The sequence below is a fragment of the Chryseobacterium lactis genome, assembly GCF_003815875.1.
In the GTDB taxonomy this organism is placed as follows: Bacteria; Bacteroidota; Bacteroidia; order Flavobacteriales; family Weeksellaceae; genus Chryseobacterium; species Chryseobacterium lactis.
This window is the reverse complement of the sequence record NZ_CP033924.1, coordinates 2364298-2594983: the sequence shown is the minus strand read 5'-3', so window position 1 is coordinate 2594983 and position 230686 is coordinate 2364298. Positions and strand designations below refer to the sequence as shown.

The window sequence follows — 230686 nt, the reverse complement described above, 5'->3', positions numbered from 1 at the left end:
CACCATATAGAAGAAAATGAAATCCCGGTTTGGGAAGAAGATGGAATTCAGTATAAATTAATTGCCGGTGAAGCATTCGGAAGAACGTCTCCGGTTCCGGTTCACAGTAAATTATTTTTTATTGAAATTAAAACAAAAGAGCCCAAGAAAATAAGCATCGGAAAAGATCTTTATGGAGAAGCAGCCATGTATGTTTTGGATGGAACAGTGACCACTGATGGAAATTCTTACGGCTCAAAACAGTTGATGATCGCTAAAGACACCAAGCTTTGTGAATTTGAGATGAGCGAAAATGGTACGGTGTATTTATTTGGAGGTGAACCTTTCGATGAAGAGCGTTTTATATTCTGGAATTTTGTAAATTCTGATAAAGAAATGCTCGACCAGGCGAAAGTAAACTGGAATGACCAGAATCACGAGGCATTTCCGCTTGTTCCGGGTGACGAAACTGAATATGTGCCGCTTCCAAAAGCTATTTTAAACAGAAAATAAATCCGACCATAAAACCATGAAAATAGTAGCGTTTGCAGGAAGCTCCTCTTCTACATCAATCAATCGTGAGCTTGTAAAGTTTGTTTTGAAAGATTTTCAGAATGAGGAAATCAATCTGCTGGACCTGAATGACTTCACCATGCCTGTTTTTTCTGTAGATCTTGAAAAGAAAGGATTTCCGGATGAAGCACACCGGTTTTTAAAAATGATTGAAGAATGTGATGTCATTATCTGTTCTCTTGCAGAACACAACAGGTCATACAGTTCGGCATTCAAAAATGTTTTCGACTGGTCTTCAAGGATCAATGTAAAGGTTTTTCAAAACAAACCGATGTTTCTGATGAGCACTTCTCCCGGTGGATATGGAGGAGGAAATGTAATGAATACGGCAAAAACATTTTTCCCGCAGTTTGCTGCAGATATCAGGGAAACCTTTTCACTTCCGAAGTTCTATGAGAATTTCGATCTTGAAAGTGGAATTATTCATCCTGAAATGCTTGCTGATCTTAAAACCAAGATAAACAATTTTAAAAATCAGATGACATCCAATGACTAAAGGTAGATTAGAGGCTTTCAGTGATGGGGTTTTAGCCATCATCATCACCATTATGGTACTTGAACTGAAAGTACCGGAAGGAAGCAGCTGGGCGAGCCTTAAGCCTATTTTACCTAAATTGCTGGCTTATATTTTCAGCTTTATTTATGTAGGAATCTACTGGAATAATCATCATCATTTGTTTCAGGCGGTAAAAAAAGTAAACGGAAGTATTCTCTGGGCTAATCTTCATCTGTTGTTCTGGCTGTCTCTGATGCCTATTGCTACAGAATGGATAGGAACTACAAATTTCGCAAAAAACCCAGTTGCCACTTACGGCATCGGATTGATTATGAGCGCAATTGCGTACACTATTCTGGAAAATGTCATCATCCGGTGTGAAGGTGAAAATTCACAGCTAAAAGAAGCAATACATTCGAAATTTAAAGAATATATATCGATTATTTTTTATGTCTTAGGGATCGCTACTTCATTTTTTTATCCTTATATTGCCATAGGTTTTTATTATATCGTGGCTCTTATATGGCTGATTCCCGACAGAAGAATCGAAAAATCATTAAAAGAAAATTGATATGGAAACACATAAATATCCTAACGGTGATATCACTGTAATCTGGCAACCCCAGAAGTGCATTCACTCTGCTATATGTGTAAAAACTCTTCCAAAAGTCTATAATCCTAAAGAAAGACCCTGGATAAAAGCGGAAAACGCAACTCCCGAAGAGCTTAAGAAACAAATAGATTTATGCCCCTCAGGAGCATTAAGTTATAAATTCAATACAAAACAATAATGGCGGTAACGGTAAAAGCAAGTTTAGGAAAAACAAAATATTATACAGAGGTTACGGCAGGTGAAAATACAATCATTACCGACGAACCTATCGATAAAGGCGGGCAAAATAAAGGATTTAATCCATTGGAAATTCTTGCAACATCTCTCGCAAGCTGCACGGCGGCAACCTTACGAATGTACATTGAAAGAAAAGAATGGGATGTAGACAACATCAATGTGGAGGTAGAACTTGAAAATTATCCACTCACCAAAAGAGCGGTTTTCAAAAGAGACATCAGCTTTGAAGGAATCCTGGATGATGAGCAGCTGAAAAGACTGCACACCATTGCAGATGCATGCCCTGTACACAAAATATTAACCAACGACATAGAAATACTAACTAAATTCTCATAACATGATCGAAGTAAAACAAAACAACGACGAGAAACACGGAAGTTTTGAAGCTTTCATAGATGGAAGACGCGCAGGAATGATGACTTACACCTGGGCCGGAGAAGAAAGATTTATTATTGACCACACTGAAGTGGAAGAAGCCTACAACGGAAAAGGGGTAGGTAAAGAAATGCTTATGGCAGCAGTTAATTTTGCAAGAAAGAATGGAAAAAAGATTATTCCGCTCTGTCCTTTTGCAAAAGCAAGCTTTCAAAAGAGTGAGGAGCTTCAGGATGTTTTAGTCAATTAAAAGAGTTCTCCACCCTCAACAATATAAACCTTTCAGAGTAGATCTTTGGAAGGTTTTTTTATTTAAAAAAAATTCACCAACGCCTTTCTTGTGATTAAATTAAAGATGTATAATTCAGTCCGAAGCCAACTGGAGTTTAAATTCACGATTCACGATTGATCTTTTTTATATATTTGCTAAAATTTAAAATCTAAGCATGAATCCAGGAACTATCCTTTTGCTATTTGTTTTCATCTATTTTATCGGCCTTTTGGTGATCTCTTATTTTACAAGCCGAAATTCTGACAATCAGTCATTCTTTATCGGTAACAAAAAGAGTAAATGGTGGCTTGTTGCATTTGGAATGATAGGAACCAGCTTAAGTGGTGTTACCTTTATTTCAGTTCCGGGAACTGTAGGGAAAATGACCGGTTCGGAATATATTTATGGAGGTTTTGAATATTATATGATGGTGATTGGTTTTTTCATCGGATATTTTATTGTAGCCGCAATATTGCTTCCTCTGTATTATAAGATGAACCTGACTTCTATTTATACGTATTTAGGAAAAAGATTCAACGTAGAAGCGCATAAAATCGGTTCCATATTCTTTATTATTTCCAGAGCAATCGGTGCTACGGCAAGGCTATATCTTGTGGTCAATGTTTTACAGATATTTTTGCTTGAAGGCCTTGGAGTTCCTTTTTGGGCCACTTCTCTTGTTCTTTTGTTGATGGTACTTCTCTATACTTTTGAAGGCGGAGTAAAGACGATTGTGATTACGGATACACTGCAGACTTCTTTTATGATTATCAGTTTGGTTGGATGTATTATTTATATCCTATCTAATCTTAATTTATCTTTTGGAGAAGCTTATACTATTTTAGAACAAAAAAATTATACTCACTTTATTAATTTTGACCCCAATTCCAAGACATTTTTCCTCAAAACCATATTGGGTGGAATTTTCATTACGATTTCCATGACCGGCTTAGATCAGGAAATGATGCAGAAAAACATCTCTGTGGATAATCTTAAGAATTCAAAAAAGAACATGCTGACTTTTGCAGGAACACTTCTTATTGTGAATCTTGCTTTCCTGTTTTTAGGAGGTTTACTATATCTTTTTGCCTTACAGCACGGAGCTGATTATGGAACAATTAACGGAGATACGATTACTAATATTTTTGGATTTAAAGATGCTTCAGGCAATATAAAAAATATTATGGGGGATGATCTTTTCCCTGCATTGTCACTTCAGGGATATTTCCCGATGGCTATTTCAGTTATTTTTATTATTGGACTGATCTCAGCTCTATTCCCTTCTGCTGATGGTGCTTTAACGGCAGTAACGAGTTCTTACTGCGTTGATTTATTAAACCTTAATGAGGACAAAACAAAAACTGAAAAAGAAAAGAAAAGACTCCGTATGAAAGTACATTTAACTTTCACTGTGGTTTTCTTTATTCTGATTATGGTGTTTAAAGCATTGAATGATAAATCAATCGTTTATCTGATTATGGAAATTGCAGGGTATACGTATGGACCGTTATTAGGGCTTTTTGCTTTCGGAATTTTCACCAAATTTAAAATTTCAAGAAAGTATTCAATTCTTGCCGTTACGATTTTGGCTCCATTAGCTACTTATCTTATTAATTTTGCTATTACCAATTACACGGATTACCGGATTGGCGTAGAATTAATTGTTCTCAACGGGTTGTTGACGTTTATCGGATTATGGCTGGTAAAGGATAAGCAATATTTAAGGGTCGTTTAAACTTCTGGAACTTTATAAAAGTAAAAAGGCTGTTTTCAACATAGGAAAACAGCCTTTTTTATCATCATTATTTTTCTATTCTTTAATCCATTTGAAGGTTCTTTCAATGGTTTTAGTTTTAACTTTAATCAGATAATCTCCTTTTATAAGTTGAGTTAAATTAAAGGCTTCTACATTATTATGAGTAGCTTTATTATTCAGCTTACTCAATACTAATTTTCCGCTTACGTCATATATATTGATATCATACGCTTCACTGGTGTTCGCAAATTTAATATTCAGAAGACCTTTACTCGGATTAGGATATACTACAAATATTTCTTTATTTTCTTTTACTTCATTTACACCCAACACTTCTTTATTAATCCTAAAGTTAACAGGGTTAATATTAAAAAACACATTCCCTGCTCCTGCTACCATAATCCGGGCCTGTGTTGTATTTACGTCAGGAATCGTAATCGTTTCTGAACCATCATTTGGTGTAGAAGCAACAATAGTGGTAGGATAAGTAAGTCCTCCATCTGTTGATAATAAAATACTCACATTGGCACAACTTACAGGTGCAGCTGTTGTATTGGCCACATCCCATGTGATGGTTTGTGAAGAATTTCCCATCCAGCTTACGGCTGTACTTGGCGCAGTTACCCGGAACGGGCCGGAATTCCCATCGACAGTAATAATTGCATCATCATTGGCTACTCCTCCACAACCTGCATTATTATCTCTCGCTGTAAGTCTGAACTCCATAGTTCTGCCATATGATGGTAAAATTTCTCCTTTGGTTGTGGTATTATTAATTATATCTGTCAATCTTGGGAAGTATCTGTATGGAACCGTTACTGGCATAAATGACCTGAAAATTGCCGCATTTCCAGTTGGAGTATTCCAATCTCCTTCAGGGCCATTATCGTTTTGTTCCCAACAATAAGTAAGTGCGTTATTTTCAGTATCGGTTGCAGAACCGGTAAGCTTAAATGGAGTGCCCTTAGGTATTGTATAATCAGTTCCTGCATTTACAGTAGGCGCTGTGTTGGAAACTGGATTGGTCACCGGACAAGTTGCTGATTGAACTGCTGTAGTGATAGACTGGAATGAGCGAGTATGGAAAATAGGAATACTGTTGCCGGCTAAATCATTTACATTTCCGCAAATTCCCGCATACCCCATAATTGTAATCCCACTTCCCGGTTCTACAGCAGCTTCAGCATCCCGATTACCTTCTCCACAACTCCCTGTCGTTGCATTAAAAGTATGTGGTCCCCAAAACTGATGCCCTACTTCATGGCAAACGTAATCAATATCATAAGGATCACCAACTGGATTAGATTTACCTGTGATTCCTTGTGCTTTAAGGTCAGGGTCACATATTCCAAACTCAGCTAATCCACCGCCGCCCGTGCTAAAAGTATGCCCTATATCATAATTATCAGTGCCAATTCTTGCATCAATCTGAGTCTGGCTTTCATCAATTAATATACTATCCGTATCATTACCATTAAATGGATCGGTATCAGGATCTGTAAAGATAATGCTGGTCTCATTCGGAACTAATACCAATCTTACAGCCACCTCTTGTTCATAGACACCATTTACTCTGTTGACAGTTGTCACGATCGCAGACAAGGTTTGAGCCACAGTTGGAGAAGCTAACCCTGTAGCCGCTCTTGCATACTCTCCAGTACAAGCTACTGCAAATCGGAAAACTCTAATTTGATTTCCAACACTCGGAGTAACGCTTTTTTGCGCGGTTTTTTTTTCTAATTGAGATTTTTTGTCTTTGGTTCCGCAAATTATTGGGCTCTGATTAATTAAATCATTTTTCTTATAAATAATATAATTACCAAAATCATTTTTTGCATAAGGATCAATATAAACATCCCCTGTCATTACAGATTTTATCTGCGCATGAAATCCCAACTCTGTAAAATCTAATTTTATGGTAGCATATTTGTCATCAACTCCTTGTCCCGTGAAAGTAACCAGCTGAGGAAACTCATTCGTCAATTTAGGAGCCATTACTGAAGATTTCCAAATCTTAAATTTTGCCTTTGTTCCATCCGGCATAGGCAAAATAATAACCGGTGCCTTATTTTTAGAATCATTATCGCTTAACTCCGGAACCGAATTAAAATAGGTTTTCATTGCGGCTACATCAAGCTTGTAGGTGATAAATTTTTCCGGCTGTATCATTCTGTCACCTGATTTGGCATTAACAGACCTTTCGTTAATCTTTGTAAAAAAGTCCTGTGCTTTTCCTAAAGAAATGGATACAATAAATATCCAAAAATAAAGTAGTTGTTTAATCTTCATTGTTTATGTGTTTTAATTTTAGAATAATAATCAAATAGTTAAAAATCAATCATTTAACTAAAATGATTATAAATTTAAACAATAAACACACATGAAAAAACAGATAATTCCGATTGCTTAACAAAAAGAATCAAAATTGTAATTATATGAAAATTAAATACTTACAAAACAATTAACATGATGAAAAATATAAATAAAAACAATCCTTTTTTTTATCTTAAATTTTAAGAATTACCAAAATTTTCGTCATGAGAGATCCGGATATTAGAATAACCGGTAACTATTTCTCACAGAACGATCTCTTTCAGTATCTTTGAAAGCAACAATAATTACCTATTTAAATAAAAAAAAGAATTAAAAACTATGAAAAAAATCATTTCACTTTTCATTTTTTTCCTCGCTTTAGGTTTTACTAATGCACAGGAGAATTTTGAAGTTTCTACCTTAAGAATCGGTCCTTATAAAATTTTCATGCCTAAAGTGGAGGCTGAAAAAATTGCCGGTGCAAAACTGAACAATACAGATAGCAATAAAAAAAATATAGTGAAATATAATGGTGAAAGTATACAGATTGACCTGTTTGAGAATTACATCAATGAGGCTAATCCCAGTGTTCCATCTATCACTTATATGACTACGACCAGTAAAAAATTTAAGACCAAAAGCGGAATTGGTGTTGGAAGTACCAGAGATGACCTTATCAACGCCTATCGAAACTATAGTAATTTTGCTGTACGTCCTGATTGGGATGACAAAGGCAACCCTATTAAAGATGTCGGTTATTTCAGTCTGGAGGATAGCCAAGCCGGAACACAATTAAGATTTAAATTTGTAAATAATATAGTGACTGAAATTTCTGTTTACCTCAACGAGGGCTGCTAAAAGCAGGAAAATAGTAAAATATATAAAGATCCGGGTTTCCATATCCGGATTTTTACATTTCCATAAGCCGTCAAAAAATTGTAAATTCGCGTGCAAATAAATCAGATATAATGAGTAAAAGTATCGAAGAGTTAAAATCTCTTACTACACAGATCAGAAGAGACATTTTAAGAATGGTTCACGATGTTAATTCAGGACACCCGGGTGGAAGCTTAGGTTGTACAGAGTTCTTTACCGCACTTTACGGAAAGGTGATGAACTATCATCTTCCTTTTACCATGGAGGGAAAGAATGAAGATCATTTTTATTTGTCAAACGGACACATTTCACCTGTATTCTATTCAACTTTGGCAAGATTCGGTTTCTTTCCGGTAGAAGAATTGAAAACTTTCAGAAAACTGAATTCAAGATTACAAGGTCACCCAACCACTCACGAGGGTCTTCCGGGAATCAGAATTGCTTCAGGTTCATTGGGACAAGGACTTTCTGTTGCTCTTGGGGTAGCTCAGGGTAAAAAACTGGACGGAGATCAATCTCTTGTATATTCTCTTCACGGAGACGGAGAACTTCAGGAAGGTCAGATCTGGGAAGCTTTGATGTATGCTGCTGCTAAAAAAGTGGATAATATCATTTCAACAATCGACTACAACGGACGTCAGATTGATGGAGATACAGACGATGTATTAAGCTTAGGAAATCTTCATGCTAAACTGGAAGCATTCGGATGGATTGTTTTAGAAGAAAAGAACGGTAACGATCTTGAAGCTGTGATTGCCATCCTTGAGAGAGCAAAAGCAGAAACAGGAAAAGGAAAACCGGTAGCGATTATGCTTCATACTGAAATGGGTTACGGAGTAGATTATATGATGGGATCTCATGCATGGCATGGAAAAGCTCCTAATGACGAGCAGTTGGATGCAGCTTTCAAGCAATTATATTTAGAAGCTCCGGCGGATTACTAATATCTTAAACATCAACTCATCAAGTTTCCATGAAAAAATTCATCTTAATCTGTTTTCTTTCAAGCTTTATTTTGGGTGTTGCCCAGGAGAAAAAGATTTCTTTTGCGAAAGAAGTTACCTATAAGTTTGTTGAGAAAAATGCCTCGGCTGGTTCTATCAAAACATATTTAAGTAAGAATAGCGAATTTTTGACTCAAATTAAAATGAGTGTCAATAATTTTCCCATGTTATTCTATACAGATGCCCTCGGGACAACTTCTGTGAGCTTAGCTATGAATAATCATCTTGATGGCTCTGATGTCTTTGGCTCCATATCGTATATGGGAATGTATGAACCTCCTTTCGAGGACAAACAGGAATATATATTGGATAGCAAAAAGCTGAACACGCAGGAAACGATTTTGGGCATTCCATGTTCGCATTATTTAATTAACTACAAATTAAAGAATGGAGAAAAAAGGAAAAAAGATGATGATTTTAAATTATGTATTGATGAAAAGTCTTCCTATAACAATTATCAGGTTCTGAACGGATTATTAAATTATTTCCAAAAAGGAGTAAGATATAAAGGTTCGGGATTAAAAGGAATGATTTTAAAAGGTGGCCCTGAAAAGACTTATGATACTGAGCATTTTGTAGCATCATCTATCAATGATACTAAGGACGAAGTTTATTTTGATCACAAAAAGGCAATGACGGATCAGCAGAGAAAAAAAGACTCTGTAATGCTGGCATTTCAGAAAAGAGAAGCTGAATATGCAACTGATTCTACTACGGTAGCCGTTGATTCTGCAGTAGCCGTAAGTGATTATAATAATGATTCTTATATTCCGGATTATGTTTCTGAATATAAAAAGAAACGCGACGAGGAAGGTAGTTTGGCCATTCATGAAAGTAGTAACAGTAAGCTTTTAAAAGGAATACCTACGCACTGTGTGAATTTTGAAAAGAACCTTCCGGAATTCAAAAACAAGGATGTAAAAGGTCATTTGAAAAATTATGTAGGCCAAATGTGTGATATGTACCTTACACAAGCCAGCTATCACACGGTAGGCATCAAAATAACATTGGATGAGATAAGACGGGAAATAGTCTACCTCAATGAAATTCAGGAAAAACTTGATGCATCTGATAAAAAGAAATTAACCAATTATTTAAAAAATCTAGATTAAAAAAATAAAAATGAAATATACATATACAGAAAAAAAGGACACTCGTTCAGGATTCGGAGCCGGATTAGCAGAACTTGCTGACAAAAACCCTAATGTTGTAGCACTTTGTGCAGACCTTGTGGGTTCTTTAAAAATGGAGAAATTCATTGAGAAAGCACCGGAAAGATTCTTTCAGGTAGGTATTGCAGAAGCTAATATGATAGGACTTGCTGCAGGTCTTAGCATTACGGGAAAAATTCCTTTTACAGGAACTTTTGCTAACTTCTCTACTTCAAGAGTATACGACCAGATTCGTCAGTCTATCGCCTATTCTGGAAAGAATGTAAAAATCTGTGCTTCTCACGCAGGTCTTACTTTGGGAGAAGATGGTGCTACTCACCAGGTTCTGGAAGATATCGGTATGATGAAAATGCTTCCGGGAATGACTGTAATCAATCCTTGTGACTACAATCAGACTAAAGCAGCGACGCTTGCGATTGCTGATTTTGAAGGTCCTGTATATTTAAGATTCGGAAGACCTACCGTGCCTGTATTCATTCCTGAAGATATGCCTTTCGAAATCGGAAAAGGAATTATGCTACAGGAAGGTACTGATGTAACTATTGTTGCAACAGGACACCTTGTATGGGAATCTCTGGTAGCTGCTGACGAGCTTGAAAAAGAAGGTATCTCTTGTGAAGTGATCAATATTCACACGATCAAACCTCTGGACGAAGAGATCATCTTAAAATCTGTTGAAAAAACAGGTAAAATTGTAACTGCTGAAGAGCACAACTATCTTGGTGGCTTAGGTGAATCTGTTGCAGGAATGCTTGCAAGAAAAAGACCTACAAGACAAGAGTTTGTAGCGGTAAATGATACTTTCGGAGAGTCTGCAACCCCTGCAGAATTGATGAAGAAGTATAAGATTGATTCTGCTGCAGTGAAAGAAGCTGTAAAGAGAATTTTAGCTTAAGATAAGCTATTTATATAACACAGAATGGGGCGGTTTCTTCGAAACCGCCCCATTCTTATTTTATCAGTCAACTCCAATATTTCTCAATTGAAAAGTTGATCTTTTTTAACTATTGTTCCGGTTGATCAACAGGAATTCCTACTGCTTTTAAGACTGGATGTAATATTTTCTCGATATACTCATCTTCTCTTCTTTGGGATGCTTTAGAGCCTGAAAAATAATTACTGATCTTGTAGTTTTTCACAAACTGGTTTCTCTTTTTTCCGATCACATAATAGCAGCTGCCGCTTTCATTCATGATAAAATACTCCATTTCATCGAAATTCATAATCTTTTTAGAAAAGAAAAGTTTTCTGTAAATACATTTTTCAGATCTATTAAAAATATAGGTTACAGGAATTTTGAAAAAGAGATCATACAGAAAATACACCATATAAACACCCCATACTACCAGGGCTATTTTAAAGTAATCTCCTGACCACTGCCCTGCATAATAATAACATATGCCAGCAAAAGCCAGAACACCAAATACCAGCCACCATACCAGTGTACGGATAAAACTGTAATTTGGCATGAGACTGATCTCATTTCCAGTTTCTTTAAACTTATAGCGGTCGATTACGTTCATTACCTTCCTGGTTAATGTTCATGATATCTTCTGTTTCGTTCACCATTTTCTGAATCCCTTTATGAGTAAGAGCCTGCCCTATAGTGAGTCTTTTTTTCTTTCCGTCAACATAAAAATGAATAGACAACATTACATTGGTCGTAATTAACCCCCAATATTTCGTGGCCACTACTTCAAAGTTGGCAAAGTCCTGTATAGGATATGTTTGAGCCGGGACAAAAATACTATGCTTGCCGGTGACCGTCTGTCGGTCCATATCAATAATAAACTTTTTAGCAAAGAAATTGATCACAATAAGGACAACAAGGGCGATGAGCACAAAGCTCAAAATTCTTACATCCTTGAAAGTTAAAATAGCTATTACTATAAAAAACAGGGATAGGATAGATATAAAGACCGGTTGGTTCTTAAAGATGTATAGGTTTCCATCTTTTTTATAAAAATTAAGTGTATTCATATTCGTTTTATTATAATTTGGTTGGGTTTTGCGAAAGTAAAGTATTTTTATTAATAAGGTTGAATAATTTCGCCTGTTAATCGTATTTTGTGTATTTAATTTAATTACCCCAGGTATTCATCCATTCCAGATATTCATCTTTATATTCATTATCATTGAGTCGGATAATTATATCTTTCAAATCTTTATCTTCAAATTCATAATCGGTAACAGTAAAAATCAGAAAAATATCACGGCCGGTGATTGAGCTGAAGAAGTTCTCTTTTTTAAGTTTTTCCAAGACATCAGTGCAGACAGAATAAAGTTTAGATTGAAAATCATAGAACCAGTCATCATCTTCATTCTTTTCAAGTTCTGTTCTCAGCTGGGTACAGATCTCGTTAAATTCATCATGGGCTCCTTCCATTTCATAGGCCCATTCTGCAGGTTCATATTTATAATACAGTTGATCATTTTCGTCTGCATGTTTAAGCATCTCAAGAGTGTTAGAGGCGGGACAAACCGTCATCGCTCCTTCATCACTGTATAATGCAAAGCTATAGATATTTTCAGAACCATGCTGTTCATATATTTCTAAAAAAGCTTTTTTAGCCGCCTTTTCTATTTGCTCTTTCAATATTTCGAAATTCATATCTTGATCATTAAAATGGCCGGTAAAATTACCCTTATCTTTTAAATCAGCCTACTATCTTTTTAAAAGCTTCAGCCATTTTCACGATTATAGCTATTTTTTTGAATATCTCCGGTTAACAGAGCAATTGCTTGTAAAACTATTTTAACAGCCTAAAACAAAGTCATACGGCTTCCAAATAGATCATTAGCAATATTATTCCGGTCCAAGAAAAAGAAATCTAATATATAAGCTTGGATAGTAGATAGACGGGAACCTTATGTACACTTCACGCATATTATTTTATTAAATCTCTTATCTCATAGAAATATACAATAGGTTAAATAAAAAACATACGGAAAAACTGCCAGAAAATAGCAGGTCACATTAAAAGAGCTGATGAAAATATATTGATAGCTGACCGATATTATCCGATCGGGTGTACTCTTTATTTAAAAAACTTCCATTTCGGAATAATCGCCAACATTCCAAATCCTGTAAACAGGAAAAGATTGGTAACATCCGTATACAGGAATGTTGATAAGTAGTAGTTGTGCATAAAGAAGTGCAACACCAAAAATGCCGGGAACATGTAAATCCCAATTTTGCGATAGAAGAACATAAGCACCAATCCCACCATCATCAGAAAATCAATGGAAAAGATCACATAAAAATACCATCTCGGGATGTCCAGGTATTCATGCTGCAGATATTCATCTACATCAATTCCTAATCCCATTACGGTAAATAACATTAAAGCAGCAAAGGCTAATACGAAACCCCATCCTTTCTTTGGATCTTCATCAAAATAGCTGTATTCTTCCATAGGTACAAAAATAAAGAACTTATGAGAGATTTCATAAGTTCTTTTATAATAATTCGTTTAAAATTTGAATTAAATAGAGATCGCGTTGATCAGTCTGTTTTTATCACTTAAGTACTCCTCCATAGAGATCATACTTTCAGTTCTCATTACATCCTGAATGTCGTCTATCTGATAAATAATTCTTTTAGCATCTTCTGTATTCTTAGCTCTCACTTTACAGAAAATATTATATTTTCCGGAAATAACGCTAGCTTCAATTACGTTTGGAATAGTTGACAATTCTTTCAATACTTCCTGAGTACGGTTTGATTTTGTCAAAAGGATTCCGATGAAAGCTGTAAAGTGGTAATCCAGCTTCCCATAATCGATATTAAGAGATGATCCCAAAATAATACCTGCATCTTCCATCTTTTTCACTCTTACGTGAATTGTTCCAGCAGAAACGTCCATCTGCTTTGCAATTTCTGTAAAAGGCATTCTTGTGTTTTCTACTAAGAAATCAAGAATCTTCTTGTCTATTTCGTCCAGTTGATAGTTCATATTAGTTAAATTACAATTTCTTTAAAAAATCTATGTATTTTTTGCAAATTTACGAAAAATAATTTAACTAAAAAAAATATATCAAACATTAACAATAATTAACACAGATGATAAAAATCATTAAAATATTCAAATTATTTACCATTTGATTTTGTAGAATCTGTTTTTATTTCAGGTTTGGCTTCTTGTATTTTTTTGTCTTTTTTCTTCTTTTTAAACAAAGAATTAAAGCTTTTACTCCACATCACCCCTACTCCATACGCCTGATTAGCAGAACCGTTTGTACTGGCCATTCCCATCCCGATATTGGTAGGTTTGGAATATCCACGGATCAGCAATGTTCCGTCATTCTTTTTAGAAAGGTCATATTCAATGGATCCTTCTGTGGAAAGGTAGTTAGCCTGTGTTCCATCTGTCTTTGATAATGGAATACCTAACCCGGTTTTCACATTTACTCTAGGTGAAACGGCAACACTAACTCCGGCATTGGCACGGTCTCCAATATTTGCATTCTGATCTCCTTTCACATAATTAAGGTCAATCTGAAATTCATTACTCATGGTGTTAAGAACAGATCCCAACTGCTTTAAAAGCATATTATATCCAGAAGATTCCGCTACGTTTCCAACATTCACATCCACACCTCCACTATTAGACACGTTGAAGGTACTTAATAAGAGAACTGAACCAAACTGGAGAACCTTCTCCCCTTCCTGACTCATTTTTGCGGCCAGGGTTTCTCTTACCTGACTGGAAACATCTAAAGCAGTTACGTTTAGATCGATTTTAGGGTTTATTAAAGACTGGGTAATTTTAGCCTGGAGCAAAATACTGATCGGCTGGAGTTTCCCCATACTAAGGTACTCTCCTGCGTTGGAAACCATCCTTACATAATTAGCTGAAATATCCAGTGACGGTTTCATAGCATCACCATCCCATCTGATGCTGCTGTTCTTTTCAATCTGGAAGGTTTTATTAAGGATTGCTTTAGACACAAAAGTTCCGTTATCCACCTTATATGTACCACTCATAGCAATATTTCCTTGCCTATTCATCTGGAATTTCAACGGATCGGCAACTCCTTTTACGGTAATATTTCCGACATCATCACCAACAAGTACATTAACTGTAGTTCCTTTATCAACAGCCAGATTGAAATCAATGTTCATATTGGCTCCTGTTTTCTTTTTCTCTTCAAGAGTTACAAGACCGTCTTTTCCTTCCTTCAGGAACCTCAACATCTTAAATTCTTCCACATTTGAAGTCGAACTGGAGTTAAAAGTAAAGGTACTTCCATTGAGTGCCTTCATATTTGGGGTGGTTATGCTTAATCCGGAAACGGGTCCATCCACATACAAATCTCCCTGACCATATACTCTTCCCCAGAAAAGATCAAAATCTTTTTGTGCCGTATTCAGCATTAATAAATTATCTGCTCTCATTACGAGCGAAACCCCCATTGAAGAAAGTGTTTCAAACTGAATCGCCCCGGAAATATTTCCTTTGGAATTACTTCTGCCGTCATGCACTTCAATATTGTTGAGAATGGCAAGCCCTTTTGTAAGCTGAATCACTGTATCATCAAACGAATAATCTACCCCTGTAAATAAAAGTTTTAATCCAAAATCTTTTAAAGCAATATCACCATTGTAGTCAAGATTCCTTAGTTTTCCATTGATTTTAAGATCTCCGGTTGCCTTTCCTCGCATATTTCCAAAGATCGATTGTACAAACTGCTGGGTAAATGCAAGATCAAAATCACGCATCTGTGCCGTCAGGTCAATATCCGGAGAAGCTGTATTGTTATTCACAGTACCGGTAACATCCAGGGTATTGCTTCCTAATGCTCCTGCTGAATGTACTTTGATATCGATATCATATACATTTAAAGAAAATCCGTTTGTCGCAGAGATGGAAATATCTCCCATTTCATTGCCATTCATTTTAATGTCATCCACGGAAACATCAACCAACGGCTGCAACGTACTTTTATCCATTTTGATCTTAACGGTCCCGTTGGCAAGACCTTTTATATCCATCCCATTTCCTCCTGACTGCATTTCCAGAAGCTTTTCAATCGCAAAATTATCAATGTCTGCATCTACGTAGAAATCCTTCATCGATTTAAATTGCGCTTCCTTGATTAATAAAGCACTTTTATCAGAATAAATCCGAAGATTCCGGATATCAAAATCACCGGTTTTCTTTCGATAGGTAATGGAATGATTAAGTTCAGGGCTCGTATCTATTGCCCAGGTAACTTCATTGAACTTAACTTCTGTTGGTTCAAACCTAAAGACATAGTCTCCAAAAGCATCGGTAGACTGATCAACATTAATGGCATATTCTTTAAGCTTTTCATTAATTTCATCATCAGGACTTCCGTGTTTGAATACGGTCGCCAAATGAAGTGTCTGCCCATTCTCATTATTGCCCTTAAGCTCAAAATCTTTAATGATATTTTTATTATACTCAAGTTTATTAATCCTGGCATATATCTGCTGACTAAGATTGGCCGTATTGATCCTCACCTTCACACTATCTACCATTGCACTGTCTCTGCTCAGGCTCTTTCTATCATTAATTTTATAATCAGGATTGGCGGAGGCTAACGCTTTATCAGCATCGGTAATCTCCTCTTCCTTCTTCATGATGTATTTTAAAGCAGCAGCATCCAGGTTTAGAATAAGATTATTGGAATCTCCATTATATTCTCCTTCTACAATAGCTCCATGAGGAATTTTAAGATCGGGAAGGAAATAATTAACAATTCCCTGTTGTACATTGAAATTCATTGTAAAATTCTGTCCTCTGTACAATTTTCTTGGAGGTGGCCCCACCAATATTCTTCCGATTCCATTTTCAACCATTCCCACAAGGTCTGCAAGACTGTATCTTCCAGATATTTTTCCCGTAGCAGCTCCCGGTGCATCAACATCAATGACCCGTCCGCCTGCCTCAATAAATGTTTTTAGTTTGGCATTAGGAATATCATATTTTTCGGTCGCCGTCGCAAAGTGAAGATTATTAGCATTCACATCCAGGGTAAGATCATTAATGTTTGACATTGCCATTTTACCATCAACTTGTCCGCTCACAACCTGATTTCCAGGTTTTCCGGTAAAATAATTCATATTAAGATAACTGACATCAGCATTTACATCTGCTGATATCCTGGAAGTACTGAAATCGATTAATCCTTTAATGGTCGCTTTGGCCTGCTCGTCATTAACTGTAATAAGTCCGTTGTATTTTTTATGATCCAATAATCCGTCCAGATAGAGATTATTAATCACTTTATCCATTATTTCAATACTCGCAATCTGCGACTTGGTCGTAAGACGCATTGTATTGACATCAAAACTCTGTCCGTTAAGATCAAACTTCCCGGAGATTAAGCCTACTGATTTATTCTTTGTAATGACAGAAGTATTAAGATCTTTTACTTCCAGATAACCGACGTATTTAGGCATCGCGGTGCTATATCCCGTTAAAGAAAGCTTGGAAATTTTTGCCTGCCCGATTCCGGTTATTAAATTACCGTTCTCAACATATACCTGATCTGGGGTTACTTTTGCAGTACCGTTATACTTTAATTTGCCAAAATCATCCGCAAAATTCTTCATTTTGCTGGAAATAAAACTCGGCATCATGGCTTTTAAATCCTTATAGGTAAAATCCGTTGAAAGATCTCTCGTTTCAATTGAAAAATGGCCTTTCAACAGGTTGTCGACTTTCATGGTCTTTGTCGCAATATTCACATCCGGATTTGTGATCAGGAAATTTTCCAGATGGAATTTATTTAAAGGGCCGGTCATTTTCCCGGCAATATTAAATGGTTTAATATTATCCCAGTTGGTCACAAAATAACTAATGTCGTACCCGCTGATCTGGCTTCCCTGTTCGATATTCATATCCCAGCGGACCTTATCCGCAAAATCTGCCCACTTCCCATCGTTGAGATTGAATTTGATATTTCCCTGAAGTAAAGTATGATCTGTATTTAAAGTAAGATCTTTTAAGGATAAAAACTGGTGAGTTAAAGAAAGTTCCGTTGAAAAGGTATCCACCAGGTGTGATTTTCCCCATCTTGAGGTGACAAAGGACATATTATTAATCAACGCCGAAACATTAGGTCCATTGACCTTTACATTGGGTGCTTTAAGATTAAATTTCGTTGCCGTAAGCCATTTTCCATGTTCTCCTTCTGAATTTTGGTTAACAATGGAAACTTTAGAATCAATTATCTGAACTCTGGAATTTAACTGAAAAGGAGGTTTTTTAGGATCTCTTTTTTTTCCGTTGTCGAAAAGTTCTGTGAATCTGATAAAATTGGCAATACTATCGCCTTTGTAGGTAATTACTTTTATATCTGCATTAACAAGGGTAAGAGAGTTGAAACTTAAAGAATTACTGTTTCCGGAAATAGCATTTACAGCAAGAGATATCCAGTCTGAATCAGCACGAAACTCACGAGCTGTAATAAAATCAAATCCTTTATAATCTTTAACTTTAAGACCTTTAATGGTAACATCTCCGAAATAATTCACGTCTACACTTTCGGTAGAAAACCCTGCTTTAAAATCCTGGTTTACAATCTGAAGTGCCTGATCTGCTGCCCACTGCTTAGTCACCGGCAAATTAATAATGACCAATACACTTCCTACCAGAAAAAGCCCGATCCAAAAGAGAATCAAGAGAAGTTTTGCCCACCAGGTATAACTGGTAACATCTTTTACTGCCTGTTTACCAAATTCTTCCGCAGTTTCTACGGGATGATGTATAGCATCTGAAGCAAGCTCAGAAGCCTCTTTTACTGTTTCCCGAACCTTTCCCTCTACATTTTCAACAGTTTTCTGTACCTGATCCCCTAGGTTTTCAGCTACCGATTTTTTATTCTCATTCTCGTTATTATTCTCTAACTTTGCCATTATTATGAGCGACTCTATAATTTTAGGTATTGAATCGTCTTGCGACGACACCTCAGCAGCTATCATCAAGGGGAATTCTATTCTTTCGAATATTGCCGCGAACCAGGCCATCCATAAAGAATATGGCGGTGTAGTCCCTGAATTGGCTTCACGAGCCCATCAACAAAATATTATCCCCGTTGTTGAAAAATCTTTTACCAAAGCAAATATACAACAAAATGCTATTTCAGCTATAGGATTTACACGTGGCCCCGGACTTTTGGGATCGCTTCTTGTAGGTACATCATTTGCTAAGTCTTTGGCTATGAGCCTTAATGTTCCTTTGATTGAAGTAAATCACCTTCAAGCCCACATTTTGGCCCATTTCATCGAAGATGCAAATCCTGTGCCGCCTACTTTCCCTTTCCTGTGCCTTACTGTAAGTGGTGGACATACCATGATTGTATTGGTTAAGGATTATTTTGACATGGAAATCGTAGGAAAAACAATCGATGACGCTGCAGGAGAAGCTTTTGATAAAATCGGAAAGATTTTTGACCTTGATTATCCGGCAGGACCTATTATTGACAGGCTTGCTAAAGAAGGAAATCCTGATGCTTTTACATTTAACAAACCCAGGTTGGAAAATTATGATTATTCTTTCAGTGGCATTAAGACATCCGTTTTATATTTCATACAGAAAGAGGTAAGAAAAAATCCTGATTTTATCAAAGAAAATCTCAACGACCTTTGTGCTTCAGTACAAAAAACCATTATTGAGATCCTGATGAAAAAGCTTGAAAAGGCAGCGAAAGAGCTTAACGTAAAAGATGTCGCTATTGCAGGTGGTGTATCCGCAAATTCTGCATTAAGAACAGCAATGGAAGTGAACAGAGAAAGGCTAGGCTGGAATATCTACATTCCAAAATTCGAATACACAACAGACAATGCTGCAATGATTGCTATGGTAGCAAAATTAAAGTTTGAAAGAGGAGAATTTACTGATTTAAGAACAACGGCGACGGCAAAATATGATCTATGAAAATACTCTTAGAAGAAAAAATACTCGGAAAACAATCTAAAAACGGTGCAAAATATTATTGGGTACTAGAATCCATTATTGGAAAAAATGAGGATTCGGAAAATTTTACAGATTATTTCCCATCAAGCTCTGAAAAAGGATACATTCAGGATGTAAAAGAGGAAATTCTTGAAAAAATAAATTCTGAGAATATTTTTAGTTTTCCCTATACTCCAAAAGAAGGAGATTATTTGTCTATCAAAAATAATTTAAGGAAACAGGAATATTTAAATCTGATTTTCATTAACAACAATTGGGTCGAGGAAATATTCATGTGTACGTACCGTGAATGTGACACGGATATCTATACAACAATCAAAACGGGCGTTGCATTTTTAACTCAGGATATATGAAATTATTCTACGGAACTATAGAAAACAACCAGGTAACGATTAATGACGATGAGCAACTTCATATCGTAAAAGTCCTCCGCATGAAGCAGGGCGAAGATATTCATGTGACAGACGGAAAAGGAAATCTGGCTTCCGGAAAACTTTTTATAGAAGGAAAAAAAGCAGGTATTGAGGTGGCAGAAATCAAAGAAAATCTACCTGATTTTAATCCGAAACTTCATATTGCAATTGCTCCGACTAAAAATATCGACCGCATTGAATTTTTTCTGGAAAAAGCTGTAGAGATGGGAGTTTCAGAAATCAGCATTATCATAACTGAGAAGACTGAACGTAAAAATATCAATGTCGATAAACTCAGAAAACAGAGTATCGCAGCTTCCAAACAAAGCTTAAGGTTTCATTTCCCAATCATTAATGATGCTTTGAAGCTTTCAGATTTCCTGAAAAACAGTAATTCTGAACATACCTTTGTAGCCCATTGCCACGAAAATCTGGATAGAATTGATCTTAAAAATCTCCCTCAGATGGAAGATATCACTTTCTTAATTGGTCCGGAAGGGGATTTTTCTGAAAGAGAAATTTCTTTTCTTGCAGAGAATACAATCAAAGCAGTTTCACTGGGTAATCAGAGACTGAGAACGGAAACTGCCGGTGTTTTTGTAGCAGCCTGGAATTACAATAAAATGATTTAATTGCTTAAACTTTCACTCTTAGTTCGTTTAAAAATATGATAGGGAAAGAATGCCGCGATTGCAAATAAAATCGCATTTCTGAAATCGGCAAGAACAAACTCTATATTGTATAAGTGAAAAACGACAATAAATACCATAAAAAAAGTAAGCAGTTTTCTGTTAAAAGCCCCTAAAAAGCACAGAAATTGTACGATAATCCCAGCAGCAATTAATACTACCCAAAAGTTTTCATAGCTGTATATTTCTTTCATCCAGGAGGGGATATCCATATCTGCCACCCAATAATTATCATAAGAATTAAGCTTTGCAGCATTTTTATTTATCCACAACATTTTATCTGAATGCTTCACTAGATTTTTGACTGTTCCTAAAAACTTACCTGCTCCCGCAAAGGTGTAAGTCATCAAAAGTCCCAGATAGAAATACTGAACCAACTTATAATCTTTTTCTTTAAGGTTTCCAGGAAGTAAAAAGATGCTTAGAAAAAAGCCCAATATCACCAGATGACTGTCATGATGTAATCCAAAATTAGCAGACACAGGAAGATTGATAACTGCCATCAACAAAAACATTAATATATTGATTAGGTAAGAGGGTCTGAGAACAGAAGCGACAATACAGATTCCACAAGAGATCAAAAGGCTTACAAACAATAACGTATCCGGGAATTGTGGGAATATAATCTTTTCCAACCGGAAAAAAGGTTCATAGATCTCTTTGGGTCTTCCTTTTAATTCAGAAAATCGTACATATTGAGCAATTAACCAGTATAAGCCAACTATTCTTATTGCATAGTAAGCAATCTTATAGTTAAATACGGTAAGTTGAGAGTATCTCATTAGAGTTTGGTAATCAGTTTTTTATTAATATTTACTTTTTTTTCTCCTATTTCTTTTGGGTTATAGGTTTCTTTATAAAGCATATATTCATTAAATTCAGGGTTGGTATCTTTAGCAAAGATCAAAAGCTTTGTCAAATTTATTTTTCTATCTTCATTCTGTTCAATCTTTCCGCCGTAGATATTAACAATGCTTTCCTCATCATTGGCCTGATAACTTTCGACGGTTTTGTTTAAAATCCTTATTGTATCACCGTCTTTGATTCCGTAGAGTTTGTATCGATCTACAGAAGCTTCTCCACCACTAGGGACTGTAAATAATTTCCAGCTGGCAAAAGGATATATTTCCTTATAGCCCTTTTCCTGTATGACAAGACTTACTATAGACATCACTAAGGAAAAAAAGAATAAATATGGGGTATATTTTTTCATAAGATCAATTATAGATTTTGCTCCGCCTGATATTTTGCTAAAATCTGTTTTCCGCTTTTGATAGAATTCACGGCCCAGCGGATTTTCATATCAAGTAGTTTTTGTTCATTCAGCTTATAATCAATCCCGGATTTCATCAGTTTCTGCTTCAGTTCATACATACAGATTCCTGCTGCTACAGATACATTATAACTTTTTGTGAACCCATACATAGGAATCGCAAGTGTTTCGTCGGCAAAGTCGATTACTTCTTCAGACACACCTGCCATTTCAGTACCGAAAACCAATGCAATAGGCTCTGTAATCTGATATTCAGGAAGCATCACTGCATTTTTCTCAAGAGATACAGCCAGAATCTTATACCCTCTGTCTTTTATATTTTGAAGAGAAGCTATATTTTTAGGCATCTTTTCTACTTCAACCCACGTTTCAGCACCTTTGGTAACGGTAAGATTAGGATTAAAGACATTTTCTTCCTCCATCGCAACCACTTTATGAAAACCACAAGCTTCAACGGATCTTATAATGGCAGCTGCATTTCTGAACTGATACACATCGTCCATCACAGGCAGTACAAAATCAGAACTTTCCGGAGAAAAATGTTCAATTTTCGCCAATCTTTCTTCGGTTAAAAATTGCTTTAAATATTCATAAGTTTGTGCTAAATCTTTCATCTGCATTCAGTTATTTTTTTTCAATAGCCTAATGAAACGTCTGCAATGATCACCTAATTTCATAAAATTTAATGATAAGCGTTTCATTCATTTTCAAATCTTTGCAAATTAACGTAATTTTGGGCTATGAACCTTATTTGGTCCCAAATTCTTAATTAAAAATAATACATGAAACGAAAAGTCCTGCTCATCTATACCGGTGGAACCATTGGTATGGAAAAAGATTATGAAACCGGAAGTCTCCGTGCCTTTGATTTTGGTAATATATTTGAAAAGATGCCCGAGATGAAGCTGATGGAATGTGAGGTTTTCGTACATCCTTTTGCCAAACCCCTGGACTCTTCCGACATGGGACCTGAAGAATGGAGAGTTATTGCCAATTATATTCTTAAAAATTATAACGATTACGACGGATTTCTGATTCTTCACGGAACAGACACCATGTCTTACACAGCATCAGCTTTAAGTTTTATGCTAAAAGGCTTGAGAAAGCCTGTGATTATGACGGGTTCTCAGCTTCCGATCGGTGATCTGAGAACAGATGCCAAGGAAAATCTTTTAACGAGCCTTTATTATGCCAGCCTTTATGAAAATGATGAAGCCGTTATCCAGGAAGTGGCCATCTATTTTGAATATAAATTATTAAGAGGAAACAGAACATTAAAATATTCAGCGGAATATTTTGATGCTTACGCCAGTCCGAACTATCCTATTCTGGGGCAATCAGGGGTTCATTTAAATATTATCAAAGACAACTTATTCCGTTGTGATCCAAATGTTGAATTTCATGTTGATGAACACATTTCAGAAGATATTTTGTTCTGGAGAATTTTCCCGGGCATGCATCTCAGTCATTTCAAAGAAATCCCTAGAATGAAAGTTCTTATTCTGCAGGTTTTTGGGTCCGGAACCATTTTCAGCAGTGAAAAAACACAGGAAACACTTCAGGAAATCAGAAATAACGGGACAGAAATCGTAGTGGTAAGTCAGTGTATTTCAGGAGGAATTTCTTTCGGAAAGTATGAAAACAGTAATATTTTTTCAAGAATCGGAGCCATCAGCGGTAGGGACATGACGGCAGAAACTGCCATTACCAAAGCTATGCACCTGATCGACAACCCTAATTATACAGGAAGTTTTGCCGATAACTTCACCAAAAGTCTTTGTGGAGAAATAACAGAGGAAAAATTGTAATAATAATTTGGATATTCAAGAAAATACTCTATTTTTGCAATCTCAAAAAGAAAGGTGTCCGAGTGGTTGAAGGAGCTACCCTGGAAAGGTAGTATACGGGTAACTGTATCGAGGGTTCGAATCCCTTCCTCTCTGCAAGTAAAGAAGGCTTAAAGCTTTCAAAATGGTCTAAAGGCTTTTAAAACCTGTAATTTTAAGTAATTACAGGTTTTTTTGTTTTTGCACATATTCGCAAAATTTTCAAAAACACTCCTAATTTTCATGGCAGATTTGTGGCAGTTCACAAAGTCAAAAAAAAACTGCCACAAAAAGCAGTATAAGTAGCTGTAAATCAACTTGTAAAACTCTTTAACGACTTGACATAGGAACAACTTAATTCGAAATTTAACTTAATAAAATATTCGATTATGCTAGAAAAAAGTTTTGGTGCAATCTTCTTTTTGAAGACACCAGAGAAAAAGGAAAATTTAAGAGTAGTCTACTTGAGAATTACAGTTGATGGAATTCCAAAAGAAATTTCTACTAAACGAAAATGGGATTCAACTCGTTGGAATCAAAAGTCCGGAAGAGCTACCGGAAATAAGGAAGATGCCAAATCTTTAAATTATTTTCTGGACTCCCTAAGTACCCGGATTTCGAACTATCGGACTGAGCTAATCAATAATGATCAGACCATTACCTCACAGAAACTTATTGATTTTGTAAAAGGGAAAAACGTATCGAAAGCAAAAGTTCTGGAGGAATTTAGCGATCACAATTCTGAAATACTCGCTTTAGTAGAAACCAAGGAATACGCGATAGGTACATATGAACGTTACCAGATTGCAAAATCACATGCCGCAAAGTTTATAAAGTTTAAATACAATCGCGATGACCTTGAATTCAGGGAACTGAATTTTGCATTCATTAGAGACTATGAATTATATTTAAAAACTGTTCGAAATTGTAGTAACAATACTGCTCTAAAATACATTGCTAATTTCAAAACCATTGTTTTAAGAGCCATTGCGAAGGACATTATTCCCCGAGATCCATTTAAACTTTTTAAAAGCAAGAAAACAAAAATTAAAAAGAAACCCCTATCCACAGATGAACTTTTTAGGCTAGAAAATAAGGTCTTTTCTTCCGAGCGATTATCTTTAATCCGGGATATCTTCGTTTTTCAGTGTTATACTGGATTAGCCTACATTGATGCTTATCAATTAAAACCTAGTGATATAAAAAAGGGTATTGACGGAACTTTGTGGATCATGTCAAGTCGCCAAAAATCAAAATCAGAAACAGATATTCCACTTTTGCCAAAAGCGATTGAAATTATGGAACGTTATCAAGATCATCCATTATGTATTAAACGGGGCTCTGTTTTACCAGTTAAGTCCAATCAAAAAATGAATGAATACCTCAAAGAAATAGCCATATTATGTGATTTGCCCGACACATTGAATACCCATAAAGCTAGAAGAACATTCGGCAGCACTGTTACGCTTAAAAATGGAGTACCTTTACATATCGTTAAGGAGATGATGGGTCACTATTCGGTCAAACAGACCGAAGAGTATGCAATTACAGAGCAGGAATCCATTAGCTTAGAAATGCTACAGCTCAAAGAGAAACTTAATAAAACCAATGATCGCAATCAAAATGAAGATCCATTACTACTATTACATAAGCTTCAAGATGAAATTGCGGCTCTAGGGCAAAAAAATACAATTAATAGTGTTATTCCGCCACGGGAACAACTTCTTGCAATCACGAGCAAGCTAGATTTCATTAAAGAGATGTTACTATCTAAATAACTTGCATTAAAATTTTTTCACTACATCCTTCTAAATCGTTGAAAAAAGTACTATCAGTAAAGCTTACATTTTGACCCTTCAAAATAGGTAGGTTTACCTACACTAAGGAATTAGCCAATTATTTTTTAGTAATTATTTGGAATAATTCTAAATAAAACTTAATTTAGTTTGGACATAAGCTAAATAAATTCGTTGTTTCTCTCTAAAAGACTAGTCGAAAGATTAGTCTTTTTATTTTATTTCTAAATTATATGTTGCCCATTAATCAATATTAAAACGTTCATAATAATATCAGCACTTCCTTATTTAAACATATATCCGTTTCACGCATTAAAGGTTTTGCTTTCTCTATCAATGGCATTGTCTCTACTTGCTAAAAAGTATCATAAATACCTATTTTCATCAAAAATGATAATTGTTACATGTGAATTAGAATCGCTAAATTTAATATAGCACAAATAAATACTCAAATGGGAAGTCTATTTGAAAATAATAAATTTGAAGTCGAGATTCAAGGCTTGAAAATTGCTGTAATTGAATATACTGTCAAAGATCAGCAAGTTTTTCGGCTATTATTTAATGATGGTCGCCCCCCCTTGAATATATCTCGTGCAAAAACTTGGAATGGTGAAATGTGGATGAGCATTCCACAAGGCCGGCAGCAAGAAGCTGATGTATTCGGCAACGAAATTAGTAAACACTTAAAAGAATAGAGCTATGTGTTATTACAATGGACAACGCGTATCACGGGAGGAATTCATAAGATTAATGGATCTTGAAAAGGCCGTTATGAACTATGACTTCCTGGATCAGGAAATACATGAAGGTTTTAATTACGGAAATATTGCAGTATTAAGACCCACAGAGGACAAGTGCAATTTTGATATCGTACAGATGGAATGGGGATTTATACCCAATTATGTCAAAAATAGAGAAGATGTAAAAAAGATGCGTTTTGGCTATAAGGACGGCGCAGGAAAATGGCATCAAGCTTACACCACGTTAAATGCCAAAGGTGAGGAGCTTCTTCTCAAAGATGAAAATACCGGCCGTGAGAAAATGTTCCGCAAGGCAGCACTTGAAAGACGATGTTTAATTTTATCCAGCGAATTTTATGAATGGCGACATATTTACCGTCTAAATAAGAAAACAAACCAGCCCCTAAAAACAGCAGATAAATATCCGTATCATATCGGATTAGTAAATAAGGAATATTTCTTTATTGCTGCGATCTGGCAGAACTGGACTGATAAGGAAACAGGTGAAACAGTTGACACAGTAGCGCTTGTAACCACTGAGGCGAACTCTCTGATGAAGCAGATCCACAACTCAAAAAACCGTATGCCTACAATGCTTCCTGATGAACTCGCCTGGGAATGGATGATGTCAGATCTAACCGAAGAGCAGATCACTGAACTTGCAACTTATCAGATCAAGTCAAACGAAATGGAAGCCTATACGATCGAGAAGGAATTTAAGACCACCGGAACGCCAACTAAAGCTTTTGTGTATGAAGGCGTGCCTGAACTAACTTATGAAGTATAAGCAATAAAAAAAAGGAAGCAAAAATGTTCTACAAGTCTCTTTTGCTTCTTAATTATATCAAAAAAACAAAAGCAGGAAATCCTGCTTTTGTAATTAAATATCTAAAGTCCTAAATACATTTTGAAATCAAAATGCTTTCTTGTCTTTGGTTCTAAAAGACGATAATAACTTTGCGGTTTGCCGTCTCTTCCAACATACAGAGGAACGTAAAAGGGATTGAAAGTATTAACCTTCTCAAAACTCCAATTAGGAAAGTTAAATTTACGTCTTGTAACCACCATCATATAAAAATTGAGCAGAAAACGACTTTCCTTGTCCCAGACCGTTTTTCTGACCTTTTCATTAATTGTGGAAAAATCAGATTCATTTGGATCATAATCCACCTGCAATTTAAATGCTTTGTTAAAACGTGCGAGAAATTCGGCAGATTTTTCATCAATATTTTCAGCAGTGATTTTTTCCAGCTCCTCCTGCAAGTCAGTTTCCAATATTCCATAGTCGTGACGTTCCGTAGAATTCAAAAATTCCAAAGCATTATCTTCCTTGTCAAACAGTAAAAAGAATTTCTTATTATCATCTGCCATAACTCTAAATTCGTTTTTGTCCTTGTGCTTGGTGCAGGTCTTATGCGTATTTAGGTTTTGCTTAAAAAATTCAAAATTCTGCAGTTCTTTCCGGATTGCCTCAAAATCATTCAGATTATAATTTGTTTCGACGATTTTAAAATTCTGCTGTGCCATCTTTTTAAAATATTATCTTATACTTTTTCTTTGAGCAAAAAATCTTCACGCCCATAATCTATTATTCATTTGCCACTTAATTTTTCCCGGATACCGGGAAGTTTTTCTTCTGTTACATGTCCAATAACGTCAGTAATTATTCCTTCTTTGTTTATAAGCAAAGTCATTGGGAAGCGCTGGATCGTTAGATAGGATTCGAGCTGCTTTCCCGCATCTGGTATCTGCATAAAATCAAATTTATTCTTTAGAAGAAAATTATCTATTTTTTCTTTCTTATCGTATGTTATACCAATGAAATTAACATCTGGAAGTGAACTTTTAAAGTTATTCAGCAGTGGTATTTCACGAAGACAGGGTGCACAGGTTGTTGACCACAAATTTATCAGTGTATATTTCCCTTTTAAATACTCAGGACTAAAATTTTTACCATTTGCATCTTTAAAATTCTCAATCGGAAAATGGGTGTCCAGTTTATCTTCCATATCTGGAAATGTTCTAAGTTGTTTATTCTGAGCAATTAGCAGGTTGCATACTGTGAATAATAGTATAAAGATAAATTTTTTCATAAATAATAATATTTTTTTAACCAATATATTAATTTTTTTATATATTAGCCAACCAAATCACTCTGTAATGAAATTAATAACCATCGTTTCTTTACTATTCATAGGGATTCTCTATGGGCAGAACAAACGGTTTTATTACGAATATAATTTTTCGAACGATTCAGCAAATCTGGAAAATAAGGCTAAAGAACTGCTGGCACTTGACGCCAGCGCAGAAGGTACAATCTTTTATAGTCACCGCATTAACCAGATAGATTCCCTGTATAATTTAAGGGATGCAAAAGGAAGTCCACCAAAATTCTTAGGTTATCCTTACAGAGATGTTTTATTTCATGAGGTTATCATTAGTAAAAAGAATGAAATCCCCAAGTTGTATTATATGGGAGGGCCAACAAAGAATTATTATGAAATAAAGCTGGAACAAAAAATCAACTGGACAATTCTACCCGACACAAAGGTATTTGAGAATTTTCAGGTGCAAAAGGCTACTGCAAAAATAAATGGTAGAAAATGGACAGTGTGGTTTACAAAAGACATTCCGATTAATTCTGGCCCTTACTATTTCAATGGTCTACCTGGGCTGATCTTAATTGCTGAGGATGAACGAAACTCTCATTCATTTCAGTTATCTGGGATTGCTAACATTGATAATGTTGATCTTGATTTCATACCTATGTTCCAGAGTAGGCAACTAAGATCCAATAATACAAAAGTTACTTTAACCACAGCAGAATTTAAGAAGCTACTGATCAGTAACGATGGTGATTTTGTCAATAATGTCGTACCAGCAGGTAATTCAGCTGAGGTGGTTTCTTCTAAATTCTATGACTCATCAGGTAATGAGATCTCCCAGGCTGATTATGTTAAAAATCAACGCGAATCCCGACGGAAGATATTAAAGAGAAATAACAATAAGCTTATAAATGATTTTAAAATAGGAGTAACCGAAAATCCTTTAAAGAGTAGGACTAAACAATAATCTATTTTTATGAAAACAATCACAGAGTTTCAAGAGTCAAAAAGTATTTGCATTGAAAAAGAAACAATGGAAGCTATCAACGGCGGTCTTCTTCCGGAAGGATCTACTAGAAGAGAAGATTTCTGTACCGGAGCAAACGATGGCGACAGCGAAGTTACGTATTACAGCGATAGCGGTCAGTTGATTTCCATTGATGGAACAAGATTGGACGGAAGCACATATCATTATCCTTAGTAGATAGATGTTATTGATTTTATCTAATCAAAATGATTTTACAACCAATCTTGTACAAGATTGGTTGTGTCATTACGGGAAAAGTTCAGTACGTGTAAATAACAATCTTAAAAACATAAGTTTTGGATTAGACGGTGTAAAGTTTACTCCAGAAAATCAGGATGATTCGCACGCAATAAATATGGAACAAGTTTCTTCCTGTTGGTTCAGAAAAGGTCAGATTCTCGGAACAAATCCCGATAATGACCCTATCACCAGTAATGAGCATGGAGTGACAAAAGGTTACATTTCACACTTGTTAAAAGAGAAAAAAAGTATCGGGGACCTCGTGAATGATAATACAGTCAATAAACTGATCGTGTTGGAAAAGGCCAAAATTATTGGTCTGCATATTCCTAAAACCTATATTGTTCAGACAAAAAACGATATTAAGGATTTGTTGGAAACGAACAATGGCAAGGAATTCATTGTTAAGATGAAAACAGATACTTCAATGTTCCAGTTTGATGATTGTGCAGCCATCATTTACACAAATGTGCTGAAAATTGATGATTTAGGAGAACTACCGGAAATTTTTGCACCGACCCTGATTCAGGAAAAAATTAATAAATTCTTTGAAATACGGACGTTTTACCTTGATGGAAATACCTGGTCTATGGCCATTTTTTCACAGCAGGACGATCAAACAAAAGATGATTATAGACGATATAACAATCAAAAACCCAATAGAAACACACCATTCAAAATCCCTGTCTATTTAGAGCAGGCATTATGTAAATTAATGGACGCACTTAATTTGAGAACAGGTTCGATTGATTGGATATTGGCAGAAGACAATAATTACTATTTCCTGGAGGTGAATCCCACCGGACAATTTTCAAATCTGTCCATGACCTGTAATTATCCATTAGAAAAAATTATGGCAGAAAAATTATGAAACTAATAGAATTAAAACAAAAAGTTAAGGTTAATCCTACTCGATTTTCATTACCGATGTTCTTTCTTGAAGTACAGCCTATATCAGAGAGAAAACGAAAAATTTTATACAGCAGGTACTATAATGGTAATTACATTATTGACCCCTTCTATAAAAATATCCATAGCCTGATATGAATTATTTTAAGTTATTTCCGAACATAAAGATTGCCAAAGGAAGGGTAAATGCTGTTCTTCATGATATTGAACGGGGGAAAATCGAATTTCTGCCCCTTGATTTTACTGATCTGTTATCGGAACTCGACCAGGGGAAAACAATTCATGAAGTAAAACAACAGTATCCTGAGCAGGAGCAATCTGTGATTGATGCTAACCTTGATTACATGGTAAGAAGTGAATTTGGTATTTATTGCTCAGCGGAATTATTTTCTTGCTTTCCGCCGATGTCCACAGAATTTCAGGTACCTTCAGAAATCACAAATGCGATAATCGAACTTAAATTAAGCTCTATATATTATTTGGCAGATTACTTGTCTCAATTGGAAGATTTAGGTTGCTTTGATATATCAATTGTCTTTTATGAACAGATCAATGAAAAGTGTTTTTTAGATATTTTCTCTCAGATCCCGCAAAATAGAATCAAATCCATTGAAATAATTTCAATGTGGCATGAAGAAATTAATGACACTTTCTTTATGCGGCTCAATCCACATTGTCCACAGGTCTGCAAAATGGTTTTTACCTCATCGCCATTTGATTCCGTTGCACCTTGGGATCAAACCAAAAATATTCTTTTTCATAGGCAATTTGTAACCAAAGAAATTAACAATTTTTCCCATTGTGGAAAGATAGATCTTAAAAACTTCGGTATTAATCTACCCAAGTTTACAGAAGCAGTCAGCTATAATTCCTGTCTTCATAAAAAAATTGCAATAGACATTCATGGTAATATCAAGAATTGCCCCGCTATGCCTACAAATTTTGGTCATGTAAAAACGACAAAGCTTAAAGATGCTGCATTATCCCAGAACTTTAGGGCTTATTGGGATATGAACAAGGACAAAATCAGTATTTGTCGGGATTGCGAATTTCGATATGTATGCACGGACTGCCGTGCTTATACTGAAAGAAATTCTTTTGACAAGAGTGAACTTGATAATTCTAAGCCCTTAAAGTGTGGTTATGATCCTTATCGTGGTGTATGGGAAGACTGGAGTACAAATCCCTTAAAACAAAATGCCCTAGTTTATTATAATTTACAGGCATTAAATGGGATAATTAATGATTGACCTTAAATTATCGCAATCTAAATGATTGAATTGGTGCTTCATAGGGCAAGTCTTATTTTTTTAATGATCCCCCCCTATACAGGGATATTATCCACTTTTATGAAAATCAGGGGTATGATGAGCTGGCACTGATCGCAAATCTATCCTGACAATTTTTATAGAAAAAATTGCTTAATTTTCTTCAATACGGACACCTTTGGCTTTATTAGATTTTGGCTTGAATTGATAGTCCTGCGAAATTTTAAATAATTTTCGAAATTAAAACCAATATCAGCCATATAAAATTCTTCAGTGCAATTGAGATAAAAATCATTTTCCAGTTCATCAATAGCTTTTTGTTCATTATCAATTATTTCTGACCAATTATAAATTTTTTCAAGTAATTCCTTTTTAAGCAGATTCTCCAATGGATCATTAAGATCTTGATCTTCCAACACTCTTACACAAGAATCAATAATTTCGGTATTCAGTGTCAGTTCAAATTCTTTCTTTTGCTCAAAATCACTAAAAGAAAATGCGAAATGGCCTTTGCCTATGTATTGCCTGTCATTTGGATGCATTTCTAAGTATTTATACAATAAACCTGCTTCAATATTACTGATGCTGATTTTTATACCAATATTATAACTTAATTCCACAATAAATCTTTTACCACAATTTACTACTTTTTCAAAAATTATATTATTTGCGACAACATATTATTCATCTGAGTTGTTAATCTTTACATGTTTATCAATCCAAAGTTCAAATTTGATGAGATCTGCCCGGCCTAAAGTCGTATAGGACAACCATTCATGATTTAAATTTCCGAAAGCTACATCAGCTTCTGGAATAATTCCCTGCAGATACTCTCCCAACTCGTCAAGTGCAGATTCGCGCGTCTCAAAAACCATCAGCCTTAAAAGTATGTCCGCAACCCTGTCATCATCTATTTGCTTATCTAGATCATATTTTGAGCGGGTTTTCCTTACTGTTTCAAAAATAAGTGTGCTTCTCAGCGTATGCGATATAAAAGCCAGCCAGTTAGAAAAGATCGCTTTATCTTGCTGTTGCTTTAGATTACTTAAGATCCGTAAAAGAAGTGCAGCAGCGTCATGCATCATAATCGGCATAAAGGTAGCTGTCACAGCAAATGCGCCTGCCTGCATAAAAGCGTCTGATAAGAATTTCACATAACCATAATTCGGCATTGTACTGCAAGCAGAAATAAATACCAATGGAGCGCTTATACCTCGCGTTACTATGTCCTCTCCCGTTAACCTTACTTTGTTCTTTCCGTCGATAACAAGGAAGCTTGAAAGATCTTTTTCGTCAAAATCACCGTGACAGTCAAAAATCAATAGATCTGGCTTCAAAGTACTCACCGCTTCCTCAATTTCATCAACGGTTTTGCAGAAAACGCTTTTAAACCCTAGGTTCTTTTGCATCGATGCAATTCGGCCAAAGTAGTGGTGCATATCCTGATCTTCTTCGCTCGCACAGTGCACAATAAGTGTCTGTTTAAGAATATCTGGACGAACTTCAAATGTCAGCCGCTGGTTATGTACATAGTTATTGATAAGACTACTAAAATTAAATTCCGGTATCCGGCAGATGTCATGGGTCAGGCACAGAGGGTATCGATCCAAACGTAGCCACTCCATTGGCAGATCGGATATAAAAACAATCTGACCATTTCTTTCCTCCAGATATTCCTTCAATTCGGGCACAACCATCTTTTTTCGCATCAATTCCCCGATTGTTTCCATTTTTTTAATCGCATGTTTTCTTGTTGTAAATGCATTTTGGAAATGCGACAGGTCCATATTTAGAGATTTTCCCACGATAGGCATCCTAAAAATTGGCGAATACGTTAGCTGCCCGTGAAGGTAACCTGCATAATCGAGCATATTCAATCTATTTGTTAGAACACCGAGCGCCTGCCCGATCAGCTTATGACCCAAAATCTTTTGTGTGTCTTCTTCAATTTCAAATGTATAGTCGAGTTTTTGTTCCGTCTGCGAGACCTTAAATACTGCTTTCTGTCTCTTGGTTTCAAACGGTCTTGCTCTAAACTTTTTGAATCGCGGAAAATGAAAAGGTGCAATAATAATCATTGCTGGATAAACAGGTTCTATAAGTGCCGCCGGTTCCTTGATACGCACAACTTGAGCCAGACCATCAATGACTGCTGCCTGTCCCAGCTGAATGGTCGCCCTCTTTTTATTGAACATTGGCATATCCTCTTTTTCTGGCCACTGATGTTTTTTTGCCCAGTCGTTAGCTAATATCTGGTTTAACAGAAAATAATTGGAATGACTGTACATTGTTGGATGAAATGGGTTTAACTCGTCGGCATTTGGGTTGGTTTGAAAATTAAAACTCTCGATATGAAAACCATAGTCTTTCTGCAGTACGATGTTTATCTGCGCTAAATCCCTTTCGATAAGCTTTATTAGACCATGTACATCCGCAAAGAAATTATTTTCATCATAATAGGCAGCATTTTCTTCTCCAGGATCATTTATCATCATATAATAACCAAAGGTCATATCACTAACCAGCTGCGCAATCTCCTTATGGTTGGGGATATTGCTATCGATTAAAAATACTTTTACCAGATCTATATTAAAAAATCCTGAGTATTCATTGAAAAAAGTACTGTTCACTACCCGTTCAGCAGTAAACAATCCCGGTTCGAGCAGGTATAAATTTATTCCCTGACTGCGCCCCGTCTGAAAACACCAGTTATAGAATCCTGCCGGATCTGCTAATTGCAGAAGATCTTTAGGAAATTCCCTTAAAATTTTCAGTGCAACGCTATGGAAATCGTTGTACTCATTTGCACCTCCTCCACTGAAAACTGTGTACTGTATCTGTGTAGGGGAAACAATTGACTTGGCAGTATTATAAAACATAATAATTAAAGTTTGGCATGTTAATATATTAAATATTATAGCAAGTAAAAAATCACACAAAAAACGTCCGGATTTTTCAGTATACTTAAAATCATGCATAACATATTGAATTTATCAGCACATATTTAAAATAAACTATAAATCAATAGCAACTAAAATTGGGCGTGCCCTTCACTCATTTTCACTAAATGACCGGAGGACCGCGCTATCCGCTATATCTTTTGCCCCTGCAAAAGGATGTCGCTTCTATCACTCACGCAAAATCATGCTTCTTTTTTATCCCTATTTTTAATGACAGCTCTATTCCTTCCCCGACAAAAGCAAAGCACATTTACTCCGCCGCTTAGCCATTCTGTAAAAGAGCTTTCTGCTCCCCTTACATAGCAAATCGCAAGCTGCTCACACCATACCTACGCAATCATCTCGCAATTCCCTATGAAATAACAATGCTTATAATCCAATGAATCTTTTAAAGAGATAAGATTGGGGGAATCAGTTTTATCAAAAGAACAGTCGAAAAAGACATTCAAAAGTACATCGGGCAGCCAACACTCAGCCCGCAAAAGACTACGGCATAAACACATGCCGTCGCACTCACCCATCCTTTATTCCGTTTCCTTTTGCCTTACCGCAATTCCCCTATGTACGGATTGACTTTCTTTTTTTTCCTGTTTTTTCTTTTGAAAAAATGATTTGGGGCCGAGCCTCAGCAGGACTGGAAAGGGAGCAAACGTAACAAGATTGTACAACAACTTAAAAACAAAAGTTATGAACATTTCAGGAAGGCTGACACAAGATGCAACGGTCAGCAAAACAACATCAGGTAAGGAAGTGGTAAACTTCAGTGTAGCTGTAAATGACGGCTACAAAAACAAACAGGGGGAATGGGTGGACAACACCGCATTTATTGAATGTGCCTACTGGCGAAGTGTAAAGCCAGTCTCATGGCTCAAACAGGGGCTATATGTCGAACTGACGGGACAGATCAGCGCAAGGGCGTGGAATGGAAAGGACGGCAACCCAAAAGCAGGGCTGAACTTCACAACCTCCAATATCAAACCCGCTTGGGGAACAGCATCGGAAAAAGATTCCGTGCAGGCTAGTAAAAAACAGGAACCTGCCAACACTGCAAAAGAGGACGAAAAAGACGACCTCCCATTCTAGGCAGGACAGTAAAAAATCCAAAACATTTAACCCTTTTAAAAAATAGAAATCATGGGACACAATCTAAATTTCAACAATAGAACAGGCAGATATTCATTTTTCAGCGTAAAAGAAAAGGCTTGGCACGGTCTGGGACAGATCGTTCAGGAATACCCGACAAGCGCCGAAGCAATCAGACACGCAGGATTGGACTACGAAGTAGAAAAAAGCCCTTTGTTCACCAAAGGATCAGGTATCGTGCAGATTTCGGACGGTATCGTAATTCAGGACACTGAAATCGAAGTACCTAACTATTTTGCCAATATCCGCACAGATAACAATACCGTACTTGGTGTTGTGGGTAGAGATTACCACATTGTACAGAATAAAGATGCCTTTACATTTTTTGATTCTATCGTAGGCGGTGGAAGCGGTATTCTGTACGAGACTGCAGGGGCGCTCGGGCAGGGCGAACGCATATTTATCACCGCCAAACTCCCAAATTATATCCGTATAGGCAAATCGGATGATGTGATTGAAAAATACATCTTCCTGACCACAAGCCATGACGGAAGCGGAAGCATTACAGCAGCCTTCACACCTATCCGAATCGTATGCCAAAACACCCTGAACGCATCCCTCCGCAATATGAGCAACGTGGTACGCATAAAACATACCGCAGGAGCAAAACAACGTCTGAGTGATGCCCACAAAGTAATGGGACTGGCAAACACCATGACCACGCAGATGGACGGCATTTTTAACCATTGGGCAACCATAAAAATCAAGGATAGCGAAGTTAAAAAACTGATACAGCTTGCCTTATGCCCAAATACGGAAGCTTATAACCTACTTAAAAAAGGGGCTGAGGACGAACTTTCGACCATGTTCAAAAATACCGTTGATGATGCCTTTGCATACGCCATGATGAACGATACACAACAACTGGAAACCACTAAAGGCACACTGTTCGGGGCTTACAATGCTGTAACTGGCTACTTTCAAAATGTCCGGAACTACAAAGACAATGAATCGAAGTTACAGAGCATCGTTCTCGGAGGTACTGCGCAACTGAAATCACAGAAAGCATTTGACCTATGCACATCTTTCGAGAAAATCGGAACAGACATTTTCCAACTGAATTAAGCACAGCCCAAAAGGTGGCAGGCTTGTAAAGAACTGCCACCTTTTTAAAAAACAAAAGATCATGAAAGCACTGAACGAAATGAACAATACAGAAAGGGCATTTGCCGTTGCAAGGCTCTTTCCCGATCAGCTCGGAACGTTGACCGACTTTATAAAAACCGAAATAGCACACCTACGTGAAAAAGAAGAGGATATCAGAAAAGCATGGCCAACAAACTGCATTGCAACTGCCGATTATTGGTATAGCCTTGTGCAAAATGCCGAACAGACAATCGAAAAATTCGGAGTTCTCCTATACCGCAATCCGAGGATTTTTGCAGACCATTTTTTCTATCAGGATAACAGTGTCTTTGGTATTCACTGTATGATAAGATTTGCAGGTTCCCAAGTGACACCCACAATGATTAGACTGGCAATAGAACTCTATTTCGGTGACGATAAGGTCGTAACCATTGATTTTAAAAAGAACAAACCCTCAAATTAAAAAGATATGAAAACCTTAGATCACATGAACAACCTTGACAGAGCCTATCTGCTCGCAAGACTGTTTCCCCAAGAACTTAAACCACTGACCGAATTTATCAAGAAGGAAGCGGAATTGTGGCACAACCAAAGAGCCGAGATTGAAGAAAATTGGACTGAAAAAGATATAGATGTCAGTGTATGGTTTGACTACATAGCCAACTTTAAGCGCAGATACCTCAAAAACGGTACAAGGCTTTACAAAAATAAAAAGACGTTCAGAGATCAGTTGTTTGACGGCTACGATGCCCTTTTCTCCATGCACGCTACCATACATTATACCGAGCAGAAAGAATGTAGCCGAGAATTTAAATACGCCATTTATATGCTGTTCGGTGATAGAAAAATTGTAGACATAAACTTAAATCCTTAGTCATGAAAAAATCAGATATAATGACGGATGTCATGCTGATCAAGGCATTTAGCGAAGTAGGTCGCAACAACTATGAAGTAGCCATTATCCCCCTTTGGGGGGACTGGCTAAAAAAGTCTCTTGAAACAACAGACCTGCTTGAAATCATAAATGTAGAATCCTATTCGGGATATATCGCACGAAAAGAACACGGTATTTCCTTCCTGCTGTGCAGGACAGCAAAAGTACCATTCTACGAGCAGTGGCTCGGTGATAAAGAACTGGCTTTTTTAGATGCCAAAGCTGAGGAAATCGAGCAGTTATGCAGGCACTTTGACTGCATAAAAAGCGATTCGCTGATAGTTCATCCCTCTGGAATGGCAAATTACGAAGCTTTTGAGGATGTCAAATTCAGGACAGTCGATTTTGACATCACATTGATACAGGAAATTTTAACCTCTAAAAATTAAAAAAATGACACGTTCAAACTTACATATCACCTTGTCAAACGGACAGCAGATTATCTGTGTTGCCGATAGTACGAGCGCACCCGAACAGGGATATATCGTGGAGGAAGTATTCACCCCTCTTCTAAACTTCAATAACTACATCAAGGAAATGGACTTTCTCAAAAAGCACTGTACAATGGATGAAAGAAGGTTAAACGCCATGTATAGATATTATATCAATCTTATAACAAAAGAGATCAGAATGTACGAGGAAAATTACAACTATCGTGCTGACCGATTTTATAAAGGTGAAGATCTGACCGAGCGTTACACAAGCTACATAGAAACCCTAAATAACCAAGATAGTGAAGAATCAAATTGAAACAGAACTAAAATTAAGTAACAAACTCATAAATATTTAAAAATGGAAATACTGGCAAAATATAAGTTCGCAGACTGGCTCTATAACAGGTTTGTAGAGAATTATAAAAATCAAAACATCGTGCAAGCTTTCATTTTCTTGGATATTCTTTCACGATACCAAATGTTCGCAATGGAAGTCCGTAAACTTTCCGATCAGCGAAGACACATCAAAGAACTATACAGGGACATTAATAAGGCTCTGAAAAATGGAACCGCACATAAACTTTTTCTCACAGGGGAAGAAGGTACAGCGGAATTTAACAAAGAAATGAAAGCCTATGAAGACTTCTTACGGGAATCAGGGTTTTCCGAAGAATCTATCACAGAATACGTAAGCGAAAGAAAAATGAATTATTATGGAAACAGCTAATTTTTTCAGACAGATTGCACAGATGGACATCAACAGCAAATTGACGCTATCTATTACCAAGGCAACAGAAAACAGGATACTCGTATCTATCTTGATCGAGAATGATAGTTGCGCAGATAAGGCGAAAAATGTCATTCCTCCTTTTAATCTGAAAGGAAGTCCCGAAGAACTCGATAACGGATTCTTTGAACACATCAAAAAACCCGTTCAGATGGCAGACGGACTCATTTCTAATATGCAAAATTTTCTAATGGGACTGGAAACGGCTCAGGCTAACTCTGCGATGGAAAAACAGAAATCAGATAAGGAAAAAGCAAAGGGCAGAAAGTATAGCGAAGCAATCCTAAAAGCTGATGCCCTTGCCAAAGTAGGAAAGTACAAAGAAGCATGGACGGCACTGCCGAAAGTTGGTGACTATCCCGAGAATAAAGAAGACATCAGAAAGAAACAGGATGAGTACGAAAAGCAATTTGTTCCCAATCTCTGGTCAGCTTCCGAGCAGAAAGCAGAGCAGGTAAATGAGCAGGAAAAGGTCGATCAAGAAGAATATAACCCTTAAAATGCAATATTATGTTAGTAGCAACAACACTTCAGCGAGTTTTTATCCTCAAAGAAAAAGAACATGAAATCAGGCTCGATGATCCCGAGCCAAAATGGAATCTTCAGGCAGTACTGAATTTTTATTCTAACAACTACCCTTCCCTGACCACGGCAAAAATTTCACGTCCTACAATTGTGGAGGACATTGTTGAATATCGCTTTGAGACAGTTATCGGAACTAAAGGTTAATCAAAATTCAAAACCCATGAATCATGCAAAAGAAATATCCGCAAACGGTAAAGCTGCCCACAGCAGTAAGCCAGTCACAACTTCACCGCCAGTTGTGCGTGTTCGGGAACTGGATGAAACGCCCGAAGGATGCAGGAGAAATTCGCAAGGACAGACGGCAGTCCGCTCCGCACGCGATGTTACCAATGCCTTTTTAGGCATGCAGTTCCATGCAAGATTGCAGGAACCTGAAATTGGCGAAAATTACGACAGTTCAAAATTGGAGAGGGAGTTTTTTAAATCTCTCTCCAATATCTCAAAAAAACTGAATGTAACTAAACTGGACTGTGCAGGTCTGCCCTACCCGTACAATATTTCGGAATCATTGGCACACCTGAAAACACAGCTTAAACTTAGCACCGAGGACTGGCGGGAAATCAGATTGGTCAATGATGGAAAATGTACCTTTTTCGCCAAAGAGGACAGATACAACATAGGATGTACACTATATTATATCCCTGTAATTCCACTTTACACTATCCTGCACAATAGAAAAACCGTAAAAGCAAGTAAACTTTTGGTCTGTGTTTACGCATATATCTATCAGGTACTCGCTGTACCCTATTACAGAAATGAAGATTGCTACCTGAACTCCATGTACGATATGCTCGAAAATTCTTATTTGGACGATGAGGAGGAAGATTCAAATACAGATGAATTTTTAACTGAGTTCAAGGACGCAGAATTGATAGGAGATCATATTAAAGAGCTTATCACAGAACCAATGAATCTACAGTCTTTTAAAAAGCTGTTACAAAGATTCAATCCAAAAAATGATTTTGAAAAAGATGTTCATTCGATAGCCAGTTCATTTTATGAACTTTTTACCACCTTTCCAAATGTCCGCATTGATCGGAAATATTTTCCATTACGTTACAGGGAAATGACCGAAGAATCCGAACGACCTGTCACCCTTGACAACTACGTTTCATTCTGCGCATCCATCGAAGGAAACCTCTTTCACACGCTTTGCGATTTTGTAAATGGCGACCTGCAGGAATTTTCGGAGATTGATGAACCCACACGGTTTATTCCTTTTGATAACAGAAAAATTGAAAATAATGACTTCGATTTTGAAACAAAGGTATTTGACAATATTGACAAGCTGATCGGGCTTTGGCAGGAACATAACTTTAAAAAATAGAAATCATGGAAGATATAACCAACAGCTTCGCAAATTATTTCGAACCTACATGCGCATTGGTGTTTTATCAGTGTAAGACAGGTTTTAATAATACTTATGTCGAATATTTCGACATGGAAAATGGTGTCCCCATCAATCCGCATCCCCTATCTGTGAACGAAGGGAAAAGACTTGCGAAAGCTTTACAGGTGGATGAAGAAAATCTAAATTTGCTCAAATCAGATGGTATAGTGAATAACAACTTACTGTCCTTTGATGCCAAATCTTCAAAAATAGTCTGGTACACAAAAGCACAGTTTCGGGAACTGTTCTTTAATAAAAATCTTGGAATAAAGTCGGGAAAAGCGCATACCCCTCCAATGGTGTGGATTGCAGACAGGGAAACGCTGAAAGTTTTTGCACTTTCAACATCGAGGAAACCTACAATCAATACACCGCTTTACAACGCACCATATTTTAACGTCTATGTGGATGGCTCCGTTTGCATGGGGACTGTAGATATTTCCACTGTAGAAACTGGTTCTGTTGACGAACTGATGAAATTATGGGAGAACTACTTTTTCAATAGCTACTTTTCTCACCTTATGTCTGACCATAATCCTGTTAAGGGAAACTGCGTAATGATGTGGGAAAACCTGATCGATAACGGTAAATTTTTCCCTACTGCAATGCTTGTAAAAACATCAAAAAAACTTAATGACATTTTATTATGAGAACGCCAAAGAAAAATATACACTTCTTGGACAATTATCTATTAAGTCCAACAAATCCCATCCGTGTAAATGTAATCGGTGCAGGTGGTACGGGTTCAAAATTTATGACCGCACTTATGGAAATCAATCACAGTTTACTTGAACTTGACCACCCAGGACTGGACGTACACCTGTGGGATGATGATATTATTACAGCTTCCAATATCGGACGGCAAAGGTTCGCTGAATCGGAACGAAATCTTTATAAATCGCAAGCTATCATCAATAGGCTTAACAGATGGGCTGGTACAAATTGGAAAGCGGTAACAAGAAAATTCGAGCGTAATGCCGATGGAAAAATACCCGACTATACAGGCGCATCAATTTACATATCCTGTACAGATACGGTTGCATCAAGAATTGAAATAAATAAAATATTGCAGAAGTTAAGCAAAGATTATAGTTACCACAGGGACAACGCAAAGTATTGGCTAGACCTCGGCAATACCAAATTTTCAGGACAGGGCATACTTTCAACAATTGGAAACATAGATCAGCCGACCTCGAAAAAGTTCAAAACTTTCGCAAAGCTACCGTCTATTATTGAGGAGTATGGTACAGCTATGCAAACCTCGGAAGAGCAAGACGATACCCCAAGCTGTTCACTGGCGGAATCACTTGCAAAACAGGATCTTTTCATCAATAGCACTATTGCGCATTTAGGAGCATCTCTTTTATGGAACTTGCTAAAGGACGGTATGACAGAAAACCGTGGATTTTTCCTCAATCTGCAAAATTTTAAATCACAACCCATTACCGTCGGCAGTTGAAAAAACTGCCGGCGGCCAAAAGCCTTCGGCTTTTGGCGCGAAAATCGGCTGCAACGGCTGTAACCTTCTGCTCTATCCCCGCTTCAACAGCCGTTGCGGGTTATGTGTGGGATACACAGTATCCCAGTTAGCTTCGCAGATATGTTTTTTATCGTTTTATATCCTTAATAAGTGTAATTTATTCCAACAGCGAATTTTACAATAAAATAGAGAAATTATGTCTTATCATTTTTGGTGAAATCAATCCCCATCTAATAAAGAAAAATTCCTTCCTGGCCTTTTCCGATCACGCTCAAATTCCTCCCACTCTTCAAGTGTATATTTTTTACCTTCCAAGATCTTGTGTACATTGCCCTCATAGCTATCAAAATCTGTGTGGACATCATAAGTAATTTCTTCAAAAAGATCCTGCTCTCCTTTAATATTTAACCTGAAATTTATCTGTTTCACTACGTCAGCGACGGTATCCTTGACAACAATTATTTTAGAATCAATGGAAAAGTCTCTGGATACATGGTAGTCTTTTGCTTTGCTCCTAAACCCCCGATCAAGAAGTAGATTATCAAGAAACTGTTCGTTTAACGTAACCCAACCTTCAAGCAATATTTCCCTTTCATCCGCTTTTTTGCAGACAAATACAGTATCCAAGGGTATATCCAATGGCATTGACAAATATTGCAGTCCCCTGTAATTTTCGCCTTCATTATAAGTGCCATTGGAATCAATAAAGAAAGGTAAATAGACACCATTTGAAAAGGTATCATGTTCCATACCTAATGGTGAATTGAAATATAATTTCTCAATGACCATCAATAGAGCTCTATTTGATGGATTGCGATGTTTATCCCTAAAACGGTTCCACTTGGGTTTAAAATTCTTTTTATTGATAATTGCAGCAATCCCTAAATCTCGGGAATACTTCCACTCGACGGGACTGAACAATAAAGGATCGTTCGTGTTGCTGCTTTCATAGCTAAGATTGGTAAACGTAAAGTTCGATTCTGCTGTATCAGCATCCACTTTTTCTAAAGTGAATGTACCAGAGGATTCTATATCAAATAACGATTTACCTTTATAAGAACTCTTTTTGTGAAATGAAAATTTATATTCCACTGCGTTCAATAGATCAGACATGATTTAACGGTGGATGATAGCCATCCTATAGTTTACTGTTTATACGGCATAATTTTCGGGGTTTGCATTTTCCAAATACCCCTGCTGTGCATCTTTCTTCATCGAATCAATCATACTTTCAGGAACCATATAGTGGTTTAGCATCTTTTCTTCCATCTCCTTCATATTGTCTTCATCGTTCAAGGCATGGTACAGTTTAAACAGGATCTCATCTTCGGTAAGGAACTGATACGGGTCTTTTACGTAGTTAGCTCTGAAAGAAATAAATTCTTTGATTTTAATAGCTGCCTTTTCATATTGACCAATTCGTATCAGGGACGAATAGAGCCTATTATACGCAAACGATAGCCATTGGGCAAAAATTTGACGTTGCTTATCGGCAGAATATTCATTCCGATCTACATCAAAATTCGCAAGCAGATATTCAGCTTCCTTGATGGCATCATCATATTTTTCCAGTTTATAATATAATAATACAAGGCGAAGATGCCCCATTTTAAAGGGAATGCCTGTTGCAATGGATTCTTTATAGTATTTTTCGGCCAGCTCATCATCACCCTTTTTCTCTGCAATAAGACCTTTGAGCTCAAACACCTCCGGATAATTAGGATCTATTTCCAATGCCTTTGCGCAATATTCCTCTGCCACTTCCACGGAATCGGAATCAAGATAGGAGCTTGCCAAAAGTGCTAGGTACTTTTTTTCCTTCGGGAACTCATTATTTAAAATATGTAAGTTGGCGATAGCCTTTTCTGTTTCACCAAACATTTTTTGATTGCTTATTTTCTGCAATAACTTCTCTATTTCTTGCTCATTCATTATTCAAATTTTATAATTGTGTGAATAACTAACCCCTAAAAGTGTTACCAGGAGGTAGTTTACCATGCGTTGCCGTGTACGCATCGATCAAAGATACTTCCTCAGCATTGGCTGTTGCATAGTTGACATTCTGTAAATACCACTCATAAGGTAATAATTTTCCTGATGATAGATTATTTAAAATATATTCATCTTTATCACCATGATATAATTGGAAAATTACTAAATATCTTGCATAAACTGACTTAAAAGAAGTTAATCCATATTTCCAGATTGCTCCACTCATCATAAATTGATTTACGAACCCAGCTCCAAAGGTGTAATTACGCATTAGTCCAGGTGTTCCAACATGGAGGTCATAAACATTGTATATATCTTTCTCACGCCTTCTTGTTCTAGGCTTGACCTGTGGAACTGTAATCGGCGGTGCTATCGGAACTGTAATGGGTTCATCAAGGGGTATATCTACTGGAGGAGGTACTGGTTTTGGCAAATCGTCATCTATTGCTGGAGGCGGAGCAGGTATGGCAGGACTGGAAACAAATTCCCAGATCACCTTTGCCGTTTCCGCAACGGCATTACCTACCGCTGAGAAAAAATCACATATATCATCCCAAAAATACCAGATTGCAGCAATCGCAACAACCGCCAGAATTATCCATCCGATGGGATTCCACGACATTGAAGTTCCTGCGGTGGTTGCACTTGCAAAAAAACCACTTGCTCCACCTGCTATTGCTAACTCCATAATTTAATTTTTTATAGTTGTCCTGAGTTCTTACAGCTTATAATACCACCATAAGGACATATACATTTTGATACATCAGATAATGGTTTTTTATCCAATATTTTGATCTTTGGTACCGGTTTGATCCATGTCAATGGAACGCCTGAAAGTTCAAGATTTAAACGGCAGATTCCTTTCATTGCGCACAATCCAAAATGAGGGATATTCAATCCGGCAATATTGTCTTTATCAGTTGCGAACTTTCCCTCCCGGAGCTTGATCTTTGGATTGGAAGTAACAATCAATGTTGATGTCAGTAGGCCCTTGTCGCAATCCAGTATTGCCTGGTCTTTTAGATATTCCATCTTAGGTCAATTTTACTTCAATTCCTCCTTTTACATTTATATTCTTGTCATTGCTGATCGTAATATCACCTCCTTTGGCCGTGATGTCGATCGTGCCTGAACCACCACCCTTTTCAGACGGTGTGGCATTTATTGCCAGATTGTTGCTTCCGGTAACAGTGATGTCCTTTCCAGTCAAGCTGATCGTACCATCTTCTTTCATTTGCAGCGAACTGCCACCGATGGTGATCGTCAGGCTCTTTTTTCCCTTAAAATTGATATTACCCTCATCATCCATTTCAAATACCGAAGTTGCAGGACTGTTTTCTTTTGCCCCTACATTGATGGAACTTGTACTGCCAGCGTTGACAATATGATTTAAATTTGCATCTGTTGTGGCATTGCCTGTCCCATCAAAATGCATATTTGCGCCACCTTTGTCTTTAAGATTCATGGAACCTGCCCCATTATCATATTTTAGTTCTGCTCCACTCCTTCCACTGAAAGACATAATATTGTTTCCTGTTCCTCCGCCAGCTCCAATGCCACCGTGGAAAAGTCCACCCATCACAAACGGTCGGTCCGGATGCTGATAGACGAAATTTACCATCACCTGATCTCCTACCTCCGGAACTGACATAAAGCCCCTATTGGTTTTCACATCATCACTGCTACCTGCATCAGGTGACATTACGCGGATAAACTCGGAGCTATCCTTGCCCTGTTGCCAGTCGAATTGAACCTGAACTCTTCCCTGGTTTAATGGATCGGTGTTGGATACCACCTTTCCAAATTGTGGTTCAGCTTTAGGGGTTATAAATTCGGGTCGGGGGATATAACCCGAATCAGCTGCAATAGCCTCAAAACGCCCGCTATAATAGCCCCTTGCATCAACTTCATGAATGACTTCCGTCAATAACAAACGGGTAAAATAGGAAGTATCGCTGGTTTCAGCTTTTCGCATTTCCATGTCCGCTATACATCCTGGATATAGGAACGGTACAGTGGATATGCCAGTTGTGACAAATACTTCGGCAGCCTTGCTGCCAGCCGTGCCCTTCTGCGAAGCTTCAACATCCAAAAAAGAATTGGCCTTTATGGGAGCTATACGCAATGAAGGAGTTTTAAAAGTGTTAGCAGAGATTTCATACGCTCGCTGAGCAATATCCGATGTATGTTTAATAACGGGATCTCCCCCGGTCAATTTCTCATTTTTACGGCTATTGTAACCGTAGAAAGAAGGCTTAACATGCTGGGCTTTCATCCTTATTTTCACATCGCTAAGGTTCCTTCCATATACTAGCTTTACAGGGTTTTCAGCCGGAGGTAGCTTTCCAAAATGCAATACCTCCCCATCATAGAAGAACTGTTCTCCATAAGCCTCCGCAATCCGCCCTAAATAGTTATAATGTGTTTCTTCATATTGCGAACTGTAACTTACATTCCCGTACTTCGCATCAACTCTGAAATCAAATTTATTTGGATCAAGCCCTTCGCTTATAACCTGCTGGGCAATACTATTGAGACTAATTTCCTGACTTCCCCCAAAACTTTGGGTATGGGGTGCAGCATCCAACAAAATTGTTGGACTTTCGCCAATAAGGACTATATTACCCAGACTGCCCTGATCCTGGCTGAAACCAACCTCAGTCACAACCCCGACAAAATTTCTTTCAGGGCTTTCCTCTACGTCTTTATATCTGAAAACTACGGTAATCCTTTTTCCAAGGAAATTCTGTGCCTCTTCCAGATTGTGGTTTTCAGCATCTCCTAATGTATCGTGCGCTAAGGTCAACTCAAAGCTATGATGCTTTACAGCACTCTGTGCAAGCTTGAAATGCTTGAAGAATCGAATTGAAGTGCCTTCAACAACTATTTCGAGTTTTACCAACCTGTTCAGCCCATTTACTTCATTTTCTGAAATCGCACCAGCATTATAAATTTTTGAAGTAGGCTGGTTCTTCCATAGCTTCCCTTTTGTTAGTGATCTTTCGTTATTCTGCATTGGCTTATCAAAGAAAGTCTTTGCCCCTGCTTTTTCAGGTTGTGAAGAAAAAACAGTGGATGAACTGCTACTTTCTCCTGCTCCTGTTGACGAATTTATATGATCCATGTCTTTCTGAAACATACATATCTATTTTTTCATTTATGTAATTACGGTGATATTCTCCCTGTTTGAGTTGAGACTTTTTTTTTCAGGTACTTAGTCGGATCTATTAACTTCCTTATTTGGGTTAAAGAAATTTATTGACTGTACTGAGATGAATTCGTACAAATTTCAATAGGATTGAAACTCTATTCTATGTGCAGGGTTGCACGTCTATATTATATAAATCTATATTCTTTTTCATAAATTAATGTGATTTTGTTTTTGCAATATAACATATTGAAAAATCACGGCAAAATGATTTAACCACTTTTTTGAAAAGTGTCGTATTTCTACTATCCCCTATCTATCAATGATTTCAATCCAAAATATTGGAGTTAATTGACAGTAATGGGCTATTTATGCAGGTCTGTTTTGAAGGTGCTCCTTACCCTTTTCAATTTTTTCGACCCTATATACGTAAACTTTTATAGGCTCTCCATTTTCATCCGTCCCAACATATCCAAAAAGTTCAAAATGACGTGGTATTGGTTCCTTCACAACACGACCAGTCCATGTGATAGTGCATTGATCTTTCATAAGAGGCTAAATATATTACATATAATATAAGGATAATTACGGAAATCCGTAAGACGCTTTGCGAATTTTATTTATTTAAGGATATAGAAGTAGTACCCATTTCAGATTTGACTTTGGTTAAATATTGTGTGAAATTAATACCATTTATCTGCAGGAATACTTTTGAAAAATTAGTCCGTGATGAAATTCCACACATTTTTGCCAGCGTATCACTGGAATACTTATGGTATTCTTTATCGGTGTCAAGTTTCTTAGTGATGTAGGAAATCCGCAACTCACAGAGATATAGATGAAAATTTGCTCCCCTATGTGCCTGAATAATTTCGGATAGATAATTGTGGTTTACTCCAAAACTTTTGGCCAATGATTTAAGCTTAATATGTTCATTAAGATATTCATGATTTGCTTCAAATTCGCTAAGCTTTTGGAGAACGTCCTCAACAATACCATTACCTATATCAGTTTTCCTGTACGTTCGCATCCTGAACGCTCCTTCCCCTTCCATTTGTAAGGTGCCACCTGCTAGGTTAATCCCTAAAATGCTATTCCGACCAATAACCGTCTTTCTGGACCTCAGCCTTAACAGCAGATAAAACGCTCCAAAGGAAAAAATAAATAATAGGATCACGTAAACAGTTCCTCTAATCCAGGATATCCGCTGTAATTTGTCCTTCTCCTGTAAAAGTTTATCAGCATCATACTCATGATGGATTTTTGAAGACAGATAAACGAAATCCTCTTCAAGAATTTTATCGACTTTAAGAAGCTGTCGGGTATAGTATAATGATTTCGCACTGTCTTTATTATCTGCATAATAATTTATCAGATCGACATATATATGACGTACTTCCGGCAGAACAAAATTATGCTTTACGAAAATTGAATCTATCTTTTCAAAATCCTTGATCGCTTCTGCGGTATTTCCTTGCTCCCACTTGGCTCTGCCAAGGTAAGAGTATGATACGGTCAACCAAGCGAAATCATTGACCTGGATCAGCTCTGATAAAGAATTGTTCAACATTTTGATCGCATTGCCATAATGCTTGCTACGGAATTCGCGAATACCCTCTTCTTTGAGGAAATAACTGTGTTCCTGCTTGTAATCCGTATTTTTCGATGATCCTGCAAGTCCTACCGCTATCAGCGAATCAGCCATTTTATTATCATCCAGTTTACGGTAACAGACGATCATTTGATGGATCGTATTCAAATACCCTCTTTGATTCCCATACATCAAATTTGGATGCTGATACTTCTTGATCTCACCCTCAAAAAAAACTCTGCCCTCCTCAAAATTATTAAGAGCCTCCTTATAATAACCTATATAGCTTTTAACAACTCCTATGTGGTAATTCAGTTTGTTTCTGTAATATGGATCTTTATTGCTTTTATTCCTCTCAAATGCTTTCAAATATTCATTTAGGGCGAGCTTATATTTTTTGAGATAAAAGTAATAAACCACTCCTTTACTCAAGTACGCACTGCTCAACAAACTATCATTCTTAATTGCCTTTGCTACATAAATCGCACTGTCCGCATATTTCAGTTTAACCTGCGGATCAGCCGAGTAATAGCGGGCATCCTTATAACCAAGAAATAGCTGTGTATGATTATTTTCAAGTTTTGCCTTGCGAATAAGCTTTCCAACCAGCGGAAGTGCAGCTGCATCATTTTCAGGAAGGCTCTCATATTGACGCTGGATGAGATAAAAATCGCTCAGTTTTTGTTGCTGGGCAAACAGCAATTCGCACAGAAAAAGTAATATGATTGATAAAAAATGAATTTGTGGGCGGTTCATGGCTAAGTATTACTATAAAATTAAGAAAATTTCTCATATACCACACCACCCAAATTCATGGTTAGGTGAAAAACCGTTTTACAAAATAACACACTACATATCAGAACATTACTAAAAACACCTTTAAAATTAAAGGTGTGAATTTGCTTTCTAATACATGTGAATGGTTTCTAATACACTTTAAAAATGCCCCCAATTCAACATTTTTTCGCAAAATATTAGGTGACTTCTTCTCAATTATTTACATCCACCGCAGGGTGCAATGTATTGGTGTGCATTTGATAACTGAGACCACAAGTTGTTTTAACCTATCCCAAAGACTGATAATTTGGACCACAGAATTCAACCACGTCTCGGCCGAGATAATCTAAAAAATTTTACAATGAAAAAAACAACGGTTATCTCAATATCGATAATTCTCTTCACCCTTTGCACATTACAGTCTTGCAGACAGGATGAAATGGATATAGTACCAGAAAGTAAAAGTCTGGCGGAAAAAGAAAATCAGCAAAAACTCTATTTAAAAACAGAGAATGACACTTTGCAGACGGCGTCAAATTTAAGTTTTGACGTGGACGGAAATGAGATCAAAGATCCACCACCAAAAGACAAAGATCAATGGAAACATTAGCTGTGAATTTTTTCTAATACAGTGTGCATTTGTATTCTGAGACAACAAGTTCTTGCATTTCAGCCAAAAGGCATTCTAAATTTGATGAAATAGAAATTTTGAAAATAGATTTTTAAATCCAAAAAAATGCAAGCGACCAATTAAGGCATTTATAACAACCACCAAACAATCACATCATGAGAATTAAGAATATCATTTCAGAACTGATCATATTTATCCTCATTCTTGTATGGGCGTATACATTCGCCAGTAAAATCTTTGATTTCGACACGTTCAATAGGCAGATTAAAGGTGCTTACCTATTGTCTGCAGGAGGGGCAGTCTTACCTTATGTTTTACAGGCTGTACACCTCGGGATTGTTATACTGCTGCTAAACAAGAACTGGAGAAGACTGGGATTATTAACTTCCCTCTCTGTCATGATCCTTTATACCGCGTATCTCATTTATATTTTAAAATTTGCACCAAGCATTCCGTGCTCGTGCATTGCAGTTTTTAAAGGTATGAACTGGAACGACCAACTGTATTTTAATTTCATTGCCCTTGCAATTAATATCATTGGTCTGATCACTTTTTTTTCGCTAAGGCGAGCCCCACACAATAGTGTTCAGACCACTTATAACTAAACTAATAACCAGACAGGGGTAGCCGAAAACCTGAAACAAAGAGTAGGCAAAAAACTAAAGTTTAGCTTTTTGATTTATAAAAGCACCAAACATCATGAAATCACTAAGAATTACATTAGGAGTTGCAGCAATTGCAATCGGAAGTTTCGCAGCATTCTCTTTTGCTCCGGCAAACCAAGAGAAAGAAGATTCAGTTGCTGACTTTTACGTCAATCCAGACGGATCGATGGGACCTCAGGTCAGCGGTACCAACCTATGTCAACCAACCAGCCCCAATTTATGCTCGCAAGAGTATAATATCGAAACTGGACAGCCAACTGAAAATCATAAAAGAAATGGTGCAAGACCATAGGAAAATGGAGGTCGCTTATTTAGCGACCTCATTTTTCATATTTTTTATGAACTCAATAAAATCGGTTTGATTACTTCGAGGATCAGGTGGGATACCTCCAAAATTTCCCCTTCCATCGACAACAAATAAAGTTGGGTATCCTAAAATATTTAATGATTTAATCATAGGATGATGAAATTTTTCTTCCATAGTATATAACTGTAAAGAACTTTTACTACTATATTGTCCAATACCTTTAAGCCAGGTCTCTTTTTTATCGACATTAATTGAAATAAATTTAAAATCCTGATCATTTAGTGTTTTCTCGATATAATCCAATGCCGGAGCCATTTGTCTACAGCCGCTGCAACCCGTGAACCAAAAGTCAATAATTAACACTTTACCTCGAAAATCAGTCAGCGAATGTAAATTACCAACTGTATCTGAAAGATTAAAATTAAAAAAAGGCTTACCAACTTGTAATGTTTGTTTCGAACGAAGGTAACTATTGGCGACCTCGATTAAGAAAGGATTGTTATTATCGGTATTTTTTAGATAGAAGTTGTATAGTTCTTCGCTCGTTTTATTAAAGATTTTAGAATTTAAATATGAAATCATAAAATTTGATAGCAAATAATTTTTAACCTCTACTCTCTTTCCAAAATATTTAATAATTAATTTACAATAAGCATGTGCATTATCAATTTTGTAACGATCTCCAACAGATAAAATTGGATTTTTAAATTCATTAAGGAGCATATACTCCGATAGTAAGGTTCCACCTGCATAAAATATATTCTCGCCTTCAAGAAATGGCTTCATTCTTTTCTTTTGAACAATAAATTTATTAAAATATACATTCAAAGAATCATCATCACTCCTCATCGCACTAATAAATAGACCTTTTAAAATATTGGCATATTGCTCTGTCTTAATCACGCTTGCATCTTTTTTTGAAATACTTTGGAAAGTATTGATTTCTGAATCTATAGCATCAAGTTTTTTATCCGTTGTTAAAAACTTGAATAGTAGACTTTGCTCCTCATATCTAGGGTCAGTCTTATAAATTCCCAAGATTTTCCGAAGCATATTCTTTGTTAAGTCAACTTTTTCAACACCTTTTCCAGCAATTTCAAGATTTAATAAGCCTAGTTTTTTGCTATCCGGAATAATAATATTCAAACTGTCATTCGGGGACACCAGAAGTTCAAATGTTCCAGGAAAAAAAATGGAATTACCATTTAATTCAATCCCTACTATCATTTGTTTCTGAATTTTTATCGAAAAATTAAAATAACCTTTAGTTGTCCGAATCGTATCTTCTATAATTTGGGGCTGAGATATTGAGAAAGGATCATATACGGTAAGAACCAATTCTTTGGGATCAGAAACAGCATCTTTTACAAACCCAGTAATTTTGGTTTGAGAGCGAGAAAGCATAGACCAACATACTAAAATGGAAATTACGCTTAGTATTTTCATCATGTGTTATTTAGTAAGAATTCTGAGCAATGTGATTATAATTTATTATGTATTGCGGGATTCGCATAATATACCGTGGATCATTTGGGGGAAGTGTGTAAATATTTTCACCAATTCTTCTAATTAGGGTTTGTGCGAATTTGACATCTCTATTTAATCTTTTGAGATCTTGCCAACGAAGACCTCTTGTAACTAGCTCTTTTCGGCGTTCTAATAAAATAGAGCTCAAAACATCATGGTTGTTTTTTGCAGGCATAGAAATTGTGGTACCTGCTTTAAAACGGTTCTGTAATAATAATTTTATCTTTTCCAGCGCTCCATCCAAATCGCCAAGCCTTGCTCGACATTCTGCACCTATTAATAGGATCTCCCCCGTGGATGTTCCTGAAAAGAGCTGCCCAGTAAAACTCCCTTTAAACGTATACTTCCCATCAGATTGTAACTTAAAGAAAACGTGTTTTCTAAGGTCATTAGTATCATAACTTTCAATAAGTGACTGGCTCATTCTGCCAGTAATTCCATTTGGAGAATATTTACTTTGCATGCTATAAATATGAATTTCCTTCGAAACATCATTGAACGGATAATCGCTGGCCAAATCGACTTTGTTCAAATTTTCTATATAAGTGTGATATTTAAAACTTGAATCAGCGTTCGAAGATGCTTGCTTATAATTGTCCATGTATAAATAAGTTCTAGCAAGTAAGCCATATGCACCTGCTTTTGCAATCTGAGTATTTAATGTCGAGACAGAAGGTAAAAGAATTGTAGATTCTTTTAAGTCCGAAACAATTCGTTCGTAGGTATTCTTTAGACTACCTCTGTCAACAATTTCATCGATATCCTCAGTTAATTTGAGAGGAATACCTAAATCGGTTTCCGCAGTATTATCGTCATAGTAATTACAAAACGTTAACGCAAGATTTAAGAACTGTTTAGCCCTGTGATACAATGCAGTGCCTTTGATCTTATCATATTGTTCTTTATTACTACTTGTACGGTTAATTTTTGACAAACCGTTAAGCACTACATTGCAAACTTGAATTTGCGAATACGCCATGTCCCACTCATCCCATACCAAAATGCCAAACTTTGGAAATTCCTCCGTTTTCCAAATAACCAAATCTCTATCAAACGCATTATAAAGCGCATTATATTGCTCTGGTGTAAATTCATAATCATCGCAGGAGGTTTCAGTTGCACCACGTCCATCACTTTGGAATACATCTGCATTCAATAGTAGATTCATGTCGTTTAAAGTAGTGGGAACTATTAATTTTATATCTCTTTTTTCTTCAAGCCAACCTTTATTGCAGGAAACAGTAAGGTATAGAGAGGCAAATGAAAGAATATATCTAACTAACTTATTCATAATCATTTTTTTTTAGAAATTACAATTCAACCCAAATGCTATTGTCCTAATAGGTTTGTTGCTCGGAAAATCGGGATCTAATCCGGATTTATCTTTCTTCCAAATAATACCGAGATTACTTATGTAAGTAAAAAATTTCAGATTATTTAAGTTGTGTTTCTTAAGAAACGAATTGCCGACATTATATGCTAATGAAATATCTTGAAGCCTTATATGGTCTCCTTTTCCAATAAGTACTTCTGAATTTTTGTAATAATTATCGGCAACTCCGTTCCCTGGGTAAATCATAGCTGGAACATTTGTCGTAGCTTCATCACCAGGCTTTTTCCATCTATTATAGTAATCACCATGCGTGTAATATGTACTATAAAGAGAACTATACATAATGGAATTACGACGGAAATAGTAGCCAAATCGGTATGTTATATTAAATGATAACTCAATTCCATATGATGTAATTGTGTTTCTTATGGCTCCGAAGTAAGGAGGTAGAGCGTTCCCATTATAAACCAGATTATTTTCGGGATTTTCAGCTAAATATTGCGTGATCTTTGAGTATTCTTTCGAAGGTAGTCCGTTCAATAAACCTTGAACCTGACCATCTTCAGCATTTAAACCGGCAAATGGATAAGAATAAATACTAAAAAGTGGCTTCCCAACCACGGGAGTATAGCCAGATGTTAATCGTAAAATTCTATAACTATCATCAACAAAGTTAGAAAGACTGGTTTGCTTTTGGTATTTTGTCACCCTATCCAAGGCATAAGAGAAAAGAAATGTTGTATTCCATTTAAAATTAGGCTTGTTTATATTTATTGAGTGAAGTTCAATGTCTATTCCTTTCCCTTTCATGTTAGCCAAGTTACCACGATAAGAGATATATCCAGTAGTAGGATCGATCTCCCCATTACCAATAAGGTCCGAACCTTTACGTTGAAAATACTCTATACTCCCTGATAAGGCATTTTGTCTTGCAGCAAAATCAAATCCTATATTCCACATTCTATTTTTTTCCCATCTTAAATTCTTATTTGGTGGGTTCTGTAACTCAGCGCTTGGCAAGCCATTGGTCGAATTAGTAAGATACTTAGCAGTCGTAAATGCTGTAATAGTTCTGTCTACATTTCCGCTAAAGCCGATTGTTGTTCTAAAGCTCAATACTGGCAACCAATCAATATTATAGAATTGCTCTTTTGATAAATTCCATTTTGAGCCAACTGACCACAAGGGAACTGATTTTTGATTAGTTGAAACACCAAATAAATTTGACTGATCGATCCTCGCACTTGCAGAAATAACATATCTCAAATCATAATTATAAGCACCATTCATATAATATGATCGAATTCGATCAACAGTTGCCGAATAGCTGTCATTGTTTGGGATAAGAGAAGAACCCCCTTTACCATATTGACTAAATCGTGTTAAATAATCTACTAGCACACTTGAACCAACATTCGGATCAAAACCATATTGTCTGGAACTATTACTGTTGGCTTTTGCTTCTCTAATCTCAAAACCACCAATAGCATTGACTTGGTGCTTGTTCCATTTTTTATCAAAGTTCATTTGAAAACGTCCATTTAATGCGGAAAGTTCTCCATTTGTATTATCAAGTCTCCCACCTAGTGGAATATTTCGAGTCAAAACACCATTATTAAAAGATGTAAACCTATTAATTTGATCTCGCATCACATAAGAAGCCTGGTCAAAAAAATTCCTGCGCCTTCCTTGTTGATTTTCATATTGGAATCGGACTTCTGCTGACAATGACGGTATAATTGAATACTTAACCGCAGCATTTAACCGCATTTCGGATTGCTTGAACTTATTATCTTGTAATTTTAATTCTTCCAACGGAACAAAATCCCAATTTAACAAGCCTGCATTGAGTGCTTTTTCCTTCAGCACAATACTATGATCTTTTGTAAGTATCGCCGGTTTCACATCATCATCAACCAATCTTGCGTAGGGATACATCAGCTCTTGCCCCATATTATTAAGCATTGACACTACATTAGAGGTAGATTGATTATTTTGGTTGTATGAAAGACTTGCAGAAATTTCAAGTTTTTCAATAGGGCGAAAAACTTGATTGCTGTTAAGGCTCACACGGCTAAAGCCGTTCCCTTTTTCTGAATTTTGGTTTTTATCTAAACCTGCTGAAAAATAGTAGGTATATTTATTTGTACCTCCGTTAAGATTTAAGGCATACTGTTGTTTTACACTTTGTTGATACAAGTATTTACTCATATCTCTTCGCAGGTCTCCACTACGAAGAGCGTCAATTTGTGCATTTGCCTGATCAGCTGATAAAAGACCTTTTTTTTGGTCATTAAGAATACTAACTACTGGAGAATAAGGTCTATTTGCGGACGTATTACTAATAATAGTATTGTAAAAGCCCTTTTCAAAAAGCATCTTTTCAATATCAATGAAGTCAGTGGGTTTGATCTGTGGAATATAGTTCAGGTCAGGTTTCTGTCCTATCGTAACATTAGAAGTAAAACCTATGTTCATCGGCTGGTCTGCTCGTCCTTTTTTAGTTTTAATCACGATCACACCATTACCTGCCCTTACGCCCCAGATTGACGCGGCAGCAGCATCTTTCAAAATATCAATATCCTCAATATCGTTCGGATTGATGTTGTTGATATCGCCTTCATACGGAAAATTGTCAACAACGATCAAAGGCTGATCGTTGCCAAAGATAGTAGCCTGACCACGGATAGTAAGCTTGGGGCTTCCTGAACGTTCATCAAATAAAATTGATGGTGCTATTCCCTTTAATCTACTGATTACATCAGTAGAAACCTGACGGTTAAAAGTCGCATTATCTACCTTTGAAAAGGAACCTGTAGCCCTTTCCTTCGGTATGGACTGATATCCACTGGCGACAACACTCACCTCTTCGATCCGGTTGTCATTTGTAGTCAGTACAATTCTGCCAGCATTTTTAGCTGCTACTTCAATCTGTGCATATCCCAAATAGGATATTCGCAGGTTAAATTCAGAGAATTCATCTGGAATCTCAAACGCTCCTGTTCCATCGGAAGTCGTAATAAAGTTGGTTCCCTTAACCTGTACCGTAGCACCCGCAAGCGGATTACCGCTTTCATCAACGACCCTTCCTTTTATTGTTTCCTTTTTTTTTGAAATCGGAACATTCTTCTGACCAGAAGTTTTACGTTCTTTTAAAATAATTACACCGTCTGCGATTTGAAATTCAATAGGCTGGTTAGCAAAGAGTGAACTTAGAGTCTCTTCTAAAGTAGCATTTCTTAAATCAACAGTGATGGGCCCGACCTTTTTTAGTAGGTCGTCATTATAGGCAAAATCATACTTGGTAACTTTACGGATTTCCGAAATCGCGGTTTTAAGAGGTGCTTTTTGCAATGTAAGGCTAATCCGTTGCGCCTTGATTGCTGTACCACATGCAAGTAGCATAAAGAAAAGGCTGCTCCTTATGCCAATGTGCAGTAGTTTTCTCCTGAAAAATATATCCAATGAGATGGGTATATTTTCCGCGTGGGAAAAATGATCTTTTTTCATAGATTTGTGTAGGGTTAAAAATTTAGTTTTCGTTGCTGGAAACCTTTAATGTAAGACCCGATCGCCGGAGTGCGCTAACACTCCGGCATATTTTCAGGCCAACATATGAAACAGTAATTAGTTATTGTCTACCTCAATCCTCCTTCCTGTCAATTTAAATTGTAAATCAGTTATCTGTTGCAATGTGTAAAGAACAGTTGATAATTTCTTTTCTCTGCTTATAGTACCATGTACTCTAACATTGGGCACTTTCTTGTAATCAACATCAACGTCATACCAGCGCTCAAGCTGTTTAAAGACCTCTTTTAAAGGTGTGCCATCAAAATGAAAATCATTTGAAGTCCATGCTGTAAATACCTCTGTATCCACATTATCTACCAAAAATATCGAAGATAGAGATAGCAGCTTACCTTGTTGTCCCGGTTTTAAGATCACTGGAGTATTGTTCTGTGAATTTGTAAGCTCAACACTGCCACTGATAAGCGTGGTCAGGATTGCAGTTTCATTTTCATAGGAACTTACATTGAATTTTGTACCAAGAACTTTAAGCTTTTGTCCTCTTGTGGTAACAATAAAAGGTTTTTTTATATCATGGGTTACTTCAAAATAGCCTTCTCCCGTTAACTCAACTTCTCTCCTATTTTCCGTAAACTGGGTCGGAAACTTCAAAGATGATTCAGCATTCAAAAATACCTTTGTGCCATCCGGTAAAGTCATTTTGTACTGCCCTTTCCTCGGTGTTGAAAGAGTGGCAAACTGCACGGTATTCTCTGCTATTGAAGTCCCATCCGAATAAAATGTTCCATTGCTATCTGTCCTGATGGGTTTACCCTTTAGCTCCACGGATTTACCATTTTCAAAGCTCAACGTAGCCTGCTCCTTCCCGGGATCAATGTCAGCCGTTGCAACCTTGATCGCTTCATCCATGAAATTTCTGTACTGAGAATACCTGTAAAGAAGTATAGTCATAGAAAAAAACAACAATATCGCAGCAGCTGATGTCCAGATAATAACCCGCTTATAGTGGGATTGACGTTTCTTCAACAGACCATGCAATTTTTGAAGTTCTGAGGAAGTCGTGGCACCTGCAGCATCCCTTTTTAGAAGTTCCCGAGCAACGTGCTCTTTATCTTGTAATTGCTCAAAGAAAGCACGGTTCGCACTGCTCTTGTTGAGCCAGATCTCAATAGTTTTTTCTTCAAGGACAGTCATATGCTCTCCTCTGACAAACTTCGTCAGAAGCGGAACGATCTTTAACTCTTCAAGGATTCTGCGCTCTTCCATTGGTCTCATTTTAAATAGAAACCCGAAAAGATATTGCGTTGTCCCAAAAAAGTTAAAAAATTATGAATAAATTATTAAAAGTGCAATTCCGGCACCTGATAGGGATTTTTTTAGAAGTAAAAGTGCTCTTGATTTTTGGGTATTGATCGTACTGACAGGAATACCGAGCTCCTCAGATATTTCTTTTGGCGTATCGCCTGTGACAAGCCTGCCCATGATAAGACGGTATGGTTCGGGCAACAGATCGATCGCTTGGTAAAGCTCTTCATATACTTCGTTCTGAACAATGTTATCCAGTACATTTTTTTCAAACTCATCAAAATTCTTAGTATACAAATCAAACCGCTTCTGATTTACTTTCTCTTTTTCAATGGCTTTTATACAGCTGTTTCGCACAGATATGTAAAGGAAAGCCTTGATATTTGAAAGGGTTTCAAATCCCTCCCTCCTGTCATATAATTTCAGAAATATATCCAGTACTAGATCCTTGGAAATTTCCTTTCCGATCTTCAGAAGTAGCCTATCTGCGAAAAATACCAGTGAAGAGTGAAACATCGTGAAAATACGATCAAAGGCCATTTCATCACCGCTTTGAAACTGGGAAAGCAGTGCCCTTTCGTCGATCAAATTTCGAGATGTCATAACAGGGCAATTGGTAAATGATTAAGTAAAGTTAGAAAATATTTATTTATTTCAGAAATGAATCATGCTATGTTAACTTTCGATCTTTGACGTTTTCCATATATTTACAGATCATTTAAAAAGACCAATATTTAATGCTAGATCTCTTTGAAAATTTATCCGGTGTAAAACAATGTAAAGAATTTAAGTTTGTGCGGGACAATCTTTTCAGTGAAAAGAGGATTCTTTCATCATGGGTGGAAAAGTTTGTGGATAGAGACGGAAAAATTGTAAGGGAATTTCAGGAAAAATTCTACAACAGCTTCTGGGAATTCTATTTATTTTCGGTTATTACAGAACTCCGTTTTAAAGTTGACTTTTCTAAAAATACGCCCGATTTCGTTATCAACTCTCCTACCAATATCTTGATTGAAGCGGTCGTTGCCGAAATAAAAACCGGTGGAAAACAATTTGAAGAAAGAACAATTGAAGATAATATTTCTATGCTGATTCCCCCGCAGCTACAATTAGATTTTTATCAGGTTTTGGACGAGGCAGTCGTAAGGCACTCTAACTCGTTCTTAACGAAATGGGAGAAATACGAAAAGACATATTCCAAACAGTCATTTGTCACAGGCGATGAACCTTTTATCATAGCCATAAGTTCCTATGACCAGATTAATTATGGACGAGAATATATCTATTCCATGATGGCTCTGCTCTTTGGATTATATTACGATCCCTCCATAGACGACTATATTCCAAAAACCTCGGTCACAAAGCCGCAAAGCAATGCGCAAATTCCTATTGGTTTGTTTAATGATACTAAATATGAAGATGTTTCAGCCGTACTCTTTTCCTGTACAACAACGTTGGGAAAGCTCACTTCCTTAGCGAAGTCCGATAGTAATCTCGGTCATTATAATCATGTAGTCAATATTAGGCAAATTTCAGATGACCCTTCTTTCTTGCTACAGCATGTTTCTCCAGAAGATCCTGAAAAGCTCTCCGACGGACTATTCTTACTTCATAATCCCTATGCCAGAAACAGGTGCGATAGAAGTATCTTCAAAGATTCAAATATTATTCAGATCTATCTCGACAATGATCAATTCAGATTTGAAGGTAATAGGCCTCCTATTATTTCAAGATTTAACAGTTTTGCGAAAATGCCAGACCATTTTTTCCAAAGAATCATCAATACATTCAATCGCAGATAAATAAGCCACCAATTAATATAGTCAACGATATAATATAATACCACTACCCAACACCAAAATCGTGTGGGCATATTTATGTTTACGGAAAGCCGCATCTAACAACAAAGCAATTATAGAGAAATAATAAGCTTGTTATAGTTATTTAGAACCTTATAGTTTCATGTACCATCAGAAAATGTATTCATGCTGTCTCTCCTAGGAAGATCATAAAGTTATTCCAATATACTTTAAAAGCACTATCTGTTATTTTTTGCCTTTTGTCAAAAGTTTTAAGTTTTTATAGGCTTAATTTAGTTTCAATAATTCATTGGACAAAGAAATACAGCGACACTAACCTTTAAACCACATAAAATGTTAACAAAAATTTTTAGAAACTTACTTTATGCAGTATTCGCAATTATTCTGCTACAGTCATGCGAAAGGGATATGGAAAATTATCCTCAGAACGATCAAACCTCGATGGCAAAAAAATGGTACGAGGATAACGGGAAACCTTTTCCCTTAGATTGGAAAAAAGCACAGCTCATAAACGGAAATAAAAGTACCACGCTCGTGGTTCCCGTGCAGGACGGCACAATCCTAGGTTGGGGATATTCCATGCAGCAAAACCTGATTTTTATTATTGAAGGAAATAAAGTAGCCAGCGCCAATAAGGTGAGCCTTTTCGCAGATACAAGAACTGTGGCGGAATTTTCCGAACAGGCTATTTCTAATTTCGTTAAAAAACAAGTGTATCGAGGTGAAGAGCTTGGAAAAGTATATTATATGGTATATGATTTAAATGATACCTTGTTGTACAGCCAATCACTTGACTCAAGTGGGCTGAAAAAGGTAAACCTTCAATTGAAGACTAAGGATGCCGATACCAACGTAAACAAAGATAACAGCAAACCTGACACCAGTAAAAATATACCTGTTGTATGCAGCGAGTGGTATCTGGTACAGTATTTTGATGATGGTACCCAATATTGGACTTATCTATATACAACGTGTAGCGGTACCGCAACCGGAGGTGGCGGCGGCGGCGGTAGTCATGGAGGTGGCAGTGGAGGTACTTCAAGTACATCTTTCGTGGCAGTTGCACCTATAACCACTATCGACATTGAGGAGCGATTGAAATGTTTCAACAATGTGGTAGATAATGCAAACACAAAATACAAGGTGACTTTGAATGCACATAGAATAGACCTAAATTCTGATAAGCCTGGTCACGCTTTTCTAACAATTGAAAAATCAAACGGTACTCAGCTTCAAAGACTTTCTTATGGCTTCTACCCGCAATCTGGTCCAGCGTCGGCTACAATGCAGCCTACGCCCAGTGCAATGGGAGAAGAATCTAGTGATGACGACCGAAAAAGCGATGCAAGATATAGTTTATCTGTTACCAAAGCGCAATTCAATTCGATAATCAGCCAGTCTATTGCCTTATCGAAAGTCCAATATGATCTCAATGAAAACAACTGTACACATTATGCTACCGACGTATTTAATTTACTCCTGCCGAGCAACGGACAATTAAATAATAATGGATTTTTGACACCGGATGGTGTTTATACATATTTAGCAAATTTAAAACAGGCAGGCAATCCAAATGTCACATTAGGTCGGATTCCTCCGCCAAAGAGCACGAATTGTCAATAAAGGATATGAAAAGAAAATTTATTACAGGAATTGTACTATTGGTTTTAGTTATACCCAATATGCCAATTATAGGTACAGAAATAATGAAGGCCATTGATGGTGACCATTTTCGATACGCTAATGCAAACGCTGCTTTTACCTCCATTGAATACATGGACGTGTATCAACCTTGGAAAAGCAAATGGACAACTTATGGATTTATCTATGATACAAGACCGGAAATGGTCAATATGGAAATTTTTAGACTGTATAGAATTAACCCATTGTGCTTTTGGCGTTGGCGCTATTATTTAACAGTTAGCAGACATTTCGCGTATCGTGATTGGGAAAAAATAAAGAAAAACAGAGTTCCCTTCGAACCAGGGAATAGATGGCAAAAGTTTTGATTTTTCCTATAAGAGCAAATGGAAGGAACATAGTATTTTTCTATAATAAGCAACCTTTACACTTGGAAAAACTCTCATTTGATGAGAGTTTTTCTGATAAAATCCACTAAAGTAATATTATACACAATAAATAAGTGCACCGGTCTTTCATACTTCAAATTATGCTGATCGCCTGCAAATGAACAAAAAGATATGAAGAGGAAAACAATTAGGATATTGAGGAAAACAATTGTTATAGTGCTAGGCATTATCTTGTTACTTCCTAATGTGCCTTTTATAGGCAAGGATATTCACAAATGGTTAGATACAGGATATTTTAGGTATTCCAATTTAGATGGATCATATTATCTAACGCAAGATTTCGATTTCAAAAGCCCCGGGTTCTCAACCTTTGGTTTTAAATATTTTGTAAAAAATACTTCACCTGCCAAAGAAAACCAGAAACTTTACAGATTGTACAAGATTAATCCGCTGTGTTTTTGGCGATGGAGCTATTATCTTAGGCATAGTATCCATTTAGATTATATGGCCCCAAGTGTCATTGAAAAAAAAGGCAGGCAAAAAAGAAAGATACTAAAAATATAATGTAGCTTAAGTCTTTAAACATCTGCCGGAAAAATCAAACGCATCTCTAAAAAGATGCGTTTAACAAACTAATAACCATGAAACGTATTAAACCTGTAAGCAGGTCTATCCGTGTATTTGAAATATATTTTATTGTCTAATTGAAATAGGTTAATATCTAACCGAGACAAGCTCTCAGATTTTCCGTTGCAAATTTAAGCATTAATTTTTGATCTGCCTACGGATTCCCGTAATCTCATTAAAGACATTTTCTTTATTGATAGCACTTAAAACATCTTTTTTCTCGGTAGCCCAATCTCGTTCTCCTGCGGATAAGGTGCTCTAAAAGTCATACTGACGTCTTCCTTGATCCGTTGCTGCGCCTCATATTTCTTTTCTTCATCATGGGAATATCTCGGATCGGCGATAAACGGCATCTTGGCCATTTTAGTAATTGTTATGGTCGGAAAATGAAAGTCCACTTCAACTATTCCCAGCAAAAGATAGCATCCCCCACCCTGAAAAGGATATTTTTCAAGGCAGTCTGGGAAATGAGCTGTATCAAAATAGTTTCCTTCCACATCTGTCCATGTTCCGAAATACATTGTCCCCCGCTTCGTCGGCACGTGTTTCCTGGAAATCAGATAGGCTAGCATCTTCACCTCTTTTTTGTGATGATGCGTAAGTTCCTTTGCCATCACTGTTCCTCTGTACTTGGTTTGTAGCAGATCAAATGGCGTACAGGAAACCGGAAAGCTTAATATCTCTATCTCATCAAACGCATCCTCAAACACATTTCTTTTTAGCTCCGGAAATCTATACTCCTTCGCCGGTTCTTCAAAAAGAGTTTGAAATCTTTTCGCCGGTTTAAAATCTCCCAATAGAACTCTTGCCTTTAATAAAAGCTCATTCTTTGGAACCCCACTGAACCGAAATGCTCCTATAAATATCAAAGTCTGCAAAGTCTCAATACCGATCGGAATCCTTTTTATAAAATCTTCCATCGACCTATAATCACCGTTCGCCATTCTCTCCTTTGGTACCAACTGTGCAAGCTTTGATTCAACCTTTTCAAGTAGCATCAGACCCAGATAAATTTCATCTCCATAGATCGTCGTTTCGTATTCGCTCCTGTTAACACAGGGATTTAATATCTTTCCACCGGACATCTTGGCTTCATGGACATAAACTTCAGTACGATAAAAACCGCCCATATTATTTATAGCAGAAACCATAAATTCCAATGGATAATAAACTTTCAGGTACAGTGATTGATAACTCTCTACTGCATAGGAAGCTGAATGAGCCTTACAGAATGAATAACCTGCAAAGGATTCAATCTGCCTATAAATTTCTTTACTAAGCTCCTCAGGATGCCCCTGTTTTCTGCAAGATGCAAAAAAATCATCCTTAACTTTTTGCAATGCCGAAAGTGACCTACCTTTTCCGCTCATTGCCCTTCGTAGGATATCACCGTCAGCAGCAGAAACACCACCGTAATGCAGAGCGATCCTTATCACGTCTTCTTGGTAAACCATAATTCCGTAGGTCTCCCCCAGCTGCTTCTCAAAAACAGGATGGAAATATTCAAACTTGTCAGGATTATTGTGCCTAAAAATATATTCGCGCATCATTCCTGATTGGGCAACTCCTGGTCTGATTATAGATGATGCTGCCACCAATACTTTGTAGTTATCGCATTTTAATCGTCTGAGTAATCCACGCATAGCTGGACTTTCGATATAAAAACAGCCTATCGTCCGCCCCTGACTTAAAAATTCATTACATTTTTCTTCGTCTTTGGAAATCGTAGTATCCTTGATATTAACTTTGATCCCCCTTTTCTCTTCTAAAAGCCTTACAGTATCATTGATTGTACCAAGTCCTCTTTGCGATAAAATATCAAACTTTTCAAAACCGATTTCCTCAGCAACATGCATATCCCATTGAACAATAGGAAAACCCTTTGGTGGCATTTCAAGTGACGTAAAATTCGTCAACGGCTCCTCAGAAATAATTATTCCACAGGAATGCATAGACCGTTGGTTCGGAAATTTCTCGAGCAGCTTTCCATACTTCTGCACCTGCTTTACAACATCATCACGAAATACCCGTTCTGGATTTTTGCTAAGTTCATCAAGCTCTTCCTTTGGCAAACCAAATGCCTTCCCCACTTCCCGAATGATCGAACGGTATTTAAATTCTACATTAGTTCCGCAGAAAGCAACAAACTCCTTTCCGTATCTATTGAAAATATAATCCAAAATTATATCTCGTTCCTGCCATGACCAGTCGATATCAAAATCTGGTGGACTCTTTCTATTTAAATTCAGGAACCTTTCAAAATACAGATCAAGCTCTATCGGGCATATATCCGTAATACCAAGACAATATGCAACAATTGAATTTGCCCCACTCCCCCTGCCGACATGCATAAACCCCATGCTGTTACTATACCGGATGATATCCCATGTTATAAGAAAATAACCGCTAAAGTTTAATTCATTTATGACTTTTAGCTCTTTTTCAATCCGCTGTTTTGCCTGTTCATGATTTCTCCCATATCGTCGCTCCAAACCCGCATAAGCTAAACGGGTCAGTAATTTAAGGTCATCGGCTTTTGTACCCGTATAATGTTTCCTGTTCCTTGGTGTACCGAACGCAAAATCAAAGCTGCATTGCGAAAGGAGCATTTGAGTATTTGTAATGATCTCGGGATAATTAGCATAGGTTTTAAGGATAGATTCCGGTGATCTAAAATATTCTATTTTTTTACAGACTTCCTTTTCCGACAATTTTGACAACAAAGTGTTATTATCAATCGAGCGTAAAATACGATGGAGATTATATTCCTTTTTTGTACTGAATGTAATAGGACAAAGAATAACCATCTTGGATATAATCTTCTTTAATTCCGGCCGTACCAAAAGATTGAGTTCATCTTCATAGATTCCAACAAATTCATTGTCACAAAGATTTTTAGGGATATTACTCAGTGGATAGATGATAAAATTGTCACGTAATTCCGGTTGCAACGGTAGCTCAATATTATCACAGTTATACGAAGTCAGCATTCTGTTTACTTCTGCCAACCCCTTAAATTCTTTTGCAATTGTTATATAATATAACTTACTTCCATTACGGACCTCAATCCCCACAATCGGACGGATATTATTTTCCTCGCATTTCTTTTTGAATTCATATACGCCTGTCACCGTATTGACGTCTGTCAATACAAGCTCCTTTATCCCTAATGCTAAAGCCTGAGAAATCAGATCGTCTATGGAAAGTGTCCCATATCGAAGGCTATGAAACGAGTGACAGTTCAAAAACATACTTGCGCATTTATCGTGAAAAATTAAACCCAATAGCACGGCCTACCGCATCTTTACCGAAACGATTTTTGATATTGTCCATCGCCTGGTATAAATTGATGAGCCCTGCATTATCTTCGAAAAGATTCATCTGGTAACTTCCATGAACAAGATCGGTAAATCGTAATCCCACCAAACGGAGACGCATACGCCTTGTATAAATCTTATCAAAAAGCTCCAGCGCAACACGCGCCAAGGTATGGTCAGAAGAGGTATAGCTCACCCGGCACTGTTTGGACTCCGTGTCAAAGTTTGAGTATCTGATCTTGATCACCACGGTTGAAGTCAGCCATTTCTCCTGACGAAGCTGGTGTGCAAGCTGCTCTGCCATTCCTGATATCAGACCTTTCACCTCAGCGATGTCCATTGTATCGCTACCGAATGTTCTTTCCTTAGAAATTGACTTTCTTTCAGAGTATGGGATCACAGGTGTTTCATCAATTCCATTGGCTTTCTTCCATAAATCAGCACCATTTTTACCGATCATTTGCTGCAAGACCTCCACAGGCATTTCCGAAAGTGTCCCTATCGTTCTGATACCTACTCGTGAAAACAACTGAAAAGTAGCATTCCCCACCATAGGCATTTTTTTGATCGACAATGGATTTAAGAATGACTGAACACCTAAAAATGGTATTTCCCTGTGTCCGTGAGGCTTTGATTCGCCAGTTCCTATTTTGCTCACGGTTTTGTTAGTCGATAATGCATAACTTATCGGTAAGCCCGTTTCCTTCTCGATCTTTGCCCCAAGCTCATTTGTCCATTTGTAAGCACCAAAAAATTTATCCATCCCGGTTAGATCCAGATAAAATTCATCGATAGAAGCTTTTTCCATTACGGGTGCACTTTCTTCGATTACTTCAGTAACCGTATGGGACATTCTGGAATATAGTTCCATATCCCCTTTTACAACCTTAGCCTGTGGACAAAGGCGGAGCGCCATTTTCATGGGCATTGCTGATCTCACACCAAAAGTTCGTGCTTCATAGCTACATGAGGAAACTACACCCCTGTCCCCACCACCAATGATCAGTGGAATTCCGTTTAAACCGGAATTTACCAATCTCTCACATGACACGAAAAACGTATCCAAATCCAAATGCACAATTGACCGCTTCATCTTATTTACTAAATTATTTAGCAAAGTTGATAAGATTATTCACAATTCACAGTACATTTGTTGTGAAAAATATTCACAAAATGTCAACACTTTCCATTTTAGCTGATAACATCAGGTATTTAAGACTACAGCAAATTCCAGAAATTTCGCAACAGCAGATCGCGGATAGACTGTTTGTGACAAGGGTATCTTATGCAAAATATGAGACGGCGAAGGCTTCACCTCCGTTAGATGTTTTATTGGCGATTTCCAGATATTACCATATCAGTACAGATTTGTTGCTAACTGTTGATCTGAGAAAATATAAACTACAGGAGATGCTGAACCTTCCGGATAATAGGATCTTGCTGCCGATCAAAACGGATTCAGTTGGTGAAAATAAAATAGAAATAATACCTTACAAAGCTTCAATGGGTTACTTATCGGGCTATGCCGATCCTGAATATATAGAGAGTTTACAAACCATGTCACTACCTTTCCTTCATAATGGAAAATATAGGGCATTTCCAGCAGAAGGTGATTCCATGCCCCCTTATCAGGATGGCACATATGTGGTGGGTAAATACATTGAAAGTATTGCTGATATCAAAGTCGGTAAAACCCATGTGCTGGTGACCCGATCAGGATTTACCTTCAAACGTATTGAAAGCATAAATACTGATTCCATTACCGTAAGATCAGATAACGAATTCTATGATAGTTACGATATTTTATTTGCTGATGTGTGGGAAATTTGGCAATATGCTGGCAGTTTTTCACCCAAGGAGCAGGAGATTATAGATTTCGCTAATCAAGATGTAAAATCAATGCTCATAAAAATGATGCAGGAGATTCGCGAACTTAAAAATAAAGTTAGCTAAAACAATGTTTTAGCTAACTTAACATGAACTAGGAATTATTTGGAATTCTAATTCCTCAACCTAACATCTTCATATTTTTTTCTTTCCGTCTTAAGAGAAACTAGCCATTCGAGATACATCCCTTCTGGCATATTTCTATACCCAATTTGATGGATATGACTATACTCTTTATTTAATAATACAAGAAGCTCTTTTGCTTTCGGATCAGACTTTTCCAATTTCTGATATTGCTCTTTGTGTGTCTCTGCCTTCAATAATAAAGCAGTTACTAAATTGGGACTGACCTGCAGAGCCCTTTCAGCACACTTGATTGCAAAGGTGCCATCATTATCTGGAAAAGAACGCTTATAGGCATTTGCCAGATCAACAAGACATAACGCAAGGCTCTCACGATTGTCAAGTGCTTTCATATAGACCCCATTTTCAATAGCGTTTAAATGGATAAATCCCGAAGCCATCAACCAGGCATCCTGTGGAAAGATGCCACTTGTTAACTCTGTATTATACCAACCGATGGATTTTATATTGTGCTTAATATAAATATGATTCGGGGCCAATGCAATATTTGCTTCCACACCTAATTCCTCTGCAAGAATTTTGTATAGATATGGTAACGAATTACAGTTTCCTTTCTGCGTAGTAACAAGTTTTGAAACAAAAAGACTTGTCAGATCTTTGTGACCAAAGACATCTTGAAAATCATAAGAAAATGGTTTATAACGAACAGTATCTTGGTTGATCAAAATAGGTGTCTCCTCGCAGATTACTGAAAATATTGCTGCATATTTACTAACGGTCTCCTTATCTGTTTCTTTATACGTAAGATCACGATTGCGAACGATCGTTTTACAAAAGTTGGCTATAAATTTAATTTTTCTGTCAACTTCAACTGTGTCTAATTTTCCCTGATAATATGCATTTTCCACGCTCAGCACAGCTGTTTTAAAACTATATTTCTGTTTATCCTTAAGCATATTATCAATTGTCAGATATGCATCGTCATAGAATCTGTTCTCTTGGGATTTAAGTAAACTTGATATGGAAATAAATAAAAGGATATAAAAGTATTTCATAATTAGAGTTCCCAAAATTTGGGGATATTTAAAAGTTGTGATTATATAAATAATCGATTATTTCAATAGCAAGGATATCGTCTGTTTTTCGATCATACTGCCGCAGAAAAAAATTCACCAAAAAACTGAGTTCCTTGAGTGAGCAAAGACGTTCGTACCACATATCCTCCTCCTTTAGTATTTCCTTCAATCCTCTTTTAAATTGAAAAAATCTATAATTGGTATCAGTAGAGACCGTATGTTCGGCATACACAATTATTTTATCATAATCGATATTTCTCAGGTAATCGTCAAGCAGTTCATTGATTGTACCTATTCTAACTGCCTTAATAATTTCATCTAATTTCATGGCTATCTGCATTTTATTTTTTAATCACTAAGATTCAGCACTTTCCATCCATCATTTTTTGTCAAACCAACCCAAAATTTATTGATAGTTACAAATCCATCTGGATATAAAAGTTTTTCTTCAATAAGTTCCTGATTTTCTCTCTTTTCCAAAAGACGAAATACGCGCTCAACGGATCTAAAATCTGGAAATCCCGTTCTTTCCAATTCTTCTAGTAAAGAAACTTTCAATACCTTCTCAAGTTGCAGAAGGGTCTTTGGATTGGATAGCATTTTATACTCTAACATCATATTTTCAGCTTCCCAATGAAAATCTTTACAGGATAGAATACCCTCCAGATTTTTATCGTTATAAAAGTTTTCCAGTGTTATAATTACGCCTTCAGGGGTGGAGCGGTCGGCATTAAAAAAATCATTTCCCTCATCTATACGATATCCACAGTCAATTTCAAAATTTAATTGCTCATCCTTGGTTAGTGTATCGTAATACTGACGTATGGTGTAGCCTCCTATCATCCTTTGATTGTCAATTATCATCCAGTCAACCGCATCGATTCGGGCAATGGTTCCAGGCTGATCAGTTTCAGCTAAAGTTCCAGTATAATGCTCTCCATCAATTTTTACATTTTCCAGCCAAACGAAAACATCGTTTTTATTTTTGAACTTTATAGAACGATAACCGTCAAATCCGCTATTAATTAGGTTGTCAAAATGCCCTATTGTACTTTTTGCCTTGTATAAATTATATAGAAATTTATCGTTTACCTCTATCGTTATATGATTGTCCATTTTTATCTATAAACTTTTGGAGACATAGGCAGTTGTTTTTTTGGAAGGTAAAAATTGATTTTTTCCTGTGTAAGTATTTCCTTTCTGATACCTGCAAAATCAATATCGAAACGAACCGTTTTATTTGACTCACTTTGCTTAAAAACTTTATCTTGAAGCAACATCATTGGATCACTGAAATCTTGATGCATAAAAGGCAAGATAAAACAGATTTTGTCCTCATCGTTTCCCGCCTTAATATCTAAAAAATTATAGCTGCCTGCATATCCAGTACCTTGATCCAGCTCTTTATTAATAACAAAATTCTCTAACTTTTTAGATGAAAATATTTTTAGCTTTTCTATTTCAGAAGCCGATAGCTGGTACTTATAATATGCAGAATCTCTGGAACGCTTTAAAAATACCCAAAGGATTCCTTGTTTATCTATTTTTGAATAGGAACCAATTTCTAATTCTGCCCCTGAATGCTCATAAGTTACAAACCGAAAATCATCGTATTTTTCACCGTTGCTGCCTCTACTTAAGCTGAATAGAACAACCAATACAACCACACATATCAAAACGAGGGCTATTTTTCTTTTTGTATTCATTTTATTCTTTCAATAATGGTTCGATATCTTTATAAAATTTTTTAACAAAATCATCCACGGAAATTTTTCTGTTTTGAATGAATACTCCCAACAGACTCATAAACGGCTCCTCATTATTCTGTGCCGTTAAGAGTTTTTTAGCCGTTTTGGATTTTAAGATATTATAAATAGAGACTAATATCGCATCCTTAACTCCTTTGTCGTCTGTATCAAAATAGGCTCCGAGTAGACGCTGAGCAACACTTACCTCTGCTTCCTTAACACCCAATGCTCTAATTATTCCTTCCTTATTTTTGTTGTGATAATCTTTTGTAAGGTACCCTGTTAAAACGTCAATTACTTCCGGATATGGCGACCGGGTATTTACTAAATCCCATATATTGTTGACCTTTATACCTTTCAATTCAATCTCTTGCAGCAAAGCTTGTGTTTCAAGATTCAACTCTTTCTCAAATTCAGCTCGTGCGTGCTGCATCTCAGAAAATTCATCGGCGGTCTTTACTGGCTTCTGTAATAATGTGACGAATATCTGTTCCCAATTTGGTTTCATACTTAATTTTATTGTGGTATAAATTTATGAGTTATTTGCTTTGCTTCAATAGCCTTACGCAAAGGACCACTAAGTGTGGTATTTGGCCTCGTATACAATATCATTTCTCTATTCGTTGATTGAGAATAATTTAGATAATCACGTAACTGACGTGTAAAACTCTGACTTTTTACATTCTTTACCTCCTCCAAAGTGGTTGCTGTTAAACGGTCTGGAAATCTCACCTTCCCACCCATTTCTACTCCGACCTTCGGTCCCGATATTCCAACAGCTTCTTCTCCGGCCTGCCCTAATCTTCTTGCCTCACTTAATGCTGACACGCCCTCTTTCACTGCGAAGGCTCTTCTAAATGCATTAAAAGTTCCCCCTGTCAATAAACCTATTGCCGCCTCCTGTACCAAAGGATTTTCAGAAACAAGCATTTGAATGTCAGTTTTTCCCCTTGAATCTGGTATGCCACTTATGGTAGGACCGTTAGGATCTCCAAATGCTGCCATACTCAACCCAGGTGCCATATCCCCAGCATGAATAAGAGGATCAAGATTGGTCATTACACCCAATGGGGCTAAAAGTGAATTATTGGTATAAGAGCCGTTAGCGTTTAAGGCAGTAGTAGATCCATTTTCAGTCGTGTATGTTCCTGACTTTCCTAAATAAGTTTCATTCGCACCAGCCGTTGATTGACTTGTGGCATTGTTATTCCAATATACACTATTGTTTTCTCGATTATGTACCCAATCAAATGCTGCTCTACCGTCCGGATCTATATTCTTAATAGGACTATTGAATGCATAATTGTACGGTGTCCAACTTGAAAACTCCTCACTCAAAGGATCGGGACTGATCCAACGACCATGTGTGTCGCCAATCGGTTGTGCGTCCGGATCGTCAAGATCTATCTCAATGAAATCGACGATCTCCCCTTTCTTCACATTAAACCTTACAGAACCAATGGTAACAATGCTATCCTGATCGTGAAATTCTAGGTACTTGCCTTTACTGAGGGTAGCTACTTTTGGGTAATAGCCATATTTCTTAAATGGATTTCCTGCCTCAATATTTTTTCTTCTTCTTTCTGCTTCTGCAGGACTTAAGCTGTCTCTGGTTTTGAGAACTTCAGCCATATACGGGCGAGATCGCTCCTCCTTTGTCAGCTTAACAGGGTTGACCCACTCTTTTTTGCTGGTCAGCTTTTTATTTTGCTTTATCTGAGCTTGGTTAAAACCAACCAAAAACAGCAAAACAAAAAATAAAATCTTTCTCATAATTTATTTGTATTTCGAATTATCTGGTTATAAAAATTCTTTCGGAATCGCATATACTTTTGGACTTTCCTTTTTTGGGACGATAGGTTTTGCTTTATTAGCTGCTTCTCTCTGTTTCTGAGCATTCAGCAATCTTATCCGTTCTGCAATCTCCTCACTCTTTTGTTTGTTTTCAGTTGTTTTCAATGAGCCCAGCCATTGTTCATACTGTTCTGCAGGCATCTGGGCAAAACCCGATTGATCTATATAATCAAAACCAGCTTTGATCCCCAAAAATTGCCCCTCTAGTGGCGGATAGTTTCGGATTTTTTGCAACTGTTCCTTATTTTCAGGATCAATGTCAACACGGTTACAGGCTTGCATAAAACGCATCTGATCAGTATTGCTTTTCCATAGGGTTGCGTTAATATTATTCGGATTGAGTTCTAATGCCTTGTTTAAAACTTTTGCAACAAATTCATCATAACCAAACTTATGGATATACCCACTAGCAAGATCAACGTAAGCTTGTGAGAGTACTTCTTTCCTTGTCAGGTTTTGCATGTAAAGCTTATTCTTAAGGGCTTCCGCTTTAATATATCCTGAATTCAGAACAAACGAATTAGCTGAAAACATTCCATTGGTCAGCTCTACACTCAGCACTTCTCCATCATCATCCTTAAAACGGATATAAGAATGATTGGGGGACATCACCAAATAAGCTTCCGCACCGATCTGTTCGGCCAATATCAGATACAATAATGGCATAGAATGACATTGACCAGTGTTTGTCTTCATTAATTTAGATACAAACATCTTGGTGTAATCCTTCGCTCCCATATAATCTTCGAAATCATATTTGACAGCTTTATGGACTACTTTTCCGTTCTGCTTGCTATCCTGTGCAAAATATTTAAATATTGAGAGGTTCTTTGCAACGTTATCAGATTCTTCTATTCCACTCTTTTTGATCTGCTGCCTGACAATATTGGTTGCTTTCTGAATCTGCCCCTGATATGCTGCCTGAAAATTTCTGTCATTGTTGTTATATGCATTTTCCACAATAAATACCGCATCGGTAATTGAGTAGTTTTCAGGATCGAACTTCGTTAGGTTGTCATAAGCTCTATAATAGGAATCAGTTCCTTTTCTATCAGATAAAGAAGTAAGCATATAATTTTTTGCATATGATTCCTCCCTGATCATAGTCATCTGTCGTTCAACCTCTTTATTGATCTCTTCCTGATCGTCTTGAGGTGTAACCTTTCTATAAAAACTTGTGTTGGAATTGATGTGTGAAGAGGTTGGCTTAACGGTGGGCTGATTATTCAGACCCTCAGGTATATTATAAAGATTGGAGACACCTGGTCTTTGTGGCAGATTCGGAATCTGTCCATAGATATAATGATAGCATAAAAATAAGCTAAATAATAAAATTTGTCTCATCTCACAGGTGTGTTTTTCAAGGTTAATTTTGGCTTCGCAATTTATTTTATTTTTAATAGTCTGGCTTCCGTATTTTCACGGAAATTTGAATTAAATTCTCTAACCAGCTATTCATTATCAATCAATTGAAAGCGAAATTAAACTGCCACAACGCCAAATCCTGTCGTATAATAAATAAATTTATTTGAGCTTGCGCTAATGCATTCTTGGGAAAACACAAAAGGCATGGAACAAGGCGCTATTGCTAGAGAAGGTACTGCGAAGAACCCAAAACCAAAATAGACGACCTAGCCCATGCCCATATTTTGAGACACAGGCGTAAGTCTGTCAATATTTTTGGTTTAATAGAAGTTTCGCAGTTTCTCTCAGCCAATATTTGACAGCTTACGCTTTATTTTTCGATAAAAATCAGGGTGCTAATATATAAATATTTTTACAAACGATAATTATTATCACTAAAATATGATATAAAATCTAAAATTAAATTATAATATGAATATATCGTTATTTACCATGATATACTTTAATTTCTATACCATAACAATGCAAATGTATTGATAAAATAAACAATTTTAATAAATTATACCTAAATTTGTGTACTGCGAATTATCCTAAATAACCTAAAATGCCATTATTCTCACGCAATAAGAACAGTTACGATGTTATGTTTCAGAAAATTTATGATACATATTGGAATCGTATGTTCGCTATGGTATCCCGAAAAGTGAAAGATCGCGATGATGTACTTGATATATTGCAGAATATTTTTTTCCATCTATGGAATTATCGAAAATCACTAACCCAACAAAATGCTGAAAGTGTAATCATCAAAACCTGTGTCCAGGAAATTTCAAACTTCTCCGTACAGCAGAAAAAACAACCCTACACAATAGAGGTTGCTGAGGTTAGTTTATCCGATGATTCATCTGACCGGTTACAGAATATTCTTGAAACAGAAAAGGAGCTTGAGCTTTTAAGATCAAATATTGAACTGTTGCCTGCCACAAGAAAGAGAATTTTAACAATGAATAAATTTGAGGGTCTGACCCAGGAGACAATCGCAAATAACCTTAATTTATCACATAAAGCTGTAAAAAAACAAATTTCAAAAGCTATGGGCTTTCTTCGGGAACATCAGAACCAGAGTTAAAATGAGTTAAAATTTATTAATTTCTGTTAAAATTCAATTTTAAGGGGGGGCTATTAATACTGTTCTCAGGTATACATAATAAAGACCTCTTATTATGGACAAGAGAAAACAGCCCGAACCGCTTTCTTTAGATGAAGCAAAGGAATTATGGGAAAGCCTCGCAGATAATACAGATTCCGAACCTGTCACTGAGCAGGAAAAAAAAGAATTCCATCGAAAATTTTATGCGAGAATAGAAGCACAAGAAGCAAAAAAAAGAAAGAGTAAAACTATTCGTTTTACCACTGTGATGGTCGCTGCCGTATTGCTTTTAATCGGTAGTATAGTTTCATATCGTTCTTTATATCTTCCAGATGTATATCAGTCTACAGGGAATATTTTAAAAGTTACTTTAAAAGATGGTTCCACAGTTACCTTGTCCAAAGGTGCAATATTGACTGTTGAAAAATCATTTCCAGCAGATACAAGGGAAGTCCTTCTCCAAGGGGATGCTGTTTTTAATGTAACAAAATCCAAAACACATCCTTTCATTGTTCATGCGGGATCATATCAAACTAAAGTTTTGGGGACAATTTTTAAGATCACTCAGCACAAAACAAGCTTTAATGTTGATCTTTATGAAGGAAAAGTGCAGGTTATAAAAACTGAAAAACCAACAGAAGCATTTGTTATACATCCGAAAGAAACATTCTCTAATTTCGGCTCTAAAGATGTTGCTACCATTGTTAATACTGAAAGTAATGGAGTATCTCAAAATGGCAATGCTGCCACAGTTTCATTTACTGACTTAGAACTTTCTAATGCAATCAAAATTTTAGAAAATACCTACGGCATAGAAGTTCGCTTCCCTTCAAGCTTTGCAAATTCCAAAATTAGTGCTACTAAAGAAAAGGCTACAGCAGCAGATCTGATAAGACTGATCTCACTTAAACTAAACCTAAAAACTACAAAAATAAATGATAAAACATTTCAATTGGAGGATTAGATTGTGGTTGATCCACACTCCTGCCCTAATTCCTTACTCCTAAAGAATCTGATCTGGAAGAATGCAACAAAAAGACCGACGGGTGCAACCGTCGGCCAAAAGTATTCAACCAATAACTGTTCGATCGATTATTAATTATAAATACCTATGCAAAAATAATGAAAAAACTTTGCAGAGCAGTACTATTGATCCTCATCTTATCAATAAGCTGCCAAGGGCTGTATGCCCAAGAAAAACTCTCAACGAAGAGGGTAAATTTTGAAATTGGAAAAACAACTGCATCAGAAGCAGTAGGTAAATTTATATCAGAAAATGTAAAAGATAAGATCTACTCAAACGATGATCTTAAAGATTTCACTGTACAACCAACCAGATGTAAAAATGAACTGGTGCTGGACTGTCTCAATAAAATTCTGAAAGATATTCCAGTAGAAACTTTAATTGACAATAATAGCGTTATCATTAGACCGAAAAAAAACAGATCGAAAGCTGCTAATTCGGAATGGTCTTCACTATCATTAGCGACAAAGGATACCATAAGCGAATCATCTGATATCCACATCATTGATGAAATAACGCTAAATGCCGGATATTACAAAGTCAGTGACAAAGATAAAACTGGAAGCATTACGAAAGTTTCAGCTAGGGACATCGAAAACCAGCCTGTGACCAATGTGCTATCAACTGTTCAGGGGCGCATGACAGGGGTTAACATTATTCAGAATAGTGGTGTACCAGGCGCAGGATTTGAGATTCAGATCAGAGGACAAAACAGTTTAAGAACAGGATCTTTTACAGAACAAAACGGTAACGTCCCTCTCTATGTTGTGGATGGCGTTCCCTTTACTGAAATAAGTCCCCAGAAATCGCAGATCTCATCGACAATAATACCCGGTGGTAATATCAACCCATTAAATACAATCAATCCAAATGATATCGAAAGCATCGAAGTACTAAAAGATGCCGATGCCACCGCAATCTATGGTTCAAGAGGAGCAAATGGTGTTATATTGATAACTACAAAAAAAGGTAAATCCGGCAAAGTACGCCTGAATTTTTCTACCAATTATGGAATAAGCGAAGCTATATCCAATCTCACCCTGCTCAATAAAGATGAATACCTAAACATGCGCCGTACAGCCTATAAAAATGATGGCATTGCCACTTACCCATCAAATGCCTATGATGTAAATGGTGTGTGGGATCAGCAGAATGGAATTGATTGGCAAAAAGTCTTAATAGGTAAAAAAGCGACTACGAGCAACACCCAGTTGTCAGCAAATGGAGGAAGCAAAACAACAAGCTTTTTACTAAGTTTAGGTCACAACGAACAGACCACCGTCTATGGGCAGGATTTTAAATATACTTCCAATAATTTTAGCTCAAATTTGTCACATCGCTCAGAAGATAACCGTTTTCAGATCAATGTTTCAAATCTGTTCACACAACAAAAAAATAACGTTATATATAGCGATCTGACTGCTAAAGCTTTTACACTGTCTCCCATTTCCCCTCAACTTTACAACGCCGATGGAAGTCTGAATTGGGCAAATAATACATTTACAAATCCACTGGCGGCCTATAACGCGTCATATAACAATGATACAAAACTTTTCCAGACTAACTTAAACTCCGAATACAAGCTCTTTAAAGATTTTAAAATCAAGATTAACGCAGGACTTAATTATACAATCATCGATGAATTGGCTCTGCAACCAAATACAATCTACAATCCAAACATAGCCAGCGGACTTTCAAGTGCCAATTCACAGGCAAGGCAGAAAAAACAGGATATTTTTTCATTTATCGTAGAACCGCAGGTGAACTGGACAAAAGGCTGGGGTAACCATAACCTACAGCTCCTTGTTGGGGGAACTTTTCAGAATATTATAAGAGATACAGAAGAAGAACTGGGATTCGGTTTCGAAAGCAATCAGTTCATCAGTAATATTGCCGCTGCAAAAACAGTAATGATGCTGGAAAATTCCAACATCGAATATAAATATGCTGCAATTTATGGTCGGCTAAATTATCAATTTAAAAATAAATACATACTTAACTTAACAGGGAGAAGAGACGGTAGCAGCCGATTCGGTCCCAATAACAGATTTGCTAATTTTGGGGCTATAGGAGCAGCCTGGAATTTTTCAAGAGAAAACCTACTTAAAAATCTGAGCTGGCTTAGTACTGGTAAACTCCGAGCAAGTTACGGATCAGCAGGGAGCGATAATATTGGTGATTTCCAATTCCTTAATAATTATATTGTTTCATCATCCTTGATCTACAACAACATTACTGGTCTCTCTCCTTCACGTCTTTACAATCCAGATTACAGCTGGGAGATAACCAAAAAATTGGAAACAGCAGTTGAGTTAGGCTTTTTTAAAAATCGTTTAAATCTAAGTACTTCATTATATCGTAACAGATCTTCAAGTCAGTTGGTGGGATATCAGCTTTCAGCAGTGACAGGCTTTTCCAGTGTTATGGCAAATCTTAATGCAACAATTGAAAATAAAGGACTGGAAATAGAAATTACAGGCCGGCCATTGTCAAAGAAAGACCTGCAGTGGGAGTCAAGTTTTAACATAAGTTTCCCGCGCAACAAGCTCCTATCATTCCCAGGACTTGCAGGTTCATCTTACGCTAACCAATATGTAATCGGCCAGCCAACCAATATAGTAAAACTATATCAGTTTGAGGGAATCGATCCATCGACAGGTCAATATAAATTTAAAGATTTTAACGGTGACGGTAAAATTACCAGTCCCGAAGACAGACAGGTTGTAGCTGATATCGGTGTCAAATTTTTTGGAGGATGGAGTAACAGCTTCCATTATAAGAACTGGGATTTATCCGTTCTCTTTCAATTTGTCAAGAAGAAAGGCTGGAATTATAACTCCATTATGTCGCTGCCGGGTACGATGAGCAATCAGCCTACACAGGTACTTGATGTTTGGTCACCCGAAAACCCCTCCGGTTACTACATGCCATACAGCACCTTAAACACGAACACACATAACTTGTTCCGAACAAGCACAGCTGCAGTTTCTGACGCATCCTTCATTCGTTTAAAAAATATCCAGTTAGGGTATACCTTACCTCTGACCGAAGGTGTTTTTAGAGATGTAAAAATTTATTTTCAGGGGCAGAACCTCTGGACTTGGACAAAATTTTTCGGAGTTGATCCCGAAGCCCTAACTTCCGGTTTTCTACCTCCTCTCCGAACATACTCTTTCGGAATTCAATTTAACCTTTAAAAAAAAGAAAATGAAAAAGATAAATTTTATCATACTGATGATAGTTGTTATAACAGCCGCATCCTGCGACAGATTGCTAGATGTTAAAACCCCTGACAATCAAATTGACCAAAGTAAAGTTTTTGAGGATGTTCAGACAGCTAATGCAGCTCTGGCGGCACACTATGCTGATCTGATGAAAAGCTCACCGATTGCAGGGGGCGATCTTGAGACTTATCTAAGCTCTTATACCGATGAACTACGTGATTATACAACAATAGCATCCGACAGCAGAGACATATTTTTAAATCTGCATACGGATACAAACAGCGTCATGTTAAATACATGGGCCACAGCATACAAGCACATATATACTGCGAATGCGATTTTAGAGGGAATTTCTGGTTCCCACGGAATCACAACCAGTGACAAAAACTGGTTCCGTGGGCAGGCTCTATTAACAAGAAGTATTATGTTCTTCTATTTAAACCAACTTTATGGAGATATTCCATATCCTGAATCAACAGATTACAAAGTCAATAATGTCATTGCAAAAACACCCTCAATCACCGTGCTGACAAATTTGGAACATGATCTTTTGGAAGTATCTTCCCTGCTTCAAAATGACTATAAAGATCCGGAAAGAATATATCCGAACAGATCTGTGGCAAAATTACTTCTGGCTAAAGTTTATATGGCAGAGCAGAACTGGAATAAAGCCGAAATTCTACTAAAGGAAATCACTCAAAACCCCATATATCAGATAGAATCTGACATAACTAAGGTTTTTACAAAATCTGCAAAAGAAGTATTGTGGCAGCTCAAACCTAACAACAATACTTCACTGCGCCAGGCAACTTCATTCTACTTTACGAACTCCCTGCCCTACTCTTATGCACTCTCAGAATCGCTGATCAATACTTTTCAAGATAACGACCTCCGCAAACAAAATTGGATAGGACGAGTAGATTTTGGCGGGGTATCATACTATCGTGTAGAAAAGTATAAAAACCGAAATAATACAAATACTAATGAATATTCAATTGTATTTAGGCTTGAAGAAGCTTACCTATTACTGGCCGAAACACTTACTGAGCAGAATAAGATTAATGAGGCATTACCATATGTCAATGCTACCAGATTGAGAGCACAACTCGCTCCTCTCAACTTGCCGATAAGCAAAGATCTACTTATTCAGGAGATCCTGCTGGAAGATAACAGAGAGTTTTTTGTAGAAATGGGGCATAGATTCTTAGATTTAAAAAGAGCAGGAAAATTAAATACACTGCAGACCAACAAGCCCAATTGGAAAGATTTCCACCAATTATGGCCCGTTCCTCAAAAGGAAATTCTTCTAAATGCTAATCTCAAACCTCAAAATACGGGATATTAATGTGGAATTTAATAAAAATACTATTACTTTTAGTAGGTTGCATTTGGGTTTGCGGACAAAACAAACTTGACACTTTACCTGCATGGAAAGTTAATTTTACAAAATTTGGAGGTACACCGACACTTTCACCGAAAGGAAAATGGATAGCTATAAACAAATTTTCCGGTAATGGTGCAGATACCACCTATATTGCAGAAACGGCAAACGGCAAAAAAATCCACAAAATATCGGGAACTGCAAACTTCATAAATGAACACCTCATTATTGGAAAAAGCAGGGATAAAGTTGAAATTTATAACCTTAATAACGGTGATAAAGTTCAGTATGCTAATATTAGCAACATTTACATATTAGCTAAATCAAACCGTTATGCGCTTTTAACAAACAATAAAGAAATAGCTATTTATGAAGCTCGTGAAAAAATCGGCCAATTAAATAATGTACAGGGATTTGGTATCAGCAGAGAGAACAAATTATTTATTGTACGAAAAAATGAAAATATCTTTGAAATATGGGATCTAGCTGCCAAAAATATTCATTGTATCTACCGTACTGTTAATCCTGTACGGAAAATTGAAGCCAGTATTTCGGGCAACAAACTATTTATTACAGAATTGGTGCAGGACCACGATAGTGATCAGCTTACAATTGTGAACAAAGCAGAGAATAATTTAAAAGTCGAAATACCAAAATTGGCCGAAATTTCATTCACTGAGATTCAGAAAGGAAAAGCATTTTTAATTAATGCAAGCGTAAGATCTAGGGAAAGTCCCTCGAAAGTTGTTGATATTTGGTATGGTAATGATGCCTTTTTAGGACTGGACAAATTCTACTTTAAGCCCGTACTTAGAAAGTTCTGGTTCTACAATCCTGATGAAATCTCTGCCAAAGAATTAAAACTGCCTCACGATCTCGACATTAAATCTCTAAACAGTAAAAGGTACTTCCTATGTTACATTCCTAGGAAGGACTTCAATTACCTGACATCGAATCTTAGCCCAGAGGATCTAAATGATGCCGCTATTTATGATAGAATAACAGATTCATTGATCACTATTGGAAGTTTTAAAGCAATGAGCAGATTAAACAGGAGAAAAGTGTATAAAACAATATATGAGCAAATTGTATCGTCGCCAGATGGAAAAAAATTTCTTGCAAGTACGGACGGCCTTAAATGGACACTTTTTGATGTATCCGGAAAATTAGAATCGGTGATCGAAAAGGAAGGTCTTGAACTTCCGGTCTTCTCTGGCAAAAGTGACAATATCTATTTTGAAAGTTCGGATGGTTTATGGATTTATAACCTCAAAACAAAACACCTTATGCAAACAAAAATTGCTCAGGGACAAATTACCAGGATAAAAAGTAATATATATAAAAATGATAACAGGATATTGAGCACATCAGTTGATGGCCCATTTTTAATAGAAGGGTATAACCTACAAAGCAATATAACTACTTATTTTCTTAGTGAAAACGGAAAACTTCGAATAGTAGTTCCGCCGACTGGGAATAGAATTAATCACATCATATTCGATCAAAAATTTAAAGACTTATACACATTAGAAGAAAATTTCAATCTGCCGCCTTTTTTGCAGCACTATACTATGGAAAAAAAGGGAGAAACATTTTTTGAGAATAATAATACAGATAAAAAAGCCGCAAAAATTAAACAAGAAATACTAACATTTGATGCAGTTGGGCAGAAACTCAATGGCATATTATATTATCCTATTGATTTTAATCCAAAGCAAAAATACCCGATGGTCGTTCATATTTATCAACGCCAAAGGCAGGAATCAAATGAATATCTTTCTCCGAACAATGACTTTCCGGTAGGCTTCCAGATTAGGACATTAATTGAAAGAGGATACTTTGTCTTTCTACCGGATATTTTATATGATGATTCTGGTACTGGGTTATCAGCATTGGAGTGCGTTAACCGGGGATTGGATCGTGTTTTACTAAATCCGAATATTGATTCCGAAAAAATTGGACTTGGAGGTCATTCACATGGTGGATATGAAACAAATTTTATCGCCACTCACTCTAACCGATTTACAGCATACGTTTCAGGTGCAGGAAACAGTGATATAATTCGCTCATACTATTCCTACAATAACAACTTTATAAGCCCCTTTTATTGGCAGTTTGAAAGCGAACAATATGCATTAGGTAAATCGGTTGCTGAAGATAAATCTTTATATCTTAAAAATAGTCCAATATTGAATGTACAAAATGTTTCTGCCCCGATCCTCCTATGGGCGGGCAAAAAAGATGAAAACATTCAATGGGATCAGGTAATGGAATTTTTTATCGGCTTAAAACGTTATAAAAAAGATGTGATCGCTCTATTTTACCCTGATCAAAGCCATGCTTTTTTCAACGGAACACCTGCTGAAAAAGATCTTACTGAAAGGATAATCCAGTGGTGGGATTACTATCTGAAAAATGAAAAAGATATAGAGTGGATCAATCAAATGAAAAAGGATGCCGATTAGGCATCCTTTCTTTTTTTACGGCTGACTTCTGTGCATTTCAGTAGAACATGTTGTTTCGTTCAATTTAAATTGATACAACTGCACGGAACTTGCTCCATCAAGAGTACAAAGGAAATCACCTCCGTTATCACAGTCCTGATTTACCTCCACACATTGTGTACCTTCAATACGGTAAGTAGGAATGATTTTAGATGATTTACTCACCTGATTGCCAGCAAAAGCAGCTCCTATGCCTACTGCTACAGTAAGAACAGGAATAAGTAACTTTTTCATGCTATCATAATTTAATTGGTTATCGCCTACTCTATTACAGGGTTTTCGGCTAATTCCCTTTTTTATCCCTATCCACCGACGGCTCCCAGAACTGCCGATTTCACAAATAATTCTACTTAAAAGCTTCCCCCCTGATTTTATAACGGCGCAACTCATTGCCAACAATGGCATACAGATAATTCCCGTTTACCAACCAGGAAGATAAGGCTTCACCTTTTTTATGATCTATATAAAAGCTGCCCATATATTTCTGTCGGTCCAAACGATAAACATCTATTATAGCTGACGTTTTCCAAGACTCGGATGGCTCATATTTACCCATCAGGTTCGATTCATTAAATAGTAAATCACCTGCAATAACAGATCTTTTGTTTACACTAAATGGAGGAGCGCCCATTTTTTTTGTCCCATCCGATAGTTTGCTTATGGTAATTTTTGCACGTGTTGTCGTATCGATAGTGTGAAGTCTATTTTCAATTTTCATTGTGCTATCCATCACGATAAACTGATTTCGATAAACATATGTATATACTAATTTAGTCGCATTGCTGTTGGAAATTAGTGAACCGTCTACATCAAAAACACCATCAATCTGTCCTTGAAGTATATCTGGTTTTAATTTCACCTTTGAATCACCCTTAACATCAAGTGTAGCTAATGTATAACGATGATCCGAACCTCGCTGTGTTCGTATGGCAAACCTTGTAGAATCAATTACGACCAACTGATTAAAAAAAGCATCCTGATAACTTAACGTCCTTGCTATTGAATCATTAAGATGCCCCCGATAAATAATAGGAACTGTACCGTCATACAAATAATAATATGGCCCTTGGATCTGGAGTTTTATATTTCTGAAATTGTAATCTTTTTTATCAATAGAAGTACGCTTCCGCGTAGACCTATTTAAGGAAGTGTCGATTGTTGTAATAATTAATGGCGCACTTATATTCCCTAGATATAGGACTCCATTATGAATTCCAGCCAGATAATAGGAGTTCACTTTTAAGTCTCTTGTTTTTTCTATAAGTATTGGATGTTGTAAAAATCTTCTTATAAAACTATTTTCACTTTTAATGATATGTTCTGAGCTTCGAAAAAGTCCAATAACAACCAGACAGCTTGCAACAATAATAAGCCCTGCATAACCAAGTCCTTTCAGTCCAGATTTTCCAGTCTTTTTCACTAGAGTATACAACCCAATAATTGCTAACACTAAAAACCAGATATTAAAAATAAGATGTTCTGTCCATCCCAGCTTTTCCAGAATACCCCCACATGAACATGGGACAAAATCGCTATAATTTAATATAAGATAAATATATAATGTGAATGCGGACATAAGCCCGATAGATGCATATAATCCCAACCTATTACTATTTGGAATAAGTAACATGAACGCCACTGCAAATTCAATGATCAAAATTCCGTAAGAAATAATACCAGCATATGCACTCAGTAGCGGTGACTGGGCTAATTGAACCTGAAATGCTTCAAAGTCAAATAATTTGCTGGCAGCTGCATATATAAATAGCAACGCAAGAAGAAAACTTACCGCCTTTACAAAATATCTTTTAATGAATCCTATCATAATCACTGGCATTGATTATGACAAATTTCGCAATTGTAGTAAAATTAAATATTGACAATATTAACATTTATATACCAATATGTAATAATCTTATACCAATATGCAACAAAAGTATGTACAATAGTAACTTAGAGTGTTATAAATTAGCTAATCGAGGAATTGTTGTCAGACCAACACCATGACGTATAAAAGCCTTATACATATTTTGGTAGTCAAGAAATTTATTTTTAAATGCCACCTGTTTTAAACTCATCGTCGTAAAGACGATATCTTCAACCGCCTCAATCATCTTTGCCTTTAACCAAAAACTGTAAAAGGAATCCCCAAAACATATTTTGCAGTGTCGTTGAAAGAGATTATAATTAAACCCCTTTGCCTCTATGAATGCACGCAGGGTTTGTTTTTCATGATGAACATATTCATCCAGTATTTCCTTTACATAGGTTACCTCTGATGGGATATTTTTAATTTCATCTTTAGGTAGGCAGAGATCAACTATATGCAGAAAGCTTTTCTTTATATTTTCTATACGGCATAAACCTACAACCAAATGCATATTATCTTTATCGGTATAACGCACTTGAACAGGCAGTACATCTCTAAAAACAATGCTTTTATGATTTAGGTTACGAAAAACTTCATTTACGGTCCTATTATATCCATTGACATCAGTAAAATCATAGTAACCAAAATGATCAGATATCACTGCTTTCGGTGGTAGATAGTCAAGCTTTTTTAAGAAAGAAAAATAAAAATCAGTAATAATCTTGAAACGTTTTGAAATTTCATGCAGATCAGAAAAAAGACCTGCAGATTTCACAAAATTAAGATCGCAAAATATTGAGAGGTTTTGCTCAGCCATCGCATCCAACAATGAAACAATATAAAAATTCATTACAATCTATAATTTGATAACAGAACAAGACCGATCTCAGCGACAGCGATAATTAAGTTTCCGTATAGTGTAATTTATGGTCTATAGTTATATAAATCTAACATTTTTACCTTAATAAAGAAATATTTCAATTTAAAAAAATCGATCTTACCTACATAATTTCACTTTTACAAGTTAATTGTAACAAAAAAGGACGGCCATTCGGCCGTCCAATCGAGCATGCTCTCACTCTGGTAGTGTAAGGCATTCACCGTATTAATAGCTTTTACATCTATTTAACTATACTATTATCTAACCGGACCGATAATGATAGGCCCTAGCTTTTTGTTGTTAAATTGAAAAGAAATTTGCTTCTCATTACCAAAACTATCAACTATCCATACGTCAAATTGTTGTGAAACTAAAGATTCTGATGTATAATACAGACGAAATTCTTTTTCTGCCAACGGATAAAGATCGTTTGGCAAATAAGGTTTATATCCAGCGTAATTTAAACTGCCCTGTCCATCATTTTGAAAATACCTTAGCCTGTACGTATTACCTGTATAATTTCCATTTGAAATTATAGAAAAGCGTATTTCAACTGTTTCACCAATTCCTATTTCCTTTGGAACCGGCATAACCTTCACCTCAAAAGGGAAAACTTCCTGTACATCTAGCACTTCCTTTTCGCATCCCGAGAGAAATATAATTCCTAAAATAGCAATAAATCCGAGAAAAACCGATCCTATCGTCGTCTCCCACTTATAAAATATATTCTTCATATCTTTTTCTGATTTTCAAAAGTTAAAACGTAAGCCCAAACACATTGATGGTCTAAAACGCTCGAGATCGCTGCCCCATAATATCCTGATCCGACCTTGCAGCATAAAAACAACCCGGTCTGAAATATAGGTCTCTAAGGACAATCTCCCGCCAGTACCAAAAACAAATCCATTTTTGTTTTTTAGTATTCCGCCATCCATGAGCAGACTATCTCCTTTATTGACCGATTCAAAGCCTGCTACTCCCGTAACAGCTCCGTTCAGAGTAATAAATTTCCTTGAATCTGAAAGAAGCTTTATACTATAACCTGCCTCTCCAAGAAAGTCTTCCAATGGGATATTCCAAGTTTTATAGTCTGCTGTCTTCTTTTGATATTCAAGTCCCCAGATCCAGTAGTTGCCGTGTTTTGCAAAACTGTTCAATGTCAAATTGATATAGAAATCTTTGCCTATTCGATCTGCATTTAAAAGTCCTGTATTAACTTCCAAAGATTTCTGTTTATACACCATGCGCTGCGCATACAATGGGATGCTCATAATGGCCAGTACCAAAAAGATGATATACTTTTTCATAATTCCTTGCTTTATTAATTAACCTTAATCTTCATTTCAGATACGGGCTTCGCAGCAACCAGATCCGAATTCTCAATCTCCAGCACCTGGTTCCTTGCTCCATTCCTTTCAAAAATTTCAATCCTTAGCACCTGCTCATCAGTGATTGTAAATTGATCAAGAAGTATCACATTGCCAGCGATTGAATTATCTGAGATTACTTCCAGACCAGGATACTGCCTTAAAGGAGCTAATTGCTTTTCCTGAGAAACCGTTCTTTTTGCAATCTGCTTATCCTCGATTTTATAGGTACAAAAGTCCACGACAAAAGGTACGTTTGATCTATTTTTAACTTCCACATGGAAGTAAAACTTACCGTTATGGACATAGATACCTTTAAGAACAGACTGAATTCCATAGGATCTGGACGCGATGTGTCTTATATACCTTTTATTCTGCTGATATATAGTTTTCAGCGCAACTTCTGTTAAGGATGGTGGATTAAAACCAAGCTCCTCAAACTGAACGTTTCTCCCTTCCTCACGCTCAGCATCAATTTTCATTTTCTTTAAATCGTAGCTCAGCGTATATGGATCAGCATTATAAATAACATTAAAGCTATAAAATTGGCCATCCTCTGTAATTACTGTAAAGTTGGTTTCCTCCGCAAAATCCTTAACTGCTGCCTTTATACGCAGGACGTTCTGTGCATCCTCTGCTTTCTCAGCAATAAGATAACTCGATCCCAGATCTGTGTACCTGATAGTTGAAGGAAAAATAATATGGCAGGTTTTGTTATATGTTACTTCCAGCCTATAAGGTTCTACCCTTCCCTTTTCGAGCGACTGCTGACCAAAAGTCTTGATAAACAGTCCCACAAAAAGCAGGATCATCAGTATATTTTTGATTGTTATCATAGTATGATTATTATTGTTATTACTTTATTTTTTGGTCACCAGCAGTACTTGATGACCTGACCTCACTGTTACCTTGACAGCTCTTAATTTTTTTGAAAAAAAACCTGAAACGCCCTGTATCAGTCCCCTGCTCAGATCACTTGCAACCTGCTGTCCCGCCGACCGCGACATAGAAATATTCATCCCGGAACTCTGGCTCATGTTTGCCGCTATTTCTCCCGCGGCATTGATCTCGTCTGAACGTGGGACAAATAACCCAAGCTGACCGTCAGTGCCATAAACTAGAATCTCGACTGGAACAATATTTCCAGATATTTCAACTGCGCTGATCTTTAGCTGCAACCTATTTCCCTGAAATTTGGTATCTGCCACCAGTTCCGTTCCTTTGGAAACATGATAACCGCCAATCATTGCATTTTCGGATAATCTCAACTTTAGCGACCCGTCCCCTGATAATGTTTTTGTTTCCATCACCATTGCTCGTATACTATTCCTGACAATATCACTTTGGGCAACTTGTCCGGGCGTGATAAAGCCTATATTACGCTCTCCGATGCCATTTAAAATCTCCGCTGCATCCTCTTCGCGGTACAAGGCTGTTACAATCCCCCTTTTGGACCCTTTCAAACTTTCGATCTTCCCTTTATTGCTTGTTAGAGTAGTTGTTTTTATCGCTGTTGAATCGGTAAGCTGACCAACATTGATCGCAGGGTTTGTGGGTAATGTATTTCCTGAAGGAAGATAGCGTGAAGCCATTTCGTACGATTTTTCCATTAATGCCAGCTGGTCCTTATAGGTAGGTGTCTGAGGAACGTCCTTTTCTGAAAGCCGATCTTTGAGTTCATCTACCTGTTTGCGAAGCGCCAATTTTTCGCGGTCATCATCCCGATAAAACGACCCCAGGGTTTGCTGTGCATTCTGATAACTGCTCAAGGAATTATTCTGTGTACCGGTCATCGCATATCCTCCTGAGTTACCGCCATTAACTTTTGCCACGGGAACTTCACCGCTAACTGAGGTATCGGAACTATTCCAATAATCTGACAATGACATCAGCGAATTGCGCTTTGCAGCTTCCCTCTCTTCAATCATTTCCTTCTCATAAGCCTTCTGTTTATCCGCCTGCAGCCCTTTGTCTGTGGCCTCAGGTACGGCATTTTTTAACCCTTTATCCTTATTTTCCTCACCACCATCTTTAGGTTTAAATATCAAGTAAAGACAGGCGATGAAAACAATGGCCATCAGGCCAAAGATGATGGGCTTTTTAAGCTTATCATTTTTTGAGGAACTGCTTTCCGAATTTTCTGTAGAATCTTCATCCACAATTAAACTGATCCTCTTATTCTCTTTCTCTTCCATTGTGTATAGTTTTAGGATTTCTAACAGAATCTTTCAAAGAAGATTCATTATGAATCACAGCTGGTACTTCGATATGGCTTATATCGATTTTATCCCCTTTTCCCAGATCATAAAATACTTTGACCAGTACGCCTACGCCCATAAGCAGGTAGAATGCGAATAGATAAAGTACATATCTGATCTGTTTACGGACGGGTAAATTCCGCCATCTCAGATCGAGCTTCTCAAGCTCATTATCGATTGTTGTTCTAATATTTTTCATTTTCTAAATTTTGAACCATAACGCCTCCCCCTTCTATGGAGAGGACTAATTTTCTCTACCGCTCTATCACTTCCTCATCCTTATTGGAAAGGACTGAAAATTTTAAAATCTGGAAGCCCTGTGGATTGCTGTCTGACCGCACACTATTGAGCAGATTGCATGATGTGACAAGGCTCCTTCGGGTAAGATTACTGGACCGGATGATAAACTGCTTGGCGTAGGTGGTGACAGAATAAGGATAAGTATTAAAATCACAGACCACACTGTCCACTTCAACTCTTTGCTGAATGTTCCCGGATATGATCCTGTTATAATACCCCTTTTCAGAAAGGTCACGATAATAATCAAAAGCACTTTTATCCGCCAGGTCGAATGCCCGTTTCATATTGCTTTCAATCGCAGATTTATCTGGTGCCAGCGTAAAAAAAAGCTCATGGAACCTCCTGACATGCTCACGTGCCTCAACGGGACGGTTTATGCTCGCATCCTGTGAGAGTGCCAGCATCAACGATTTTCCCTGATCAAGAACATATATTTTCTCCCGTTGTACCGATGCAAAGGAATACGATTTCCACACCGCAAAAGCTGCTACCGCTAAACACAGTATCGCAAAGACAATGGCGTATAGCCTGATCTGCTTAAAACTATTTTCAATATTTCTTAACGTTCTGAATTCCATAATCAATTGCTTTTTTGTCCCTGTCCATTGCTCTTATTATCCAACAGTTCACCCCCAATATTCCCCACTGCAGCTCCGGCAGCGGCAGCGCCAACATTTCCTGTGCGCATCGCAGCCTGACTGACATTGCGTGTAAAGTTTCCTGCACCTCCAGCCTGAATGATCCAGCTTGTAACAGTAGGTATGGTAAAGTATCCTACAATTCCTATGATCATAAAAATCAGGTAAACACTATTCTCGGGATCGGGCACAAATGAGGGATCACTTAACAGTTCTATATCCCGCTGGACGCTCATGGCATTTATTTTCGCCAGCATTGCGCTGAAAAGATCAGCAACCGGAAGCCAGAGATATACACTTATATACCGTGTAAGCCACTGGTTGAGCGTACTCTGAAAACCATCCCACACAGAAATAGCAAAAGCAATGGGCCCGAGGATTGATAGAACAATTAAAAAAAATGTACGGATCGTATCCACAACAAGTGCCGCCGCCTGAAATAAAAGCTCCAGTAATTCGCGCAACTGCTGCTTGATTTCCTGCTTTATATTATAAACCGCCTGGTCCCTGTACATATTCATCATCGTTGCAATGTCTTCAAATGACCATCCCAGATCATCAAGCTTTTTGTCGAACTCCTCATCGGAGACTAGGTAGGCCGTTGCGGGATTCCGCAACATCGCTTCTTTTTCCAGTACATCTTTTTGCTGCTGCAAAGTGTTTAGATCCAGAACCTGCCCTTCCAACATCGAGTGTGTACCCTTAACAATTGGGCTAAGTACACCGTTAATTGTCCCCAATACTATCGTCGGGAAAAACATTATACAGATGCCTATTGCAAAAGGTCTCAGTAAGGGAAAAACGTCAATAGGTTCCGCCCGGCTCAATGCCTGCCAGACCTTTAACGCCACATAGAAGAGAGCCCCCAGACCCGCAACTCCTTTTGCCACAACCGCCATCGTTTCCGACATGGGGATCATTTCATCATAGAGGCCCCGTAGGATCTCATGTAAATTGTTAAATTCCATAACCGTGAGAATTTATTACCAATATTTTTGATTAGCTGTACCATATAAGTCCATGACACGCTTGGTGTCATTTTGCTTTTTTGCACGCAGGATACTTACAGAGATATTTTTGTTCGTAAAATATCTTACCAGGCTATGATACTCCTTTACCTCCTTGTAGACACGGTCTATAATCTCCATACGCTCCTTATCATTCAGTGAAAGGCTGCTGGAACTTACGATCTGCTTCAATTCCTTGAGTAGTTCTGTACTCTCATTCAGCAGCGATGAATACCCATTTCCAATGGCTACCAGTTCCGCTGCAGAGAAGTTTTTGTCGTTTAGCATACGGGAGAAATTATTGACATAGAGATTACTAACATCCCCGACCAAAAGAACGGTCTGTTGCACTTTTCTCGCATCTTTCACCAGATTGTTGACAGCCTTTAGTTTGTCATAATATTCTTTGCCCTGCTCATACACTTTTTTGACTTCGTTAAAATTCTTTACCACATTACTTACAGTGTTTGAGGTCTGTACAATTTCGTTGGCGCTGTTCAGAACACCTGAGATGAGATTTGCCGGATCGGTAACTACCCATTGCGCATTTGCTTTTTGTGTGATGGCTAGTGACAATGCCATAAACACGGTCATTAATAAATTTTTCATTTTTCTAAATTTTTAAGATTGTTTAATTATTGGGATGATCGCCAGGTGATAAGCCTTTGATCTTTTTCAGTGATATTTTTTTTATGGCGGCTTCAACATCCCCGCCCATTTCATGGGCTAGATCCATCACTTGCATTTTCTCCGATTCCTCTGTTGTATAGGCCAAATACTCCTGTTCGCTCACTTCTGTAGCATACACTGCACTATGAGTGCCTCCAAGCCCTATCCAAACTTCCTTGTACTTACGATTAGGATCATTGTCCTGATTAATCGAAAGGATCTGCGATTTTTCCCTTTCGGTGAGACCAAGCATCTTTTGGATGTCGTCAAATTTGTTGGCATATTTTCGTTGGTCCAGCAGGATCTTGCAGTCACTGTTGTTAATGATTGTTTCCTTGACAATGGGAGATTGTATTATATCATCAATCTCCTGTGTTACCACATTTGCTTCCCCAAAGAATTTCCTGACGGTTTTGAATAAATAGCGTATATATTCGGCCATTCCTTCTTTAGCAATTGCCTTCCACGCTTCCTCAATCAATATCATCTTTCGGATACCTTTCAATCTCCGCATCTTGTTGATAAAGACCTCCATGATGATTATTGTAACCACGGGAAAAAGAATTTTGTGATCCTTGATCGCATCAATTTCAAAGACAATAAATCGCTTATTAAGCAAATCAAGCTCTTTTTCTGAGTTTAGTAAGTAGTCATACTCACCGCCTTTATAATACGGTTCCAGAACATTTAAGAAATTGGCGAGGTCAAAGTCTTTTTCACGGACTTCTTTGTCCTGCAGTACCTTCTTATAATCCCCTTTCACGTATTCATAGAATCCATTGAAGCAGGGTATTTCATTGCTATTTTTAATCCGTTCGATGTATCCGGCTACTGCATTGGACAAAGCGACTTCCTCGCTACGTCGGGGAGCCTCGTCGTCCCTCTTCCATAGGGTCAAAATCAAGGTCTTAATGCTTTCTCTTTTCTCGATATCAAAGACATTATCTTCGGTAAAGAAAGGATTGAATGAGATGGGGTTGTCCTCGGTGTAGGTGAAATAAACACCGTCTTTTCCTTTTGTCTTCCCTTTGATGAGTTCGCAAAGCCCCTGATAAGAATTACCCGTATCTACTAAAAGCACATGAGTTCCCTGTTCATAATATTGTCTCACCATATGATTGGTGAAGAATGATTTTCCACTTCCATTTTTTTGGTGGGCTGGCGGGCTACTCAATTAAGAATAGCCCGCCAACCCCCAGATGGCCCTAAAATGAAACGGTTTCTATTCGTAATGATCCCCTTTTTCATGGGAAGATCACTGATATCCAAATGCACCGGTTTCCCAGTCAGTCTGTCCGCAAGCTTAATCCCAAATGGCGACAACGAATCTTGATAGTTGGTTTCCTGGGTAAAAAAACATAGTGCCGGTTCAATGAAAGTGTAAAAGGATTCTTCGGCAGGAAAATCACCCGCATTACCGGGAATTCCCGCCCAGAACAAGGTGGCAGCATCGACCGTATTATGGCGGGGCTTACATTCCATTAGCGCAAGCGCACTTCCGACATCATTTTTCAGGTTGCGTAGCTCCTGTCGGTCTTCACTCCATGCGAATATATTATAATGGGCCCTGATCGATGGTGAACCGTGTGAATGGGCCTCGTTCAGATAACGTTCTATCCATTCCTTATTTATCTGGTTTGCCCGGCTATAACGTGCCAGTGAATGCATATTTCTGGCCGACTTCTCAAATTTTTTGAGGTTTTCAGAACTATTATCGATGAACAGGTACTGGTTATAAATGTGGTCACAGCGCAGCATCAGTCCCACAGGACTGGCAAAAGACAACATACAGTCACTGCGATCTGTTGAAAGTCTGTCGTAGCGATTGCAGTCAGAAACAGTACCGGGAAGATCATCGGTACTGGATAATGTATGAAGTACCATCCTCTTGCTCCCAACCCTGAGCTCTTCTGTTCCCAGAGCCATATCCTGCAGAACGGGATTGGTCTCACGCGACAATGTAAAATACTGTTCAAGAATTCCGGTTTTCCCTTCGCTTCCCAATATTTCAGCTTCACCCAGCTGATCCATTGTTATATGACCACTGTCATTGATAATACGCTGGAACTGGCTCACCGATTCCAGAAAATGCCGCATTCCTTCCTTATCCTTTATTTCTTTGGGCACAAGATTACCCTTGCACAAGCTGCTAAAATTGCTCTGGGACTGCATCCGTGCCTTTGTCGTTTTCGTCAGAAAAATATAGCAATAGTGGTTCAGAAACGGTCGCTCATTAAAGTGAAGCTGGAAAGAACGTGACAAAAAACTATGTTCACTTTTTTCAAGATCCGGCTGGTAGTTTTCCTTTAGATACCAGTCCTGTTTGTGCAGGATACTATAATCCGGCAAAGTTTTGATCGCTTTACTCCATGAGGAATGAATGGATTCGTATACATCCGTGCCTACCGTAAAAATTTCCGGAAGCCTTAGACGGAAACACACCGTAAGGTCTCCTTCTTTCGAAATGATGCAATCATTTTCAATTGCAAGGAGGGGAAAACGGCTTTCTAACGTAGTTGTTTTAGAGATATTTCTCATGATAACCATTAAGATTTAGTTAAAATTTTGATTTTTCTTACCTCTCGCAGCTTGGTGATTAAGGTAAGATTGCACAGGTTTACGGGTGATGATATATTGTGGATGCTTTCTTTTTGCACCTAATTTCATCAGTCCATGTTCACCGTATTTGTTGTTCAGGCTGAAAGTTTTCCAGATGATCAGTGAAGCGGAAATAAACCCTACTGAAAGACAGACATACATATTTACATCCGCCATGTACAGTACCATGACAAGGATAAGTACCAGTAATAGCCCGCCGGCAAATCCAAAAAGATACTGCGCTTTCAAACCTTTAAATTCAACTGTACAGCCGATACCCTTATTGATATTCCAGGTTCTCATTTCAGTATGATTTAAAGTTTAGCGTTCCCTGCACGATATCCAGGTCATAGTTGGCGGTAAGTACTTCGATCTTTTTCTTGGCTACTTTTCCCGAATGTTTATCGACCAGCACCTCTTTCTGCATTTTGACAGTATGCCAGTCAAGATCGCGGCTGAATTTGTTCAGGATATCACTCGGGTAGCTGCTCAAAAGAAACTTTCCCTTCGCATGGGATAGACACAATAGCAGAGATTCAAAATCATGTTTGCTATACCCATCGTAATGACCGCAGTCACTATTAAAATAAGGCGGATCACAATAGTGAAAAGCCTTTTCATGATCGCGTGAATTGATGATCCTAATGGCATCCGTATTTTCGATCTGAACATTTTGAAGGCGTATTGCAAAATCTTCACAGAATGACGCACGCTTATTGCTCAATCTTTTGGATGAGGTCTGCTCCTGTACATCGTAACCCCATGAATCGCCGATTTTTGCGCTGAAAGACTGGTTACATAAAACCCAGACTGCCCAGGCCCGTGGTAATCTGTCAAAGAGATGGGGATTATTATAGATCACAAGCGCATCGCTATGAAGGGATCTACTGTGAAGCGTTATACGGATCATTTTTTCCAGTTCAACAAACTGATTTTTTACCATCTCATAGAAGTTGATCAGCTCACGGTTGTAATCGTTGATCACCTCAACCTCAGATCTCGGTTTTGACCAGAATATCGCTCCTCCCCCAACAAACGGTTCAACGTAGGTATAATGTGGTGGAATAAGCGGAATAATGATCCTGGCCAGCTGTTGCTTTCCGCCATAATAGGTCAATGGCGTAGCCATCTTACTTTTTGTCATAATTGAAAAAAATTAATAGGGTTAGCCTAAAGGAAAAATGATCGCAAAATGGTCGCAGCGACAATCAGGAATATACAGGCTCCGAACCAGCTCGCCGCTGTCTTTGAAGTGTCAGGGTCACCCGAACTGAATTTGTTGTACACTTTCACGCCGCCGATCAGTCCCACCACTGCACCGATAGCATAAATCAGCTTGGTGGCCGGATCAAAATAGCTGGTAACCATCTGCGTTGCCTCCTGAATACCTGCAGCACCATTTCCCTGCGCAAAAGCCCCGTTGCTGATAAGCGAAATAAACAACAACGCCAGCAGAATTTTTTGTCTTGATTTTTTCATGTTTCATTACATTTAAAGTTTGTAATACCCGCCTTTGCGGGCTTGGAAACAAAGGTGTCGCAGTTAGGATCGCATTTGGGGGCAGGTGGTATCAGACGTACTAAGTTTGCCGTTATTGTCCTAATCGGAGTTCGGAAAAAGGCATAAAAAAACCGCCAGACTTTCAAGTCTGGCGGCTGCACTGCTGTGGGCTACATTTTTCGCCCCTTTTTATTTTCTTTCCTTTCATTGTCTTTAACTGCTTCCCTGATCGGCTGTTTAAGTCTATTTTCCGAGATAATTTCATCAATTCCAGATTTATTCCACGGCACCAACTCGGCCTTAAAGTCAAGTCTGAGGCCCGTTTCTTTTAAACCTTCCATTTCCTCCCATCCATTTCTTCGGTTCCATCCCACCGGATCAAGGGTTCTTGCATAAGGAATTTCAACAAAAATTAAATCTATGGGGTAGTCCAGTATTTTATCCCATTCTCGATCTCCTATTTCAAAATTTTTGGGATCGTAAGGAAAGGCATAGACATTTTTATCCTCAACATACCAATCCTCCAGATCATCAAAACGTATACCCATTGTTGATAGAACATCTTTAGGCCTTAAAAGATCTATCCTTGCATCTGCATAAAAGATGTGCCCTCCAATTTCAACCGTTGGAAGTTCTCCATGTTTAATTCTTCTTGTCAGTGCCTCCTGATCGACCATGAGCTCAAAATCGGTCAGCAAAAGAATTTCCTCAACAGCCTTATTATACTTTTCTGCCATCTCCCTAGGGGCAAGCGTTACAAACTGTGGAGGAGTTATACTTAAATTCTGTCTACTCGTTTTATCGAAATGATGAAAGCGGTATCCTTCTTCCTCCAGATCGATCATATCTTCTAATGTGTAACGGGTTTCGGGGTTGGCCCTTTCCCGAAATTCGAATTTCTCCACATCAACAATAAACTCGATTCCGTAATCTGGATCTGTATAGATCGGTAGTTCTTTTTCCATAACTCAGCTTTTATTATTTTTTTTAATTTAATTGCTGAGCTAAATTGTGCCGTAGAGTTACATATTTGGTGAATTGCAGAACCTTGAGGTACTATTTTTCCGTGGTTTTCCTATCTAATATCAAAAATGTCTACATTCAAAATTTTGGCCGCGTCCCTTTCTGGGGATTCTCAATTGCTGATTTTTCATTTTTCGGCAATAATTTTTTCGCTTCTAATTTACCTTGCGAATGGTACAGTTCAAGATATTGATTTATGGAAAGAGCATTACTCAATACTGAGCTATTGGATATAATATTAGGATTATCAACAAGAATATCAATATGCTTCATTGCTTCATTTATACCTTGCTCAATATTGTTAGTAGACTGTTTAGAAGCAGGGATGATTACCTGTGCATTTTCAGGCTTGTTGTTTTTTTCAAAGATTACAGTCAGGTCTTTATCAAGAAGGCGACTTTCATTACTACTTGCAATAATATAATTTCGGTATTCTTTTAGAGTAAAATCAGGATCATTTTCTGAGATCAGAATCAAGGTCTTCAGATCTGGATTTTTAACTGTAAAATCACTGTTTAGCAAAGCATTTCCATTGATCTGCTGTTGTGACGGTTCGGCAATATGAAACATTTTAAGATCCTGATAATATAGTTCAAGATCTGTAAGGAAATGAAAATTATTGATAACTGCAATTGGATCTAAGTTTGTAAGATCCGGAACTTTAAACTCTATTGAATTTTCGACCGTTTGATCTCGAAGCAGATCGACGATACGGCCGTCATTCATGTTGCAGTATAAGTAATAGCAACTTTCATCATCAATAAAATAATCATACCGATACTCTGTTAATTTGATACTATCCATATCGCCGTTCAGTGGCCGAAGTGAATTAGTAATAGCATCTATTTCATAAACTATACCCGCAATATCAATTTTTACGCGTTCACCAGATACCCTTCGTCTGAGAACATCCTGATTTACAATAATGTCAAAATCAGTTTTATTTTTAATGTCATCCCGGCTACAACCGTATTTCCGCATCATACCTTCCGGATCAATCTCAGCAATTCGTGGAACGCTTACTTTTACTGTTGACTGAGCAAATTCTTCCTTACTTTTTTCGGATTCGTTAAATATATCATCTGCGGGCCCCAAACGTCTTTCCGTAGGAGTATTTTTATTGATTTTACTGTAAAAAAATTCGTAATGTGTAAGATGGTCAAGCATTTCGTTGAAAAACAGGAGATTATATGGATCTTTTTTTTCAATTAAAACTAAATTATCAATATCAAATTGAAATATAGTATCACAAATTTCAATTTCAGGTAGGTTTGCTTCCATACTTTCTTTATAATTTATCAATATCTAATTAGATCCCTCTACCCTTTTTCCGGGACTTACTCGGGGACTGTGCCTCAGTATTTTCCAACCTTCTCAAACCGACCTCAGATAAGATCTTGCCCACAATTTCTTTAATCGGCACAGGCACAGAAACCGAGGAATCTTGCTGGAGGTCTTTTTTATTGGTCACTTCTGCTAACCAATCAATGTAACTTCTGGCATCATCCATATTAACAGGTTCCATTTTCCTGTAGCCTGCACTTTTAGAATCATCAAGTCCGATGTAAAATCCGTAATCGGGAAAATCAAGCTTATCATAAACGATGATAATGTTGTCCATTGATTTTTGGGAAACATTATTTTTATGACTGGCTATTATCCGGCCTTTGTATTCTTCGATCACATAATCGGGATCATCCTTTGCTATCATAGCTCCTTTTTTTTATTGTTACTGATTAGTGCCTTAAAAATTCAGTATCAGATAAAGTCTCCGATATCAAAATTGTCCAGGGCATTATTCTGGTTCTCTTTCGGAATGACATTATGCTTTTCCGATAACGACTTATCCAAAAGCCTGGCAATCTTCTGCGAAGCCCCATCGATGGACTGTTGCATCATTGCAAGAAACTCCGTTCCCTCCATTTTTTGGAGGATGTAACTTGTTTCTTTTTCCTGCGCTGCATCCAGATTGTCCTGCTTCAACAGGTCCCCAACTTTTGAAAGTTCATTTAAAGAAACTGCCTGCCCAAATCGGTCATCATCCACTGGAATATTATCGGTTTCGTCAAATTCCTCATTACTAAAACTGGAGGCATCTTCTTTTTCCCTGTCATTTCTGGTTGGATCTTCGTTGCCTTGATCCGTCTTATTTGTCAACATTTGTTCGATTAACTTTTTCCTATTGGCAAGCCACACGGGTGTTTTTTCCTTTTCAGGAATTGTGACCTTCCCTATGACATCCGGTTCGGCTATCTGCTCAACCTTTCGAAATATTTTCCGCTGTGGTTTTATGAACCTAACCTTATCGACCAGCAATAGTATAATCACGACAATTAGGCAGAACAATATTACGGTCTGTATTAAAGTTTCCATGATCTTAAAAAAGTGGCTTTGATTTGTCCTTGAACTCCCTGACGAGCATTTCTTCAAAAAGCGCAAAATGATGTCTTAATATATTATCCAATAGCGCATATAACGGGATTTTATCCTCACCGATCACACTGGCGATTCTGGATAATCTGGTATGATGCTCTCCACTGACATAGATGCTCTTATCGCCACGTTTTTCCATCAAAGTATCTGAGAGGAAAAGCGATTCATAACTCACATTTTCATAAGTTACCTGCTGATGAACTTTAACAGTAACTTCAACCTTCCTATTTTGCTTTTTCATCTTATAAAATGGGTTTAAATTTTTTATTGAAATAATCGGTAATCTCATCACCATATTCTCGAAAATGATTTTCCAGTATATTGTCTATGTAAGAATACAGCGTTATTTTGTCCTCACGTGTCAACTGCACTATGCGCAGAAGCCGTTCGTGATATTCCGATCGGATATAAACAACCTTCCCACTCCTCCCGGTCGGAAAACGGTTGACAAGAAACAATTCTTCGTAATCCATTTTTTTAACGGATCTTGGTCTGGACTTCTCAACTTTAGGCGTGGGAATTGACTCTTTATCGGTGCTTTCCTCCGGATTTGCCTCGGGGAAAGGCTCATCGCCACTCATAATATTCATCAGGTACTCCTCATCTATGATGGGTTTCTGAAATTCTTTACGATCTTTCTTTATTGCCATCTCAGATATGAATTATTTTTAAAAATTCTTTAACAAATTCATCTACGCGCGTAGCTTTCAAAATCTGTAAGTCGGCAGGTAGAAGCGTGGACTTGAAAACATAGCTCCCTGTGTCGTCCATTTCTTTCCGAAACCGCTTACTGTCCATGATCCTTGTTGCCATACTCTTCAGTGATAATCCCTCTATTACAGTTTGATAAGAATTATAAAGATTTGTCTTTTCCCTACCATCAACCAGATTCCAGAATAGGAACAGTGATTGCTCAAGTGCATTTTTGTTCTGTGCGGGAAGTTTCAGGAAAACCTCACTGAATGCCAATGTACTCTCAACGACAAGTCGGTCTGCGGTAATTGGCGAAAAAATGTAGTTCATGCCCTTTAAAGCACCGATAACGCCCTGCGTATTGGCAGTTCCAGGGAGATCGAAAAAAATAATATCCGGCTGAACGGAGCTGCTTTCACAGTAGTCAAAGGCTTTTTCAAGTGCGTTCTCCGCCTTACACTTAATGATCGGATAGGCTTTCTTATTGATCGTATGGAATTGTTTTACGGCCAACCGCTTATGAAAATCACTTTCCATAATGGTACGCTTATCTCTTTCGCGCATACCGAGAAGGCTGTGCTGCGGAAAATCGCAATCCAGTACCACGATATTATATCCAAGACGATAATGCAAAACGCTCGCAAGAAGAATCGTCATTGTCGATTTACCAACTCCGCCCTTTTGCGCATAAATGCTTACCTTTAAGGCTTCTTTCTTTTTTTCCATATTATATTATTTTATAGCTTCTTAATTTTAAAGTTGTATCAAAGAGCAAATACCTAAGTTTACAAATGCATCGTAAAATATGTGTATAGTCAGTATTACTGGTTTAAAAAAGACCTTTCATAAAGGCTCATATCTTACTTGTACATTATATGTCCTTCTTAAAATATAGTAGGCTGGTAAAGAAAGTTCCTCTATTAATGACCTCATATTTTACCAGTTTTATGCTTTTACGCTTTTATAGTTTTATGCTTTTATAGTTTTACAGTTTTAAAACCTAATACTTTTATGCTTTTACAATTACTTCCTTTGTAAAAGGGTAAATTGACCATAGTTCTTACCCAAATGCTATATGCAAAAGAAGGCAAGTGTATAGGCTGTAAAGCACAAGCTTTACAATCTTTCCTCTTTTTACCTATTGATTCCGAATGTTATTCGGAATTTTTACTTTATAGTATTCTTTCTCATATCTCTTCCCAAGAAGAGAGCAAGTTGTGTTTTGAGTGCCTCAAAACTCGTTTTGTGCCCCAAAACTACTTGCTCTGCCGAGGGCATGGTAATCCTCCGAAGTCGGATTTACCTTTTATGATGTCGTTGGTATCTTGTGTGAATCAGTAGGAAAAAATAGGTTTTTAATGGCTCGTAAGCTTGAATGTTCATCGCTTTCCATTAGGTTTTGAAAAAAAGATATGACAGCAAATCGGAAAGGTGGTCGAAAACCCAAAATCGACAAGGCAACCCATCGCTATGTTTTTCGCCTCACGGATACTGAAAACGCAAGGTTTTTATCATTGTTGGATCAATCAGGACTAGACAATAAAGCTAAATTTATTGTATCACTATTGTTTGAAAGGAAGATAAATTCGGTGATTATAGATAAAGGGGCTATGGATTACTGCACAAAATTAACGCAGTTTTTCGCTCAGTTCCGGGCAATTGGTGTAAATTATAATCAAGTAGTGAAGATCCTGCACACAAACTTTGGGGATAAAAAAACAGTCTTTTATTTAGGAAAACTTGAAGGACTAACCATAGAACTGGCAAAAATTTGTAGGGAAGTTCTAATCCTGAGCAAAAATCGTGAAGCGGAACATCTTATTAAAAAACAACATTTATGATTGCCAAAATAGGACGGGGTTCAAAAATTTATGGCGCGTTACTGTATAATCATAACAAAGTTATACAGGATAAGGGTCAGATTTTGCACATGAACAATATGCTGGAAACACCAGATGGTAATTATACCACCGGACAATTACTGGCTTCATTCATGCCCAATCTCGCCTCTAATAAGAAAACAGAAAAAACCGTCATCCACATTTCGCTCAATCCTGATCCGGGTGACATTGTCTCGGACGAGGACTTCATCAGAATTGCAAATGAATATATGACAAAAATGGGCTACGGTAATCAGCCATATGTGGTTTTTAAGCATAACGACATCGATAGAACGCATATCCATATTGTTTCAACAACAATAGATGAAAATGGCAAAAAAATATCCGATGTTTTTGAGAAGAAAAGATCGATGGAAATCTGTCGGAAGATCGAAAAAGATTATAATTTAACTCCTGCAGATCAAAAGATTAATTTCGATGAGAGTTTTAAATTTACCCCAGTCAATTACAATAATGGAAATATTAAAAGTCAGATTGCGTCGGTTGTTCGCTATCTTCCTAATTATTACAATTTCCAGAACCTCGGAAGCTACAATGCGCTTTTATCACTTTTCAATATTATCGCCGAACATATCAAAAAAGATATTAACGGTGAGCTAAAAGAAGGATTAGCATATTTCGCCCTGGATGTTAATGGCAATAAAGTGGGTAATCCATTTAAAGCATCCCTATTTGGGAAACAGTCAGGGCTTGCAGCCCTTCGATCCCATTTTGAGAAAAGCAAACAAATATCAGACGATATTAAAGTAAAAACCCGTACTATTATTTCACAAGCGTTAAATCTAACCTCAAATGAAAAGGAGTTTAAAGATTACTTAATAGAACAAGGAATCAATATCGTGATCAGAAGAAATGATCAGGGCAGAGTATATGGAATTACCTTCGTAGATCACAACACCGGACATGTTTTCAATGGCTCTCACCTGGGCAAACAGTTCTCCGCAAATATATTTCATGAACTCTTTTCAAAAAAAGAGGTAAATGAAAATCTGAAAATTGAAGATATTCTACCTAAAAATCCGGGGGTAAGTCTAAGAACATCTTTAAAAGATGATCTGCATCCAATATTTGATTTTATGATAAAAACAAGCGGTATAATTAGTGACTGGGGACTATTGGATTCTATTCTGCTCGGTGGCATGTCTGAAGATCCGGAGGAACAATTATTTGAGTTCAACATGAAGAAAAGGAAGAAAAAGAGGGGTCAGAACAAAAGCTAAAGTGAGAAAAACTTACAAATAATCCAATTATTTGCCACCGCAGAAAGCCAAATAATATTACTTGCGTTTAATGTGTACTATAGAAGAAAACATCAAAAATTCAAGTCAATTAAATTAGAAAAGCACCGAAATGGATTCGGTGCTTTCGCTTTATTTTGACAAATACTTCCTATAGGGACAGGAATACTCTAATTTAAGAATTAATTTCAGCTTTTAATATGGTCTGGCGATAAAAAAGGCTAATCTCCCGACTAGCCCCAACAATATGTTCAAGTAATTATGATATTTTGAAAATAATAAATAATCTGTTTAAAACAAACTATGATGGAACAAAATTACTTAGTGATTCCGGATACCTCTCCCCTTGCATAGCGCCTACTTCGAACGTCTTTTCCAATAGATTGATTTCCTCCTTAGTAAATGCTATTGAGGCCGCTTCCAAATTCTCCGCAATTCGGCCCGGTTTCCCCATTCCAACAATAGGGATAATGTCGTCGCCCTGGTTAAGTAACCATGCAAGGGCTACCTGGCTTGCAGAATAACCCTTTTCAGACGCAAGTTTTTTAAGGATATCGACCTTTTGGAGGTTTGACGGCAAATTTTCAGAATTAAACCGAGGTAGTGAACTGCGATAATCATCTTTGGACAATTTACCATTTACAGTACCTGTCAACAGGCCATAATAAAAAACAGAGTATGGCATGATAGTGACGCCTAGCTCCCTTGCTGCAGGTAGAATTTCTTTTTCGATAAATCTTGTCGCCAACGAGTATTCAATCTCTAAAGCAGAAACAGGATGAATTTTATTTGCACGTTTTAACTGTTCCGCACTAACCTCTGACATTCCAAGGTATTTAACTTTGCCTTCTTTAATAAGATCGGCGATGGCGCCGACCGTATCTTCAAGGGGAACCGCCGGATCTACTCTTGCTGGTTGATATAGATCAATTTCATCAACCCCCAATCTGGTCAAGGAGTAATTACAGAAATTTTTTATTGAGGCCGGGCTACAGTCCATTCCTAGAAATGCTCCCGAAGGTGATCGCCGCATGCCGGTTTTTACACTAAGAAATACCTTATTCCTATTTCCCCTTATGGCTTCCCCTATCTGCATTTCATTCAGCCCCATACCGTAAAAGTCCGCTGTATTCAGAAAGTTTATTCCGGCATCAACTGCTGCAGTGATGGTTTCAATGGTCAGTAAGCTCTGATCAGATCTGATATTTCGGTCAGCTAACATCGTCCGTGTACCAAGTCCAATAGCCGAAACTTTCGGGCCATTTCTACCTAATGATCTTTGTTCAATCATATGATTAATTTTATTCCTGAATTTACTAAAAGTGATCTGTAACAGGATAGTAATGTTAAAAAAAAATAAAATAAAAGCCAATAACTGCGCTTATGATTCTGTAAATTTATATCATTACGAAGGGGGTAAAATGAAAGAGCGAAAAAGTCGTACATTCATTATGGGCGATCTGCATGGGGCTTATCCAGCTCTAATACAATGTTTAAATCGATCAGGATTTGACTACCAAAAGGATACTTTAATTCAGGTCGGTGATGTAGCGGATGGCCATAATGAAGTTTACGAGTGTGTCGAAGAACTTTTAAAGATTAAAAATTTAATTCCAATCAAAGGCAACCATGATGCCTGGTTTCACGAATTCATTCAAACTGATTTTCATCCTGTCGCATGGGCATATGGAGGTAAAGGGACAATCGAATCCTATTTAAAATACAAAAAAGAAGGCCCCAAGGTCTGTTTTCCCAAAGGATCGGGATATAAAACTTCATTAAACTCCACGGATATTCCGGCACATCATCGGCAGTTTTTTCAAAATCAAAAACTCTTCCATATTTTAGAAACGGATATTTGTTTTGTTCATGGTGGCTTTGACCGATATGTGGATTTTTTTATGCAGACTGAAAAAAACTACTGTTGGGACCGCCAACTATGGACGGAAGCTCTTAGCAACAAAAATGAAGGAAACCCTGCTGATAATTTTGAAATGGTTACTCAGTTTAAAAGTATTTATGTAGGTCATACCTCAACTTTACACTGGAGCACCGACCAACCTATGAGTGCTTTAAATATTACCAACATAGATACTGGAGCTGGATCAAATGGAAAATTAACCATTATGGATATTGATACCAAAGAAATTTGGCAGTCCGACCGCTTGGACACATTTTATGAAAATTATCATAATGTTTCACATACCCAACATTGATTATGCGAATAAACGATACCGTAACGAAATCGCACGCCAGATATCATTCGCGAGTTCGCGGTCATTTCCATGGTCAAATCCCCATTTCCCTTCTTCTTTAATCATTTTTTGAACCACACCATCTAAAAGAATGCTGATGTCCTTAAGATCTTTTTTAAGATCCTTTTTTAAAAGAATTACCTCATAGTCCTTTAACTTATAAGTTACTCTAAATTTTTGTTTATCAAAATACTCTTCGTATTTCCCAATTGTATCTTGCATAGAAAAAATAGCTACGTATGAAATTCTAACTAAGTATATGAATTTTATATCAAAATATAAACACTTTAATTTGCTTCTGAATCCGAAAAATCAATTTTAAAAAAATGGTGTGTCGAAATTTTAAGTGCAACTGCAATATTATCACATCGCATATACCTAAAAAAAGAATTTAGAGACTTATGACCAGTTATCTTCATTAAGTCAAATGGACTTATTCCCGAAAGGTAACCATTGGTCGCAAAAGTTCGTCTTGCTGTATGGCTACTTGTTAACGATGAAAGTTTTACAATTTTTTCAGTTGGCACACCTCCTTGGGTCCTAAAAAAGGCAACTTCCCTTTCAACGACAGACTTTTCCACTATTTTTTTTAGCGTCGTATTATAGTGTGATTCCGAAAACCCATTTTGCAATGAATTGCCATACTTTTTAAAAATATGCATCACCATTGTTGAAGCAGGAATGATAACAGATGTTCTTTTTTTTCCTGTTAAAATTTCAAAGAAAACACGACCATCCATTGTACGTTGTCTTGCCTCGATATTTTTTAGAAATTTGAACATGTCACCAACACGAAGACCTAAAAAACATTGACAAATAAATATATCAAGTACTTTCCGCTGTCCAGGTGGAAGTGATAAGTCATATAATGACTTTAATTCCTCTATACTTAAAGCAATCGCAGTTGTAATTTCCATTGGATGTTTGCCAGGTTCTCCGCAGTAGTTAATCAGTTTCTCACCACAGAATCTTTTGATCCAAAATCTAAGCCCATCAAGTCTGCCAGAAATCGTATTTTTTGCCAGATCTTTGTCAAGTAGAAATTGATGAAAGTCTCCAACCAGTCCTTTATTTACATCCTCCATTCTAAGTTGTCCCCGCGTTGCAGTTACAAAACTCCGAACAGCACGAATGTTACTGCGCATACTCCGAATAGTAAGAGTGCTGTATAGATCACCATCTTTCTTTTTTACTATTCCCAATTCCATATCATCCATCACTTTCTCACAGCGATCAATAAAACATCCCATTACCTTAATTTATTAATTGTAGGGGCTAAAAGCCCAAACGCATATTAATCATTAAAGCCTCCAAATATATCGCAATACCATAAAATATGCAAAGCATAACATCTGATTTTAATCATCTATTAATCAATTAACTAATTACAGCAATTGGGACAATAAGGGTAATTACAGGTCACTTTATACTACAGTTAAAAATCATCTGCCACATACTTATATCTATGCCGAAAACAGTCGATTATGCAAGAAGACGATTTAAGAGGATTGGCCAAAATTATGGCCTTTATGCGTGCAGTAAGTATCCTATTGGTACTTATGAATTTTTATTGGTTTTGCTATTCCTTCTTTCACGAACAAGGATGGACGCTTGAAGTTTTAGAAAGAATACTAAAAAATTTTCAGAGGACCTCCGGCCTTTTCTCTAATTCTCTATACAGCAAACTATTTGCCCTGGTTCTATTGGCTCTGAGCTGTTTGGGCACAAAAGGGGTAAAAAACGAAAAAATAAAATGGAAAAATATCAATATCTGCCTAATTGTAGGTTCCATCCTATACCTTTTAAATTTCCCTATTCTCCAAATTTCCTCTTCACTCTACATGCTCACAACATCTTCGGGTTTTATCCTATTGATGGTTGCCGGATTGTGGATGAGCAGGCTTTTGAGAAACAGGCTGATGGATGATCCATTCAATAATGAAAACGAAAGTTTCATGCAGGAAACGCGTCTAATCGAGAATGAATTTTCTGTAAACCTGCCAACCAAATTCTACTTTAGAGGTAAATGGAATGACGGTTATATTTCTGTGGTCAACGTTTTTAGGGCAACAATCGTTCTTGGCACGCCCGGAAGTGGGAAAAGCTTTGCAATTGTAAATAACTATATAAAACAGCATATCGAGAAAGGATTCTCCATGTACATTTATGATTTCAAATTTGATGATCTCTCTATCATAGCTTATAACCATCTACTAAAACATAGTGACAAATATAAAGTTAAACCAAAATTCTATGTGATAAATTTCGACGATCCCCGCAAAAGTCATCGTTGTAATCCATTAAGTCCAAAATTTATGACAGATATATCTGATGCCTATGAAGCGTCATATACTATTATGCTAAATCTAAATAAAACATGGATTCAAAAGCAAGGTGACTTCTTTGTCGAATCTCCGATTATTTTACTGGCTGCCATCATCTGGTTCCTTAAAATATATGAAAATGGTAAATTTTGTACATTCCCGCATGCTATAGAACTTTTGAATAAAAAATATGCAGATATATTCACAATTCTTACAAGCTATTCACAATTGGAAAATTATCTGAGTCCCTTTCTCGATGCATGGGAGGGTGGCGCACAAGATCAGCTCCAAGGTCAGATTGCCTCGGCAAAAATTCCTTTATCCCGTATGATTTCTCCTCAACTTTATTGGGTAATGACAGGTGATGATTTCTCATTGGATATAAATAATCCAGACGAACCCAAAATCCTTTGTGTAGGCAATAATCCTGATCGTCAGAACATATATTCTGCAGCATTAGGATTATATAATTCAAGGATAGTGAAGATGATCAATAAAAAAGGAAAATTAAAAAGCTCAGTAATCATAGATGAACTTCCTACCATTTACTTCCGTGGTCTTGACAATCTCATTGCAACCGCGAGAAGCAATAAAGTAGCAGTATGTCTCGGATTTCAGGATTTTTCTCAGCTGATCAGGGATTATGGCGATAAGGAGGCCAAAGTAATACAGAATACTGTTGGTAATATTTTTTCAGGTCAGGTCGTTGGTGAAACTGCCAAAGCATTATCAGAACGTTTTGGGAAAATTGTACAAAAACGGCAGTCCATCAGTATTAATAGAAATGACACCAGTTCTTCTATATCAACGCAACTTGACAGCTTAATTCCTGCCTCAAAAATTTCAACGCTTTCCCAAGGCATGTTTGTCGGAGCAGTAGCCGATAATTTTGGTGAGAAAATAGAACAAAAAATATTTCATGGGCAGATTGTAGTCGATACCGAAAAAGTAGCTGCAGAAACTAAAAATTATAAACCTATTCCACAGATCCGTTCTTTTATTGCAGAAGGTAAAGATAACATGGACGAAATAATTGACCAGAATTACCGTCAGATAAAACTTGATGTTTCAATTATCATTGCGAACGAACTATCAAGAATTGCAGAAGATCCTGAATTAGCCCACTTAATTCGTTAGGAGTTATTTCAAAATATTATACATCACCTTTCAAGTGTTACTAAAATTGAATTAAAGATGAAAACACCAATAATTAATCAGCCAGACACACACACCTTATATCACGGTACCAACGCCGATTTTAATCAATTTTCCTTAGCTTATCTAGGTGAAAATACCCAAAGGGATAATTGCTTCCGGGGTATCCACTTTACAACAGATATTGGTATGGCTCAACTTTTCGGTGAAAAGGTTTTAGAATGTCAAGTTGTCTTAAAAAAAGCGCTGAACTTAGACGATGTATTTAATTCCGCCGATCAAGCTCCTGACATTGTCAAAATCATATTTGAAGAAAATATCTCCGATCCGAAGGAAGCTTTGGAATTCATAGACGAAAGTATTGGATTGGGAGAATATATGGAATTCATGGAATCGTTTAACTCGGAAGACACCCTAAATTTGTTTAAAGAACATGGTTATGACCACATTATTGCTGGATTCGCTAGGGATAAAGTTGAATATTGTGTTTTTGACCCAACTAACATTAACATTTTTAACAAAAATATTATTCCTAATTTTCCACCAAGTGCATACCTTTCTGTCTTACCAGCAAATTCCCGCCAAATCGAAAATATTATCAAAGCATTAAATTCTAATGATCAAAGAGACCTAAATGTACTTTACAAGCAATTACAAAAGAATATCAATAGTATCCCCGACAAAATTGATGGCTACGAAATAGATAATCTCAAAAAACTTCATATTCTTGCTACAAAAGATCATACATCGGGATGTCTCTCTTATTCTATCAGTAAGGGGAAACTATATAGAGAGCTGCCAGATACTTTAGATGGAAAATCTCCAGTACTTAAAGTGTCTGCAGATAAACCCAAAAACCAAGTTATGAGAATCTCACGCTAAGCATAATGGCCCATTGTGAGATCTCATAAATGCGATGAAATCATTACCTAAATCTCAAAATTATAACTTAAAACCAGTTTTTATATTTTCGTTGGAAGCCCTTATTTTAATTTGATCATCTGATTCCTCAACCTCCTTATCATTGTTGTTTTCCAGAGAAGTCTGAATACGTCGCTCCACACTTGCAAGCTCCGTTTTCAGTGATGAAAGCTGTTTTTCCTTATTCCAGTTACCATTCACAATATCATTAAGTACAAGCTGATCGTCCTTTAGTGCCTTAATCTTTTTATCCTCTTCCTCGATAAGTCCCGGAAGTTTTTGCAGGGCACTGATGAAATTTAAGCTTGCTCGCTCAGGGTCACTTGCCATGATACCATTGTTGTGCGTGTATTTGATATTACCTTCGCCACAGATAAAAAACCTGTTATCTCTTTCCATAGGACCGGAACTGTCTTTTTGAGTCATTTCTGTCTTAACCAGCAGCCTAAATCCATATAATGATCCTATTTCCTCATAATCACCTCCTGTCCTGGATACAGCTGAAAGTTTGCTGAGTTTACCACCTATTTCCTTGACACCAGCATCTTTGGAGATACCATCCAAAAGTATCGGATTTAAAATATCGCCGTCTTTAGACCTTTGCAAACGCTGTTGAAAATTATCCAAGTCTACGCTTAACCTTTGCAGTCGTGAAGTTCTCGTTTCTAGTTCTTCTACCAAGCTCTCAAGTTTCGAGGAAGAACTCCATTTTGACCTTAAAAAAGCATGTTTTTCGCTTTCCAGAACAGATATTTTCTTTTCAACTTTCGCTTTTTCCAACAGATCAGTATTTCCAGATAGTAAAGCCACGTATTCCGAAAAATTCATACCTGAAACTTCATCCATCCCTCCTTCGTCCAGTGTTCTCACCGCTATTGTATTACTTTTCAATTGGCCAATAAAACGTTGTTTATTCGCCAATGTATTAAACTTATAAGCATCGAGAGATTTTTCAACAGCATAAATAAATACATCAACCTTATTGCCTGCAAAAAATTTAGCTATTTCATTGCCTTTGCGTACGGCACGGCCATCTCTTTGCTCAAGATCTGATGGTCGCCACGGAATATCTAAATGATGTACAGCAACTGCCCTTTTTTGGGCATTTACTCCTGTACCAAGCATTTCTGTTGATCCAAAAAGAACCCTGATCTTACCTTCATTAGTGGCTCTTATCAACTCCTTACGTTGATCCTCGGTTTTTGCTTCCTGAATGAAGCGGATCTGATCAGCAGGTATACCATGATCATTGATAAGTTTTCTCTTGATCTCACTATATATATTCCACTCTCCCGGCTTAAAAGTTCCAAGGTCTGAAAAAACAAATTGCGTCCCCTTTTGAGCGTTGTAATCTTTATAATATTTCGCAATATTATTGGCGCAGACTGATGCTTTGTTTCCGGGGTCATCACCATATTTTGGTGATATAAGCCGCATATCCAGTGACATTTTTCTTGCGTAATCCGTTGCAATAAGCATCTTGGCTTTTTGCTCGGTCGGTGACAAAGGTGCACGTCCCAATAATTCAGCATTCCCGGTCTTTGCAAATTCCATCAATTTTTTGATAAAAATTTCCTGTTCGACAGTTGGAGGAATATGGTACAGGACCTCATTTTTTACAGGTCGGTCTATACCAATGTCCGCTGCCGTACGATAATCTGTAATTTCAGTATAGAACTGTGATAATTCAGGCACTTTAATAAAATGCCTGAACCTCTCCTTCTGAACGATGTTATTTGCGACCGAGAATTCATAGTCTATGGATTTACGGGCATAGATCGCTGCCCATGCATCAAAGCAATTTATCCCCTGTCTTTCTAGCGCTTTGGGCCTTAAAAACTTAAAAAGGCAATATAACTCAGTAAGTGAATTTGAAATTGTGGTCCCAGAAAGGAATGTGGCTCCTAAATCTTTTCCGGTTCTTTCCTGAATAGTTCTAATCGCAAAAAGAAGATTGAGCGCCTTTTGGCTTCCCTGAACATTTCCCAGTCCTGCTACACGTTCATGTCTGGTATTGAACATGAGATTCTTGAATTTATGACTTTCATCGACAAATATGTGATCGATCCCCATCATTTTAAAATCCACAACATCATCTTTACGATTTTCAATATCGTGTTCCAGGGTTTTCAACTTTACATTCAGGTTTTTCTTCCTAATCTCAACACCCTTTAGCATTGCTCCGGAGATATCTTTTCCCTGATTGCGCAAAGCTTCGAGATTCTGTTCCACAGAATGAAGCTCCGCCTGCAAAATCTCCTGCTGTAACTCAGGTGACTGCGGAATCATTCCAAACTGATCATGGGTGAGAATGATACAGTCCCAATCATTATTTTTAATATCTCCAAAGATCTTTAGTCTCTTCTGCGGAGTAAAATCCTTTTTTCCGGGATATAAGATTTTTGCAAATGGATATGCTTTTTGATAAGTTTCGGCTATTTCATGCACATTGGCTTTCAGTGCAATGATCATGGGCTTGTGAACTAGCCCCAGCCTTTTCATTTCTTGTGCACCACCGACCATAATGAGTGTCTTTCCTGCTCCCACCTCGTGATCGCAAATACCACCATTATTGCTTTTGAGCATGTAGATCGCATCTTTTTGGCTGTCATATAGATCTTCGATATTTAGAGCCCTACGGTCAAGTCCGGGAAAAGTCTGATGGCTACCATCATAATGCGGCCGAACGTGGCAGTTAAAAAGATCATTATATCTTTCCGTGAGCTCATTTTTAAAATCATCACTCTGCTGATATAGCCAGTCAGTAAATTCATTCCGTATCTCGTCAATTTTCCCATTTGCCATTTGGATCGCATCCATATCTTTCACCTTGACAGCAGTTCCGTCTGCCAGATATTCGGTTTTGGTGATGTCCGGAGTTGTATTGACCAAGGCATGACGTAGCAGGTTCAGACCATCAAATGTTCTGCTTTCCGATTTTATCGCATATTTGTCAGTAATTTTAATATTGCTCGCTTTCGCATTCACAGAGAAATCGTCACTGCTTTCTGAATAGTAAATTGTGATATTAGTATCAAAAAGATGAGTTGCAAAACGGTTGTAAATATCACATCCGATCCACCGCTCTCCTAGGTTAAAATCCAATTCCTCAAATTTTATAGGCTCCGGTATTGCCTTTTCAAGTGCTTCAAGACTTTGCTGGGCATCTCTGTCTTCCGGATGTGCGGCAATGTAGTCACCAACCTGCCGGGCTTTTAAAATAACATTTCCCGACAGGAATTTTTGGGATACCTCCATATTGCCTGTGATTGGATTATAGAAGATCTGACCTTGCAAACCTTGGCGCAGTTCAATCTCGGATAGGCCACTGATTTGCTCCATAAAATCAAGATCAACAGAACCAGATTGGTTAAGCGATGCAGATAATGCTTCCGAAGCAGTGCTTACTGTAATTTTTGCAGTTGAGAAGCTTACAGGGCGCTCAAAAATATCCGATTTATGGATGACACCACCTATGACCCTTTCAAGAAATGGCACTTCATTTCCAGAGGCATCCATCTTGATAAATTTTATATTGTCAGCTGCATTTAGATTTCCAAAGCGATCGGTAAATTGGTCATACGTGAGATTCAGCAGGTCTCTGTTTTCCTTATCTTCCTGCTCATTTCTGGCTTCAAAATCATATAGTAAGTGGTAGGTGTCCCTTATTTTGATATAGTTTTGAATGCGCTCATTGTCCTTAATTGATAATTCAATCGGCTGAAACATAAACGTTCCGTCACGTCGGTTTAATTTCAGTTTCCCAATCCGCTTATCAACGGCAACAAACGTATTCTCTCGATAAAATGCCTTACTTTCCCCTTTGAAGATCTTTGGATTATTTTTTGCCGCAGGACCGTCAGGTAACTCATGGAACAATGAAGGAAATTCGGACTTTTTCTTTGAACCTCTTGAGGAACGCTTTTGTATACTGCTGGTAATATCCTTTTGATCTGAATTAGCATTCAGCTTAGGCTTTTGATCCAGGTTGCCAACTTCATCAAAATCAAAAAAGGAAAGTTGTTTTGACTGTTTGATCTTGTTTTGTGATGTACTTTTTCCCCTTTTCTTTGTCCTTTTAACCGATAGGTCACTGATTACCTGCTCGGAAAAGAGGCTAAGTTGTGTGGCGTTTTGATGACTTACGATAGGTACTATTTCTTTCTCCGAAATATTGATAATCGGTTCTGATGAAACTTTGTTATCAATCGCTTTTACTTTAAACTCGTCAAACAACGCAGGGTTGAAATACTGCTGTAAATCCTCTGATAACCTCCGAAGAAGATCTTCTGAAATTCTTTCAATTCCACCATCATGAATATGAACTGTTGTAGGTTTACCATATTGATCGGTGTCCCGAAAAGATCGCGTTGCGATGATATTGTTGGGATTATTAAGAAGTAGATTACAATTGTTAATAGTTTTCTTAAAATCAAGCGCACGATAAGATAAAGTACGGGGCCGTGTGTTCTTTTGTAAAACGATAAGATCAGTTCCTACAGATGTGCCACTTTCTTCGAATAGATTATTGGGTAAACGTAGTGCAGAAATTAACTGATGCTCTTGCATCAGCGCGTCACGGATGAATTGATTAGAGGGACTATTTAGGACGCCCTGAGAAGTAATAAAGGCAAGAATTCCGCCTTCTTTCAGGTGATCGGTGGCTTTTAAAAAAAAATAATTATGGATGCTCTGTGCAGCCAATTTTCTTGCCTTGTCTTTTCCTCTTGAATAGCTTAGATCAAAAATTGAAGTAGTCCCAAACGGAATGTTTCCTATAATAAGATCGTATCCGGAATCTTCTTCTTCAATGTTTTCAAAGCTGTCGATATGGATTTCCTTATTGGCATAAAGATTTTTTAGTATTTTCCCTGTTAGTAAATCCTGTTCATAAGCACATACACGTATTTTTCCAAGATCTTTAAAAGGTTCTATAAATACACCTACTCCCGCAGAAGGTTCAAGCATACTACCAATCTCCATTCCTGTACCTTTAATAGCAGTTGCAATACTCTCTGCAATCTTTTTCGGTGTGTAAAATGCATCTAGGATAGATCCCTTGATTTTGGATACATATTGCAGATAACTTTTATCACTTTCCGAATTTTCCTTGATGAGTGCGAACAATTCCTGTGTCAGGGGAAAATAAGGTATATCGGAACTCTTCCAATGATTTATATCTTCTGGCTCTTCTACCGGATTCAAAATGAACTTTAATCCCCCAAATCCTGAATATTGCTTTAGTACGGAAATCTCATCTTTTGTTGCAGACCTTCTTTCTTTTTCAATATTGAAAACCGTTCGGATTGCGTCAATATTCTGCTGCAAATGACGTTTCTTATCGAATTCCATTTTGCTCGATCCAAATAGCAATGAAACCCGTTAACTCCGTATACAGCAGATCGTAATCGGTAGTATACGCAAAATCATCTGTCAGCTCATAATGGCCAAATATCTCCGCACAGTTCGGAATGATCTTCAATGCAAAATCTCGAAAATCGAGTTCATCGAAAACATCAGAAAATTCGTAGGTCAGTACTTCAAACAGCGTGTCAAATCTGGAAAAATGCAATCCTTCATAAAGAATGTAATCGGCAATCTCATTGCATTTATTGATGTGATTACCTGAGCGAAAAGCACCATCATAGGCGTTTGCAGCCCATCGTGCCCGCTGCTCAATAAACTTTATGTCACCTGATCTCTCGGGAAAACTGGAATCAATATGATCTTGTAACTTGACCTGATAGTAGGAAGAGTCCTGATTATAATTTTTCATATCGCTATAACTTTTATAAATTTTATAGCGATAAACGTACTTATAGGCAGACTGGAAAGCTTGGTTAAAGCCTATACATTCCTAATCTTGCTTATTTTTTCCGCAGAAGTTTTAGAAAAAACAAAAGCCTCAGATCAATTTAGATCTAAGGCTGCACAATAAAATGGATTCCGAATTGAAATTACGTCATGTTCTCTATAACATGATTAACACAGGATACTAGCTTACGAAATTCCCAAAATTATCCTTTAATTAGTTATGATAACTTTTTCTTGAATGTTTGATTTATCTACCGCTTCTTTTAACATATAACCGGCAAGATCTGCCCGTGAAATCTTACCAACTTTCATTTTCTGTGAAAGATCAGTTGAAATACGGTAATGTCCTTTAGCGTTACCATTACTCAATATACCCGGTTGAATAATCTCCCAATTGAGATCACTATTTACGAATATATTCTCCATCAAATTTTTATCACGATACTGGTCTTTTAAAAAAAATTTAATGACCGTTCTGATAAAAAAGCTGGCGAAGCTGTAACTTTCTCCGACTCCAAAACCGGAAATGATAAGAATTGGATTTGCATAGTTAATCTCATTTGCTGCATGAACCACGGCAGTTGCCATCTCCGAAAACATGGTAATATTTTTCTTTTTTTTAGAGCCAACAGTGATCAGGACAGCATCCGTACCTTCCAAAAGTGATATAACATCTTTAATGTTTGTTGCACTTCCCTTAATATGACGCAGATGTTCACTGTCCTTGTAATTCGGCTCTGTTCTGGAAAGTGCCTTCACGTAATATCCTTTTTTTAAAGCTTGTTGTAATGTTTCAAAGCCGACTCCGGCAGAAGCACCTATAATTGCTAAATTCATCACAGTTAATTTTTAAAATATAACTCTAAAGCTTGTTCGGAACCTGCTATCAGACCCTCTGTTCCCCAAATCCATGTTTTCCCTTCCATAGAAAGTACAGAATAACCTGCTTCTTTCAATATAAGAATACCGGCAAGCCAGTTGTTCGTATCCAGATCGGTCTGCACAAAAAGATCTATCCTCCCGGCTGCGACATAAGCCAGTTGTAATCCGTGTGGTCCGTAATTTCTGATCACACCAAATTTTTCAAGTAAATCTATATATGAACTTGAGGCTTTTTCCTTCCATAAGTGGTCATTCTTAAGCTGATGTCCATATTCATTTACAGCAATCATAATGTCAGCAGACTTTTTTACATTTGGCGTCAACCCTTTGCCGTTTAATTTAACCCCTTTATTTTTCTCAGCATGAAATAGCTCATCGGATGTGGGATCATAGATAATAGAAAATACCGGTTCACCGTTTTGTATCAATGCAAGGTTAATAGTCCATCCTGCAATATGCTGAAGGTATTGTATAGCGCCGTCCATGGTGTCACATAACCAATATGCTTCATCATTAAAAGGGGTACGCTGTGCAATAGAACTGAGTTCATCGTCCTCTGCCCAGGGTATCTCGGGATACAAATGGAATATTGGATCTTTAAGTGCTGAAAAGCATCGATCCTCGATATTTTGTAAAGCTTTATCAAATTCAGCTTTGGAGGATGGTATTATGCTTTGTCTAAATTCTCCGGCAAAACTTTTCCCTACCCTTTTCACGATGTCTATAATTTCCTGACTGTTGTTAATTAATTGCATGATATTTTTTATACAAATTTACCAGTGGCACAGTCACAAAAACAGAACGAATAACGGTTATAATAGTTCTAATCGCGGAATTTTTTCCTAAACTCCGCCGGGGTCAGTTGAGTTAACTTTTTAAAGAGCTTTCCAAAATATATTGGGTCCTCATAACCAATCTGAAAAGCAATTTCCTTGATTTCTAAATCAGTAAAATAAAGTAGTCTTTTGGCTTCCATTATATTAAATTGCTGGATATGTTCCGATACGGACTTACCTGAAACTTTCTTAACAGAATCGTTTAAATGGGATGTTGTAATGGAGAGCATTTCGGCATACTGAAAGGGGTTTTTATTATGGACATAATGCTTTTTCAAAAAATCCCTAAATTTCCTTTCAATGGTGACTGCTCTTTTTTCACCAGAAAATGGTAGCATTTGCTCTGAAGATTGGCTATGAGAATCAATCAGCAGACAAAAAACACTATTGATCAGAAGAAAAAGAGACCGCGATATATAAATACTATTTTTCATATTTTGCATATGATAAGCTGTATGTAAAATAGTTTCAATCGTCTTAAAGGAGGCGAGGTTATTTGCATCCGGTTTTAAAATCCTGTGGTCCATTCTGTCAAAAAACACCTGATATTCTTCGTCTAAAAATGCAGATTCCATACCTATGGCCCAGGCTTCTGCATTTTTCATCTGTATTGTCCTGTGAACCTCATTCGGTTCAATACATAAAATAAAAGGTGCGCTCAGTTTTACATCTTTAAAATCTATTTGAAAATGGAAAGTTCCCTGAGAAGCAAAAAGAAACTGATAATGGTCATCACGATGAAATTTTGAAATGTCATGATTACGGACAGGAGTTCCCGATATCGGTTGAATACGGATATTATATCCGGCAGGAGCATCTAATTTATATTCTTTGATTGACAACATCTCTTTTTTTTAATCAAATATATAAAATCCACCTATTTAATATTTCCAATGCTTTTTAGGATCATTAAGAAAAAAGAGACTGTAATCAGCACAATATGGTTAAAAAGAAGCCCGGAACCATAAAACGTTCCAGGCTTCACTAACCAAATCACATCATGAACTATTTGTATTTACCTTTCTTATTTTGTTCAAATTCGAATGAGGTTGAACCGGCGGCGTCCAACAATATATAGGCATTGAAAGCCTTCTTGTTCCTACCCATCATTTTCTTAATTAGCGGTGTCCTACGTTTGGTAAGAAGAGCCTCAATTTCCTTATAGCTTAGCTGCACATCGCAGATTTTCCGAAATAAAATCCAGCCACAGTCGTCATTTGTACATTTAACAACTTTTTCACGTAGAAGCACCTTACTTTTACATTTAGGACAGCTTAAATCCGTGTCATCCCCCAACGCTCTTCTCACACTTAGTAATTCGTTGGTTATTTCATTCACCGCCAGCTCAACTTCCGCATGAAAAAGTTCTGCATCAATCTCCCCATTTTCAATTTTTTCAAACGCAATCTCCCACTGCGCCGTCATTGCTGCATCAGCAATTTTCTTATCCCCTACAATTTCGTAAACAAGCATGCCTTTATCTGTTGGAATAATACTCTTTTTATCCCTCTTGATATAGCCTCTGTCAAAAAGGGTTTCGATGATAGCGCCACGGGTGGCTGGCGTTCCGATACCGATAGTTTTCAGGATTTTTCGTTGCTCCTCGTTTTCAATTGTATTGCCTACATTTTCCATTGTTGCAAGTAGGTCTGCCTCTGTATAAAGCATTGGGGGTTTTGTTTTCTTCTCAAGGAGCTTTAAGGCTTCAATGTTAAGCTGCATTCCGACCCGTAGATCAGGGAAATCAGTAACAAGGACATCTTCCTCCTGCTCAAAATTTCCATTGATCACCTTCCAGCCAGCTGATATAATCTTAATGGCTTTCAATTTAAAATCATAATGCAGGACAGAGATTTTAATATCCGTGGTTTCCCTGTGGCATGCGGGCGAAACGGATTCAAGAAGGCGCTTTGCAATCATATCATACAATGCATCTTCACTTGCCTCTAGTCTGGTTGGTATATTTTCAGTGATCAGAATTCCATGGTGGTCAGTAACCTTCAGATCGTTCACAATATGCTTATTATAGCGTTCCCATTTGATATTACCCGCAGAATCTTTGCAGGATGGCCGTGAACCTAGCGCGAGGATCAGTGATGGTATTTCCGACCAGACATCTTCTGGAATATATTTAGATCCCGTTCTGGGGTACGTTATAAATTTCTTCTCGTAAAGTTTCTGCGCAACTTCTAGTGTCCGTTCTGCCGAATAACCCAGCTTTTTATTCGCCTCTTTCTGCAAGCCAGTAAGGTCAAAAAGTAGAGGGGCCTGGATCGTGCCCGTTTTTGTTTCTACCTGTTTAATCTCTGCAACGCCGCAGCGTTCAAGGTTTCTCATGATAGATTCGCTCTTGGATCTATCCTCCCACTTATCTTCCGACTGGCTTCTAAAACTTGTGCCTTCTTTTATCAAGCTCAGTTCCAACTGAAAATAATTCTTCACCTCAAAGGATTTATGGGCAAGAAAACGCTTACAGATCAGGGCAAGGGTCGGCGTCTGAACTCTTCCGAGCGAAAATAGACCATCACCCATAGCTACTGTCAAAGCCTGTGTCGCATTGATTCCAACCAGCCAGTCCGATTGAGAACGCTCACGACCGGCCTCAAAAAGACCGTTAAAATCACTTCCCTGCTTTAGGTTTTGAAATCCTTGGATAATTGCTTTTTCAGTAAGGCTGCTGATCCATAAGCGCTCAAAAGTTTTGTTGCAGCCAAGGTGTTGATATATGTATCGAAAAATCACTTCACCTTCCCTTCCTGCGTCCGTCGCGACAATGATACTTTCACATTTCTCAAATACCGATCCTATTACTTCAAGCTGCTTTCTTGAACTTTCATCGTAAACATATCCACTGCCCGATTTCACTTTTCTTCCTATCAGCTTAAATTCCTTAGGAATTATAGGGAGGGACTCTTTATTGAATCCCTGTATCCCATAATCTTCCGGCATAGCTAATCCAACCAGATGTCCGTATGCCCAGGTTACCATAAATCCCCCGCCCTCACAGTATCCTTCCCTCTTTTCTGTAGCTCCAACAATTCGTGCAAGTTCGTAGGCCACTGAGGGTTTTTCCGCAATAATTGCTTTCATTGGATCTGATTTTAATGCAGTTTGGGTTTTCTGGTATTTTCCTTCTTAGCAGCCGTATTTTCGATAGTGTTTTTAGGTGTACTATCTTGCTTGTTTGATTGGCCTTTCCCCTCTTTCTCCATTTCAGACTGTTTTTGAGTTTTATCCTGCTGTGGATTATCAAAATCGAATTCTAACTTACCGGTTTCCTTATTTTGCCAGACATATCCATTGTAAAGCTTAGTACCTTCTTTATTGACAATTCCTTGCATAAAAATGACTTCACCACTTTCCAAAAGTTTCTTGTCCTTATCTTCAATCACCTTTCCTCTGAACTCATTAGGAATGCCATTTAGCTCCTGCTGTTGTCTCTCACTCTGCCCCACGAATACCAATTTTTTGGCATCCGCGTTATATTGAAGCTGCTGGTTAAAAACCTCGCCTGTTTTTGTATTGACCATACCTTCAACAAGAACTGGTCTTCCTTCAAGTAGTTCGGCTTTCTGTTCGGGGCTCAACTTAACACCGCCAAACTTTTCGCTGATCTTGATACGCTCAACAGGAAACGACACAACCTCATTGGTCAGTTTATCAATGCTGATGAGCGATTTTACTTTTGTGCCGTCAGAATAGTTTGTGAGTTCTGCAACCCTTCCCATGTTTCCGGTCTTTTTTAAATTATCTCTGTCTTCTGCTGTAAAAGCATGCCCGTAAAACTGGTTTTTAAGATCCGGCTCGACACGGACACCATGTGTCATAACCTCTACCTGATCCGTACCTTTTAAATTTCTAAAGGACAGCCTTGCATCTGCTTTCATAACTATACCGTCAAAATTGCCCTCAATCCTGTAAACTCCGTCAGATTTATATCCCTTTAACAGTTTATCCAGCTGTCCGTTCTTTTCAAGAAGCGCACGGCTCAGGTTAAATTTTTCAAGTGTTGCCCAGTCTATATTGTCTACATTGTATTTGTAAACTGATTTGGCTTCATTTAAAGACGCTGCGCCTTCTGATGTTTGATTTGTTTCCATATTTTTTTGATTTAATTTGTTGTCATACTTAATCTCAAGGGCATCAAGAAGTTTATTGCCTTCCGGTGTCGGATTGTCTATCGCTTTCTGTAATTTTTTAGCAACCTCATTCAGGTCGATTTCCGGAGCGCTAAAAAATCGGAATGATATGGGGTCATTGAGCCTGCGCCAGAAGTTGGAAAAGAAGTTGCTCAAAGCATCTCCTTTATCAACACGCATAAAGTCCAGTAAATTTGTTTTCTTGGGCTCAGCAGTCTGTAGATTTCCCTCATCATCTACCCCTTTTACTGCTTCAATACGGTTTTTCTTTTTGTCAAGCACCAAAAGGATATCAGATAGTGCTTCGGGGACTTGCTGCCCGTTTTCTTTAGAAATAGTTTGTTCGCTCATAATAAAAAGTTTTTTACGTAGATCGAATCTATTGTTTAGTGCAAGCGCAATCCCCCTGCTGCCCCATAATGTCCTACCTAGGCGTATATTTTCCTCCGTGATAACTATCGCGGATAAATTGGTGAACGTCAGAACTTTTATAAAATACTTTGCCGCTCACGGTAAAGTATTTGATTTTGCCAATTGTACGGTAGCGCTGCAGACAACGATAGGTTATCTTTAACATCTGCAGCACATCCTGGTTATCCAGGAGTTCTTCGCCGTCAATACTCAGTCTTTTCTTTTCCCGGTTTTCAAGATCACCGGAAAGGATATCGAATCGCTTCATGATTCGCTCCATCCAATTCAAAAATTCTACTCTGTCGATATTCATAGCTTCTGCTGTTTGGTTTACAGAGCCAAAATTGACCTAGTTTTTCCGGCTATTTCTAACAGGAGATCTGCCCATATGATAGTCATATTGCTTTTTTTTTCTTTTTTTATTTTAGATTGGAATGAGAATTAAACCGGATGAGAACTATTATAAATACGTTAGAATTTACTGATAGAACAGCTCTCAGCAACTTTTTGAAATCACGTAGTAATTGAATGAAGTATTTTGTACAATTTGGTTTTTTCAGTGATCAATTTTCCATCACCATAGGTATGATATGACTAAGTATGGGTAAAAAAAAAGAAGGACGATCCACCAGATCATCCTTCCTTAAAAAAAAATTTACCCAATTATAAGTCGTTGTCCATATATTGTTCAAGTGAATGCTTTAAAAAATTTAAGTATCGGGCTCTCTGCCCGGCCCTGAATTTCATCTGATAAAATGCATGATGGATATCACCGAGGCTTACCTCGAAAATATCTTCAAACATTTGGCTGATCTTTCGTATTCCAGCCCGGCCGTTTGATACACTTCTTGAAATGTGGAGTGCATAGATAAGCTCTATAAGCGCATTTTTCGAATCAGTCCATGAAAATTCCGCATCTTCATTTATATCAAAACTATCGTTATCACTCGGCTCAATGCGGTTAAATTTTCCACTAAGATAGGAATGGTACAGATCGTATGCCTTAATCTGTGCTACCTTATAGTCATAGTACGTCGAAAATTCGCGGTCAACTTCAAAAAAGAAACTATCAACTCCATCGAAGTAGTTAATATTTCCAAGCCTATAATAATACTCGTCCTTGTCCGAACGACCGGTCCGATAATAGCTATAGAAATCTGTGCAAGAAATATTTTTCTTATAATCTTTATTGAGCTGCTTGATATGCTCGTTATAATATGGTTCGATCAGTTCGTTATTCGTCGGGCTGTATGCCTCAATCTTCACGACTTTATTGTAAAATATCAGTCGTCCTAAAATTTCCGGCTTCACCCGTTTAAAAAAGATAATCTCATCGATTATACTCTCAAACCCTCTTTGATTGATCTGTACTTTTAATTCGCTTAAAGTCCTATCAAGAAAGGAGACCATGTGATAAGCTTCATCAATAGCGTTCTTCTTACTCCTTGACACATTCAACTCCTCTTTCTCGATAGATAATAAAATGTTTTTATATGCCTGTTTCATATGATTTTGTTTAAAGTGATTTGTGCCCCACACTTTAAAATATCTCACATCTTGTTGAGATAAAACAAAATTAAATATACACTATAATTTATTTCCTACTTACACTTTATAAGGATGTTTAATTATTTGAAGCTAAGCAATTAATATCCGCTCGGATCTAGTAAAAATCTGAGTTTATCAACAAGTTTAATTATTGCCGTATCGGAATTTTTGGTATTACATAAAAAAATATTAATACTATAAGGAAATTAGATTCTTTCCTTTACAAACAAAAGCACTAAACAACAATACCTTTCTGATCAATGTACTTCTTTTCATACAAACTCTTTTTGCCATATGGCTTTAGAATAGCAAATTAAGTACTATTTATTGTCAACATATTTGATAAAAGGCAAAAAAAACATGTTTAATTGAATTTTTTAGCGTATATTCCAGTTATCATTACTAACTCTACATTTGATATTAGCTACAGTACACATGAAAAATATGGTAAGTGAAATGGAGGAAAATCTAGCGAAAGAAAGTTTGCTGCGCTTTCTCAGTAATATCCATTTCATGTCACAGGAACTGTGTGTTGGCCTATCCTTAGATACTTATTTGCTAAAAGTAAATAAGAAGCATATCCTGCTCGATATTGGAGAAATCCAAAAATCACTATTTTTCATTGTGAAAGGAGCAGTAAGATCTTACTACCTCGACAGTTTTGGAAAAGATACAACCTCCTGGCTACTTTTTGAAGGTGATCTATCCATTTCAGTATATAGTTTTTTTAGTCAGAAGCCTTCTTTTGAGGTTCTGGAAACCTTAGAAGATACAAGCGTACTTGTTCTTAGTTATGATAAACTCATGCAGCTCTATAAGCAGTTTCCGGAATTCAATTATATAGGAAGAATCCTAACTGAATCCTATTATATAAAAGCCGAAGAAAAGGCAAATGAATTACGTGTATTTAGCGCAACAGAACGTTATCAGCATTTAATTGAAAAATACCCCAATATTGTCGCTCGTATTCCGTTAGGACTGATCTCATCATACCTCGGGATAACGCAATCAACGTTAAGCAGGATTCGTGCAAAAAAAGAAAATTAACATTTTTTCGGCATCATCATTCCCAGATACATCGAGAGGGTGTTCAGCAGATATTGATCGAGTGCGAGCAGATATTTTTTTCAAATTTTCAAATATTTATTAATCCAATCTTTTCTTAAAATAAATCTTCAAATTAGTAAATAAAGGGTGAGCAAATAAATTATAACTTGTACAATCAATAAAACTTATTTGTTAATTCACCAAGACCAAAATTATAAACTAATAAATTAAAAAGATGAAAAAAAGACGGAAAAGGCCACCTCCTGCAATGTGCATTTTAGATGCTGCTAAGAAGATGATAAACAGTTTTGCCCCACTACACTGTTGTTCAGACCGCTAACATTTCTAAATGAAATAATTTATAAACATCTAAAATTCCTTGGATAAATCTTTTAAAATATTATCCACAAATTTGACGATAAAACAAATGGCAGTTGGAAGACCATTATTTACTCATTTGCGCTAATAAATTTGAGTTGAACGGGATATAAAATAGCCAATATAAATATTAAAGAAAAAGGTGGATATTCTAAAAGTATCCACCTTTGATATCTAGTGGGCCGAACAGTCATAAAACTGAAATAGGAAACGTTCGGAAAAGAAGAGAACAATAGAGAATTGACTAAATCCACTTAACCTTTGCAACTTAAATTGGAGTGGAAAGTAAACCAACTCCAATCTAAAAAAATGTATACCAAACAGGAATCATATGTGTCCTAAATAAATTTTAGGATTGGATTTCTGTGGTACAAGCATAGCTTTTTTCATCATTTCGATATTGACCCCTATTTTTCAATCTGCGAAGATCTTTAGCTGTCCCTTTTTTCCTTTTATAGGCGGCCTGAGAAAGGGATCATCTATCCATTGCCAGATGTTTATTTTCACGAAGATATTCATTCTGATGAATGCGACCAGATTGGACAGGTTCCAGTCATATTTGGCCTTTTTTTGTAAGTATTTTAACAGTAATATGCCAATGAGTGAAGTCCAGATCTGGATCATCACTGCATTTTCAGAAGTCCCTATGAATGTCGATACTTTTAAGCGCTGCTTTAGATGCTTGAAGAAGACTTCGATATGCCAGCGTTGTTTATAGATGTTTGCCACCAAAGAAGCCTTCCACTTCGTATTATTGGTCAAAAAGTGGTACTCATTGCCAGTGGTGCTGTCCCAAAAGTGGACTAGGCGTAGCGGCTTGCCGTTGTATTTATTGCAGGCAGCACCGGATAGCTCAATGAGCTCATCCTTAAGGATCCCCTTTTCCATGAGTGCTTCACTCTGATAGGACTTGATAACCTTGTACTTCATATTAACTTTACTCCTGGTAACGAAGTAACACCCCCTGCTGTCCAAATCCCCAAGCCAGCTGTAATCCACGTAGCCACGGTCCACTACCACCACGCTTCCCTTGGAAAAACTGTAACTACCGGCTCGCTGGCTCTCATGTACTTTTCCATCGGTAATCTGCATAAAAACAGGTAGGCAGCCATCATAATCCAAGACAGTGTGCAGCTTTACGGCACCTTTGGTGCTACGAAACTTTGCCCAGTCAAATACAGATAGACATAAGGGGATGATGCTTGCATCCATCAGATATACTTTACGCTTTAGCTGACCAAGATCTTTGCGAAAATGGGTGTCCTTTTGCCAAAGCCTATCCAAAACAGAATAGTAAAGATCTTTGAAAAGTTCATGGGTACGGTGTGTGTTGATATAGGATATATTAGACTTACTTGGAGCTCTTACTACACCTAAGTGGTTCAGATTACCAGTGGTACTGCGTAGACCGTTACTAATATCACGAACCGAATCTGCCGAGGAAAAATGACAGAAAAGCATACTGACTAGATGCGTCCAGCTGTTGATCCCTTTCTGATGTTTGTCACTTTTGTGCTTTGAAACCAAATCTTTGAATAATTCGCGGTCGATAAGAGATAAAATCTGACTAAAGACATTTAAATTTATCATGGCGGTGTGTTATAATTTTGCAATTTAAATATAGCAACTTTGCTATATCCAAACACCGCCACTTTTTAAACGTTTAGGACGCAAGTGAACAGGAATCAAACTCTTTTTAATATTTGTTAAATACTTGTTTTTCAACAATATATATTTGCAAAATTTTCAATATCGGCATAATATGAGTTTGGATAGCGTCCTGTCAAGTTTCCCCCTACAGACCTCGAGCTTTTTTACCTAGTTTTAAACAAATAAATTTCAGTAAAGTGTAGGTGAAATCTATTTAAAATTATTTGTCAAAGAGTTCGAAGATAATCCTTTCGAAGTCTGCAACGGACATATTAGGAAAAAATAAGTATCTAATAGAAAGCTACCCCCTAAATGCGATTTTCATATCCAATTTTAAGCTATAAAAATTATAGATATGGAAATGGTATCGAAACAAGATCTTGAAATACTCAGAATAAGTATAACTTCGGATATAGAACAATTATTGGAATCCAAGCTATGTCAATCAAATGATGAATTTGATTGGTTGCGAAGCAAAGCCATTCGTAAAATGATGGACATCTCCCCTGCGACCTTGCAAAATTTAAGAATCACAGGCAAAATTCGGTATAAGAAGGTCATGGGTTCTTATTACTACAACAGGAAAGATATACAAAAACTATTTGAAGATGAAAATTAATACTTCAAAACAAGGACTGATGTATCTTGATTACGTTTGTAGCGATTCACGTCTTACTGTTTGGCATATTAGCTTGTTGCTTGCAATTACTCGTTTGGCGTACCGGCAAAATGAGGACAAAATTATTCGAGTAAGCAGAAGCAAGCTAATGTCAATGTCTCACATAAATACAACCCCGACGTATCATAAATATTTTAAAGAACTACAAGATTATGGATACATAAAATATACTCCATCTTATCATCCTGGCTATCGTAGCACAGTAGAATTAATTAAAATATTTTAAAATGCTTCTTTATAAGCGTTAGATGGTAAATGATGCTTTAATATTCCGAAAATATGCTAGTAAGGATTTATATCTGATAGAAAAGAGACCGCCTGTGCTCCTTCTTCTATAAGCGCAGCCTTCATTTTACTTATTGAAGCTATACTCACTCCATTATCAACCAGAAATGCGACCTTTCGTGTCTTGATCGTACCTTGACCAGCTTTTATGCTCATGCTTAATTCTGGAGAACGTTCAACTTCTGGCCGTTGGGGCTTCGTAGGATAGTTTGGATGGTTTTGACGTGTAAATTTTAATGTTAGCTCATCCAGTTCCGCAGAAGGAATAAGCCCTAAGTTAAACCCAACATTTTCTGCTAATTTGTGATCTATCTGATTAAGTATAGCCAATTCCCGTTTTCGTATATTAACTTTCATATTTACTGTTTTTAAAGTGAATTAACCCCACACAGTCGCTTTACTTTAAAATATATCCCACGCTATTGAGATAAAACAAAATTAAATATAAGGTATAATTTATTTCTTTAGTATTTAATTTTGCAGCAAATTTATAAACGCAGTAACGTGACCAGTATTCGTTGGGAACTGTTCAAAATCTGAAGGTCTACGCATTTTAAATCGTGATAACTCTTCCGCTAGAATTTCAAAAAGTAATAAAGAAGACCATGAGAAAGGTTTTACTTTAATACTATATCCTACAATAATAAAAAAATATGGCGATTGTGTGATTGATGGCAGTTTAGCCATCTCTTGTCAAAATTGAAAAATAAAAAAAGCCTTCACATTATAATTTCGCGAAGGCTGTTTATTTAATTCTAACTGATAATTTCAATCAACATTGCACTTAATAAGTCCGATCAAACGCTTTCTCTTCCTATAATTTTCTCGCGATGCTTTTTCCCCCACTCATACATTACCGTAATCATTTCATTGAGCGAAAGGCTGTAAGGTGTAAGTTGATATTCTACTGTAATTGGTTTTGTAGCAAGAACCGTCCTAGAGACCAGTCCATTAATTTCAAGTTCTTTAAGCTCTTTAGATAAAATTCTCGGTGAAATTCCAGCCTCAATCGCCAGCTCACCGAAATTTAATTTACCGCCTCTTAAGATAGAAATCAAAACCAACTTCCATTTACCTCCAACGATATCTAAAGTGTCGTGAAGTGTTAGCCACGCCCTCCTACATTCATCAGTAGTTGCTGGAGTAAGGCAACGATCCTTTTTAATCATTTTATAAATTTTAACATTATCCTTTTTGTAACCAATAGCAAAGATATAGCATCACTACAATAAATTTGTCTTGCTAAATAAGTTTAACAATTAAATATGAACGAATATGGATTTAAACAAAAAAATTGATGTAGTCAAAGATTTATTTCAAAAGCACCTGGCCAAATTTACTGATCCAGAAATGACTAAAGAAAGTTATGCTGAATTATTCACAGTGGATGCTATTCAGGAATATCCTTATGCACCTAAGCCATATGCTAAAGAAGTTATAGGAAGGGAGGCAATTACGGAATACATTTCAAATGTCACTCCAACTGCAAAGAACTGGAATTTTAAAAATCTACGATTTTCTGCCACTGACGATCCAGAAGTATTTTATGTGGAATTTGAGGGAAGCGCTTCGGTAATTGCTACCGGAAAACAATACAATCAAGTCTATATCGGTCGGATTACTTTAAAAGAAAACAAAATATCGGCATATTGCGAGTATTGGAATCCAGCATGGATTTTGGATGCCTTTGTGTAGTCAAAATTGATGGATTTGCAGTAAACATCAATATGGATACAACCAGAAGCTATAGAAGCTTCCAGAGAATATAACTTATCGATTTGAAAATTAAAAATCCATTCTTTCGTGTGAGCTTAATAAGAATGGATTTTTAAATGCAGTTATTTGTATTGCGTGAAATTTCAATTCAAATATGAGATATTAATTTTGATTAGACAGATTTATCAACAATATAGTTCAATTCAGTAACACCACAATTAAACTGTCGCGTGTTAAGCAGTTTCAACTTTATTCTCTCATCGATATCGACAAACAATCGGGTACCCTGCCCCAGAACAATGGGATTTACAAAAAGCCAATAGCCATCAACTAAGTTTAGCTTCATAAGTGAATGCGTTGCTGAAGGGCTACCAAATATCAAAATGTCTTCCCCCGGTTGTTGCTTTATTTCGTTAATTCTCTCGACAAGGTTGTCACTAATAATTTCAGTGTTGTCCAGGCTCTCCCGGTCAATTGTTTTTGACAGAACAACCTTATGAACTTTTTCATACCACTTTGCATGATCAACATCCAGTTTACTTGCTGATGGCTGACTACCCGCCGTTGGCCAGTAGTCTTCCATCATCTGATAAGTTACCCGTCCATAAAGCGCAGTGTCACTTTCGCCTATGCGTTTACTTACATGACTAAAAATTTCTTCACCGACCATAGCCCAGTCAAGTTCACCATTTACTCCTGCTACAAATCCGTCAAGCGAAATGTGCATAAATGAAATTATCTTTCTCATATGATTACAATTGGTATTTGTTTATTTATCAATTATGGTTCGTTAGTTGTTTGTTCAGCTTATTAAACATCTCGATCCAGCCTTTATAAGCACCTGTTTTCCTAGCTTCTTCTTCTGACACAGTTTCGTGAATGGTCGCTTCGGTTTTATCACCAATGGATTTAAATGTAACTGTAGTCAGAACCTCCCCCGGCCAACCCTTTCCTGCCTGATCTAGCATATCTCCTTTTTCATTAGAAAGCTGTATTGTAAAAACAAGCTTTTCTGAAGGAACTATTTCCAAATAAGTACCAATAACCCACGCAGCACCATGTGTGGGATGTTGAATGCAATAATGAAACTGCCCTCCTTCTTTTACCTCGATGAACTTAAAATTGATTGTACATCCATCTGGTGCATACCAATGCTTAAGCTTTTCAGGATCGGTCCATGTTTCAAAAACCACGTCAATAGCAGCATCAAATAAATGCGTAATCAGCAGTTCTCTGTCTTGTAATTTCATATTTTTGTTGTTTTAGTTTCTACTAAAAATTTATCTAATTTCTCAAGGCGTTGATTCCAAAATTTACGTGACTCATTAACCCAGTCAACCACTTCATCCAGTTGTTCCAGTCGGACTTCACAAATCTGCTCTCTACCTTTTTGAGTAAGCGTAATCATTTTGCATTGCTGTAAAACCTTGAGATGCTTGGCGATCCCCTGTCTACTTATTCCAGAATCTTCTACAATTTGGCCAATATTTAATGCTCTACCCGAAAGCTTTTGAATAATCATTCTTCTGGTGGGATCCGCAATCGCCTGAAAAATATCTCTACGTTCTATCATTATACAACCATTTGGTTGTCAAAAATAATAAAACCATTTGGTTGTACAATTCAATTTCCAATATTTTTTGAATTGTTATACCGAGTGTACCAACTTACCTATACATCACGTCATGGTCAGAAGATGAAGTTTTAAGAAAATATAGGCATCCTTCGGCACGATATCCAATATTGCCCTGTCGCATCAGGAATATTGATCTATTCAAAAATCATAATATGGAAATGATATCAAAACAAGATCTTGAGTTATTCAGAATTAGAATAATTTCGGATATCGGGCAATTACTAGAAGTAAGTCGGAGTTCATCAAAAAATGAATTTGACTGGTTGCGAAGCAAGGCTATTCGGAAAATGATGGACATATCCCCTGCAACCTTACAGAACTTACGAATTACCGGAAAAATTCGCTTTAAAAAAATCAGGGGTTCTTATTACTACAATAAAACCGATTTACAAAAATTGTTTGAAGATGAAAACTGATGTTGCTAAAAGAGGTTTGATCTACCTCGATAACGTTTGCCAAGATCCCCGTCTCACTGTTTGGCATATTAGCTTACTTCTTGCAATAGCTCGTTTAGCCTATCGTCAAAATGAGAACAAAATCATACGGGTCAGCAGAAGTATTTTAATGAGAATGGCACATATCAATACGGCCCCGACTTATCATAAATATTTTAAGGAATTGCAGAATTATGGCTATATAAAATATACGCCGTCTTATCATCCGGGCTATCGAAGTACTATAGAACTATTGAAACTGCATTAATCCGAGGATGATTAACTTTCTTTTTCTCTTTTCAAAAAAGTGATTAAGAGCTACAAATTCACCACCAAAAGTCAATGCAAATACGTTTACGATTAAAGATGTGAAGAATTTATTTTATTATATTTGTTGGCATTCTATATAGATATAGATAATGGAAAATACAAAATTCAGCACAATTTTAAGCCAGCTTTTCAACATTAGAGACTTTAATACAGAGGTACAACAAAAGGTAAAGTTTAAAAGGCATTCTCTTATATTGTTCATCATCGCATTTCTATTCCTATTTCTGTTCAAACCGTTTACTGTAAATGAAACAGAGCTCAAATATCCTTTTTTATTTGTATGCTTTTTTCATTCTTTATCTCCTGCTTTAATTACCTTTGTCTATTTCAATACTAACATAAGTTTTTACAAAACAAAAACTGATAAAAGTACATTTTTTAAGTTTAGGTGGGGACTGTCGGTCTTGTTATTACTTTTTCTTTATGGGACAGCCAGTTTTTTGATGCGTGATCTATTATATAAGAATGAAAGCAATTGGTCTCTGCATTATTATCTTGAAGAACTACGAAATACTTATCTAGCAGGCGGTTTAATTTTTTCGTATTTCATTTTTGCCGATTTTTATTTCAGGAATAAGAGAAAAAGACGGCACGATCTGGAACAATATCCTCCCATTCAGTCGCAAATTGCTTCCGCGAAACAAGTGATTTCTATTAGAACTGAAGTAAAGGCTGATAATTTTAATTTCGAGCCGGTGCAATTAATCTTTGCAAAAGCTGATGGCAATTATACAGAAATTACTTTCAGGACGTCAGACGGAATAAAAAAAGAACTCAAAAGGATTACATTAAGACAATTCGAACTCCAAATTACGGAGTATAAATTCCTATTTAGGTGCCATCGCACCTATTTATTAAATATCAGTTATATAAATAGTATTTCCGGCAACTCCCAGAATTGCCTTGTTACGTTTACAGGAACAACAGAAAAGGTGCCTGTTTCGAGAGCAAAAATAAAAATGTTCCATGACCTTTACCAGCAAAATAAAAACATCAATTGAACATGTTCTAGCAAACCTTAACCCTCATCACAAAAAGTAGCCATTCGTCACAAATACCATGTTAGATACTTATTCCTAATGTATGTTTGCATCATTAATAAATATTACATAGTATGAAAAATAACAGCCGTACAGTCTGGATAGATTACCTCCGCGGATTTATTACCTTACTGGTGGTGGCCCACCACTCCTCTTTAGCATATACAACATTTGCCTCCTTTGATAAAGCAGCCTACAGTAATTCTACTCATCCAATTGTAGATCGTTACCGATGGGTCGGTCTCGACATATTTGAAGATTTTAATGATATCTTTTTTATGTCATTAATGTTCTTAATAAGTGGAATTTTTGTAATAAAAGGCCTTAATAGAGGAACTAAACTCTATCTCAAAGAACGCTTTTACAGATTGTTCATCCCTTTTTTAATAGGTGTTTGCATCTTGATGGTTATAGCACATTATCCCGCATTTCTATTGGCGTATGGGAAGGGCGATTTAAAAGATTATCTAGTCGATTTTTTTACAATTGAATCCTGGCCCGTGGGACCACCCTGGTTCATTTGGGTTTTGTTTGCTTTCAATATTATCATAACCATATTGTATCCATATTTAAAACACAGTATAACAACTTTATCATTAAAGATTAACAATCTTAAAAACAGCCCATTAAAAGTATTACTTGTATTTTACTCTCTAACGTGGATACTATATCTACCGATGATGCTCAGTTTCGGATCAGGAACCTGGAAAGGAATAGGACCTTTTGATTTTCAGGTAAGTCGTATATTACTATACTTTGGCTATTTTTCCTTAGGTGTTATAATAGGTGGCATCAAGATAGAAGAAGGTCTATTTGGGGATACTTCAGAATTATTTCGTAAGCCCATTCTTTGGATATTAGGTTGTATTTCAGTCTACGCTATAGTAAAAGTTATAGAACTACCACTGGAAACTATGATTTCGAGAAATATACTTACAATTTTTCAGGCAACTCTGCTCTATCGTTCCGTCTGGACCTTTTCTTGCAGTTTAAGTTGTTTAGCATTTTTAGTTCTTTTTAAAAGACTTTTTAACCACCCTACCGATTGGTGGCAATCGCTTTCTTCAAATGCTTATGGCATCTACCTTATTCACTATATTTTTGTACTATGGTGTCAATATGAATTATTGGATGCAAATATCCCTGCATTTGGCAAATTTATGATTACATTCTGTATATCATTCTCGGTGAGCTGGTACATCACTTTCTTATTTAGGAAATTAAAATTTGTTCAGCGATATCTTTAGAAGATTCTGAATTACTGTAATGAATTAGGGCACCTACATACAGTGTTACAACACTATAAAAAATACAAAGATTCTTCTGAGTCTTTGTATTTTTTATTTGATTATCATAAATATTTTAATCACCTACAAAATTTCAGTTACATAAAATATGTAGCCTCCTGTCAACGCGGCTATCGTAGTACCATTGAATTTTTATAATCACACTAATTGGCTGTTTAAAAAACTTTAATGTTTTACCTGATTAATTGAAGCCTCTTTTGTAATAGATTTTTTTAATGAAAATAAAATATAGCAGCCCCTTAAATTAGGTTTATTGCCAAAATCATGGCAGCAAATTTCAAAATCGCTGAAAAGGTAGTTTTACATTAATTTAAAAAATGTAGTTCGAGTATGCGTAGATATTGGAACCTGAATTTTTTAATATAGTTTAATTTAGTTACTTTTTAATTTCTTTGTTAGATAGTAGATTGCTACCAAGCAGTAAGGTCGATATTTCCCTTCTGTTTTGCTTTGCCATACTTGAAGTTCCTGATTAAGAAACCTTACAAATGATGGTTTATCATTTTTTGTTCGTTTACTTTCTGCTCTTATTCTCTCTTGAACTACATAATAAACTTCCTTGCGGGCATCTTTTAAAGATTGCATATTCAAATTGAGAACAGTATTTATTTGCCTATCTACAGCTTCATCGTCAGATATTGAACTCATTTCTCCTTCTGAATTAAATTTGAACAATGTTTCACAGCTTGGATTGGTATTGAGAGGATTAATTGTTAAAGTCTCACTAGATTTTTGAGTATCACAAGTTTGAAGTTTTTTTGGATGTCCTTCGTTTCCTGTACAAGCACCTAATAAATTTCTATAATCTAACTGCAGGTCTTGAAAATGTTCTTGACATTTGTAATGTTCAACTTTCATATAAGGAGAGGAATTTTCTGGAATTCTTCTCATACAATAACAACAAATATGTCCTTGTTCTGATAGAAGATTCTCCTTAAGTTCTTCTTTGGTCGCATTAGGTATATTATCAAAAGCAGCGAACTGTTGGGCTCTATGTTGAAGCAATGAATTTGGTTCTTTAAGTTTAGTTATCTGTTTCATCGGCTTCTTCTTCTAAGTAATCAATTTGTATTTTAGCTCTAACCAATGCGGGATCATCATCTCCCAAAAGTTCAACAAGACTGTTATACTGTTTTTTTGATTCTTCGATTTCTTCATCTTCGATCATATTGAACAAAGAACTTAATAACTTAGATACTTTTTTATTTCTTCTTTCCACACCCATCATTTCATACAAAATTGTACTGATATCTTTGCCATAATATTTCGGTGTAACTTTTATTATCTCTCCATCTTCCATTATTTGTACATCACTATTTTCAGGGTCAGCATTACTCAATAGTTGCGGCGAATGTGTTGTGATAAGGAATTGACTGTTATTGTATGCATTATTCTCGGTCAATTCATTTATATTTTCTATGAATTTTCTTTGCCAAGAAGGATGTAAATAAGTATCAGGCTCATCAAATAAAAACAAAGTATTCTCATTATTGACAAGTTCTATTAATCCTCGTATAATAATTGATTGTTGTTCGCCTTCACTTAGGGTACCGAAGGTGCTTACGCTATCATTATCATCCTTATGGAAAAATGAGAATTTCACTTCAGGTTGAAATCCATCTATTAAAAGTGTATTTAGAACCTTAAACAATGTTCTTTCTTCTACAAAATATTCTCTAATTTGAAACAGCTTTTCTTGTCCAAGAATAGTAATAATAAGATTATCATTTTGCCAACCTTCAATTACGACATTTCCCTTTGATTCACCTTGTAAATCTTCGTCCTTAATTTCTAAAGGAGAACCTAAACCGGATAATAAATCCAAAAATGTCTTCACTTCTCCTTTTGCTCCCCACCATTCATTAATTTTACTTTTACCCCAATTTGGTTTTGTAAGGTTAATTTGAATGCTTTGTATCCCGGTAATTTTCATTCTATCAAAAAGAAACTTTGGAATATCTCCATATTCATAAGACAGAAGCGTAATTAGTATTAAATTAAACAAAGGAGGTTCAAAATAAAAAAACGGGCGGTGTATTGCTGTATTTCCTTTTCGATAATTAACAGATAGCTTTTCATCGTGAGGAAGACATATCTTTTTCATTATATCTGCCAAACCACTATAATAGATGACGATGTTGCTTGGCAATATTTTTTCAAGAGAACCGTATTTTTTTTCAATCGAATTATTGTCTTCCAGTACTTGTGCACCACTAAATACTTTGTATTTCAGTTCTTGTCCTGCTTTTTGAGCACTTATCTGAACTTTTATGTATTCTGTCTTAAACTCTGCAGAAGTAGTTGTTTGTGCAAGAATTTCTTCTAAACGTATTTCATACTCGATGGAAAAACCGAACTTGGATTTTTCATCAAGATAACTATCACTGAAAATTTGAGCAATAACCTCTAAAATACTAGACTTTCCAGAACCATTGATGCCAATGAGAATAGAAACATCTTTCTTGAAATTAATAGTAAAGTCTTTGAGTAATTTATAATTGCTAATATATAAAGATCTTATTTGCATATTTTTGAATTATGTTGTCGTTCATTATTGCGCTTTATCAGTTATTTTTTTCTTATGAATTCAAGAGGTTTGTCATTTTCTTTAATTAACCAATGAGACCATCCATTCATATTCCCACCAGTTGCATAATTTATAGCACCAGAAACTGAATTAAAAACTATATCCTCCTTTAATATCCAACAATTTTCCTGCAAATCGGCAATCTTTTTTAGCTCTTTACTTCTTTCAACTTTTGGACCATAACTATCAACAACATTAATAGATAATTTGCTCCCACTTTTAATAGTAATTTTTTTCTCACTGTAATAAAGTGCATTTACTTCCGTATTTCTTCGATTTGTATATATTTCAATGAACTTTTCTGCACTTGGTGAAGCCTTTCTTACAGATTGTGGGACGCGCTCTATTTTCTCTGCTTTCTTAACACCTTTAAGTAGGCTACTTCTATGTTCGGTAATTTCCAATATTAAATTGAAAAGTAATCTAAAGTTTATAAAGTCTTCTACTTTAAAGTCTTGAGAGTTCACACTCAAAATATTCTTGGCTTGTTCTTTTATCCCTTTCGTAATTTCATCAATAGATTTATTTTTTAGGTGTCCTAAAGCATTGTGAGTAGCTGACTGTATAGCTTCTTCAAATTTCTCTAATGCATATAAAGTTTCGATAGTACAATCACAAGTAATGCCAGTTGGCTTTGGTAATTTTATTGCAAAATAGCTATTGTTTTCCTTAGCATTACTTTCTTTAAGTTTCTTAAAATTGTCGTTTACTTTCTCAAATCCATTGCTGAAAGACTTGTCTCCTGCTCCATCATTATCATAAATACCAATGTAAAGTTTATCTGTATAAAAATCACTTTCATACAACCCACTTAAAAAGGGTTGAATTTTACTTTCTCCATTCAGTACAAAACACTGAAAATCCAATTTTGGGTAATCATTTTTCAAAGCTTCAAAAGCATTATGAATGTGGGTTCTATCGTGCCTCCCTTCTAGAAGTAATATGATTGGTTTTTTTGAGGCAATAAAAGCATTTTGCTGAAACTTGTTCCAAAATTCGCCTGAAACGCTTTCTAAAATCTCCTGCTTTTTATGGTGTACCAAATAACCAGTATTTAACATAAAAAGACTTTCTTCATCTAAGGTGTCCGTAAGTGTAGGAGAGTGTGTTGTCAATATTACTTGCCTGGTGTCTAAGTACTCTTTAAATACATTTTTAATTTGAATTTTGTTACTTAAATGTATATGAGCATCTGGTTCGTCTAATAAAAACAAGCTATCTTCCAAACCTGCAAATTCCAATGCAGCTTTAATTAATAACATCTTCTTTTCGCCCTCGCTAAAATCCTCAATGTCTAAGTTATTATCATTGTATTTAATGGTAATATTTTCCAGCATTTTTTTTTTGTCGGGAGTAAATGCCAAGTATAGATATTTATAGATCTCAGCAAGTGAAAAAGGGCATTCTGAAATTATTTTCTTTAATTCATCAAGAGTATATTCGCTTTTTTTGTCTATTAAATTGATAAAATTTTTAACCGAACTATTGGTATAATTGGCATAATTCGCTGTTTTAAAATCAAATTTTATGGAGTTAATTTTATTAATGCCAAGTGTTTCTTCACAAAACGTTTTGGTGTCGGGAGCATCAGAAATTAAAAGACAGAGTAATGATATGTGCCAATAAAACTTATTGATGTATAGCATTTTAGGAACAATAATATACTCTCCTAAGCCACTTGCTTCAGACTTATTAATACCGTTTACATAAGCCATGTATAGTGGCTCATACGATTTATTCCACAGCCTGTTTTCTTCGCCACTATATAGTGCAACAATTTGTTTTGGCAAGAACTGCTGTATATCAGCGCGCAAATTACTATTAACTTTAAAATGAATAGTTGAATTTTTCTTTTCTACGCTGACTGTTTGATTTCCTCCAAATTCATATTCAATCAGGAAATTAAAGGGTATATCTTTTTCTTTCTTCTGGAACAAATGAAAGAAAATAGTACTAATCGCCTCCAATATGTTGCTTTTCCCACTACCGTTATTACCTATCAAAGCAATTATACTCGAAGTATTGACTAATTCGACATTTAGATTTTTATAATTGTATATATTGAGTTTAGTTATCTTCATAGCTTAACGAAATATTGTTTGTTCAAATTCTTGATGAGCTTCATTGACAAGTTTTCTTGCTTCTGATTCAAATACCCATTTCTTGTTTTTCATTTTTGAAATTTCCTCGATAATATCTTTCTGTTTTGAAATAGGAGGAATCGGAATAGGAATATTTATTATCTTGTTTTGATTTACAATTGGGAGAGTCGCTTTTGTTTGTTCTTTTATTGTAATGTCTCTAAGATAGTAGAAATAGAAGTACACATATTCATTTAACAGGAAACGAGGGTCTAAATTAAAACCAGTAATTTGTTGATTACTAGTTGCATAATCATTATTTACAATTCCTACTTTGCCGACCGTTGAGCCAATACCTACAAAAAGGATTGTTCCTTTTTCAAATCGGCGCGCCTTTTTCTCTAAGAATGACAATTCAGAAACTTTTCTTGATGCTGCATTTAAAAACATAATTTCTCCTAAATCAGAAGGGGTATAAAAATTTATTTCGCCATTAAAGTATTCAGGTCTATTTGTTGGCGGAGTAGTTCCAGTAGCGATCTTCAAAATGTAACTTCCTATTTTTTCAATTTTGTAGGCAGAAGTTAATTCACTAACTGTATTTGCATCCCATCTATCAAGATTTTTATATTCAATTATTCTGAGTCCTTTACTAAAAGTACTTGTTATATTCTTCCTAATTCCCAATTGCTCTAAAAAATACAGCTCAATCTCAGTTTCTAAACCATCTGCCTGTCGATTGAGCTTTTCAGCTTGATTGATTTTAGTGTAGTAATTCTTTAAGATCGTTTCTTGTTCATGTAGAAAAGGTAAGGATACTTTTTGATTTAAGAATAAATCAATATCCATTCTTTGTCTATTTGTTGTTCCACTACTACAGCTCTGGGCAAATTCTATGAATTGTCTTGTTGTCGTTATTAATAGTAAAAATTGAGGATTTATCTTCGTGGTATCAACATTATATATCGGAAAATCATTGGTAACGATTGCATCGTTAAGATCCTCTGGAATTATACCAAAAGCTCCATTTCTTGCATCAATTTTTGAAACAATAAATTGTCCTGATTTTGCTAAATACTGCTTTTTCGTTCCAATATTTTTTCCCTTTTCTGTATCTCTTAAAACTACTCCATTATTATTGATTCTAACAGTTACTCGTTTGTAAATTTTGTTATCATCAATACTGATAACATTTCTACTCTTTATCAAAAAATCGCCTATTCGTGATAAAGGAAATTCATGCGAATAATTAAGGGTAGAATCAAGTAAGCCTGGAACACTCCAATTGTTTAATCGAAGAAGGTTTATATAATTTAAATATGTTTTTTCCGTTACCTGCATTAGTCCTTTGCTTTAACATAAAATAATTCGGGCTCAGAAACATTTCCATCAATAATGCTTAACCGATGGATGTCTCCATCCGTTATTTCGTATTTGACCTCTTTCTTATTGTTTATCCAAAGTCGTTTTTGTTCTTTATATGTTTTAAATTCTGTTGCCAATGGTTTTAATTCATTTTCAATTAGGCCGCCTGTTGTACTAATACCTGCTTTTTCAATTTCAGCAATTGGAATTTCATAATTAAATTCTTTTTTTACTTGTGCTTTTATTTCTACAGTAATGTTTTCACTAATTTTTTTTAGCTCTGTACGTAGTTTCTTTTTTTCTTCAGCTTTAAGTGCTTCTTTACCTTTCACTCCCAATTCTGCAAGAATTGGTTTTGTTTCCGATTCATACTTCTCTTTAATTTCCTTTTCTGTTTTTTTAATGATTTTTCGATATTGTTCCGCTTCATCTTTGGTAAATTTTTTAAAGAAAACTAAACTTGGTTTAACCGTTGCTCCACTTGCTATAAACACATCTTGCGGAATTGATACTATAAGCAAAATTTTAGCCCTGCTTTCTACATAATCTCTTATCTTTTGCAAATTGGTATTATTTAATACACCTTCTGGCAACACAATCCCCATTCGTCCACCTGGTTTTAACAAATTCAAACAACGTTCAATAAATAACACTTCTGTGAGCGTACTCATACTTCCAGTATCGTATAAATCTAACAATGGCTTATCTATATTTTCATTGATTTGCTTTAGAGCTGCTTCATATTCCTCGCCGTATCTTTCGCGGTATTTTGCTATTCTTTTCGTATCGGTATATTTATCTGCTTCAGTGATTTTCAACGATTTTTCTACTCGACTTCCAAAAGGTGGATTGGTAAGAATAACATCAAACCGATTTTCAAAAATCCCATTTACATTCAGTAGTCCATCATTATGATGCACCCCGCCGTGCCCATCTCCGTGCATAATCATATTCATTTTTGCGGTTCTGCTCATTCTTGGATTTGCATCTGTTCCAAAAATACAGTCATAGCTTAATACTCTAATTCTACTTTTTGGATTATTGATGTCTAATTCTGAATTTAGTTTTATAAAAAGCTCGTTGACTTTTTCATCAATTTCTGCTTTCTTTTTTTCTGTTAGTTTTTCGAATTTTTCATCATAGTATTGTTCTTTAGTTTTTTCTTTGACTAAATGGATTTCATTTTCAATTTTTGCTCTCACGTATTCAAAAGCCTTAATTAAAAAACCACCTGATCCACAACAAGGATCGCAAATTACTTCACTTTCCTGCGGGTCGAGAACTTCTACCATAAAATCTACAATTGTTCTTGGTGTAAAGAACTGTCCTAATTCTCCTCTGAAAGTTTTACCCAAAAATTGTTCAAAAGCAATACCTTTTACGTCATCAGAAGTTGTTGAAAGATTATAAATTTCTAATTCCTTCACAATCGCTTCAAAGCTATTCTCTCTTATGCGGATTATCTCGCTCGGCTCAAATAGATCATCATCAATCAATTCTCTTTTTACTTTTTCAAAAAGTTCTTGATAAAATGGTAAGTTTCTATTAACAGGTAGGTCTACAAAATTTTGTTTTAAATCTAGATACGTTTTTATGCTAAATATATTACCTTCAGTATTAGACCTTTCATATATGGTCTTGACAAACAAAACCTTACTGATCTCGTCAAATGCAGCCTCTGGCGATAGTTTGTCATTGTTTCTAATTATATTATGACATCTTGTAAGTGTTTTACTAAATTCATCTCGTGCAAATTCATTTGTCTGCCCTAATAAAACAGAAACAATATGGTCATCTTGGGCTTGTTCATTTGTCGGTATATTTATCAACTCATTAGGGTGCCCTTTCTCAGTTATTTTGAAAACTTTGGAATATATTTTAGTTTGTTTAGAATTTGTAGCGACAAAAAATTCTGCCCCAATTTGCTTCGAAATTTCAATTCCTTTAAAATAATCTTCAGGTCTAATTATGATACTATCTGATTTACATTCAATAAAAATCAAAGGCTTTTCGTTGTTTTTGAGGCTCATTTCATTTTTCCATACCAATATGTCAGACTTAACCTTTTTATCTGTTATCTGAGAATAATCGTAATCTTGAACCATTTGTTTAGTGGTGAAACCATAAACATTAACTAATCTGCATATATATTTTTGACGAATTTCCTCCTCTGGGCTGGTAGGTATCCAAACATTATTACCTTTAAGAGGAGCCTTGATCTTATTACCTTTTATTTCTACTACCATTACTTTTCTGTTTTAGTTGGGTTAATCAACTCCCTCACATTAATTTCTAATATCGTTGCAATTGCTACTAAGGTGTCCATAGACGGCTGTACTTCGTTTGTGCACCAACGAGAAACAGTAGTTTCGTTTTTGTTTAATTGCTCTGCAAGCCATTTGTTTGTCTTTCCTTGTTCCGCTAAAACAGCTTTAAGTCTATTGATTGGCTTTCTACTCATATTAATCCACATTTGATGCAAATATATCAACTTCTAAAGAATATTCTATGTCTTTATGCAGGAATTCATGATGCATTAATAGAATTCTTACAGCCCATAACAGAGCGAAATTGGATGATCCAAATTGTATGAGCTGGCTTAAATAAATTCATACGTCAGCCATAATATATAATTTTGTACATTTGATTAAGAGTTATGGATGTTCTTTGATGTCGTTATAATATGATTATAGCGTTGATTTTGCCAATATTTTTTTGATGGCAGTATCATGGCAGTAATTTAAAATATACTTGAAAATATGGTTTTAAAGTGGATGGAACGAGTTAGTTCGAATCCCTCCCTTTCCGCCAAGACATAAAAAACGCAGTTTGGAGCGCATAAACAAAGGTTGTGGCAGAATCGTGGCAAAACGATGATGAAACAGTCGGAAAACAGCTCTAACAGGGTTAAAAACAAAATAAGTTCGTTTCCCTTCCTTTCTGCAAAGAAACAAAGCCTGTGCTAAATCTAGCACAGGCTTCTTTTTTTACATTTATTTTCAATTAAAAAACTCCGTATTTCTACCCAACCTTACAATTGGTTATTTGTACTCTAGCATCTGTTTCCGGTTCTTTGTTACTTTGAAATACGAAACTAATCACCTAAAATCAATTTAACATGGCAACAAATGTAAACTCAACAGGCCAGCTTCAGCTAGGAAACGGAGCACAATTCTGGGTATATCTTTCCCCTCAAAACGAAACTTCTAAAATGATTTCGACATGGAGAGTAACGTTCTCACAAGGAAATTGGAGTGATACCATTTCAAGCGAAGACCCAACGAAACAAATCCAGACGCCTAACCTTTCAGGAATTTTTGAAATTAAGGTAGAATTATTAAGTGGATCAACAGGTACATGGCGTCAGATTCCTCCTCAGAAAGGAAGCTACAATGAAATTGGCTGTAACTCCAACTGTGCTTCTATGGTAGGTATTGTTGCTGACAGTACTAATCCGCCTATCGGAGCAATTAATGCCCATTTCTGGACTACATGGGATGCCATGTGTAAAGCAGGATAAAGACCGATACTCATAAAATCTTTAATTCCAACCCAATAAAGCATTGTTGTACAGTGCTTTATTTTTATTTTTTTAAAATTCATACCCGCTTATCGATGTGAAGTTATCCGCATTCACACAAGATATAAACATTTTATCCACAAGTTATCCACAATCAACATGATAGATGTAAGCTTCAATAGTAAAAATGCATTGATCTGTTATTCTTTAGGTGACTATATACAATTTTACACCATTGTCATTGGCTACGCCGAATCTCAGATTTCTGACGAAGGAAGAATCTCATATATGGCTAGATTCTTCATTTCACTTCTGAACTACGTTCGCAAACCTTCAGTTTGTATTCAGAATGACAGGGCCATAACAACTAAGATATCAGGATCAGTGTAAAATTGTATATAATCACCATTCTTTATTTACCTTTGTATAATTATCAAACAACACCTCAACGTTGTTTATCATTAATACTTTCAATCCACATGTATCAGCGATTATTCAACTTTAGCCTTTGCTTACTAATTTTTACTGTTTTTCTACTTCCTCAATGGACAAAAGCCAGTTCTTATTGGATGGAAATTCACGGATCCGGAAAATTACATGATCCTGTAAAAATTCAGATCTGTTATGGTTTTATAGATGACCTCAGCCAAAGACACCGTACCACCGGAGCAGAATTTCTGGAAATAAAGAACTTCCGTTTCTTTATTATCAATGTTAAAGGTGAAAAGTCAAAAATTGAAATACAGTCCAAGGGAGATCATTGGGAAGGAACTTTTATTCCGGATCAGGAGGGAACTTATCGTATTCTTGGGATGAATGATACCCAGCCTGTCCTTGTAAGATCAAAAAATCCACAGGAAAATGTTCGCCCGATTGATTTTATGTGTGGAGCTTATGATGTGGGACATCCCTCGGATAATGCATCTCCGGCTCAGTTAATGGATATTATTCTTCAGGATAAAAACGGAATCTATACGGTTTCTCCCTATCGAAATATGAAACCTGTGGATAAAGGAACTAATTTACGGATATTCAATCCTGAAAACTGGGAAAAAAATATCTCTGTCGGCGAAAATCATCAGGCTGTTTTTAAACCTACAATGCCAGGACTTTATGTTATCAGGCAAGACTGGAATGATAATACACCAGGTACCTTCCAGGGAATTACCTATAGAAAAATAAGATACCGCAATAATTATTGCCTTTGGATCAATTAAAATACCTCAATACAAGAAAATACAAAGCCCGAACTTATTCAGTTCGGGCTTTTATATCAATCATCAATTATCTAAAATTTCAGGGAAACACTTCCCAGAAAACGTGCTGGTGCCTGTGGTGTTAAACGTACAGACCAGGCTTTTTCGTTGGTAATATTGTCAAATTTCAATCCTACTCTGTATTTCGGCTGATCATAAAAGATCCCTAAATCAAGCATAGTATAAGAAGGAATGATCACTTTAGCTGTTTGAGTATTAGTCTGATAAGAGGAAGACCCCATATTTCCACCACCGCCTATTCCAAGGCCTTTCAATTTTCCTTGCGGAATACGGTAACTAACCCAGAAATTGAACATATTTGCAGGTCCTGATAATGCAGGTCTCAGGCCATTAACGGAAGGATTAGCATTGGTAAATTTACTGTCATTATAAGCATAGCCTGCTACAATATTCAATCCGTCAAAAGGATTCGCAGTAATTTCTGCTTCAAATCCTTTACTCAACTGCGTTCCATCCTGGATTGAATAATTGATATCATCAGGGTTTGTTCTCAGAATATTGTCAACACGGATGTTATAATAGCTCAATGTTCCTACTAATCTATGGTTAAACAGATCCCCCTTCACTCCAAACTCCAGTTGATTGGCATATTCAGGTTTGAATGTATTTCCGTTGATATCTGTTCCGCTCACATTATTAAAACCATTCATATAATTTCCGAACAGGGAAACTTTGTTTTTAAGGATTTCATAGACAAGCCCTAACTTAGGAGAAAGTGCAGTCTGTCCATACGGACCTGTTTGGGTACCACTGTTGCTTAATCCTCCTTTTACTTCACCGGTTGCAATATCATATACTCCTTTAAACTGGAATCGGTCAACCCGTAAACTTGCCATCACCATCAACTGATCAGTTACATTAAATACGTTGGAAACATAGGCTGCATAGGTATTATCTCCATTATTTTCTCTTCGGGCTACAGAAGTCGCAGTAAGAGCGTCAATCGTATTGTGGTTAACTCTGAAATCTGCCGATGGATGTACAAAATTAAATACCTTGGTATTGGTATGATAACGATCAAAATGATTGGAATTGTTATAATAATCCAATCCTACAACCATTCTGTTTCTAAAACGTCCGATATGAAAATCTCCGATAAAATTTTGTTGAATATTGGTAGCAATAAACGAAGTTGTACCTACCATAACCTGAGCGCTTGCCGTAGAATCTGTTTTTCCGTTAATCGCAGAAATATACCCGTTAATGGTAGATCTTGCACGGGATACAATCGTTTGTGAAGTCCAGTTTTCTGAAACTTTATAATTTAACTGGGCAAAAATATTCATCATCTGCGTTTCATAGGCAAGGTCATCACCCAGAAAGTTTTTGTAGTAAGGAAACTTCATATCCGCAATAGATTGAGTTTTATTACTTCCTGTATAAGGATTAAAACGAACTACAGAAGTACCTTTTGCCTGGTTAAATTCTACATCCAGCAAAAGCGACATACGGTCATTGATCTGGTAAGAAAAACTGGGCGCAATCGCCAATGAATTGGTAAAACCGAGATCCTGAAAACTTTTCTCAAAAGTACCTGCTGCATTAAGACGGAAAAGAGCCGTCCTGTCTTTATTAACCGGAGTATTTACATCCACGGTCAATCGGTTGTAATCCCAGCTGCCTCCGACATAACCTACTTCGCCTCCAAAACCGTTATAAGGCTTTTTAGTTACACGGTTGTAGACACCGCCATAGCTGCTGGCTACACTTTTCCCAAACAGTGTTGCAGAAGGTCCTTTAATAGCTTCTATACGTTCAAGGTTTACAGGATCAATTACTGAAAATGCAGCTCCTGCCACTCCATTTCTGGCATTAGGTTCCGTTTCAAAACCTCTTGAGCGGAAAGTTACCCTTCCCTGGTTCGCGATCATAGGAACGCCTGCTCCGGGTACATTTTTAGAAATGCTTCCCAAATCTACGGCTACCTGCTCCTGGAATAATTCTTTAGTAACCGTATTATAAACCTGAGGATTTTCTAAATTTTTCAGAGGCAGTCTGGCTACGAATCCACTTTCTTTTTTTGAAAATCTGTTGGTATTTTTCATAATTACCACTTCCTGGATCGCCTGGATATTCTCTTTTGTCAACTGATAATCGAGTGATGTCGTTTCTCCTCCTTTTACCTCAACCGGAAGCTGAATTTCCTTGTTTCCTAAAATCTGCAGTTTTACGGTGTATTGCCCTGCATTCAGATTTGTAAATTTGTAATTTCCATCATCGTCAGTAAGTGTTTGATGGTTTGTTCCCAATAGGGAAACAGATATTGCTCTTAGAGGTTGTCCGTCTATCATGGCTACTTTTCCGGCAATTCCGCCTTGCGTATCCTGTGCATAGATGAGAGAACTTATCAGAGCGAAAAAGAGTAATAAAAGAGATTTACACTCTTGTTGTAGTTTAGTTTTTACAATATGAGCAGTTCGTTCCATGAAACTACTATCGGCTACCTGCTTGAACAGGAAGTCATTTTCGGTACATTCAGTCATTTTTTTCAGCCTTATTTAAAATAATTATAAATAAAGGTGCAAAATAACGGAATACGGTTTTCTTACACAAAGATTAATTTAAATTATTCTAAATAAACGTTAAAAATCATATTTAACATTTAAAATGATCTAAAAATAGTATTCCTAAAACTTTCCTAAATCACCTATTTATTTTGTCATGTTTTTAAACAGTATTACAAGTATTTGAATAAACATCTTATGGACAAAGCTTCTACATTTGCTGGTATCAATCATTCTTTCTGCGTATCCCTTGCATTCTTATCTGATCTTACGATTTCGCAGCTATCAAAATTAATATTCAAAAATGTGTCAATGGTATTGAGTATAAAGAAAATTTTCGTTGGGTTATTTATATTAATTTGTACAACCGGTTTGGTGAAAGCACAGATCAGCCCACCTGGTTTGGGAGATGCCAACACTGCCTTTTGGTCGGCCTTTGGAGTAAAGCGCCAACTGGATTCTTTAGGCAAAAAACAGGCATTAAGTTATATTGCCATAGGACGTAAAAGCAGCCCGGATAATGATAATCCTTTTTCGAAACAAGCCATTCTGGTACTGAATCATGAGGTTTACAATTCCTTTGCCCCTCACCAGCAGTACAGCTACGCACTTAGCTATCGTCGCCAGCCTCAGTATGAAAGTTCTGCACCCTATGAAAGAGAAAGTATAGAACAGGAATTCAGGATTTACGGGAGGTATGCCTATACTTTTGACCTTGATAAAAAGTTGAAATGGAAAAATACAGTCCGACAAGAGTTCAGAAAGTTTTTTGATACTGATTTTCATAAGGTTGAAGAGGATTTTCAATTGAGAACGCGTATCAAAAGCCAGCTAACTTATGCTCTATCGCCTAAAAATAATCAAAAACTAGCGCTCAGTGCGGAAGCATTATTTTCGATCAGCCATCTTAATGAGCCCGAATCGCAATGGGGCTCTTTCGGATATCGGGAAATGCGTATTGCAGCTTACTATATGTTCAATATCCCACATTCCCCTTTCACTGTTGATATTGGATATATGGATGATCTGATCAGGGGAAGCCAAAGTATTCATCACGGAGGTGTTCATTATCTTGCAGCTGATCTGATCTGGAATGTGCCTTATAAAAAGAGATAATCTTCCTTCGACAATCCTACAATATAAAAAATCCCGGGCATCACTGTCCGGGATTTTAATGGGAAAGCTAGTTAGACCTTCCGACAATATAATTAAATATGAATGTTGGTGTAAAATTTAGTTGCACAACGTGAGGAACTGGCGGCTCATCTGTACTTTGAACTTAGCTTCTGATTTTGATTGGGCATAAATGGTATGTTCAAAAGCGCGGATTGTTTTCAGCTTCTGATCAATGAATTCTACGATATCTACCACAGAAAAAATAAAATCTTTGTAAGTTCCCATATTCACGGTTTGCCCGTAATAAGGAAGATAAGCCTTTAAAAAAGGAAGCACTTTCTGATGACGATTATAACTGATACAATATCCTACTCCTTCTACCGAAGTAACGATATCATAATGATTGATATAATCGAGAATATTTTTATTACCATCCAGAGCGTGGCTGTTTTTTGAGCAATATTTATTGATTTTATCCAGAATATGCTGAGCATACTCCATCATTGAGATAGGTTTAAACTCAAATACATGATCCAGATTCTTTTTTGATGATGTGCCTTTTTCACAGTGAGTGCAGAAAGAAATTCCGATTTTTTCATGATAAGGGAAGAAGCAGTCTTTAATTTCGATGGAAGCATCGGCCTGTAACCTGTCTGCTGCAAAATTATAATAGACATACGGACTGTACATCTCTGCAAGTGCTTTGAGATAATCTATTTCGCTGGTATTATGATATTCTTCAAACCATTTTTCAAGGTTGTCATAATAATGCTTTTCAAAGTCTGTAAAATGTAAGTAAAATGGCAGTTCCATAGCTCTGTAATTTTGATGAGACAAAGCTATAGTCGTAATGCGACAAAACTTGACGCAATATTTTTTATTTAAATTAATTTAAAAAAAAATGAACAACAGAAGTAAAAGTAGAGAATAAAGAATGAGAGACGGATAGACAAGAGACTCTTCTACCAATGTATTAAAGTCAATATAAGTGATAATTTATATTTTACACCAAAAAAATATCACCACTACCCCTGTTTCTGCCTCCTCATTTTCAATTTTCAACTCTCACTATTTATCGTAGTTCTTCATTACATATTCAAAATAATGAATCATTTTCATGTAGTTTTCGATGCTGAGATATTCGTTGGTGCTGTGGATACTCTGTTGTTCTGAGGTATTAATTTTTATCGGCATAAATCTATAGACATTTTTGCTGACAATTTCATATTTGCCGGCATCAGTACCTGCCATCGTAAGGTAAGGCGTCACAATTGCCCCGGGATAAATTTCTTTAACTCCCGCTTCTATCATTTTAAAAGCTTTCGTATTGGTTGGTGATATTGCAGAGGCTTCTCTTGTATTGTCGATTTCTTCTACTTCAACATCAAAGCCTTTGGTGGCTTTTGCAATATGATCCCGCACATCTTTTACACTGTTTCCGGGAAGAAGTCTGAAATTAACTACAAATTCAACTTCGGGAGAAAGGACGTTTGTTCCGTTACTGCCTTTCATCATCGTTAAAGCAGTTGTTGTTCTTACCAGTGCATTGGTCGTGTTATTTTTGGTAAGCTGCGAGATAAGTAATGGTTTTAGAAGCCATTGATTGGCCAATGCCAGTCTCGTTGTAAAGGGCATTTCACCTCCGATATTGTTAAAAAATTCTTTGATGAGCGGTGTTATAACGGGTTTCATCTGATCATCTTCCAGGCGCTGCATAATAACTGCTGCTTTTCCGATGGCGCTTTCCATAGGTGGCATGGAAGAATGCCCTCCAAGTCCTTTTACTTTAATTTTAGCAGAAAGGAAACCTTTTTCAGCGCACCCCACAACGGCTACGTCGGTATCGATCCCGGCCACATTTCCTTTTCTCATGATCAATCCACCTTCATCATATACGGCATCGAATTTCAATCCTTTTTTCTTAAAATAATCGGCAATCTGTATCGCTCCTTTTTGTCCGCCTACTTCCTCATCGAATCCAAAAGCTAGGTAAATATCACGTTGTGGTATCTGCTTGTTTTTAATCATCAAATTCATTGATTCCATTAAAGAGAACAGCATCCCTTTCATATCTATTGCTCCTCTTCCATAGATCCGACCGTTGGCCACTGCTCCTGAAAACGGAGCAAAATCCCAATCTTCTGCTACTTTTGAGACAGGATCTGAAGGTTTATCATCGGGTCTGAATATATTTTCTTCGTTATTTTTTATATCGGCATCTCCCGGAGGCACCACATCCATGTGAGAAAGAAACAAAATCGGTTCTAATGAGGAATTGCTTCCTTTAAGCCTGAATACCAGTCCATACTGATTGACCTCAACATTCTCATTATGCTGATACACCATTGGATAAGTTGTTTTTAAATACGTTTTAAACTGATCAAACGGTGCATAATTGAATTCTCCCAGACTTCCTGTAGAAACAGTCGGGATCTTTATTCCTCCTGATAGTCTCATGACAGCAGAGTCATTTTTTACCGGTTTCCAACCTTCGCCGGTTCCGATAGTATTTTTCTTAAAAGGATAAGTAAATGTTTTAACAAGGACTACAGCCGCCAGAATAACAATGATTCCCAAAAGGATTAAAAGAACTTTTTTCATAGCAAGGAGTTTTCGTGAAGTGGTTTAATCCTATAAATATACTAAAGAATTTCTTTAAACACAGGCATTTCACTCCTTCAATTTGGCTGCATATCACAAGGCCTGGAAATTTTTAAGCCAAAGGAAGGGTTTAAAAGAGAGACATTTATTTCCCCTGATGAACCCTTCCGGTTTTATACTTTTAATTCAATCGCATCAATTCAATGCGGTAGCAGATTTATTCTTAGCCTGCAACATCCAGTGAATGATATCGTTTAAAACCAATTCTGTATTTCCGAAGTTACAGTGATTTTCTGCGGCATCACTTTTCGTATACATTTTATAGGTCAGTGATCTGACATTAGGCAGTGCGTCAATCACTCTTTTGTAAAGTTCTACAGGAATAAAATGATCTCCATTGGATCCCAGCAATAAAAAATCCTGTGTAATGTAATGACCGATACTTTCCATTTCAAATTTTCGGGTTTTGTTGAGATAGTCGTATGGTGTTTTCACATTCATGCTGAACATTCCGTGTTGAAGTGCCCATTTTACAAGAGGATCAGCTTCCATTTTCTTTTGAATCAAGGTATTTACCTGCTCTTTTTCACCAAGATCCATCAAAATCCTTAATTCTTTTGGCACCTTACTCAGGACGACCTCATAAAAATCCGGCATAATGCCCCACGCTACGACTCTTTTAATTCTTTTTTCAAAAGCGGCAGCTCTTGGAGCCAGCATTCCACCTAACGATAATCCGATGAGTGTTACATCATTCAGGTTATATTGATCCAGGATCGCCTTTACAGGTCTTTCCCATTCATAAGTGTAATAAATTTCCGATTCTCTTAACGCGGCTCCCTGACCAGGGCCGTCAAACAAATAAACAGCAATACCTTCTGACAATAAATGCTGTACCACCGGCAGAAATTCTTCCATATAGGAATCGTTCCCTCCGTGAATAATCACTGTGTCTTTTATTTCTGTATCGGGAAGACCAATCCAAACGGGAAGTTTTCCGTTCTCAAATTCTACTTCATCGCGTCTGATCGTTGTGTTAAAAAGATCCTGATAATAAGTATAGAACAGCGATTGGGATTTTGCATATAATTTTGATTTATCCGGAGAGCCATCGGCTTCAAAAAACTCCGCCATGCGATAATAACCGATTGCTTTTGAAATCTGATGGTTTTCTTTTGCTCTTTCGGCAAGGTTTGTCATTTCTCTCACCCAATCTTCGGTTGTATTGATCCTGGGAGCAATGGCTCTGATCTCTTCCAGATCGCCTCCGCCCCACATAATGGTACGATTCAGTTGGAAATTAAAATTGGGTTCATCATGCAGTTGATAGGTTCCTTTTTTCATTATGATTTTATTATAGTGAAACATCAGAAGTCTGCTCTTTTAAGTGATACAGCACTTCTTCGACTTAATTTTCATCGAAATTAAGAGGAATGTTTCGCTTTTTTTTTCACCTGGGTTAAAAAAGGATTATGAGCGTTGTGCCCTTATTTTGCTGAGTTGCTGCTGTGTCATTCCCAGATAACCCGCAATATATCCGAGATTGATCCTTTGAAGCCAGTCAGGATGAGAGGCAATAAGGTCATGATAACGTTCATCGGTTGTTTTTATTTGTTGATCAATCAATCTGTTGCCCATTGTTATTAAGCTTTCAGCAAATAAATCTTCCATGAACTGCTGTAATTCGGGAGAATTGGATTTCAGTTTCAGCAGCAGATGGTATGGAAAACGAAATATTTCACTGCCATCCTCAATCACTTCAATCCCAAACGGCATTCTTTTCCCTGACAAGACACTTGAAAAAAGAGCAATAAACTGATCATCCGAACTGATCCAATGGGTGTGATCCTGAGCTTTATCATCGTAATAAAAAATACGGGCTACCCCTTTTTTAATATAAAATAAATCACGGTGAATTTCTTCTACATCAACCAATATTTCTTTCCGCCGATAGGTTTTATTTTCAAATATCTGGGTTAAGTTTTCAATTACTTTGCTGTGCTTCTCACTGATCATAACGAACACAATTTATCAATGAATAATTATCCCATTAAAGGTAGTTGTTTATGAGCAACGAAACACAGCCAGACAAAAAAATATTTTGAATTCGTCCCTATTTAGTAATTACGATCGTCATAGTGTAAAAGATTATATTATGAAGAACATTTTGCATATCATTTCAAGCGCAAGGGGAAATCAATCGTATAGTAAAGGTCTCAGTTCGGCAATCGTACAGAAGCTTCAACAGCAGGAAAGAATTAATCAAGTGATAATACGGAATCTTATGAAGGATATTCCGCCGTATGCTGATGAAATCTCCATTCATGAGTTTTATAAAAATCCAGGATCGTATGATGAGAAAAGTACTGCACTACTTTCTTACGCCAATAAAATTGTTGACGAAATGCGTGAAGCAGATATTATTGTCATTGGAACTCCTATGTTTAATCTGGGAATTTCAACTCCTTTGAAAGGTTGGCTGGATCAGCTGATCCGGGCTGGGGTTACCTATGTTTTTGATGAACAATGGAATCGTGTCGGTCAGTTTAAAGGTAAGAAAGTTTATTTGGCTATTGCTTCCGGCGGACGACGTATTGAAGGTACTCCCGATTATATTTCGGCTTATCTTAAAGATGTCTTCAGAAGCTATACCGGAATTACAGATGTTGAAACATATCGCATTGAGGGAACGATAGAGCCAGGCTTTGAGGCAAATTATGATCAGATCCTGGGAAATTTTGAAATGCAGAATATTTAGACACAAATATTTTCACAATAACACCATTCAAATAGTTCGGATTGGTGATATGTGAGTGAAAAATGGGTATAATTATCGGTTTGTAAGCATAAACAAAACCTTTCTGTATTGGAAAGGTTTTGTTGTATAGATTTTAAATGAATCAGTTTAATATTTCATTCATGTGCGTAAGGATGATAGGTTTTCCATCGGTTATTATGATGGTGTGCTCATGCTGAGCCATGTATCCGCCTTTGTTTCCTACCATCGTCCAGCCATCTTTAAGCTCTACGGCAATGTTTGAATCAGTGGAAATAAATGTTTCAATTGCTACCACAGAATTTTTCTTAAAACGTCTGGTATCGAAACGGTTTTTATAATTCAGCAATTCGTCCGGTTCTTCATGTAAACTCCTTCCGACACCATGGCCGCCCAGATTTTTAATAACTTTAAAACCTCTTTTTCTAGCTTCCGATTCCATCAAAGCACCAATGTCTGCGATTTTTACTCCGCCTTTAATATTGTTGATTGCTTTCTCTAAAATATCTTTAGAAGCATCTACCAGATTCTGATGTCCGTGAATGTCTTTTCCGATTACAAAAGAGCCACCGTTGTCTGCCCAGTATCCGTCAAGTTCAGCTGAAACATCAATATTGATAAGATCTCCTTCTTTCAAAATTCTTTGATCGGAAGGAATTCCGTGGCAAAATTCATTATCTACGCTGATGCATGTCCAACCCGGAAATCCGTACGTCAGGTAAGGAGCTGATTTTGCACCAAAACCGGAAAGTATTTTCGCTCCATATTCATCAAGATCTTTCGTGGTCATGCCGGGTTGAGCATACTTCGTCATCTCCCGTAAAGTATAGGCAACAGCTTCACTTATTTTCTGCATTCCAGCCAGTTCGGATTCGTTTGTGATAGACATTGTTTTTGATTTGATTATTGATAACGACAAAGTTATGAAATTTAAGTCAATAGAACTGGTGTTTGAGACCAGCAGGTCTACCAATTCTGTTTGCATAAAAATCCTTTTTAAAATTAATTCAGAAAGGATCTATTTCAATCATTTTGATTTTAATTTTTCTGATATGAAAAATTTCCTACAATAAATCTATAGGCAAGAGTTGAATGATACTCATCAACAGTACAAAAAAAGAGGCAGCTCCGAAGAACTACCTCTCAAACATTAACTGTTTATTGAAGAATTATGATGTTTTATTTCCAGCCTCCACCTAAACCTTTGTAGATATCCACTATCGTACTCAGTTGTTTTTGTTTGGCTTCTATAAGATCCATTTTAGCATCCAGTGCATCTCTCTGATTCAAAAGAACCTCAAGGTAATCTGCTCTGGAATTTCGGAACAATTGGTTGGCAATGTCAATAGACTGATCCAATGCTTTTGTTTCCTGAGATTTTAATTGATAATACTGATCTATATTTTTGATCTTCGACATCAGATTGGCCACATCCAGATAGGCATTTAATATTGTTTTATCATACTCATATAAAGCCTGTATCTGTTTGGCATCTGCCGTCTGAAAATTAGCTTTGATCGCACTTTTATTAATCAGTGGTCCTGCCAGTTCACCTGCAAGATTATAAGCAATAGATTCCGGCAATTTTACCAAATATGATGGTTTAAATGCTTCCAGCCCTAGCGTTACAGAAATTTCAAGGGAAGGATAAAATTCTTTTCTTGCTGCCTGTACATCAAGTTTTGAAGCCTTCAGTTCCAATTCTGCCTGTTTTATATCCGGACGATTTGCCAATAATTGTGACGGAATTCCGGTATAAATGGTTTGAGGAATTATAGACATAAAGTCTTCCTTAGCTCTGATAATAGGCTGCGGATATCTTCCCAATAATGCATTAATTTCATTCTCCTTTTCGGTGATCTGCTGGCGGATGGTATATTCTGTAGCTTTTGACTTAGCCAGTTCTGCTTCAAATTTCTTCACCGCCAACTCTGTAGCTGCCGCCGCTTCCTTCTGAATTTTAGAAATCTCTAACGCTCTTTGCTGAAGTTTGATATACTGCTGTATAATATCCAATTGATTGTCGAGTGCCAGTAATTCATAATAATCATCGGCTACCTCTTCAATAAGATTAGATAGTACAAAGTTTTTTCCCTCCACTGTAGAAAGGTAATGAGCTACCGCAGACTCTTTTTCATTTCGTAGTTTTTTCCAGATATCTATTTCCCAGTTGGCCATTAAACCTCCTTCGAAATTACCCAGCGGATCAGGCATATCTCTGCCCGGTTCAATTTGGGTAGTAGCATCACCGGCACCTTCACTGGTATAACGGCCGGCTTTTTTCAGCCCGGCTCCTACTGCTGCAGAAACTGTTGGGCTTAGTCTTCCTTTTTTAGCTAAAACACCACTCTTCGCGATTTCTATTTCCTGAAGAGTGATCAGTAATTCCTGGTTATTCTTTAAAGCCGTTTCAATCAGGCTTACCAGATTAGGATCAGTGAAAAACTGTCTCCATGGCGTTGTTCCGCTGTTAGTATTCGCATCCTGCTTTTCTTCCTGGTTGAAATTTTGAGGTAAATTTTCTTTCACCTCGTCTTTTATGACTGTCGCCATCGGAGCTTTACAACTTGTCACGACAAGAGATAAGGCAATGGCTGTGATTATACTTTTAGTCTTCAAATTTTCCATCGTGTTCATAAGGTTCAGTTTGTTCTGTTAAAGGATTTTCTTCCTCATATTTTGCCAATTTCGATTTTTCAGCAATGGTTCCGAAGATATAGTACAATCCGGGAATAACCATTAGCCCGAAAATTGTCCCGATCAACATACCTCCTGCCGCAGCAGTACCAATCGTTCTGTTTCCTACAGCTCCGGGTCCCGTTGCAACAACCAATGGAATCAATCCGGCAATGAAGGCAAATGAGGTCATCAAAATCGGACGGAAACGGATCGCAGCTCCCTCAATAGCAGCTTGTGCTACAGGAATACCTTCTTCAGCTTTCTTCTGTACAGCAAACTCTACGATCAATACGGCATTTTTACCTAAAAGTCCTATCAACATGACCATTGCCACCTGCGCATAGATATTATTTTCCAAGCCTAAAAGTTTTAAACATAAAAATGCCCCGAAAATACCTACCGGAAGGGATAAAATAACAGGAAGCGGAAGTATAAAACTTTCATATTGTGCAGAAAGGATCAAATAAACAAATCCTAAACATACCAGGAAGATGAATACGGCTTCATTTCCACGGCTTACTTCATCTTTTGAAATACCAGCCCAGTCGATCCCAAAACCTCTCGGAAGTGTCTTATCAGCAACTTCCTGAATCGCCTGAATCGCCTGACCACTGCTGTATCCCAATGCCGGAGTACCACTTACTCCGAGTAGGGAACCATTTGATCTTTGTCATTTTTCACATATAACTTCAACAAATCTGTTGGTAAGGCACGGTACTGAGGCCCGGCCTGCACAATCACCTTATAAGGTCTGTCAAAACGAATGAAACTCGTCTCATAATTGGAACCGATAAGGGTAGACAGGTTGTCCATTGCTTTTTCAATGGTAACCCCTTTCTGCTCAGCAAGATCATTATCTATCTTCAACATATATTGAGGGAAACTCGCAGAATAGAATGTAAACGCTGATCCTAGTTCCGGACGTTTTTTCAACTCCTTTACAAAGTCATTACTTACCTGTTCCATTTTATGATAATCTCCACTTCCTGCTTTATCCAGTAAACGAAGTTCAAAACCTCCCGCAGCACCATATCCGGGAACTGACGGCGGTTGGAAAAATTCGATATTGGCTCCCGGAATATTCTTAGCTTTCTTTTCCAGCTGTTCGATGATTTCAGCCGCAGATTCCTTACGATCTTCCCAGCTTTTAAGGTTGATCAGACAGGTTCCTGAGTTTGATCCAGTTCCTTCCGTCAGGATTTCATATCCTGCGAGCGAAGAAACAGACTGCACGCCGTCAATATCTTCAGATTCTTTCAGTAGTTCTCTGGCAATCTGATTGGTTCTTTCCAACGTAGATCCCGGAGGAGTTTGAATAATGGCATAAATCATCCCCTGGTCTTCCGCAGGAATAAACCCTGAAGGAAGAGAATTACTAAGGAAGAAGGTACAGGCACAAAATGCCAGCAGCAATGGAAGGGTAATTGTTTTCTTCGTCACTGTTTTATTCAGCATCTTCTCATATTTCCCTGCTCCTTTGTTGAAAATATTATTGAATTTATCAAGGAAAATGGTAACCGGAGTTTTCTTCTTCGCTTTTCCGTGATTATTTTTTAAGATTAAGGCACATAAAGCCGGAGTCAATGTTAGAGCCACAACTCCCGATAGAATAATGGCTGAAGCCATTGTAATAGAGAACTGACGGTAAAATACTCCTACCGGACCTGACATAAATGCAATCGGAATAAATACAGAGGCCATTACCAGTGTGATGGCAATAATTGCTCCACTGATCTCATGCATTGCTTCTTCCGTAGCCTTCAAAGGTGAGAGATTTTTTTCTTCCATTTTGGCATGAACTGCCTCAATCACTACAATCGCATCATCTACAACCACCCCGATGGCCATTACCAATGCAAAGAGAGAGATCATATTCAATGTAATTCCAAATGCGGACATGATGGCAAAAGTTCCCACCAATGAAACCGGAACTGCCAGTGCAGGAATCAATGTTGAACGCCAGTCGCCGAGGAATAGAAATACGACAATAGCTACCAATACAAAAGCCTCAAATAAAGTATGTATTACCTTTTCCATCGAGGCATCAAGGAACCTTGAAACGTCATAACTGATATCATAATGCATCCCTTTTGGAAAGTTATTCTTTTCAAGATCTGCCATGAGGGTTTTCACATTCTTGATAACATCACTTGCATTGGATCCATAGGATTGTTTTACGGTGATCGCAGCGGACGGTTTCCCATTCAATGTAGAATAAATATCATACATTGAACTTCCGAATTCAATATCAGCAACATCTTTCAATCGTACCGATTCACCATCAGGTTTTGCTTTTAAAATAATATTTCCGTAATCCTTTTCATTGTTGAAACGTCCTGGATATTTTAAAACATACTCAAAAGACTGCGAACGTTTCCCGGAGCTTTCGCCTGTTTTTCCCGGAGAAGCCTCTAAACTCTGCTCGTTCAGCGATTCCATTACTTCATCAGCTGAAATATTGTAAGCAGTAAGCCGATCCGGTTTAAGCCAGATACGCATTGCATATTCACGGGTTCCCAGGATATCGGCAAAACCTACCCCACTCACCCTTCTCAACTCAGACATCACGTTGATATCTGCATAGTTGAAGAGGAATTTCTGATCGGCTTTAGGATCATCACTGTATAAGTTAATATACATCAACATGTTAGGTTCTTCACGGGTAATCTTCACCCCTTCACGAACAACCAATGGTGGAAGTTTGTTTACTACCGAAGACACACGGTTTTGCACGTTTACCGCTGCAACATTGGGATCCGTTCCTAAATCAAATACAATCTGAATAGAAGCTTCCCCGTCATTTCCGGCATCTGAGGTCATGTATTTCATACCCGGTACCCCATTCAATCCTCTTTCCAACGGAATTACAACGGATTTGATCAACAGTTCGTTGTTCGCACCGGGATATTCCGCAGTAATATTTACTTTTGGCGGAGAAATGGAAGGGAACTGGGTCACCGGAAGTTTTACCAATGATAATATCCCTAAAAAGACAATAATCAATGAGATTACAATAGACAGAACAGGTCTGCGAATGAATTTCTTAAACATAATTCTTCATTTTAGAGTATACTACTCTGCTTTTAATTTCAATGATTGAAGAACCTTCTCAGGATTCTGGAATTTGGTTTTAATTTTCTGGTCATCTTTCACCTTTTGAACACCTTCTAAAAGAATCTGATCCCCTTTAAAAAGGCCTGAACCTACCATATACAAATCAGGAAGCTCATAAGCTACTTTGATATTGCGTGATTTTGCAGTACCATTTTTATCGATCACAAATACATATTTCTGATCCTGAATTTCATAGGTAGCTTTTTGAGGGATGATTAAGGCATTATGAACCGGCATTGCCATCTGAACTTTTCCGGTTTCACCATTTCTCAGAAGTTTGTCAGGGTTTGGAAATTTAGCACGGAAAGCGATATTTCCCGTCTCATTATCAAATTCTCCTTCAATAGTCTGAATTTCTCCTTTTTGTGGATAGGTTTCTCCATTGGCAGTAATAAGTGCCACCTGGTTACTTCCGCGATCTGCCTTATGCGTCTGATAGCTTAAATATTCAGGTTCAGAAACATTGAAATAAGTATAGATACTTGTGTTATCGGATAGGGAAGTCAACAAATCTCCTTCATCCACGAGACTTCCAAGCTTTAAAGGAATTCTGTTGATCACTCCTGAAAACGGAGCTTTGATATCTGTAAATGACAAATGGATTTGTGCCAGTTTCATTTCTGCATTGGCGGCATCCAGCTTGGCTTTTGCCATTGCTTTTTCGTTTTTAGATACAATGTTGTTTCCTGCCAGTGTACTTGCATTTTTAAGCTCAATAGAGGCCTGCTCTACTTCTGCTTTTGCTTTTAATAATTCGGCCTGATAGAGTTTAGGCATAATTCTGAACAATGTCTGTCCAGCCTGTACATATTGTCCTTCATCAACAAAAATTTTCTCAAGGAAACCTTTTTCCTGAGCCCGAACTTCAATATTCTTCACAGATTGAATCTGGGCTACGTATTCTTTGTTGATTACAGTATCCATTACTACAGGAGATGTTACAGGGTATACCGTAACCTCTTCTTTTTCTTCTTTTTTCTTATTGCAGCCAACCGCCAACAGAAGGGCACTCAGCGCAATTCCCGAAGCAACTCTCTTTATCATAATTCTAGAGTTTGTATAAATCGTTAATGTTTGAATAGAAATAAAATGGTAATTAAGAGTAACGCGGTGTGATGATTACCAACAAGCACAACGCAAAGCTCTCCACCTGAAATCAGGCAGAAGTTGAAAGGAAAAAAGAATTTTTAAATTCTAATGGAACGGATCAGAATAAATTTTTTGGTAGAAAGACTAAAAACAAAATCATCAATGTCAGGTTTTAGTCGTTTGCAAGCCTTTAATCCGAAAATATAAATAAGACTAAAAACACCGGCAAAAACTGCAATTGTCTGCAATATATCAGACAACTGGAAATCATTTTCGGCTAATTCTAAGGTTGAATTATCAATATTATCCGCCATCTGCTGAACCGAAAGTTTTTCAAATGTTTGATTCAGACGGTTGGCTTTTTTAGGCAAGTGATGAGAAACATGACCAGAATAGTCATTTCGGAGCGTTTTAACATTAAGTCTACTTTCTACTACGAAGAGCAGAAAAAGACCGGTTAAAAAATATACGATGTAGTTTCTCATTTTGAAGTTGCAAATGTACATTTAGATTATCATACCGTCATAGTAGATTAACAAAATTTAACGATTCTTTAAATAAACTGAATCAAAAAATTTAACAAAAATTAAAATATCATTACCATGTATTTAAAAAAACAAAACTGAAAACAGGGATAAATAGTATAAAATATAAATCACAAGTAACAAACGAAAACCCCTACTTTTGCAATTTTCGCCAGCAGGTAACCCGCTATAATCTAAAAACATAGAATCAAAAACTAATTTTTATCATGAATTCAAATAATTCACATTTGGTTATTGTAATTCTCTTTTTTTTGAATTATTTTTGCCGCAAATTAAAACAACAAATGAAAAAAAATGAAAAAGAAATTAACTTATCAGGTTGGAAATAAAATAGTAAAAAAAACAAATAATACTTATTCTAACATCAAATCCCATCTCTAACTAATCCTTTTTTTGTCTTCATGAAAATTGCCTAGCCGGACTGTACCACAGGTACCGATATTAAAGCATATTCGTTAGTTTATGCAAAATTAACATATATTTATTAAAAATATTCGTAAATTTATATAGTATTAACACCGTAATTCATGAAACACTTTAAAATCACTTATCACTATGAAAAAATTATTACTACCAATTCTTATGGGATTGGCCATCTTTTCCTCAACAGCGTGTAAACATCCGGGTAAAGAAGCTGAAACAATTACAGCAGCTGCCCCTGAAAGCACAGATGACGTCTCCAAAAATGTGTACGTGGATAGTTATGGTGAAAAAATAGAAGTCACCATCAACAAAACAAAGAACACGGCAACCATCCATCTGGATGGAAAAACATATGATCTTAAGAAAAGTGAGGCCTTACCGGAATATACTGCCTCCAATGAAGAGTATCAATATTCTGAAATCAAAGGCAATGTTACTTTTTTGAAGAAAAATGTTGATATGGTTTTGTTTCACCTTAAACAAGGTAAAAAAGAATCAGGCCCTGCAAAAATGGCATCATATTAGTATATATTAAACAAACGTTTAAAAATTTAAATTATGAAAAGCTTGTATTCTTATTTATCAGCTCTTTTTCTGGCTGTATTTCTTGTTTCATGTAATACACAAACTGCACAGAAACCAACCACAACAGATATCACAGGAAAAACCTGGAAATTAACTGAACTTAACGGGCAGCCTATCAAACTAAAAAATCCTAAAAATAATCCACATTTCAAACTTGATATGAATGGAATGAAATACGAAGGTTACGCCGGTTGTAACGGATTGGGCGGTACTTTTGAAATCAAACAGGATATCATGAGAATTAAGTTTAATCAGGGAGTATCTACGATGATGGCGTGTGAAGATCTGGATATTGAAAACCAGTTTTCAAAGGCTTTGCTATCTGCCGATAATTATTCTATAAATGGAAATACTTTGACTTTAAACAAGGCAAGAATGGCTCCTTTAGCTAAATTTGTCCTTCAATAATAAAGAATCAAATCAAAATAAAAATGCCTTACGATTGTAAGGCATTTTTTATGTCTTTTTATTGAATTTCAGATAATATATTAAAAGGCTTAGATTCACCAGAACGGCAAATGAATTGGATAAGATAATCGGTAATTCGTTCTTCATTACCCCATACCATACCCACAGCGACAATCCTGAAATCAAAATCAAAAGCATAACCAAAGAGATGTCTTCTACATTTTTCTCTTTAATCACTTTTACCAGTTGAGGAATCATCGAGACTGAAGTAAGTACTCCTGCCACAATACCTAATATATTTTCATTCATAAATTCGTTGATTACTATAAAAATATGAATTTTTACAATAGCTTATTCAAATCGATTCAATGAAACTTCTTCATGCAAAGGAATATCCTCTTCAATACAACGGAATAAATCCCTGGCAAAATAACATCCGTTCAAAATACCACGTGCGCCGAGCCCATTGAAAACGTACAAATTATTAAAAGTTCCTTGTCTTCCAATGATAGGTCTTCTGTCTTTTACCGTCGGACGAAAACCAAAATGCACCTCTTTTACTTCAAAATCATAGGGATAAAATTCCGAAAGCCCATTTACCAATTGGGTAACGGCAGATTCATCAACATGATTATGAAGTTGGTCTCTATCATACGTTCCACCATAAAAGTGAAGTCCGTTATCGGTTGGAAATAAAAAGTGCTTCTTTTTAATCGTTATATTTTCAGGAATGGGTTGAGAAAGCTTAACCCTTATATGATGGCCTTTGTTGGCATTTACTGTAATCCCGGAAAAATAAGGGTTGTCTTTTACCGCCATACCCTCACAGAAAATAATATTTTTAAAATTAAAATCTTTATAAACCAATTGAGAAGGATCCAGCAGGGTGTAATCGAATTTTTCTTTTACTAAAAAGTCATTTTTTTCAAAATAATCAAATAAACCGGTGAAAAATCCATTCACATTAAGTCTGGCAGATTGATTTACCTTTCCGGTGTGAAAGTCGTTTTTTACTATATCTATATGCTCAAATTTTTCTTCAAGAAAACCAGACAGTTCTTCGGTAGCTGATTTTTTTAACCAAAGCTTTTGTTCGTTTTCGTCATGAAAAATTCTGTGAATAGAAGCATCAATCAAATAGTTTTTACCTGTATATGATGCGATCTCTTTAAGACTGTCTTTAAGAAAATCAATTTGTTCCTGAGCTTTCCAGAATGTGGTAAACTTTTTGAGAACAACAGGATTGATAATTCCGGCAGAAACCTGAGATGCACTCTTTCTCCCTTCAGAAAAAATCACAAATGATTTGTTATTTTTAATCAGCTGATGGGCAAAAAACAGCCCAGCATATCCGTCACCTACGATAATATAATCTACATTTTTCATATGAGAAATTTCATTTACTTAAAGGTCATATGCAATCACCTACTTCATTTACTACTTATAAGCAATAAACAAAGGGGTGATTTCATAATAAAAAAACCTGAGTAAAAGTACTCAGGTTTTGTATAAATATCAAGTGAAATCTAGTAATTCCACATATCATTTTCCATTTCAAGAATCTGCTTTTTGATCCTATCACTTTCATCTATCTGATCATCAGCATCTTTAGGGATGTAATCTTTAATAGTACCATCTCCTAAACCGCTTGAAGATTTATAGATAACCGATGAAAATCTTCTTGCATTGATAATATCATCGAAAGATAAGTCAGCTGAAGAATTTTTTCTGTTGAAAACATAATTATTAGCTAAAATATCTCTTGCATTAGGATAGAAAATCCAGAACAAATCGATAAGCTCATCATTTCCTGCAATAGGTTTTCCGTCTGGTCCGATAACTCCCTGTACTGCAGGGTCAGGTCCCATAGCTGCGAGACCAAGAGGTCTGTACTTCATTTGTCCATCTCTCTTATCCACAAACCACATACCCATTATTTTAAGAACTTTTACTTTATCAGTGGTCGTTTTAAATACGTCGGTATATTCTTTTTTCTCCTTATCTGTTAGTTGTCTTCCAGAGTTTAAGATATCAATGGCAGCATCGTTGATTCTAACATTTTCCAATCTTTTCTGAATTCCTTCAGGAGAAAGTTTCACTGTAAAGTTTTCATCATCATATACCTGCTCAATTTTCCCTGTTAAAGCTGCATCTAGCAATAACTGATATAAAGATCTTGTAGGAGTAGCAAGAAGACCATCCGGATTGTCATAATAGAACGGTTGGTTGATCTTATCATTCATATCAATGATTTCCCAAACAAACATACTCTTAAGGATATCTTTATCCTCAACAAATCCATATTCAAGAGGTTTTACTGTTTTATCAATAATAGTATCACCAACTTTTTGTTTGTTCTCCTCTCTCATCTTTCTAAACTCTTCTGGAGAAGAAGCGTTCAGAATAGTCTGGGAAAAAGCAAATCCCGAAACTAATACTAAAAGGGTGCTAATATATTTTTTCATAATAAATTACAATTTTAGTCCTATTGAACATTAATTAGTATAGGAGTAATGTTTTTAATAGTTTGTCCTTCAAGACCTTGAGCTGTAGCTTTAATATCAAATATTGAAACAACATCTCCGGTTCTCAGATTCTTGATTAATCCTGCTGCGTCATTTAATGAATTACCATGAATCAATAATGCTGCTCTACCAGGTACTCTTACCATAAACTGAGTTACAGTAAATGAAACCGGGAAGTCGAAATCAGGAATAGCAGCCTGTACAGATTGATTTGGAATAGACGTTGCCGGCATTGACAATACGTTCATACCTCTCATCTGACCTTGCGGTGGTGGTACATTCTTGATTCTATATTCAAATACCTGAGATACTGTTTTACCATAAGGATCTACTCCGGAAAGTGTCAACTTAACTGTAGTACCTGTTGAAGGCTTCACATTCCATTTACCAGGACCTGTATTTTTTACAGTAGCTCCCGGAGCTGATAATGAAAGTTTAGAATTATCGGCACCTAAGATTGATCCTGATACAGGGTTCTCAAGTCCTCTATACATTACATTCATTTTATCAGCAGAAAGTAATAATCCTTTTTCAAGTTTTACTTCTCTAGGACCTGCGATTACATTATAGGTATGCGTCCAAGGGAAAGGTTGTGACTTACCTGAAGCATCTGTTAATGTAATAGTTCCTCCTAACTTATGTTCTCCTATTCCGGCACCGGTGATTGAAATAATACCTTTACCATTCTCCACTTTACTAACACCAGAAATACTGATCTTGTTACTGTTTGAATAAGTTCCCAGCATTACTTTAACTTCGGCCTGCTTACCAGCCTGGATGTCAACCGGACCTGAAACAATTGGCTCATAGCTAGAAAACTTAATACTAGCATCAACTTTTTCCTGAAGCAATAGTGCTAATGCATCAGACTGAACATTTCTGGCATCATTTTGGATAATCTCCAAGTTAGATATTGCAGCAATTAGCGGCTGGTGATAAAATTTATTTTGGAACCAGGTCTTATCATTTGGGGATTTCCCTTTAGGGTACTCCGCGATAAGAGACTTGTTAGCTCTCTCTACCAAATCTTTAAGTTGTGCATTGTTACCAAAAGTAGTGTTGATATAATTTCTTACATCATCAATTTTACGTTTTAGTTCCAGCGCATTAGGAGACGGTGAATTTTCATCTCCTTCTTTAAAGAAGTATTCAGTTGTAGCCTCATTGTTATTCAATGCAGCGAAATTTTCACTTACATCGATTTCTTTTCCTGTTTTAGGATCTTTATCATGAAACTCAGATTGTTTTTTCAACAAATCTTTGATATCCTGAGCAGATTTAACCAATACGTCAATCTTGGTCTTCAAAACTTTGTAATCTTCCCAAGGTTTTGCATAGGTATCAGGAACTTGTTGCGCTTTAGCTTCTAACGTTCTTTCAAAAATCTTTTCATTTTTTCTTTCCGTTAAAGTTCTTGTTTCATTCAGCGCTCTTGTAGAGTCATAATATGATCTGATGATTTCTGCATCAATATTTAGGGCCATCATCGCGATGAACACCAAATACATCAGGTTGATCATCTTCTGACGAGGGGTCTGTTTTCCTTGTGCCATTCTCTTTTCTTTGTTTGTTGATTAAATAGTTAAAATTAGAAATGGTTAGGAATTAAGATTTCATAGCGGTTAGCATACCACCATAAACTCTATTTAAATTATTAAGATTAGAAGTTAAACCTTGTAGCTCTTGATTGAATTTTTCAGAATGTTCAGCAGATTTCTGCATATCTGCCACATATTTATTAGCAAATTCAGATTGCTTTTTGCCATTTTCAAGCTGCATTGCGTATAAAGCATTCATACTTTCCATATGCAGAGCCGCTTTGTTTAGCTGATCATTATATTTATGGGTAGAAGCAGATACATCCACAGTCTGATTGATCTGGTCAACAGAACTTGAGAATTTATCAATTCCTGTTCTTAGTCTGTCAAATAATTGTACATCTAATTTAGCATCCTGAAGCATCTTGTCTAATTTGTTAGACAGAGAATTTTCAAGTTCAGCAAATTGATCCTTTGTATTTTTAGTTGTTACATTTGAGTGTAAAGGGTTCGGGTGTGCATGCTTATCTAATAATTCAGGATAAACATTTTCCCAGGCATAAGACTCTTCAGTTTTTGGAGGGTCAAAGGCAAAAATGATAAAGATAATAGCCTCTGTAATAAGCCCTACTGTAAGAGCGATATTACCGTTAATTGGTCCCAGGGTAATGTGAGTAATTTTAAGCCAAGCTCCAAGAATTACAATTGCAGCACCGAATGAATAGAAGAAATTCATCCAAGCATCTTTTGTCTTAAACATATTGAGTTAGTTTTTTTAATGTTAAATAAAATTGTATTGAAAATAATTGTCTGGTTAATTTCTGTTAACTCTTCTTGGTTTAACAGCTGCTTCAGGAATATCCTGTACAGTTCTAAATCCGATATAGCTTCTTGCTGAATCTTTTCTTTCCCAATCTCTGGCTCCCGTCATTAGTGCATATCCTATATCTTTCCAAGATCCACCTCTTACAGATTTTTTAGTATCCTTTGTATCCTTAGTAGAAGGATTTAATGTAGAAGAGAACCCGTACGAAGAATTGTTATATGCAGACACGGTCCACTCAGAAACGTTTCCAGCCATATCAAATAACCCAAACCCATTTTTCTTAAACTTCTTAACTGGAGCTGTATATGTATAAGTACCCTTTTTCTCGTCTTCCATGTAGTTACCTCTCTTCGGTTTGAAGTTGGCTAAGTAGCAACCTCTGTCATCCATTAAATATGGACCTCCCCAAGGGTAAGTAGCATTTTGCATTCCACCTCTTGCAGCATATTCCCACTCTACTTCGGTTGGAAGACGGAACGTCAATGGTCTTTGTTTTTTTCTTTTTAAACTTTCGTTGTAATCAGTTTTCAATTTAGATCTGAAGTTACAATAAGCTCTTGCCTGATCCCATGTTACACCAACTACAGGATAGTTTTTGTAAGCTTTGTGCCAGAAATATTGTTCAAATAATGGCTCATTGTAAGCAAAGTGGAAATCTTTTACCCAAACCGTAGTATCGGGATAGATCGCGATACTCTGGCTTTTAAGGTAATTGGCTCCTCTTTCGTTATCTGCAAGTGCTGCATCCATATCACCCCAACGGTATGTATATTTCAGTTTACTTACATCTAAAATTCTTTCGTTTCCTATTCTGGAAGAAGCCGGCAAGTACATAGATTCTAAAACTTCCGCATATTCTACATCAGGGTATTTTGAAGTACTCCAGTGTAAAGGGATTTTCCAGTCTAGTCTTTTGCTTGCATCATAGCTTCCATCCTCCCGGCCGCCTTGGCCTTCCATATATTCTTGATAAGGTGTTAAATTTTCTTCTTTTTTAGCAAGATATGCATAGTCTCCTATAGCTGCTCCTTTACGTCCGCCTTCGTCACCACCTTCTCCGGCAGCTTCAGCAAGTAAAGTTCTAGCGATAGAATCTCTTACATAATTGATAAATACTCTGTATTCTGAATTGGTAGTTTCTGCTTCATCCATGAAGAAAGAAGAAACAGTAACTGTCTTCAATGATGCTTTTTCAGGAGTATTTGTTGGATCCTGATCTGCCAGACCAGCAACAAATGAACCTGCAGGAATTGCGACCATTCCGTATGGTCTTTCCGCAACAAATGATTTCGTTTTTTCTCTTGGTATCAATTCACCTTTTGTTCCTGGCTTCCCTACAGAAGAGCTGCCACCACCTGAACAAGATACCGATGCTACCGATGCAGACAATAATAAAAGAAATATCCTTTTCATGTTAATTTTTATAATTAAGCCGTAAATATATAATTTTTTTAAGAAACTTTTAAGATTTTTTTTGAAATAACGGAAGAAATCTAAATTTATTTTATTTACAACATTTTTTTATTCCACGGTTACAGATTTTGCAAGGTTTCTCGGTTGATCTACGTTGGCACCTCTATACACTGCAATGTAGTAAGCAAGCAGTTGCAAAGGCACTGACGCCACGATCGGAGAGAAACATTCTGATGTTTCCGGGATTTCAATAACATAATCTGCCATTTCGCTAACCTGACGGTCACCTTTATTAACAACAGCTATAATTTTTCCTTTTCTTGCTTTAATTTCCTGAACGTTACTTACAATCTTATCATAGTGACCTTTTTTAGGTGCGATGATAACGATCGGCATATTTTCGTCTATTAACGCAATAGGGCCGTGCTTCATTTCTGCTGCCGGATATCCTTCTGCGTGGATGTAGGAAATTTCTTTTAATTTTAATGCTCCTTCTAAAGCAGCAGGATAATTGTATCCTCTTCCTAAATAAAGGAAATTGGTAGTACTGATAAAATCTTTTGCAATCTGCTGGATCTGCTCGTGAGTAGAGCTTAATACCTCTTCAACTCTCTTAGGAATAGCATCCAGTTCAGCAATAAGGCTCATAAATTCGGCATTACCTAAATTCCCGTTATGTTTTCCTAACTTGAATGCGATCAAAGTAAGAATCGTAAGCTGAGCGGTAAAAGCTTTTGTAGAAGCTACTCCGATTTCAGGACCTGCATGGGTGTATGAACCTGCATCTGTAATTCTTGCAATGGAAGAATCCACTACATTACAGATACCATATATAAATGCACCTTTTTCTTTTGCTAATTTTAGAGCAGCCATTGTATCAGCGGTTTCTCCTGACTGAGAAATTGCAATCACTACGTCTTTATCTGTAATGATAGGATTTCTGTATCTGAATTCCGAAGCATATTCTACTTCAACCGGAATTCTAGCATATTCCTCAATAAGATATTCTCCGATAAGACCTGCATGCCATGAAGTTCCACAAGCAATAATGATAATTCTGTTGGCATTCTTGAATCTTTCAAGATGATCCCAGATACCAGCCATTTTGATAACGCCCTCATCAACAAGAAGTCTACCTCTCATTGTATCGTGTATAGACTTCGGCTGTTCGAAGATTTCTTTAAGCATAAAATGCTCGTATCCTCCTTTCTCAATCTGCTCCAGGCTTAATTTAAGCATTTGGATTTCAGGCTCAATTTTAGAATTATCGTTAATTGTTCTGATATCTACTCCATTTTCAAGAGAAATGGTTGCCATATGTCCTTCTTCAAGATAGATGGCTTCTTTTGTAAATTCTACGAAAGGAGAAGCGTCAGACGCAATAAAGTACTCCTTATCACCGATTCCGATTGCTAAAGGAGAACCTAATCTTCCTACAACCAATACTCCAGGATAGTCTTCGTGAAGTACCGTGATTGCATAAGCTCCATATACCTCATTCAATGCATATCTCACTGCAGTCGGGAAGTCTATTTCAGGGTTGAGATCCATAAAATACTGGATCAGATTAACCAAAACTTCTGTATCTGTTTCTGATTTGAAAGTAAATCCTTTTTCAGTAAGCATTGTTTTAATAGTATCATAATTCTCAATGATCCCGTTATGTACAATTGCTATTTTACCATTATTTGACAAATGTGGATGGGAATTTCTATCACTAGGCACCCCGTGAGTAGCCCAACGTGTATGCCCCATTCCAATGTTGAATTTTCCTTTAAAATCTTTCGAAATATTCACCAAATCATCAACTTTACCTTTTGTTTTTTCTACTTCCAATTTATTATTTGGACCTTCCAAAACAATTCCGGCACTGTCATATCCTCTGTATTCTAGTCTTCTAAGCCCATTGATTACAATATCATAAGCATCCTGAAAACCTGTATATCCTACTATTCCGCACATATTTATTTTGTCTAGTGTTGTTGTTTATTGTGTTTTATTTTTTTGTCGCGTAAGTAACGATTAGCTGTACTCTTTTATTATTCGTACTACCAGCACTTCCTACTAAGACAGTTCTGTTCATATCGATTGCTCTCGTTGTGTATTTTGCTCCTACAACGGCACCTTGGCTATTTCTCGCAAACGATCCCTGGCTGATACGTAATGGATTGTTGACAAATGGTTTATTATCATTACTGGTGTCTTGCTTACCTTCAACAATATTCTTAAGCGTTTTTGTGATTGTAAAATCATAATAGTCAGTATTATCCTTATTACCGATAGTATAAATACTGAATCCATTAAGGGCATCAGATGTAAACTGTGTAAGGTCTGTCTTATTATCTTTTGTAGTCACCTTAGGAACAAGCGTAAATCTGCGATCTGCCGCTACACCTTTTGTATTTGTATAAAACGAGCTACTAGGATCGACATACAATCTAATTTTCGCTCCTATGATACCAATCTTCTCATCCAAAAACTTCTTCTTAAGTTTCTCAATTTCATCATCCGGAATTTTCACTTCAATAGATGGACCTCCCATTCCCTGAACATAAAGTTTTGGATCTCCGCTTGTTGGGTTACTTCCTGACACAGCATCCTTAACCGGGGCTCCATTTCTATTATATTCATATTGTCCGATATGAGCGTTAGGACTTCCAAGACTAAACTTAAGAGTGGTCTGTGGATGAGTTACTACCCCATTATCCGTTTTATCATATTTGTAGTACATAATCAGTTCCATATCATCCGGTGAGAACTGGAAAAGATATCCGTCCGTTGGTTCTACAGAAATTCTGATTCCTTTGAAATATCTTGTGAAGTTGGCAGCGTCCTGAAGTTCAGGTTTCCCTTTTTTATCTATGATCTGAGTCTGGAAAAAGTTGGTATTAGATAAATTAATTCTAAACCCTAAGTTCCCTGTGAATACATTGCTGTTATCAGATTTCTTCGTAACCGAAACAGTACTTACAGTCCCGTCAAAAACACCTGAACCCAATAATGCACCAGTACTTACAGTTACATTAGAACGTTGGAAGTTTTCAGCGTTAGCATCCAAGAATGTAGTCACTTCCTCTACATTTATTTTCATGGATTTAGTGGTCTTATAGTTACCATATTTACGAACAGGATATGTCTTTTTCTCAATTGAAACAGCTACCTTTTCAGCACCAACCGGAAAATCACTTCTATCATAAGCACCAGGTGCTTTGATTGAATCTGCAATATAATAAATATCGTCTGCTGTATTAGCCGGTGGTCTTACTACCAGTACAACAGAATCCACTTTTGCATTCGGACCATTAAAATCAAAATTATCTGAAGGCATTCTCAACTGGGTAAGGTAAGATGCTTTCTGCATACCAAAGTTTGATTCATTGAAAGCTCCCAAGACTCCAACAGACACGAGCCCGTTTGATGCATTCACTGCACTAAATAGTCTGGAGGCATCACTTCGTATAGAATCGTTATTGTCGATATTGTATGCAATTACATCAATTGGAAGTTCATTACCTTGTGCGGCATCTTTATCAAACAGTTGCTGCCCAAGAGCATCTGCATCGGGTTCACAGTTATAAAGGATTGTACTTGCGAAAATCGCCAATAGAAGCATGGCGAAGGTCCTTTTAAGAGTATGAGTCATTAAAAATGTGTTTTAATAAAGTTGGTTTATAGAATCTACGTCAAGATACTCGGATTTTTGAGTAGAGGTTTCGTTAAAAGCCTTATCAAGGTCTTCATCCAGAAACTCGTCTCCTTTCACTACGGCATCTACATAGTTCATGCTTTCGATAACAAAGCTTTTGATTGTTGGATTTTCTAACGCTTTTAATCCTGAAATATTATCAAACTTCAATTTTTCATCAATCTTTTTGTCAAGGTCTGCGTCCTTCTCATTATAAAGAGAAAGAACAATTTTAGCGTCCTTAAAGTAAGTATCTGATTCGTAATAAGTTTTAAGATAAATTGGAACAAATGAAGACATCCATCCATTAAGATGAATAACATCAGGAACCCAGTTCAGTTTCTTGATGGTTTCGATAACTCCTCTTGCAAAGAAAATGGCTCTTTCGTCATTATCTTCGAAAGGATTTCCTTCATCGTCGACATAGTATTGTTTTCTCTTGAAGTATTCTTCGTTGTCGATAAAGTACACCTGAAGTCTTTCCCCCGGAAGAGACGCTACTTTAATGATTAAGGGTTGATCCAGATCATTGATGATGATGTTCATTCCTGAAAGGCGGATCACCTCATGCAGTTGGAATTTTCTCTCACTTATTTGTCCAAATCTTGGCATAAAAACTCTTACATCATTGCCTTCATTGTGCATCTTAAGTGCCATTTTGTTTACCACTGCAGCCATATTTGTGTCTTCTTGATATGGATACATCTCTGTAGTAATGTACAGTATTTTTTGATTCGGCATAAACTTTCTATCTAATTTTTGTAAAAATGCTTTAATGTGCAAAATTACAAAAAAACATCCAACATTATTTTAATTAACATTTTTTTACGAAAATTCCCTTTTCCAAATTATTAAAAACACATGTTATTATGTGATATTTTTACTAATTTTGAATTAGTATTAAAATAAACTATGGAAGTTATAAAAAATAGGAAAGTCCTTCAGGATTTCATTGAAAGACAGAAAGAAATGGGAAAAAGAATAGGCTTTGCCCCCACTATGGGAGCACTCCATAAAGGCCACCTTTCCCTGTATGAAGAGGCAAAAAAAGAAAATGACCTTGTTATTTCATCAATTTTTGTAAATCCTACTCAATTTAACAATTCTGAGGATCTTCAGAAGTATCCTAGGGACATCAACAGAGATATTTTAATTCTGGAAAACTCAGGTCTCGTAGATGCAGTTTATATTCCTGAAGTAACGGATATTTATCCTGAAAAAACAGAAAGCAAATCTTATGATTTTGACGGATTGGAAAATGAAATGGAAGGAAAATCAAGACCAGGCCACTTTGATGGTGTGGGAACCGTTGTGGAAGAACTCTTCAAACAGATACAACCTGACAGTGCTTATTTTGGAGAAAAAGATTTTCAACAGCTTGCTATCATTAATAAAATGGTAGAAAAAAAGCATATTCCTGTGAAAATAGTAGGCGTCCCGATTTACAGAGCAGAAAACGGACTGGCTTTAAGCTCCAGAAACCAAAGACTTCAGGAAGAGCGAAAAGAAGCTTCTAAAATCATTTATGAAACGTTGGAAAAAGTAAATGACTGGTTCAGAACCGTGACAATACCGGAAATCAAAGAAAGAGTAAACGATATTTTCGATGGACAGCAAGGAATGAAGCTTGAATACTTCCTGATTGCTGATGAAAAAACACTGCAGGAAACCAATTTTTTCTATAAAGACAGAAACTTCAGAGCATTTATTGTAGTAGTTGTGGACGGCGTAAGATTAATTGATAATATGCATCTGGATTAACATTATTTAGCAAAAAAAGTTATTCCTTATTTAAAATACGACTCTGATCATTAATGGTCAGAGTTTTTATTTTAATGATCCTCCAACATATTTCGGATCATCATCCTCAGATCATTTTTTTTCTCGCCTGACTTTAACGGAATCAGTCTAAAAGTTGGGGAATAATATTGCCTGTATTTATGTAATTTAATTTCACGCAAAGCTTTTAGCAACTTATCTCATTTTTTAAGAAAGCAAAGAATGGAATCAATTTCATTGATTCTTTTCAAAGCGAATGCGTATCCATGAAGCTTCTTCTGTGACAAAGTCGCACTTCTTAGCTCTGTAAAATAAAAGATTTGAGTGATCTTTTGTGATTAAAAATATCACTCATATTTCAACAAGAATTTTAAAACAAAAAATCAAAGGCCTCCTGAAGGAGGCCTTTGAAACACCAAATCACAAAATATTAATATGAAAAAAATTTACTTTTCAGTAAACTTGTGACCCGGCTGGGATTCGAACCCAGGACCCATACATTAAAAGTGTATTGCTCTACCAGCTGAGCTACCGAGTCGGCCACAATTAAAAATGAATAAATTCACTAATAATCATTAAATTTTCTTTGCAGTGCCTGCGACTGGACTCGAACCAGCACATCCTTAGGAAACCACCCCCTCAAGATGGCGTGTCTACCAATTTCACCACGCAGGCAATAAAATTACAAAAATTCCAGTAATTTTTCTTGCTTGTGACCCGGCTGGGATTCGAACCCAGGACCCATACATTAAAAGTGTATTGCTCTACCAGCTGAGCTACCGAGTCGGTCACTTACTCATCAAGTTTCATTTAAGTAATGTCCCTTGTTTTAAGTGGTGCAAAGATATGACTTTTTTCTTTATCTCAAAACTTTTTCGCAAATTTGTTAAAAATAAATTCATGATAATTTCACTGATCGGATATATGGGAAGTGGCAAATCTCACATTTCCAAAATATTAAGCGAGAAAATAAATTTCAAACTAATTGACCTTGATAAAGAGATTTCCAGAAGAAATAAATTAACCATTCCTGAAATTTTCGAAAAAAAGGGCGAAATTCACTTTAGAAAGCTTGAAAGAGAGGCTTTGGAAGAAATATTAGCTTCTGAAGAAAATGTAGTATTAAGCGTTGGTGGAGGGACTCCGGTTTATTATAATAACATGGAGATTATTAACCACAGCTCTAAAAGTATCTTTTTGCGAACTGGTGTGGGTACGTTAGTTGAAAGACTGTTGAAACAAAAAGAAAAAAGGCCATTAATTGCCAATATATCAGATGAAGACCTCCCGGAATTCATCGCTAAACACTTATTTGAAAGAAATCAGTTTTACAGTAAGGCACAATTCACTGTAGGAACAGACTCCCGGGAACCTGAAGATATTGTTACAGAAATCATAGAAAAGCTCTATCTCTAGAGCTTTTTCTTTTAATCTTCAGTTTCATTACTTTCGGTATCATCAGTTTCCCCAAAAAAGTCATCCCAATCTGTAAAATCTGCAGTGACATCATTCCCTACATAGTCGTCCATTTCTCTTCTGTCTTTTTTTGTAGGTCTTCCTTCTCCCTTATTTCTGTAATAATCCTGGGACATTTTACGAAGTTTCAGTAATTCATACTGCTCTTTATCGGTCACATCCTGGATATGAAGCGGCACCAATTTGGCTCCAATTCTACTTTTAGGAATCTGAATAACTTTTATTTTATAGTCAATCTGATTTTTACGAATCTTGATTACATCCCCTTCCTTTACCTCTTTAGATGATTTTACGGCAGACGTTCCAATAGAAACTCTGTTCTTTTTAATCTCCTCTGCTGCAATACTTCTCGTTTTATAAAAACGAATACTCCATAAAAATTTATCTATTCTCATAATTTTTTATACTTTTGCCGTTATATTATTTGTAAAGTAATTAAAGTTTTTTGAAATGAAAAAAATATTTTTATATACCCTTGTAGGATCTTTATGTTTTTCTGCATGTAAAAAAGATGATGATGTAGCAACATATCAGGAGCCTTCAGATATTGCCACTCAGGATAGCTATGACGATCAGTCTATTAAAAAGTTTATGGACGAAAATTATCTGGATGTACAGGGAAATATAAAACCTTTCAGTGCTACTGATACCACTGATGATAAAGAAAAAAAATTATCTGCACTCCCTTTTGAAAAATTACCTTCAGGTACTATTTATATCATGAGAGATGGAGCACAACCTACAACCGATGCTCAAACAATTAAAGACACTGATATCATTAAACTCATGGGTAAAGTTAACACCTATGTAGCTGCCCAAACTGATGGAAACGTAGCTTTTACATCTCAAACTGCTTTTTTAAATACAATTAACGGAAGTGGAATTCCAAGTATTGATCCTATGTATTATTATGTAAAACAGCAAACACTGGACGCTGCTACTACCGCTGTGGCAAAAGACGCCAGTTATTATCAAATACCAGGATTTAGAGAAGCATTATTAAAATTCAAAGCTTTTAATAATATTTCCAGTGGAACACCTTATAATTTACAAGGAGTAATAATTGTACCTTCCAGAGCTGCATTTGCAAGAAATGCTCATTATCCTTATTTGGGTATATCTTACAGAAACAGATCTTTTGTTTTTAACTTCCAGATTTATGGAAGAGCAGACAGACCTACCGATCAAATACAGAAGCCAAAATAACAGCAAAAAAAAACCGTCACACGACGGTTTTTTTATTTTATATCATTAAAATCTTGCTTTCTGTTTTACATTCCCCAAGATATCCGGGAAATATAGGTCTGCAAGGTGATCAAATTCGTCTCCTCTCATAAACATCGTGGCATCCACTTCTTCATAAGAGCTTCTTCCAGCCGCTGCTATCAGCTCATTACAGGTATGAAGTGTATTTTTATGGAAGTGATATACTCTTTCACTTTTATCGGTTACATCTAATCCTTTAATCAACATTTTATCCTGCGTAGCCACTCCCGTCGGGCAGTTATTGGAATTACATCTTAAAGCCTGGATACATCCCAAAGAGAACATAAATCCTCTTGCATTATTACACATATCTGCTCCCATGGCAACCGCTCTTAAAATATCAAGGCTCGTAAGTACTTTACCACTGGCAATTACTCTTAATTTATTTCTTAAGTTATAATTATTAAGCGTTCTGTTTACAAATATTAAAGCCGGTTCCAAAGGCATTCCTACTCCATCTGAGAATTCCGGCGGAGCTGCTCCTGTTCCTCCTTCTGCTCCGTCAATGGTAATAAAGTCAGGATAAATCTTCAGAACATTCATTTGAACACAAACATCTTCAAATTCTTTAGTATCACCGATACATAACTTAAATCCTACCGGTTTTCCACCTGAAAGTTCTCTCAGCTCCTGAACAAATCTCAATAGTCCGGCAGCATCAGAAAAAGAAGTATGTGATGGTGGAGAAATTACGGTCATTCCCGGTGTTACGTGACGAATTGCTGCAATTTCCGGTGTGTTTTTCACTCCCGGAAGTACTCCACCATGTCCTGGTTTCGCACCTTGTGACAACTTGATTTCAATCATTTTCACATTGGGAAGGGTTGAATATTTTGCAAATAATTCAGCATTAAACTTTCCTTCGTCATCACGGCATCCAAAGTATCCGGTTCCAATTTGCCAGCAAAGATCACCTCCTTCCAGATGGTACGGAGAAATTCCTCCTTCTCCTGTATTGTGATAAAAATTCCCTTTTTTTGCTCCTCTGTTCAAAGAAATCTGAGCTCTGTCACTTAATGCTCCAAAACTCATCGCTGAGATATTAAATAAAGAGGCATGGTATGGCTGTGTACACTGTTCTCCTCCTACCCAAACTCTCGGAAGCTCTTCTGAAGGAGACTTTGCATAAATAGAATGCTTGATTCCTTCATATTTTCTATGATTAACCTCCAGCTGTGTACCAAAAGCTACCGTATCACTTAAGTTTTTAGCACGTCTGTATACTGCAGAACGCTGATTTCTTGGAAAAGGCTTCCCATCGGTTTCCCTTTCAATAAAATATTGCTGCATTTCGGGTGAAATACTTTCAAAAAAGTACCTGAAGTACCCCAAAACCGGGAAGTTCCTCAAAATAGCATGTTTCGATTGATAGGCATTGTAAACACCCAATGCATAAATGGCGGATAACAGCGTTGGTATCCAATAATGCGTTCTGATCAGTAACGCTACGGTCCAGGTAGCAATTACTAATACAATTCCCCAAGATAAAAACTTATCTCTCATGAATGTAGTATTTAAAAGTTTAAAAATAAATTTAGTGGAAATTTTGCAAAGAGCCTATGCTTTTGCTAAAAAATTTTGGTAGGAAGATTGCACAGAAACTGTGCCATCTGACAGGATTTTTTCTAAATTTAGAAATTCGATTTGATTTACTGATGCCGGATCAAAGTCTTTCTGAACTCTCACATAATTTTCAGTGAAGCCAAACATTTTTCCGTCTTTATCTTCATGCTCCCAAAGTACAGGAAGCGTTTTTCCAAGCTGAGTCTGGTAAAATGCCATTTTCTTCTTTTCAGAAAGAATTCTCAGCATTTTATTACGTTTTTTTCTCTCCGGTATAGGCACTACTCCTTCCATTGCGGTAGCCTCTGTATTTTCTCTTTCAGAATAAGTAAATACGTGAAGATAGGTAATAGGAAGTTCGTTAAGGAAATTATAGGTTTCCATAAATCTTTCCTCTGTTTCACCCGGGAATCCCACAATAACATCTACTCCGATGGCAGCATCGGGCATCACCTCGCGGATCTTGCTTACTCTATCGTTGTATAGTTTAGTCAGATAACGGCGTTTCATTTTTTTCAACAAATCATCGCTTCCTGATTGTAATGGAATATGGAAATGAGGAACAAAACTTCTGCTTTTCGAAACCAGATCAATACTTTCGTCCTTCAAAAGATTCGGTTCAATAGAAGAAATACGGATTCTTTCAATACCTTCTACTTTGTCCAGCTCTGAAATGAGATCCAGAAAAGTATGCTCATGTCTCTTGTTTCCGAACTCACCTTTTCCGTAGTCTCCGATATTTACACCTGTAAGAACAATTTCTTTAATATCTCTTGCTGCAATCTCTGTAGCATTCTTAAGAACATTTTCGATGGTATCGGAACGGGAAATCCCCCTTGCTAAAGGAATAGTACAGTACGTGCATTTGTAATCACAACCATCCTGCACTTTAAGAAAAGCTCTGGTTCTATCACCGATAGAATAGCTTCCGATAAAAAAATCAGTTTCTTCAATTTCGCATGAATGCACGATACCTTCGTGGTCTGTTTTTGCTAAATCGTCAAGATAGCTTAGAATATTAAACTTCTCTTTTGCTCCCAAGACAAGATCAACTCCCTCAATCTGGGAAATTTCTTCAGGCTTTAATTGGGCATAGCAACCTACAATAACGACCAAACCTTCCGGGTTGGCTTTCATTGCTCTTTTTACATGAAGTTTACATTCACGGTCAGCATTTTCGGTTACCGAACATGTATTGATAACATAAACGTTTGCTTTCTCATCAAAACTCACCTTATCATAACCTGCATCTGTTAATTGACGGGCAATAGTAGATGTTTCTGCAAAGTTTAATTTGCAGCCAAGTGTATGATACGCGGCAGTTCTTTGAAAAGTAGACATGTGTTACTCCTGAATTTTATGGGTGCAAAGATAGTAATTTTAATAAGAACTCAAGATTGATTCAATCTATTGCTTGTATTCGTCCCTTACTTCCGGACTGTTCTGAAAGCATACCGGTGATGAATTCGACTCCGCCTCTTTTGCAGAAAATTTATTTTTCATCTCAGTATTAAACTCCTGGGATTTGTTTCTGGCAATAGAGAGAGTCTTCCAGTCATCATTTTTCATCATTTTAGCGATATAAATAATCTGTCCGATGTGGTAAGGATAGTGAGCCAGCTGTCGGAAAACCGCGTCCAATACAGAATGTTCCTGCCCTCTGATGTAAATTGTTGACTGAATATTTTCGTCATTAATTTGGTCCAAAGCATCAAACAAACATTTCCAACCTTTTTCCCAATAGTCCAGAACTTGTCCTTTTGTTGTAAAAGTGTTGATAAATTCTTCATCACGATGGCGCCAGGACTTCTCTCCGTCTTCGGTTAAAAAATTCGTCCATCTTGACAACATATTTCCGGCAATATGCTTTACAATGATTGCTATAGAATTGCTTTCCTCATTATACTGCCAGAAAATCTGTTCGTCGGATAACTGATCAAAAGCTTTATCACCAAGGGATTTATAATATTCAAAACGTTTTATAAACAGCTCTTTCATTTTTTCTATTTTGCTTACTAAATTAATTTTTTTTAAAATAATAAAACCACTCTTGTGAAGTAGTTTTATCTATGTAGTTCAGTTGATATTTACAATTATTCCCTGTTTTTAACGAGAACCCAACCTGTAAATTTGACAGGTGTACTGTTTTTGTTATTCTCATTCCAGGTTACAGAATACCAATATGTTCCTGTAGGAACTCTCCTTCCTCCCTGAGTACCATCCCATTTGTAACCGCTTAACCTGTCTAATTGATGAATCTTATTTCCATACCGATCAAAAATAGTCATTATAAGATTTTGCTTACCGGCTAATGCAGAATAATCAATCACATCATTGATACCATCTGCATTTGGAGTAACCACGTTGACCAGATTAGGAACAACAATTCCGATTTCTATAGGATCACAATCATAAGAATCCTTTACAAATATTGTATGATCTCCTCTTGCCACATTATTGAAAACATTGGAATCCTGCCAGGTTACATTATCGATAGAATATTTGTAAGGCGGCGTTCCTCCTATTACAGAGACAGTAACGGTATTGCTGGAAATTTCAATAGCAGAGACAACCGGCTGTTCAGAGGAATATACTTTTACAGGCTGCGTTACCACGCATTCTCCGGTCTTAAGCTTTACCCAATATGATCCAATTCCCACCTTAATAGTCTGCGTGGTAGCTCCTGTACTCCACTCATAGCTTTTGAATCCCGGACCTGCATCCAAAGTGGTCTGATCTTCGGCACAAATGATTTTATCCTTAAGAATATTGGAATACACCGGTGCTATAACGACCAAAGTAATTTTCGCTATGTTGTAACATCCCTGAGCATTGGAAACTCTTACGTAGACCACTCCGTTAGGAGCAATGTAATTGTTTGAAGTTATAATTTCATTAGTTTGGTTGATGGCATCAGTCACTGAAGGATAATATTTTTTACCAGGATTCACAGGGTTTGTGACGGAGGCATTTCCCAGGTTAAAAGATGCGGTTGACGGATTGGTTGCAATTGAACATTCTCTTAGTGTTGCCTCATTCACCGCAACTACCGGATGGAATTTTAAAGTAATCTGAGCAATTGCTTTGCATCCAAATTCAGAAATTACATTCACATAGATCGTTCCTTCTGCAGAGATAAATGCTGAAGGTGTCGTAATTTCATTGATACCTGCATTAAGATCAGCCATACTCTGATAATATTTTTTTGTCACGCCAGGGCTGGTTCCCAGATCGGCGGTTGTAAGATCAAACAGCGCAGTTCCTGCATTGTTATTGTTACATTGAGTGAGCGTTGCATTTTTTGCGGTAATCGAACCGTCTTTGAATTTAAACATCCCAATTTGTTTACACTTATTGAGCGGATTATTAGGATTCCCCGGGTCTGTATAATTGATGCTATAATAAAAAACGGTGGTTGTATTAACCGTTCTTGGCGCTGTAATAGGATTATTACCTGTTAATGCATCATTCTGACTTGTATGATAGCTCACCCCAAAACTTGGGTTCCCGTTGAGAATACTTGCTGACAATGTAGAAAAGTCGAATAACTCTGTTGCTCCACAAATAACCACTTCACGAGGATCAGCAGGATTAGCTGCAGGAATCCCAGGTGGAATAAACGGATTAATCTGAATATTCGGATCTGTAAACGGAGAGGCAAGAGTAGCTGTTCCGCCCCAGGTTAGAGAAAACGGAGCTGTAACACTACTGGTACTGCTCACCCAGTTGTCTATAAATAAATAGTAGGTTTCTCCGGGCAAAACATCCATATATTTACAGTACGGTGTAAAAGAACCTCCTAATGCATTGGTAATTGTACTGGTCATATTCAAACCTGTAGCTGCCCCAACACCAATCACTGTGGCGGCATTACATCGTATTGGAGAACCGAGGCTCCCACAGCTTACATTCGGACCAAAAATCGCCCAGTCATAATCGGCATCCTGATTATTAGGAATAAGATCAAAAGTAAGCGTTCCTCCGGTAGCAATTGTAATTTTATACCAAATAGAATTGTGTTCTCCTGTAAAATCTATGCAGCTTCCCGAGTTTACCAGTTCTTTGACATCACCGTATCCATTAGGGCTATATGTAATATTTGAGTTTCCACAGACGGCCAGTGCAGTGACGCAATCTTGCTGAGAATAAAATGAATGTGATATACACAAGAAAATGAAGAGTAAAAATTTTCTCATAGATATATATTTTGGTTAAATTAGTTATAAACCAGATAGATATCCAGTTTATATCAAATATACCTATAATTTAATTACAAACAATAAAATTCATATAATTTTGAAATATTCAAAATCAATACAGCAAATCATTAAAAAATACCGCATCAAATCAGCTTTATTTTATACTTGTAATATTACCACAAAGATTCTCAAGGTGAAAAATCTTATGAAACGGACTTTTAACTTCTTGCAAATGCTCTTTATCCTGAATGAAAGTATACCTTGAAGCTATTGAGTTCATATCTGAAACAATTACCAGCCAGCACTCATCTACTGAAGTATCATAATAGGGAAACTTTTCGTTTTTCTTTTCTATGAGCTCCAAAATCTTATCGGAGCAGAGTTCATCAAAGAGGTTCATATTATATTCGTGGGTAATAAAAACGTTTCTGCGGTGAGAAGATTTTCTGATGCTTTTTACACATCCGATCGGTTTATTTTTTTTGATACTTTTATAAATATTAATGATATTCTCTTCCTGAACTTCCAGATTATCAAACTTTACATTAGGGTGGAATTCTAAAAAATAAACACCACGATATTTCGTAGTGTCTTCTTGTTCTAATAGTATTTCTGCCTGACGGAACATTTTGTTTAAAGTGCTTTCCACCTTTTTCATTTCCAGATGGTTAATCACTTCGGTGAGTTCTATTCCGATTTTCTTGTCGTTTAATTTTGCGATAAAGTCTGGACTTTCGCAGGTAAGGTTTTCAAATTTCACTTCGGGGAAATGATGCATAAAAGAGTTGAGAAGCAAGATCTCTGACTTCTTTCTGTATTTTTCGCGATCATGAAGCGGAGATTCGTCTATGGTACGGTGATACTTTTCTATGGGCTTTTTTTTCAAATGCCTGTTCAGGTAATATAAACTTAAATTCTTAATCAGATCTTCATCAGAAAATGTCTTTTTCATGTGTGATTTTTTTATTTAATTACGAACACATGCATCCAATGGCTTTCATCATTAAAAGTTTTTGATAATCAAAAATTTACACATTTAAAGATAGGTAAAAAAAGCATTCAATAGTCACTTTTGTGATTTATTTATCAAATAATTAATGTTCAGTTTATTTTCATAATTAATACCTTTGTTCCTTCTAACACAAACCCAAATTATGGATTTCAGGAATTTTAAAATACCTTATCACATCAATCCCCAATATTCAAAGAAAACAGTTTATTTCTCGATGGAGTTTGCCCTTGAGCAGGTTCTTAAAATCTATTCCGGCGGACTGGGGTTCCTTGCAGGATCACATATGAGAAGTGCTTATAACCTGAAACAGGATCTTATCGGGATCGGTATTCTCTGGAAGTTTGGATATTATGACCAGGCAAGAAATCACGACCAGACCTTACAACCGGTTTGGACCCGAAAAATGTACAGTTTTCTTGAAGACACCGGAATAAAGTTTCAGATTGAGATTCACAGTGCTCCGGTTTGGGTAAAAGTTTGGTATCTGGATCCGGAAATTTTCAATACAGCTCCCATGTTTTTCCTTTCTACAGATGTTCCTGAAAATGATCATGTGTCCAAAACGATCTGTCATAAGCTGTATGATGCTAATGAATCCACAAAGCTTGCCCAGTACATTTTATTAGGAAAAGGAGGTGCAAAATTACTGGATGAGATGAATATTGAACGAGAAGCCTATCATCTTAATGAAGCTCACGGCCTTCCTGCAGCATTTTATTTGTTGAAAAAGTACAACGGAGATCTTAATCAGGTCAAAGAAAAGCTGGTTTTTACCACTCACACTCCGGAAGAAGCAGGCAACGAAAAACATAATCTGAAATTATGTTATGATATGTCCTATTTCTCAGGATACAGCATGGATGAAATAAAAAGTATTGAAGGTAATGATGATGACCGTTTCAATCATTCTCTTTGTGCTTTGAAAATGGCAAGAAAAGCCAATGGTGTTTCCCAGCTTCACGGTATTGTTTCCCGCACTATGTGGAGCAAATATCCCGGAATCTGTGAAATTACTTCGATTACCAATGCCCAGGAATTTAAATACTGGGCTGATAAACCTCTTTACAATGCAAAGGATGAAAATGACGAAACGGTTTTTGATTATCGTAAAAAGCATTTAAAGAAAAAATTATTCAGCATTGTGGCTGATCAAACAGGAAATTTATTTAATCCCAATATCTTCACTATTGTCTGGGCCAGACGATTTGCGGGTTACAAACGTGCAGAACTTCTTTTGCATGATAAAGACAGGTTCTACAGGCTTTTGAATCATTCAAAATATCCTGTACAGATTATCTGGGCCGGTAAGCCTTACCCTATGGATTATTCAGCGATTTCTACTTTTAATACTCTGGTCGAAGAAAGTAAAAATCATAAGAATATGGCTGTACTCACCGGGTACGAGTTATCATTAAGCAAATCTCTAAAGCAAGGTTCAGATCTATGGTTAAACAATCCAAGAGTTCCACGGGAAGCCTCCGGAACTTCAGGAATGAGTGCCGCAATGAACGGCTCTGTCAATTTATCTACTGATGATGGCTGGATCCCTGAATTTGCCAATCATGGAGAAAACTCTTTTGTCGTTCCAAAGGCAGATTATCTCAACATGAGTATCTATGAACAGGACAATTATGATTTAAATAAATTATACGAAATCCTTGAAAATGAAATCCTTCCTACGTATTATGATAACCCTGATCGATGGAGAAAAATTCAGCATAATGCTATGAATGATGTAAAAGATCAGTTTAATAGCGATAGAATGGCTGATGAATACTACAAAGTTCTTTATAATGAATAATTTTTCATTATAAATCACCAATATATTAAAGACATAAAAAATCCGTGAAGAAATTCTTTCACGGATTTTTGGTTTTTATTATTAACTTTTTTTCTTTGCAGGTACCTTTAATCCTTTTTCTTTAGCTTCAGAAATACCGATGGCTATGGCTTGTTTTCTGCTTGTCACTTTTTTACCGGAAGAAGATTTTAGTTTTCCTTCCTTAAATTCGTGCATTACTTTTCCTACTTTGTCCTGAGCTTTTTCTGAATATTTCGTCTTGCTCATGATATTTTTTTTAAGATTTTGGCAGGGATACCCCTAGTTCATAAACTCTGGCATGTTTCAAATATTTTGAACGCTCTCTTGAAGTAACCGATTGAAACTGATCATTTTTAAGAACAATAATCGGGTCTTCTATATTTTCGATTTCAAAATTGGCAAAATACCTTTCATCCGGGCTTGTTTTATCATTTTTCGCCTTTATTTTCTGTAGTTCTTCAGCGTATTTTCTGAATCCGGGATCAGATGAATGGATAAATTTATATTCATCGCCTGCATACACATAGTAATGAAGTTTTTTTTCTATCAAACCAGCTTCATCTGTAATTTCCGGGTTATCATTTCCATCTTTGAATCCTACTTCCACCAAAGCTCCGCCTTTTTTGGCCGCACAGTCTTCTGCATCTTTAAAGCTTGAAAAACCTGTAAAAACGACATGATCGTTCAATACGTAACGGTTAAGTTTCTGGTTGTATGCATTCGTTTCCATAATTATTATTTGATTTGATTATACTTAATGATATTCAATTTTTTTGCCAAATCGCTTATTTGAAAAGCTTTTTTACACATTTTAATAAAATTGTTATCTTTGAAATTGATTAATGCTAGAAATGAAAAAACTACTCTTAACTCTTACAATGGTAGCTGCCATTCATAATTTGTCAGCTCAGGAAATTACTTTAGATAAAATATATTCAGGATATTACCGTGGCAAGAGCATTGCCGGCATCACCTCTATGAAAAACGGTGATAATTATCTTGTTATTGAACCAACAGGAATTGCAAAATATTCTTACAAAACATCTCAGAAAGAAGGCAATCTTGTGGATGGGAAATTTGAAAGTTATATTTTTTCTGATGATGAATCTAAAATTCTTTTACAGGTAGGCAGCCAGCCTATTTACAGACATTCTTTCTTAGGAAAATTTGATGTAAAGGATTTAAAATCAGGAAAAGTAATCAGTCTGAACGAAGGAAAACCTGTACAGGAACCAAGTTTTTCACCCGATGCTACAAAAGTAGCCTTCATTGTGGATAATAACTTGTTTTATCAGGATTTAACATCAGGAAAAATTACACAAATTACTGCTGATGGTAAGAAAAACTCAATACTAAATGGTTTAGCAGACTGGGTATATGAAGAGGAGTTCGGGCATGCAAAGCAATATGAATGGACAAAAAATTCTGATGCAATTGTATTTGTAAAATCTGATGAAGCACAGGTTCCGGAAATTTATATTCCGATCTATGGAAAAAATCTTTATCCGGTAGAAATGCGTTATAAATATCCTAAAGCAGGAGAAAAAAACTCTGTAGTTTCGGCTCAGCTGTATCGTCTTGATAATGGAAAAACGATGCAACTTAACCTGGGATCTTTCAAAAATTATTATATCCCGAATGTTTTTCAAACTGCAAAGCCGGATGAAATTGTTTTGATTACTTCGGAGAGAATTCAGAATGCTTCAGACATTTTAAAAGTCAATACAAAAACAGGGGCTGTTCAGAAACTGTTCACTGAAACAGATGAAAAATGGATTGAAACAGACAGTCCGACTCTGGAATTTCTGGAAGATGATTCATTCCTTTGGGCTTCTGAAAGAGATGGAAACCGTCATTTATACTGGTATGATAAAGACGGTAAGTTGAAGAAACAAATTACAAAAGGTAATTGGGAAGTAACAGATTATTATGGTTTCAATCCGAAATCTAAGGAAATCTATGTTCAAACCACTGAAAAAGGAAGCATCAACAAAGTAGTTTCTAAAGTTAATATTGAAAGTGGAAAATCTCAGCTGATTTCTAATGGAGAAGGAAATAATGCTGCCAATTTCAGCAAAAACTATAATTATTTCATCGAAACATCTTCTACCGCTTCAAGGCCTTACACTTATGTTTTGAAAGACGGAAATGGTAAAACGGTAAAAGAGCTTCAGAATAATAACGATCAGCTGCAAAAACTTAAAGCTGATAATTTTTCTGAAAAAGAATTCATTACAATTCCTAATGCTGTTGGTGATCAGATGAATGCATGGATTATAAAGCCTAAAAACTTTGATCCTAATAAAAAATATCCATTATTTATGTTTCAATATTCTGGGCCTGGCTCACAGCAGGTTGCCAATTCATGGGACAATGGAAATGCAATGTGGTTCAACCACCTTGTACAAAAAGGATATATCGTTGCTTGTGTAGATGGGCGTGGAACTGGGTATAAAGGAGCAAAGTATAAGAAAGTAACCTATATGAACCTTGGAAAATATGAGATTGAGGATCAGATTACTGCTGCAAAATGGTTCGGAAATCAATCTTATATAGACAAAAGCAGAATCGGAATGTTCGGATGGAGCTTCGGAGGATATATGACCAGCTTAGCTATGACTAAAGGGGCAGATGTTTTCAAAGCAGGAATTGCTGTTGCTCCTGTAACCAACTGGAGATATTATGATTCTGTGTACACAGAGAGATTCATGAGAACTCCTCAGGAAAATCCGGATGGATATGATAAAAATTCACCCACAGAATATGCTAATCTATTAAAAGGTAAGTTCCTGTTAATCCATGGAACTGCTGATGATAACGTACATTTCCAAAACTCTATGGAATTTTCTGAAGCTTTGATTCAAAATAAAAAACAATTTGAATTCATGGCTTATCCGGACAAAAACCACGGAATTTATGGTGGACAAACAAGACCACAATTGTATCAGAAAATGACGGATTTTATTTTAGAGAATTTATAAAATTATATATTTAAAATAAATTAAGAACCCTTTCAGAATTTGAAAGGGTTCTTTTCATTATACATACACATTCACATCCACTAAGGATATTTCACTGCTTTATCTAATTCTATAGGGTTATTAAAGGATTTTATCTTTTTCCGCTCTCTAGCTTCAGATGGCTTTAATTCTTCTTTTGAGAGAACAGTTCCGTCATCCAGCAATAGTTTCTTTCCTTCTGGAATCGTTAATGCTCCATTAAATGCATATTTAAAGGGATTGGAATAGAGGTCTAACCTTAATTTACTTAATTCTTTCTGAGTAACGGGAATTGCTCTGGGGATATAATTATTTAATGAATTACGTTTATAATCATCAGGAATTTTTTCACTCTTAATAACATTAAAATAATAATTCTTTTTGGTATCGTACAGTTCCATAATCAATCCCGGCAATCCACTAAACTTATAAGGCCCGTAAGGCATTGGAATATCTTTAGTAAACCATGCGATCCAATTTCTTCCTCCAAATTGAGCGGTAGCTTTTTGAAGCCGGAAATTATTGGAAACTTTTATACTATCCGTAATATTCCATTGTTGTCTGGCTTCTTCAGGTATTTTATAAAAGTTTACATCCCCAATATATTCATAGTTTTGATAGACATCACTATTGTTCTTTTTGACAAGAAATGAAGTCAGCCTACCAGGTATATATTGCCCGGTAACACTGAATATTGAATCATTAATATAATTCAGTCTGTTATAGTAGGCTATATCTTCTTTTGTGACATCCAGATAGTAGTTTTCCCTGGTAATCTGCTTTGAAGTGGAATCTTTCTTGTATTTCATCTCATAGATGAACCTGTTGTTCTGGGGAAAAAATAGTACCGTTCCCAGCAATATAAATAATAAGTTTTTCATAAATGTGTTTAATATTCTGACAAAATAAAAATACAATTACTTTACTTATCCTTCAACCAATCAATTTCAATAATATTATTGTCTTTTTTTATTCTTTCTTTTCTGAGGTTTTCTATTAATCTCATATGTTCCAGTCTTTCTTCTTCTGATTCATAATATATGTCTCCACTCAAAGTCTTCTGTCTAAATTCCTTAGTTGGGTCTTTACGGTATTCTTTATAAAATTTAACGAAATCAGTATAGGTAAAGCTTCTTGATTTCTTTTTTTCATTAATTATGGTTGGAATATAGCTATCTTTTATTTTTTGTATGCCTATAAGTTGAAAGCAGTGAGAGTTTGATGCATCTTTGATCTCAACAATGAGACCTGGCAAACCTTTGAATTTATAAGGTCCATCATTAAACGGAATTTCTTCTGTGAACCAAGCTGTCCATTTTCTTCCAGCAAAATCTAATTCTGCCTTCTGACATTCATAACTTCCAATCATCTTTTTTTCAGTGGAAAGCACCCAATTTAATGATCTATCATCAGAAATAACAAATTTATACGAAGTCGAAAATTCATCTGTTATTATACTGGTTTTAAAATCTGGATATTTTTTAATAATAATAGATCTGGTATTAATATTTTCATCCGGCATTGTCATAATTCCTTTTTTAGCATCTTCCTTCATAATAGAATCAGAAATTATTTTTTTTTGACTAATAAAAACAGATCTATCCTTATCAATCTCTAAAATCATATTTTCATTGATAATATGATTTTTATTAAGGGTATCAGGTATAGACGTATAGCTATATGTAAAACGATATTGTTGAGCAGAAATAAGTGAAACACTACAAAAAACAAAAATTAACACATATTGGAAACTATACATATATTTAATTTTAGTAAAAAACACCCTAAAATAGACTTAGGGTGCTTTGTTTTTAACAAGCTACAGGATAAGACCCTGTGGAACATACAGGTTTAGTTTTTATCTTAACACAGCTACTACATGAATCACTGTTATTAGAACAGCACTTATAGTAACCTGCTCCACTTTCGTCACTTGTGATTTCATCATCAGCCACGGAACCACCTGCGATAATTTTCAAATCGTTTCTCGAAAGTCTTTTTAAATTTTTCATAACAAATGTTTTTTAATTATTTCGTCACTATTGACACCATCGAAACTAGAAAACAAATATCACGTTGAAGAGAAATATTATTGCATATTTTATGTACAAGTGCTTATCTGCAATACATACGATAGTTGTACACGTTTATTTTATTAAGAAAAAAAGGCCGTAGAGTTAAAATTTTATATTTATTTCATGAATCGTTTATGAAAGGATTATTTATTTTATCAATTGAAATTAAAAAGCTAATTTTGGGAAATTTGAAAATTGATTATATGAAGACTAAACATCCTAAAGGCCTGCCCTTCCTCTTTTTTACAGAAATGTGGGAACGTTTCGGGTACTACCTGATTCTTGGAATCTTTGTTCTGTATGTTATTGAGCCTACCGGCATGAAAGGTGGACTTGGACTGCCTGATAAAACTGCTGATGACATTTTCGGAACATATATTGCACTTACTTACCTGACTCCTTTCATTGGAGGTTTTTTGGCAGACAGAGTTTTAGGATACATCAAATCTATTTATCTCGGAGGTTTTTTAATGGCTGCCGGGTATATAGGAATGGGAGTTTTCAAAGATTTGCCGCTGTTTTACGGTTCTTTGGCTTTAATTATTATCGGAAACGGTTTCTTTAAGCCTACTATTTCTACACTATTGGGGAATCTTTATTCAGAAGAACCTTATAAAGCCAATAAAGACTCAGGATATAACATCTTCTATATGGGGATTAATATCGGAGCCTTTATCTGTAATATTATTGCTGCTTTTATGCGTAATAAATTTGGCTGGGGAGAAGCGTTCATTACTGCCGGAGTTGGGATGTTAATCGGTATGGTTATTTTTACTATCGGAAGAAAACATTATATCCACGCTGCACAGATGAAGCCTGTACAGGAAGGTGATACAAAGCTTTCTGAAATTATGCTTAAAGTATTTGTTCCTGCTATTATTGCCGGAGCCATCGGTTGGTTTATTCCTAACAATATTTTTGGAAGTGACAGTACAGATGCCTTTATTTTTGCATGTGTTCCTGTTATTTACTTTTATGCGTCTCTTTATTTTAAAGCGAAACCCGATGAAAAAGCATCTATTGGTGCATTACTTTCTGTATTTCTGATCAGTATGTTCTTTTGGGCTGTTTTCAAACAGAATGGTACTGCTTTAACAAGATGGGCCAATTATTATACAGACAGAAGTGTTCCTGCTTCACTTGAAAAACCATTGGAAGGAATTTATATGGTTGACGGGAAAAGTTATGAGAACAAAGAGACTCCTGTTTACGACAATCAATTCAGGTCTCAAAAAGATGACAACGGAGATACCAGGAAGGAAACCGGTAAAGATGTTTATTTTAAAAATATATCTGCTGAGCAACGTGCTGCTTTAGAGAAAAATCCGGAAAGTAAGGTATACCTGTACAATACGGAACTTTTCCAATCTATTAATCCGTTCTGGGTAATTGCGCTTACTCCTGTTATTGTTGGATTCTGGGCACTTCTACGAAGAAAAGGAAAAGAACCTTTAACCCCTACAAAAATTGTACTGGGTCTATTCATTTCAGGTTTATCCTGTCTGGTAATGGTTTTAGCAGTAATGGCGGGAGATAATGGGGCTGTGAAAGTTTCTCCGCTCTGGTTGGTTGCCAGCTACGGAGTGATCACAATTGGGGAATTATGTCTTTCTCCGATGGGACTTTCTTTTGTTTCCAAGCTTTCACCGGCAAGGATTACGGCATTGATGATGGGAGGATTTTTCTTAGCGAACTCTGTGGGAAATAAACTTTCGGGAATTCTGGCCAGTACCTGGTACAGCTATGAAAACAAAACAAATTATTTTCTTGTTAATTTCGCTTTGTTAATATTTGCTACACTTTTAGGCCTTTCAATGTTAAAAAGATTAAATAAAATCATGAAAGAAAAAGGGCATTAATCCTTAATATTATAACGAATATCAAGCTGCGGAATCGTTCCGCAGCTTTTTTATTTAAAAATAAAATTAAAACCTTGCCAAAAACCCAAAATAAACTATATTTGTCAGTCTTAACAAAAATTAACAATAGAAATGGATAATATTGAAGCATTGAGTCCGAAACCGGATGAATTTGTAGAGAATAAGGGCTCCAGACATCCAAAGGGATTATGGGTTCTTTTCGGAACGGAAATGTGGGAGCGTTTCAACTTTTATGGAATGAGAGCGTTGCTTACCTTGTTTATGGTAAACTCCTTATTAATAAAAGAAGCTGATGCAGCTATTATCTACGGTGGATTTTTGGCTTTATGTTATTTAACACCACTTTTAGGAGGCTTTATTGCTGATAAATACATCGGAAACAGATTTGCAATTATCGTAGGAGGATCCCTTATGGCAATCGGTCAGTTTTTATTATTCATCAGTGCCTCAACTTTCTCTGCAGACATTAGCAGTGCCAAGCTTATTATGTGGTTGGCGTTATTCGTTATCATTTTCGGTAATGGATTTTTCAAACCGAATATTTCTTCAATGGTGGGAAGTCTTTATCCAAAGCAGGAGAAATCCAAGCTGGATTCTGCATTCACCATTTTCTATATGGGGATCAACATCGGAGCTTTCTTAGGTCAGTTTATCTGTCCTTACGTAGGAGATGTAAAAGATGCAACCACTGGAGTAAGAGATATCTTTGCCTTCAAATGGGGATTCTTAGCCGCTTCAATCGCGATGGTTATCGGAACGGTAACATTCTTTATTCTTAAAAATAAATATGTAGTAACTCCTGAAGGAAGACCTATCGGTGGGTTACCGAAAAATAATTCAACGGCAGATTTTGAAGAGGGAGAATCTCAAACAGCAAAATTCTCAGGGGCATTTTTAGGGGCAACTGTGGGTATATTTGTTGTTTTATTCTTTGCATTCAGGTATTTACTTGTAGGGGAACTAGGATTCAATTCTGTGGAAATGGGCCAAATGATTAAAGGAATTATTTATCCTTTCATCTATGCAGCCGGTATTTCCTTAGCATTCCTTATTATGTCTTCTGCTGAAAATAAGGTTGAAAGACAAAGAATCTGGGTAATTTATATTGTTTCATTCTTCATTATCTTCTTCTGGGCAGCTTTTGAACAAGCTGGATCCTCATTAACGTTTATTGCGGATAACCAGACTGACAGAAATATTTTTGGATGGAACATGCCTCCTTCAATGGTTCAGATTTTCAACGGTATCTTCGTTGTTCTGCTTGCTGTTCCTTTCAGTTTATGTTGGGATAAGCTTAGAGCAAAAGGAAAAGAACCGGTATCTCCGTTCAAACAAGCGATGGGATTAGCTTTAATTGCTCTTTCTTATTTCATCATCGCACACAACGTAAAAGATCTGGGAAATTCAGGTTTATTAGCGATCAAATGGTTGATGCTTCTATACTTTATCCAAACTTGTGGTGAGCTTTGTTTATCTCCAATCGGACTATCTTTGGTTGGTAAATTAGCCCCAAAAAGATTTGCTTCATTATTATACGGTGTTTTCTTTATTTCCAATGCTGCCGGATATGCATTAGCAGGTTCATTGGGAGCTCTTATCCCTGCTACAGGTGATAAATTTAAAAAAGCACAGGAAATTGGAGTAAACTTACAGGATGTTTTAGATAAAAAAGTAATTCTGACAGCTGATCAGATTGCTGCATTTGAAAAAGCTCAACTTCCATTACACAACCCTACTTTTGCAGGATTTGAAATTCATAATTTATTTGAATTCTTCATGGTATTCGTTGTTCTTTGTGGAATTGCTTCGGTAATTTTAGGTCTGCTTTCGCCGATATTAAAGAAAATGATGCACGGTGTAAACTAAGGCATTAACAAAATATAAATAAACCTCTGCTAAGTCGGAGGTTTTTTTTATTTTCGTACGATGGAAATTTCCGAAGATTCTTTATTCCAATCCGTAAAGGAAATCATTAAACAGTCGCGCGAAAAGGTTTTTCGAATAGCGAATTCTACATTACTGCTTACCTATTGGCAGATTGGAAAACTTATTGTTGAAAATGAACAACAAGGAAAAGAACGCGCTGAATACGGAAAATATACTTTAAAGAATCTTTCTCAGAAGCTTAGCTTAGAGTTTGGAAAAGGCTTTGATTATACAAATCTTTCCAATATGCGCAAGTTTTACATTGCTTTTCCAATTGTTGACACATTGTCTCAACAATTGAGTTGGTCTCATTACCGATTACTTTCCGGTCAGGACGATAAGGACAAAAGAAAATATTACCTGAATGAAGCAGTACAAAACAACTGGAATGTAAGAGACTTAAAAAGACAAATCAGTTCTCTAGCCTACGAAAGAGTTTTAAAACATAAACAATCTCCCACTGAAAGCATTCACAGTGTTTTAAAAGATCCTTATATTTTTGAGTTTCTGGGTTTAAAAGCCGATGAAAAGTTTTCAGAAAAAGAAATTGAATCCGCCATAATAGATCATATTCAGAAATTCTTACTGGAATTTGGAAAAGGATTCGCTTTTGTAGCAAGACAACAACATGTTTCCACCGATACATCAGACTTTTATATAGACCTGGTGTTCTACAATTACATTCTAAAATGTTTTGTCATCATCGATTTAAAAACCGGCGAACTTTCTCATCAGGATATCGGGCAGATTGATATGTATGTAAGAATGTATGATGATCTGAAACGAGGTGAAGGAGACAATCCAACAATCGGTATTTTACTTTGTTCTGAAAAGGATGAAACCATTGTAAAATATTCGGTACTCAATGATAAAAACAATTTATTTGCCAGCAAATACCTGCTGTACCTCCCAAAAGAAGAAGAATTAAAACAGATTATTGATCAGGACAGAATTCGTTTTGAACTGGATCAGGATAATAAAAACCCTTAATTAAAACAATCATATATCATTATGAGCTTAACTTTAGATGAAATACAAAATTTCAAAGGAAAATACCCCAGACAAATCTGGAGTCTGTTTTTCTCTGAAATGTGGGAACGTTTCTGTTTCTACGGAATGCGTGGAATGCTGGTTTTCTTTATGATCTCACAGCTTAATTTCCACGAAAAAGAAGCCAACCTTCAATATGGTGCCACCCAGGCCTTTGTATATGCCTTTACCTTTGTAGGTGGTCTTTTTGCCGATAAAATTTTAGGATTCAGAAAATCCCTGTTTTGGGGTGGACTTCTGATGATCCTTGGAAGTTTAATTCTGGCAACAGATCCTCATAAATTCTTTTTCCTTGGAATTGCATTTACTGTAGTAGGGACAGGTTTCTTCAAACCTAATATTTCATCTATGGTAGGTCAGCTTTATAAACCTAATGATTCAAGAGCAGATGCAGGTTTTTCCCTGTTTTATGCAGGAATTAACCTTGGAGCATTACTAGGAGGTTACCTATGTATTGCTATTGGTAAAGGGGAATTTTTAGGAAATATGATTGCTGAAGAAATGAGATGGCACATTGCCTTTGGATTAGCTTCAGTGGTGATGGTTATCAGCTTAATCAACTTTGTATTTACACAAAGAAGATTGGGAACTATTGGTTTACAACCGGGGCATCCATTAGCAGAAACTAAAAGTGCACCTATTCCAAAATGGAAAGAATATGGGGTGTATGTACTGTCTTTAATTTTCATTCCAATCATTATGACAATGGTTGCCAAGACTGAATATACAGATTATTTTATGTGGACTATCGGACCATTAACATTGATCTATTTATTCTATGAAATGTCTAAAGTAACGGCCGCTGAGCGTAAAAAACTTTGGGCTGCATTGGTATTCATCATCTTCTCCATTATATTCTGGGGAATTTATGAGCAAAGTGGAGGTTCATTAAGTATTTTCGCTGCGAAAAACCTTAATAAAGACCTTTTCGGACTGGATCCAAATGGGGTGAATAACTCTGGAGGAGCCTTCTTTATTATCTTCCTTGCTCCATTAGTTGGGCTTCTTTGGATATGGTTGAACAAAAGAAAAATTGAACCGAATACGATCATTAAATTCGGATTAGGATTTATCTTCTTAGGAGCTGGATATTATGTTTTATTTGCTACCCGATTATTCGCCGACTTACAGGGAGTTACTTCATTGAACTTCTTTACACTGGCGTTATTAATTATTACGCTTGGAGAATTATGCCTCTCTCCTATCGGGTTATCCATTATGACAAAACTTTCCACCAAAAATCTTCAGGGAATGATGATGGGAATGTGGTTTCTTGCTTCAGCGTATGGCCAGTATGTGGCAGGAATCATTGGTGCAAGTCTTGCAACAGCAAAAACAGGCTCTACCAATTATGATGAACTTATCACTTATACCGATGGATATAAACAATTGGGATTGTATGCGATAATTGCCGGAGTGGTATTAATTTTGATATCTCCGTTCGTGAAAAAATTAATGCAGGATGTAAAATAAAAAATAAGTAATTATGCTTATTTTTACATAAATATCAAATTATGAAGAAAATTTTAAGCATAGCGCTCTTACTTATATTAAATTTTACATTCGCTCAGGTAAAGTGGATGACTATTGATGAAGCCTTAAAAGCTCAAAAAGAAAATCCAAAAAAAATTCTTATTGATTTCTACGCAGATTGGTGTGGCCCATGTAAGATTATGGATAAAAAAACATACGGACATCCCGTTCTCGCTCAGATTTTAAATGAAAATTATTATCCTGTGAAATTCAATGCAGAAGAAAAAAAATCATTTGAGATTTTTGGAAGAACGTTTTCCAATCCTGATACAGAGCAGAGAAAAGGAAAAAACTCTCTACATGAATTTACTCAATATATGAATGTAGGAGCGGTTCCAAGCACTGTTTTTCTGGATGAACACGGTGATCCGATTACCATCTTGCAGGGAGAATTATCAGCAAAGGAACTGGAACCTTATCTTGAATTGATTTCGAAAAACCTTTTTAAAAAGATTCGAACCAGAGAACAATGGGAAGATTACCAGAAAAAATTTAAATCTAAGATTAAAGATTAACCAGCAATCCTGAGTAGGATTTCTATATAAAGTATGAAGACTTTCAATTTTTTTTGGAAGTCTTTTTTATTTTACCGAAATTCGAACCTTTGTTTTTTCACTCAAAAATTCCCGAATTTCAGATAGCAAATGACGTTAGATACCTCGATAGAATATGTAAAAGGAATAGGTCCGGAAAGAGCCAAACTCATCAAGAGTGTGTTGGGATTATCCACTGTAGAAGATATGCTCAACTTCTATCCTATTCGTTATCTGGACAAAAGTAAAGTCTACAAAGTATCTCAACTGCATGAAGAAAGCAGTCAGGAGATCCAGTTTAAAGGGAGAATTACTCAGGTACAGGAAATTCAGACCGGAAAAACCAAGAGACTATCTGCGAAATTCAATGATGAAACCGGCAGTATGGACCTGGTATGGTTTCAGTATTCAAAGTGGCTGAAAGAGCAGCTTCCCATCAATCAAGAGGTTTATATCTTTGGAAAAATCAATGTTTTCAACCGTCAGTTTTCTATGCCGCATCCGGAAATTGAAGCAGAGGAAAAGAAGGAGGGCGATATTCGTCTTAAACCGATTTATCCAAGTTCTGAAAAGCTGACCAAAAGAGGCCTGAATCAAAGGTTTTTTCAGAATGCTTTAAGAAATATCTGCAAAGAAATTCCGAACCTGATTGAGGAAAACTTCCCGGATTACCTGATGAAAACGTTCAAGTTTATGTCAAGACAACATGCTTTTCTAAACGTTCATTTTCCCAAAGATCAGGAACATTTTGATAAGGCTGATTTCAGATTAAAATTCGAAGAATCATTCTTTTTCCAACTAGGATATGGCTTGAAAAAACTTCATCATAAAACCCAGTCTTACGGCAATCCCTTCCCTATTATCGGGGATCACTTCAACGATTTTTATGAAAATCATCTTCCATTTGACCTTACCAATGCTCAGAAAAGGGTTTTAAAGGAAATCCGGATGGACATGAAAAAACCGATCCAGATGAACAGACTTTTACAGGGAGATGTTGGTTCGGGAAAAACAATGGTCGCTTTATTAACAATGTTGATCGCCATGGATAATGGGTTTCAGAGTTGCCTTATGGCACCTACGGAAATTCTTGCCCAGCAACATTACAACGGTATTAAAGAGTTATTAGAAAAAACAGGAATCAACATCAGGCTTCTGACCGGTTCCACCAAAACCGCAGAGAGGAGAATTATCCATGAAGAGCTTGAAAATGGTAGTCTTTCTATTTTGGTAGGTACCCACGCTGTCCTGGAAGATAAGGTTAAATTTAAAAACCTGGGACTAGCTATTATTGATGAACAGCATCGATTTGGAGTTGCACAGAGGGCCAAACTTTGGGCTAAGAATAAAATCCCACCTCATATCCTTGTGATGACTGCTACGCCTATTCCAAGAACACTGGCGATGAGTTTCTATTCCGATCTTGATGTTTCGGTGATCGATGAAATGCCTGTTGGTAGAAAACCGATTATAACGGCGCACAGACGTGAAAAGGACAGGCTTTATGTTTATAATTTCTGCAAGGATGAAATCAAAAAAGGAAGGCAGGTTTATTTTGTTTATCCGCTTATTGAAGAATCTGAAACCTTAGATTATAAGAATCTGGTAGAAGGATTAGAACATGTTATGGATTATTTTTCAGACTACAATGTTACCATGTTACATGGAAAAATGAAACCGGATGAAAAAGATGCGGCAATGTCTTATTTCGCCTCAGGGAAAGCTGAAATCATGGTAGCAACAACGGTTATTGAAGTTGGGGTAAATGTACCAAATGCCTCGGTCATGGTTATTGAAAGCTCCGAACGGTTTGGGCTTTCACAGCTTCACCAACTGAGAGGCCGTGTGGGAAGAGGAGCAGAGCAAAGCTATTGTATTTTAATGACCTCAGATAAGCTATCCAAAGAAAGCAGAACTCGCATCAAAACAATGACAGAAACCAATGATGGATTTAAAATTTCAGAGGTTGATATGCAGCTTCGTGGCCCCGGTGATATTCTGGGAACTCAGCAAAGCGGTGTTGTAGATTTTAAAAGGCTTGATCTCATCAATGACTCGGCTATTATAAAAACGACAAAAAATACGGTTGAAAAAATTCTCGAGGCAGATCCTATGCTGGCAAGACCGGACAATCTTATTATCAAAAATTATTATATTAAATACTACAAAGGGAAAAATAAATGGAGTAAAATTTCATAAAAAAACCGCAGAAAAATTTTTCCTGCGGCCCCCTTATAAAACTGTTATTTAGAAGAAATTACTTTTGGTCTGTTTAAAAAAATTTATTTTAATAGTCAGGCTTAATATTTTGTGATGTGGTGTGGTGTGAAAATATTTATATTGAATAAATACGTGTAAAGCCATAACTATTAAAATAAATTATAAAAAACAAAATGAATTATGTTTCCAACTTGCTTATTATAAAAACTAACTGTGTAAAGGTGGAGATGAGGGAATGAAACGAATAAAAAATATCTCCAACTACTTTCAAGTTTTCATGATTGTACCGTTTTGTTTAAAGATCTTCTATGCTTTATAGTCGGAAATTAATATAATTCATTTTGTAAACTAACATCGTGATTTATTAAATTCTTTGTTTGTAGAAACAATTACCTTTCATTCAATCTGTATTTTCGTATATAGTCGAATTTGTGTCATAGTTTATATTTACAAATGTCTGAATATTAAATGAGAATTTTTTTATATGATTTCAACTATTAGTTATAAAATTTTCACTTTTGTGTGAATAGTATGTAATAAATATCATCTCATTTTAAAAAAAAATGAAATTGTAAAATCATTTATTCATCATAGTTTGAGAATAAAATTATCTTTATTCAATCCTGAAGTATGGTACTGCCAATTAATAGTAATCACATCTGTAAGAACCTTCTTCAGACTCTTAAAATCCTCCGGTTTTCTTATGTAAATATTGGTTCCTTTTACAAAAATATCTTCAACCTCATCTTCACAAATCTGATCAGAAAATATGGCCGTCACCATATTGTTAAACTTTGGATTTGCTTTAAATTCTTCAATACATTCAACGCTATTTCTTCCAGCAATTGAATGTTGGATAAAAACTATTTCGGGCACCACTGCATCGTCATTATTCAAATATTCCATCAGACTATTTCCGTTGTCGAAACATTGAACTTTTATAGAGACTTTCAGCTCTTTGAATATATTTTTAAAAAAAATTAAGGTGTTTTCATCGTTATCTGCTACAATTACGTTCAGAAATTCTTTATTCATACTGCATTTTAGGATTTATTACCGTGCTTTGGATTCTTCTTCTTTTTCCTATGATCTTTTGAAACTGTGATGGAGTGATTCCTGTCGTATTTTTAAATTGTGTACTCAAATGTGCCACACTGGAGTAGTTCAGTTTGTGGGCAATTTCTGTGAGACTTTGCTTATTCCTTATAATCAATGCTTTTGAATGCTCGATTTTCTGAAGAATAATAAAATTCTCAATTGATGTATACGCTACTTCTGAAAACAGATTAGAAAGATATCCATAGCTGTGATTCAGTTTTTCAGAAATATAAATAGATGCTTTTACGGGAATGATCTCATCGGAAAACACAAGTTCTACAATGGCATCTTTTATTTTCTGTACAAGAGCCGTCTTTTGGCTTTCTATGATCTCAATCCCATAATCTCCAAGATTTTTCTTAAAAAGATTGTGTTGTTCCTGAGTAAAGGGTTCATAGAATTCAACCTCACCGAAGTTCAGCAACCGGTATTTCAACCCGTGCTCCTTGAGTTTTTCGTCCAATACCTTTTTACAAAGGGCATTGAAATCAAATTTTACGTACATTTTCATCCTAGTAATAAGTAAGCCAATTTTTTAGTAAATATAATGATTTATTTCAAGTAAAAGTGAAATAGAAATATATTTTTTTAACATTATTCATATATAAAAAAACTCCTGTATTCTAGAATACAGGAATTTAAACACTAAGGATGAAAAAAATATACTGATAAAAAGCTATAGCAGCTCAAAACCAAGCATATGAATGTATTGTATTATAAGTGATTTGGTTCTGGAGCAAAGATGATTCAAAAAAAGAAATCACTTGTTATAGAATTACCCGATAAAGTTACAAAATTTTAAGTCAATCATTTGTGAATTAGAAATTCCATCATAAAATCATCCATTACAAAACCGTTCCCAATATCGAAAACTCCTTCGTCATAAACCCTGTACCCTTGGGATTCATAGAATTTTCTGGCAGCATTATGTTTGTTGACATTTAAAATAATTCTGTTATTATTGTTTTCAAAAACTTTTTTATTTAAAAACTGAAGAGCCTCTTTTCCCAGCCCCTTCCCCTTGCTTTCCGGAACGAGATAGATACGGTGCAATTTTGTAGTCTTCTCCTCGTAGTTGTGCTCATACCCGATAAAACCTTCTGAAGAATTTTCATCATCAAGAATCAGATAATAATGATAATCGGGATTTTGAAGGTGGTTTTTAATTTCAGTTTCAGAATACATTTCAGACAACATATAGTGCATCTGCTCTTTGGAAAGTATGTCTGCATAAGCATTTTCCCAGGATCTTCTTGCCAGGTCCTGAATTAAAGGGATATCTTCTTCCGTTGCTTTTATTAATTTCATGATTGTATGTTATTATGATTAAAAAAAGTGAAAAGCCTTAGCTTTCCACTCTGTTCTATTTTTGGATGTGAATAATCAATTGTATTTTACAATTAAATTGTTGCCATCTCTGCTTTAATTTTTGAATAAAGTCCTTCTGAAGCAGCAACCAAAGGAAGTCTCAGATAATTTTTAATAATTCCTTTTTCTGCCAGTACCACTTTCACTCCACATGGATTTCCTTCAGCAAAAATCAAACGGGTGATATCTACTAGTTTGTTGTGGATTTCATAGGCTTCTTTCACCTTTCCATCAAAAGCCAGCTGTACCATGGTAGAAAACTCTTTAGGATACGCCTGACCTATTACAGAGATTACACCATTTCCACCTGCTAAAGTCACAGGAAGTGTGTATTCATCATCTCCTGAAACAAGAGAGAAGCCTTCCGGTTTCTTTCTCAGGATATCAAAATATTGTAAAATATTAGGAGCGGCTTCCTTAATCATCAATAAATTCGGAAATTCCTTTGCAAGACGTAATGTTGTATCTGCTTCCACATTCTGCCCTGTTCTTGAAGGAACATTATAAATAATAATATTCTTCCCTGTAGATGCCAAAGCTTTATAATGCTGATAAAGACCTTCCTGATTGGGTTTATTATAGTAAGGCGATACAGAAAGCACTGCTTCAAACGCAGAAAGATCTGTTTCTTCGATCTGTTTCTTGACTTCAAGGGTATTGTTACCGCCAATTCCTAGTACAAGAGGAAGACGTTTATTATTCACCTTAATGATATGCTCAATTACCTGTTTCTTCTCTTCATCAGAAAGCGTTGCGGCTTCTGCCGTAGTTCCCAATACCACCAAATAACTGGTTCCGTTTTCGATATTATATTCAACAAGTTTTGTTAAACTTTCGAAGTCAACGGATAAATCTTCATTAAAGGGTGTTACCAATGCAACACCTACTCCTTTTAAAATGCTCATCTGTTCGAATTATTTTTGCCAAATTTAATGATTTACAATAAGAATTTGTAACAAATAATAATGTTTTATTATACATATAGTTATATTTGCATATACTAAAAGACAATATGAAATCGCTATGCCTGAAATTGTTTACAAAAAACACAGAAAGCACCGGCGATTGCATATGACCTTTATAAAAAATAATTTACAACATATGAAAAATAAATTCTTGTTACTAGGAATTGCTCTGGCAGCTCTTACGGCATGCAAAACGGCTTCTGCGCCGCAGCTGATGAACGTAAAGACCCAGAAAAATATTTCTATTAATAATGAGCTGAAGAATGATGAGGAGTTTGTAAAATTTATTGAACCCTATAAGCAAAAACTGGATAAAGAGATGAATCAGAAAATCTCTCATACCAACGTAGATCTTACAAAACAGGGAGACAACAGCAATCTGGGAAATCTTTTAGCTGATTATACACTTGAGGGCGGTGATGAATGGACGAAGACTCACCTTAAACAAAATGTAGATGCTGCTTTGATCAATATCGGAGGAATCCGTACTACTATCGGAAAAGGAGATATTATGCTTAAGAATCTTTTTGAAGTGATGCCTTTTGAAAATGAGCTGATTATTGTAAAAATGAAGGGGGTCGATTTACCCGGACTTTTTGAATATTATGCTAAAACACAGGTCAACAACCCGGTTTCTCACTTGTATATTGAAACGAAAAACGGACAGCTCACCCAATCTTTAATCAATGGAAAAACTGTAGATCCAAACAAAGATTATTATATTGCGACTTCAGACTATCTGGCTCTTGGAGGTGATAATATGAAATTCTTTGCAAAAGGTGAATCAATTCCTACAGGAGTAAAGCTAAGAGATTTGTACATTGATTATTTCAAGAGAAATCCGGAAATAGTTCCGGCTACAGACGTTCGTTTAAATTTTATCGGTAAGAAATAATGGATAGAAAAAGTTTTTTAAAAGCAATAGGTGGCGGATCTTTAGCGGTAGCTTTAGCTCCTAATATGATGATGGCGGAAGAATTAAAAATTCTTGATTTAAAATCCGCAAACAAACTGACCATCCTTCATACCAATGATCAACACAGCAGAATAGAACCGTTCGATGCCAGTTACACCAAAAACCCTAACCAGGGAGGTTTCGCCAGAAGAGCCAGTTTAATTCAGCAAATCAGAAATCAGGAAAACAATGTATTGCTTCTTGATTCAGGAGATATTTTCCAGGGAACTCCTTATTTCAATTTTTTTGGTGGAGAGCTGGAGTTTAAGTTAATGTCTATGATGAAGTATGATGCTTCTACCATGGGAAATCATGACTTTGATAACGGATTGGAAGGCTTTCTGAAGGTTCTTCCGAATGCCAAGTTTCCTTTTATCTGCTCGAATTATGATTTTAAAAACACTATTCTGGACGGAAAAACGTCTCCTTATAAAATTTTTAATAAAAACGGAATCAAAGTAGGAATTTTTGCTGTGGGTATCCAGCTGGATGGTCTTGTAGGTAAGAAACAATACGGAGAAACGGTTTACAATAATCCGGTTGATGTTGCTCAACAATATTCAAATTTCCTGAAGAAAGAGCAACAATGTGATCTTGTCATCTGCCTCTCTCATATCGGATATGATTACAAAGATGAACCTACTAAAATAAGTGACAAAATTTTAGCCGCCAGTACAGAAAACATTGACATTATCTTAGGTGGCCACACACATACTTTTCTACCGGAACCCCAGACCTTCACAAACAGACAGGGAAAAAATGTTCTGGTTAACCAAGTGGGATGGGCTGGACTTCTTTTAGGTAGAATTGATTTTTATTTTGATACAAACAAAAACGTAAAACATATCTCCTGGAACAATCAGGTAATTGACAGCAGTATAATAGCATAATATGAAAAAACTTTCTATAATTTCTCTTGGTATTTTAGCATCTCTGCAGGTTGCAAAAGCACAGGTTATTTCCTCAAAAAAGTGGGCAGATCTTTTTTCCTACAACAATGTCTTGGCCATGAAAGAAGACAACGGAAAAATATTAGCGGCCACAGAAAGTGGAATATTTTATTATACCATATCAACAGGAGAAATTACGAAGTTATCCAAAGCTAATGGACTTCATAACATAGGAGTTACAGCTTTCGATTATAATCCACAAACCAAAATGGGTCTCATTGGATATGAAGACGGTTCTATGGATGTCATTACGCCACAGGAGATCAAATATATTGTTGATATTCCTATTGCAGCCGGTTATAACGGAAACAAAAAGATCAATCACATTTCCATTACCGGAGACCAGGCCGTGGTTTCTGTAGGCTATGGACTCTCTATATTTAATTTAAAAAAGAAGGAATTTGGAGACTCTTCATTTTTCATGCAGGGAGGTGGGGTTTATGAAGCCAGTAATGAGGCTGTTATATTTGGAAGCAAAGTTTATTCTGTCACAAACACAGGTTTAAAAAGCCATGAAATGAATACCACTTTTCCGGTATATACTACATGGACTACAGAAGTTCCCGGAGCTTTTAAACATATAGATTCGGAATCTGAATTGGTATATTCAAATGCTACCACAGCATATATTTATAATAATGGAGCCTCAACGCCACTTCCTACCAACTTTGGAAATATACGTGACGTTGTCGTTACTCAAAACAATATTGTAGTTACCGATAACAGAATATATACTTATGGTACCAATGGAGTTTCGTTAAACGCAGTAAGCCTTGGAGAGGAATGCAATACTGCTTTAATGGCAGGAGGAAAAATATTCGGAGGAACAGCCGCATCAGGAATAAAAGATGAGGGTAATACGACTTATAGACCTTCAGGGCCATATTATAATTATGCCTACAAAATAAATCTTTACGATAATAATCAGATGCTTGTTTCCACTGGAGCCAGAGCAGAAACCTATAATTATCCTGTTAATAATCCTAAAAGGCCAGGCTTTTATTATTTTAATGGCACGGAATGGATATATTCTTCATTTTTCGCAAGTAAACCTACAAGTATTAATGTCCTTGATGCTATATTAAATCCTCTCAATAATAATGAAGTATTTTTTGCCAATTATACAATGCTTGATCAGGGGGTTTATAAAATGAAATATAATGCTACTAGTAAAGACTTTGAACTGGTCAAATATTATAACCTAGGAGCTCAGCCTTATTTGCGACGAGCGACAGGTCTTGCCACCGATCCACAAAATAATATTTTCGCATCTATTGGATTTGATAACGATGGAAACCCCGCTATAGGTATTTATGATAAAGCAAGTGATGATTTTGTTTTAAAAAAGATTGTCTTTACAAGTACTGGGGTGCAAAAACCTGTTTTCTATGAAAATATGTTATGGATTCCTCTACCAAGAACCAATAACTTTTGGGTATACGATTATAAAAATGCGGCCAATCTTTCTGATGATGCAGACTATATACTGAGTGAAGCCAATGGGCTTCCTGCAAGTTCTGCAGGGGCAATATCCGTAGCTTTTGACAAGTCGGGTGATGCATGGATCGGAACAGACAGCGGTTTAAGGGTAATGACGAATGCTGCATCAGAAATTAAGTCGTCACAACCTAAAATGGAAGCCATCGTCATAGAGCAAAATGGTATTCCGGAGGAACTTTTCAAAGACTCTCATGTTCTTCAGATTGAAGTGGATGGCGGAGATCACAAATGGGTTTCTATAGACGGCGGAGGGGTTTATTACCTTTCTTCAGATGGCCAGAGAACGATAAAACATTTTACAAAAGAAAATTCACCTCTTCCAACCAATAGTGTTACTGACATTAAAGTAGATAAAAAGACAGGAAAAGTATATTTTGTAACCTACAGCGGAATTGTAACTTACCAGAGTGATGTTTCAGATGTAACCTCCAATTTTGGTGACGTACTGGTGTATCCGAATCCTGTTGTTTATTCCAATTTCAAAGGAAAAGTAACCATCAAAGGTCTTGCAGAAAAAACAAATATAAGAATTGTAGACGCTGCCGGAAATGTAGTGCATTCAGCGGTAGCCAGAGGAGGCTATTATGAATGGGATCTTAATAATCAGAAAGGCGCCAGAGTTGCTTCAGGAATTTATTTTGTTTTGATGACCAATGAAGACGGATCTGATAAAGCTACAGCTAAAATAGGGGTAGTCAATTAATGAATTCACAAAACGGTTTTTTACTTTCATTCATAAAATATGGAGAAAACGATGCAGTGCTGCATTGTTTTACAGAAGAAGAGGGTTTTCAGACGTATTTTTTAAAAGGAGTCTATTCCAAAAAGAATAAAAAGAAAGCCCTGTTACAACCTTTAAACCAACTTAATTTTTCAGTAACCTCAACGAGAGGGAATGGCATAGCGTCTGTTTCAAGATTTGAACTGGTAAAAAACAATGATATTTATACTGATATAAAGACCAATACGGTTATCTTTTTTATCTCAGACTTTCTGAATCAGGTTCTTCGATATGAAAATAAAAACATTCCGGTTTATTTCAGTATTGATCAATTTATTGATGAACTGACAAATAGAAATTACCAGGCACACCTTCTTTTTTTGCTTGTTATTTTGAAAATCCAGGGCGTTGCACCTTTATTAAGTGATGGGAAGTTTCTCGATCCGGAAACCGGAACATTCGTCCCCAACTCCACTCACCAATTGTTCACCGAAGAGGTTTCACTGATATGGAAGCAAGCATTGAGTGCAGAAAATTTATATGCAACAAAAATTCATTCCTCCATAAGGAAAGATTTCCTGGACAGTCTCCTGGTATATTATCATTATCATATTACTGATTTCAAAACACCGGCATCGCTTGAAGTAATTCAGCAGATATTTGAATAAATTAATTTGCTTTTTTTGCTATGCTTTATTTTCTTTAATATCATCAGGCATTTCAGTTTCCGACTCAGCAATTTCCTTTTTAGAAAATCTTGGTTGGAGAATCTTTGCAATCAATCCCGTCCAGCCTGTCTGATGCGAAGCTCCTACTCCACGTCCGGAATCTCCGTGAAAATATTCATAGAATAAAATATAATCCCGAAAGTCAGGATCCGTTTGAAATCTCTCATACTGACCGTTTACAGGTCGCTTTCCATTTTCATCTTTTAAAAATATTTTGGAAAGCCTTTTGTTTAACGAATCGGCAATCTGATCCAGATTAGAATAATTCCCACTTCCTGTAGGATATTCAACCATAAAATCAGGACTATAATAGAAGAAAAAGCGCTGGAGGCTTTCAATAATCAAGAAATTAATCGGAAACCAGATTGGGCCACGCCAATTGCTGTTTCCTCCAAAAAGTCCACTATCACTTTCTGCAGGAGTATATTTAACGGTATAGTCCGTTTCATTGAGATTCAATGTATACGGATTTTGTTCATATTCCTTGGATAAAGCTCTGATTCCATATTCACTTAAAAATTCATCAGGATTCAACATTCTTTTCAATAATCTCTTCAGGCGATGCCCCCGAAGTAACGATAGCAAGTGCTTAGAATCCTGACCTTTAACTTCCCATCTTGAAACCAGTGATGCTAACTCCGGCTTATTGCTCAGTACCCATTCCATTCTTTTCTTGAAATTCGGAAGATTCTCGATCATCTCGTCGTCTATTACCTCAACCGCAAACATTGGTATCAATCCTACGATTGTTCTTAACCTCAAATACATATGGTCTCCATCATTAGATGCAATAGCATCATAGAAGAATTCATCTTCTTCGTCCCAAAGACTGAATTTTTCATCCCCCATATTATCCAGTGAATTGGCAATGGATAGGAAATGTTCAAAAAACTTCATGGCCATTTCCTCATATACATTATTGTACAAAGCCAGTTCCAGTGCTATTCTCATCATATTCAGGGCAAACATGGCCATCCAGCTTGTTCCGTCCGACTGTTCTAATTGCTCGCCATTGGGAAGCGTTGTATTTCTGTCAAAAACACCGATATTATCAAGTCCTAAAAATCCTCCTTCAAAGATATTATTCCCGTTAATGTCTTTTTTATTCACCCACCAGGTAAAATTCATTAGTAATTTCTGAAATGCACTTTCCAAAAATTCAAGATCGGGTTTATCTTTCAAATACTCATCAATTTTGAATACCCTGAAAACCGCCCACGCATGTACAGGAGGATTAACATCGCTAAAGTTCCATTCATAAGCCGGAAGCTGTCCATTAGGATGCATATACCATTCAAACAGAAAAAGTTTTAACTGATGTTTCGCGAAATCAGGATCTATGAGCGAAAAGCTGATAGTATGAAAAGCCAGATCCCACGTTGCATACCAGGGATACTCCCATTTATCGGGCATGGAAATAATATGCTCATTATTAAGATGTTTCCAGTCGTAATTTCTTATTTTTTCCCGGTTTTTTGAAGGTGGAATTTCAGAAGGATCACCTTTCAGCCATTTTTCAACATTATAATGGTAAAACATTTTATTCCAAAGCATCCCTGCAAATGCCTGCCGTTGAATTAATTTCTCATCTTCTGACTGTATGCCTTTCTGAATTTCAGTATAAAATTCATCAGCGTCTTTATTCCTCTCGTCAAAAATAGCGTCAAAGTCACGGAACGGTTCTTTTAAATCCTTATCCATCATTCTGAACTCAAAGATTTTAGTCTCTTTCCCTTTAAAATATTCGTCAATGAAAAATGCAGCTTTGGTTCCTACATTCCTCGAATTAACTGTTTCTGAATTTCCTGTAAGAATAAAATTATTAATTCCGTCTTTGCAATATTCCGATGTATTGGATGACTCGTAAAGCCTTTGATTATTGGTTTCATTATCACAAAACAATGTTTTCAAGGATTGTTTTGCATATACATTCTTTATCTCAAGGTCTTTGTGATTGACTTTGATACGATTGGCTTCTTCTCCGTGCAGCTGAGGTTTATAATCGTCATAACCCCAGTTCCAGGTATTCCTGAACCAAATTGTCGGTAATATAACGAGAGCGCTTTCTTTTTCAGATTTATTAACAATGGTAAGCTTGACCAGGATATCATTCTGACTTTCCTTGGCATATTCAATAAAAATATCAAAATATTCATTTTGATCAAAAATTCCGGTATCTATTAATTCATATTCCGGTTCGTTTTTATTTCTTTCAGCATTGGTTTTTATAAGATCTTCATAGGGAAAAGGATTCTGAGGATATTTGTACAACATCTTCATGTAAGAATGGGTCGGGGTAGAATCCAAATAATAAAAATACTCCTTTACATCTTCACCATGATTTCCCTGTCCATTGGTAAGGCCAAAGAAACGTTCTTTGATCATTTTATCTTTTTTATTCCAGAAACCAACGGAAAATACCAGTTTTTGAAGATCATCACAGATTCCGCATATTCCTTCCTCACCCCATCTGTAGGTTTTGGCTTCCGCTGTATCATGACTCGTGTAGTTCCATGCGTCTCCGTTATCACTGTAATCTTCACGCACTAGACCCCATTCACGGTTACTGACATATGGACCCCATTTTTTCCATGAAATATCTGAAATTCTTTGTTTCTCTGACATAAACGATAATTATAAATGATGAGTGATAAGCAATGAACACTTCTTAGCCTCCTGTAGAGAAGCTTTCAAAAGTGGTCATCCCGCCATCAACAAAAATGCTGGTTCCGGTAATATAGTCTGCAAGATCGCTGGCAAGAAAGGCTGCCAGGTTTCCGATGTCTTTTGGTTGTCCGATCCGGTTATAAGGAATCAATGTGAGCAATGAATTAAGTGCTTCCGGCGTGCTCCATGCATCCTTGTTAATCGGTGTCTGGATTGCTCCCGGGCAAATAGAATTTACACGAATTTTATCTGCACCATATTCCTGAGCTAAGGTTTGCATCAGCATTCTGATTGCTCCTTTGCTGGAGGCATAATTGGCATGGCCTGCCCATGGAATGATTTCATGCACGGAACTGATGTGAATGATTTTTCCACAAGCAATAGAGCGCGACGGGTCTATTCCTCTACGTAGAAATTCTTTGATTGCTTCTCTTGCACATAGAAACTGACCTGTCAGATTAATTCCGATGACGGTATTCCATTGGTCTAAGGTCATTTCTGTGAACTTCGCGTCTTTTTGCACTCCTGCATTATTCACCAGAATATCTACCGTTCCGAATTGTGAAACCACTGTCTGAAACATAGCAATAACCTGATCTTCTTTGGATACATCACATTGATAGGTAATCCCCTTTCCGCCGGCATCCGTAATTTCTTTTAAAACGCTTTTAGCTTCGTCGACAGAACGTTCCGAAGAATGATTAACGATGACTGTAGCTCCGGCTGCTGCCAATGATTTTGCAATTCCGGAACCAATTCCGCTTGAGGATCCTGTGACGATAGCCACCTGATTATGAAGTGATATTTCCATAATTTAAAATTTGATGTTACTCAAAGTTATGGAAAGTAATCAGCAGTAAAGAAATTATGATTTTAAAATTTTATTAAAGTTTTTTAAACATCAGATATTGTGGCCCGCTTCTCCCCATTCTGGTTTTACCGTTGTAAGTGTAGCCCGCTTTTTTGTAGATGTGATATGCCGACTCGTTTCTTTGATTAACCGCCAGTACAATTTCATCACAATATTGAAAATTTTCTCTTACAAAATCGTCTACCTGAAGCATTGCAGATTTTCCAATCCCGGATCCCTGCATTTCAGGATTTATAGACAAAGACCTTAGCAGAACTGCATTTTCATTATCGGTAAGATCCAGTTTATCATCTCCAAAATCAAGTACAAAAAAGCCAACAGGTCGGTTGTCATTTAAAATAATAATCGGAAATGCATTCATATCATCTCTCTCCCTGATTCTTTGTATCGACTGTTCAGCAGTTGCCGTGAATTGCGACTGATTTTCATCCAGCGTATAGCTTACCTCAGCAAGATATTCCTGTTTAAAAAAGATTAAACTTACCATAATTAGTGATGATAGGTATCTTCATACTTTACGCCCGCACGTATTTCCACAGGAAGCTTATTTTCTGCGGGAACGATGGGACAATTATAGTCGTAGGCATTGTAAGCACAAAACGGTTGATAAGACTGGTTAAAATCCAGCAAGATGGTATTTCCTTTTGGAATTTTCAAATCCATATATTTTCCACCTCCGTAGGTTTCCTTTTCATTCGTTGCATCCCTAAACGGCAGGAAAAGGTGGTCTTTGTATTTTTCTTGTTTGATTAAATCCAGACTTTGATATAAAGTGACCGTGTATGGTTTTCCATCCAGATCAAACGTAGCTTTCCCATATTCTCTGTACGATTTTGTTTTTCCGGAAGATGTTGGTAAGTCGAAAGGTTGGGCATTTTTTGTTTTAACAAACTTTGCCGTTACTCTATATTTTTTATCAAATTGAAAGAACGGATGTCCTTTAAAATTGGTAAAGTTATCTCCTCGTAAAGGAGTTGTCTTCGGATTCAGATATTCTTCGTTAAGTTCTTCCTGGAACTTCTTCATCTCCATGATCTCCGGAGAAACTATTTTCTGAGAAAAACTCAAAAATGGAAGAAGTAAAAGGATAAATATATATTTTTTCATGAATCTTAAAATTATAAGTAAAATTATGAATTTTTCAGCGGATCAAAAGTTAAAATTGTACTAAAAAAGTATAATCTTCTTGCTTAGCATACTTTTTGAAAAATGAAGTCTATGGATAGAAAAAAATTCATTAAGACAAGTGCATTAGCCGTATCCGGTTTTTATTTTCTTTATTCTCAGCTATTTCAGGCGGCACAACCTGTCAGAGGTAATCAGGGAAAAACTATAAAGGCTCCTATTATCATAATTGGCAGTGGGTATGGTGGAGCGGTGTCTGCATTACGCTTATGTGAATCCGGGAAAAAAGTACTGTTACTTGAAATGGGTCTTAATTGGGAGAAATCAGGAATTCCTTATTCGAATCTTTTAAAGCCTGGGAAAAGTTCTGCCTGGTTGAAAAAGAAAAGCATAGCTCCTTTTATGAATATTTTTTCTTTAACACCTTTCACCGGAATTCTTGACCGCCTTGAATTTGAAAATATCAATATATGGGTAGGAAGAGGTGTAGGTGGTGGTTCGCTTGTAAACGGCGGAATGGCTGTCACCCCTAAAGAAAGCTATTTCAAGGAAGTTTTCCCCAATCTTGATGCCGAAAAGTTTTACAATCATTATTTCCCTTTAGTACAGAAAGACCTTAAAGTGAACGTTATTGATGAAGAGTTTTTAAAGGACTGTCCTTATTATAAATTTACGAGAGTTGGTGAACAGGAAGCTCATCAAGCCGGTTTTAAAACGATCAGGGTACCCAATGTCTATGACTTCAAGTATATGGAAAAAGAATTCCGGAATGAAGTACCACGGTCAGCCCTTAATACAGAAGTTATTTATGGAAATAATCACGGGAAAAACAGTTTAGACAAGACCTACCTCAAAAAAGCACTGGAAACAGGAAATCTCGAAATCCTTGACCTTCATCGGGTAGAAGATATTCAATTAAATGAAGACAAAAGTTATACATTAAATACACAACACATTGATACATCAGGGAACATTCTTGCTGATAAAACTTTCCAATGTGATCAGCTGATCCTTTCGGCAGGTACAATGGGGACTTTACAACTTCTCCTGAAATCAAATGCTTTAAATGGTTTACCTCTGAACGAAAAAATTGGAAAAAGCTGGGGCAACAATGGAAATTTTATGACCGGAAGGAACTGGGTTAAGCCTCTCTCAGGTGGTACAGGATCAAAACAATCTACAATCCCCGTGGGCGGAATCGATAACTGGGACAATAAAGAGCATCCTTTTTTCACAGAAATTGCTCCACTACCAATGGGAATGGATGTTGCAACCGCTCTCTACCTATTGATTAACAGAGTTGACAAAAAAGGAGAAGTGACTTATAATAAAATCAATCAATCGCTTCAACTAAACTGGGATAAAAGTAATACTGCTGCAATGAGAGAAAATGCCAAATACTTTATCAGAAAAATGAATCAAGCAAATGGCGGAACAAGAAGTCATCTCCTTTTCAATAATGGTTTTGGTGCTGATATTTGCTATCATCCACTTGGTGGTTGTGTACTTGGAGAAGCCACCAATGAATATGGAAAATTAAATGGTCATGACAATTTGTACGTCCTGGATGGCTCATTAATTCCCGGAACAATTGGGGTTAATCCTTTTGTGACGATCACTGCCATTACAGAATATTGTATTGAAAATCTGATCAAACAGAATGAATTTGCCTGAAATTAAGGTAACAATTGTACTTCAATAAGATAATTACGGACATCATTTTCAAGCTTTACAGGATAGGTGAACTTAAGCTGTTCTGCTAACGAAGAGCCCAATTCATGAACCAGATCTGCAAAGGCGAATAAAGCTGTCCAATTTTCATCAATATCACTTCCTGAGAAAGTAGCTTCAATTTTAGTCCACAATTCCGGGGATACATATTTTTTAAAAAGCCGGCCGTGCTTATTGGTCGTTATATTACTCCAGTCATGAGAGCCTGCAATATACCATTCGATCAAAGGAACCAGATAATCTGTACGAAGTATATTTTCAGACATAAATTTGGCGTAGAAAATATCTCCACGTTTTAGACATTTCGCCACATACGTTGTATCCCACCAAAAATCATTTAATAATTGTTCAAATTTCTTCTCCGTAGGCTTTTGAATCATAATCGATTTATAGCCCGGAGCTTTCATTTCTTTGGTAAGATCATCTTTGTCAATCAACACTCTATAACCTACATCCCAATCGTCCGGAAGTATCTCTTCTTTGATCTCAGGAATGAACTCTGAAAGCTGATATAGTTTAAAATCAACTTTTACATGATCTTTATATAGAACCATTTTCATTGCATGCTTTCCTTCAAAAACATGATCATCTTCTTCAATCATGGAAATGGGTTCTCCAAAAAGTCTGATCCATTCATTGTCTTCTTCATAAGGTTTTCTGTTTTCAAAAACCAACTCTACATCAAGATCGCTAAAGTCATCGACCGGGGCATAGGGATTCACCAGAGAACTGGTGAGGAGTACAACACGAACATCCGGGTTATTTTCTGCCCACTGAATAATCTGATCAAGCTTTTCTTCCCTTATTTTCATTTTAATAGGATTCGGATATTTTTACACGATAAACGTCTGTAGAATTTCTTTTAATTGACTCTACAAAGAACCCTCCTTCTTCAGGAATCACTTCTTTTAAGTCAAAACTTTTACAGTCCTTGGGAAGGCCTGAAAATATAAGGGTAAACCAAAAATCCTGCATAAAAGGCACAGGCGTCCAATAAGGAGAAATTGAAATATTTTCTGCGTGAATCAACTTGCTTCTATGCTCAGACTGATTGTCGAAAAGATAAGTTGAATGCCAGATCCTGATCAGGTTTCCCAAAAATGGTGATGCCGGAAAACAACAATGAACAATAACCTGCTTCTCTTCTTCCACTTTGGTCTGAAGAGATTCCAGAAGCTCTTTTGCAATAACCGGTTTTATAATTATTTCTTCCACCTTTTTTATAAGTAATAAGTGATGAGCAATGAATAATGCATGGTATAGTGCTTATTACCCATTGCTCATTACTGATATTAATATTCTAATTCCAGCTTTTCTTTTGTGTAATTTCTTACTTCTTCGGTGAGTTCAGGGTGTTCTGCCAGTTTTTTCCCATAAGAAGGAACCATTTCAAGCAATTTACTCTTCCACTCTCCTTCCAGTTTTTCAGGGAAACATTTTTCAAGAACATTCAACATGGCATATACTGCTGTGGATGCCCCCGGAGAAGCCCCTAATAAGGAAGCAATCGTTCCATTTTTATTCACCACAACTTCAGTTCCGAATTCCAGTTTACCCCCTTCTTTCTCATCTTTTTTAATGATTTGAACTCTTTGTCCGGCTACCTTCAATTCCCAGTCTTCTTCTTTTGCATCTTTAACAAATTCTCTCAAATGCTGCATTCTCTGAGACTTTGTCATTGCCACCTGCTGAATAAGGTATTTTGTAAGAGGAAGATTATGCCACCATGCTCCGAAAAGTGATCTTAAGTTTTTCGTATTTACACTTTCAGGCAAATCGAGGTAACTTCCTTCTTTCAGGAATTTTGTTGAAAATCCTGCGAAAGGCCCAAAAAGAAGGGCTTTTTGGCCATCAATAATTCTAAGATCAAGGTGAGGAACAGACATTGGCGGAGCATCTACTGTTGCCTGTGTGTATACTTTTGCCTGGTGCTTTTCTACCAATTCCTGATTGTGAGTCACCAACCATTGCCCGGAAACAGGGAAACCTCCATATCCTTCACTCTCTTTGATATCTGAACTATCCAATAACGGAAGAGCGTATCCACCGGCACCGATGAATACAAAGTCGGCAACAACTTCCTGTTTGTGGTTATGAATTCTGTCTTTTACCTTCATTTCCCACTTCCCGTCTTCTCTTGGGTCCACATCTTTCACTTCGTGATACAAGAAAACTTCTACATTGGAATCTTCCAGTAAATGTCTTCCCATTTTTCTGGTTAATGTTCCAAAATTAACATCAGTTCCCATATCCATTTTGGTCGCCGCCATAATTTCAGATTGGTTTCTTTTGCTCATCACCAAAGGAATCCATTCTCTTAGCTTGTCATGGTCCGTGGAGAATTCCATTCCGGAGAACAATACGGATTCAACCATTTTATCATGACGTTTTTTAAGGTATTCGGCATCTTTTTCACCAAATACAAGACTCATGTGCGCGCATGAGTTGATAAAGTCTTTAGGTTCATGGATATATCCTTTAGTCAACAAATAAGACCAGAACTGTTTTGAAATTTCAAACTGTTCTGCGATACTTTCTGCCTTAGAAATATCAATCGTTCCGTCTGGTTTTTCAGGGGTATAGTTTAGCTCACAAAAAGCCGAATGGCCTGTACCGGCGTTGTTCCATGCTGCTGTGCTTTCTTTGGCAAACCTTCCTAGTCTTTCAAAGATGGCAATTTCAAGATTTGGATCAAATTCATGAAGCAGCGTTGCTAAAGTGGCGCTCATGATTCCGCCGCCTATCAGTACAACGTCATATTTAGGTTTCGGTGTTCTGCTTGTAAGCGATTGTGACATAATTTTAAATTTTACTTCAAATTTCGTGAAAAGTTTTAAAAAGAAGAACGCGTTTAACGATTTTAACACGTTAATTTTTGGAGTTAAAATACTTCTTGATTACACAACAGGATATCATGGAAAGTTTCAATAAAGTTTCATTGAAATGATTAATAATACCAATTACTGACTGGGAATTTTGAAAAAATGTACCACATTTTATCACTTTAATAATTCACTAAAAAGGAAGTAATTATCCGGTGTAGCCACCACAAAAAAGTTATAAAAACTTAAGTTTATTTAAGTTCATGATATAGAATAGCTTAACCATAATGTTTTACGTCAATAAATTTTATCAACAAAAGGTGAGAAAACATTATATAATATGAACTTAAATTCACTTTAAATTGATAAATATGCAATTTAATAGACAAAAATCGATATTAAAACCATTAAACAATAATATTTTATACGTATCTTTCATTTAAATTAATACCATATTTCAGTGTAATTAATTAAAATTATTTCGTAAATAGACTAAAAGATGAAAATTGTTACCTTCGTATGTACATTTTTCGCTACAGCGGCATTAGCCCAAAGCGGAAGTGTAGGAATCAACACGTCCAAACCGGACCCCAGTGCAATTCTGCATATCGAAAATTTCAATGGAGTTCCAGCAGCTGCTACCGCCACCGTATCGGGAGGCGCGGTAACCGGAATTACCATAAGCAATGGAGGAAGCGGATATTCCTCAGTTCCCACAATCAGCTTTTATGGAGGCGGATCAGTAATCAGTGGTGGTACAAAAGCACGGGCAACCGCTACGCTCACCAACGGTGTTGTAACCGGTATAACCATCAACAATGGAGGAAGTGGCTATACAGCGGCTCCTACAGTAGTGGTATCGGGAGGAAATAAAGGCGTATTATTTCCCAATCTGAATATTGCTAATCTTAGCAGTACCACCTCTCCGGTAGCTTCACCTGCCAATGGCCTTATAGGCTATAACGGCGGAAGCAACACCAATAATAAAGCGTTGCATTTTTTCAACAGTACAACAAATCAGTGGCAGAGTACCATCGATGCTGAAAATACGCCTAAAGTAGCTTACCTGGATTTCACAGGATCATTATCAGCCCTAGACAATGCTGTTGCAGGTACTAATGCCTTATTGGTAGTGAATCCACCTGCTATTTCCGGGGTATCAAACATCAATGGCTTTAAGGTGGTTCAAAATACGGCTTTTGGCGGGTACTCTCTGGTTCTTCCGCAAGGAAACTATCTTGTAGAGGTTAATCTTAATTTAAACTCTCCTCAGGAAAGCCCGGCCGGACAAGGCGGAACGGCTCCTCTTTCAGGCAGTACTTATTATCTGATGGGATACTTTATTGATTTTACCAACGATACTTATAATAACTCTACCAATACATTCACCGGTGGAGCCAATACCAGAAAAGAGGTACCTATTGTATCTAAAGTCAATACAAATCACCTGGCTACCTGGTCTTACTATTACACAGTACCGGCTAATGCCAATGCCAATATTATCGGTGGATTAAGACTAAGATTAGGAAGAATGCAGAACAGCACCTTTTATGATCTGGTGAATGTCATTCCTACCGGATCGTATATTAAAATATCTCAACTGTAAAACAAACGACATGAAAAAAAGTTATATACTCCTATTACTGATTGTGGCACAGATAGTATGTGCGCAAGTAGGAATTGGAAAAACAACAATTAACAGCTCTGCTGTTCTTGATGTATCAGAATCTACCAATAAAGGTGTTCTTCTTCCAAGAGTGGATATTGTAGATATTCTAAACAATACCACCCCCGTTAATAATCCTGCACAAGGGCTTATTGTTTATAATAAAGGAAACTCAATCAGTCCTGGTCTCTATTTGTGGAAAAATAACAGATGGACCCAGCTTGCTGATGGTTACAATCTGGTAAGTTATATGATGCTTCAGCGCACGACAGATTATACGATACTGGGGAATTCCGCCAACGGTACATTTAAAAATTTCACCGATGCCTCTTTTACAGTGGTATCTAATGATATCGGAGCTACTTATAATGCTGCTTCAGGAGGCATTACCCTTCCGGGAAACAGCGGCTATCTTGTTAATATGTGTCTCAATATAAGAACAGCTCTTGAAAGCACAACCGGTGGAATCGGAGGTACCGCTGTTCAGCTGCATCAATATCTGGTAAAACTGGTAGATCCTGTAACCGGAACACAGTATGGAAAAACGATCAGTATCAATGCACAATCGATAGCCAGTAATAAAACACATACTTTAAATATGAGTTTTTCTTTTGTGACCACTTCTGCAACACCTATTACATTAGTTCCCGCCCTAGCTCATGATGCAGGAGGCACCTATCAACTGGGATCAGGAGGTACAGCTCCCAATAACGGAGAAATTATTATCACCAATACAAAAGTGGATATTCAAAGATCAGCCCTTAACCAATAATTCGTTTACAATGAAAACATATATGTATATAGTTTGTATGACCATGATCTTGTTTGGCACTTCCGTTCGTGCGCAAGTTGGCATTAATACAAACTCTCCCAACGCAAGCAGTGTTCTTGACATCAACTCTTCGAATAAAGGAGTTCTTTTCCCGCAGTATGATCTTACGGTATTGAACAGCACGACAGTACCTGTTGCCAATCCTGTAGATGGTCTGATGATTTATAATAAAGGAGGAGTTTCTACTTTCCCTAAAGGTTATTATGTATGGATCAGGGATCAATGGCAACGCGCCATTCTTTCCGGCTCTGAGCCTCAGAATATGTCACTGATTATCAACTCAGGAGTTCTGATTCCTACGGGTAGTACTGATAATACATTGACCAACTTTACCGTAGCTGCCAATAAGATTACCGGTGCTTCATTAGGAAGTGACACTTCTACGATTACTTTGCCTGCAGGAACTTATATCCTGCGTTATTCGGTGGATTCAAGTAATGCCAATAACAACAATGGAACAGCTAATACACAGTATCTTTCTCAAAATTTTACCTGTACACGGTCTTACCTGATCAATGCTGCAACCAGTACAACGATTACGGAGACCAACAGAATGTGTCAGTTATCAAGTTCATTTACTTTTTTTCAGGGAAGTTATTTTCTAAAATTAACGGCTCCCACGACGATCCGTCAAAAATTTGAGTTTGATGGAGGCAACGGATTTACGGCCAGTAACCTGAACGTAAGATCTTCATTAGCGCTCGTGATCACAAAAATGAGTCAATAAAAAAACTTAAGCATATGCTGCTTAAGTTTTGAAATATTTATTTTAAACAGGGTTTTCTTTTTGAAAACCTTGTTTTTTTTAATTCAGTTTTGCCGTTAGCTTTCTAAATTGTTTTTCTGCATTTTTACCCTCATATAGAATCGCATATACCGTTTCAATGATTGGCAATTTAAGATTTTTCTGCTTTGCTGTTTTATAAATAGAATCTGCAGCATAATAACCTTCAGCCACCATATTCATAGATTGGATAGCAGATTTTACGGTATATCCTTTTCCGATAAGGTTCCCTAAGTTTCTGTTTCTTGAGAACAGGGAATAAGCCGTTACCAATAGGTCTCCCAAATAAGCACTTTCATTCACATCTCTTGGTGCTTCATAAATAGCTTCCAGGAAAGTTTCCATTTCACGGATTGCATTGGATACAAACACAGCAGTGAAGTTATCACCATATCCTAATCCGCTGGCTATTCCCGCACCGATTGCAAATATATTTTTAAGAATTGCACTGTATTCGTTTCCTAAAATATCCTTGCTGGTATGGACTTTAATAAAATCTGAACTGAAAACTCCTTCAAGTTTTTCAGCCGTCTCATCTTCTACTGTTGCAATGGTTAGGTAAGAAAGTCTTTCCATTGCCACTTCTTCAGCATGACAAGGACCGGCAATAACAGCTTGATTTCTGAAACCGATTTTAAATTCATCCCTAAGATAGTGTGCTACCACATCATTTACTCTCGGAATAATTCCCTTAATTGCAGAAACAAAGATCTTCTCTGAATAATCACAGGTCATTTTATCCAACGTGTCGGAAAGATAAATGGAAGGTGTTGCCAATACAATGACATCACAGGCAGAGACCAATTCATTGATATCAGTAGTAAGCTTTAAGCTCTTAAGGTTAAAATGCGCTGCTGTAAGATAAGTAGGATTATGTCCGCGAAGCTCTATCGCCCCTTTTACAAACTCACTTCTTACACACCAGTGTACCACTTTACAGTTTTCAACCAACATTTTTACAATAGCAGTTGCAAAACTTCCGCTCCCTACTACTCCTACAGAAAGATTCTTTTTTGGATTCGAAGATTCTGAAATTATTTTCTTTTTAGCCATAATTGGAATGTGAACTGCAAAGATATTAAACAAAGATTTAACAGAAGCCTTGAAAGTATGATAAAAACCATATTCTGGAAAAATTAATGCTTCAACACAATTAAATATACAATTCAGCGTTAGATACAGAAAAAACTGAATTTTAATTAAAGATAACCAACAAAGATTATTTTTAATTAAATTTGCAGCCTTAAAAAAACCGTTTTAAATATCTAAGAGGAAGAAATATGAAAAAATTTCTAAACAGCAGGAAGAACATCAATGTTCTTCTTGGAGGACTTCTATTAGTAGTTTTTGCACAAGGCATATTTATTGCCAGGCTTTATTCTGAAAAGGATGACAAGAATTATGAAGTGAACCTTGTCAGAATAAACACTGAAAAAGACAGTGTAGATTACCTGAAAATGAAGACAGATCTTACCTTGGTAGATCAAACTGTTGCCCAGCTAAATTCTTTTCTGAAAGCAAAAGACATTTCCAGCGCAAAACTGATGATGCTTAATCAGGACAGTATTGCCAATTCCATTTACCTTTCCAAACAAGCCAACCGATACAGCCAATACTTGATGGACCTTCAGACAAAACTGATGCAGGTTCCATTGGGAATGCCAACCGATGGATATATTTCCTCCAATTTTGGAGTGAGAAAAAATCCCATCCCGTTTAAAACTGTTTTCGCTTCTGTAAAGTCCCACAAAACTTCAGAATCAAAGCCGGCAGAAGCAGCAGCTTCAAAACCTGAAGTGAAAGCAGAACCCGTTGAAAAAATCGTTGAGCTTACAGACAGTTATGGAAATAAAAGAGAAGTAAAAGTAATGGTTACTCCAAAAGCAACTCCTGCTGCTGCATCACCTGCATCCACTGCCTCTTCAAAGGCTGTTGTTGCTACTACAACCACTTCTCAGCCAGCTCCTGTTGAAAAAAATAACCCACCTGCTGAAGCAGATCAGATGCAATTTCATAAAGGACTTGATATCGCAGTTGCCTTTGGTTCTGACGTAAGAGCTGCCGCTGCCGGCACTGTAATTTTTTCAGGACAGAAAGGAGGTTACGGAAATTGTGTTATCGTTTCTCACGGAAACGGATTAGCAACTCTTTACGGACATTTATCACAACTTATCTCTAAGGTAAATGATAAGGTAAAAGTAGGCCAGGTTATTGCCAAATCAGGGAATACAGGACGATCTACAGGACCTCATCTTCACTATGAAGTGCACAAAAACAATACGCCGGTGAATCCGAAATTGTTTATGAATTTATAAAACAGAAAGCTGTCCTCAGATAAGGCAGCTTTTTTTAGTCCTAAAAAATAGTTCTGGTACTATTTAATACTTTCACAAATATCACAAAATATAATTCACGAGGAAATAAATCTGGTTAATCCATAGAATCTGCAAAGAAGTCTTTCAATGCAAAGTTTTAAGTTTTTTGCTTACAACTTTAAAGGAGCTAAGAATGGAATCAGCTAGCTGATTTGACGAAGCTTTGGGGATATTTTAGTGATTGATTCTTGTGATATAAAAGATTATCTCGCGGATCTGGTAAATTAAGCAGATTCTTTTCACAAACATCTGTGAAATCTGCGCGACGCTATTTTAGCATGAGGTTTTAAATTACAGTATAAACAAAAATAGCTGCCAAAGGCAGCTATTTTTTATTTTAAAATTTTAAGCGTTCCCTTAGGATGAGTAAATGTACCATCAGAGCCTGCAATATTCGAATACACCATATTCTTGTTATAATCCTGAATGTGAGTTACATTAAAGCCAAGGTGAGGTTCGTGCCAATATACCATAAAGATATTCTTTGCTACTTCTACCGCGGTGTATTCCACAGTATCAGTACTATCTTTTGAGCTTCCGGCTGTTCCGGTGAATGTCATGGTTTTATTATCTTTAAAATCCAAAAGGAATTTTACAGCTCCAAAATCTACCTCCACTTTTCTTCCAATGGCCGGATAGGGTGATTTCAGATCCCAATCCATTTCTCCACGAAATACCTTTACTCCCATTTCAAGTTCATCTTTTCCTGAAAGGGTCGGATATTTTTTAACCATAAAATCTACGATAGCAGGAGTGGTTGTATTCTCTGTCACAGCTTTTTTATAGTTTTCAAGATAATTTTTAACAAAATCCAGAGACTGAGGAGAGAAAGACTGTTTTGCAAAGTGCGAAGGAATTACCTGCTCCGGTTTCAATGCCTTCATCGCATCAATTTGTGCGATCCATTGGTCAATTGCTTTTGTATTTTGAGTATCTGCCATCCAAAGATGTGAATCTGCGGAAACGGAAATTCCTCCTGTAATGGTTTTAATAGAGGGAATCCAAACAAAGCTATGCGCCGGATCTTCAGGATTCTGTCTGATCTCAATTTTATTTCCTTCAAGATCAGGAATAGCATTCACGGCTTCCGGAACAATAATTTCAGAAGGAGCATCTGCTTTCAGTTGAGGTTTCCATACCGCCAGTTTATCATCCTTTGAGGCAGAGATCAGATAAGCCGTTTGAGCCGTTGAAATGATTTTTACATTCGGAAATGCTTTTTTAATCACATCCAATCCAAAATAAAAATCGGGATCACTGTGAGAAATAAAAACAGTTTTCAGATTTTTTCCTGTAGCTTTTATTTCTTTTACCAATTCTTCGGCATACTGTTTCTGAAACTGAGCATCCACCAGCATTGCCTCTTTATCTCCATAAATAATGGTAGATGTAATAGGAAAAACAGCCTTGGTTCCTGGATTATAGACCTTTACTTTAATATTTCCGGCCAGTAAAATACTTACAAACCCCAACAGGGCAAGCAATGATAATAATTTCTTTTTTAACATTTTTGTTCTCTTAAATTAACAATTAGTAAGCTGCTGTAAAACGTTCACGGATGTGGTTGTTTTGCTCTAATTCATCTACCAGCACTACAGCTACATCTTGTACGGAAAGACGGCTTCTTCCATTTTCATCAAATACAGGAGTCTCTAATGAAGTTCTGTATTTTCCGGTTCTTTCGCCAACATTTGCCTGATTCATTTCTACTGCAGGGCTGAAGAATGTCCAGTTTAAAGTATTGTTTTCTTTAATTTTATTTAAATAATCTCTTGCTGCGGTTGCACCTGGTTTGTATGCATCAGGGAAGTCGGGAGTATCTACAATCTGAATGTTGTCCGGAGTATAAAGGCTTCCCGCCCCACCTACTACGATTAATCTGTTCACTCCTGCCTCTTCCACTGCTTTTTCAATATTTACAGAACCATTCAGGAAATCGTTGTAAAGATTAGGATTTGTCCAGCCTGCGTTGAATGCGCTGATTACCGCATCACTCCCTTTTAAAGCTTCTGCCAGCTCTTCTACGTTATTTACATCAACACTTTTTGCGGTTACATTCTCTTGTGTTTTTACCTTCGATGCATCTCTCACTAAAGCTTCAACGGCATATCCTCTGCCAGCTAATTCGTTTACTATTTGTGTACCTACAAATCCGGTTGCCCCGATTACTGCTACTTTTTTCATAATGTCTTATTTTTATATTAAATTGTAATAATTTTTGTTACATTTATGGATAAAAAATTTTAAGCAAACTGATCTGCAAATTCCTGCAATGACTTGTCTCCTAAAAATTGAGTTACCAATTGATCTGTTTCTTCAAATAAAGTATCTAAATGAATATTGATTTCTTTTCCTACGCTACACGCCGGGTTAGGATTTTGATTTTTCTTTCCTAAAACCTCCGTATTCTTCACAGCTCTGTAGATTTGTGAAATGGTGATCGTCTCTGCATCTTTCGCAAGCTGGCTACCTCCTTCTTTACCTTGTCTGCTAATAATTAAGCCTGCTTCTCTCAATACACTGATTTCCTTTCGTACAATTACCGGATTTACATTAATACTACCAGCCACCCATTCAGAAGTGAGCCACTCCTGAGGGCTCTTCGCCAATAAGGTCATGATATGTACTGCCGTAGCAAATCTTGTATTATTCATTTTAATTACAGGACAAAGGTAAACATTTTTTCAAATGTAACAAATTTTATTACAGTTAATTTTTTCTTAAAGTATCAATTTGTCCAAATCCAGCAGTAAATAATTGATATTTTGATTGATGGTACGTGTCGCCGACTGCATCTGGTTCAGCATCGCCGCACGGTTGTGCAGATCATCGGCTCTGTAAAATCCGCCATCACTGAAAATAACAGATTGATCTGCTGCTGTTTTATTGTCATCAAACTGATAGTGCAACCATCTCAGTTTCATATTTCCGATAATAGAGTTTTCTTCTCTGTTTGAAAACTTTTTCTCTGTGTACATATACCAGATAAAGGGTGGAAAGTTCGGAGATTCCAGTTTTCCTTTCCAGATATCTCTCAACAGGTTTCTCTGATGAATGAATTCTACCTTCTTCCCTTTCGGATTAAGAGTTGCAAGCCCGAAACCAGCTCCCAAAATACCACCACCAATGCCAATCGCATTATCCCAGCCGTCACTTTTTACAATTCCTCCGGCAATAGAAGATGCAGCTCCTGCTATGATAGAATATAGAATAAGTTTATTATTTCTGGACGAGTTGAGGTTGTCTACATAATTACCAATCTGTGCCACCCTTTCTCCTTCACAATCAAATTCTGCGGCTACGGCATCCAGCTCGGTTAAAGCAATGGTGACCCTGCTGTTGATTTGTGTTTTAAGTTGTAAAATCTTTACCTGTGAAGCCAGAGACGAATCTTTTTTAAGCTCAATAATTTTATGTACTTCATCCAGATTTCCTAAAGCATTTAAAATTAAAATACTCTGATCAGAGAACATTACTTTAAGATTTTGATTTGCTGCCAGAATAGAATCCGAATTATAGGAAGGAACCTTATTATTGTAGTTATACTGAAAAGGTGCTTTACAATAACTGTCTTTAAGGGTCAGTATATTCTGTTTAATAGCCTGATTTTTCTTGGAAACACAAGAAATCAATACGCTGAAAACAGCAAAAAGATAGATGAGTTTTTTCATTCAGTCATATTTTGTGCAGTAATGAAGCTTGTAAAAATTGATTGGGAACTTACAATCTGTCTTACAATTTATCAATACGAATATAATACAAATAAAAAAATTTACCTGAATTCAGGTAAATTTTTAAGCTATTTTTAAGTTGGATTATTTGATACCCAACAATTCTACTTCAAAAACAAGGGTACTGTTCGGTCCGATTTCCTTGCTGATTTCCTGATCTCCATATGCCAGATGTGGAGGAATAATCAATCTCCACTTACTTCCAACAGGCATAAGCTGAAGCGCTTCCGTCCATCCTGTAATTACTCTATTCAGAGGGAAAGATGCGGATTTACCCCTTTTTACAGAGCTATCAAAAACTTTCCCTGTGATGGTAGTTCCATGGTAATGGCATGTTACTGTAGATTTTGGTCCTGGCTTCTGACCGTCACCTTCTGTGATAATTTCATATTGCAAGCCGCTTGGTAACTGAACAACGCTTTCTCTTTTACCATACTCTTCCATATATTCTTTACCGTCTTTCAGGTTCTTTTCTGCCAATTCTTTTTTACGTTTAAATAACAAATCTGCTACTCCCATATTCTAATTTTTTACAAAGATAATGCTTTTTGGGCTGAAGATAAGATGAAGAAAGATCTCTTATTGGCTAAAATCAGGATTAAAAAGCTTTAAAAATCCCACAATACCTTTAATAAAAACTTCAATAAAAAACACTAATAATCAAATACTTATATTTAAAATATTCCTTTTTATGATCTTTTCATCATTAAAACTGACAATTTTTCCAATAAAATTCAAATAATTGTAATACTCTCTTAACACAGATTCCGAAACTTGGCGTTATAATTGGATTTAAAAACTAAATGCCAAATCCATTACAATATAATAAGAAGTTCGACGAACTTAATGATGAGGAAAAAGAGCTGTTGGAAATCAATAAAAAAACGATTGCCGATTTCGTTGAACAATCCTCTTCTATAAGTGACGTCAATTATGCTACAAGAAATGCTCATGCAAAGACCTATGCGGTAGCAAAAGGGACATTTTGCGTCGATCAGAATATCCCTGAAACATTACAACCTTTTTTCGTTCAGGAAAAATTTGATCTTGTCATCAGATTTTCCAATGCTCAACTGAAAATTAAAAATTCCAGAAGAGATATTCCCGCTTACGGATTTGCCGTTCAGATCAGAGATGAAAACAATGGGCTGTTGGCCAATTTTCCGTTGGTCAACTTTCCTTTATTTCCGATTAATTCTGTTTCTACATTCTTGAAATTATTTACAGCTATTAACCGATCGTATATCAAAAAAGGAAGTAGTTTACTATCGATCGCAGTACAGTTATTTAAAACCATTCCATCGGTTCTGACAGGTTCTTTCCTGAAAAATATCGTGAAAATAATCCGGAGAAGAAATGATTTTATTCTCTCATTTGATTATTATTCCGTGGGAGCCTATCGTCTCGGAGATTATATGATCAAAATAAAACTGGAACCCAAATCTGTAGATAAAAATATTGGGAGAAAGCAGAATATCAAAAAAGTGTTGAAAAATTATTTTCAGGTAAATGATTTCAGCGCTGATGTTTTCATTCAATTCTGTTATGATCTGAAAGACCAGCCCATCAACAAACTGAATGTAGAGTGGAAAAATTCTCCTTATATTAAAATAGGTGAAGTGAAAATAGATAAAAATGGATTACTGGATCCCCGTTCCTGTAATAATGAACTGCTTTCCTTCAATCCATTTGAAAGTAAAACGATCTTTCAGCCTGTCGGCAAAATACAGAAATTACGTGATGAGGCCTACAAGGTTTCTATGCAGACCAGGAGAAAGATCAATAAGCTCTTACACGGAAAGAATACTGATTTGTAAAAGGGAAAAATAATTTTATTTAAAAGTAAAAGACCACTACCATAGCGGTCTTTAGCATTTACCTGAATTTTCGGTCTTCTTCTTTTATGGCTACATCATTGATGCTGGCGTATCTTTTTGCCATTAATCCATTTTCATCAAATTCCCAGTTTTCATTTCCATATGCGCGGAACCAATGACCGTCTTTTGTTTGATATTCATATTCAAACCGAACAGCAATACGGTTATCCGTGTGA

212 protein-coding genes, 4 tRNA genes and 2 pseudogenes (2 of these 218 running past the window's edge) are annotated in these 230686 nt (G+C 36.6%); 87 read left to right on the top strand and 131 right to left on the bottom strand.

Annotated elements, in window-relative coordinates:
* The 7 genes from EG342_RS11540 to EG342_RS11510 form a co-directional block, all read left to right on the top strand.
* On the top strand, nucleotides 1-492 hold the 3' portion of the coding sequence (locus tag EG342_RS11540) for a pirin family protein (protein ID WP_103291703.1). Its footprint begins 408 nt before the window's first position; only the last 492 of its 900 coding nucleotides appear in the window; the start codon falls outside the window, past its left edge; it ends in the stop codon at nucleotides 490-492.
* A 16-nt stretch (nucleotides 493-508) separates the two neighbouring features.
* A complete protein-coding gene (locus EG342_RS11535) occupies nucleotides 509-1048 on the top strand; it encodes an NADPH-dependent FMN reductase (protein WP_103290705.1) in 540 nt (179 codons plus the stop codon).
* Entirely contained in the window at nucleotides 1041-1619 is a 579-nt protein-coding gene (locus EG342_RS11530) for a TMEM175 family protein (RefSeq protein WP_103290707.1), read from the top strand. The genes EG342_RS11535 and EG342_RS11530 overlap by 8 nt, the downstream gene beginning before the upstream one ends.
* A 1-nt stretch (nucleotide 1620) precedes the next feature.
* Entirely contained in the window at nucleotides 1621-1839 is a 219-nt protein-coding gene (locus EG342_RS11525; protein WP_103290710.1) for a (4Fe-4S)-binding protein, read from the top strand.
* Entirely contained in the window at nucleotides 1839-2234 is a 396-nt protein-coding gene (locus tag EG342_RS11520) for an OsmC family protein (protein WP_103290712.1), read from the top strand. The genes EG342_RS11525 and EG342_RS11520 overlap by 1 nt, the downstream gene beginning before the upstream one ends.
* A gap of 1 nt (nucleotide 2235) precedes the next feature.
* Complete coding sequence (locus EG342_RS11515; protein ID WP_185126890.1) at nucleotides 2236-2523, top strand: GNAT family N-acetyltransferase; 288 nt, start codon at nucleotides 2236-2238, stop codon at nucleotides 2521-2523.
* 196 nt (nucleotides 2524-2719) lie between these two features.
* The gene (locus tag EG342_RS11510) at nucleotides 2720-4279 is read left to right on the top strand and encodes a sodium:solute symporter (protein ID WP_103290714.1); all 1560 of its coding nucleotides are present in this window, start codon (nucleotides 2720-2722) and stop codon (nucleotides 4277-4279) included.
* A gap of 75 nt (nucleotides 4280-4354) precedes the next feature.
* On the opposite strand, the gene EG342_RS11505 is transcribed toward EG342_RS11510, so the two are convergent.
* Entirely contained in the window at nucleotides 4355-6589 is a 2235-nt protein-coding gene (locus tag EG342_RS11505) for a reprolysin-like metallopeptidase (protein WP_103290717.1), read from the bottom strand.
* Between the two features lie 363 nt (nucleotides 6590-6952).
* Between EG342_RS11505 and EG342_RS11500 the strand changes: the two genes are divergently transcribed.
* The 4 genes from EG342_RS11500 (at nucleotide 6953) to EG342_RS11485 (ending at nucleotide 10560) form a co-directional block, all read left to right on the top strand.
* The gene (locus EG342_RS11500; RefSeq protein ID WP_103290720.1) at nucleotides 6953-7471 is read left to right on the top strand and encodes a hypothetical protein; all 519 of its coding nucleotides are present in this window, start codon (nucleotides 6953-6955) and stop codon (nucleotides 7469-7471) included.
* Between the two features lie 107 nt (nucleotides 7472-7578).
* Nucleotides 7579-8433: a transketolase gene (locus tag EG342_RS11495; RefSeq protein ID WP_260232364.1), complete on the top strand. Its 855-nt coding sequence runs from the start codon at nucleotides 7579-7581 to the stop codon at nucleotides 8431-8433.
* Nucleotides 8434-8462: 29 nt separating this feature from the next.
* Nucleotides 8463-9605, top strand: a complete 1143-nt coding sequence (locus EG342_RS11490; RefSeq protein ID WP_103290725.1) for a hypothetical protein — start codon at nucleotides 8463-8465, stop codon at nucleotides 9603-9605.
* A gap of 10 nt (nucleotides 9606-9615) precedes the next feature.
* Nucleotides 9616-10560 (top strand): transketolase family protein, encoded by a 945-nt coding sequence (locus EG342_RS11485; RefSeq protein WP_103290728.1) that lies wholly within the window; start codon nucleotides 9616-9618, stop codon nucleotides 10558-10560.
* A gap of 109 nt (nucleotides 10561-10669) precedes the next feature.
* Here the strand turns inward: EG342_RS11485 and EG342_RS25485 are convergent, their stop codons facing one another.
* From EG342_RS25485 to EG342_RS11455, 6 genes are all read right to left on the bottom strand, one after another.
* Entirely contained in the window at nucleotides 10670-11188 is a 519-nt protein-coding gene (locus EG342_RS25485; protein WP_246008773.1) for a hypothetical protein, read from the bottom strand.
* Nucleotides 11166-11645, bottom strand: coding sequence for a hypothetical protein (locus EG342_RS11475; RefSeq protein WP_103290730.1), 480 nt, complete (start codon nucleotides 11643-11645; stop codon nucleotides 11166-11168). The genes EG342_RS25485 and EG342_RS11475 overlap by 23 nt, the downstream gene beginning before the upstream one ends.
* A 100-nt stretch (nucleotides 11646-11745) precedes the next feature.
* The gene (locus EG342_RS11470; RefSeq protein ID WP_103290733.1) at nucleotides 11746-12276 is read right to left on the bottom strand and encodes a DUF4303 domain-containing protein; all 531 of its coding nucleotides are present in this window, start codon (nucleotides 12274-12276) and stop codon (nucleotides 11746-11748) included.
* A 427-nt stretch (nucleotides 12277-12703) separates the two neighbouring features.
* Nucleotides 12704-13081, bottom strand: a complete 378-nt coding sequence (locus tag EG342_RS11465; protein ID WP_103290735.1) for a hypothetical protein — start codon at nucleotides 13079-13081, stop codon at nucleotides 12704-12706.
* 69 nt (nucleotides 13082-13150) lie between these two features.
* Entirely contained in the window at nucleotides 13151-13621 is a 471-nt protein-coding gene (locus EG342_RS11460) for an Lrp/AsnC family transcriptional regulator (RefSeq protein WP_103290738.1), read from the bottom strand.
* A gap of 134 nt (nucleotides 13622-13755) precedes the next feature.
* On the bottom strand, nucleotides 13756-18552 hold the full coding sequence (locus tag EG342_RS11455; RefSeq protein WP_103290740.1) for a translocation/assembly module TamB domain-containing protein: 4797 nt from the start codon (nucleotides 18550-18552) through the stop codon (nucleotides 13756-13758).
* 4 nt (nucleotides 18553-18556) lie between these two features.
* Between EG342_RS11455 and tsaD the strand changes: the two genes are divergently transcribed.
* Genes tsaD through EG342_RS11440 form a run of 3 tightly spaced genes read left to right on the top strand, consistent with a single transcriptional unit; the run spans nucleotide 18557 to nucleotide 20657 of the window.
* Complete coding sequence (gene tsaD, locus EG342_RS11450; protein ID WP_103290743.1) at nucleotides 18557-19573, top strand: tRNA (adenosine(37)-N6)-threonylcarbamoyltransferase complex transferase subunit TsaD; 1017 nt, start codon at nucleotides 18557-18559, stop codon at nucleotides 19571-19573.
* Nucleotides 19570-19965: a hypothetical protein gene (locus EG342_RS11445; protein ID WP_103290745.1), complete on the top strand. Its 396-nt coding sequence runs from the start codon at nucleotides 19570-19572 to the stop codon at nucleotides 19963-19965. The genes tsaD and EG342_RS11445 overlap by 4 nt, the downstream gene beginning before the upstream one ends.
* Nucleotides 19962-20657, top strand: a complete 696-nt coding sequence (locus tag EG342_RS11440; protein ID WP_103290748.1) for an RsmE family RNA methyltransferase — start codon at nucleotides 19962-19964, stop codon at nucleotides 20655-20657. The genes EG342_RS11445 and EG342_RS11440 overlap by 4 nt, the downstream gene beginning before the upstream one ends.
* On the opposite strand, the gene EG342_RS11435 is transcribed toward EG342_RS11440, so the two are convergent.
* From EG342_RS11435 to EG342_RS11425, 3 genes are read right to left on the bottom strand one after another with little or no spacing between them, the layout of a single operon-like run.
* On the bottom strand, nucleotides 20654-21496 hold the full coding sequence (locus EG342_RS11435) for a hypothetical protein (protein WP_103290750.1): 843 nt from the start codon (nucleotides 21494-21496) through the stop codon (nucleotides 20654-20656). The genes EG342_RS11440 and EG342_RS11435 overlap by 4 nt on opposite strands.
* The gene (locus EG342_RS11430; protein ID WP_123868084.1) at nucleotides 21496-21927 is read right to left on the bottom strand and encodes a hypothetical protein; all 432 of its coding nucleotides are present in this window, start codon (nucleotides 21925-21927) and stop codon (nucleotides 21496-21498) included. Before EG342_RS11430 ends, EG342_RS11435 begins: the two co-directional genes overlap by 1 nt.
* An 8-nt stretch (nucleotides 21928-21935) precedes the next feature.
* Nucleotides 21936-22607, bottom strand: coding sequence for a TrmH family RNA methyltransferase (locus tag EG342_RS11425; RefSeq protein WP_394338015.1), 672 nt, complete (start codon nucleotides 22605-22607; stop codon nucleotides 21936-21938).
* Nucleotides 22608-22769: 162 nt separating this feature from the next.
* On the opposite strand from EG342_RS11425, the gene EG342_RS11420 reads away from it, so the two are divergent.
* The 5 genes from EG342_RS11420 to EG342_RS11400 all read left to right on the top strand — a co-directional run bounded on the left by EG342_RS11420 (nucleotide 22770) and on the right by EG342_RS11400 (nucleotide 27136).
* Complete coding sequence (locus tag EG342_RS11420) at nucleotides 22770-23795, top strand: asparaginase (RefSeq protein WP_103290755.1); 1026 nt, start codon at nucleotides 22770-22772, stop codon at nucleotides 23793-23795.
* A gap of 48 nt (nucleotides 23796-23843) precedes the next feature.
* Nucleotides 23844-23930 (top strand) — tRNA-Ser (locus tag EG342_RS11415).
* Between the two features lie 272 nt (nucleotides 23931-24202).
* The gene (locus EG342_RS11410) at nucleotides 24203-25591 is read left to right on the top strand and encodes a site-specific integrase (RefSeq protein WP_103290757.1); all 1389 of its coding nucleotides are present in this window, start codon (nucleotides 24203-24205) and stop codon (nucleotides 25589-25591) included.
* Nucleotides 25592-26061: 470 nt separating this feature from the next.
* Nucleotides 26062-26304: a hypothetical protein gene (locus tag EG342_RS11405; RefSeq protein ID WP_103290760.1), complete on the top strand. Its 243-nt coding sequence runs from the start codon at nucleotides 26062-26064 to the stop codon at nucleotides 26302-26304.
* 4 nt (nucleotides 26305-26308) lie between these two features.
* Complete coding sequence (locus EG342_RS11400) at nucleotides 26309-27136, top strand: SOS response-associated peptidase (RefSeq protein WP_103290762.1); 828 nt, start codon at nucleotides 26309-26311, stop codon at nucleotides 27134-27136.
* A gap of 101 nt (nucleotides 27137-27237) precedes the next feature.
* Here EG342_RS11400 and EG342_RS11395 read toward each other — a convergent pair whose 3' ends face one another.
* Together EG342_RS11395 and EG342_RS11390 are read right to left on the bottom strand one after the other, a co-directional pair.
* Nucleotides 27238-27876: a hypothetical protein gene (locus tag EG342_RS11395; RefSeq protein ID WP_103290764.1), complete on the bottom strand. Its 639-nt coding sequence runs from the start codon at nucleotides 27874-27876 to the stop codon at nucleotides 27238-27240.
* A gap of 65 nt (nucleotides 27877-27941) precedes the next feature.
* A complete protein-coding gene (locus EG342_RS11390; protein ID WP_103290766.1) occupies nucleotides 27942-28442 on the bottom strand; it encodes a TlpA family protein disulfide reductase in 501 nt (166 codons plus the stop codon).
* Nucleotides 28443-28509: 67 nt separating this feature from the next.
* On the opposite strand from EG342_RS11390, the gene EG342_RS11385 reads away from it, so the two are divergent.
* From EG342_RS11385 to gwsS, 4 genes are all read left to right on the top strand, one after another.
* Nucleotides 28510-29421 carry a GLPGLI family protein gene (locus EG342_RS11385; protein WP_103290768.1) on the top strand — a complete coding sequence of 304 codons (912 nt, stop codon included), beginning with the start codon at nucleotides 28510-28512 and terminating at the stop codon, nucleotides 29419-29421.
* Between the two features lie 9 nt (nucleotides 29422-29430).
* Nucleotides 29431-29655 (top strand): hypothetical protein, encoded by a 225-nt coding sequence (locus tag EG342_RS11380; RefSeq protein ID WP_103290771.1) that lies wholly within the window; start codon nucleotides 29431-29433, stop codon nucleotides 29653-29655.
* Nucleotides 29656-29662: 7 nt separating this feature from the next.
* Entirely contained in the window at nucleotides 29663-30592 is a 930-nt protein-coding gene (gene gwsG / locus EG342_RS11375) for a grasp-with-spasm system ATP-grasp peptide maturase (RefSeq protein WP_103290773.1), read from the top strand.
* A gap of 172 nt (nucleotides 30593-30764) precedes the next feature.
* The gene (gwsS, locus tag EG342_RS11370; protein ID WP_103290776.1) at nucleotides 30765-31880 is read left to right on the top strand and encodes a grasp-with-spasm system SPASM domain peptide maturase; all 1116 of its coding nucleotides are present in this window, start codon (nucleotides 30765-30767) and stop codon (nucleotides 31878-31880) included.
* Nucleotides 31881-32035: 155 nt separating this feature from the next.
* Here the strand turns inward: gwsS and EG342_RS11365 are convergent, their stop codons facing one another.
* Both EG342_RS11365 and EG342_RS11360 read right to left on the bottom strand, forming a co-directional pair.
* Nucleotides 32036-32518 (bottom strand): hypothetical protein, encoded by a 483-nt coding sequence (locus EG342_RS11365; RefSeq protein WP_103290778.1) that lies wholly within the window; start codon nucleotides 32516-32518, stop codon nucleotides 32036-32038.
* Nucleotides 32519-32578: 60 nt separating this feature from the next.
* A complete protein-coding gene (locus EG342_RS11360) occupies nucleotides 32579-34777 on the bottom strand; it encodes a CHAT domain-containing protein (protein WP_164465175.1) in 2199 nt (732 codons plus the stop codon).
* A gap of 768 nt (nucleotides 34778-35545) precedes the next feature.
* Here EG342_RS11360 and EG342_RS11355 point away from each other — a divergent pair.
* The 12 genes from EG342_RS11355 (at nucleotide 35546) to EG342_RS11300 (ending at nucleotide 42676) form a co-directional block, all read left to right on the top strand.
* On the top strand, nucleotides 35546-35941 hold the full coding sequence (locus tag EG342_RS11355) for a single-stranded DNA-binding protein (RefSeq protein WP_103290783.1): 396 nt from the start codon (nucleotides 35546-35548) through the stop codon (nucleotides 35939-35941).
* Nucleotides 35942-35992: 51 nt separating this feature from the next.
* Nucleotides 35993-37066: a DUF932 domain-containing protein gene (locus EG342_RS11350; protein WP_103290784.1), complete on the top strand. Its 1074-nt coding sequence runs from the start codon at nucleotides 35993-35995 to the stop codon at nucleotides 37064-37066.
* 61 nt (nucleotides 37067-37127) lie between these two features.
* Nucleotides 37128-37550 carry a hypothetical protein gene (locus tag EG342_RS11345; protein WP_103290787.1) on the top strand — a complete coding sequence of 141 codons (423 nt, stop codon included), beginning with the start codon at nucleotides 37128-37130 and terminating at the stop codon, nucleotides 37548-37550.
* A gap of 6 nt (nucleotides 37551-37556) precedes the next feature.
* Nucleotides 37557-37961 carry a hypothetical protein gene (locus tag EG342_RS11340; protein ID WP_103290789.1) on the top strand — a complete coding sequence of 135 codons (405 nt, stop codon included), beginning with the start codon at nucleotides 37557-37559 and terminating at the stop codon, nucleotides 37959-37961.
* A gap of 2 nt (nucleotides 37962-37963) precedes the next feature.
* Nucleotides 37964-38410 (top strand): hypothetical protein, encoded by a 447-nt coding sequence (locus EG342_RS11335; protein ID WP_103290790.1) that lies wholly within the window; start codon nucleotides 37964-37966, stop codon nucleotides 38408-38410.
* Between the two features lie 4 nt (nucleotides 38411-38414).
* Nucleotides 38415-38771 carry a penicillin-binding protein gene (locus EG342_RS11330; protein ID WP_103290792.1) on the top strand — a complete coding sequence of 119 codons (357 nt, stop codon included), beginning with the start codon at nucleotides 38415-38417 and terminating at the stop codon, nucleotides 38769-38771.
* A gap of 42 nt (nucleotides 38772-38813) precedes the next feature.
* Entirely contained in the window at nucleotides 38814-39182 is a 369-nt protein-coding gene (locus EG342_RS11325) for a hypothetical protein (protein ID WP_103290795.1), read from the top strand.
* Nucleotides 39169-39741: a PRTRC system protein E gene (locus EG342_RS11320; RefSeq protein ID WP_103290797.1), complete on the top strand. Its 573-nt coding sequence runs from the start codon at nucleotides 39169-39171 to the stop codon at nucleotides 39739-39741. Before EG342_RS11325 ends, EG342_RS11320 begins: the two co-directional genes overlap by 14 nt.
* A gap of 11 nt (nucleotides 39742-39752) precedes the next feature.
* The gene (locus EG342_RS11315) at nucleotides 39753-39971 is read left to right on the top strand and encodes a PRTRC system protein C (RefSeq protein WP_103290799.1); all 219 of its coding nucleotides are present in this window, start codon (nucleotides 39753-39755) and stop codon (nucleotides 39969-39971) included.
* Between the two features lie 16 nt (nucleotides 39972-39987).
* The gene (locus EG342_RS11310; RefSeq protein WP_103290802.1) at nucleotides 39988-41154 is read left to right on the top strand and encodes a hypothetical protein; all 1167 of its coding nucleotides are present in this window, start codon (nucleotides 39988-39990) and stop codon (nucleotides 41152-41154) included.
* 5 nt (nucleotides 41155-41159) lie between these two features.
* Nucleotides 41160-41867 carry a PRTRC system protein B gene (locus EG342_RS11305; protein WP_103290804.1) on the top strand — a complete coding sequence of 236 codons (708 nt, stop codon included), beginning with the start codon at nucleotides 41160-41162 and terminating at the stop codon, nucleotides 41865-41867.
* Nucleotides 41864-42676, top strand: coding sequence for a PRTRC system ThiF family protein (locus EG342_RS11300; protein ID WP_103290807.1), 813 nt, complete (start codon nucleotides 41864-41866; stop codon nucleotides 42674-42676). The genes EG342_RS11305 and EG342_RS11300 overlap by 4 nt, the downstream gene beginning before the upstream one ends.
* Before the next feature lie 240 nt (nucleotides 42677-42916).
* Here the strand turns inward: EG342_RS11300 and EG342_RS11295 are convergent, their stop codons facing one another.
* The 6 genes from EG342_RS11295 to EG342_RS11270 form a co-directional block, all read right to left on the bottom strand.
* Nucleotides 42917-43810: a hypothetical protein gene (locus tag EG342_RS11295; protein WP_103290809.1), complete on the bottom strand. Its 894-nt coding sequence runs from the start codon at nucleotides 43808-43810 to the stop codon at nucleotides 42917-42919.
* A gap of 39 nt (nucleotides 43811-43849) precedes the next feature.
* Nucleotides 43850-44629: a tetratricopeptide repeat protein gene (locus tag EG342_RS11290; protein WP_103290811.1), complete on the bottom strand. Its 780-nt coding sequence runs from the start codon at nucleotides 44627-44629 to the stop codon at nucleotides 43850-43852.
* Between the two features lie 28 nt (nucleotides 44630-44657).
* Nucleotides 44658-45377: a hypothetical protein gene (locus EG342_RS11285; protein WP_103290814.1), complete on the bottom strand. Its 720-nt coding sequence runs from the start codon at nucleotides 45375-45377 to the stop codon at nucleotides 44658-44660.
* Between the two features lie 11 nt (nucleotides 45378-45388).
* Nucleotides 45389-45721: a DUF4280 domain-containing protein gene (locus tag EG342_RS11280; protein ID WP_103290816.1), complete on the bottom strand. Its 333-nt coding sequence runs from the start codon at nucleotides 45719-45721 to the stop codon at nucleotides 45389-45391.
* Between the two features lies 1 nt (nucleotide 45722).
* On the bottom strand, nucleotides 45723-47828 hold the full coding sequence (locus EG342_RS11275) for a type VI secretion system Vgr family protein (RefSeq protein ID WP_103290819.1): 2106 nt from the start codon (nucleotides 47826-47828) through the stop codon (nucleotides 45723-45725).
* Nucleotides 47829-48453: 625 nt separating this feature from the next.
* On the bottom strand, nucleotides 48454-50184 hold the full coding sequence (locus tag EG342_RS11270) for an AraC family transcriptional regulator (protein WP_123868083.1): 1731 nt from the start codon (nucleotides 50182-50184) through the stop codon (nucleotides 48454-48456).
* Between the two features lie 382 nt (nucleotides 50185-50566).
* On the opposite strand from EG342_RS11270, the gene EG342_RS11265 reads away from it, so the two are divergent.
* The 3 genes from EG342_RS11265 (at nucleotide 50567) to EG342_RS11255 (ending at nucleotide 51793) form a co-directional block, all read left to right on the top strand.
* Complete coding sequence (locus tag EG342_RS11265) at nucleotides 50567-50815, top strand: hypothetical protein (protein ID WP_123868082.1); 249 nt, start codon at nucleotides 50567-50569, stop codon at nucleotides 50813-50815.
* Nucleotides 50816-50991: 176 nt separating this feature from the next.
* The gene (locus tag EG342_RS11260; protein ID WP_103290826.1) at nucleotides 50992-51441 is read left to right on the top strand and encodes a MauE/DoxX family redox-associated membrane protein; all 450 of its coding nucleotides are present in this window, start codon (nucleotides 50992-50994) and stop codon (nucleotides 51439-51441) included.
* Between the two features lie 94 nt (nucleotides 51442-51535).
* Nucleotides 51536-51793 (top strand): hypothetical protein, encoded by a 258-nt coding sequence (locus EG342_RS11255; RefSeq protein WP_103290828.1) that lies wholly within the window; start codon nucleotides 51536-51538, stop codon nucleotides 51791-51793.
* Nucleotides 51794-51808: 15 nt separating this feature from the next.
* Here EG342_RS11255 and EG342_RS11250 read toward each other — a convergent pair whose 3' ends face one another.
* The 5 genes from EG342_RS11250 to EG342_RS11230 form a co-directional block, all read right to left on the bottom strand.
* Nucleotides 51809-53257, bottom strand: a complete 1449-nt coding sequence (locus EG342_RS11250; RefSeq protein WP_103290830.1) for a TlpA family protein disulfide reductase — start codon at nucleotides 53255-53257, stop codon at nucleotides 51809-51811.
* 7 nt (nucleotides 53258-53264) lie between these two features.
* A complete protein-coding gene (locus EG342_RS11245) occupies nucleotides 53265-54626 on the bottom strand; it encodes a RagB/SusD family nutrient uptake outer membrane protein (protein ID WP_164465174.1) in 1362 nt (453 codons plus the stop codon).
* A 12-nt stretch (nucleotides 54627-54638) separates the two neighbouring features.
* Nucleotides 54639-58178 carry a SusC/RagA family TonB-linked outer membrane protein gene (locus EG342_RS11240; RefSeq protein ID WP_103290836.1) on the bottom strand — a complete coding sequence of 1180 codons (3540 nt, stop codon included), beginning with the start codon at nucleotides 58176-58178 and terminating at the stop codon, nucleotides 54639-54641.
* Between the two features lie 117 nt (nucleotides 58179-58295).
* The gene (locus tag EG342_RS11235) at nucleotides 58296-59462 is read right to left on the bottom strand and encodes a FecR family protein (RefSeq protein WP_164465173.1); all 1167 of its coding nucleotides are present in this window, start codon (nucleotides 59460-59462) and stop codon (nucleotides 58296-58298) included.
* A gap of 60 nt (nucleotides 59463-59522) precedes the next feature.
* Complete coding sequence (locus EG342_RS11230) at nucleotides 59523-60089, bottom strand: RNA polymerase sigma factor (protein ID WP_164465172.1); 567 nt, start codon at nucleotides 60087-60089, stop codon at nucleotides 59523-59525.
* Nucleotides 60090-60238: 149 nt separating this feature from the next.
* Between EG342_RS11230 and EG342_RS11225 the strand changes: the two genes are divergently transcribed.
* The 3 genes from EG342_RS11225 to EG342_RS11215 all read left to right on the top strand — a co-directional run bounded on the left by EG342_RS11225 (nucleotide 60239) and on the right by EG342_RS11215 (nucleotide 63330).
* On the top strand, nucleotides 60239-61303 hold the full coding sequence (locus EG342_RS11225; protein WP_103290844.1) for a hypothetical protein: 1065 nt from the start codon (nucleotides 60239-60241) through the stop codon (nucleotides 61301-61303).
* A 351-nt stretch (nucleotides 61304-61654) separates the two neighbouring features.
* Nucleotides 61655-62944, top strand: coding sequence for a hypothetical protein (locus EG342_RS11220; RefSeq protein WP_103290846.1), 1290 nt, complete (start codon nucleotides 61655-61657; stop codon nucleotides 62942-62944).
* Nucleotides 62945-62949: 5 nt separating this feature from the next.
* Nucleotides 62950-63330 carry a hypothetical protein gene (locus EG342_RS11215; protein WP_103290848.1) on the top strand — a complete coding sequence of 127 codons (381 nt, stop codon included), beginning with the start codon at nucleotides 62950-62952 and terminating at the stop codon, nucleotides 63328-63330.
* An 851-nt stretch (nucleotides 63331-64181) separates the two neighbouring features.
* Here the strand turns inward: EG342_RS11215 and EG342_RS11210 are convergent.
* Together EG342_RS11210 and dinB are read right to left on the bottom strand one after the other, a co-directional pair.
* Nucleotides 64182-67229 carry a DNA polymerase III subunit alpha gene (locus tag EG342_RS11210; RefSeq protein ID WP_103290853.1) on the bottom strand — a complete coding sequence of 1016 codons (3048 nt, stop codon included), beginning with the start codon at nucleotides 67227-67229 and terminating at the stop codon, nucleotides 64182-64184.
* Between the two features lie 10 nt (nucleotides 67230-67239).
* Entirely contained in the window at nucleotides 67240-68388 is a 1149-nt protein-coding gene (dinB, locus tag EG342_RS11205) for a DNA polymerase IV (protein WP_103290855.1), read from the bottom strand.
* Between the two features lie 80 nt (nucleotides 68389-68468).
* Here dinB and EG342_RS11200 point away from each other — a divergent pair, with 80 nt between their 5' ends.
* Nucleotides 68469-69248 (top strand): XRE family transcriptional regulator, encoded by a 780-nt coding sequence (locus EG342_RS11200; RefSeq protein WP_103290858.1) that lies wholly within the window; start codon nucleotides 68469-68471, stop codon nucleotides 69246-69248.
* Between the two features lie 47 nt (nucleotides 69249-69295).
* On the opposite strand, the gene EG342_RS11195 is transcribed toward EG342_RS11200, so the two are convergent.
* The 7 genes from EG342_RS11195 to EG342_RS11165 form a co-directional block, all read right to left on the bottom strand.
* Complete coding sequence (locus tag EG342_RS11195) at nucleotides 69296-70222, bottom strand: tetratricopeptide repeat protein (protein ID WP_246008772.1); 927 nt, start codon at nucleotides 70220-70222, stop codon at nucleotides 69296-69298.
* Nucleotides 70223-70349: 127 nt separating this feature from the next.
* A complete protein-coding gene (locus tag EG342_RS11190; protein WP_123868081.1) occupies nucleotides 70350-70670 on the bottom strand; it encodes a hypothetical protein in 321 nt (106 codons plus the stop codon).
* 20 nt (nucleotides 70671-70690) lie between these two features.
* On the bottom strand, nucleotides 70691-71458 hold the full coding sequence (locus tag EG342_RS11185) for a DUF2314 domain-containing protein (RefSeq protein WP_103290865.1): 768 nt from the start codon (nucleotides 71456-71458) through the stop codon (nucleotides 70691-70693).
* A gap of 2 nt (nucleotides 71459-71460) precedes the next feature.
* Nucleotides 71461-72048 carry a hypothetical protein gene (locus EG342_RS11180; RefSeq protein WP_103290867.1) on the bottom strand — a complete coding sequence of 196 codons (588 nt, stop codon included), beginning with the start codon at nucleotides 72046-72048 and terminating at the stop codon, nucleotides 71461-71463.
* 1 nt (nucleotide 72049) lies between these two features.
* Nucleotides 72050-72598, bottom strand: coding sequence for a hypothetical protein (locus tag EG342_RS11175; protein ID WP_103290869.1), 549 nt, complete (start codon nucleotides 72596-72598; stop codon nucleotides 72050-72052).
* An 8-nt stretch (nucleotides 72599-72606) separates the two neighbouring features.
* Nucleotides 72607-73722 carry a putative toxin gene (locus EG342_RS11170; protein ID WP_123868080.1) on the bottom strand — a complete coding sequence of 372 codons (1116 nt, stop codon included), beginning with the start codon at nucleotides 73720-73722 and terminating at the stop codon, nucleotides 72607-72609.
* A gap of 168 nt (nucleotides 73723-73890) precedes the next feature.
* Nucleotides 73891-75288 (bottom strand): hypothetical protein, encoded by a 1398-nt coding sequence (locus EG342_RS11165; RefSeq protein WP_103290874.1) that lies wholly within the window; start codon nucleotides 75286-75288, stop codon nucleotides 73891-73893.
* A 625-nt stretch (nucleotides 75289-75913) separates the two neighbouring features.
* Here EG342_RS11165 and EG342_RS11160 point away from each other — a divergent pair.
* The 5 genes from EG342_RS11160 (at nucleotide 75914) to EG342_RS11140 (ending at nucleotide 84553) form a co-directional block, all read left to right on the top strand.
* Complete coding sequence (locus EG342_RS11160) at nucleotides 75914-76438, top strand: RNA polymerase sigma factor (RefSeq protein ID WP_103290877.1); 525 nt, start codon at nucleotides 75914-75916, stop codon at nucleotides 76436-76438.
* A gap of 94 nt (nucleotides 76439-76532) precedes the next feature.
* Nucleotides 76533-77423 (top strand): FecR family protein, encoded by an 891-nt coding sequence (locus tag EG342_RS11155; RefSeq protein ID WP_103290879.1) that lies wholly within the window; start codon nucleotides 76533-76535, stop codon nucleotides 77421-77423.
* Nucleotides 77424-77581: 158 nt separating this feature from the next.
* Nucleotides 77582-80680, top strand: coding sequence for a SusC/RagA family TonB-linked outer membrane protein (locus tag EG342_RS11150; protein WP_103290882.1), 3099 nt, complete (start codon nucleotides 77582-77584; stop codon nucleotides 80678-80680).
* A 10-nt stretch (nucleotides 80681-80690) separates the two neighbouring features.
* Complete coding sequence (locus tag EG342_RS11145) at nucleotides 80691-82052, top strand: RagB/SusD family nutrient uptake outer membrane protein (protein ID WP_103290884.1); 1362 nt, start codon at nucleotides 80691-80693, stop codon at nucleotides 82050-82052.
* A complete protein-coding gene (locus tag EG342_RS11140) occupies nucleotides 82052-84553 on the top strand; it encodes an alpha/beta hydrolase family protein (RefSeq protein ID WP_103290887.1) in 2502 nt (833 codons plus the stop codon). Before EG342_RS11145 ends, EG342_RS11140 begins: the two co-directional genes overlap by 1 nt.
* A 15-nt stretch (nucleotides 84554-84568) precedes the next feature.
* Here the strand turns inward: EG342_RS11140 and EG342_RS11135 are convergent, their stop codons facing one another.
* From EG342_RS11135 to EG342_RS11030, 22 genes and pseudogenes are all read right to left on the bottom strand, one after another.
* On the bottom strand, nucleotides 84569-84826 hold the full coding sequence (locus EG342_RS11135; protein ID WP_103290889.1) for a DUF6520 family protein: 258 nt from the start codon (nucleotides 84824-84826) through the stop codon (nucleotides 84569-84571).
* A 112-nt stretch (nucleotides 84827-84938) separates the two neighbouring features.
* A complete protein-coding gene (locus tag EG342_RS11130) occupies nucleotides 84939-86417 on the bottom strand; it encodes a DoxX family protein (protein WP_246008771.1) in 1479 nt (492 codons plus the stop codon).
* Between the two features lie 136 nt (nucleotides 86418-86553).
* Nucleotides 86554-87312 (bottom strand): helix-turn-helix transcriptional regulator, encoded by a 759-nt coding sequence (locus EG342_RS11125; RefSeq protein WP_123868079.1) that lies wholly within the window; start codon nucleotides 87310-87312, stop codon nucleotides 86554-86556.
* Nucleotides 87313-87599: 287 nt separating this feature from the next.
* Nucleotides 87600-88076 (bottom strand): DUF3872 domain-containing protein, encoded by a 477-nt coding sequence (locus EG342_RS11120; protein ID WP_103290895.1) that lies wholly within the window; start codon nucleotides 88074-88076, stop codon nucleotides 87600-87602.
* 15 nt (nucleotides 88077-88091) lie between these two features.
* A complete protein-coding gene (locus EG342_RS11115; RefSeq protein WP_103290898.1) occupies nucleotides 88092-88649 on the bottom strand; it encodes a conjugal transfer protein TraO in 558 nt (185 codons plus the stop codon).
* Nucleotides 88650-88663: 14 nt separating this feature from the next.
* Nucleotides 88664-89545 (bottom strand): conjugative transposon protein TraN, encoded by an 882-nt coding sequence (gene traN / locus EG342_RS11110; protein ID WP_103290901.1) that lies wholly within the window; start codon nucleotides 89543-89545, stop codon nucleotides 88664-88666.
* A gap of 24 nt (nucleotides 89546-89569) precedes the next feature.
* A complete protein-coding gene (gene traM, locus EG342_RS11105; RefSeq protein ID WP_103290903.1) occupies nucleotides 89570-90904 on the bottom strand; it encodes a conjugative transposon protein TraM in 1335 nt (444 codons plus the stop codon).
* Nucleotides 90885-91166 carry a hypothetical protein gene (locus EG342_RS11100; protein WP_002981471.1) on the bottom strand — a complete coding sequence of 94 codons (282 nt, stop codon included), beginning with the start codon at nucleotides 91164-91166 and terminating at the stop codon, nucleotides 90885-90887. The genes traM and EG342_RS11100 overlap by 20 nt, the downstream gene beginning before the upstream one ends.
* A gap of 55 nt (nucleotides 91167-91221) precedes the next feature.
* Nucleotides 91222-91845: a conjugative transposon protein TraK gene (gene traK / locus EG342_RS11095; RefSeq protein WP_103290905.1), complete on the bottom strand. Its 624-nt coding sequence runs from the start codon at nucleotides 91843-91845 to the stop codon at nucleotides 91222-91224.
* Between the two features lie 2 nt (nucleotides 91846-91847).
* Nucleotides 91848-92873: a conjugative transposon protein TraJ gene (gene traJ / locus EG342_RS11090; protein WP_002981474.1), complete on the bottom strand. Its 1026-nt coding sequence runs from the start codon at nucleotides 92871-92873 to the stop codon at nucleotides 91848-91850.
* 15 nt (nucleotides 92874-92888) lie between these two features.
* Nucleotides 92889-93521 carry a DUF4141 domain-containing protein gene (locus tag EG342_RS11085; RefSeq protein ID WP_103290907.1) on the bottom strand — a complete coding sequence of 211 codons (633 nt, stop codon included), beginning with the start codon at nucleotides 93519-93521 and terminating at the stop codon, nucleotides 92889-92891.
* Between the two features lie 22 nt (nucleotides 93522-93543).
* Nucleotides 93544-96119, bottom strand: a pseudogene (locus EG342_RS11080) (TraG family conjugative transposon ATPase).
* Nucleotides 96120-96134: 15 nt separating this feature from the next.
* Complete coding sequence (locus tag EG342_RS11075) at nucleotides 96135-96482, bottom strand: DUF4133 domain-containing protein (RefSeq protein ID WP_103290909.1); 348 nt, start codon at nucleotides 96480-96482, stop codon at nucleotides 96135-96137.
* A 1-nt stretch (nucleotide 96483) separates the two neighbouring features.
* A complete protein-coding gene (locus EG342_RS11070) occupies nucleotides 96484-97323 on the bottom strand; it encodes a DNA adenine methylase (protein ID WP_103290912.1) in 840 nt (279 codons plus the stop codon).
* A 26-nt stretch (nucleotides 97324-97349) separates the two neighbouring features.
* The gene (locus tag EG342_RS11065) at nucleotides 97350-97658 is read right to left on the bottom strand and encodes a DUF4134 domain-containing protein (protein ID WP_002981486.1); all 309 of its coding nucleotides are present in this window, start codon (nucleotides 97656-97658) and stop codon (nucleotides 97350-97352) included.
* A 191-nt stretch (nucleotides 97659-97849) separates the two neighbouring features.
* Nucleotides 97850-98644 (bottom strand): hypothetical protein, encoded by a 795-nt coding sequence (locus tag EG342_RS11060; RefSeq protein WP_103290914.1) that lies wholly within the window; start codon nucleotides 98642-98644, stop codon nucleotides 97850-97852.
* 136 nt (nucleotides 98645-98780) lie between these two features.
* A complete protein-coding gene (locus tag EG342_RS11055) occupies nucleotides 98781-99983 on the bottom strand; it encodes a hypothetical protein (RefSeq protein ID WP_103290916.1) in 1203 nt (400 codons plus the stop codon).
* Between the two features lie 28 nt (nucleotides 99984-100011).
* Nucleotides 100012-100413, bottom strand: a complete 402-nt coding sequence (locus EG342_RS11050) for a hypothetical protein (protein WP_103290918.1) — start codon at nucleotides 100411-100413, stop codon at nucleotides 100012-100014.
* Between the two features lie 47 nt (nucleotides 100414-100460).
* The gene (locus tag EG342_RS11045) at nucleotides 100461-100862 is read right to left on the bottom strand and encodes a hypothetical protein (RefSeq protein ID WP_123868078.1); all 402 of its coding nucleotides are present in this window, start codon (nucleotides 100860-100862) and stop codon (nucleotides 100461-100463) included.
* A 217-nt stretch (nucleotides 100863-101079) separates the two neighbouring features.
* The gene (locus EG342_RS11040) at nucleotides 101080-101376 is read right to left on the bottom strand and encodes a DUF3408 domain-containing protein (protein WP_246008770.1); all 297 of its coding nucleotides are present in this window, start codon (nucleotides 101374-101376) and stop codon (nucleotides 101080-101082) included.
* A gap of 1 nt (nucleotide 101377) precedes the next feature.
* Entirely contained in the window at nucleotides 101378-101785 is a 408-nt protein-coding gene (locus tag EG342_RS11035; protein ID WP_103290926.1) for a DUF3408 domain-containing protein, read from the bottom strand.
* Nucleotide 101786: 1 nt separating this feature from the next.
* Nucleotides 101787-102554: a nucleotide-binding protein gene (locus tag EG342_RS11030; protein ID WP_103290928.1), complete on the bottom strand. Its 768-nt coding sequence runs from the start codon at nucleotides 102552-102554 to the stop codon at nucleotides 101787-101789.
* A gap of 686 nt (nucleotides 102555-103240) precedes the next feature.
* Here EG342_RS11030 and mobA point away from each other — a divergent pair.
* Both mobA and mobB read left to right on the top strand, forming a co-directional pair.
* Nucleotides 103241-103669, top strand: coding sequence for a conjugal transfer protein MobA (gene mobA / locus EG342_RS11025; RefSeq protein ID WP_103290930.1), 429 nt, complete (start codon nucleotides 103241-103243; stop codon nucleotides 103667-103669).
* Nucleotides 103666-104949: a conjugal transfer protein MobB gene (gene mobB, locus EG342_RS11020; RefSeq protein ID WP_103290933.1), complete on the top strand. Its 1284-nt coding sequence runs from the start codon at nucleotides 103666-103668 to the stop codon at nucleotides 104947-104949. Before mobA ends, mobB begins: the two co-directional genes overlap by 4 nt.
* Nucleotides 104950-105268: 319 nt before the next feature.
* On the opposite strand, the gene EG342_RS11015 is transcribed toward mobB, so the two are convergent.
* Nucleotides 105269-106258 carry an aldo/keto reductase gene (locus tag EG342_RS11015; RefSeq protein ID WP_213083883.1) on the bottom strand — a complete coding sequence of 330 codons (990 nt, stop codon included), beginning with the start codon at nucleotides 106256-106258 and terminating at the stop codon, nucleotides 105269-105271.
* Nucleotides 106259-106310: 52 nt separating this feature from the next.
* Between EG342_RS11015 and EG342_RS11010 the strand changes: the two genes are divergently transcribed.
* Nucleotides 106311-107183, top strand: coding sequence for a metallophosphoesterase (locus EG342_RS11010; protein ID WP_246008769.1), 873 nt, complete (start codon nucleotides 106311-106313; stop codon nucleotides 107181-107183).
* Here EG342_RS11010 and EG342_RS11005 read toward each other — a convergent pair whose 3' ends face one another.
* The gene (locus tag EG342_RS11005) at nucleotides 107184-107444 is read right to left on the bottom strand and encodes a hypothetical protein (protein ID WP_103290935.1); all 261 of its coding nucleotides are present in this window, start codon (nucleotides 107442-107444) and stop codon (nucleotides 107184-107186) included.
* 65 nt (nucleotides 107445-107509) lie between these two features.
* Complete coding sequence (locus tag EG342_RS11000) at nucleotides 107510-108472, bottom strand: phage integrase SAM-like domain-containing protein (RefSeq protein WP_103290937.1); 963 nt, start codon at nucleotides 108470-108472, stop codon at nucleotides 107510-107512.
* 231 nt (nucleotides 108473-108703) lie between these two features.
* On the opposite strand from EG342_RS11000, the gene mobC reads away from it, so the two are divergent.
* Nucleotides 108704-110683: a conjugal transfer protein MobC gene (gene mobC, locus EG342_RS10995; protein WP_103290939.1), complete on the top strand. Its 1980-nt coding sequence runs from the start codon at nucleotides 108704-108706 to the stop codon at nucleotides 110681-110683.
* Nucleotides 110684-110740: 57 nt separating this feature from the next.
* Nucleotides 110741-111583, top strand: coding sequence for an ADP-ribosyltransferase-containing protein (locus EG342_RS10990; protein ID WP_103290942.1), 843 nt, complete (start codon nucleotides 110741-110743; stop codon nucleotides 111581-111583).
* 60 nt (nucleotides 111584-111643) lie between these two features.
* Here EG342_RS10990 and EG342_RS10985 read toward each other — a convergent pair whose 3' ends face one another.
* The 9 genes from EG342_RS10985 to EG342_RS10945 form a co-directional block, all read right to left on the bottom strand.
* Nucleotides 111644-116974, bottom strand: coding sequence for an N-6 DNA methylase (locus EG342_RS10985; RefSeq protein ID WP_103290944.1), 5331 nt, complete (start codon nucleotides 116972-116974; stop codon nucleotides 111644-111646).
* Entirely contained in the window at nucleotides 116961-117398 is a 438-nt protein-coding gene (locus tag EG342_RS10980) for a DUF1896 family protein (protein ID WP_103290946.1), read from the bottom strand. The genes EG342_RS10985 and EG342_RS10980 overlap by 14 nt, the downstream gene beginning before the upstream one ends.
* A gap of 248 nt (nucleotides 117399-117646) precedes the next feature.
* Nucleotides 117647-118273 (bottom strand): NAD(P)-dependent oxidoreductase, encoded by a 627-nt coding sequence (locus tag EG342_RS10975; RefSeq protein WP_103290948.1) that lies wholly within the window; start codon nucleotides 118271-118273, stop codon nucleotides 117647-117649.
* 5 nt (nucleotides 118274-118278) lie between these two features.
* Nucleotides 118279-119073, bottom strand: coding sequence for an inositol monophosphatase family protein (locus EG342_RS10970; protein ID WP_103290951.1), 795 nt, complete (start codon nucleotides 119071-119073; stop codon nucleotides 118279-118281).
* Nucleotides 119074-119141: 68 nt separating this feature from the next.
* Complete coding sequence (locus EG342_RS10965; RefSeq protein ID WP_103290954.1) at nucleotides 119142-119999, bottom strand: AraC family transcriptional regulator; 858 nt, start codon at nucleotides 119997-119999, stop codon at nucleotides 119142-119144.
* A gap of 160 nt (nucleotides 120000-120159) precedes the next feature.
* Nucleotides 120160-122244 carry a type IA DNA topoisomerase gene (locus EG342_RS10960; protein ID WP_103290956.1) on the bottom strand — a complete coding sequence of 695 codons (2085 nt, stop codon included), beginning with the start codon at nucleotides 122242-122244 and terminating at the stop codon, nucleotides 120160-120162.
* 11 nt (nucleotides 122245-122255) lie between these two features.
* The gene (locus EG342_RS10955) at nucleotides 122256-123644 is read right to left on the bottom strand and encodes a DUF3945 domain-containing protein (RefSeq protein ID WP_103290959.1); all 1389 of its coding nucleotides are present in this window, start codon (nucleotides 123642-123644) and stop codon (nucleotides 122256-122258) included.
* Nucleotides 123645-123717: 73 nt separating this feature from the next.
* Nucleotides 123718-124017 carry a helix-turn-helix domain-containing protein gene (locus EG342_RS10950; RefSeq protein WP_103290962.1) on the bottom strand — a complete coding sequence of 100 codons (300 nt, stop codon included), beginning with the start codon at nucleotides 124015-124017 and terminating at the stop codon, nucleotides 123718-123720.
* Between the two features lie 350 nt (nucleotides 124018-124367).
* On the bottom strand, nucleotides 124368-125210 hold the full coding sequence (locus EG342_RS10945) for an RteC domain-containing protein (RefSeq protein ID WP_103290963.1): 843 nt from the start codon (nucleotides 125208-125210) through the stop codon (nucleotides 124368-124370).
* A 477-nt stretch (nucleotides 125211-125687) separates the two neighbouring features.
* Here EG342_RS10945 and EG342_RS10940 point away from each other — a divergent pair, with 477 nt between their 5' ends.
* Entirely contained in the window at nucleotides 125688-126299 is a 612-nt protein-coding gene (locus EG342_RS10940; RefSeq protein ID WP_103290966.1) for a Crp/Fnr family transcriptional regulator, read from the top strand.
* 792 nt (nucleotides 126300-127091) lie between these two features.
* Here the strand turns inward: EG342_RS10940 and EG342_RS10935 are convergent.
* The gene (locus EG342_RS10935; protein ID WP_103290968.1) at nucleotides 127092-128267 is read right to left on the bottom strand and encodes an IS4 family transposase; all 1176 of its coding nucleotides are present in this window, start codon (nucleotides 128265-128267) and stop codon (nucleotides 127092-127094) included.
* Between the two features lie 415 nt (nucleotides 128268-128682).
* On the opposite strand from EG342_RS10935, the gene EG342_RS10930 reads away from it, so the two are divergent.
* Nucleotides 128683-128946, top strand: coding sequence for a helix-turn-helix domain-containing protein (locus EG342_RS10930; protein ID WP_103290971.1), 264 nt, complete (start codon nucleotides 128683-128685; stop codon nucleotides 128944-128946).
* Nucleotides 128947-129288: 342 nt separating this feature from the next.
* On the opposite strand, the gene EG342_RS10920 is transcribed toward EG342_RS10930, so the two are convergent.
* The gene (locus tag EG342_RS10920) at nucleotides 129289-129648 is read right to left on the bottom strand and encodes a hypothetical protein (RefSeq protein ID WP_103290976.1); all 360 of its coding nucleotides are present in this window, start codon (nucleotides 129646-129648) and stop codon (nucleotides 129289-129291) included.
* 440 nt (nucleotides 129649-130088) lie between these two features.
* Entirely contained in the window at nucleotides 130089-130460 is a 372-nt protein-coding gene (locus EG342_RS10915; RefSeq protein ID WP_103290981.1) for a winged helix-turn-helix transcriptional regulator, read from the bottom strand.
* 106 nt (nucleotides 130461-130566) lie between these two features.
* Here EG342_RS10915 and EG342_RS10910 point away from each other — a divergent pair, with 106 nt between their 5' ends.
* Nucleotides 130567-130986: a nuclear transport factor 2 family protein gene (locus EG342_RS10910; protein WP_103290983.1), complete on the top strand. Its 420-nt coding sequence runs from the start codon at nucleotides 130567-130569 to the stop codon at nucleotides 130984-130986.
* Between the two features lie 193 nt (nucleotides 130987-131179).
* On the opposite strand, the gene EG342_RS10905 is transcribed toward EG342_RS10910, so the two are convergent.
* The 3 genes from EG342_RS10905 to EG342_RS10895 are packed head-to-tail and all read right to left on the bottom strand — an operon-like array spanning nucleotide 131180 to nucleotide 132580.
* A complete protein-coding gene (locus tag EG342_RS10905; RefSeq protein WP_103290986.1) occupies nucleotides 131180-131755 on the bottom strand; it encodes a dihydrofolate reductase family protein in 576 nt (191 codons plus the stop codon).
* A 28-nt stretch (nucleotides 131756-131783) separates the two neighbouring features.
* The gene (locus EG342_RS10900; protein WP_103290989.1) at nucleotides 131784-132257 is read right to left on the bottom strand and encodes an SRPBCC family protein; all 474 of its coding nucleotides are present in this window, start codon (nucleotides 132255-132257) and stop codon (nucleotides 131784-131786) included.
* Nucleotides 132254-132580 carry an ArsR/SmtB family transcription factor gene (locus EG342_RS10895; RefSeq protein WP_103290991.1) on the bottom strand — a complete coding sequence of 109 codons (327 nt, stop codon included), beginning with the start codon at nucleotides 132578-132580 and terminating at the stop codon, nucleotides 132254-132256. Before EG342_RS10895 ends, EG342_RS10900 begins: the two co-directional genes overlap by 4 nt.
* A gap of 215 nt (nucleotides 132581-132795) precedes the next feature.
* Between EG342_RS10895 and EG342_RS10890 the strand changes: the two genes are divergently transcribed.
* From EG342_RS10890 to EG342_RS10875, 4 genes are all read left to right on the top strand, one after another.
* Entirely contained in the window at nucleotides 132796-133059 is a 264-nt protein-coding gene (locus tag EG342_RS10890) for a helix-turn-helix domain-containing protein (protein WP_103290994.1), read from the top strand.
* Nucleotides 133049-133345 (top strand): hypothetical protein, encoded by a 297-nt coding sequence (locus EG342_RS10885; protein WP_103290997.1) that lies wholly within the window; start codon nucleotides 133049-133051, stop codon nucleotides 133343-133345. Before EG342_RS10890 ends, EG342_RS10885 begins: the two co-directional genes overlap by 11 nt.
* 505 nt (nucleotides 133346-133850) lie before the next feature.
* Nucleotides 133851-134408, top strand: a complete 558-nt coding sequence (locus EG342_RS25150) for a LytTR family DNA-binding domain-containing protein (RefSeq protein ID WP_164465171.1) — start codon at nucleotides 133851-133853, stop codon at nucleotides 134406-134408.
* Between the two features lie 113 nt (nucleotides 134409-134521).
* Nucleotides 134522-135694, top strand: coding sequence for an acyltransferase family protein (locus EG342_RS10875; RefSeq protein WP_103291002.1), 1173 nt, complete (start codon nucleotides 134522-134524; stop codon nucleotides 135692-135694).
* Between the two features lie 432 nt (nucleotides 135695-136126).
* Here EG342_RS10875 and EG342_RS10870 read toward each other — a convergent pair whose 3' ends face one another.
* Genes EG342_RS10870 through EG342_RS10845 form a run of 6 tightly spaced genes read right to left on the bottom strand, consistent with a single transcriptional unit; the run spans nucleotide 136127 to nucleotide 144248 of the window.
* Entirely contained in the window at nucleotides 136127-136795 is a 669-nt protein-coding gene (locus EG342_RS10870) for a retron system putative HNH endonuclease (RefSeq protein WP_103291004.1), read from the bottom strand.
* Nucleotides 136779-138281, bottom strand: coding sequence for an AAA family ATPase (locus EG342_RS10865; protein WP_103291006.1), 1503 nt, complete (start codon nucleotides 138279-138281; stop codon nucleotides 136779-136781). The genes EG342_RS10870 and EG342_RS10865 overlap by 17 nt, the downstream gene beginning before the upstream one ends.
* A 41-nt stretch (nucleotides 138282-138322) precedes the next feature.
* Entirely contained in the window at nucleotides 138323-140422 is a 2100-nt protein-coding gene (locus EG342_RS10860; protein ID WP_103291008.1) for an AAA family ATPase, read from the bottom strand.
* 3 nt (nucleotides 140423-140425) lie between these two features.
* Nucleotides 140426-141763: a restriction endonuclease subunit S gene (locus EG342_RS10855; RefSeq protein WP_103291010.1), complete on the bottom strand. Its 1338-nt coding sequence runs from the start codon at nucleotides 141761-141763 to the stop codon at nucleotides 140426-140428.
* Complete coding sequence (locus EG342_RS10850) at nucleotides 141763-144033, bottom strand: restriction endonuclease subunit M (protein ID WP_103291012.1); 2271 nt, start codon at nucleotides 144031-144033, stop codon at nucleotides 141763-141765. Before EG342_RS10850 ends, EG342_RS10855 begins: the two co-directional genes overlap by 1 nt.
* Nucleotides 144033-144248, bottom strand: a complete 216-nt coding sequence (locus tag EG342_RS10845; protein ID WP_103291709.1) for a helix-turn-helix transcriptional regulator — start codon at nucleotides 144246-144248, stop codon at nucleotides 144033-144035. The genes EG342_RS10850 and EG342_RS10845 overlap by 1 nt, the downstream gene beginning before the upstream one ends.
* Before the next feature lie 657 nt (nucleotides 144249-144905).
* Between EG342_RS10845 and EG342_RS10840 the strand changes: the two genes are divergently transcribed.
* The 3 genes from EG342_RS10840 to EG342_RS10830 all read left to right on the top strand — a co-directional run bounded on the left by EG342_RS10840 (nucleotide 144906) and on the right by EG342_RS10830 (nucleotide 146524).
* Nucleotides 144906-145307, top strand: a complete 402-nt coding sequence (locus EG342_RS10840) for a hypothetical protein (RefSeq protein ID WP_103291014.1) — start codon at nucleotides 144906-144908, stop codon at nucleotides 145305-145307.
* A gap of 159 nt (nucleotides 145308-145466) precedes the next feature.
* On the top strand, nucleotides 145467-145697 hold the full coding sequence (locus tag EG342_RS10835; RefSeq protein ID WP_123868077.1) for a hypothetical protein: 231 nt from the start codon (nucleotides 145467-145469) through the stop codon (nucleotides 145695-145697).
* A 179-nt stretch (nucleotides 145698-145876) separates the two neighbouring features.
* Complete coding sequence (locus EG342_RS10830) at nucleotides 145877-146524, top strand: hypothetical protein (protein WP_103291017.1); 648 nt, start codon at nucleotides 145877-145879, stop codon at nucleotides 146522-146524.
* Between the two features lie 71 nt (nucleotides 146525-146595).
* Here EG342_RS10830 and EG342_RS10825 read toward each other — a convergent pair whose 3' ends face one another.
* Nucleotides 146596-149067 carry a TonB-dependent receptor domain-containing protein gene (locus tag EG342_RS10825; protein ID WP_246008768.1) on the bottom strand — a complete coding sequence of 824 codons (2472 nt, stop codon included), beginning with the start codon at nucleotides 149065-149067 and terminating at the stop codon, nucleotides 146596-146598.
* A 219-nt stretch (nucleotides 149068-149286) separates the two neighbouring features.
* Here EG342_RS10825 and EG342_RS10820 point away from each other — a divergent pair, with 219 nt between their 5' ends.
* Entirely contained in the window at nucleotides 149287-150204 is a 918-nt protein-coding gene (locus tag EG342_RS10820) for a DUF2490 domain-containing protein (RefSeq protein ID WP_103291019.1), read from the top strand.
* A gap of 117 nt (nucleotides 150205-150321) precedes the next feature.
* Here the strand turns inward: EG342_RS10820 and EG342_RS10815 are convergent, their stop codons facing one another.
* The 4 genes from EG342_RS10815 to EG342_RS10800 all read right to left on the bottom strand — a co-directional run bounded on the left by EG342_RS10815 (nucleotide 150322) and on the right by EG342_RS10800 (nucleotide 154821).
* Nucleotides 150322-151017 (bottom strand): hypothetical protein, encoded by a 696-nt coding sequence (locus EG342_RS10815; RefSeq protein ID WP_103291021.1) that lies wholly within the window; start codon nucleotides 151015-151017, stop codon nucleotides 150322-150324.
* Nucleotides 151018-151272: 255 nt separating this feature from the next.
* Nucleotides 151273-152805, bottom strand: coding sequence for a M20/M25/M40 family metallo-hydrolase (locus EG342_RS10810; protein WP_103291024.1), 1533 nt, complete (start codon nucleotides 152803-152805; stop codon nucleotides 151273-151275).
* A 195-nt stretch (nucleotides 152806-153000) separates the two neighbouring features.
* Complete coding sequence (locus EG342_RS10805) at nucleotides 153001-154149, bottom strand: alpha/beta hydrolase (RefSeq protein WP_164465169.1); 1149 nt, start codon at nucleotides 154147-154149, stop codon at nucleotides 153001-153003.
* Nucleotides 154150-154275: 126 nt separating this feature from the next.
* Nucleotides 154276-154821 (bottom strand): Crp/Fnr family transcriptional regulator, encoded by a 546-nt coding sequence (locus EG342_RS10800; protein ID WP_103291029.1) that lies wholly within the window; start codon nucleotides 154819-154821, stop codon nucleotides 154276-154278.
* 139 nt (nucleotides 154822-154960) lie between these two features.
* On the opposite strand from EG342_RS10800, the gene EG342_RS10795 reads away from it, so the two are divergent.
* Entirely contained in the window at nucleotides 154961-155563 is a 603-nt protein-coding gene (locus EG342_RS10795; RefSeq protein ID WP_103291031.1) for an FMN-dependent NADH-azoreductase, read from the top strand.
* Nucleotides 155564-155705: 142 nt separating this feature from the next.
* On the opposite strand, the gene map is transcribed toward EG342_RS10795, so the two are convergent.
* The 5 genes and pseudogenes from map to EG342_RS10770 form a co-directional block, all read right to left on the bottom strand.
* On the bottom strand, nucleotides 155706-156470 hold the full coding sequence (map, locus tag EG342_RS10790) for a type I methionyl aminopeptidase (protein ID WP_103291032.1): 765 nt from the start codon (nucleotides 156468-156470) through the stop codon (nucleotides 155706-155708).
* Nucleotides 156471-156760: 290 nt separating this feature from the next.
* Complete coding sequence (locus tag EG342_RS10785) at nucleotides 156761-158218, bottom strand: TolC family protein (protein ID WP_103291036.1); 1458 nt, start codon at nucleotides 158216-158218, stop codon at nucleotides 156761-156763.
* A pseudogene (locus tag EG342_RS10780) lies at nucleotides 158190-161311 on the bottom strand (efflux RND transporter permease subunit). The gene EG342_RS10785 and the pseudogene EG342_RS10780 overlap by 29 nt, the downstream one beginning before the upstream one ends.
* A gap of 21 nt (nucleotides 161312-161332) precedes the next feature.
* Nucleotides 161333-162415, bottom strand: coding sequence for an efflux RND transporter periplasmic adaptor subunit (locus tag EG342_RS10775; protein WP_103291710.1), 1083 nt, complete (start codon nucleotides 162413-162415; stop codon nucleotides 161333-161335).
* A 146-nt stretch (nucleotides 162416-162561) separates the two neighbouring features.
* Nucleotides 162562-162948, bottom strand: coding sequence for a hypothetical protein (locus EG342_RS10770; RefSeq protein WP_103291038.1), 387 nt, complete (start codon nucleotides 162946-162948; stop codon nucleotides 162562-162564).
* Nucleotides 162949-163563: 615 nt separating this feature from the next.
* On the opposite strand from EG342_RS10770, the gene EG342_RS10765 reads away from it, so the two are divergent.
* Nucleotides 163564-163956, top strand: coding sequence for a hypothetical protein (locus EG342_RS10765; RefSeq protein WP_103291041.1), 393 nt, complete (start codon nucleotides 163564-163566; stop codon nucleotides 163954-163956).
* Nucleotides 163957-163989: 33 nt separating this feature from the next.
* Nucleotides 163990-164424: an META domain-containing protein gene (locus EG342_RS10760; protein WP_103291043.1), complete on the top strand. Its 435-nt coding sequence runs from the start codon at nucleotides 163990-163992 to the stop codon at nucleotides 164422-164424.
* A 48-nt stretch (nucleotides 164425-164472) separates the two neighbouring features.
* Here EG342_RS10760 and EG342_RS10755 read toward each other — a convergent pair whose 3' ends face one another.
* The 9 genes from EG342_RS10755 to EG342_RS10715 all read right to left on the bottom strand — a co-directional run bounded on the left by EG342_RS10755 (nucleotide 164473) and on the right by EG342_RS10715 (nucleotide 175152).
* A complete protein-coding gene (locus EG342_RS10755; protein ID WP_103291046.1) occupies nucleotides 164473-164733 on the bottom strand; it encodes a SemiSWEET transporter in 261 nt (86 codons plus the stop codon).
* Between the two features lie 42 nt (nucleotides 164734-164775).
* A complete protein-coding gene (locus tag EG342_RS10750; RefSeq protein ID WP_103291048.1) occupies nucleotides 164776-165810 on the bottom strand; it encodes an NAD(P)/FAD-dependent oxidoreductase in 1035 nt (344 codons plus the stop codon).
* Nucleotides 165811-165950: 140 nt separating this feature from the next.
* On the bottom strand, nucleotides 165951-166889 hold the full coding sequence (gene porN / locus EG342_RS10745) for a type IX secretion system ring subunit PorN/GldN (RefSeq protein WP_103291050.1): 939 nt from the start codon (nucleotides 166887-166889) through the stop codon (nucleotides 165951-165953).
* Nucleotides 166890-166909: 20 nt separating this feature from the next.
* The gene (porM, locus tag EG342_RS10740) at nucleotides 166910-168502 is read right to left on the bottom strand and encodes a type IX secretion system motor protein PorM/GldM (protein WP_103291052.1); all 1593 of its coding nucleotides are present in this window, start codon (nucleotides 168500-168502) and stop codon (nucleotides 166910-166912) included.
* Nucleotides 168503-168554: 52 nt separating this feature from the next.
* Nucleotides 168555-169247 carry a type IX secretion system motor protein PorL/GldL gene (porL, locus tag EG342_RS10735; protein WP_103291055.1) on the bottom strand — a complete coding sequence of 231 codons (693 nt, stop codon included), beginning with the start codon at nucleotides 169245-169247 and terminating at the stop codon, nucleotides 168555-168557.
* 54 nt (nucleotides 169248-169301) lie between these two features.
* Entirely contained in the window at nucleotides 169302-170726 is a 1425-nt protein-coding gene (porK, locus tag EG342_RS10730) for a T9SS ring complex lipoprotein PorK/GldK (RefSeq protein ID WP_103291058.1), read from the bottom strand.
* Nucleotides 170727-170834: 108 nt separating this feature from the next.
* A complete protein-coding gene (gene glmS, locus EG342_RS10725; protein ID WP_103291060.1) occupies nucleotides 170835-172688 on the bottom strand; it encodes a glutamine--fructose-6-phosphate transaminase (isomerizing) in 1854 nt (617 codons plus the stop codon).
* A 34-nt stretch (nucleotides 172689-172722) separates the two neighbouring features.
* Nucleotides 172723-174369, bottom strand: a complete 1647-nt coding sequence (locus tag EG342_RS10720; RefSeq protein ID WP_103291062.1) for a DUF4270 family protein — start codon at nucleotides 174367-174369, stop codon at nucleotides 172723-172725.
* 12 nt (nucleotides 174370-174381) lie between these two features.
* Nucleotides 174382-175152, bottom strand: coding sequence for a glycogen/starch synthase (locus EG342_RS10715; RefSeq protein WP_103291065.1), 771 nt, complete (start codon nucleotides 175150-175152; stop codon nucleotides 174382-174384).
* Between the two features lie 171 nt (nucleotides 175153-175323).
* Here EG342_RS10715 and panC point away from each other — a divergent pair, with 171 nt between their 5' ends.
* Entirely contained in the window at nucleotides 175324-176172 is an 849-nt protein-coding gene (gene panC, locus EG342_RS10710; RefSeq protein ID WP_103291069.1) for a pantoate--beta-alanine ligase, read from the top strand.
* Between the two features lie 483 nt (nucleotides 176173-176655).
* Here the strand turns inward: panC and EG342_RS10705 are convergent.
* From EG342_RS10705 to EG342_RS10695, 3 genes are all read right to left on the bottom strand, one after another.
* Nucleotides 176656-176728 (bottom strand) — tRNA-Lys (locus EG342_RS10705).
* 54 nt (nucleotides 176729-176782) lie between these two features.
* Nucleotides 176783-176865 (bottom strand) — tRNA-Leu (locus EG342_RS10700).
* A gap of 38 nt (nucleotides 176866-176903) precedes the next feature.
* A tRNA-Lys gene (locus tag EG342_RS10695) sits at nucleotides 176904-176976 on the bottom strand.
* 114 nt (nucleotides 176977-177090) lie between these two features.
* Between EG342_RS10695 and EG342_RS10690 the strand changes: the two genes are divergently transcribed.
* Nucleotides 177091-177606, top strand: coding sequence for a shikimate kinase (locus EG342_RS10690; protein ID WP_164465168.1), 516 nt, complete (start codon nucleotides 177091-177093; stop codon nucleotides 177604-177606).
* 11 nt (nucleotides 177607-177617) lie between these two features.
* Here the strand turns inward: EG342_RS10690 and EG342_RS10685 are convergent, their stop codons facing one another.
* Nucleotides 177618-178061 (bottom strand): RNA-binding S4 domain-containing protein, encoded by a 444-nt coding sequence (locus tag EG342_RS10685; protein ID WP_103291075.1) that lies wholly within the window; start codon nucleotides 178059-178061, stop codon nucleotides 177618-177620.
* A 55-nt stretch (nucleotides 178062-178116) separates the two neighbouring features.
* Between EG342_RS10685 and EG342_RS10680 the strand changes: the two genes are divergently transcribed.
* Entirely contained in the window at nucleotides 178117-178872 is a 756-nt protein-coding gene (locus EG342_RS10680) for a hypothetical protein (RefSeq protein ID WP_103291077.1), read from the top strand.
* A gap of 45 nt (nucleotides 178873-178917) precedes the next feature.
* Here the strand turns inward: EG342_RS10680 and EG342_RS10675 are convergent, their stop codons facing one another.
* The 5 genes from EG342_RS10675 to EG342_RS10655 form a co-directional block, all read right to left on the bottom strand.
* Nucleotides 178918-180435 carry an FMN-binding glutamate synthase family protein gene (locus EG342_RS10675; RefSeq protein WP_103291079.1) on the bottom strand — a complete coding sequence of 506 codons (1518 nt, stop codon included), beginning with the start codon at nucleotides 180433-180435 and terminating at the stop codon, nucleotides 178918-178920.
* A 54-nt stretch (nucleotides 180436-180489) separates the two neighbouring features.
* Nucleotides 180490-181836 (bottom strand): tRNA (N(6)-L-threonylcarbamoyladenosine(37)-C(2))-methylthiotransferase MtaB, encoded by a 1347-nt coding sequence (gene mtaB / locus EG342_RS10670; RefSeq protein WP_103291081.1) that lies wholly within the window; start codon nucleotides 181834-181836, stop codon nucleotides 180490-180492.
* 66 nt (nucleotides 181837-181902) lie between these two features.
* Nucleotides 181903-182493 (bottom strand): DUF1572 family protein, encoded by a 591-nt coding sequence (locus EG342_RS10665; protein WP_103291084.1) that lies wholly within the window; start codon nucleotides 182491-182493, stop codon nucleotides 181903-181905.
* Between the two features lie 95 nt (nucleotides 182494-182588).
* Nucleotides 182589-184691, bottom strand: coding sequence for a T9SS type B sorting domain-containing protein (locus EG342_RS10660; RefSeq protein ID WP_103291087.1), 2103 nt, complete (start codon nucleotides 184689-184691; stop codon nucleotides 182589-182591).
* A gap of 157 nt (nucleotides 184692-184848) precedes the next feature.
* A complete protein-coding gene (locus tag EG342_RS10655; RefSeq protein ID WP_103291090.1) occupies nucleotides 184849-185646 on the bottom strand; it encodes a hypothetical protein in 798 nt (265 codons plus the stop codon).
* 202 nt (nucleotides 185647-185848) lie between these two features.
* On the opposite strand from EG342_RS10655, the gene glgP reads away from it, so the two are divergent.
* The gene (gene glgP, locus EG342_RS10650; protein ID WP_103291093.1) at nucleotides 185849-187507 is read left to right on the top strand and encodes an alpha-glucan family phosphorylase; all 1659 of its coding nucleotides are present in this window, start codon (nucleotides 185849-185851) and stop codon (nucleotides 187505-187507) included.
* A gap of 81 nt (nucleotides 187508-187588) precedes the next feature.
* Here the strand turns inward: glgP and EG342_RS10645 are convergent, their stop codons facing one another.
* On the bottom strand, nucleotides 187589-187774 hold the full coding sequence (locus EG342_RS10645; RefSeq protein WP_103291096.1) for a DUF6496 domain-containing protein: 186 nt from the start codon (nucleotides 187772-187774) through the stop codon (nucleotides 187589-187591).
* A gap of 10 nt (nucleotides 187775-187784) precedes the next feature.
* A complete protein-coding gene (locus tag EG342_RS10640; RefSeq protein WP_103291099.1) occupies nucleotides 187785-188258 on the bottom strand; it encodes a hypothetical protein in 474 nt (157 codons plus the stop codon).
* Between the two features lie 121 nt (nucleotides 188259-188379).
* Between EG342_RS10640 and EG342_RS10635 the strand changes: the two genes are divergently transcribed.
* Nucleotides 188380-190509 carry a S9 family peptidase gene (locus EG342_RS10635; RefSeq protein ID WP_103291102.1) on the top strand — a complete coding sequence of 710 codons (2130 nt, stop codon included), beginning with the start codon at nucleotides 188380-188382 and terminating at the stop codon, nucleotides 190507-190509.
* A gap of 80 nt (nucleotides 190510-190589) precedes the next feature.
* On the opposite strand, the gene EG342_RS10630 is transcribed toward EG342_RS10635, so the two are convergent.
* From EG342_RS10630 to EG342_RS10620, 3 genes are read right to left on the bottom strand one after another with little or no spacing between them, the layout of a single operon-like run.
* Entirely contained in the window at nucleotides 190590-191408 is an 819-nt protein-coding gene (locus EG342_RS10630; RefSeq protein WP_103291104.1) for a GLPGLI family protein, read from the bottom strand.
* Nucleotides 191409-191449: 41 nt separating this feature from the next.
* Complete coding sequence (locus EG342_RS10625) at nucleotides 191450-192286, bottom strand: GLPGLI family protein (RefSeq protein ID WP_103291107.1); 837 nt, start codon at nucleotides 192284-192286, stop codon at nucleotides 191450-191452.
* Between the two features lie 52 nt (nucleotides 192287-192338).
* A complete protein-coding gene (locus EG342_RS10620) occupies nucleotides 192339-192539 on the bottom strand; it encodes a bacteriocin-like protein (RefSeq protein WP_103291109.1) in 201 nt (66 codons plus the stop codon).
* A gap of 266 nt (nucleotides 192540-192805) precedes the next feature.
* Here EG342_RS10620 and EG342_RS10615 point away from each other — a divergent pair, with 266 nt between their 5' ends.
* From EG342_RS10615 to recG, 6 genes are all read left to right on the top strand, one after another.
* Entirely contained in the window at nucleotides 192806-194461 is a 1656-nt protein-coding gene (locus EG342_RS10615; protein ID WP_103291711.1) for a peptide MFS transporter, read from the top strand.
* A 132-nt stretch (nucleotides 194462-194593) separates the two neighbouring features.
* Nucleotides 194594-196348: a peptide MFS transporter gene (locus EG342_RS10610; protein ID WP_103291112.1), complete on the top strand. Its 1755-nt coding sequence runs from the start codon at nucleotides 194594-194596 to the stop codon at nucleotides 196346-196348.
* 60 nt (nucleotides 196349-196408) lie between these two features.
* On the top strand, nucleotides 196409-197398 hold the full coding sequence (locus EG342_RS10605) for a PDDEXK nuclease domain-containing protein (RefSeq protein ID WP_103291114.1): 990 nt from the start codon (nucleotides 196409-196411) through the stop codon (nucleotides 197396-197398).
* Between the two features lie 21 nt (nucleotides 197399-197419).
* The gene (locus EG342_RS10600) at nucleotides 197420-198931 is read left to right on the top strand and encodes a peptide MFS transporter (RefSeq protein ID WP_103291115.1); all 1512 of its coding nucleotides are present in this window, start codon (nucleotides 197420-197422) and stop codon (nucleotides 198929-198931) included.
* Between the two features lie 41 nt (nucleotides 198932-198972).
* A complete protein-coding gene (locus EG342_RS10595; protein ID WP_103291117.1) occupies nucleotides 198973-199506 on the top strand; it encodes a thioredoxin family protein in 534 nt (177 codons plus the stop codon).
* Nucleotides 199507-199635: 129 nt separating this feature from the next.
* The gene (gene recG / locus EG342_RS10590; protein WP_103291120.1) at nucleotides 199636-201723 is read left to right on the top strand and encodes an ATP-dependent DNA helicase RecG; all 2088 of its coding nucleotides are present in this window, start codon (nucleotides 199636-199638) and stop codon (nucleotides 201721-201723) included.
* A gap of 609 nt (nucleotides 201724-202332) precedes the next feature.
* Here recG and EG342_RS10585 read toward each other — a convergent pair.
* The 4 genes from EG342_RS10585 to dapA all read right to left on the bottom strand — a co-directional run bounded on the left by EG342_RS10585 (nucleotide 202333) and on the right by dapA (nucleotide 205115).
* Nucleotides 202333-202779, bottom strand: a complete 447-nt coding sequence (locus tag EG342_RS10585; RefSeq protein WP_103291122.1) for a response regulator — start codon at nucleotides 202777-202779, stop codon at nucleotides 202333-202335.
* Entirely contained in the window at nucleotides 202772-203353 is a 582-nt protein-coding gene (locus EG342_RS10580) for a helix-turn-helix domain-containing protein (protein WP_103291125.1), read from the bottom strand. Before EG342_RS10580 ends, EG342_RS10585 begins: the two co-directional genes overlap by 8 nt.
* 296 nt (nucleotides 203354-203649) lie before the next feature.
* Complete coding sequence (locus EG342_RS10575) at nucleotides 203650-204150, bottom strand: GNAT family N-acetyltransferase (protein ID WP_103291127.1); 501 nt, start codon at nucleotides 204148-204150, stop codon at nucleotides 203650-203652.
* Between the two features lie 92 nt (nucleotides 204151-204242).
* Nucleotides 204243-205115 carry a 4-hydroxy-tetrahydrodipicolinate synthase gene (dapA, locus tag EG342_RS10570; protein WP_103291130.1) on the bottom strand — a complete coding sequence of 291 codons (873 nt, stop codon included), beginning with the start codon at nucleotides 205113-205115 and terminating at the stop codon, nucleotides 204243-204245.
* Between the two features lie 196 nt (nucleotides 205116-205311).
* Between dapA and EG342_RS10565 the strand changes: the two genes are divergently transcribed.
* From EG342_RS10565 to recO, 4 genes are read left to right on the top strand one after another with little or no spacing between them, the layout of a single operon-like run.
* Nucleotides 205312-206070 carry a 5'-nucleotidase C-terminal domain-containing protein gene (locus tag EG342_RS10565; protein ID WP_103291712.1) on the top strand — a complete coding sequence of 253 codons (759 nt, stop codon included), beginning with the start codon at nucleotides 205312-205314 and terminating at the stop codon, nucleotides 206068-206070.
* Nucleotides 206070-207020 carry a bifunctional metallophosphatase/5'-nucleotidase gene (locus EG342_RS10560; RefSeq protein ID WP_103291132.1) on the top strand — a complete coding sequence of 317 codons (951 nt, stop codon included), beginning with the start codon at nucleotides 206070-206072 and terminating at the stop codon, nucleotides 207018-207020. The genes EG342_RS10565 and EG342_RS10560 overlap by 1 nt, the downstream gene beginning before the upstream one ends.
* A 1-nt stretch (nucleotide 207021) precedes the next feature.
* Nucleotides 207022-209283 (top strand): type IX secretion system anionic LPS delivery protein PorZ, encoded by a 2262-nt coding sequence (porZ, locus tag EG342_RS10555; RefSeq protein ID WP_185126891.1) that lies wholly within the window; start codon nucleotides 207022-207024, stop codon nucleotides 209281-209283.
* Nucleotides 209283-209969, top strand: coding sequence for a DNA repair protein RecO (recO, locus tag EG342_RS10550; protein WP_103291135.1), 687 nt, complete (start codon nucleotides 209283-209285; stop codon nucleotides 209967-209969). Before porZ ends, recO begins: the two co-directional genes overlap by 1 nt.
* An 18-nt stretch (nucleotides 209970-209987) precedes the next feature.
* Here the strand turns inward: recO and EG342_RS10545 are convergent, their stop codons facing one another.
* From EG342_RS10545 to EG342_RS10530, 4 genes are all read right to left on the bottom strand, one after another.
* Nucleotides 209988-212654: an MGH1-like glycoside hydrolase domain-containing protein gene (locus tag EG342_RS10545; protein WP_103291137.1), complete on the bottom strand. Its 2667-nt coding sequence runs from the start codon at nucleotides 212652-212654 to the stop codon at nucleotides 209988-209990.
* Nucleotides 212655-212697: 43 nt separating this feature from the next.
* Nucleotides 212698-213507 (bottom strand): glucose 1-dehydrogenase, encoded by an 810-nt coding sequence (locus EG342_RS10540; protein ID WP_103291139.1) that lies wholly within the window; start codon nucleotides 213505-213507, stop codon nucleotides 212698-212700.
* A gap of 73 nt (nucleotides 213508-213580) precedes the next feature.
* Nucleotides 213581-214054 (bottom strand): GNAT family N-acetyltransferase, encoded by a 474-nt coding sequence (locus tag EG342_RS10535; RefSeq protein WP_103291141.1) that lies wholly within the window; start codon nucleotides 214052-214054, stop codon nucleotides 213581-213583.
* Between the two features lie 2 nt (nucleotides 214055-214056).
* A complete protein-coding gene (locus EG342_RS10530; RefSeq protein WP_103291144.1) occupies nucleotides 214057-214674 on the bottom strand; it encodes a DUF1684 domain-containing protein in 618 nt (205 codons plus the stop codon).
* 111 nt (nucleotides 214675-214785) lie between these two features.
* On the opposite strand from EG342_RS10530, the gene EG342_RS10525 reads away from it, so the two are divergent.
* Complete coding sequence (locus EG342_RS10525; protein WP_103291146.1) at nucleotides 214786-216366, top strand: GMC family oxidoreductase N-terminal domain-containing protein; 1581 nt, start codon at nucleotides 214786-214788, stop codon at nucleotides 216364-216366.
* Between the two features lie 2 nt (nucleotides 216367-216368).
* Here EG342_RS10525 and EG342_RS10520 read toward each other — a convergent pair whose 3' ends face one another.
* The 3 genes from EG342_RS10520 to mqo form a co-directional block, all read right to left on the bottom strand.
* A complete protein-coding gene (locus tag EG342_RS10520) occupies nucleotides 216369-217235 on the bottom strand; it encodes an AadS family aminoglycoside 6-adenylyltransferase (protein ID WP_103291149.1) in 867 nt (288 codons plus the stop codon).
* Between the two features lies 1 nt (nucleotide 217236).
* A complete protein-coding gene (locus tag EG342_RS10515) occupies nucleotides 217237-217638 on the bottom strand; it encodes a hypothetical protein (protein ID WP_103291152.1) in 402 nt (133 codons plus the stop codon).
* 77 nt (nucleotides 217639-217715) lie between these two features.
* Complete coding sequence (gene mqo / locus EG342_RS10510) at nucleotides 217716-219221, bottom strand: malate dehydrogenase (quinone) (RefSeq protein ID WP_103291155.1); 1506 nt, start codon at nucleotides 219219-219221, stop codon at nucleotides 217716-217718.
* Nucleotides 219222-219744: 523 nt separating this feature from the next.
* Between mqo and EG342_RS10505 the strand changes: the two genes are divergently transcribed.
* The 3 genes from EG342_RS10505 to EG342_RS10495 are packed head-to-tail and all read left to right on the top strand — an operon-like array spanning nucleotide 219745 to nucleotide 222470.
* Complete coding sequence (locus tag EG342_RS10505) at nucleotides 219745-220851, top strand: hypothetical protein (RefSeq protein ID WP_103291158.1); 1107 nt, start codon at nucleotides 219745-219747, stop codon at nucleotides 220849-220851.
* Nucleotides 220852-220861: 10 nt separating this feature from the next.
* Nucleotides 220862-221683: a hypothetical protein gene (locus EG342_RS10500; protein WP_103291160.1), complete on the top strand. Its 822-nt coding sequence runs from the start codon at nucleotides 220862-220864 to the stop codon at nucleotides 221681-221683.
* Between the two features lie 10 nt (nucleotides 221684-221693).
* Complete coding sequence (locus EG342_RS10495; protein ID WP_123868076.1) at nucleotides 221694-222470, top strand: hypothetical protein; 777 nt, start codon at nucleotides 221694-221696, stop codon at nucleotides 222468-222470.
* A 78-nt stretch (nucleotides 222471-222548) separates the two neighbouring features.
* Here EG342_RS10495 and EG342_RS10490 read toward each other — a convergent pair whose 3' ends face one another.
* Nucleotides 222549-223580: an NAD(P)H-dependent glycerol-3-phosphate dehydrogenase gene (locus EG342_RS10490; RefSeq protein ID WP_103291165.1), complete on the bottom strand. Its 1032-nt coding sequence runs from the start codon at nucleotides 223578-223580 to the stop codon at nucleotides 222549-222551.
* Between the two features lie 227 nt (nucleotides 223581-223807).
* On the opposite strand from EG342_RS10490, the gene EG342_RS10485 reads away from it, so the two are divergent.
* Nucleotides 223808-224842: a M23 family metallopeptidase gene (locus EG342_RS10485; protein ID WP_103291168.1), complete on the top strand. Its 1035-nt coding sequence runs from the start codon at nucleotides 223808-223810 to the stop codon at nucleotides 224840-224842.
* A 392-nt stretch (nucleotides 224843-225234) separates the two neighbouring features.
* On the opposite strand, the gene EG342_RS10480 is transcribed toward EG342_RS10485, so the two are convergent.
* The 5 genes from EG342_RS10480 to EG342_RS10460 all read right to left on the bottom strand — a co-directional run bounded on the left by EG342_RS10480 (nucleotide 225235) and on the right by EG342_RS10460 (nucleotide 229152).
* On the bottom strand, nucleotides 225235-226410 hold the full coding sequence (locus tag EG342_RS10480) for an MBL fold metallo-hydrolase (protein WP_103291170.1): 1176 nt from the start codon (nucleotides 226408-226410) through the stop codon (nucleotides 225235-225237).
* A gap of 22 nt (nucleotides 226411-226432) precedes the next feature.
* A complete protein-coding gene (locus EG342_RS10475) occupies nucleotides 226433-227086 on the bottom strand; it encodes an NAD(P)-dependent oxidoreductase (RefSeq protein ID WP_103291173.1) in 654 nt (217 codons plus the stop codon).
* Nucleotides 227087-227145: 59 nt separating this feature from the next.
* On the bottom strand, nucleotides 227146-227556 hold the full coding sequence (locus EG342_RS10470) for an Rrf2 family transcriptional regulator (protein WP_103291176.1): 411 nt from the start codon (nucleotides 227554-227556) through the stop codon (nucleotides 227146-227148).
* 66 nt (nucleotides 227557-227622) lie between these two features.
* On the bottom strand, nucleotides 227623-228573 hold the full coding sequence (locus tag EG342_RS10465; protein ID WP_103291178.1) for a hypothetical protein: 951 nt from the start codon (nucleotides 228571-228573) through the stop codon (nucleotides 227623-227625).
* A gap of 144 nt (nucleotides 228574-228717) precedes the next feature.
* The gene (locus EG342_RS10460; RefSeq protein WP_103291180.1) at nucleotides 228718-229152 is read right to left on the bottom strand and encodes an FKBP-type peptidyl-prolyl cis-trans isomerase; all 435 of its coding nucleotides are present in this window, start codon (nucleotides 229150-229152) and stop codon (nucleotides 228718-228720) included.
* Nucleotides 229153-229436: 284 nt separating this feature from the next.
* Here EG342_RS10460 and EG342_RS10455 point away from each other — a divergent pair, with 284 nt between their 5' ends.
* Entirely contained in the window at nucleotides 229437-230450 is a 1014-nt protein-coding gene (locus EG342_RS10455; protein ID WP_103291182.1) for a catalase family protein, read from the top strand.
* Nucleotides 230451-230508: 58 nt separating this feature from the next.
* Here the strand turns inward: EG342_RS10455 and EG342_RS10450 are convergent, their stop codons facing one another.
* Nucleotides 230509-230686, bottom strand: partial view of a nuclear transport factor 2 family protein gene (locus tag EG342_RS10450; RefSeq protein ID WP_103291184.1) — the end only. Its footprint extends 236 nt past the window's final position; the window shows 178 of its 414 coding nt (coding positions 237-414); its start codon lies beyond the right edge, outside the window — the gene reads right to left on this strand; its stop codon occupies nucleotides 230509-230511.

Bases quoted from the DNA above. Each gene is read 5' to 3' on its own strand.
- EG342_RS11440 (WP_103290748.1), top strand. From the start codon at position 19,962: ATGAAATTATTCTACGGAACTATAGAAAACAACCAGGTAACGATTAAT.
- EG342_RS10850 (WP_103291012.1), bottom strand. From the start codon at position 144,033: ATGGTAGTAGAAATAAAAGGTAATAAGATCAAGGCTCCTCTTAAAGGT.
- EG342_RS10600 (WP_103291115.1), top strand. From the start codon at position 197,420: ATGAGCTTAACTTTAGATGAAATACAAAATTTCAAAGGAAAATACCCC.
- EG342_RS10895 (WP_103290991.1), bottom strand. From the start codon at position 132,580: ATGATAGAACGTAGAGATATTTTTCAGGCGATTGCGGATCCCACCAGA.
- EG342_RS11530 (WP_103290707.1), top strand. From the start codon at position 1,041: ATGACTAAAGGTAGATTAGAGGCTTTCAGTGATGGGGTTTTAGCCATC.
- EG342_RS10455 (WP_103291182.1), top strand. From the start codon at position 229,437: ATGCCAAATCCATTACAATATAATAAGAAGTTCGACGAACTTAATGAT.
- EG342_RS11180 (WP_103290867.1), bottom strand. From the start codon at position 72,048: ATGAATACAAAAAGAAAAATAGCCCTCGTTTTGATATGTGTGGTTGTA.
- traK (WP_103290905.1), bottom strand. From the start codon at position 91,845: ATGGAATTCAGAACGTTAAGAAATATTGAAAATAGTTTTAAGCAGATC.
- EG342_RS10920 (WP_103290976.1), bottom strand. From the start codon at position 129,648: ATGAAAGTTAATATACGAAAACGGGAATTGGCTATACTTAATCAGATA.
- EG342_RS10905 (WP_103290986.1), bottom strand. From the start codon at position 131,755: ATGAGAAAGATAATTTCATTTATGCACATTTCGCTTGACGGATTTGTA.
- EG342_RS11465 (WP_103290735.1), bottom strand. From the start codon at position 13,081: ATGGAAGAATACAGCTATTTTGATGAAGATCCAAAGAAAGGATGGGGT.
- EG342_RS11120 (WP_103290895.1), bottom strand. From the start codon at position 88,076: ATGAAGAATATATTTTATAAGTGGGAGACGACGATAGGATCGGTTTTT.
- EG342_RS10855 (WP_103291010.1), bottom strand. From the start codon at position 141,763: ATGCAGGTAACGGAAAAAACATATTTAAATTATATAAACCTTCTTCGA.
- EG342_RS10560 (WP_103291132.1), top strand. From the start codon at position 206,070: ATGGATAGAAAAAGTTTTTTAAAAGCAATAGGTGGCGGATCTTTAGCG.
- EG342_RS11075 (WP_103290909.1), bottom strand. From the start codon at position 96,482: ATGAGAACCTGGAATATCAATAAGGGTATCGGCTGTACAGTTGAATTT.
- EG342_RS11470 (WP_103290733.1), bottom strand. From the start codon at position 12,276: ATGAATTTCGAAATATTGAAAGAGCAAATAGAAAAGGCGGCTAAAAAA.
- EG342_RS11085 (WP_103290907.1), bottom strand. From the start codon at position 93,521: ATGAAAAATTTATTAATGACCGTGTTTATGGCATTGTCACTAGCCATC.
- EG342_RS11050 (WP_103290918.1), bottom strand. From the start codon at position 100,413: ATGATAGCAAAGGATGATCCCGATTATGTGATCGAAGAATACAAAGGC.
- EG342_RS25150 (WP_164465171.1), top strand. From the start codon at position 133,851: ATGCGTGATCTATTATATAAGAATGAAAGCAATTGGTCTCTGCATTAT.
- EG342_RS11260 (WP_103290826.1), top strand. From the start codon at position 50,992: ATGAGAATTAAGAATATCATTTCAGAACTGATCATATTTATCCTCATT.
- EG342_RS11225 (WP_103290844.1), top strand. From the start codon at position 60,239: ATGCTAGATCTCTTTGAAAATTTATCCGGTGTAAAACAATGTAAAGAA.
- EG342_RS10760 (WP_103291043.1), top strand. From the start codon at position 163,990: ATGAAAAGCTTGTATTCTTATTTATCAGCTCTTTTTCTGGCTGTATTT.
- EG342_RS11200 (WP_103290858.1), top strand. From the start codon at position 68,469: ATGTCAACACTTTCCATTTTAGCTGATAACATCAGGTATTTAAGACTA.
- EG342_RS10830 (WP_103291017.1), top strand. From the start codon at position 145,877: ATGGAAATTCACGGATCCGGAAAATTACATGATCCTGTAAAAATTCAG.
- mqo (WP_103291155.1), bottom strand. From the start codon at position 219,221: ATGTCACAATCGCTTACAAGCAGAACACCGAAACCTAAATATGACGTT.
- EG342_RS10535 (WP_103291141.1), bottom strand. From the start codon at position 214,054: ATGGTAAGTTTAATCTTTTTTAAACAGGAATATCTTGCTGAGGTAAGC.
- EG342_RS10750 (WP_103291048.1), bottom strand. From the start codon at position 165,810: ATGAAAAATGTAGATTATATTATCGTAGGTGACGGATATGCTGGGCTG.
- EG342_RS11520 (WP_103290712.1), top strand. From the start codon at position 1,839: ATGGCGGTAACGGTAAAAGCAAGTTTAGGAAAAACAAAATATTATACA.
- EG342_RS10875 (WP_103291002.1), top strand. From the start codon at position 134,522: ATGAAAAATAACAGCCGTACAGTCTGGATAGATTACCTCCGCGGATTT.
- EG342_RS11130 (WP_246008771.1), bottom strand. From the start codon at position 86,417: ATGATAGGATTCATTAAAAGATATTTTGTAAAGGCGGTAAGTTTTCTT.
- EG342_RS10945 (WP_103290963.1), bottom strand. From the start codon at position 125,210: ATGAAACAGGCATATAAAAACATTTTATTATCTATCGAGAAAGAGGAG.
- EG342_RS10660 (WP_103291087.1), bottom strand. From the start codon at position 184,691: ATGAGAAAATTTTTACTCTTCATTTTCTTGTGTATATCACATTCATTT.
- EG342_RS10465 (WP_103291178.1), bottom strand. From the start codon at position 228,573: ATGAAAAAACTCATCTATCTTTTTGCTGTTTTCAGCGTATTGATTTCT.
- EG342_RS10475 (WP_103291173.1), bottom strand. From the start codon at position 227,086: ATGAAAAAAGTAGCAGTAATCGGGGCAACCGGATTTGTAGGTACACAA.
- EG342_RS11010 (WP_246008769.1), top strand. From the start codon at position 106,311: ATGTTAAAAAAAAATAAAATAAAAGCCAATAACTGCGCTTATGATTCT.
- EG342_RS10955 (WP_103290959.1), bottom strand. From the start codon at position 123,644: ATGAGCGAACAAACTATTTCTAAAGAAAACGGGCAGCAAGTCCCCGAA.
- EG342_RS11330 (WP_103290792.1), top strand. From the start codon at position 38,415: ATGACACGTTCAAACTTACATATCACCTTGTCAAACGGACAGCAGATT.
- porZ (WP_185126891.1), top strand. From the start codon at position 207,022: ATGAAAAAACTTTCTATAATTTCTCTTGGTATTTTAGCATCTCTGCAG.
- EG342_RS10910 (WP_103290983.1), top strand. From the start codon at position 130,567: ATGGATTTAAACAAAAAAATTGATGTAGTCAAAGATTTATTTCAAAAG.
- EG342_RS11245 (WP_164465174.1), bottom strand. From the start codon at position 54,626: ATGAATAAGTTAGTTAGATATATTCTTTCATTTGCCTCTCTATACCTT.
- EG342_RS11040 (WP_246008770.1), bottom strand. From the start codon at position 101,376: ATGAAAAAGCAAAATAGGAAGGTTGAAGTTACTGTTAAAGTTCATCAG.
- EG342_RS10930 (WP_103290971.1), top strand. From the start codon at position 128,683: ATGGAAATGGTATCGAAACAAGATCTTGAAATACTCAGAATAAGTATA.
- EG342_RS11420 (WP_103290755.1), top strand. From the start codon at position 22,770: ATGAAACGAAAAGTCCTGCTCATCTATACCGGTGGAACCATTGGTATG.
- EG342_RS11455 (WP_103290740.1), bottom strand. From the start codon at position 18,552: ATGGCAAAGTTAGAGAATAATAACGAGAATGAGAATAAAAAATCGGTA.
- EG342_RS11510 (WP_103290714.1), top strand. From the start codon at position 2,720: ATGAATCCAGGAACTATCCTTTTGCTATTTGTTTTCATCTATTTTATC.
- EG342_RS11475 (WP_103290730.1), bottom strand. From the start codon at position 11,645: ATGAATACACTTAATTTTTATAAAAAAGATGGAAACCTATACATCTTT.
- EG342_RS11125 (WP_123868079.1), bottom strand. From the start codon at position 87,312: ATGAATTTTTATATTGTTTCATTGTTGGATGCGATGGCTGAGCAAAAC.
- EG342_RS11135 (WP_103290889.1), bottom strand. From the start codon at position 84,826: ATGAAAAAGTTACTTATTCCTGTTCTTACTGTAGCAGTAGGCATAGGA.
- EG342_RS10950 (WP_103290962.1), bottom strand. From the start codon at position 124,017: ATGAATATCGACAGAGTAGAATTTTTGAATTGGATGGAGCGAATCATG.
- EG342_RS10990 (WP_103290942.1), top strand. From the start codon at position 110,741: ATGAAAACACCAATAATTAATCAGCCAGACACACACACCTTATATCAC.
- traN (WP_103290901.1), bottom strand. From the start codon at position 89,545: ATGATAACAATCAAAAATATACTGATGATCCTGCTTTTTGTGGGACTG.
- EG342_RS10805 (WP_164465169.1), bottom strand. From the start codon at position 154,149: ATGAAAAAAGGAACCTATCAACTGCATGATGAACCCAATTTTAATTTC.
- EG342_RS11145 (WP_103290884.1), top strand. From the start codon at position 80,691: ATGAAAAAGATAAATTTTATCATACTGATGATAGTTGTTATAACAGCC.
- EG342_RS10665 (WP_103291084.1), bottom strand. From the start codon at position 182,493: ATGAAAGAGCTGTTTATAAAACGTTTTGAATATTATAAATCCCTTGGT.
- EG342_RS11305 (WP_103290804.1), top strand. From the start codon at position 41,160: ATGGAAGATATAACCAACAGCTTCGCAAATTATTTCGAACCTACATGC.
- EG342_RS11005 (WP_103290935.1), bottom strand. From the start codon at position 107,444: ATGCAAGATACAATTGGGAAATACGAAGAGTATTTTGATAAACAAAAA.
- EG342_RS11315 (WP_103290799.1), top strand. From the start codon at position 39,753: ATGTTAGTAGCAACAACACTTCAGCGAGTTTTTATCCTCAAAGAAAAA.
- EG342_RS10470 (WP_103291176.1), bottom strand. From the start codon at position 227,556: ATGAATAATACAAGATTTGCTACGGCAGTACATATCATGACCTTATTG.
- porM (WP_103291052.1), bottom strand. From the start codon at position 168,502: ATGGCACAAGGAAAACAGACCCCTCGTCAGAAGATGATCAACCTGATG.
- EG342_RS10900 (WP_103290989.1), bottom strand. From the start codon at position 132,257: ATGAAATTACAAGACAGAGAACTGCTGATTACGCATTTATTTGATGCT.
- EG342_RS10520 (WP_103291149.1), bottom strand. From the start codon at position 217,235: ATGAAAATAAGGGAAGAAAAGCTTGATCAGATTATTCAGTGGGCAGAA.
- EG342_RS10675 (WP_103291079.1), bottom strand. From the start codon at position 180,435: ATGAGAGATAAGTTTTTATCTTGGGGAATTGTATTAGTAATTGCTACC.
- EG342_RS11240 (WP_103290836.1), bottom strand. From the start codon at position 58,178: ATGAAAAAAGATCATTTTTCCCACGCGGAAAATATACCCATCTCATTG.
- EG342_RS10860 (WP_103291008.1), bottom strand. From the start codon at position 140,422: ATGAAGATAACTAAACTCAATATATACAATTATAAAAATCTAAATGTC.
- EG342_RS11175 (WP_103290869.1), bottom strand. From the start codon at position 72,598: ATGAAACCAAATTGGGAACAGATATTCGTCACATTATTACAGAAGCCA.
- EG342_RS11310 (WP_103290802.1), top strand. From the start codon at position 39,988: ATGAATCATGCAAAAGAAATATCCGCAAACGGTAAAGCTGCCCACAGC.
- EG342_RS11070 (WP_103290912.1), bottom strand. From the start codon at position 97,323: ATGACAAAAAGTAAGATGGCTACGCCATTGACCTATTATGGCGGAAAG.
- EG342_RS10575 (WP_103291127.1), bottom strand. From the start codon at position 204,150: ATGAAATTAATAAAAGCAACGGAAGAAGATATCCCTTTAATTCAGGAC.
- EG342_RS11210 (WP_103290853.1), bottom strand. From the start codon at position 67,229: ATGTTTTTGAACTGTCACTCGTTTCATAGCCTTCGATATGGGACACTT.
- EG342_RS11355 (WP_103290783.1), top strand. From the start codon at position 35,546: ATGAACATTTCAGGAAGGCTGACACAAGATGCAACGGTCAGCAAAACA.
- EG342_RS10885 (WP_103290997.1), top strand. From the start codon at position 133,049: ATGAAAACTGATGTTGCTAAAAGAGGTTTGATCTACCTCGATAACGTT.
- EG342_RS10975 (WP_103290948.1), bottom strand. From the start codon at position 118,273: ATGAATTTAGCAATTATAGGTGCTTCTGCCGGAGTCGGCTTTGAAACA.
- EG342_RS10800 (WP_103291029.1), bottom strand. From the start codon at position 154,821: ATGATCAGTGAGAAGCACAGCAAAGTAATTGAAAACTTAACCCAGATA.
- EG342_RS10630 (WP_103291104.1), bottom strand. From the start codon at position 191,408: ATGAAAAACTTATTATTTATATTGCTGGGAACGGTACTATTTTTTCCC.
- EG342_RS10935 (WP_103290968.1), bottom strand. From the start codon at position 128,267: ATGATAAATTTAAATGTCTTTAGTCAGATTTTATCTCTTATCGACCGC.
- EG342_RS11000 (WP_103290937.1), bottom strand. From the start codon at position 108,472: ATGGGATGTTTTATTGATCGCTGTGAGAAAGTGATGGATGATATGGAA.
- tsaD (WP_103290743.1), top strand. From the start codon at position 18,557: ATGAGCGACTCTATAATTTTAGGTATTGAATCGTCTTGCGACGACACC.
- EG342_RS10835 (WP_123868077.1), top strand. From the start codon at position 145,467: ATGATAGATGTAAGCTTCAATAGTAAAAATGCATTGATCTGTTATTCT.
- EG342_RS10460 (WP_103291180.1), bottom strand. From the start codon at position 229,152: ATGGGAGTAGCAGATTTGTTATTTAAACGTAAAAAAGAATTGGCAGAA.
- EG342_RS11275 (WP_103290819.1), bottom strand. From the start codon at position 47,828: ATGTTTCAGAAAGACATGGATCATATAAATTCGTCAACAGGAGCAGGA.
- EG342_RS11160 (WP_103290877.1), top strand. From the start codon at position 75,914: ATGCCATTATTCTCACGCAATAAGAACAGTTACGATGTTATGTTTCAG.
- EG342_RS10755 (WP_103291046.1), bottom strand. From the start codon at position 164,733: ATGAATGAAAATATATTAGGTATTGTGGCAGGAGTACTTACTTCAGTC.
- recO (WP_103291135.1), top strand. From the start codon at position 209,283: ATGAATTCACAAAACGGTTTTTTACTTTCATTCATAAAATATGGAGAA.
- EG342_RS11410 (WP_103290757.1), top strand. From the start codon at position 24,203: ATGCTAGAAAAAAGTTTTGGTGCAATCTTCTTTTTGAAGACACCAGAG.
- EG342_RS10565 (WP_103291712.1), top strand. From the start codon at position 205,312: ATGAAAAATAAATTCTTGTTACTAGGAATTGCTCTGGCAGCTCTTACG.
- EG342_RS10865 (WP_103291006.1), bottom strand. From the start codon at position 138,281: ATGCAAATAAGATCTTTATATATTAGCAATTATAAATTACTCAAAGAC.
- EG342_RS11255 (WP_103290828.1), top strand. From the start codon at position 51,536: ATGAAATCACTAAGAATTACATTAGGAGTTGCAGCAATTGCAATCGGA.
- EG342_RS10485 (WP_103291168.1), top strand. From the start codon at position 223,808: ATGAAAAAATTTCTAAACAGCAGGAAGAACATCAATGTTCTTCTTGGA.
- mobB (WP_103290933.1), top strand. From the start codon at position 103,666: ATGATTGCCAAAATAGGACGGGGTTCAAAAATTTATGGCGCGTTACTG.
- glmS (WP_103291060.1), bottom strand. From the start codon at position 172,688: ATGTGCGGAATAGTAGGATATACAGGTTTTCAGGATGCTTATGATATT.
- traM (WP_103290903.1), bottom strand. From the start codon at position 90,904: ATGGAAGAGAAAGAGAATAAGAGGATCAGTTTAATTGTGGATGAAGAT.
- EG342_RS11435 (WP_103290750.1), bottom strand. From the start codon at position 21,496: ATGAGATACTCTCAACTTACCGTATTTAACTATAAGATTGCTTACTAT.
- EG342_RS10825 (WP_246008768.1), bottom strand. From the start codon at position 149,067: ATGACTGAATGTACCGAAAATGACTTCCTGTTCAAGCAGGTAGCCGAT.
- EG342_RS25485 (WP_246008773.1), bottom strand. From the start codon at position 11,188: ATGAACGTAATCGACCGCTATAAGTTTAAAGAAACTGGAAATGAGATC.
- EG342_RS11335 (WP_103290790.1), top strand. From the start codon at position 37,964: ATGAAAAAATCAGATATAATGACGGATGTCATGCTGATCAAGGCATTT.
- EG342_RS11485 (WP_103290728.1), top strand. From the start codon at position 9,616: ATGAAATATACATATACAGAAAAAAAGGACACTCGTTCAGGATTCGGA.
- mobA (WP_103290930.1), top strand. From the start codon at position 103,241: ATGACAGCAAATCGGAAAGGTGGTCGAAAACCCAAAATCGACAAGGCA.
- EG342_RS11220 (WP_103290846.1), top strand. From the start codon at position 61,655: ATGTTAACAAAAATTTTTAGAAACTTACTTTATGCAGTATTCGCAATT.
- EG342_RS11235 (WP_164465173.1), bottom strand. From the start codon at position 59,462: ATGGAAGAGCGCAGAATCCTTGAAGAGTTAAAGATCGTTCCGCTTCTG.
- EG342_RS11395 (WP_103290764.1), bottom strand. From the start codon at position 27,876: ATGGCACAGCAGAATTTTAAAATCGTCGAAACAAATTATAATCTGAAT.
- gwsS (WP_103290776.1), top strand. From the start codon at position 30,765: ATGAATTATTTTAAGTTATTTCCGAACATAAAGATTGCCAAAGGAAGG.
- EG342_RS11505 (WP_103290717.1), bottom strand. From the start codon at position 6,589: ATGAAGATTAAACAACTACTTTATTTTTGGATATTTATTGTATCCATT.
- EG342_RS11380 (WP_103290771.1), top strand. From the start codon at position 29,431: ATGAAAACAATCACAGAGTTTCAAGAGTCAAAAAGTATTTGCATTGAA.
- EG342_RS10480 (WP_103291170.1), bottom strand. From the start codon at position 226,410: ATGTTAAAAAAGAAATTATTATCATTGCTTGCCCTGTTGGGGTTTGTA.
- EG342_RS10770 (WP_103291038.1), bottom strand. From the start codon at position 162,948: ATGAGAAACTACATCGTATATTTTTTAACCGGTCTTTTTCTGCTCTTC.
- EG342_RS10545 (WP_103291137.1), bottom strand. From the start codon at position 212,654: ATGTCAGAGAAACAAAGAATTTCAGATATTTCATGGAAAAAATGGGGT.
- EG342_RS11490 (WP_103290725.1), top strand. From the start codon at position 8,463: ATGAAAAAATTCATCTTAATCTGTTTTCTTTCAAGCTTTATTTTGGGT.
- EG342_RS10525 (WP_103291146.1), top strand. From the start codon at position 214,786: ATGGATAGAAAAAAATTCATTAAGACAAGTGCATTAGCCGTATCCGGT.
- EG342_RS11345 (WP_103290787.1), top strand. From the start codon at position 37,128: ATGAAAGCACTGAACGAAATGAACAATACAGAAAGGGCATTTGCCGTT.
- EG342_RS10610 (WP_103291112.1), top strand. From the start codon at position 194,594: ATGGATAATATTGAAGCATTGAGTCCGAAACCGGATGAATTTGTAGAG.
- EG342_RS11360 (WP_164465175.1), bottom strand. From the start codon at position 34,777: ATGTTTTATAATACTGCCAAGTCAATTGTTTCCCCTACACAGATACAG.
- EG342_RS10890 (WP_103290994.1), top strand. From the start codon at position 132,796: ATGGAAATGATATCAAAACAAGATCTTGAGTTATTCAGAATTAGAATA.
- EG342_RS10795 (WP_103291031.1), top strand. From the start codon at position 154,961: ATGAAGAACATTTTGCATATCATTTCAAGCGCAAGGGGAAATCAATCG.
- EG342_RS10980 (WP_103290946.1), bottom strand. From the start codon at position 117,398: ATGAAAAATTATAATCAGGACTCTTCCTACTATCAGGTCAAGTTACAA.
- EG342_RS11400 (WP_103290762.1), top strand. From the start codon at position 26,309: ATGTGTTATTACAATGGACAACGCGTATCACGGGAGGAATTCATAAGA.
- EG342_RS11270 (WP_123868083.1), bottom strand. From the start codon at position 50,184: ATGAACCGCCCACAAATTCATTTTTTATCAATCATATTACTTTTTCTG.
- traJ (WP_002981474.1), bottom strand. From the start codon at position 92,873: ATGGAATTTAACAATTTACATGAGATCCTACGGGGCCTCTATGATGAA.
- EG342_RS11460 (WP_103290738.1), bottom strand. From the start codon at position 13,621: ATGAACTATCAACTGGACGAAATAGACAAGAAGATTCTTGATTTCTTA.
- EG342_RS10505 (WP_103291158.1), top strand. From the start codon at position 219,745: ATGAAAATTGTTACCTTCGTATGTACATTTTTCGCTACAGCGGCATTA.
- EG342_RS10490 (WP_103291165.1), bottom strand. From the start codon at position 223,580: ATGGCTAAAAAGAAAATAATTTCAGAATCTTCGAATCCAAAAAAGAAT.
- EG342_RS10820 (WP_103291019.1), top strand. From the start codon at position 149,287: ATGGACAAAGCTTCTACATTTGCTGGTATCAATCATTCTTTCTGCGTA.
- EG342_RS11190 (WP_123868081.1), bottom strand. From the start codon at position 70,670: ATGAAATTAGATGAAATTATTAAGGCAGTTAGAATAGGTACAATCAAT.
- EG342_RS11155 (WP_103290879.1), top strand. From the start codon at position 76,533: ATGGACAAGAGAAAACAGCCCGAACCGCTTTCTTTAGATGAAGCAAAG.
- EG342_RS10765 (WP_103291041.1), top strand. From the start codon at position 163,564: ATGAAAAAATTATTACTACCAATTCTTATGGGATTGGCCATCTTTTCC.
- dapA (WP_103291130.1), bottom strand. From the start codon at position 205,115: ATGAGCATTTTAAAAGGAGTAGGTGTTGCATTGGTAACACCCTTTAAT.
- EG342_RS10985 (WP_103290944.1), bottom strand. From the start codon at position 116,974: ATGGAATTCGATAAGAAACGTCATTTGCAGCAGAATATTGACGCAATC.
- EG342_RS10785 (WP_103291036.1), bottom strand. From the start codon at position 158,218: ATGAACACGATGGAAAATTTGAAGACTAAAAGTATAATCACAGCCATT.
- EG342_RS11045 (WP_123868078.1), bottom strand. From the start codon at position 100,862: ATGTTGACAAATAAGACGGATCAAGGCAACGAAGATCCAACCAGAAAT.
- EG342_RS11325 (WP_103290795.1), top strand. From the start codon at position 38,814: ATGGAAATACTGGCAAAATATAAGTTCGCAGACTGGCTCTATAACAGG.
- EG342_RS11445 (WP_103290745.1), top strand. From the start codon at position 19,570: ATGAAAATACTCTTAGAAGAAAAAATACTCGGAAAACAATCTAAAAAC.
- EG342_RS11265 (WP_123868082.1), top strand. From the start codon at position 50,567: ATGAAAAAAACAACGGTTATCTCAATATCGATAATTCTCTTCACCCTT.
- recG (WP_103291120.1), top strand. From the start codon at position 199,636: ATGACGTTAGATACCTCGATAGAATATGTAAAAGGAATAGGTCCGGAA.
- EG342_RS10970 (WP_103290951.1), bottom strand. From the start codon at position 119,073: ATGCAATTAATTAACAACAGTCAGGAAATTATAGACATCGTGAAAAGG.
- porK (WP_103291058.1), bottom strand. From the start codon at position 170,726: ATGAAAAGGATATTTCTTTTATTATTGTCTGCATCGGTAGCATCGGTA.
- porL (WP_103291055.1), bottom strand. From the start codon at position 169,247: ATGTTTAAGACAAAAGATGCTTGGATGAATTTCTTCTATTCATTCGGT.
- EG342_RS11170 (WP_123868080.1), bottom strand. From the start codon at position 73,722: ATGGCTGAAGTTCTCAAAACCAGAGACAGCTTAAGTCCTGCAGAAGCA.
- EG342_RS11385 (WP_103290768.1), top strand. From the start codon at position 28,510: ATGAAATTAATAACCATCGTTTCTTTACTATTCATAGGGATTCTCTAT.
- EG342_RS10810 (WP_103291024.1), bottom strand. From the start codon at position 152,805: ATGAAAAAAGTTCTTTTAATCCTTTTGGGAATCATTGTTATTCTGGCG.
- EG342_RS11290 (WP_103290811.1), bottom strand. From the start codon at position 44,629: ATGAATGAGCAAGAAATAGAGAAGTTATTGCAGAAAATAAGCAATCAA.
- EG342_RS10495 (WP_123868076.1), top strand. From the start codon at position 221,694: ATGAAAACATATATGTATATAGTTTGTATGACCATGATCTTGTTTGGC.
- EG342_RS11280 (WP_103290816.1), bottom strand. From the start codon at position 45,721: ATGGAATATCTAAAAGACCAGGCAATACTGGATTGCGACAAGGGCCTA.
- EG342_RS11065 (WP_002981486.1), bottom strand. From the start codon at position 97,658: ATGAAAAAATCAAGACAAAAAATTCTGCTGGCGTTGTTGTTTATTTCG.
- EG342_RS10720 (WP_103291062.1), bottom strand. From the start codon at position 174,369: ATGACTCATACTCTTAAAAGGACCTTCGCCATGCTTCTATTGGCGATT.
- EG342_RS10585 (WP_103291122.1), bottom strand. From the start codon at position 202,779: ATGAATAAAGAATTTCTGAACGTAATTGTAGCAGATAACGATGAAAAC.
- EG342_RS10580 (WP_103291125.1), bottom strand. From the start codon at position 203,353: ATGAAAATGTACGTAAAATTTGATTTCAATGCCCTTTGTAAAAAGGTA.
- EG342_RS11320 (WP_103290797.1), top strand. From the start codon at position 39,169: ATGGAAACAGCTAATTTTTTCAGACAGATTGCACAGATGGACATCAAC.
- EG342_RS10655 (WP_103291090.1), bottom strand. From the start codon at position 185,646: ATGAAAAAGACATTTTCTGATGAAGATCTGATTAAGAATTTAAGTTTA.
- glgP (WP_103291093.1), top strand. From the start codon at position 185,849: ATGGATTTCAGGAATTTTAAAATACCTTATCACATCAATCCCCAATAT.
- EG342_RS11035 (WP_103290926.1), bottom strand. From the start codon at position 101,785: ATGGCAATAAAGAAAGATCGTAAAGAATTTCAGAAACCCATCATAGAT.
- mtaB (WP_103291081.1), bottom strand. From the start codon at position 181,836: ATGTCTACTTTTCAAAGAACTGCCGCGTATCATACACTTGGCTGCAAA.
- EG342_RS10635 (WP_103291102.1), top strand. From the start codon at position 188,380: ATGAAAAAACTACTCTTAACTCTTACAATGGTAGCTGCCATTCATAAT.
- panC (WP_103291069.1), top strand. From the start codon at position 175,324: ATGGAAGTTATAAAAAATAGGAAAGTCCTTCAGGATTTCATTGAAAGA.
- EG342_RS11195 (WP_246008772.1), bottom strand. From the start codon at position 70,222: ATGCTTAAGGATAAACAGAAATATAGTTTTAAAACAGCTGTGCTGAGC.
- EG342_RS10965 (WP_103290954.1), bottom strand. From the start codon at position 119,999: ATGTTGTCAATCAAAGAATATAAATTAGATGCTCCTGCCGGATATAAT.
- EG342_RS10615 (WP_103291711.1), top strand. From the start codon at position 192,806: ATGAAGACTAAACATCCTAAAGGCCTGCCCTTCCTCTTTTTTACAGAA.
- EG342_RS11060 (WP_103290914.1), bottom strand. From the start codon at position 98,644: ATGGAAAAAGAACTACCGATCTATACAGATCCAGATTACGGAATCGAG.
- EG342_RS10595 (WP_103291117.1), top strand. From the start codon at position 198,973: ATGAAGAAAATTTTAAGCATAGCGCTCTTACTTATATTAAATTTTACA.
- EG342_RS10540 (WP_103291139.1), bottom strand. From the start codon at position 213,507: ATGGAAATATCACTTCATAATCAGGTGGCTATCGTCACAGGATCCTCA.
- EG342_RS11115 (WP_103290898.1), bottom strand. From the start codon at position 88,649: ATGAAAAAGTATATCATCTTTTTGGTACTGGCCATTATGAGCATCCCA.
- EG342_RS11140 (WP_103290887.1), top strand. From the start codon at position 82,052: ATGTGGAATTTAATAAAAATACTATTACTTTTAGTAGGTTGCATTTGG.
- map (WP_103291032.1), bottom strand. From the start codon at position 156,470: ATGTCTATCACAAACGAATCCGAACTGGCTGGAATGCAGAAAATAAGT.
- EG342_RS10500 (WP_103291160.1), top strand. From the start codon at position 220,862: ATGAAAAAAAGTTATATACTCCTATTACTGATTGTGGCACAGATAGTA.
- EG342_RS10940 (WP_103290966.1), top strand. From the start codon at position 125,688: ATGAAAAATATGGTAAGTGAAATGGAGGAAAATCTAGCGAAAGAAAGT.
- EG342_RS10690 (WP_164465168.1), top strand. From the start codon at position 177,091: ATGATAATTTCACTGATCGGATATATGGGAAGTGGCAAATCTCACATT.
- EG342_RS11300 (WP_103290807.1), top strand. From the start codon at position 41,864: ATGAGAACGCCAAAGAAAAATATACACTTCTTGGACAATTATCTATTA.
- EG342_RS10870 (WP_103291004.1), bottom strand. From the start codon at position 136,795: ATGAAACAGATAACTAAACTTAAAGAACCAAATTCATTGCTTCAACAT.
- EG342_RS11535 (WP_103290705.1), top strand. From the start codon at position 509: ATGAAAATAGTAGCGTTTGCAGGAAGCTCCTCTTCTACATCAATCAAT.
- EG342_RS11430 (WP_123868084.1), bottom strand. From the start codon at position 21,927: ATGAAAAAATATACCCCATATTTATTCTTTTTTTCCTTAGTGATGTCT.
- EG342_RS11055 (WP_103290916.1), bottom strand. From the start codon at position 99,983: ATGGAAGCAAACCTACCTGAAATTGAAATTTGTGATACTATATTTCAA.
- EG342_RS11250 (WP_103290830.1), bottom strand. From the start codon at position 53,257: ATGATGAAAATACTAAGCGTAATTTCCATTTTAGTATGTTGGTCTATG.
- EG342_RS11100 (WP_002981471.1), bottom strand. From the start codon at position 91,166: ATGAAAAATATTAGAACAACAATCGATAATGAGCTTGAGAAGCTCGAT.
- EG342_RS10960 (WP_103290956.1), bottom strand. From the start codon at position 122,244: ATGAAAGCAATTATTGCGGAAAAACCCTCAGTGGCCTACGAACTTGCA.
- EG342_RS10530 (WP_103291144.1), bottom strand. From the start codon at position 214,674: ATGAAAAAATATATATTTATCCTTTTACTTCTTCCATTTTTGAGTTTT.
- EG342_RS11425 (WP_394338015.1), bottom strand. From the start codon at position 22,607: ATGCAGATGAAAGATTTAGCACAAACTTATGAATATTTAAAGCAATTT.
- EG342_RS11350 (WP_103290784.1), top strand. From the start codon at position 35,993: ATGGGACACAATCTAAATTTCAACAATAGAACAGGCAGATATTCATTT.
- EG342_RS11285 (WP_103290814.1), bottom strand. From the start codon at position 45,377: ATGGAGTTAGCAATAGCAGGTGGAGCAAGTGGTTTTTTTGCAAGTGCA.
- EG342_RS10840 (WP_103291014.1), top strand. From the start codon at position 144,906: ATGGCAACAAATGTAAACTCAACAGGCCAGCTTCAGCTAGGAAACGGA.
- EG342_RS11165 (WP_103290874.1), bottom strand. From the start codon at position 75,288: ATGAGACAAATTTTATTATTTAGCTTATTTTTATGCTATCATTATATC.
- EG342_RS10620 (WP_103291109.1), bottom strand. From the start codon at position 192,539: ATGAAAAATTTAAAAAGACTTTCGAGAAACGATTTGAAAATTATCGCA.
- EG342_RS11185 (WP_103290865.1), bottom strand. From the start codon at position 71,458: ATGGACAATCATATAACGATAGAGGTAAACGATAAATTTCTATATAAT.
- EG342_RS11500 (WP_103290720.1), top strand. From the start codon at position 6,953: ATGAAAAAAATCATTTCACTTTTCATTTTTTTCCTCGCTTTAGGTTTT.
- EG342_RS11030 (WP_103290928.1), bottom strand. From the start codon at position 102,554: ATGGAAAAAAAGAAAGAAGCCTTAAAGGTAAGCATTTATGCGCAAAAG.
- EG342_RS11295 (WP_103290809.1), bottom strand. From the start codon at position 43,810: ATGTCTGATCTATTGAACGCAGTGGAATATAAATTTTCATTTCACAAA.
- EG342_RS10815 (WP_103291021.1), bottom strand. From the start codon at position 151,017: ATGGAACTGCCATTTTACTTACATTTTACAGACTTTGAAAAGCATTAT.
- EG342_RS11150 (WP_103290882.1), top strand. From the start codon at position 77,582: ATGAAAAAACTTTGCAGAGCAGTACTATTGATCCTCATCTTATCAATA.
- gwsG (WP_103290773.1), top strand. From the start codon at position 29,663: ATGTTATTGATTTTATCTAATCAAAATGATTTTACAACCAATCTTGTA.
- EG342_RS11525 (WP_103290710.1), top strand. From the start codon at position 1,621: ATGGAAACACATAAATATCCTAACGGTGATATCACTGTAATCTGGCAA.
- EG342_RS10685 (WP_103291075.1), bottom strand. From the start codon at position 178,061: ATGAGAATAGATAAATTTTTATGGAGTATTCGTTTTTATAAAACGAGA.
- EG342_RS10645 (WP_103291096.1), bottom strand. From the start codon at position 187,774: ATGAGCAAGACGAAATATTCAGAAAAAGCTCAGGACAAAGTAGGAAAA.
- EG342_RS10845 (WP_103291709.1), bottom strand. From the start codon at position 144,248: ATGAGTAGAAAGCCAATCAATAGACTTAAAGCTGTTTTAGCGGAACAA.
- EG342_RS10605 (WP_103291114.1), top strand. From the start codon at position 196,409: ATGGAAATTTCCGAAGATTCTTTATTCCAATCCGTAAAGGAAATCATT.
- EG342_RS11340 (WP_103290789.1), top strand. From the start codon at position 37,557: ATGAAAACCTTAGATCACATGAACAACCTTGACAGAGCCTATCTGCTC.
- EG342_RS10625 (WP_103291107.1), bottom strand. From the start codon at position 192,286: ATGTATAGTTTCCAATATGTGTTAATTTTTGTTTTTTGTAGTGTTTCA.
- porN (WP_103291050.1), bottom strand. From the start codon at position 166,889: ATGAAAAAATATATTAGCACCCTTTTAGTATTAGTTTCGGGATTTGCT.
- EG342_RS10915 (WP_103290981.1), bottom strand. From the start codon at position 130,460: ATGATTAAAAAGGATCGTTGCCTTACTCCAGCAACTACTGATGAATGT.
- EG342_RS10715 (WP_103291065.1), bottom strand. From the start codon at position 175,152: ATGCCGAATCAAAAAATACTGTACATTACTACAGAGATGTATCCATAT.
- EG342_RS11515 (WP_185126890.1), top strand. From the start codon at position 2,236: ATGATCGAAGTAAAACAAAACAACGACGAGAAACACGGAAGTTTTGAA.
- EG342_RS11390 (WP_103290766.1), bottom strand. From the start codon at position 28,442: ATGAAAAAATTTATCTTTATACTATTATTCACAGTATGCAACCTGCTA.
- EG342_RS11215 (WP_103290848.1), top strand. From the start codon at position 62,950: ATGAAAAGAAAATTTATTACAGGAATTGTACTATTGGTTTTAGTTATA.
- EG342_RS11405 (WP_103290760.1), top strand. From the start codon at position 26,062: ATGGGAAGTCTATTTGAAAATAATAAATTTGAAGTCGAGATTCAAGGC.
- EG342_RS10640 (WP_103291099.1), bottom strand. From the start codon at position 188,258: ATGGAAACGAATGCATACAACCAGAAACTTAACCGTTACGTATTGAAC.
- dinB (WP_103290855.1), bottom strand. From the start codon at position 68,388: ATGAAGCGGTCAATTGTGCATTTGGATTTGGATACGTTTTTCGTGTCA.
- EG342_RS11015 (WP_213083883.1), bottom strand. From the start codon at position 106,258: ATGATTGAACAAAGATCATTAGGTAGAAATGGCCCGAAAGTTTCGGCT.
- EG342_RS10680 (WP_103291077.1), top strand. From the start codon at position 178,117: ATGAAAAAAATATTTTTATATACCCTTGTAGGATCTTTATGTTTTTCT.